Source organism: Lysobacter ciconiae, assembly GCF_015209725.1.
Taxonomy (GTDB): domain Bacteria; phylum Pseudomonadota; class Gammaproteobacteria; order Xanthomonadales; family Xanthomonadaceae; genus Novilysobacter; species Novilysobacter ciconiae.
The window spans coordinates 2,264,892-2,492,661 of sequence record NZ_CP063656.1; the positions used below are offsets into that span (position 1 = coordinate 2,264,892).

Below are 227,770 nucleotides of genomic sequence, written 5' to 3' on the forward strand. Positions count from 1 at the left end.
TCCTGGCCGACATGGACGCGTGGGGCTACACCTTCCGCCTCGGTTCGGCGGCCGCCTATTTCCACCACGATGCGGATGCCGCGTGGCAGTGGCTCGCCGCGCGCGGCCTAGTCGATCCGCGGACGCGCACGCTTGCGCCCCGCGCGCGCGGGACCTAGCCTTCGGGGATTGGCGTCGTCGCGGCGCTCCAAACCCAGAGGTGACCCCGATGAAGCCCATCCGCGCCGTCCTCGCGCTGAGCATCGCCATTGCCGTGCTCGGCCTGTCGGCCTGCGAGAAGTCGCGCACGCCCACACCGACCACGCCGGCAGGCGGCACCACCGCCACCGCCGAGGAGAACGCCGACCAGTTCATCGCCCGCATCAACGGCGAGTGGAAGGCGATGCAACCCGAGCTGACCAAGCCGCAGTGGCTGTCCAACACCTTCATCAACGATGACACCGAATTCCTGGCGGCCAAATCCAACGAGCGCTACCTCTCGCAGCTGAACGAGTGGATCGAGCAATCCAGGCGGTTCGAGGGCCAGCAGATGACGCCGGAGACGGCGCGCGCGATCCAGCTGCTCAAGCTGTCGACCTCGATGCCGGCGCCCACCGACCCGGCCAAGCTGGCCGAGCTGGCCGGCATCGCCAGCAGGATGGAAGGCGCCTACGGCTCGGGCAAGTACTGCACCGGCGAGGGCGACGCGCGCAGCTGCCGCCAGCTGGGCGAGCTGGAGGACGTGCTGCGCAGCAGCCGCGACTACGACGCGCAGCTGGACGCATGGCGCGGCTGGCACACCATCTCCCAGCCGATGCGCAAGGATTACGTGCGCTTCGTCGCGCTGGTCAACGAGGGCGCCGACGCCATGGGCTTTGCCGACACCGGCGAGATGTGGCGCTCCGGCTACGACATGAGCCCGGTCGAGCTGGCCGCCGAAACCGACCGGTTGTGGAGCCAGGTCAAGCCGCTCTACGAGCAACTGCACTGCTACGCACGCACCCGCCTGGACGCAAAGTACGGGAAGGACAAGGGCGAGGTCGCCGGCGGCATGCTGCCCGCCCACCTGATGGGCAACATGTGGCAGCAGGACTGGAGCAACCTGTGGGACCTGCTGGTGCCGTATGAAAACGCCGGCACGATGGACATCACCGGCGCGCTGGAAGCGCGCTACAACGAAATCCACCGGCAAAAGCTTGCCCAGAACACCGGCGACCGCAGTCCCGCCCGGCTGGCGCAACTGGACGAGGATGCCAAGGACGCCTCCGCACGCCAGATGACCAAACGCGCCGAGGACTTCTACCTCTCCCTGGGCATGGCCAAGCTGCCCGACAGCTATTGGGAGCACACCCAGTTCATCAAGCCGCGCGACCGCGACGTGGTCTGCCACGCCAGCGCGTGGGACATGGACATGAAGGGCGATGTGCGCACCAAGATGTGCATCAAGCCCAACGAGGAAGAGTTCACCACCATCTACCACGAGCTGGGCCACGTGTATTACTACATGGCCTACAACGACCAGCCGCCGCTGTTCCAGACCGGCGCCCACGACGGTTTCCACGAGGCGATCGGCGACACGATCGTGCTCGCGATGACGCCCAGGTACCTGGAGTCGATCGGCCTGGCCAGCGCGCAGCAACAAAGCGAGCAGGCGCTGATCAACGCGCAGATGCGCATGGCGCTGGCCAAGGTGGCCTTCCTGCCGTTCGGCCTGATGATCGATCGCTGGCGCTGGGGCGTGTTCGACGGCTCGATCCCGCCCGATCAGTACAACAAGGCGTGGTGGGACCTGAAGGCCAAGTACCAGGGCGTGGCGCCGGTGCAGGCGCGCGGCGAGGAGTTCTTCGATCCGGGCGCCAAGTACCACGTGCCGGGCAACACGCCCTACACCCGTTACTTCCTCTCGCACGTGCTGCAGTTCCAGTTCTACAAGTCGCTGTGCGAAGCGGCCGGCCACACGGGGCCGCTCAACGAGTGCAGCTTCTACGGCAACAAGGCCGCGGGCCGGAAATTGCAGGCGATGCTGGCCAAGGGCGCGAGCCAGCCCTGGCAGCAGACGATGAAGGAGCTGACCGGCGGGGAGAGCATGGATGCCAGCGCGGTGCTGGAGTACTTCGCCCCGTTGCAGGAGTGGCTGCAGCAGCAGAACGAAGGACAGACCTGCGGCTGGCAGGCGAGCGCGGCAGCGGGCGCTCCCGCGCCTTCCGCCGCGCGGCCCGCGCCCGCTGCGGGCTAGATCGAATCGCCCGGCACCCGCGTCCCGCTGCGCGAGCGGCCGGACAGCGGTTGCGACGCGATCGATTCCCACAGCCAGAACAGCCAGCCGATCAGGACCAGCGCCGCAGCCGCGATCGCCAGATGCAGGGCGCTGCCGCTGAGCCACGGCGAGATGATCCCGGCGACCACGGCGTTCAGCACCAGTGACGTGAACGCCTGCAGCGAGGACGCCGCGCCGCGCATGCGCGGGTACATCTCCAGGATCGCCAGGGTCACGATCGGGAAGACCAGGGCGATGCCGAACGCGTTCAGGCTGATCGGAATCATCGCCCAGGGGATCTGTGGAGCGTCGGTCAACAGGTTGAAGATCAGCCCCAGGGTGACCGCGAAGCCGGAGACCGCGAATCCCATCGCCACCAGGGTCGAGCCGCGGATGCGTCCGGCGGCGCGGCCGGAGGTGAACGCACCCAGTACCATGCCGCCGATCATCGGGATGAAGAACCAGCCAAAGTCGCCCGGGCCCATCGGTTCGCCGTTGCGTTGCAGCAGGTCCAGTACGAAGGCCGGCGCGGAGGCGATGAACAGGAACAGCGCCGAGAAGTTGAACGCCGCGCAGGCGGCCAGGCGCTGGAAACGCGGATTGATCAGGATCGCCTTGTAGTCGCGCAGCAGCCGCGAGGGCACCAGTGGCAGCCGCGCCTGGACCGGATGCGTCTCCGGCAGCAGCCACCAGGTGACCGCCAGCAATACCGCCGAGAACACCACCAGGAACCAGAAAATCGTCGACCAGTGGCTCCAGCCAAGGATCCAGCCGCCGATGATCGGCGCGATCGCCGGTGCGATGCCGAAGATCATCGACACGTGGCTCATCAGGCGCTGGGCGTCGTCGCCCTGCAGCACGTCGCGGATCACCGCCCGGCCGACGATGAGCCCGGTGCCCGCCGACAGTCCCTGCAGCGCGCGGAACACCAGCAAGGTGTCAAGCCGGGTCGACATCGCGCAGCCGACCGAGGCCAGGGTGAAGATCGCCAGCCCGCCCAGGATCACCCGGCGCCGGCCCCACGCGTCCGACAGCGGCCCGTGCAGGACGCTGGTGACCGCATACGCCACCAGGTAGACGCTGATGGTCTGCTGCATCGCCAGCTTGTCGGCGCCGAACTCCGCGCCCATGACCGGGAATGCGGGGAAGATGGTGTCGATGGCGAAGGGGCCGAACATCGACAGCCCGGCCAATATCAGGGTGAGCCGGGCCAGGCTCACCGGCTTTTGCGATGTGTCCACGGAAATCCAGCGGTCGAACGACCCGCCATGGTACGGGCTGGACGTGCTCCGCGTAGGGTTGGCGGCGACGCCGGTGTGCCGACGCGGAAACAGGCTGCCTGCGCGGCGCTTCGGGCCTTGGCGGCTGCCGCCCCCGTGGTGCTGCATCGCCTATAATCCGCGCAGGTAAATACATCCGGTGGGAGAAGCGGATCGCGGTCTGACAGGCCGTCCCGCTGCCGAAGACGCAACGCCCGTAATCGTTCAGGCTCCCGTACCACCGGCTGTGAACCACTCTGGAGAGACCGGTTGAATCCGGCGCCGAAGGGGCACGAAGCGCAGACCCGGACCGGGTCGGCTTCCAAAACTCTCAGGCAAAAGGACAGAGGGGCGAGCGGGGATTCCCGTGGCGCAAGCCAGGGACCCGCAAGCGTCCGTCGGCCAGGAGGCGGACGGCGTGCGAACGTCCTTCCCGCGGTCACGCACCGCACCCAGCCAACGGACCCCTGACATGAGCCACGACACCCCACTCTCCCTGCGCGAGCTTGAGCATCACGATGCGTTCGTGGCGCGCCACATCGGCCCCAACGACGCGGAAATCGCGCAGATGCTGCGCGTGGTCGGTCACGAGTCGCTGGACGCCTTCACCGATGCGATCGTGCCCGGCTCGATCCGCTCGCCCGAGCCGCTGGCATTGCCCACCGCGGTGACCGAGGTCGACGCGCTGGCCCGGATCCGCGAGATCGCCGAGCGCAACCGGGTGTTCCGCAGCTTCATCGGCCAGGGCTATTACGGCACCCACACGCCCAACGTGATCCTGCGCAACGTCCTCGAGAACCCCGGCTGGTACACCGCCTACACGCCTTACCAGGCGGAGATTTCGCAAGGCCGCATGGAAGCGCTGATCAACTTCCAGACCATGTGCATGGACCTGACCGGCATGGAGATCGCCAACGCGTCCCTGCTCGACGAAGCCACCGCGGCGGCCGAGGCCATGACCCTGGCGCGGCGCTCCAGCCGGCTCAAAAGCAACGTGTTCTTCGTCTCCAGCGGCGTGCACCCGCAGACCATCGAAGTGATGCGCACCCGCGCCGAGCCGCTGGAGATCGAGCTGGTGGTGGGCGATGACGCCGATGCGGCGCAGATTGACGCCTTCGGCGTGCTGCTGCAGTACCCCGACACCTTCGGCCGCGCCAACGACTACGCCGAACTGGCCGAGGCCGTGCACGCGCGCGGCGGTCTGGTCGCCGTCGCCGTCGACCTGCTCGCCCTGACCCTGCTGAAGGCGCCCGGTGAATGGGGCGCGGACATCGTGGTCGGCAACACCCAGCGCTTCGGCGTGCCGTTTGGCTTCGGTGGTCCGCATGCCGCGTTCATGGCCTGCCGCGACGCCTACAAGCGCTCGATGCCGGGCCGCCTGATCGGCGTGTCGGTCGATGCCGAGGGCAACCCGGCCTATCGCCTGACCCTGCAGACCCGCGAGCAGCACATCCGCCGCGAGAAGGCGACCAGCAACATCTGCACCGCGCAGGTGCTGTTGGCGGTGATGGCGGCGATGTACGCCGTCTACCACGGCCCGGACGGCCTGATCCGCATTGCCCGCCGCACCCACCGACTGGCGGGCATCCTGGCCGGCATCCTGCGCAACGCGGGGGTCGCCGTCGGCGAGGGCTTCTTCGACACCCTGCACCTGACCGGCGTGGACGCGGCCGACATGCACCACCGCGCCGTGCAGGCGCACATGAACCTGCGCGTGATCGATGCGACGAGCGTGGGCATCAGCTTCGACGAGACCACCACGCGCGAGGACGTGATCGCGCTGGCCGGCCTGTTTGGCGTGCAGATCGACCTGGACCGCATCGACGAGCTGGACGCGGGAACCGCCGACGCGCTTCCGGCCGCGCTGCTGCGCGAATCCAAATTCATGACCCACCCGGTGTTCAATACCCACCACAGCGAGCACGAGATGCTGCGCTACATCCGCTCGCTGGCGGACAAGGACCTGGCGCTGGATCGCACCATGATCCCGCTGGGCAGCTGCACCATGAAGCTCAACGCCACCGCCGAGATGATCCCGATCACCTGGCCGGAGTTCGCCAACATCCACCCGCTGGCGCCGGCCGACCAGGCGCTGGGCTACAAGGAGCTGATCGACGGCCTGGAGGCGATGCTGGCGGAGATCACCGGCTATGACGCGGTCAGCCTGCAGCCCAACTCCGGCGCCCAGGGCGAGTACGCCGGATTGCTTGCGATCCGCGCCTGGCACCGCGCCAACGGCCAGGAGCAGCGCGACATCTGCCTGATTCCCGAGTCCGCGCACGGCACCAACCCGGCCTCCGCGCAGCTCTGCGGGCTGAAGGTCGTGGTGACCAAGTGCGACGCCAACGGCAACGTCGACGTCGAGGACATCCGCGCCAACGCCGAGAAGTATTCCGACCGGCTCGCCGCGCTGATGATCACCTACCCCTCCACCCACGGCGTGTTCGAGGAAGGCGTGGTGGAGATCTGCGAGATCGTCCACGCCCACGGCGGCCAGGTCTACACCGACGGCGCCAACATGAACGCCATCGTCGGCCTGGCCCAGCCGGGCAAATGGGGCTCGGACGTCTCCCACCTCAACCTGCACAAGACCTTCTGCATCCCGCACGGCGGCGGCGGTCCCGGCGTGGGCCCGTGCGCGGTGAAGTCGCACCTGGCGCCCTACCTGCCGCGCGCGTTCGGCGGCCAGGGCGAGGTGGGCATGGTCAGCGCGGCCACTTTCGGGTCGGCCTCGATTCTGCCGATCAGCTGGATGTACATCACCCTGATGGGCCGCGACGGCCTGCGCCGGGCCAGCGAGATCGCGATGCTCAACGCCAACTACGTGGCCAAGCGTCTGGAGCCGCACTACCCGACCCTGTACACCGGTCGCAACGGCCTGGTCGCGCACGAGTGCATCCTCGACCTGCGTCCGCTGGAGAAGGCCACCGACGTCAGCGCCGAGGACGTGGCCAAGCGGCTGGTGGACTTCGGCTTCCACGCCCCGACCCTGAGCTTCCCGGTCGCCGGCACGCTGATGGTCGAGCCGACCGAAAGCGAGTCGCTGCACGAGCTGGACCGCTTCATCGACGCGATGATCCAGATCCGCGAGGAGATCCGGGCCATCGAGGACGGCTCGCTGGACCGTGAGGACAACCCGCTCAAGCATGCCCCGCACACGGCGGCGCAGGTCAGCGCGAGCGAGTGGTCGCACGCCTACCCGCGCGAGCTGGCGGCGTTCCCGCTGCCTTCGCTGCGGCAGCAGAAGTACTGGCCGCCGATTGCCCGCGTGGACAACATCTACGGCGACAAGAACGTGTTCTGCGCCTGCGTGCCGATCAACGAGTACGAAGGCGAGATCGAGGCGTTCAGCGAGCCGATGGTGTCCTGATCGCGCTGCGCCGGCCGGTGCGTGACAGCGCTTCCGGCGCAAAAAAAGCCCCGCATTCGCGGGGCTTTTTGTATCTGCATCAACACGGACGCAGCGGTCCCCCCAGCAGGGTTTCCAGCACTGCCATCCGCACCGCCACGCCGTTGCGGACCTGCCGCAGGACCAGCGATTGCGGCCCATCGGCCACCTCGTCGGTGATCTCCACCCCGCGGTTGATCGGTCCGGGATGCATCACCACCGCATCCGGGGCCGCGTGTCGCAGGCGGCTGGCGGTGAGGCCGTAGTCGCGGTGATAGTCCTCCAGCGAGGACACCAGCCCTTCCTCCATGCGCTCGCGCTGCAGGCGCAGCATCATCAGCGCGTCCACGCCCTCCAGCGCGGCGTCCAGATCGTGGCTGACGGTGCACCCGGCCAGGGTGTCGCCCACGGGCAACAGCGAGGGCGGCGCACACACGCGGATTTCCCCGGCGCCCAGCGTGCGCAGCGCGTGCAGGTCGGAACGGGCGACGCGCGAATGCTTCACGTCACCGACGATGAGCACCCTGAGACGGCTGAAGTCGGCCCCCTTGGCCTGGCGCAGGGTCAGCATGTCGAGCAGGCCCTGGGTGGGGTGGTCGCTGCGGCCATCGCCCGCATTGACCAGTGCAGTGCCCGGTCCGGCGGCGGCGGCCAGGGCGGCCACGCTGCCATCCTCGTTGTCGCGCACGACGAACCCGCGCACGCCCATCGCCTCGATCGTGCGCAGGGTGTCGCGCGCGGTCTCGCCCTTGCGGGTGGACGAGGTGGAGACATCGAAGTTGAGTACGTCGGCGCCGAGCCGCTGCGCAGCGAGCTGGAAGCTCAGGCGGGTGCGGGTGGAGGCTTCGAAGAACAGCGTGCAGATCGCGATCCCCGCCAGCGCGGCGCGGTCACCCTCGCCGTCGACAAAGCACTGCGCGCGATCCAGCAGAGCGATCAGTTGTGCGCGCGGCAGATGTTCCAGGCTGAGCAGGTGGCGCAGAGGCTCGAGCACGTCTTTTGCTGTGTTCATGCGGTCTTCCCGGGGTCTGTCGTGGCGGTCCCGGACGCGGTTGAGGGATCGTCGCCGGTCGGCGCGACCGCGCGGATGTCGATGGCATCGCCCGGTGCGCCCATCCAGCGATCCACGATCACCGCCGCCGCCATGGCGTCCAGGGCCACGGCATCGCGACGGCGTTTATGGCCCTGCGCGCGCGCGCGGGCGAAACGCTGCGCCGCTTCCATCGAGCTGGACCGCTCGTCCACCAGCAGCACCTGCCGGCGGTAGCGGGACTGCAACTGCCGGGCGAACCCGTGCGCCCGCTCACGCGCGGGCTGGCTGCCGCCATCCAGGGTCAGCGGATCGCCGACGATGAATCCGTCGGGCCGCCATTCGCGATAAAGGCGGTCCACTGCCGCCCAGTCCGGGCCGGCGGCGTGCACGTCGACCACCGCCAACGCGCGCGCCTGCCCTGCCAGCGGCGTGCCCAGGGCAACACCGATGCGCCGCGAGCCAACATCGAAACCCAGCACGCTGCCATCGCCGCGGATCGCCGGCAGGGCGTCAGCGGGAGATTCCGCCTCGTCGCTCCCGCTCATGCGCGGCCGGAATAGCCAGCCAGGTGGGCGAAGTCCACGCCGATGCGGCCGGCGGCGGCCTCCCAGCGCGCTTCCAAGGGCACGTCGAACAGCAGCTCCGCGTCGGCGGGCGCGGTCAGCCAGTCGTTGTCGGTCAGCTCCTGCTCCAGCTGGCCGGCGCCCCAGCCCGCGCAGCCCAGCGCGACCACCGCGTTCGCCGGACCCTCGCCGCTGGCCATCGCTTCCAGGATGTCGCGCGAGGTGGTGAGCGAAAGCGCATCGGTGATCGCCAGGGTCGAGTCCCAGCGGCTGCCACCGTCATGCAGGACGAAGCCGCGCTCGGGATGCACCGGACCGCCGGCGAGCACCACCTGCGCACGCAGCGCATCGCTGCCTCCGCTGATGCTCATCTGGCCGAGCACTTCGCCCAGCGTGTACTCCGAGGCACGGTTCACCACGATGCCCATGGCACCGTCCTCGTCGTGCTGGCAGATCAGCGCGACCGAGCGCGCGAACGCGCCCTCTTCCAGCGCAGGCAGGGCGATCAGCAATTGATTGGCAAGGGGTGTGGGGCCAAAATCCATGCATGCATTCTAGCCCGCAGCCCGTGCCCGCCGCGCCATCCGGCTACTGCGACAGCGCACCCGGCCATCCGCTGCACGGCCCCTACCACGACGATGAATACGGCTTCCCCCAGCGCGACGAAGCCGTCCTGTTCGAGCGGCTGGTGCTGGAAATCAACCAGGCCGGCCTGAGCTGGCTGACCATCCTGCGCAAGCGCGAGGCCTTCCAGCAGGCCTACGGGGGCTTTGAGGTCGACCGCGTCGCAGCCTATGGCGACGCCGACCGCGACCGCCTGCTGGGCGATGCGGCGATCATCCGCAACCGGCTGAAGATCAACGCGGCAATCCACAACGCGCAGGTGATCCAGCGCCTGCGTGCCAGCCACGGCGGCTTTGCCCACTGGCTGGATGCGCACCTGAGGGACGCTGACCGTCTCCGCGACAAGGCCGGCTGGGTGACGCTGTTCCGGCAGACATTCCGCTTCACCGGGCCGGAGATCACCGGCGAGTTCCTGATGAGCCTGGGCTACCTGCCGGGCGCGCATCGCAGCGACTGCCCGGTTCACGCGCGCACCGTGGCAGCCGGCGCGCCATGGGGAAACGAATTGCCGTGCACGCCTCGTTCCGGTTCGGGCTCATAGACTGCTGCGCAATCCTCCCGCGCGAGTAGTCAGCCCATGAAATTCCATCTGCTTCTCCTGCCGCTTGCCCTGGCCGCATGCACCGCCGAACGACCGGCAACTCCCGCAACCGACACGCCGGTGCCGGCCGCGGCGCAGAAGACACCCGTCGCCGCATCGATGGTCCTCGACGCTGCGACGCTGGGGCGTTACCACTGGCAGCTGGCCGAGGCGAGCGATGCCTACGGCGCCCACATCGATGCCTTGTTTGCCCGCGACGACAAACCGGTGCAACTGGACTTCGCCGACCAGCGGCTGTCCATCAGCAACACCTGCAACCTGATGAACGGCGGCTACCGGCTGGACGATGACAAACTGAAGATCGACTCGCTGCAGCAGACGCTGATGGCCTGCGCCGATCCCAAGCTGGCCGAACTGGATCGGGCCGTAAGCAGCCGGTTCGAAGGCAGTCCGCGCATCCGTCTGACCGGCAGCGAGGAAGCACCACGCTTGGAATTGACCAGCGAGGCCGGCGACAAACTGGTCTTCGCCGGCGAGCCCACCGCCGCGTCGCGCTACGGCGGCGAAGGCGAGCAGGTGTTCATGGAAGTCGCCGCGCAGACGGTCCCGTGCAGCCACCCGCTGATTCCGGACAAGCAGTGCCTGCAGGTGCGCGAGCGGACCTACCGCGACGACGGCACGGTCGCCGGCGAGCCCGGCGAATGGGAGCCGCTGTACCAGGAGATCGAGGGCTACACCCACGAGGCGGGCGTGCGCAACGTGCTGCGCCTGAAGCGCTACCAGGTCGCCAATCCGCCGGCGGATGGCTCCTCGGTCGCCTACGTGCTGGACATGGTGGTGGAGTCGGAGCAGGTCGCTCCGTGAGCCCCAACGGTCTGTCGACTCCGACTGGGCCGCACGGACGTCGCCGACCGCGGAAGACCGCGCGCAGCGACGCATCACGAACGAAAACAGCCGGGAAATCCCGGCTGTTTTCCTGTCGACGACATGTGCGCAGAGAGCGCGTACCCGGCCCTCTCAGCCCGTCGGCGCCGGTCGCCGCTAGTCGCGGATCTCGGCCACTTCCACGCCGTCCATGCCCGCGGCGAGGGTCTGCGCGTTGCCGCCCTGTGCAAGCTTGATGCGCAGGCGCACCTCGTTCTGCGAGTCGGCGTAGCGCAAGGCGTCCTCGTAGCTGATCTCGCCGGCCTGGTACAGCTCGAAAAGCGCCTGGTCGAAGGTCTTCATGCCCAGCTGGGTGGACTCCTTCATCACTTCCTTGAGCTTGTGGATCTCGCCGTCGCGGATGTAGTCCTGCACCAGCGGCGTGCCCAGCAGGATCTCCATCGCGACCCGGCGCGCCTTGCCGTCCGGGGTCGGGATCAGCTGCTGGGCGATCACGCCCTTCAGGTTCAGCGACAGGTCCATCAGCAACTGGTTGCGCCGGTCCTCGGGGAAGAAGTTGATCATCCGGTCCATCGCCTGGTTGGCGTTGTTGGCGTGCAGCGTGCACAGCACCAGGTGGCCGGTCTCGGCGAAGGCGATCGCGTGGTCCATGCCCTCGCGGGTGCGCACCTCGCCGATCATGATCACGTCGGGCGCCTGGCGCAGCGTGTTCTTCAGCGCGTTCTCCCAGCTGTCGGTGTCGATGCCGACCTCGCGCTGGGTGATGATGCAGCCCTCGTGCTTGTGCACGAACTCGATCGGGTCCTCGATGGTGATGATGTGGCCGGTCGAGTTCTGGTTGCGGTAGCCGATCATCGCCGCCAGCGAGGTCGACTTGCCGGTACCGGTGGCGCCGACGAACAGGATGATCCCGCGCTTGGTCATCGCCAGCGTCTTCAGCACCGGCGGCAGGTTCAGCTCGTCGATGGTCGGGATCCGGGTCTCGATCCGGCGCAGCACCATGCCCACCTGGTTGCGCTGGTAGAAGCAGCTGACGCGGAAGCGGCCGACGTTGGCCAGCCCGATCGCGAAGTTCGCCTCGTGGGTCTTCTCGAACTCCTCCCGCTGGGCCGGATTCATCACGTTGAGCACCAAGTCGCGGCTTTGCTGCGGCGTCAGCGGGCTCTTGGTGATCGGCTGCAGGACGCCGTTGACCTTCATCGACGGCGGCATGCCGGCGGTGATGAACAGGTCGGAGGCCTTCTGGTGCGCCATCAGCTTGAGGAACGACGTGAAGTCGATCGTCTCGTTGGTGCTCTGGGTCGTGTTCATTGCGATGTCCCCGTCCGCAGGCACCCGGCCTGGCGGCGCGTTCAGTGGATCGGCCGGTCAATCGAACAGCCGCTTGTCCTTGGCGTATTCGCGGGCCTGCGGACGCAGGATCAGCCCGCGTTTCACCAGGTCCTGCAGATGCTGGTCAAGGGTCATCATGCCGCTGTTCTGGCCGGTCTGGATGGCCGAATACATCTGCGCGACCTTGTCCTCGCGGATCAGGTTGCGGATCGCTGGCGTGCCGACCATGATTTCCCACGCCGCGGTGCGACCGCCGCCGACCTTCTTCAGCAGCGCCTGGCTGATCACCGCACGCAGCGACTCGGACAGCATGGAGCGCACCATCGGCTTCTCGCCGGCGGGGAACACGTCGATGATGCGGTCGATGGTCTTGGCCGCCGAGCTGGTATGCACCGTGGCGAACACCAAGTGTCCCGTTTCCGCGGCGGTCAGTGCCAGGCGGATGGTTTCCAGATCGCGCAGCTCGCCGACCAGAATGTAGTCGGGGTCCTCACGCAGCGCCGAGCGCAGCGCCTCGTTGAAGCCGTGCGTGTCGCGATGGACCTCGCGCTGGTTGATCAGGCACTTCTGCGAGGTGTGCACGAACTCGATCGGGTCTTCCACCGACAGGATGTGCCCGTACTCGGGCTTGTTGATGTGGTCGATCATCGCCGCCAGCGTGGTCGACTTGCCCGAGCCGGTCGGGCCGGTGACCAGGATCAGGCCCTGCGGCTGGTCGATCAGGTCTTTGAAGATCCGCGGCGTGGCCAGGTCCTCAAGCGTCAACACCTCGGAGGGAATGGTGCGGAATACCGCGCCGGCGCCGCGGTTCTGGTTGAACGCGTTGACACGGAAGCGGGCCAGGCCGGGAATCTCGAACGAGAAGTCGGTTTCCAGGAACTCCTCGAAGTCCCGGCGCTGCTTGTCCGACATGATGTCGTACACCAGCGCGTGGACCGTCTTGTGGTCCAGCGCCGGGATGTTGATCCGGCGGACATCGCCGTCCACGCGGATCATCGGCGGCATGCCGGCCGACAGGTGCAGATCGGATGCCTTGTTCTTGACTGAAAACGCCAGCAGCTCGGCGATATCCATGCATGTTCCCCTGAACCGCGGATTTGAACCGTTGATTTCGGAAATCCGCGCCCCGCTCCGCCCGCAGCCGCCGACGGCGCGCAGGCAAATGGTGTTACGGATAGCCCCAGCCCGGAGTATAGCCCCGGACCGGTGCCGTCAATCCAGTACCCGATCACAGCCTTCGTCGTCCGCTGCGGGAGCACCTGGCGCGCTCCGGGACCCACGCGTCGGCCTGCGCGGGAGGCAGGCAGCGGCGCAGGCTCTTACACTGGGTGACCTGATGCCCTGGCAGGCCATCACCGCAAACCACAGGCAGGTTCCATGAGCGATAGCACCCCCTCGACCTCCCCATCCGCCCCGATCGTCGCCTTCATCGGTGGCGGCAACATGGCGCGAAGCCTGATCGGCGGCATGATCACGCGCGGCGCCGACCCGACCCGCGTCCGCGTCGCTGATCCGGTGGCCGCCGTGCGCGAGGCGCTGTTCGCCGACTTCGGCGTGCAGGTCTTCGCCAGCGCGACCGAGGCGGTCGACCAGGCCAGCGTGTGGGTGCTGGCGGTGAAGCCGCAGGTGATGCGCACCGTATGCGCCGAGGTGGTGGACATCGCGCGCAACGCCCGGCCGCTGGCGGTCTCCATCGCCGCCGGGCTGTCCAGCACGCAGCTCTCGACCTGGCTGGGCGGGGATGCGGCGGTGATCCGGGCGATGCCCAACACCCCTTCGCTGATCGGCGCAGGCATGACCGGCCTGTTCGCCAACGCGCAGGTCGACCCGACCCAGCGTGGGCAGGCCGAGCGCCTGTTGGACGCGGTCGGCCCGACGGTCTGGATCGAGGACGAGGCGCAGATGGATGCGGTGACGGCGGTATCGGGCAGCGGCCCGGCGTACGTGTTCCTGTTCGCCGAGGCGCTGCAGGCGGCCGGCATCCGCCAGGGCCTGTCGGCGGACACCGCGCGCCTGCTCGCCAACCAGACCCTGCTGGGCGCGAGCCGGATGCTCACCGAGCGCGACGAGCCAGCCGCGGAATTGCGCCGCAACGTGACCTCGCCTGGCGGGACCACCCACGCGGCGGTGGAGACGTTCGAGCAAGGTGGCCTGCGCGAGCTGGTCGACCGCGCCGTGGCCGCCGCCGCCGCGCGTGGCCGCGAACTGTCCGCCGCCAACGATGACTGACACCGCGCCGCGGTCCCGACAACCGCTTTCCAGGAGCACGATCTTGCGAACCTCCCTGTTTTTCATGGCGCTGGGCGTCGGCCTGCTGAGCGCGTGCAGCGGTGAACCGGCCGCGCCGGTCCCGGCAGCGACGCTGGCCGACTCGCAGGACACCGTCGTCACCATCGGCGACGTGACCGCGCGGGCGACGGTGATGCCGACCGCGATGCTGGGCAGCCTGGTCGCCGAGAAGTACGGCATCCGCCGCGCCGAAGACCAGATCATGCTGCTGGTCGGCCTGCGTCGCGGCGAGGGCAGCGCGGAGGTCTCGGTGCCCGCGAACGTGGTGGCGACGGTCAGCGACCTGCGCGGCGGGCGTCGCCCCATCGAGCTGCGCGAGCTGAGCAGCGGCGAGCTGATGGACTACGTCGGCACTGTTCCGGTGAGCCTGCCGGACACCTTGAAGTTCGAGATCGACATCACCCTGGAGGACGGCGCGCGCAAGACCATGCAGTTCACCCGCGAGTTCCAGCCCCAATGACCACGCGCGCGATGGGCCCGCAGCGCATCGTCTGCATGACCGAGGAACCCACCGAGACGCTGTACCTGCTCGGCGAACAGGACCGGATCGTCGGCATCAGCGGGTTCACCGTGCGGCCAGCGCGCGCGCGACGCGAGAAACCCAAGGTCAGCGCGTTCACCAGTGCCAAGATCGACCGCATCCTGGACCTCAAGCCGGACATGGTGATCGGCTTCTCCGACATCCAGGCCGACATCGCCGCCGACCTGATCCGCGCCGGGGTGGAGGTCTGGATCAGCAATCACCGCAGCGTGGACGGAATCATCGACTACATCCGGCGCCTTGGCGCGCTGGTGGGTGCGGGGCATCGCGCGGCGGACCTCGCCACGACCCTGGAGAGGCGGCTGGCAGACATCCGCGCCCGTGCGGCCACGCTGCCGCGGCGGCCGAAGGTCTATTTCGAGGAGTGGGACGAGCCGCAGATCTCGGCGATCCAGTGGGTGTCCGAGCTGGTCGGCATCGCCGGTGGCGACGACATCTTTCCAGAACGCGCGGTGATGTCACTGGGCCGTGACCGCATCCTCGCCGACCCGCTGGAGGCGGCGCGGCGCCAGCCCGACATCATCATCGGCAGCTGGTGCGGCAAGAAGTTCCAGCCCACCCACGTGGCCGCGCGTCCGGGTTGGGAGGATGTGCCGGCGGTGCGCAACGGCGAACTGCACGAGGTCAAATCCCCGCTGATCCTGCAGCCCGGACCGGCGGCGCTGACCGACGGCATCGATGCACTGGAAGCAATCATCCAGGGCTGGGCGCACCGCCAGGCCTGACAGCACGGCGCCAGCCACGGCTCGGCGCGTTCCTTCTCAGTGGGTGCCGTGCGCGGCCTAGGGGTACAGCATCCGCTTGCTCCAGTGGCCGGCCGGGTCGCATTCGTAGAGGCAACGCTCGTGCAGGCGGAAGTTGCCGCCGTACCAGAACTCGATCGACATCGGCCGGACCCTAAGCCCGGTCCAGCGCGGCGGACGCGGAACCTCGCGGCCCGCAAATTCCTGCTCGACCTGCGCGACGCGCTGGTGGAACGTCGCCGGGTCGTCGAGCGTCTCCGATTGCAGCGACGCCCACGCGCCGATCTGGCTGCCGCGCGGGCGTGATGCGAAATACGCATCGGCCTCCTCGTCCGCCACGATCGACACGCCGCCTTCCACGCGGACCTGCACGCCGGCCTTGACCCGCGGCCAATGGAAGAGCAGCGCGGCGTAGGGGTTGTCCTGCAGTTCCCGGCCCTTGCGCCCGTCCAAGTGGGTGTAGAAGACGAATCCGCGTTCGTCGTGCTGCTTGAGCAGCACCATGCGCGTGGACGGGCGGGCACCCAGGGACGCGGTGGCCACGCTCATCGCGGTCGGATCAGGCTCACCGGCCTGCCGCGCCTGTTCGAACAGCGCGGCAAAGGTGGCGTTGGCTTCCGCCAGCAGGTCGTTGGTAGTCATGCGCCTATTGTGGGCCGGATGCGGCGCTGACCGCACCCGTCCGGATTGGCGGGCGTCGCTTTACTGGACGATGAAGTTGACCTTCATGTTGACGCGCCACTCGGTGATGTTGCCGCCCTCGTCGGTCACGACCTTGACTTCGTTGACCCAGGCACCCTTGATGTTCTTGACCGATTCAGCGGCTTTCTTCAGGCCACGCTGGACCGCGTCTTCCATGCTCTTTTCCGAGGCGGCGTTGAGTTCGATGACTTTTGCGACTGACATGATTGATTCTCCTTTGCACCGGTTTGGCGTCATGCGACCGGAAGCTCCGACCCTAGCCAGCCTCCTGTGAAAGGCATGCAACAGCCCGGCAACGCCGGCGCGCGGCGACCTACAATCGACGCCATGAGCGAACCCGTCCGTGAACCGCGCAACATCATCCTTGTCGGCCCCATGGCCGCCGGAAAATCGCGGCTCGGGCGCGAACTGGCGCAGCGTTGCGGTCTGCGCCTCGTGGACGCGGATGCGGAGATCGAGCGCGAGGCCGGCGCCAGCATTGCGGCCATTTTTGCGCGCGAAGGCGAGGCGGGATTCCGCAGGCGCGAACGGGCGATTCTGGCCGACCTGCTAATGCAGGATGGCATCGTGCTCGCCACCGGCGGCGGCGCGGTGCTCGACGCCGGCACCCGGACGCTGCTGCCCGAGCGTGGGCTCGTGGTCCACCTGCATGCCAGTCCGGCCACCCAGCTGGCGCGGGCCGCCGGTGATACCGCTCGGCCGCTGCTGCAACAACCCGATCCGTCAGCAGTCCTGCACGCGCTGGCGACCGAGCGCGACCCGCTGTACGCCGCCGTGGCCCAGCTGCGCATCGATACCGATGACCTCGCGCCGTCGGAGGTCTGCGCGCGGATCCTGGACGGACTGCCGACCTGGCTGCGCAGCGGAGCCGGCGCATGAGCGCGGTCCTCAAGGTCGCCGTCGACGGTGCGCATCCGTACGCGATCTCCATCGGCGCGGACCTGCTGGATGACGGCGTGTTGCTGGCCGCGACGATCCGCGGCCGCCATGCCCTGATCGTCAGCGACAGCAATGTCGCGCCGCTCTACGCCGACCGTGTGCAGGCCGCGCTGCAGGCCGTCCGGCCGGACCTGACGATCGCCCGGCTGGTCATTCCCCCGGGCGAGCACGAGAAAACCCTGCAGCGCTTCGGCGAGGTCCTGGATGCGCTCGCCGGACTTAGCGCCACCCGCGACGCGGCGGTGATCGCCCTGGGTGGCGGCGTGATCGGCGACCTGGCCGGTTTCGCCGGCGCCTGCTGGATGCGCGGCATCGACGTCGTCCAGATTCCAACGACGCTGCTGGCGATGGTCGACTCCTCGGTGGGCGGCAAGACCGCGGTCGACCTGCCCGCCGGCAAGAACCTGGTCGGCGCGTTCCACCCGCCGCGCGCGGTGATCGCCGACACCAGTGTGCTGCACACCTTGCCCGACCGGGAGCTGCGCGCCGGGCTCGCCGAGGTCGTCAAGTACGGCGTGACGGCCGTTTCGCTGGACCCCGCTGACGCCGGATTCCTGGACTGGCTGGAAGCGCACGCCGAGGCGTTGCTGGCGCGCGAGCCGGCGATCACTGCCGAAGCCATCGCGCGCTGCTGCGCGTTCAAGGCCGCCGTCGTCGGTCGCGACCTGCTCGAGCACGGCGACCGCGCCCTGCTCAACTTCGGCCATACCTTCGGCCACGCGATCGAGGTTGAGCAGGGCTACGCCGGTACCCACGGCGGCGGCCTCAACCACGGCGAAGCGGTGGCGGTTGGGATGGTCCTGGCAATGCGGCTGTCAGCGGCGCTGGGGCTCGCTCCGGCCAGCGCCGGCGACCGCCTGCAGCGACTGTTGCAGCGACTGGAGTTGCCGACCTCCATTCCGGAAGGTCTAGCCCCGGACGCGCTGCTCACGCGCATGCGCCTGGACAAGAAAGCCGACGCCGCCGGCATCCGCTTCATCCTCGCCGACGGCGCCGGCCGCGCCCGGGTCGTGCCAGGGGTCGAGGAAGCCACGGTGCTCGCCGTGCTGGCTGGCTGAACAGGCAGGGCCGGCGGCCCATGCTCGCCGGCCGGCGGCAGCGCAAGCCCGTACAATCAAGCCATGCGCCTGCTGATGCAACAACGACCCGACGACGCCGAGGCGCCCCGCTTCGTGCAGCTGATGTTGCAGCCCGACCTGCTCGGCGGCTGGCTGCTGGTCCGCGAGACCGGCGTGATGGGCGGTCGCAGCCAGGTCCGCCGCGAGCAGTTCCTGGACCATGACAGCGCGATCGCCGCCTTTGAACGCGCCCGCGACCAGCAGCTCAAGCGCGGCTTCCAGCAGATGTTTACCCAGGGGGCCGCGGCGCCCCGCTGAACCACGCCATCCCGCATCGGGTGCCCCGCTCCATTCCGGCACCGCCCTGCCGCTTCGCCTGCCCTGCCCGGGCAACGACTTTTCGAGGAACCACAGCCTTGTCCATCCAGCCCCAGAACGATCGTTTCCTGCGCGCCCTGCGTCGCGAACCCGTTGACCACACGCCGGTCTGGCTGATGCGCCAGGCCGGTCGCTACCTGCCCGAATACCGCGCGACCCGCGCCCAGGCCGGCAGTTTCATGGGCCTGGCGACCAATCCGGACCTGGCGTGTGAAGTGACCCTGCAGCCGCTGCGGCGCTTCCCGCTCGACGCGGCGATCCTGTTCTCCGACATCCTCACCATCCCCGACGCGATGGGCCTGGGCCTGCATTTCGTCGAGGGCGAGGGCCCGAAGTTCGAGCGCCCTGTTCGCACCGCGGCCGATATCGCCAAACTCGGCGTGCCGGACATGGAAAGCGACCTGGGCTACGTGATGGAGGCGATCCGCACGATCCGCCGCGAGCTCGACAACAAGGTGCCGCTGATCGGTTTCTCCGGCAGCCCGTGGACGCTGGCCTGCTACATGGTCGAGGGCAGCGGCAGCAAGGACTTTGCCCGGGTCAAGTCGCTGGCGATGAACGACCCGGCGGCCATGCACCAATTGCTGGACGTGACCACCGATGCCGTGATCGCCTACCTCTCGGCGCAGCGCGCCGCCGGTGCGCAGGCGCTGCAGCTGTTTGACACCTGGGGCGGCGTGCTGTCGCCGTCGATGTACCGCGAGTTCTCGCTGCGCTACATGCAGCGCATCGCGGCCGAGGTCGAGCGCGGCCACGGCGCAGACCGCACGCCGCTGATCCTGTTCGGCAAGGGCAACGGCGCCTACGTCAGCGAGCTGGCCCAGACCGGCGCAGAAGGCGTGGGCGTGGACTGGACGATCGACCTGGGCGATGCCGTGCGCCGCACCGGCGGCAAGGTGGCCATCCAGGGCAACCTGGATCCGGTCACCCTGTACGCCGATCCCGAGGCGATCCGCCAACATGTCGGCCGCGCGCTGGACAGCTACCGCGAGGGCAACGGCGGCTCGCGCGAGGGTCACGTCTTCAACCTCGGCCATGGCATGTCGCCGGACATGAAGCCCGAGCATGTCGCGGTGATGGTCGAGGCGGTGCACGAGCTCAGCGCGCGCTGAGGTCTCGACACCGATCAGCGCTGGCTGGGTTGGTGACACGGGCAGCGCTGGGTTGGTCACGCCGGGAACGACTGCCCTTGGGTGTGAATGTCCCCCGGCACCGATGAAGCCGGTGCCTCCTCCTTGATTTCACACCCAAGGGCAGTCGCACCCGGCTTGCCAGCTTGGCGTCCGCCCCAGCACTGAGGTTTCCCGCAAGCGAGACCTGCAGACCTTCGGGGCGAAATAAAGGAGGAGGCCTCCGCCGCAGGCGGAGGCCGGGGGACATTCGCCCTGAAGGTCTGCAGGTCTAGCCCCCGCGCACCCCTCAGGGTGCGGCGGCCAGCGCCTCCCGCAGCATTGCCCCGGTCACCGGCTTGCGCAGGAATCGATCGAAGCCGGCGGCCAGTGCGTGTGGCTCCGCGTCCGTGTCGGCGCGCGCTGTCACTGCAATCAGCGGCTGGGTGAAACCCTGCGCCCGCAGCTGCCGCGCCAGCGACAGGCCGTCGAGGCCGGGCAGGTCCAGATCCAGCAGGGCCGCGTCGAAGCGGGTCATGCTCGACTCGGCCAACGCCGCCAGCCCGTGACCTGCGTGAACCACCGCGTGCCCCTGGCCGTGCAGCAGGCCGATGATCACGTCGGCGACGATCGGATCGTCCTCCACCAGCAGCAGCGAGAGGCCGGCCTTTCCGGCCGGATCCAGGTCGGCTGACGATGGGGCCGTCTTGCCGGGTGACGACGTGGGAAGGGATGAGTCCGCCAATGCGCGCAGCGGCTCGCGCGACGGGATCACGCGGGGGTGCGGCGGGTGATCGGCCACGATTTCCAGCGGCAGGCGCACGGCGAAACTGGCGCCTTCGCCGGGCGCGCTGGTGACCTCGATCGTGCCGCCCATCGCCGCCGCCAGCTCCTGGCAGATGGCCAGGCCCAGACCGCTGCCGCCGTAGCGCGCGGCGGTGCGCAAGCCGTCGGCCTGCTCGAAGCGGCGAAACAGGCGCGACACCTGCTCGGCGTTGAGCCCGGGACCGGTATCGCTGACACACAGGACCACGCCGCCGGCATCGGCCGGCGCGACCGCCAGGCGGATCGAGCCGCGCTCGGTGAACTTGGCCGCGTTGCCGAGCAGGTTCAGCAGGATCTGCCGGACCCGAATGGCATCGCCGCGCACCAGCCGCGGGGTGGCGGGATCGCGGTCCACAACGAAGGTCAGGCCGCGCGCCTCCACCAGTGGCGCGCTCATCTCGGCCAGCTCGTCCATCAGCGCGTGCAGATCGAACACCTCCGCCGCCAGTTCCAGCTTGCCCGACTCGATGCGGGCCAGGTCCAGGGCATCGTTGACCAGCCGCAGCAGATGCTCACCGGCGCGGTGGATCGAGGTCGCGTAGCTCCGCTGGCGGGTGTTGAGCTGCGTCCCAAGCAGCAACTCGCTCATGCCCAGCACGCCGGTCATCGGGGTGCGGACCTCATGGCCGAGGGTGGCCAGGAAACGGGTCTTGGCCAGCGAGGCCTCATGAGCGACCTCGCGCTCGTGTTCGGCGCGCTTCCACGCCTGGCCGCGTTCGATGCGACGGCGCGATTCCAGCACCGTCCACCACCCCATCAACAGCAGCAGGCATACCAGCGCGAGCCGGGCGGCGCCCGTCTGCCACCACGGCGGCAGCACATCGAAGTGCAGCACCTGCTCGGCGGCTTCGTTGCCCACGGCATCGTGCGCGCGGGCGCGCAGGGTGTACTTGCCCGGCGCAAGGCCTGCGAAGATCCGCTCGCCCTCGGCGCCGTGGTCCACCCAGGCGTGGTCGTAGCCCTCCAGCATCGTCACGTAGGCATTGGCCTTGGGCTTGTCGTAGGCCAGCAGCCGCAATTGCACGCGCATTTCGCGGTCGCCCGGCGCCAGAGCCAGCGGCCCGAGCAGGTCCATCGGCAACCAGCGCCCGTCGCGACGGACCTCGAAGCGGTCCCAGTGCAGCGGCGAGCGGATCGGCGTCGGGTCCGCCGCCAGGCTGTCGACCATCACGACGCCGCCATCGGCCTGCGCCGACACCATTACCCCGTCGTGGGTCTGCATCAACGTGCGGTTGACGAACTCCTGGCTGCGCAAGCCGTCGAAGAGGCCAAAATGGCGGCTCTTGCCGGCCTCCGGATCCCACCGGTACAGGCCACGCGGGGTCGACAGCCAGACCCGGCCGAGCCGGTCGATCTGCAGGCCGGCCCCTTCGACCGCGGGGATGCCCTGCCGTGCGCCGATGGTGGCCACCTGCGTCCAGCCGTCGTCGGCGCGCCGGTAGTGCTCAAGACCCGACAGCCGCTGCAGCCACACGTCGTTGGCACCGTCAAAGCCGAGCGCAAACACCCGGCCTTCGCCGACGATGCCCGGCACCGGTTCGAATCGCCCCGCCTCCGCGCTCCAGCGCAGCACGCCATCGGCACCGCCAAACCAGGGCGCGCCACCCGCGTCGAAGGCCATGGCATGGTGGTCGCCCATCCCCAGCCCGTGCTCCGGCCCGGGCGGCACCGTGCGCAGGACGCGGCCGCTGGCCGGCTCGCGCTGCTGCACGCCGGCACCGGCGAAGGACATCCAAAGGGTCCCGTCAGGCGCCAGTTCCATCAGCGTCAACGGACCGGGCAAGGTCGCATCGCGCGAGCCGTCCTGGCCCCAGCGCGCGATCCCGCCGTGCAGGTCGATCCGCACCAGCTGCCGGCGCTGGCCGACCCACAGGCGGCCCGCCGGGTCCTCGCGCAGGGCGTAGGAACTCATGCCCTCCAACGCCTCGAAGATCGCCGGCTTGACCGGAATCACGTTGCCGTCGCGATCCAGCCGCTCCAGCTCGGCGCGCATTCCGCCCAGCCAGACGCCGCCCTCGCGCGCGGGGGCGATGGCGCTGTAAAGATCGGCCGACAGGCCATCATGATCGCGACTGAACTGGGCGATCCGGCGCCAATCAACCGGCAGATAGCCCAAGCCGACCCCGGGGACCGGAATCCAGATCGCGCCGGTGTCCTGCTTGACCATCTCCCCGATCGCGATCGCCGGACCCTTGGCGCCGACCGGCACCGGCACCGGCACCTGACCGTCGGCGACCCGCCACAGTTGACGCTGGCTCGAGATCCACAGCTCGCCGTCCTCGCCCGGCAGCATGCTCAGCACCGCGTTGGGTTGCTCGAACATCGCCGACCACTCCGGCTGGTCCCACCCGCCGTCCGCGGCCAGCCGGAACACGCCGACCGACGTCCCCACCCAGAGGCGGCCGTCGAAGGCTGCCAGCGAATAGATCATCGGCGTCGGCTGAGCGCCGGGCAGCGCCACTCGCTCGAAGTCCGTGCCCGTCCAGCGCGCCAGGCCTTTGGTGGATCCCGCCCACAGCGTGCCCTGCCCATCCACCGCCAGCGACAGGATGATGTCGGACGGCAGGCTGCGCGGGTTTTGGTCGCTGGCCGTGAACCGGCTGATGGTCCCGTCGGCGGCCATGCGCGAGACGCCGCCCCCGTAGCCGCCCATCCACAGGGCGCCCTCGTGGCTTACCAATGCCCAGATGTCGTCGCTGCCGATTTCCGGATGGGTCGCCACGCGAAAATGCCGGAATTGCTCGTGCGCGCTGTCGAGCACGCTCAGGCCGTGTCCTTCCGGGGCGACCCAGATGCGCCCCTGCGGATCGACGTGGACCAGCGTGACGAAGTTGGCCGACAGCGAGGTCGGATCGGTGGGGTCGTGTCGCCACACCTGCATGCCGACGCCGTCGTAGCGCGCCAGCCCGTCGGTGGTGGCCAGCCACAGGAAGCCGTCGGCGTCGAATTTCAGGCTCTTGACGGTGCTCGACGGAAGGCCGGCCGCCACGTCGATATGCCGCAGTCGCGGAATCTCGGGCACGCGCGCGCCGGCGGCCGGCGCCAGCAGCAGCCCGCAGGTAACCAGCAGCAGCCACGCCATGATGTGTCGCATCCCAGCCCCTTTTTGTGCACCTGCGCGAGCTTCACTTCCCGCGCCCTCCCCCGCCGAACCTTCAACGATTGTGCCGGCCGGGGCAAGTCGTTCGCGCCCACGCTCGCATGGCGGGGCCTGCCGGGCATCGGACCTGTCGGATCGGACCTGCCTGTAACGGACCTGTCTCTAACGGTCCTGTCTGTTACGGACCTGACAGCGCTGGACCTGTCTAGAATCGGGGCATGCACGGCAAACCTTCCTTCCCGTCCACCCGCTATCGGCACCGCACGACCGGAACGGCGGAACGCGGCTTGGCGCCCCTGTGCCGGTTCGCTCCTGCGCTGGCCTGCCTGCTGGCCGTTGCCGCGCCGGCCAGCGCGCGCGATGCACCGACCTGGAACCTGGACCCGGTGCACACCCGGGTGATGTTCGTGGTGTCGCATGCCGGGTTCTCGCAGGCGCTGGGCACCGTGTCCGGCAGCACCGGCACGCTCGTCTTCGATCCCGACGATTGGCAGCGCACGCGCCTGCAGGCCAGCGTGCCGCTGGCGCGCGCGGATCTGGGCGACCCGGACTGGAACCGGGCGGTGCTGGCGCCGCGCCTGCTGGATGTGGAGGCTTACCCCGCCGCCAGCTTCACCTCCGACAGCGCCGTCGCCTCGGACAGCGGCGGCATCCGCGTATGCGGCGAGCTCAGCTTGCACGGCGTCACCCGCCCGCTGTGCATGGACGTCACCGTCAATGCGGTCAAGCGCCATCCGATGCCGCCCTTCCGCCGCACGGCCGGCTTTTCCGCCACGGCGGTGTTGAGCCGCAGCGATTTCGGCATCACCGCCTGGCCGTCGGTCATCGGCGATGAGGTCACCATCCGGATCGAGGCGGAGGCGGTGCGCTCGCGCGCGGCCGGACGCCCACCCGAACCGGAGCCTCCATCCGAACCGCAACCGCAACTCACGCCCGAACCCGAACCCGAACCCGTATCCGGAGCTTTGCAATGAGTCTGAGAAACCCCGCCGACCGATGGGGCGCGGTAAGCCAGTTCCTGCACTGGACCATCGCCGTGGCGATCCTGGCGATGGCGGTCATCGGCCTGTCGCTGGACAGCCTGCCCAAGTCGCCGAGCTACTTCTGGGTGTTCAACCTGCACAAATCGCTGGGCCTGACCGTGCTCGCGCTGGCGGTGGTCCGGCTGGCGTGGCGGCTCTACGCCGGCGCGCCAACCCCGATGGCGAGCATCCCGGGCTGGCAACGGTGGCTCGCGCGCGTCACCCATTGGCTGCTGTACGGGCTGATCATCGCCATGCCGCTGTCGGGCTGGCTGTTCGACTCCGCCAGCGGGCTGCGTCCGCTGCGCTGGTTCAACCTGTTCCAGGTGCCCAAGCTCATTGGCCCCAATACCGGCGTGCGCGAAATCGCGCGCGACGCACACGGCTGGATCTTCTGGGTACTGGCGCTGTTGATCGTCATGCACGCCGGCGCAGCCCTTTACCACCACTACTTTGTCGGCGACGGCACGCTGCGGCGGATGCTGCCCGGCCGCCGGACACCGCTCCCCTCTTCCAACCGGAACCCGTGATGACCCCCACCGTGCGCGCGACTCGCTCCCCCACCCGCCCCTCCTTCCTGCAGGCGTTGTCACTGGCCGCCGGCCTGACCTTCGCCAGCAGCAGCGCGCTGGCTGCCGATTACGTGCAGGCTCCCGGATCCACGCTGACCTTTGCCTCAAGCTTTGAAGGCGAGATCTTCACCGGCCACTTCGCCGGTTTCACCACCACGATGCGCTTTGACCCGCAGCAACTGGAGCAGGCGCGGCTGGACGTGACCATTCCGCTGGCGACCGCGACCACCGCCAATCCCGAGCGTGACCAGACCCTGCAGGGCAGCGATTTCTTCGCCAGCAAGCTGTTCCCGCAGGCCCGCTTCGTCGCCACGCGGTTCCGTCATCTGGGCGAGGACCGCTACGCGGCGGACGGCACCCTGAGCCTGCGCGATGCGAAACAGCCCGTGACCCTGAGCTTCACCTGGCAGGACGGCGCGACGCCGGTGCTCACCGGGCGCGCCAGCGTGGACCGGCTGGCGTTCGGCGTCGGCGGCGGCGACTGGGCAGACGTGGGCATGATTCCGGCAAAGGTGGCGGTCAGCACCCGGGTCAACCTGACGCCCGCGCCGTGAATGCCGCCAACCTCGGGTAAACCCCAGCTGGGGGATGCCCCGAGTGACCCCGCCCGGCCGCAGTGTTGGAATGCAGGCATGACCCGCGAATCGTGGGTTACTGCCCAAATGCGAGGATCAGGGAATGACCGTTCTCAGTGCAATCTCAGCGGCGCAGCCGCAACGCATCGACGCCGGCCGCGGCCGCCAGCACACCGTCCAGCACGGCGACACGCTGTCGGGGATCGCGAAACAGTACGGCGTCAGCCTGTCCGCGTTGAAGGCCGCCAACCCGCAGGTCCTGAATCCCAACGTCATCTATTCCGGTGACCGCATCGCGGTGCCGGGCGCCCAGGCGCAGAGCAGTGCCGGCGGCGCGCCGGTGCAGGCGGACAAGGCCGCGGCAGGGAGCACCGCCGCCATGGCCGGCTCCACCCAGCTGACCATCGCCGACTACCAGCGCGCGGCCAACACCCTCGGCGTGGACGTCGCCACCGTGCGCGCGGTCGCGGATGTGGAGTCCTCCGGCGGCGGCTTCCTCGCCGATGGCCGACCCAAGATCCTGTTCGAACGGCACATCTTCGCTCGCGAAACCGGTGGCCGCTTCAACGGCTCGCATCCGGGCATCAGCGGCGCGCCGGGTGGCTACGGCGCTGGCGGCGCGAACCAGCACGCCCGCTTCGAGCGGGCGTTCAAGCTCGACCCGGCGGCAGCGATGAAGTCGGCCTCCTGGGGTGAATTCCAGATCATGGGCTTCAACCACAAGATGGTCGGCTTCGACAGCGTCGGCAAGTTTGTCGACGCGATGCGCAGCTCGGCGGGCAGCCAGCTGGACGCGTTCGTCAGCTTTATCGAGTCAGCCGGTCTCAAGGGCAAGCTGCAGAACAAGGACTGGGCCGGCTTTGCGCGCGGCTACAACGGTCCGGGCTACGCCAAGAACAACTACGACGGCAAGATGGCGGCCGCCTACGCCAAGTACGCCGGCAGCAACCCGCCGCCGGTGGCCAGCGGCGGAACGCCGACCAGGCCGACCTCTCCCACCGCTCCGACGGCTCCTGCACCGACCGCTCCGCAGGCCAGCACGGGAACCTACTCGGTGCGCTCGGGCGACACCCTCAGCGGCATCGCGCAGGCGCACGGCGTCTCGCTCTCCGCGCTGGCCGCGGCCAATCCGCAGATCCGCAACATCGACCTGATCTTCCCCAACCAGGTCGTCAAGATTCCCGGCGGCAGCGGTGCGGCGGCCAGCCACACGGTCCGCAGCGGCGACACCCTGGGCGGCATCGCCCAACAGCACGGCGTGTCGCTGGCGGCGCTGAGCGCGGCCAACCCGCAGATCCGCAACATCCACCTGATCCATCCCGGCCAGACGGTCCACATCCCCGGCAACCCCGCCGTGGGCGCGCCGGCGGCCGGCACTCCCGGCAATCCCCCGGTCCGCGGCGACAGCAAGGTCGATACCTCCGCGCCGGTCGGCGGCAGCAGTTCGGATGCCGCCAGGATCGCCGAGAAGTATCTGGGCTGGTGGGCCGGCGACCTGAAGGTCAGCGGCCACCTGCCGATGGATCCCAGCGTCCCCAACACCGTCAACTGCGCCAACTTCGTGTCCGCCGTCCTGCAGAAGGCCGGGCTGATCAACTTCCACACCAACCTGGTTACCGGCTCCAACAGCGGCAACCCGCAGGCACTGGGCACGAAGTTGAAGGCCGCCGGCTGGACCGTGGTGCCTGCGTCGCAGGCGCGGCCGGGTGACGTGGCCATCGTCAACAACGGCGGACACGTCGAGCTGGTGCACAGCAACAACAATGGCAAGATCACCCTGATCGGTTCCAACAACACCGCTGGCGGCTCCGGGCCGCAGAAGGTCAGCTACGGCAACCCGTTCGGCAACGCCTGGTACCTGACGCCGCCCCGCAAGTGATAGACCGGTCGCACCGGTCCGTCAGGAGACGCGCATGCGAACCCTGTCATTCTTGATGCTCCTACTGATGGGTTTTGCCTGCATGCCAACCAACCACGCCCAGACACCGTCCGCGTTGCACATCCCCAACCCCGGATCCCCCGAGCGTGCTGCCGTCCTCGACAGCGCACGTGATTCCATCGACAAGGAGATCGGCCGCACCGTCCAGTTCGTGGTCGAGCGACTGGCGATTCAGGGCGAGTGGGCGTTCCTTTACGCGCACATGCAGGCCAGCGACGGTGGCCCGGTCGATTACGCGCGCACCCCGATGGCGGAGGCGGCCGAGGCCGGCTTTGTCTCCCAGGTCTATGCCGGCCTGCTGGAGAAGGAAGACGGCCAGTGGGTGGTTCGCGCCCAGGCGATCGGCCCGACCGACATGGCCTGGCAGCCGTGGGCGGCGGACTATGGCGCGCCCGAGGCGCTGTTCAAGCTCGATTGATCCCGGCGGTGTAGGCCCGGCCGGAGAGCGCACCAACGCATACCCGCTCGGGGCAAACGCGTCACGCGCCAGCGAACAACCAGTGACGGACGGTGTCCGCGTCAAACGGCCACGCCAGCTCCCGCTTGGTGGCCACATTGAGCAGCACCGGGACGTGCACCCCAAAGCGCTGCTCCAGGTCCGGATCCTCGTCGATGAACACGCTCACAAAGTCCGGCACCGCGGCGCGCGCCAACTCCAGCAGCGCCAGGTCGCACAGGTGGCAATCATCACGCTGGTAAAGGATCAGCTGCATCGTCTCGGGGCGCCTCTGCAATGGCCCGGGGGCGGCGGCTATCATAGGCGTTCATTCCGGAGGGCTCCGCAGCCGTGACCAGGTTTCTTCTTTCCGCCGCGCTGATGTTCTCACTGGCCGCGTGCAGCGCCGAGCAGGCCTCCGCCACTGCCGCGCAGTCACCTGCGTGCGATGTTGCCGAGGCTGCCCTGATCGGCGACTGGCAGCGCAGCGGCGACGCCGGAACCTTCGAGCAGTTCTCGCTGGTCACGCAGAACGGCGAACGCCGCTTCGACTCGTGGCTGCACGAGCGCCCGGAAGTCAGTGGCGGTTCATGGAGCTATCAGGCCGACGACTGCCGCCTCGCCCTCAACGGCGCCGACAGCAACCTGGCGTGGCACTTCAAGGTGTCCGCCGACGAGGCCGGGAACCAGATCACGCTGAGTCCGCTGGACGCCGGCAGCGGCACCGTCGACGGAACCTACCAGCGCCTGGCCGACTGAGCGGGTCGGTTGCGCGTCGGCTGGCCGCGACCCTTGCACGCCCAACCAGCGCCGACCCTGAGCGGTCGCCACGCCCACCCACCGCTGTTTTCAGTACTGGATCCGCATGTCCGTCAGCTGTTTCGACCTGTTCAAGATCGGCATCGGGCCGAGTTCCTCCCACACTGTCGGGCCGATGCGCGCCGCTGCCCGCTTCATCGAGCGCTGGATCGTCGACAACGGCGATCTTGAGCGCACCGCGCGCGTGCGCGCCGAGGTGTTTGGCTCGCTGGCGATGACCGGGCGCGGCCACGGCACCGACAAGGCGCTGATGATGGGTCTGGAAGGCCATTGGCCGGACCGGATCGACCCGGACATCATTCCGGCGACGCTGGAGCGGATTCGCGGCGAGAAGCGCATCCGCCTGCAAGGTCGCCACGAGATCGGCTTCGACGAGAAGCACGACCTGATCATGAACAAGCGCCAGAAGCTGCCCTTCCACACCAACGGCATGCGCTTCACCGCCTACGACGCGGCGGGCGAGGTGATCGCCACGCGGGATTACTACTCGGTGGGTGGCGGCTTCGTGGTCAACGAGGACGAGGCGGCCGAGGACCGCATCGTCGCCGACACCAGCGTGGTGCCCTACCCGTTTTCCTCCGGCGACGAGCTGCTGATGCGCGCGCGCGACAGCGGCCTGTCGATCGCGCAGATGATCCATGCCAACGAGCAGGTCTGGCGCAGCGCGGACGAGATCGACGCCGGCCTGGACCAGCTGTGGGACGCGATGAAGTCCTGCGTGGAACGCGGCATCCGCTCGCCGGGCACGCTGCCGGGCGGGCTGCGGGTAACCCGCCGTGCACCGGCGATGTACGCCGATCTTTCCGCCCGCCCGGACGCCGGCCTGGAGGACCCGCTGACCATGCTCGACTGGGTCAACCTGTTCGCGCTGGCGGTGAACGAGGAAAACGCCGCCGGGGGCCGCGTGGTCACCGCGCCGACCAACGGTGCGGCCGGGATCATCCCGGCGGTGCTGCACTACTACGAGCGTTTCATCCCGGGCGCCAACATCGAGGGCGTGCGGACCTTCCTGCTGACCGCCGCGGCGGTGGGCATCCTCTACAAGGAAAACGCGAGCATCTCCGGCGCCGAAGTGGGCTGTCAGGGCGAGGTCGGCGTCGCCTGTTCGATGGCCGCCGCCGGCCTGACCGCAGCGCTGGGCGGCAGTCCGGTCAAGGTCGAGAACGCGGCGGAGATCGGCATGGAACACAACCTGGGCCTGACCTGCGACCCGATCGGCGGGCTGGTCCAAATTCCCTGCATCGAGCGCAACGCGATGGGCTCGGTGAAGGCGATCAACGCCTCGCGGCTGGCGATGCGCGGTGACGGTTCGCAGAAGGTCAGCCTGGACAAGGTCATCAAGACCATGCGCGACACGGGGCGCGACATGCAGGACAAGTACAAGGAAACCAGCCGGGGCGGGCTGGCGGTGAACGTCATCGAGTGCTGATCGGCTGGATTGACGCTAGCTCGGGAGCGGATGCCCTTGGGTGCGAATGTCATCCGGCACCGATGAAGCCGGTGCCTCCTTCTTTATTTCGCACCCAAGGGCACCCGCTCCCTCGTAACGGCTTGCGGCACAGGTGGACGGTGCCTTCTCTTTTGTTTCGCTCCACTGGCGCCCGTCGGTGGGGCATCGCGGTGTTTGATAAGGCACAGAGCCGGCCGCCCCGCGCACGGCAGAAATCGGCTGACAGACGTGACCTGCAGGGCTTCCGGGCGAAATAAAGGAGGAGGCTGCGCCGCAGGCGTGGGCCGGGGGACATTCGCCGGGAAGCCCTGCAGGTCGCGGCCAAGTCGCAGAATCGAGCGAAGACCCCCACTTTTCGTTCAATCAGGCGTTGAGCGCGCGATTCGCAATGCATCGTCGAGGAGGCCGGCGGCGGTGACTTCCGCGCCTGCGCCAGGCCCCTGGATCACCAGCGGCTGTTCGCGGTAGCGGTCTGACCAGATTGCAAGCTTGTTGTCGGTGCCGGCGCCGCTGGCAAGCGGATGCGTCGCGTCCAGCGTTTCCAGGCGTACTGTCGCGCGTCCGTTATGCAGTCGGGCGATGTAGCGCAGTTGCTCGCCCTTTGCTGCTGCAGCCCGGTGGAGCTGTTGCAGAAGAGCGTCGAGGGACGGAGAAACTCCGGTGTCCTCGCCTCTCGCGCCATGTCGGTCTTGCCCCGTCTCAGGGCCCGCCGGATCCAGTAACGACTCCACTTCCACCTCGTCGCTGGCCAGCGGGACGCCGGCGGCTCGGGCGAGGATCAGGATCTTGCGGCGCACGTCATCGCCGGACAGGTCTTCGCGCGGGTCCGGTTCGGTGTAGCCGGCTTGCCGCGCTTCGTCCACCAGTTCCGAGAAAGGCTTCTTGCCGTCGTAGTGGTTGAACAGCCACGCCAGCGATCCGGACAGGACGCCCGCGATGGCGTGGATGGTGTCGCCGCCGGCCTGGAGGTCGCGGATGTTGCGCAGCAGCGGCAGGCCCGCGCCGACGGTGGCGCTGTCGCCGTAGCGGGTGCTGCCGTGAGCCGCGGCGTCGTGGATGTCCTGCCAGCGCTCCAGCGTCGTGCCCAGTCCGAGCTTGCAGGCCGTCACAACGTGGATGCCCTGGGCCAGCCAGCGGGCATGGTGGTCGGCCACCTCGCCGCTGGCGGTCGCGTCGATGATGATGCGGTGCGCCGGACCGGTGCCGGCAAGCGCGTCGGCGACACCTGACAGGTTCGCCAGTGCGGGATCGGGTTGCCACGGACTGCCATCCACGAGCCGCCGTTTGATGTCGGCGGGACAAAGCCGCTCGCCGCGCAGCGCGCCGCGGGAGTTGCCCGCATGCACCAACGCCAATGAATCTCCGCGCGGGGTGCCATCCCACCCTGCCAACCGGTCGAGAACGGCCTTGCCGACGTTGCCGGTTCCGAGCAGCGCCACTCGGGCGGATGGCTCACTCGGCGTTCGGTGGACGTGCTGACCGTGTTGCGAACCCGCTGCGGTCTCCGTGCGCACATGCGTGTCCGCGCGCCTCTCGGACCGTACGCTCGCGTTCAATCGCGGACTCACGTCACCGTCAACCCGCAAACGACCCACCACGCCCGCGCTCATTGCGCTGCACACGGGGCAAGCTGGATACGCTGGACGCGCTCCAACGCCGCGCCCAGATCGGCCAGCAGGTCCTCGGCGTGCTCGATGCCGACCGACAGACGCAGCAGGCCGTCGGTGATGCCCGCCGCGGCACGTGCCTGCACCGTCATCGCCGCGTGGGTCATCGTCGCCGGATGGGCGATCAGGCTTTCCACGCCGCCCAGCGACTCGGCCAGAGTGAAGTACTCCAGCCCATCCAAGAACGCGCGCACCGCGGACTCGCCACCGGCGCCGCCGTCTTCCAGCTCCAGCGAAACCATCGCTCCGAAGCCGTCTTGCTGGCGCGCCGCGAGCGCGTGGCCGGGATGGCTTTCCAGCCCGGGGTAATGGACGGCGCGCACCGCCGGGTGGCCGTCGAGCAGGTCCACAAGCGCGGCGGTGTTGCGCTCGTGCACGCGCAGGCGCGCATCCAGCGTGCGCAGGCCGCGCAGGGTCAGGAAGCTGTCGAAGGGCGAGCCGGTGATGCCCATGCAGTTGGCCCACCACGCCAGGTGCTCGTGCTGGTCCTGCTCGCGGGCGATCACCGCGCCACCGACCACATCGCTGTGGCCGTTGATGTACTTGGTGGTGGAATGCACTACCACGTCGGCCCCAAATTCGATCGGTCGCTGCAGCGCCGGCGACAGAAAGGTGTTGTCGACCACGACCCGCGCGTCGGCGGCGTGGGATGCCTCGATCACGAAGCGCAGGTCGGTCACGCGCAGCAGCGGGTTGGATGGCGTCTCGATCCAGACCACCGCCGGCCCGAGCGCCAACGCCTCGGCCAGCGCGCGCGGCGAGGTCAGGTCCACGGTCGTCAACTCGAACGCACCCTTCTCCGCCAGCGCGTTGAACAGCCGCCAGCTGCCACCGTAGGCATCGTGCGGCACGACCAGCCGGTCGCCGGGTTTCAGCAGCGCGTTCAGCACAAGCGTGATGGCGGCCATACCCGTCGCCGTGACCACCGCGCCCGCGCCGCCTTCCAGTTCAGCCAGCGCCTCGGCCAGCAGGTCGCGGGTCGGATTGCCGCTGCGGGTGTAGTCGTAGGTGCGCCGGTCGTTGAAGCCGGCGAAGCTGAAATTGGACGACAGCACCAGCGGCGGGGTGACCGCGCCGAAAGCCTCGTCACGGTCGATGCCGGCGCGCACGGCCGTCGTACAGCGATGCGACGGGCGGGCCTGCACGTGCTGCGCCCTCATGCCAGCGCCTCGGCGTCCGCATCGGCGGCGATGTCGAGCAAGGCCTCGCGCAGGATCCCGTCGATCGCGCGCGACTCCTTCAGGAACGCGTCGTGGCCGAAGCGGGAGTGGATGACGTGCAGCCGGGTCTCGCCGCGCAGGCGCTGGACCAGGTCGTAGGCATCGGCCAGCGGCACCAGCAGATCCTCCGCCACGGCCACCACGGTCACCGGCACCTGCACGGTTTCCGGATCAACCGCCTGCAGGTCGATGGATTCGGACAGGCGCACGAAGGCCTGCGCCGCCACGCGGTCGGCGAACTGCTGGCCGCAGTGGTCCAGATAGTCCTCGGCGGCGACCTGGACGCGGCCGTTGACCACCTTGGCGGCGCCGAAGCGGCTGTCGAACTCGTCGGCGGTGCGGTAGCTGAGCATGGCCAGCTGGCGGGCCAGTGCCACGCCCTGGCTGTCATCGCACTGCAGCGCGCCCAAGGCGACCGCACGCCGCTGCAACGCGCGCCAGGCGCTCGCGTAGGGATGGGCACGGTGGAAGCCGCTGATCGCGACCAGCCGGCCGACGCGACGCGGATGCAGCGCGGCCAGGTGCAGGCCGACCATCGCGCCGTAGGAGTTGCCGATGAAGGCGCTCAGTCGCGCAATGCCCAGCGCGTCCAGCAGCGCCACGACCGCCGTCGCCTGGTCCACGGGATCGATCACGGCGTCCAGCGTGCCGTCGCCGCCGACCCAGTCGAAGGCTAGGATGCAGTGCTGGGCGGGATCCAGTGCACGGCCGGGGCCGGACTGCTCCTGCCACCACCCGGCATCGCTGAACTGGTCGCTGGCACCGACGTGACGGTTGGCGGAAATCCCGCCGGCCACGAACAGCACCGGCAAGGACGGATCGCCGACGCGCTCATAGCGCAGGGTCACCGCGCGGGTGCCGGCGTGGCGCATCTCCAGCTGGACCTCGATCTCGCCGCGCGCCGCCATCTTCCGCGCCGCGGCCGGGAACCGCGATACGGCGACGTGGCGGGGCTGGAAAAGGGTTTCGGTGGTGCGCGAAGCGAGTTGCAGGCTCATGAGGGCTATCCGAAGTGGCGGGGAGCCATCGAGGGATGGCTGCCAACGCACACGGGATCGTGCCGGCAACCATCTTCCGGCCACCGCTGAAACGCGGCACCGCAGGATTTGGCACCCGTTCGCGGCTTGCGCTGCGATGGGTTGCCCCGGCTTCAAAGGGCCTGTCCCTCTGCCGGTCTCGATGGATGGCAGGCAGTGTGCCCGCGCTTTTCAGCGATGTCAATCGCTTTATCCGCATAAAGCGATGCCTTGCGCGATCCGGTTGTTGCGCACCCGCCACTGCCCTGCGCACACGCAGGCACTAGACTGCCCGCCATGACTCTCTGCCGATTCCTCGCCGCGACCGGCGTGCTCCTCGCGCTGGCCGGCTGCGCCACCGGACTGCAACGCAACAGCGACATGGCCCCTGTGAGCGCTGTCGACGCCGCGGCCTTCCCCGTCGATGAGCGCGTGGTGCCCGAGCGCTATGTCTCGCCGGCCCACCCCGGCGTGGAGCTGGACTCGCTCGCCACCTGGCCCGCACCGGACGGCCGCACCTGGCTGATCGCCAGCGCCAAGACCGCGCACACCCTGGTGGTGTTCGACGCCGATACCGGCGAATGGCTGCAGACCGTGGGTGGCAAGGAGGACGCCGCGCGCACGTTCAAGCGTCCCAACGGCCTGGCCGTGCACGGCGACCGCCTCTTCGTCGCCGAGCGCGACAACCACCGCGTGCAGATGCTCGCCCTGCCCGACTTCGCCCCGCTCGGCACCTTCGGCGAAGACCAACTGCGCAGCCCGTATGGCCTGTGGATCAACGAGGTCTCGCCCGGCGGGCTGGATGTGTATGTCACCGACAGCTTCATGTACGGCAAGCGCTTCGAGATCGTGCCGCCGCTGGAGGAACTCGACCAGCGCGTGCGCCGTTTCCATATCGAGCTGGATGGCGAGGGCTTCAGGGCAAGTTATCTCGGGTCGTTTGGCGACACGGCCGAGCCCGGCGCGCTGCGGGTGGTGGAGTCCATCGCCGGCGACCCGGCCTTTGACCGCCTGATGATCGCCGACGAGCGCTTCCCCGGCAGCACCGGGCGCAACGCATCCACCCTGCGGGAATACACCCTGGCCGGCGCCTTCACCGGCCGCAGCCTGCCCGAGGACACCTTCGCCACCGAAGCCGAGGGCGTCGCGCTGTGGGCCTGCGGCCCCGACACCGGCTACTGGGTTGCGGTGGACCAGCGCGAGACGCGGACCGCCTTCCATCTGTTCAACCGTGTCGACCTCGCGCCTGCCGGCAGCTTTCGCGGCATGACCACCGCCATGTCCGACGGCGTCGCCGTGCATGCGGCCGGCACAACCGCGTTCCCGGACGGCGCACTGTTTGCCATGCACAAGGACGAAGCGGTCAGCGCGTTCGACCTGGCCGATATCGCCCGCAGCCTGGAGCTTGCTGCGGAATGCACCGGCTCGCGGTGACTCGCGCGCGGCGCCTGCGGGTACACGCGGCGCCAACACTCGCGGCGGTGGCACTAGCGTTTGCGCTCGCATCGCTGGCCTCCGTCAAAGCTGCTCCTCCCGCTGCGGGCGCCGCAGACGGCAGCGCCGCCGCCCGCGTCCGCATTGAAACCACCGACGACGGCTATCAAGCCTGGGCCGACAACCCCCTGCCCGGCCCGATCGAAGTGAGACTGCGGTACCGGCAGCGCCACAACACCGTCGCATCGCCGGAGCTGCCCGCACGCGCCACGATCCCCGCCGGCGGCAGCACCGTGGTCGCGGCTTTCCGTGCCGCCGATCCCTCGCGCGCGCTCGACTTCGACCTGATCCTGGACAGCGTGCCCGGCAATCCGAGCGCTCAGCCGCGCGATGTGACCTATCTGCTGCCGCTCGCGAAAGACGCGCCGGTCATGATCGATCAGGGCTTTGCGGGCACTTACAGCCACGACGACGAGGAGAACCGCTACGCCATCGACTTCGCCGTACCCGTCGGCACCGCCGTACTTGCCGCGCGCGACGGCGTAGTGATGCAGGTGATTGACCGCCACCTCGATGCGCCCCGCAACAACACAACGCAACACCGCGGCGCCGCACCGGCTGACACTCTGCTGCGCAACGCCAACCTCATCCGCGTTCTGCATGACGACGGCACGATGGCCGTGTATGCGCATCTGCAACGAGATGGCGCGGTAGTCGCACCAGGACAGCGCGTGCGTGCCGGCCAGCACATCGGCTGGTCTGGCAACACCGGCTTCAGCACCGGCCCGCACCTGCACTTCGCCGTACAGGTGAACCGCGGCATGCGGCTGGTCTCGCTGCCGTTCCGGATGGAAGAGGTATCCCGTCTCCCAAGTGATAGCGGCGCTTGTGTGGCGAGGCCGGGGCACCGGGAGTGAGTGTCCTTGGGTGCGAATGTCCCCCGGCACCGAAGCCGGCGCCTCCTCCTTTATTTCGCACCCAAGGACACCCACACCCGTTGGAGGCGCAAACGGAGCGACAGCAACCATTGCTCTATGAGCCGCCCCATCGGTGACCATTTCCGTCACATCGCACGCCAAAACAGACCAATTGCGTCACCTGAAGGATCGAAGTCACCGGCCAAACGTGACTGGCGGTTCAGTTTCGAGATGCAAAGCAGGAAAAACCACACTTGGCACGGGAAATGCGTACCTTACCGTGCACGTGCCAACCAGCACGGCTGCCCGAGGACCGGAACGCCCGGCTCAGACGGCACGTGAATACTGACCACTCCTAGGGGAAACACCATGAAGAACGTACAGAAAGGTTTTACGCTCATCGAGCTGATGATCGTTGTTGCGATCATCGCGATCTTGGCTGCGATTGCTCTGCCGGCTTATCAGGATTACATGATCAGGGCGAAGGTGTCCGAAGGCATCGTTCAAGCCAGTGCTGCGAAAGTGACCGTCTCCGAAAATATCATGGCGGAAACGACTGACCTTTGCGCTGGGGTTAATACCACGACGCTTGGTGACACTACGATTAGCTGCGCTGCCGGCACGCTGAGTGCATCTGTTGCCGCGAACTCGGCGACTACCGTCACCTTTGACTTGGTTCCGACTGCTGCGACCGGTGGCGTAACATGGGATTGCAACAACCCAAGCGATACCAAGTATGTTCCAGCGGAATGCCGCGAATAATGTGACACAGCAACTAATGTGACAAAGCAACGAGCCCCTCTCTGGAGGGGCTTTTTTGTGTTTATATAGTTAGCTAAAGGAGTCCAAAGTTTTTTCCGTTGGCACGACAAATGTTTTTCTAGTTTAATGAATATGCTCTGCACCTCGGAGTGGGGGGGGGGGGCAATTGAGGGAGTCCGGAAAGTGGCCGGATATGTGCGCCTGCAAGCCGGGCGCGCAGACCTGGCGGCTTTACCGTGGGTGCTCGGACGGTCCGCGTGCACGCGAACCTTGATCTGCAGTGATGCGCGCGTTAAGCCCCACCCGAAGTTCATAGCACTGGGCGAGGATACCGCCACCGGCGCGGCGCGGCGCGAGCTACAGTAAAGTGCAGATGGCGCCGGTGGGGCAGGAACTTTGCCGAGAGGGAAGCGAAAGGAAGCGGACCGGGTCTCCGTCTAGCGGTTGCCTGCCACACCATGAAGCACGCAGCTCTGTGCGATTCTGGGCCACAGGTCGAAAGTATACGATTGCAGTAAAGTCGGCCATACGGGAACCACAGGGGATCACCATGAATGCCGTAGCTACCGCCAACCTTGTCGGCATCACCGGCATCGCCCGCCGCCTTGTACAGGACGGTGCTCTGTCCGAGTCCGCCGCCCGCGAAGCCATGGCTGCTGCCACTGAGCAGCGCAAGCCGCTTGCCAGCTACATCATCGAGAAGCGACTGGTCGCGCCCGCGCATCTGGCCGCCGCCAACTCAGTCGAGTTCGGCGTGCCGATCTTCGATGCCGCGGCGATGGACCCCGAGCAGTCCGCGATCAAGCTGGTCAAGGAAGAGCTGCTGCGCAAGCACACGGTGCTGCCGCTGTTCAAGCGCGGCAACCGGCTGTTCGTCGGCATCGCCGAGCCGACCAACACCCACGCGCTGGCGGAGATCAAGTTTCAGACCAACTTCACGGTCGAGGCGATCCTGGTCGATGAGGAGAGCATCAAGCGCCATCTGGATCGCTGGCTGGAAAGCGCCGACGCACTCGGCGACGTCATGGGCGAGGATGACGAGGGCCTGGAGAACCTGGATATCGGTGGCGGGGAGGACGACCTGTCCGCTGATTCCGGGGTCGACGCCAAGACCGACGACACTCCGGTGGTCAAGTTCATCAACAAGGTGCTGGTGGACGCTATCCGCCGCGGCGCCTCCGACATCCACTTTGAGCCATACGAGACCGAATACCGCGTCCGGTTGCGCATCGACGGCCTGCTCAAGCAGTCGGCCAAGGTGCCGATCAAGCTGCAGCCGCGCATCTCCGCGCGCCTGAAGGTCATGGCGCAGCTGGACATCGCCGAGCGCAGGGTGCCGCAAGACGGGCGCATCAAGCTCAACCTGAGCAAAACCAAGCAGATCGACTTCCGCGTCAGCACGCTGCCGACCCTGTTCGGCGAGAAGATCGTGCTGCGTATCCTGGACGGCAGCGCGGCCAAGCTGGGCATCGAGAAACTCGGCTACGAGGACGACCAGCGCGACATTTTTCTCGCCGCGGTCAAGCGTCCCTACGGCATGGTGCTGGTGACCGGTCCGACCGGCTCCGGCAAGACGGTGTCGCTCTACACCGCGCTGAACATCCTCAACGACGAGACCCGCAACATCTCCACGGTCGAGGACCCGGTCGAGATCCGCGTGCCGGGCATCAACCAGGTGCAGATGAACGTCAAGCGCGGCATGACCTTCGCCGCCGCGCTGCGCAGCTTCCTGCGCCAGGATCCGGACGTGATCATGGTCGGTGAGATCCGCGACCTGGAGACCGCCGAGATCGGCATCAAGGCCGCACAGACAGGTCATATGGTGCTCTCGACCCTGCATACCAACGACGCGCCACAGACCATCGCCCGCCTGATGAACATGGGCGTGGCGCCGTTCAACATCACCTCATCGGTGTCGCTGGTGATCGCCCAGCGTCTGGCGCGCCGCCTGCACAGCTGCAAACAGAAGATCGAACTGCCAGAGCATGCCTTGCTGGCCGAGGGATTCACCGCGGAGGAAATCGCGGCGGAGGACTTCACGATCTACGAGGCGGTCGGGTGCGCCGACTGCACCGAAGGCTACAAGGGCCGGACCGGCATCTACCAGGTCATGCCGATGACCGACGAGATCCAGGGCATCGTGCTGGCCGGCGGGAACGCGATGCAGATCGCCGAGGCCGCGCAGAAGTCCGGCGTGCGCGACCTGCGCCAGTCGGCGCTGATGAAGGTGCGCAACGGTGTCACCAGCCTGGCGGAGATCAACCGGGTGACCAAGGACTGATCAGGCGTATGTGACCGGCGTTGCTATCGCGACGCACTGGGTCAGGATATGCTGGCGCACGGCATGTCCCGTTTGACGTTGCGGGTCCGTGCCGGTGATCCGTGGCCCGGGGATGGCTGCGGATCGCCCGGGGATGGCGGGCCGATGGCGCGCCGCGCTGCAATAATCAACAAGTGACACTGGGGAAACACGCTATGTCTGTCAGCCGCACTGCCGCCAAGAAACCCGTCGTGGCGCCACGCCGCGCCGAAGCGACGCCGCTGTTCGTGTGGGAAGGCACCGACAAGCGCGGCATCACCATGAAGGGCGAGCAGACCGCGAAAAACGCCAACTTCGTGCGCGCCGAGCTGCGCCGGATGGGCATCACACCCAAGGTCGTGAAGATCAAGCCCAAGCCGCTTTTCAGCGCCGGCAAGAAAGTGTCGCCGCAGGACATCGCAGTTTTCGCGCGCCAAGTTGCCACGATGATGAAGGCCGGCGTGCCCATCGTCGGCGCGCTGGAGATCATCGCCAGCGGAAACAAGAACCCGAGGATGCAGGTGCTGGTCAACTCGATCCGGTCCGAGGTCGAGAGCGGCTCGTCCCTGAGCGAGGCGCTGGGCAAGCATCCGGTCCAGTTCGACCTGCTGTTCCGCAACCTGGTGGCGGCAGGCGAGTCGGCCGGTGTACTGGAAACCGTGCTCGATACGGTGGCGACTTACAAGGAAAACACCGAGGCGCTGAAGGGCAAGATCAAGAAGGCGATGTTCTACCCGGCAGCCGTGGTTGCGGTCGCATTGATCGTCAGCGCGATCCTGCTGGTGTTCGTGGTGCCGATGTTCGAGGACGTGTTTGCGAGCTTCGGCGCCGAGCTACCGGCGTTCACCATGCTGATCATCAAGCTGAGCCGGTTCATGGTGGCATGGTGGTGGCTGATCCTGATCGTCGCGGTGGCCACGGTGGTCGCGTTCATCATGGTCAAGAACCGGTCCGTCGCTTTCCAGTTCTTCCTCGACCGGATGATCCTGAAGGTCCCGGTCGTGGGCCAGATCATCCACAACTCCGCCATTGCCCGTTTTGCGCGGACGCTGGCCGTGACCTTTCGCGCCGGCGTGCCGTTGGTGGAAGGCCTGGATACGGTCGGCGGCGCCACCGGCAACATCGTTTACGAGAAGGCCGTGCACCGCATCCGAGACGATGTAGCCGTGGGCTACTCGGTCAACATGGCGATGAAGCAGGTCAACCTGTTCCCGCACATGGTGGTGCAGATGGTGGCCATCGGCGAGGAAGCCGGCGCGCTGGACACGATGCTGTTGAAGGTCGCCGAGTTCTACGAGCAGGAAGTCGACAACGCGGTGGACGCGCTGTCCAGCCTGCTGGAGCCGATGATCATGGTGTTCCTGGGCGTGGTGGTCGGCGGCATGGTGATTGCCATGTACCTGCCGATCTTCAAGCTTGGCGCCGTGGTGGGTTGAGGCAAAATAGCGCATGGCATTCCTCGATCAGAACCCCGAAATCGGCTACCCGCTGGTCGCCGGTTTCGGCCTGCTGCTGGGCAGCTTCCTCAATGTGGTGATCCTGCGGATGCCGCGCCGGATGGAGTGGCAATGGCAGCGCGACAGCCGCGAGATCCTCGGCGAGCCGGAGACCTACGATCCGCCGCCGCCGGGCATCGTGGTGGAACGCTCGCACTGCCCGCACTGCAAGCACCAGCTGTCCTGGTACGAGAACATTCCGCTGTTCAGCTGGCTGGCCCTGCGCGGGCGCTGCCGCAGCTGCAAGGCGCGCATCTCGGCGCAGTACCCGCTGGTGGAGCTGCTGACGGCGGTCCTGATGGTCGCCTGCGTGGCGCGCTTTGGCTTCGGCTGGCAGGGCTTCGGCGCGATGGTGTTCACCTGCTTTCTGATCGCGCTGTCCGGCATTGACCTGCGGACGCAACTCCTGCCCGACCAGTTGACCCTGCCATTGATGTGGCTCGGGTTGATCGCGGCCGTCGACAACCTCTACATAGCCGCCAAACCGGCAGTAATCGGCGCCGTCGTCGGCTACCTGAGCCTGTGGGTGGTGTGGTGGCTGTTCAAGCAGATCACCGGCAAGGAAGGCATGGGCCACGGCGACTTCAAGCTGCTGGCCGCGATTGGTGCCTGGACCGGCCTGGCAGGCATCCTGCCTACGGTGCTGCTGTCATCGCTGGTGGGCGCCATCATCGGCTCGATCTGGCTGGCGGCGAAAGGCCGCGACAAGGCCACGCCGATTCCGTTTGGGCCGTATCTGGCCGTGGCGGGCTGGATCATCTTCTTCTGGGGCGAGCAGTTGATCGGCGGCTATATGCGGATCTCCGGTTTGGCCTGACGGAAGTGCGCGCGAGCAGCGTGGCTCCTTGTCCGCTCGTGTCGCGATCCACGAAATCCCGCGCCATGACATCCTGCCCCGCATGAGCAACTACATCATCGGAGTTAGCGGCGGCGTGGCCGCGGGCAAGAGTGAAGTCACCCGGCGCTTCGAGGCATTGGGCGTGGTCGTCGCCGATGCCGACGTCGCCGCACGCGAGGCGGTCGCCCGCGGTTCGGACGGCCTGGCGGAACTCGTCGATGCCTTCGGCCCCGGCATCCTCACCGCCGACGGTGACCTCGACCGCGCCGCGATGCGCGAGCGGGTCTTCGCCGACACCGATGAGCGCAAACGCCTGGAAGCCATCGTGCATCCACGTATCCGGACCAAGGTGCGCGCCATGTGCGAGCAGGCGCCGGGTATCTACGCCATCGCGGCAGTGCCGCTGCTGGCCGAAGGTGGCGGACGCACGGCCTATCCGTGGCTGGGGCGCATCCTGGTGGTGGATGTGCCGGTCGCGGTCCAGCACGCCCGTCTGATGCAGCGCGACGGCGTGGATGCGGCGCTCGCGGATGCGATGATCGCCGCCCAGGCCACTCGCTCGCAGCGCTTGGCGATCGCGGATGACATCATCGTCAACGACGGTGGGCTCGATGCGCTGGATGAGCACATCGCGGCGCTGGATCGAGGCTATCGGGCGCTGGCAATGGCGCCCGCTGGCTGAGAATTGCTGCAGACGTCAGGCAGCACGCCTTGGCACGCTTCCGTTCAGATTAGCGCTGCCGGATAGGCATTTGCCGCGCACGGCGAGATCCTTGGGACGCTGGCGAGACCTCCCCAACAGCTCAGTTGACCCAAAGCCCACGTATCGCCGCAATCCCTTGCGCTCCATGGGCGCGCGCGTCATCCATGTCGTCGATTCCCATTCCACCGATGGCATAGATCGGCATAGAGACGTGCTCGCGCATGGCAGCAAACGCCTCCCAGCCCATGCCTTTCCTGCCGGGGTGACTCGCGGTCGGCTTCACGTTACCCAGCACCACGAAGTTGCAGCCCAAGCGCTTCGCCGCGCGCAGGTCGTCCACCGTGTGGCACGACGCCGCCAGCGGCACGTCGCCACCAACCGGTCGATCGAGGTAGGCACCGAGCTGACCCGAGCGCAGGTGCACGCCGACGCCCAGCCGCGCGGCGAGCTCGGGATTGCCATTGACCAGGACTTCCGCTGAAGCGCTCTGGCACAACTCGACCGCGGACGCGGCGATGCGCGCCCATCGCTGCGTATCGGCGGTCGGTGAGCGCAACTGCACCCGGCAGGCACCGCGTTCCAGCGTTCGCGCCAGCGCGTCCAGCCACGCCTGCTCGGCCGCCTCCAGCTCCGCACCACTCAGCCCGGCAGTGAGCTGCCCCACATCCGGTGTCACCAGATACCGGTCCGGCTGCTGCAGGGCCGCGACTACCGGCCGGTCGGCGGGCGGCATCCGGTAGAGGGCGAGCTTGCGCGGCGGCACCCACAGCAGCGCCTGCCCTTCCCGTCCGCGCGGGTTGCCCTGCCAGCGGGTCACGTGGCGCACGTCCAGGGTCAGGCGCTTGTCCGGGTAGAGCTGGGGCACAGTGATGACCGCCTCGCCGACCTCGGCCTGGATGCCCAGTTCCTCATCCAGCTCGCGTACCAGCGCGTGTTCGGCGCTCTCGCCGGGGTCGATCTTGCCGCCGGGGAATTCCCACAAACCGCCCAAGTCGCTGGCGCCGGTGCGCTGGGCCAGCAGGATGCGGCCGCGCGCATCGCCTATCACTCCGGCAACCACGCGCACGAAGCGCGTTGGCGGAGTTCCGGTCAGACGAGCTGCCCGTGGCAATGCTTGTACTTCTTGCCGCTGCCGCACGGGCAGAGCTCGTTGCGGCCGACGCGGGCGACCTCTGCATTCGCCGCGCCGCGGGCCAGCGCCTGCTGGGCTTCGGCCGCCTCTTCATCGGCGCTGTAGCCGCCCGAGCTGGCGTGCTGGAACTGCATCTGCTTGGCCTTGGCCTCGGCTTGCGCGCGCTCCTGCGCCTCCAGCGCCGCGACCTCCTCCTCGCTGCGGATGCGCACGCGCGCCAGCAGGCTGATGACGTCGTGCTTGACCTTCTCCAGCATGTTGGAGAACAGCAGGTAGGCCTCCTGCTTGTACTCCTGCTTGGGCTGCTTCTGGGCGTAGCCGCGCAGGTGAATGCCCTGCCGCAGGTAGTCCATCTGCGCCAGGTGCTCCTTCCAGCTCTGGTCGAGCACGTTGAGCATGAAGTGCTTCTCCAGCATGCGCATGGTTTCCGCGCCCAGCTGGCGTTCGCGCTCGGCGACCTGGCGATTGACCTCGTCCACCACGAACTCGGTCACCGCCTCGTCGTCGATCTCTTCGCGGCCGTTGACGAAACCCTGCACGTCGATCTGCATGTTGAAGTCGGCGGCCATCAGGGCCTCCAGACCGGGCAGGTCCCATTGCTCGTCGATCGAGTTGGGCGGCACGAAGCGGGCGATCGCGGCGTTGATGACGTCCTCGCGGATGCCCTCGATGTTGTCCTGGACGCTCTCGGCCTCCAGCAGCTCGTTGCGCTGGCCGTAGATCACCTTGCGCTGGTCGTTGTTGACGTCGTCGAAGTCGAGCAGGTTCTTGCGGATGTCGAAGTTGTGCGCCTCGACCTTGCGCTGCGCGTTGGCGATCTGCTTGGACACCAGCGGGCTTTCAATGATGTCGTCTTCCTTCAGGCCCATCCGCGCCATCACCTTCTGCACCCAGTCGGCGGCGAAGATGCGCATCAGGTTGTCTTCCAGCGACAGGTAGAAGCGCGAGGATCCCGGGTCGCCCTGGCGGCCGGCGCGGCCGCGGAGCTGGTTGTCGATGCGGCGGCTTTCGTGGCGCTCGGTGCCCACGATGTGCAGCCCGCCGGCGGCCTTGACCGCCTCGTGGCGCTCCTTCCATTCGGCCTTCAGGCGCGCGCGGGTGGCCTCGTCGACGGGCTCGCCGGTCTCGGCTTCCAGCACCGCGATCTCGTTGTCCACCGAACCGCCCAGCACGATGTCGGTACCGCGACCGGCCATGTTGGTGGCGATGGTGATGGCGCCCGGGCGGCCGGCCTGGGCGACGATGGTCGCCTCGCGCTCGTGCTGCTTGGCGTTGAGCACCTCGTGGTGGATGCCCTCGGCGGTCAACTGCTGGCTGAGCATCTCGGAGACCTCGATGGAGGTCGTGCCCACCAGCACCGGCTGGCCCTTGGCGTGGGCTTCCTTGATCTCCGCGGCGACCGCGCGGTACTTGCCGGCGCGGTTGAGGAACACCGCATCCGGGCTGTCGATGCGCTTGACCGGGCGGTTTGTTGGGATCACCACCACTTCCAGGCCGTAGATGCTCTGGAATTCGAAGGCCTCGGTATCGGCCGTACCGGTCATGCCGGCCAGCTTGTTGTACATCCGGAACAGGTTCTGGAAGGTGATGGAGGCCAGCGTCTGGTTCTCGCGCTGGACCGGCACGCCCTCCTTCGCCTCCACCGCCTGGTGCAGGCCGTCCGACCAGCGCCGGCCGGCCAGGGTGCGGCCGGTGAACTCGTCCACGATCACGATCTCGCCGTCGCGGATGATGTAGTCCACGTCCTTCTGGTAGATGGCGTGGGCGCGCATCGCGGCGTTCAGGTGGTGGACGACGGCCAGGTTGGCCGGCGAGTACAGGCCTTCGTCCTCGTCCGGGCCGAGGATGCCGGCGTCGCGCAGCAGCTGCTCTGCGTGCTCCTGCCCTTCCTCGGAGAGGTGGACCTGCTTGCCCTTCTCGTCGACCCAGTAGTCGCCCTCGCCTTCCTCGGTCTCCTGGCGCACCAGCGACGGCACGATGCGGTTGACCTTGATGTACAGCTCGGGGGAATCCTCGGCCGGGCCGGAGATGATCAGCGGCGTGCGCGCCTCGTCGATCAGGATCGAGTCGACCTCGTCGATGATCGCGAAGTTCAGGCCGCGCTGGTGGCGGTCTTCCTTCGACAGCGCCATGTTGTCGCGCAGGTAGTCGAAGCCGAACTCGTTGTTGGTGCCGTAGGTGATGTCCGCTGCGTAGGCCTCGGCCTTGTCGCCGTGCGGCATGTTGGGATAGACCACGCCCACGCTCAGGCCCAGCCAGCTGTAGAGCTTGCCCATCCAGGCCGAGTCGCGCCGGGCCAGGTAATCGTTGACGGTGACCAGATGCACGCCGTCACCGGTGAGCGCATTGAGGTAGACCGGCAGGGTACCGACCAGGGTCTTGCCCTCGCCGGTGCGCATCTCCGCGATCTTGCCCAGGTGGAGCACCATGCCGCCGATCAACTGCACGTCATACGGGCGCATGCCCAGCACGCGGCGTGAGGCTTCGCGGCAGACCGCGAACGCCTCGGGCAGGAGGTCGTCGAGCTTGGCGCCGTCCTGCAGCCGCTGCTTGAACTCCGGCGTCTTGGCCTGCAGCTCGGTGTCGCTGAGCTTCTCCATCTCCGGCTCGAGCGCGTTGATCTTGACGACCGTGCGCTGCAACTGGCGGAGAAGACGGTCATTGCGGCTGCCAAAGACGCGGGTAAGCATGTTGTTGAGCATGGATGGTTCCAGTCGGATGTCATGACGGCGGAAACAAAAACAGGGCGCGGGGCACCCTGTCTTGGTAAACGCCTATTCTAGCGTGGGGGCGGGCGGGCGCCTATCAAGCCCGCCGGCATTGCCACCCACCAGCGCAAACTCCCTCTGCGCGCGACCGGATCAGCCGTGCAGCGGCGACTGCTGGTTGAGGAATTTCTTCGGATTGACGGCCTGACCGTTCTGCCACACCTCGAAGTGCACGTGGGCACCGGTGGAACGGCCGCTGGAGCCGGCCTTGGCGACTTCCTGGCCCGCGCGGACCAGGCCACCGACCTTGCGGCTGAGGCGCGAGTTATGCGCGTAACGGGTGACGTAGCCGTTGCCGTGGTCGATCTCGATGGTGTTGCCGTAGCCGCTGCGCACGCCGGAGAAGCTGACCACGCCGTCGGCCACCGCCATCACCGGATCGCCGACCTGGGCCTTGAAGTCGATGCCCTTATGGAAGGCGCGGCCGCCGCGGAACGGGTCAGCGCGGTGGCCGAAATTGGAGGTGATGTAGCTCTCGATGGGCTCGCGCGACGGCACCGCGTTCATGTCCAGCTGGCGGTTGAACAGCAGCGATTCCAGCACCGAGAGCTGCTCGCCGGAGGCGCGGAACTGGTCGCCGAGCTCCGACAGGCCCTGGTCGAGCTCGCCCTTGGGCATGTCTTCCACCGGGCCGACGCCGCCGACGCCGACGGGCTCGTTGAAGTCGAATTCGCCGTCCTGCAGCTGGCCGATGCGGGTCAGGCGCTTGCCGAGGGCGTTGAGCCGGTTGGCTTCGGCCTGCAGCTCGCCCAGGCGTGCGGCGAGGGCATTGATTTCACGCTGGGCGTCGGCCTGGGCCGAGTCGATCTGCACCTGCTGCTGGGCGACCTGGTCGCGCAAGCCGTGGTTGGCCGCGTAGCCTGTACCCAGGCCGAGCATGAGCCCGCCGCCCAGAAGTACCGCGCCGGCGCCCAGCGGGCGCTGCATGGCGGCCTGAAGCGCGCGGTGGGCCAGTGAGGCCCAAGTGCCACGCGATTTATTTAGGATGTCTTGATAGGTCATAGGTCCGATGTCTGAATTCCAACCAAAACCGGGCAAGTCAACGCGTCCGCCTTCGACGCCTACCGCTGCGCTGGATGCGCTGCTGGCGGTGCCTGCAGGTAACACGCTCCGCCGCGCCCTCTGGCTCGACGAACTGGACCGCCGGTTAAGGCCACTCCTGCCGTTCCCGCTGTCCGCGCATGCGCGGCTGGCGAATCACGAGCACGGCAGGCTCGTTTATCTGGTGGATTCACCGGTGTGGCGGGCCAAACTGCGCCTGCTCGCTCCGGAACTGATGTCGGGTGCCCGATCCATGGGTCTGGACGCGGCGGAGGTCGTCATCAAGACAAGCCTTCCTTCGCGCGCACCGGCCCCTCCGGCACCCGCGAAAACCGTGACCATGTCCGCGGCCGCGAAAAAATCGCTCGAGGCTGCGCTGGCGTCCCTCAAATCCACCGACCCCGATGGGTCGGACGACGCCGGATGAGCGCTTGAATTCATCCTGCGAGTGTCTCGCCGTGACGAACAAGTGAACATCGACGGGGCATCCTAAAGGTCAAAAACCCCGGATTTGTTAAAAACCCGAGGTCATATCGTGTAGAAAACGTTAAAACGGCGTGAAGCAGTCACATTCGTGATGCATGCACGGCTAACGCTGGACGGGCACTGGAGTAACGCTCAGACCGTCGCGAGGCGGCCAAACGCGGTCGAAATTGCCTGCGGATCCTCGTCTTCGGTGTAGCTGACGATCTCCCAGGCCGACTGCTCGGCGAGCAGCGCGCGGACCAGCTTGTTGTTGAGCGCATGGCCGGACTTGAAGCCTTCATACGCGCCGATGATGGCGTGGCCGGCCAGGTACAGGTCACCGATGGCGTCGAGGATCTTGTGCCGCACGAACTCGTCGGCGTAGCGCAGGCCGTCCTCGTTGAGGACGCGGAACTCGTCGAGCACGATGGCGTTGTCCATCGACCCGCCCAGGCCGAGGTTGCGCTCGCGCATGTACTCCAGGTCGCGCATGAAGCCAAACGTGCGCGCGCGGCTGACTTCCTTGATGTAGTTGATGGTCGAGAACTCGACCTCGGCGCGCGACTGCGAATCGGGGATCGCCGGGTGCTTGAACACCACGGTGAAACCGACCCGGAAACCGTCGTTCGGCTCAAAGCGGGCGAACTTGTCGCCATCGCGCACCTCGACCGGGTGCAGGATGCGGATGAAGCGCTTGGCGGCGTCCTGCTCGACGATGCCTGCCGACTGCAGCAGGAACACGAACGGGCCGGCCGAGCCGTCCATGATCGGCACTTCGGCCGCGGACAGGTCGATGTAGGCGTTGTCGATGCCCAGTCCCGCCAGCGCGGACATCAGGTGCTCGACCGTCTGCACGTTGGCCGGGCCCAGGCTGAGGCCGGTGCACAACGTGGTCTCGGTGACCAGGTCGGCGCGCGCGGGGATATCGACCACCGGATCCAGGTCGATGCGCCGGAAAACGATGCCTGCGTCGGCGGGCGCCGGACGCATGGTGAGGAAGACCTTTTCGCCGCTGTGCAGCCCCACGCCGGTGGCGCGGATCACGTTCTTGAGGGTGCGCTGACGCAGCATGGAATAGGTGTGCCTGAAGAGGGAAAAACCGGGTAACGGTACCACGCAGCCTATTGGAGGCAGATCAATTGGCCCTGAACAGCGCGTGGGCACCCACGGCCGAAAAATGACCGGTCGCCGCGCCTGATGGCGGACGACCGGCCCAAATGCCCCGCGAGGACACCCGCGGAGCCAAGACGAACCGGACTACGGCATTACAACTTCAAGCGATGGCATTACACGGCTGCAGGCGGATCAGTCCGCCTGGCGGCGCAGGAATGCCGGGATGTCGAGGTAGCTGTCGGGACCGAAGTCGGCCGCGCCGGTCGCCGCGGCCGGCTCGGATTTGGTCGATTCACCGCGCAGGCTGCTGCTGAAGCTCGGCACCGACGGCGCGCGCGACTCCGACGAGGAGGCTGACGAGGAGGAGACCGCGTCGACCGGGAATTCCGGCTGGCCGGTGGTGGCGTTGCGGACCAGCTGGATCGGCGCGCGGTTGCCTTCGACACCCTTGACCTTGCTGCCGGCACCGCGGTTGAGGCCGGTGGCAACGACGGTCACGCGCACTTCGTCCTGCATGTCGGGGTCCAGCACGGTACCGATGACGATGGTCGCGTCCTCGGACGCGAACGCCTCCACCGTGCGACCCACCTCGTCGAACTCGGCCATGGTGAAGTCCGGGCCGGCCGTGATGTTGACCAGGATGCCGTTGGCGCCCTGCAGGTTGACGTCATCCAGCAGCGGGTTGAGCACGGCGGCCTCGGCGGCGGCCTGGGCGCGATCATCGCCCTTGGCGGCGCCGCTGCCCATCATCGCCAGGCCCATCTCGGACATGACGGTGCGCACGTCGGCGAAGTCGACGTTGATCAGGCCCGGACGCACGATCAGGTCGGCGATGCCCTGCACGGCGCCCAGCAGCACGTCGTTGGCGGCGCGGAACGCCTGCACCATGGTCGCGTTGCGGCCCAGCACGGTGATCAGCTTCTCGTTGGGGATGGTGATCAGCGAATCGCAGTGGTGGCTCAGCTCCTCGATGCCCTTGAGCGCGACCTGCATGCGGCGGCGACCCTCGAACGGGAACGGCTTGGTCACCACGGCGACGGTCAGGATGCCCATCTCCTTGGCCAGCTGGGCCACGACGGGCGCCGCGCCAGTCCCGGTGCCACCGCCCATGCCGGCGGTGATGAAGACCATGTCGGCGCCTTCCAGCGCGTCCATCAGGCGCTCGCGGTCCTCCAGCGCGGCCTGGCGGCCGACCTCGGGGTTGGCGCCTGCGCCCAGGCCCTTGGTGACGTTGTTGCCCAGCTGCAGCTGCAGCTTGGCGCCGCAGTTCTTGATCGCCTGCGAGTCGGTGTTGGCGGTGATGAACTCCACCCCGTCAACGTTGTTGCTGACCATGTGGGCGACCGCATTGCCGCCGCCGCCGCCGACGCCGATCACCTTGATGATCGCATTGGGCGCCATGTTTTCCACCAGTTCGAAATGTGCCATGTCCGTGTCCTCGTTGGTCTAGTTTTGGTTGCTGCCGTGGTCTTTCGTGTTGCGTGCCGCGTTTGTTCTGTTGCCTGCCGTCCCTCGCCGCCGCTGTCGTGCACCGCCGCTCAGAAGTGGTCGCTGTACCAGCTCTTGAGCTTGTTGAAGAGCGAACCCGCACGGCCGGTATTGATCACCGGTCTGCGCGGATTCTCGAATTGGCTGCCCATCAGCAGCAGGCCGACGCCGGTGGCGTGGACCGGGTTGCCGACGACTTCGCCCAGGCCGGTGACGTGCTGGGGGATGCCCACCCGCACCGGCATCTGCAGCATTTCCTCGGCCAGTTCCACCACGCCTTCCATCTTCGAAGCGCCGCCGGTGAGCACCATGCCGGCGCGCACGTGCTGCTCGAAGCCGCTGCGGCGCAGCTCGGCCTGGACCATCTCGAAGATTTCCTCGTAACGCGCCTGCACCGCCTGCGCCAGCGAGGCACGCGGCATCCGGCGCGGCGCGCGGTCGCCAACCGATGGCACCTGGATGGACTCCTCGGCGGTCGCCATCTGCGCCAGCGCGCAGGCGTAGCGGACCTTGATCTGCTCGGCCTCCGGGGTGGGCGTGCGCAGCATGTGGGCGATGTCCTCGGTGACCTTGTCTCCGGCAATGCCGAGGCTGGCCGAGTGCGCGATCGCGCCCTGCACAAACACCGCGATATCGGTCGTGCCAGCGCCGATGTCGACCAGCACCACGCCCAGCTCACGCTCGTCGCTGGTCAGCACCGCGTTGGCCGAGGCCAGCACGCCCAGGATCAGGCTGTCGACCTGCAGGCCGCAGCGCTGCACGCACTTGCTGACGTTGGCCGCGGCCGACTGCGCGCACACGACCAGATGGGCATGCACTTCCAGGCGCACGCCGGTCATGCCGATCGGGTTGCGGATGCCTTCCTGCGAATGGTCCAGCACGTAGTCGCGCGGGATCGCGTGGAGGATCTTCTGGTCCGCCGGAATGGCGACGGCCTTGGCCGCGTCCAGCACCCGGTCCAGATCGGCCACGCTGACCTCACCGTCGCGGATCGGGGCGATGCCCTGCGAGTTGCGGCACTGCACGTGGCTGCCGGAGATGGAGGCGTAGACCGAGCGGATCTCGCAGCCGGCCATCAGCTCGGCTTCCTCGATCGCGCGCTGGATCGACTGCACGGTGGACTCGATGTCCACCACCACGCCCCGGCGCAGACCGCGCGACTCGTGGCTGCCGATGCCGATGACCTCGATCGGGTTGTCCGGGCCGGTGTGGCCGGGGCTGTACTCGCCCACCAGCGCCACCACCTTGGAGGTGCCGATGTCGAGGCCGACGATCAGATGTTTGTCACCCTTGCGATTCATGGTTTTCCCTGCTGTCGGCCCACACGAGTGCGAAACCGTTGGTGTAGCGAAGATCGGCGCGCGCCAGTACCTGCGCCTGCTGGGCCAGCAGTTGCGGCAACAGGCGCACGAAGCGGTTGAGGCGACCGCGCGCCTCGTGGCGGCCGACGATGACCTCGGCGCCGTTGTCCAGGCGAAGCGTCCAGCTGCCGCGCGGGTCCAGGCGGGCCTCGCGCACCTCCAGTCCGAGCGGGGCGAACATCGTCCGTGTCTGGTTGTAGAGTTCGACCACCTCGTCGATGCGCGTGTCCGGCCCGCCCAGCAAGGGCAGCTCGGCGGGGATGTCGATGTTGGCGGCGGGAAACAGCCGGCCCTGCTCGGACAGCAGCTGGTTGTCGTCCCAGCGCGCGAACGGGACGTGCTCGGCCAGGTGCACTTCCAGCACGTCGGGCCAGCGCTTGCGCACCTCGGCGTGCTCGACCCAGGGCAGTGCGGCCACGGCCGCGCGCGCCGCGTCCAGATCGACCGCGAAATAGCCTTGGCGCGCGAACGGCAGCAGGGTGTCGCGCAGCAGGGTCTCGTCCACGCGCTGGAACTGCGCGGTGGCGCGCAGCTTGCTCAGCGGCCAGTGCTCGGCACCGACCCAGCCGTTGAGCAGGCCGACCACCGGCAGGACGACCAGCGCCACCGCAAGCAGCCAACCCAGCAGGCGCAGAAGGGCGTTCACCGGCCGGCCACCTCCGCGAGGGTCCCTTCCAGAACGCGCCAGCACAGTTCCTCGAAGCCGATGCCGAGCTGGGCGGCGGCCTTGGGCACCAGCGAATGGCTGGTCATGCCGGGCGCGGTGTTCACCTCGAGCAGGTAAAACGCGCCGGTTGCGCGGTCGCGCATTACATCAACCCGGCCCCAGCCGCGGCATTCAACGGCCTCGAATGCGTCCAGCGCGATGCGCTGCAGCTCGGCTTCGGCGCTGTCTTCCACCCCGGGACACAGGTATTGGGTGTCGTCGGCCATGTATTTGGCGTTGTAGTCGTACCACTCGCCCTTGGGAACGATCCGGATCGAGGGCAACGCGCTCGGGCCGGTGCCGTCATCGAGCACGCCCACGGTCAGCTCGTCGCCGACGATCATCTGCTCCATCAGCAACTCGCCGTCGTAGTGGGCGGCAAAGGCCTGCGCGGCGGCGAGATCTGCCTCCTCCTGGATCCGGAACGCGCCGACGCTGGAGCCTTCGCAGGACGGCTTGACGAACACCGGCAGGCCGAGCGAACGCGCCGCGGCCTGCATGTCATCGCCGTTGACCAGGCGAACGAAGCGCGGCGTCGGCAGGCCGCAGCTGAGCCAGACCTGCTTGGTGCGGATCTTGTCCATCGACAGGGCCGAGCCGAGCACGCCGGAACCGGTGTAGGGCACGCCCAGCACCTCGAGCACGCCCTGCAACACGCCGTCCTCGCCTCCGCCCTTGTTGCCGTGGAGGATGTTGAACACGCGGTCCACGCCGCCCTGGCGCACACGCTCGACCAGCGCCGGGACGCCGTCCACGGAGAACGCGTCGACGCCGCGCGCCTGCAGCGCTTCGAGCACGTTGCGGCCGGAATCCAGCGAGACCTCGCGCTCGGCGCTGGTGCCACCCATCAGCACCGCCACCCGGCCGAATCGGGCCGGATCGGTGGTGCGTTGCGGGGCGATGTGCGGGGCAGTCGGGGTACTCACGCGTCACCTTCCTGGGTCGTGGGGAGTCCATCGAGGGCAAGCTGCTGCGCGGCGTGGCCGATATCGCCGGCGCCCATCAACAGAAGCAGGTCGCCGTCCTCAAGCACGTCGACGAGGACCTCGGGCAGTTCGGCCACTGGCCCGATCACGACCGGGTCAATGCGCCCCCGCGCGCGGATCGCGCGCGCCAGGGCGCGCTCGTCGGCGCCGGCGATCGGCGCCTCGCCGGCGGCGTAGACCTCGGTGAGGATCAGCGCATCGACGTCGGACAGCACGGCGGCGAAATCGTCGAACAGGTCCCGGGTGCGGCTGTAGCGGTGCGGCTGGAAGGCGACCACAAGGCGGCGCTCGGGCCAGCCGCCGCGGGCGGCCTGGAACACCGCCGCCAATTCGTTGGGGTGGTGGCCGTAGTCGTCGACCACGGTGGCCGTGCCGCCCCGGGGCAAGGCAATGTCGGCCAGCACGTTGAAGCGGCGACCGATGCCGGCGAATGCCTCCAGCGCGCGGGCGATCGCGGCCGGCTCCACGCCCAGCTGCCAGCCCACCGCGGCCGCGGCCAGGGCGTTGAGCACGTTGTGCCCGCCGGGCAGCGCCAGGGTGACCGGGCAGCGCTCGCCACCGGGCAGGCACAGGGTGAAATGCATCCGCGCGCCGGTCTGGGTGACGTCCTCGGCGCGCACGTCGGCCTCCGCCGACAGGCCGTAGGTCATCACGTGGCGCGGCGTGCGCTCGGCCAGCGCGGCGACTTCGGGATCATCGATGCACAGCACCGCCAGCCCGTAGAACGGCAGCCGCAGCATGAACTCGCCGAACGCCGCCTGGACGTTGGCGAAGTCGCCGCCGTAATTCTCCAGATGGTCGGCATCGATGTTGGTGACCACCGCGATCTGCGGGCTCAGGCGCAGGAAACTCCCGTCGCTCTCGTCGGCTTCGGCCACCAGCCAGTCGCCGCCGCCCAGCTTGGCGTTGGCACCGGCGGCGAGCAGCTGCCCGCCGATGACGAAGGTCGGATCGATGCCGCCCTCGGCCAGCACGCTGGCGGTGAGCGAGGTGGTCGTGGTCTTGCCGTGGGTGCCGGCAACCGCGATACCGCGCTTGAAGCGCATCAGCTCGGCCAGCATTTCGGCTCGCGGGACCACGGGGATGCGCTGCGTGCGCGCTTCGACCACTTCCGGGTTGTCGTCGCGGATCGCGCTGGAGACGACCACGCAGTCCGTGCCCAGCACGTTGGCGGCAGCGTGGTCCTGATGCACGTCAATGCCCAGGCGCGACAGGCGCCGGGTCACGGCGTTGTCGGCGCGGTCCGAGCCGGACACCTGGTAGCCCAGCGTGCACATCACCTCGGCGATGCCGCTCATGCCGGTGCCGGCGATGCCGATGAAATGGACGCGCGGGAAGGCCTTGGCCAGGTCACCATCGTGTTGCAGCCGGCGGCGCACGGTACTGCTCATGGAGCGGGCTCCTGGGAAGATTGGGGGGAAGAAGGAAGCTCGCGGCCGGCCGATCCGGCCAGAACGATGTCGGCGACGCGCCTGGCGGCGTCCGGCAACGCCAGCGCACGTGCAGCAGTGGCGAGACGAAGCAGCTCGTCGCGCCCGGAGATGGTCTCGATGGTCGCGACCATGCGCTCGGCAAGGTCGTCGGCAGGCGCCTGCGGCAGCAACACGGCCGCGCCGCGGTCGACCAGGTAGCGCGCGTTGCGGGTCTGGTGGTCGTCGACCGCCTGCGGGAACGGCACCAGCACGCTGCCCATGCCGACCGCGCACAGTTCGGCCAGGGTCAGGGCACCGGCGCGGCACACCACCAGGTCGGCCCATGCGTAGGCAACGGCCATGTCGGGGATGAAGGGCTCGATGCTGGCGGGCACACCGGCTTCGGCGTAGCGGCGCTCGGCGTCCTCGACCTGCGCCTGGCCACACTGGTGACGCACCTCGACCGGTCCAATGCGCTCGCGGAGCGATGACAGCGCCTGCGGCACGGCGGTGTTCAAGGCGCGCGCGCCCTGGCTGCCGCCCAGCACCAGCAGGCGCAAGGGCCCCTGGCGGCCGGCGAAGCGCTGCGCCGGCGCGGCGACCTGCAGGATCTCCTCGCGCACCGGGTTGCCGACTACTTCCTCGTTGGCAAAGGTGTCCGGGAACCCCGTCAACACGCGCTGGGCGAGGCGGGCCAGCACGCGGTTGGTCATGCCTGCCGCGCGGTTCTGCTCGTGCACGAACAAGGGGATCCGGGCCAAGCGCGCAGCCAGGCCACCGGGCCCGGCCGCATAGCCACCGAAGCTGATCACCGCGCGCGGGCGCCGCGAGCGCAGCACAGCCACGGCGTGCCGCACTGCGGACAGCAGCTTGACCGGAGCGGCCAGCAACGTGGTGAAGCCCTTGCCGCGCACGCCGCGCACCGCAATGGTGTCGATCGGGATGTTCTCGGCGGGTACGAGGCGCGTTTCCATGCCGCCTTCCGCGCCCAGCCAGGTCACCGGCACGCCGCGCGCCGCCAGCTGCCGGGCCACGGCCAGGCCGGGAAAAATGTGTCCACCGGTGCCGCCGGCGAGGATCATCACCGGACGCGGGTCAAGGGCGTTCATGCCATTCCCCCAAGCGTCGGCTCGATGCGCTGCTGCAGCCGGCTCGTGCCGCGGCCTGCATCGGCGCGCTTGCGGGCAAATACCGGTGCCGCAGCCGGAGGATTGGGCGCGCTTGCGGATGTGGGTCCGGCGACATGATGCGGTCTGCTGCCTGCGCTGACGGCCGCTTCCGCCGGCACGTCCTCGCGCCCCGCGTCGCCGCGCAGACGCGCCATCTGGCGCTTGGCCCGCTCCAGCTCGTAGGACACCCGCAGCAGCAGTCCCATCGCCGCGCAGGTCATCAGGACACTGGAGCCGCCGGAGGAAATCAGCGGCAGGGTCAGGCCCTTGGTCGGCAGCAGGCCGAGGTTTACGCCGATCGAGACGAAGCTCTGCAGGCCGATCCACAGCGCGATGCCGAAGGCCAGATAGGCCGAGAAATGGCGGCGCATCTCAACGCACTGCAGGCCGATCCAGAACGCGCGCCCCACCAGGAGCGCGTACAGCGCGATGATCGCGCAGACGCCGACAAAACCCAGTTCCTCGGCGATCACCGCCAGGATGAAGTCGGTATGCGCCTCGGGCAGGTAGGAGAGCTTCTGGATCGAACTGCCCAGCCCCACGCCCAGCCACTCGCCGCGCCCGGCGGCCATCAGCGCGTTGGTCAGCTGATAGCCGGAATTGAACGGGTCCGCCCAGGGGTCCATGAACGAGGTCAGCCGGCGCATCCGGTACGGCTCGAGCACGGCGATGAACGCCAGTGCCGGCAGTCCGATCAGCACCGGCAGGAACATCCGCGGCATGTTGACCCCGCCCAGCACCAGCAGGCCGGCGGTGATCGCCAGCAGCAGCGAGGACGAACCGAAGTCCGGCTGCAGCAACAGCAGTCCGACCAGCGCGGCGACAACCACCAGCGGCTTGAGCATCGCGCCCCAGGTCGCGTTGACCTCGTCGCGGAAGCGCACCAGATAGCTCGCCAGCCAGATGATGAAGAGGACCTTGACCGCCTCCACCACCTGGAAGTTCGACACGCCCACGTTGATCCAGCGGTGCGCGCCCTTGACGCTGACGCCCAGGCCCGGCACGAACACCAACAGCAGCAGCACGAAACAGGCCAGCAGCATCAGCTGGTTGTAGCGCTCCACAGTGCGCAGCTCGATCCGCGTCGCCCACACCGCCAGCACCAGACCACCGGCAAGGAACACCAGGTGCCGGGTCAGGTAGTGGAAGGGATCCGGGTGCTGCGAGATCGAACTGGAACCCACCATCACCAGCCCCAGCGAGGACAGCGCCAGCACCAACGCCAGCAGCCACGGGTCAAGGCGGCCCTGGATGTCGTCGATGCGGGTGGCCTGGCGCGCGGAATCGTTCATCAGCGCACCTTCAACGTGGCCAGGCCGACCAGGACCAGCACGACCGAGATGATCCAGAAGCGCACGATCACGCGCGGCTCGGGCCAGCCCTTGAGCTCGAAGTGGTGGTGGATCGGCGCCATGCGGAACACGCGCTTGCCGGTCAGCTTGAAGGACGCGACCTGGATCATCACCGAGAGCGTCTCGATGACGAACACGCCGCCCATGATCACCAGCACCAGCTCCTGGCGGACGATCACCGCGATCGCCCCCAGCACCGCGCCCAGCGCCAGCGCGCCGATGTCGCCCATGAATACCATCGCCGGGTAGGTGTTGAACCACAGGAATCCCAGTCCGGCGCCGGCAATCGCGGCGCAGATGATCACCAGCTCGCCCGCCCCCGGCACCGGCGGGATCTGCAGGTATTCGGAAAACACCGCGTTGCCGGAGGCATAGGCGAACACGCCCAGCGCGCAGGCGACCAGCACGGTCGGCATGATCGCCAGGCCGTCCAGCCCGTCGGTCAGGTTGACCGCGTTGGAGAAACCGACGATCCAGAAGTAGGCGACGACGATCAGCCCGGCACCCATCGGGAAGGCGAGCGACTTGAACATCGGTATGTAGAACGTGGTGGCCGCCGGGACATCCGCGGTCATATAGAGGACCACACCCGCCGCGAGCCCGAAGATCGACTGCAGCAGGTATTTCCAGCGCGACTTGAGACCGTTGGGATCGCGGTGGACGATCTTGATCCAGTCGTCGTACCAGCCGATGGCGCCGAAGGCGACCATCACCGCCAGCACCACCCAGACATACTTGTTGCGCAGGTCGCCCCACAGCAGCACCGAGGCCAGCACGGTCAGCAGGATCAGCCCGCCGCCCATGGTCGGGGTGCCGGCCTTGGAGAAGTGGCTTTCCGGGCCGTCGCTGCGGATCGGCTGGCCGCCCTTGTACTGGGCCAGTTTGCGGATCGCCGCCGGCCCCCACCACAACGACAGCGCGAGCGCGGTCAAGGCACTCAGGATGCCGCGGAATGTCAGGTAGTTGAACAAACCGAACAGGCTGTCCAGTTGCTCGAGCCAACGCGCCAGTTCAAGCAGCATCGGTATCGTCCTCCGGCCCCGTGGGGCGTTGCATCGACAGCAATGCCGTCACGACCCTGTCCATCGCGCTGCCGCGGGAACCCTTCACCAGCACGTTCACCGGCGTGCCCTGGTCCTGTATCAGCGCGTCCTGCACCAGCGCGGCCTGCACCAGCGCGTCCTGCGCCAGCGCGGTCGCCAGCGCGTCGGCCAATGCGGCGTGGTCGGCATGCACGCTGGCGCCGTCGCCGAATTCCGCAGCCGCGGCGGCGCTCAGGCTGCCCAGCGCAAACAGCCGCTGCAGGCCCGCGGCCCGTGCCTGGCGTCCGGCCTGGGCATGCATGGCCTCGGCATCGGCACCCAGCTCGCGCATATCGCCCATGACCAGCCAGCCCGCGCCGGGCATCGCCGCCAGCGTGTCGATCGCGGCTGCCAGCGAGCCGGGATTGGCGTTGTAGCTGTCGTCGATCAAGGTGGCGCCGTTGCCCAACGACCGGGCGACCATGCGGCCATCGACCGGCACTGCCGCTTGCAGGCCTTGCGCAATCGCCTCCAGCGACACGCCCAGTCCGACGGCCAGCGACGCGGCAGCCAGCGCATTGCGCACGTTGTGACGCCCGCGCAGGGCAAGCGTCACCGGAACGGTTCCATCCGGCGTGACCAGGGTGAAACGCGATCCGTCCACGCCGGCAACGACGTCGCGCGCGGTCACATCGGCGCTGGCATCCAGGCCGAACCGGACCAGCCGGCGGCCGTGCGCGCGCTCGGCAAAATAGGGCGCGAACGCGTCATCGGCGTTGATCACCGCCACGCCCTGCGGCGGCAGCGCGTCATAGATCGCCGCCTTGGTATCGGCCACGCCGAGCAGGCTGCCCATCCGCTCCAGGTGGGCCGGCGCGATGTTGTTCACCAGAACCACGTCGGGCCGAGCGATTGCCGCCAGATATGCGATGTCGCCCGGCTTGCCCGCGCCCATCTCGTAGACCGAGAAACGCGCGTCTTCGGGCGCGGCCAATACCGACAGCGGCAGGCCGATCTCGTTGTTGAAGTTGCCCGGGTTGGCGTAGGCGGGAGCGACGCGCTCCAGGATCGCCAGCAGCATCGACTTGACGCTGGTCTTGCCGTTGCTGCCGGTGATCGCGACCACGTGGCCGCTGCGCTGGCGCTGCACCGCCGCGGCGAAGTCGCCCAGCGCGCGCTCCGTATCGGCGACCAGCACCTGCGGCACGGACACCTCGAGCAGGCGCGACACCAGCAGCGCCGCGACCCCGCCTTGCACCGCCGCTTCGACGTGCTCGTGGCCGTCGAAGTTCTCGCCCTTCAGCGCGACGAACAGCGCGCTTCCACTGGCCGGCAATTTGCGGGTGTCGGTGGCGATCGCATCCACCACGACGTCGTCGCCGTGCAGGCGGCCGCCGACCATGCGGGCAATTTCGGATAGTTGCAGCGGCTTCATGCCCGGCGCTCCAGTGCCGCGCGGGCGACCTGCGTGTCATCAAAGGGGTGTTTGAGGCCGGCGATGTCCTGGTCGGGCTCGTGGCCCTTGCCGGCGATCAGCACGATGTCGTCCGCGCCGGCCCGGCCCACCGCATGGGCAATCGCGGCGGCCCGGTCGCGCAGCACGACCACGTCCGCAGGCTCGGTAAACCCGGCGAGGATGTCGGCCACGATCGCGTCGCCGTCCTCGTGGCGGGGGTTGTCATCGGTGACCACGACTGCGTCGGCGCCGGCCTCGGCGATCGCCGCCATCTGCGGGCGCTTGCCGCGGTCGCGCTCGCCGCCGCAACCAAACACGCACCACAGACGGCCGGTGGCGTGGTCGCGCAGGGACGCGAGCGCCTGCTCCAGCGCATCGGGCGTATGGGCGAAGTCGACCACCACCAGCGGCTTGCCATGCGTGCCGCCCAGCCGGTTCATGCGGCCGTGGATCGGGCGCAGTTGGCTGAGCGTGGCGGCGATGTCCTGCGGCGCGACCCCCAGCCCGAGGAGCGCGCCGGCGACGGCCAGCAGGTTGTCGACGTTGAAGCGACCCAGCAGCGCCGAGCGCACCGGGTAGCGCTGCGCTCCGTGCTGCGCGTGGAACACGAGCTGGAACGTGGCGCCGGTGCTGTCGAGCTGTACGTCATCGGCCTGGATCGCCGCCGACGCATTGCCGCGCGAACTCACGCCGATCGCGTTGACGCTGGCGGGAAGCGCCGCGTGCATCGCCCGTCCGTGCGCATCGTCCAGATTGACCACCGCCGCCTGCAGTCCCGGCCAGGCCAGCAGGCGCGCCTTGGCCGCCGCGTAGGTGTCCATGTCGCCGTGGTAGTCGAGGTGGTCGCGGCTGAGGTTGGTGAACACGCCCACATCGAAATGGACGCCATCGACACGGCCCTGGTCCAGGGCGTGCGAGCTGACCTCCATTGCGACCGCTTCGGCGCCGCCGTCGCGCAGGCCGGCCAGCAGCTCGTGCACGTTGAGCACCAGCGGCGTGGTGAACCCGGTCGGCACCAGCGCACCGTCGAAGCCCACGCCCAAGGTGCCAATGCTGGCGGCGCGCACACCCAGCAACTGCCAGGCCTGGGCCAGCAACTGGACCGTGGAGGTTTTGCCGTTGGTGCCGGTAACACCGACCATCCGCATCGCGGCGCTGGGCCGGTCGTGGAAGCGGTCGGCCATCGCGCCCATGCGCGAGCGCAAGCCGGGCACCGCGATCGCATCCGCCGGCGCCGGCGTGTCGGCGCTGGCGGGTGGTTCGTACAGGATGACCGCCGCGTTCGCAGCGCGCGCCTGCTCAACGAATTTCAGGCCGTGGGTGCCGAATCCGCCGATCGCCACGAAGGCGTCGCCGGCGCGGATCTCGCGGCTGTCCTGGACCAGCCCGGAAATCTCCAGCCCGGCCGGAATCCCGGCCACGTCCGGCAGCAGTTCAGCCAGTGGCATCCGGCGCAGATTCGCCTGCGGAACGCGCAGCTTCGGCATGCCGCTCATGGCGCGACTCCGATGCTGACCGGCGCCGGCAGGTCGGCGGGCTCGTAAACCGGCGGCTCGGGCTCCTGCGCAGCCTGCGGCAGCACCGGCACGCCCGCCAGCGGCTTGCCGCCATTGGCGCGGAGCCGCTTGTCGCGCGCGTCCGCCTGGGCCGCCAACCAGGTCTCGATATCGTCAGGCTGCACGTCCATCAGGCGCAGCGTGCCTTCCATGACGCTCTTGAAGACCGGCGCGGCGACCGCACCGCCGCCGTAGCCGTGGCCCTTGCTGGCGTCGGGATCGTCGATCACCACGACCATCGCGAACCGCGGGTTCTCCACCGGCACCACCCCGGCGAACAGGGCGATGTATTGGCGCGAATAGCCACCGGTGCCACTGAACTTGCGCGAGGTCCCGGTCTTGCCGGCGACGTGGTAACCCAGGATCGCCGCAAGGGTGGCGGTGCCGCCCGTCTCGGTGACCGTCTGCATCGCCGTCAGCACCTGACGCGCGACTTCCGGGCTCATCGCCTGGGTGGATTCGTTGCGCTGGCCCTTGACGAAGGTCGGCGCGATCACCCGGCCGCCGTTGGCAATCGCCGCGTAGGCGACGGCGATCTGCAGCGGGGTGGCCGACAGGCCATAGCCGTACGACATGGTGGCCTTGGTCGTGCCGCTCCACTGGCCCGGCGCGGCCAGCAGCCCGGAGGCTTCACCCGGGAACCCGCTGCCGGGCTTGTTGCCGTAGCCGAAGCCGTGGATGAACTCGTAGAAACCGGCATCCGGCAGCGCCAGTGCCAGCTTGGCCGCGCCGACGTTGGAGCTCTTGGTCAGCACGCCGGTGACGGTCAGCGCGCCGTAGTTGCGGAAGTCGCTGATGGTGTAGCGGCCGTTGCGCATGGTGCCGGGGTTGGTGTTGACCACGGTGTCCAGGCTGACCGTACCGGCGGTCAGCGCGGCGCCGACGGTGATCGGCTTCATGGTCGAACCGGGTTCCACCACGTCGGTGACGGCGCGGTTGCGGCGGGTGTCGCCACCGCCGCCATCGAGCTGGTTGGGGTTGTAGCTGGGCAGGTTGGCCATCGCCAGCACCTCGCCGGTGTCCACGTCCAGCACCACCGCCGAGCCGGCCGAGGCCTTGGCCTCGTGCAGCGCGTGGCGCAGCTCGCGGAACGCCAGGTACTGCACGCGGCGGTCGATGGTCAGGGTGAGGTCGTGGCCGGGCTCGGCGGGGCGGATCAGGTCGACGTTCTCGATGATCCGGCCCTGGCCGTCGCGGATCACCCGCTTCGCGCCCGGCACGCCGCTGAGCCAGCTGTCGAAGGCCAGCTCCAGGCCTTCCTGGCCGCGGTCGTCGATGTTGGTGAAGCCCAGCACGTGGGCAATCGCCTCGCCCTGCGGGTAGAACCGGCGGAACTCGCGCTGGTTGAACACGCCAGGCACGCCCAGATCGAGGACCTGCTTGGCGCGCTCGGGGTTCATCCGTCGCGCCAGGTACATGAACTCCTTGTCGGCGCGCTGGCTGAGCTTGCGGGCGAGCTCATCGGCCGGCACGCCCAGCGCCTGCGCCAGCTGGGGGATGCGGTCCGGATGCTGCAGCAGTTGCGGCGGATTGGCCCACAGCGAATCCACCGGGGTGGAGACCGCCAGCGGCTCGCCGTTGCGGTCGGTGATCATGCCGCGCGAGGTCGGGATCGGCAGTTCGCGCAGCGAGCGCGCATCGCCCTGGCGCACGTAGAAGTCGTTGTTGAGCACCTGCACGTGCAGCGCACGCGCGACCAGCGCCACCGAGCAGAGCGCCAGCGCGCCGCCGACCAGGGCCATGCGATGGCGGATGTTGTAATTGCTGCGACCGCGCAGGCGGGTCCTGGCACCGAGGCCAAAACGCTCGCGCAGACGGCTCCACGCAGTGCCGCCGGCATCGCCGTCGCGCGGGCGCTTGCTCGAACGCAGGCTCATGGCCGGATCACCACGGTTTCCTCGCTTTCGGGAAACTTCATCCCGAGGCGATCGCGCGCGACCTGGTCGATGCGGTTGCTCTCCGACCAGGTGGCCTGCTCCAGCTGCAGCCGGCCAAAATCGATGTCCAGCTCATCGCGCGCCTTGTCCAGTTGGTTGAGCTCGACAAACAGCACGCGGTGGCGATGGCGCGCATGCACCACACCCAGCGCGGTGACCAGGTTGGCCACCACCAGCACCGTCAGCAGCAGGCGCAGGATCATGCGGCCTCCGGCGCGGCGAGCTTCTCGGCGACCCGCAGCACCGCCGAGCGCGAGCGCGGGTTCACCGACGTCTCGGCGTAATCGGCCTTCTGCGCGCCGCCGATGGTGGCCAGCCGCGGAGTGAAGGCGATCTCCACCGGCAGCCGGCGGTTGGACGGCGGCGCCTTGGCATGGCGGTTGATGAACTGCTTGACGATGCGGTCTTCCAGCGAATGGAAGCTGATCACCACCAGCCGGCCGCCGACCTTCAGGCAGTCCAGCGCGGCATCCAGACCCGCCTCCAGGTCGGCCAGCTCGCGGTTGATGAAGATGCGGATGGCTTGGAAACTGCGGGTGGCCGGGTGGATCCGGCTCTTGTCGGAGCCGGGCTTGCCGCGCGGCATCGCCGCGGCGATCAGCTCGGCCAGTTGCGCGGTGCGGACCAGCGGCTCCTCGGCGCGACGGGCGACGATGGCGCGGGCGATGCGCCGGGACTGGCGCTCCTCGCCGTAGGTCCACAGCACATCGGCGATTTCCTGGTCATCGGCGCTGGCCAGCCACTGCGCGGCGCTCTGCCCGCTGTCGGGGTCCATGCGCATGTCCAGCGGACCGTCCTTGCCGAAACTGAAACCGCGCTCGGCGACATCCAGCTGCGGCGAGGACACGCCAAGGTCAAGGAACACGCCATCCAGACCGGCGTTGGCCGCGTCCCAGCTGCCCATCGCCGCGAAGCTGCCGCGGAAGATCGACACCCGCGGGTCGCCGCCAAAGTCGCGCTCGGCCACCGCGATCGCGTCGGGATCCTTGTCCATCAGCAGCAGGCGGCCGTCGGGCCCGAGCAGGTCGAGCACGCCGCGCGCATGCCCGCCGCGACCGAAGGTGCCGTCCAGATACGTGCCCTTCCCGTTGACCTGCAAACCGTCCAGGGACTGCCGGTACATCACGGGGAGGTGGCCGGAGGGCGCTGCTCGCTCCACGCCACCGGCCGTCATAGCTGCAGGTCGAGAAGGTCCTCGCTCAGATCATCGTCGGACACCGTCTGACGGATCTGTGCGTGGTGAGCCTGCTCGCTCCAGAGTTCGAATTTCTCGCCCATGCCCAGCAGCACGGCCTTGCGCTCGATCCCCACCGCAGCGCGGTGGCTGGCGGGAATCGTCAGGCGGCCGTTGCCGTCCAGCTCGACGAACGCCGCGGCGCCCACCAGCTTGAGCTGCATGGCCCGGTTCACGCGCTTGGCCTTGGGCAGCTTGTTGACCTGGTCGCGCACGCGCTCCCACGCCTCGACCGGATACAGGTACAGGGAGCCAACCTCGAACGGGTTGTAGGTGATCACCAGGCGGTTGCCACAGTCACGCGCGACGTCGTCGCGGAAGGCGGTGGGCACCGCCATCCGGCCCTTCTCGTCGATCGTGATGGCGGTCTCGCCCTGGAACATTGCGCACCCTGGTTTTGGTCCGCCTCGGAGGACGGTTTACCGGTCGGGCAACCGGGTCTCCCCGGCTGCAGCCAAGGAAAACCACAAAAAACCCGGCTTTCCCACTGATCACCACCTTAGGGAGCGTCCCTGGTGATGTCAACGACTTTCAGGGGCAAATTCACCAACGGGATCAATGGCTTGCAGAACACTTGAGAGTTCAATTCAAGACTTGGCCACTAAGCGTTGTTTCGTCTCATATTTTGAGACGCAGCACTCTGGACAAGCGAACGGAGTTCAAACTCCGCCTTCACAAAGCCTTAATGCTGCAATGCAGGATCCGCGCTAAATGAACAGCGCCACGGCCGTGCACACGACTTGGCCGGCACGTTCCCGCCAAGGGGCAGCAGCAAAGAAGAAGGTGGCGGAGCCGGCCGATAAGCCGGGTTCTGTCGTGGACAGTCATTCCTCTAGGCGCATCGTCACCGATACGCTCAAGCAACCTACCCGGACCCGACGCGGGCCGCGCCATGAGTCCCTATTTGGTCTTGCTCCCGGTGGGGTTTGCCATGCCGGTCTGTTGCCAGACTCGCGGTGCGCTCTTACCGCACCGTTTCACCCTTGCCACGCATCGCGCATTCCTGCGAACACCCGACCGTTCGGCGGTCTGCTCTCTGTTGCACTTTCCGTCGGCTTGCGCCGCCCAGGCGTTACCTGGCACCGTGCCCTGTGGAGCCCGGACTTTCCTCGGCACCGCAACGGATTGCTCCGCTGCGATGACGCGACTGTCTGGCCGACTCCGCCACGGGCAGTTTACCGGTTGCGCGGGTGCATCGGTGCTTTGTTGCGCTCGAAAGACGTTTGGGTTCAGCGAGGATTCGCGGGGATAGCGCCTGCCGGGTGTCCCGCTCAGTCGCTCCACGATATTCGCTTGGTGAGCGGGACACCCGGCAGGCGCCCTGCGACATTTCGGTGGCCGAAAGACGGGCCAAAGCCAGCTGATTGCGGGCGACGCTGTGATCGGCAGCGCGCGTCTGTCAGCTATCGCCGCCGTAAAGCGCCTTGCGGGGAGCGCCGCTGAGTTCGGCGGCGAGCTTGGCAGCGGCGGATGGCGGCAGGTGCGCAGAAAGCTTGCCGTACAGACGGCGACCTTCGATCAGCTGCGACTCGGCCTCATCGACGACCCCTTCGACCACCAGAACAAACTCGCCCTTGCGCTGGTTGGGGTCGGCCTGCACACGGGCGAGCAGTTCAGCCAGGCCGCCATCGAGGACGGTCTCGAACAGCTTGGTCAGTTCGCGCGCCAGCACGGCACGGCGATCGGGGCCGAATGCCGCGGCCATGTCGCCAAGCGACTCTTCGATGCGGTGGGCTGACTCGTAGAACACCAGGGTACGGGGCTCGGCGGCGAGGCGGGCCAGGCGTTCGCGGCGCGCACCGGCCTTGGCGGGCAGGAAGCCTTCGAAGGCGAAGCGGTCCGAGGCGATGCCGGCCACGCTGAGCGCAGCGATCGCAGCACACGCGCCGGGGACGGGCGAGACGCGGATGCCGGCGGCGCGGGCAGCGCGCACCAGCCGGAATCCCGGGTCGCTGACCAGTGGCGTTCCGGCGTCCGACACGAGTGCCAGCGATTCACCGGCCTGCAGGCGGGCGACAAGCTGGTCGGCCTGGGCCTCCTCGTTGTGCTGGTGCAGGGCCAGCAGTGGCCGCTCCATGGCGAAGTGGGACAGCAGCTGGCGGGTGTGGCGGGTGTCCTCGGCGCAGATCGCATCGACACTGCCCAGTACCTCCAGCGCGCGGGCGGAAATGTCGCCCAGGTTGCCGATGGGGGTGGCGACGATGTGCAGGGTGCCGGGCTTGTCCATCGCACCGATGGTAGGGATGCGCGGCGCCGATGTCGCGTTGACGGAGACATTCCCGGCCGCGGCGACAGGTAGAATCGGCCCAACTCCACAGTAAACGCCGCCCCGCGGCGAGCGCTTGCCGATGAATGCTCCTACTCGACGTCCGCTGCACGCCTGGCTCCTTGCCCTTGCCACCGCGGTCCTGCTGGTCGGCGGCTGCACCACGATGGAACCGGTCCGCGGCCCATCGGTGTCGCGCGTGGATCCGGTGGTAAGTCAAGCCGCTGCATTGCTCGCGAGCGGCGCCGATGCCCAGCAGGTGGCGGCCCTTCTCGGCCAGTTGGACGACGCGACGCTGGCCGCTCAGGCGGCGGCGCTGCCGGCCGGCGATCCGCTCTACAACCACATGGCGCGGGCGCTGTTGGCGCGGGGCCTGCCGTTGCCGCGGCCAATGGACCGCGCCGCCTGGGGCTTTGACGCCGGCGCACGCCCACCGGCGGACCGCGACGGCTACCGTCCGCCGCTCAAGCTGGGCGTGCTGCTGCCGCTGAGCGGTGACCTGGCAGCACCCGCCGCCGCGGTCCGCGACGGCTTCCTCACCGCTTATTACGCCGAGTCGCGGCGCCGCCCGGAGATCGCGTTCTATGACACCCACGGCACTGCCGGCGGTGCGCTGAGCGCGTACGACCAGGCTGCCAGCGCCGGCAACGATTTCATCGTCGGCCCGCTCTCGCGCGAAGGCGTGGATGCGCTGTTCCGGCGCGGCACGCTGCCGGTCCCGATGCTCGCGCTGAACCAGGGCAACGCCGCCCCGCCGGCGGGCAATGTCAGCTTCGCGCTGTCGCCGGAAGAGGAAGGCGTGGCGGCTGCGGACCTGCTTGCCGAGCGCGGCGCGCGCCGGGTGATGGTCATCAACGCCGGTGACGAGAACGCCCGTCGCTCCACCGACGCGCTGCGCGCGCGTCTGGCCGAACTGGGCGGCGTGGTCACCGACGTGGTCGGCGCCGGCATCGCGGACCTGACGCCGTTTGCGCAGAAGGAAGGCGGCGTGGATGCGATCTACCTGGCCATGCGCGGGCCCGCCGCGCGCGAGCTGATGCCGCGCCTGGTGATGGCCGGACTGTCCGGCAAACCGCTGGTGGCGACCTCGCAATTGCTGTCCGGTACCGGTGACTCCGAAGAGGACCGCGTGCTGGACGGCATCGCCTTTCCGGCGGAAAGCTGGACCAGTGGGCGCAACGTGCCCGGCCTGCCGGCCGCCGCAAGCGTGGGCCCCACCCTGCCCACCGCACGCGGCGCGGCCGCACGCCTGTTCGCCTTTGGCCACGACGCCTGGCTGCTGACCGCCTACCTGGAGCGGCTGGCCCAATCCCCGGATGCGCATGTCGCCGGCGCGACCGGCGGGCTGGCCATCGATGCTTCCGGCAAGGTCCTGCGTACGCCGGCGTGGTCGACCTTCCGTGGCGGGTACGCGTCTCCGCTGGCCAGTGCCGGCAACTGACCGCCGCGGTCTCGGATCGGCGGTCGAGGCCGCCGCCCGCGATCACCTGATCGATGCGGGACTGCGCCCGGTCGCCGCCAATGCCAACTACCGGCTGGGCGAGCTGGACCTGGTCATGCTCGACGGCGACACCCTGGTGTTCATCGAGGTGCGCTACCGCCGCGACGACCGCTTCGGTGGGGGCGCGGCCTCGGTGGATTTCCGCAAGCAACGCAAACTGGTGCGGGCCGCGCAGCTGTTCCTGCAGCGCCACCCGCGCTATGCCGACGGGCCCTGCCGCTTCGACGTGGTCGAAGCCGAAGGGGACCCGGCGGCGCCCCGGTTGAACTGGCTGCGCGACGCGTTCCGCGCCGACGATTGCTGATGCCTGCGCGGAGCACGTGATGCCATTGCCTGCCGCACTCCAGCGCGAGATGGCGGATCTGCTCGGCGATGCCTGGCGGACCGATGACAGCGAGCGGCTCGCGTACGCCTACGACAACTCGCGCCGGCTCGCCCTTCCCGATGCGGTCGCATTGCCGACCACCACCGCGCAGGTGCAGGCGCTGGTGCGCGCGTGCCGCAGCCACCGCGTGCCGGTGATCGCGCGCGGCCGCGGCACCAACACCACCGGCGCCGCCGTGCCGATCCAAGCCGGCGTGGTCGTCTCGTTCGAGCGCATGGACCGGATCGTCGACATCGCGCCCGGTGACCGCTGCGCGGTCGTCCAGCCCGGCGTGATCAACGGCGACCTGCAGACCGCCCTCGCCGCGCACGGCCTGTTCTGGCCGCCGGACCCGACCAGTGCCGGGTTCAGCACCATCGGCGGCAACCTGGCCTGCAACGCCGGCGGCCCGCGGGCGGTGAAGTACGGCGCCAGCCGCGACAACGTCCTGGCGCTGACCGCGGTCACCGGCGCGGGCGAGTTGATCCACTGCGGAACGCGCACCACCAAGGGCTCGACCGGCTACGACCTGCAGCGGCTGCTGGTCGGCAGCGAAGGCACCCTGGCCCTGATCGTCGAGGCGTCGCTGCGTTTGACCCCGACACCGGTGGCGCGGCGTGCGCTGCGGGCGATCTACCGCGATGTCGACAGCGCCGCCCGGGCCGTGGCCCGGTTGATGGCGCAGCCGGTCACGCCCTCAATGCTCGAGTTCATGGACGCCAGCGCCGTGCGACTGGCCCGCGAAGTCGGCGGCGCGGACCTTCCCCAATCCGCCGGGGCGCTGCTGATGATCGAGGCGGACGGCGATCCCGCGCACCTGGCCGATGACATCGATTCGTTGCGGCGAGCCGCCTCCGGCGATGGGCTTGTCGCGCTCGACGACGCAGCCGACGAGACCGCTCGGGCGCAGCTCTGGGCAGCACGCAAGGCGCTGTCGCCGGCCCTGCGTACGCTGGCGCCGGGCAAGATCAACGAGGACGTCGTGGTGCCGGTCTCGCGCATCCCGGAACTGGTCCAGGGCGTGCAGCAACTTTCCGTCGAATGCGGGCTGCCCATCGTCTGCTTCGGCCACGCCGGCAACGGCAACCTGCACGTCAACCTGATGTACGACCCGGCCGACGGCGATCAGGCCACACGCGCTGCCGCAACGATGTCGCGCGTGTTTGCGCTGGCGGTCGCGCTCGGCGGCACCCTGTCGGGTGAGCACGGCATCGGGCTGGCCAAGCGCGATTTCATGCCTACCGCGATCACCGCGCCCACCCTGGCGCTGATGCGGCAGATCAAGACGGCATTCGATCCGGACGGGATCCTCAATCCCGGCAAGCTGCTACCGCCGTGACCCACCCCATCGACCCGCGGGCACCGCGCGCGACCACGACCGATGCCGCGCTGGAAGACCTGCTGGTGGACATCCGCGCCTGCCGGATCTGCGAGGCCCACCTGCCATTGGGACCGCGCCCGGTACTGACGGCCGCGCGCAGCGCCCGCCTGCTGATCGCCGGCCAGGCGCCGGGCCGCAAGGTGCATATGAGCGGGGTTCCGTGGGATGACGCCAGCGGCGCGCGCCTGCGGGACTGGCTGGGGATCGACAGCGAAACCTTCTACGACCCGTCGCAGGTGGCAATCGTGCCGATCGGCTTCTGCTATCCCGGCAAGGCCGGCTCCGGCGATGCACCGCCGCGGCCGGAATGCCGCGCCACCTGGCATCCGCGCCTGCTGCCGCTGCTGCCGCAGATCCGCCTCAACATCCTGATCGGCCAATACGCGCAGGCCTATTTTCTCGGTCCGAGTCGGCCGGGAAACCTCACCGCGACGATGCGCCAGTGGCGCGATTTCCTGCCGCGTTACCTGCCCCTGCCACACCCCAGCCCGCGCAACGTGGCGTGGTTCAAGGCCAATCCGTGGTTCGAGGGCGAGGTATTGCCGGAGCTTCGCGACGAGGTACGACGAGTGCTGGGGAGCCCTACTTCAGCGGCTTGACCGGCGGCACGTCGACACCGGTGCGGAGGGTCATGATCCCATCGACCTCGATGTATTCCACATCCGGATCGGCCGAGAACCGGTCCATCAGCTCCGCCGCCGCCTTGCGGTCCAGCGGACGGTCGGTCTTGAAGACATCGGCATCCACACCAAGGCGCCGCAACCATTCCATCTCGATGCCGGTCCGGTCCTGCATCGCGTCCAGTCGTTCGCGGGCCGCGTCGGCGTCCCGGCCCGGCGCGGTTCCGTCGCGGTACTTGACGATGAAACGCTGGAACTGGCTGTCCGCCGGAAGCTGATCGAAGTGGCTTGGTGTTGCGGCGCCGACCGAAGCGCCGGGCGCTGCTGCCGCAGTACCCGCCGTGGCTGGACCTGCCGACGATGCAGTTGTTGGCGAGTTAGCTGACGGTGCTGCACTCACGGCCGGCGCAGTTGCCGGCGCCTTGCCGGAAGAATTGTCGCCGGCGGCCGCGCAGCCGCTCACCGCGACCACCGCAGCGATGGCGAGGGATGCGGCAATTCGCCGGGTCGGGAAATGGGCAGTCTTGGCATGCATGCGCTCCTCCAGTCCTTGCAGCGGGTCAGGGACCGATCATGCCCGAGGGGAAGTGAACGCCGGTGGGGCGTGTTCAGAACATCCCCACTTCCAGCCGCGCGGCCTCCGACATCATGTGCTGCGTCCACGGCGGCTCAAACACCAGTTCGACATCCGTATCCACCACGGTCGGGATCAGCTTGAGCTTGTCGCTGACGTCGGACACGAGGACCTCGCCCATGCCGCAGCCCGGCGCGGTCAGCGTCATCCGCACCTCGACCAGGCGCTGGCCGGGTTGCTCGGGATGTGGCAAGACCTTGGCTTCGTAGATCAGGCCCAGATCCACCACGTTGATCGGGATTTCCGGATCGAAACACGTGCGCAGCTGGTGCCAGACGAGCTCCTCAACCGCGTCGTCGTTGGCGCCCTCGGGCAGCACGAGCGGCGGGGTGGGTTCCTTGCCGATCGCGTCGGCATCCTGCCCGGCGATGCGGAACAGGTTGCCGTCCACGAACACGGTGAAGCTGCCGCCCAGGCCTTGGGTGATGTAACCCACCGACCCGGCGGGGAGTTCGACCTCGTCGCCCTGGGGCACGAGGATGGCGGGGCAATCACGTTCTAATCGGACAGGTTCGCTGCTACGGGAATACATGCGTTCTGGCTGCTGGATGAAGTCGTACCATTCTAGTCCAATATGCCGGCCGACGCCCACCCGTTATGCTGGGCAGCTGCCTGAGCCGATTGCTTCGATGACCCCTCCTCTGCCTTCGACCGGGCGCGCACGCCGCGCGCCTGCCCGTGTGTTTTCCTGTGTGCTGCTGGCGCTTGGCGTGTTTGGCTTTGCCGCCGCCTGGGTGCTCGTCGCCCTGTCCAGTGGCCGTCTGGGCAGCTGGATGGCCATCCTCGGGGCGATCGACATTGTGATCGTGCTGCGGCTGGGCGGCTGGCGTCCGGGGCCGGCGCGTGCGCTACTCGCCGCCGTTGCCACCGCGTGCATCGCCATCCTCGCCATCTGGTGGATCATCGCCGCCCATCTGGGTGCGATGCTGGGCCTCACGCCGTGGGGCTCGGCGATCCGGCTGGGCTTCCATCACGCCTGGACGCTCGCGGGCATCGCAATCGGCCCGATCGACCTGCTCTGGATGGCCGCGGCCGTCGTGCTCGCCGCCGTCGCCAGTCGCTGAACCTGGCCTAGCGCCTCCCACGCGCCTCCCACGCGCCAGTCGCGCGATGTCACCGCGGACGGCCGCCAGCCTCAGGCGTCCAGCGCCTTCAGTTCCGACACCAGTGCGCCCACCGCCTCCGCCCCGTCGCCGTAGAGCATGCGGGTGTTGTCGGCGTAGAACAGCGCATTCTCGATGCCCGCAAAACCGGTGCCCTTGCCGCGCTTGATCACCACCGTGTTGCGTGCATTGACCACGTCCAGGATCGGCATCCCGTAGATCGGGCTGGCCGGATCGGTCTTGGCCACCGGGTTGACGACGTCGTTCGCACCGATCACCAGCGCCACGTCGGTCTGCGGGAACTCCGGGTTGATGTCGTCCATGTCCACGATCAGGTCGTAGGGCACGCCGGCCTCGGCCAGCAGGACGTTCATGTGGCCCGGCATGCGTCCGGCCACCGGATGGATCGCGAACTTCACTTTCACCCCGCGATCGATCAGCCGCTGGGCCAGCTCCCACACCTTGTGCTGGGCCTGGGCGACGGCCATGCCATAGCCGGGTACGATCACCACGCGTTCGGCGAAGGCCATCATGGAGGCAACGTCGCCGGCCTCGATCGGCTTCTGCGAGCCGCTGATTTCCTGCGCCTCGCCGGTCGCACCGAAATGCGAGAACAACACTCCACTGATCGGCCGGTTCATCGCCTTGGCCATCAGCCGGGTCAACAGCATGCCCGCCGCGCCAACCATGGTGCCGGCGATGATGAGCGCCTCGTTGCCGAGTACGAAGCCTTCGAACGCCACCGCCAGGCCGGTCAGCGCGTTGTACAGCGAGATCACCACCGGCATGTCCGCGCCGCCGATCGGCAGGGTCATCAGCACGCCCAGCAGCAGCGCGAGCACGAAGAAGGCAACGATCGCCGGCATCTGCAACGTGGCCACGGCCCAGCCGCCGGCCAGCAGCATCGCCAGGAAAACCAGCGCGCTGAGGAGTTGTTGCGCCGGGAAGACGACGCGCCGGTCCAGGCGTCCGTCCAGCTTGGCCCAGGCGATCACCGAGCCCGACAGCGACACCGCACCGATCGCTGCGCCCAGTACCGCCAGGGTCAGGGTGAAGGTGGACAAGGCCGGCAACGTGCCAGCCAAGGCGGGGGTCGCAACGCCGACCATCGAGGCGGCGCGCAACAGCTCCACCGCGCCGATCGCCGCGGCGGCACCACCGCCCATGCCGTTGTAGAGCGCGACCATCTGCGGCATGTCGGTGATGGCGACCTTCTTGCCCGATAGCCAGGCCGCCACCGTGCCGATGACGAGAGCGGTGACGATCAAGCCCAGGTTGTGCAGGTCCGGCAACAGGAAGGTGGCGGCGGTCGCCACCAGCATGCCCGCTCCCGCCCAGCGGATGCCGCTGCGTGCGGTTTTGGGCGAGGCCATCCGTTGCAGGCCAAGCAGGAACAGCGTGGCAGCGACGAAGTAGCTGCTCGCGGCGACCAGCGACTGCAGTTCGGCCGCGCTCACGCGCGGGTGTCCGGTGCTTTCGACGCTTCGCCGGCCGGTGCACGCTTCACGCTGGGCTTGAACATGTCCAGCATGCGCTCCGTGACCACGTAGCCACCGGCGGCATTGCCCGCGCCCATCAACACGGCGACAAATCCGATCACTTTCTCCAGCGTGGTATCGGCGTGGCCGAGCACCACCATCGCGCCGATCAACACGATGCCGTGGATGAAGTTGGAACCCGACATCAGCGGCGTGTGCAAAATCACCGGCACCCGCGAAATAATCACATGCCCGGCGATCGCCGCCAGCATGAAGATGTAGAGCATCGCAAACGCCTGCACCATCAGCCCTTCGCCCATCGTTCCTTCCCCGCGCGGTAGTTCCCCATCATAACCACGCATTCACGGGCGCCGGCAGAGCCGCTGGCGTTTGCTGGCAATTCCGCGCGGCCTGTCAACCCGCACCGGCCTCGCGCGTTTCCCTGTCTGCAGCAACCGCTGCGACCCGCCCCGCGACGCGATTGTCGCGAGCGACCGGATGCCGGCCGTATATGCTTGATTTCGTGACCCATGACGCCATCGAACCCCTGCTGCAGACCGCCGTTGAGCCCGACCCGACGGACGCCCTTGCCGTTGCCGGGGAGCCGGCCCTGCGCGAGCCCAGGACGCTGGACGAGTTCCTCGCACGTCTGGGAACGCGCGCCTTCCGCTTCGCGGAGATCGGCCTGCGCCAGCGCGAGGATGCGCTCGACGCGGTGCAGGACGCGATGATGAAGATGATGAACTACCAGGACCGACCGCCGGCGGAGTGGACGCCGCTGTTCTGGAGCATCCTGCGTAGCCGGATCATCGACATCCAGCGTCGGCGGACATTCCGCCTGCGCTGGATGGCGCCGGCGATCGAGCGCGACGACGGCAGCACGCCGGACTGGCCCGACCACGGTCCCGACCCGGCCCGCAATCACGACGGCCGCGAAGGCTACGCGCGCCTGGTCGAGGCGCTGCAGCAATTGCCGCGCCGCCAGCGCGAGGCGTTCAGCCTGCGCATCCTCGAAGAGCTTGACGTGGCGACCACCGCCAAGGCGATGGGCTGCAGCGAGGGCTCGGTGAAAACCCATCTATCCCGTGCACGCACGGCGCTGCAATTGCAGCTGGAGGACTGGAAATGAACCGCTACGCATTCCCCCCGGTCCCGGACCCGGGCAGCAGTCCGGAAGACGTGTTCGACGCACAGGCGCGCGCGCTTCACGCCGACGCGCTCGCGCACGTCTCGCCGCAGGTCCGCCGCCGGCTTCAGCAGGCCCGCCACGCCGCAACGCTGGGCGCTTCCCGGAAGCACAGTCGCCTGTGGACATGGGCAGGCAGCGCCGCCGTGCTGGCACTCGCGCTGGGCGCGGGGATCCAGCTGCAGCGCGTGCCGGCTCCGGCGCCGGGCGGCAGCGTCCCGATGGCCTCCACGGCGGCCACGTCGACACGCCAGTCCACCGATACGGTGGACGCCATCGACAGCGAGGTCAGCGGCCTGCTCGCCGCGCTCGACGAAAACCCGGACTTCTATCTCTGGCTCGCCGCCAACGACGGCGCCCTGTCGCCACCTACGGAGCGTTTCCCATGAACCGTTCGATCCGCTTGACCTGCCTGACGGCCCTGGCCGCCGTGGTGTGCATGCCGGCGATGGCCTCCGAGCCGACCATGCCCGAATGGGACCAGCTCAGCGCGGAAACGCGCGCCACGCTGATCGCGCCGATCCGCGAGCGCTGGAACAGCCAGCCCGACGGCCGGGAACGGATGCTGCAGCGCGCGCAACGCTGGAGCGAGATGACACCGGAACAGCGCGGCAAGGCGCGCCACGGCATGGACCGCTGGCACCACATGTCACCCGCCCAGCGGCTGGAGGCGCGTGCGCTTTACAGCAAGATGCGGGGAATGGACCCGGATGCGCGCAAGGCGCTGCGCGAGCAGTGGCGCAACATGACGCCGGAGCAACGCAAGGCCTGGGTGGAGGCCAACCCGGCGCCGGAAAGTGGGGATCGCCCGCGCTGACCTGACGACCCGGGCCGGCATCGGCTGAGCCCGGCTCGCGCCACGTTGCCGGAGACGGTCGCGCCCTCAGGACGTGAAGATAGTCGCAAGGCCGGACCTTCGGTCTCGCGTGCGGACTGCACCTACCCTTTCGCGTGATGCTCAGGCGCCGCTGGATTGCCCGGCTGCCGACACCTGCGGTGAGACGACCAATGCCGGCGCCTCGGACGCGGCTTCCGGGCGCGACGGCCACACGGTCCTGGCCAGCAGCTCATCGCTCCAGTCGAAATCGATCGCCCCGTCGCGGACGAACAGGCTGACGAAATTCAGGACGTTGCGCGCGAACATCTCGCTGGCGTGGGTGGCACCGCTGCTGGGCAGGTTCAGCGGCCCGGCGACGGTGACGCCGCCCACATCGACCGTCTCGCCGGGCCGGGTGGACTCGCAATTGCCGCCGGTTTCGGCCGCCAGATCGACGATGACGCTTCCCGGCCGCATCCCTGCCACCATCGCCGCGGTGAGGATTTTCGGCGCCGGCCTGCCCGGCACGGCCGCCGTGGTTACTACCACGTCGACCAGCTTGAGGTGTTCACCGAGGCGGCGCTGCTGCTCGGCCCGTTCCTCCTCGGTGAGCTGGCGCGCGTAGCCGCCCTCGCCCGCCGCGCTGACGCCCAGGTCGAGGAATTTGCCGCCGAGCGATTCGATCTGCTCGCGGGTCTCCGGTCGCACGTCGAAACCCTCGACCTGCGCGCCCAGCCGTTTTGCGGTCGCGACCGCCTGCAGGCCGGCAACGCCGGCACCGATAACCAGTACGCGCGAGGGGCGGATCGTCCCGGCGGCGGTGGTCAGCATCGGAAAGAACCGGGGCGCCAACTGGGCACCGAGCAGGACCGCCTTGTAGCCGGCCATGCCGGCCTGCGAGCTGAGTACGTCCATGGCCTGGGCGCGCGTGGTACGCGGCAGGCGCTCCAGCGGAAAGGCGAGCAGCTGCTGCGCGGTGATCGCCTCGGCGCGTGCCGGGTCGGCCTCGGGCGCCAGCTGCCCGACCAGCACGGTGCCGGACGCCAGCACCTGCAGCGTCGAGACTGGCGGGCTCTGCACGCAAAGCACGACTTCGGCACCCGTCAGCGCGCTGGCGGCGTCAGCGACCAGCTCGACACCGGCGCCGACATAGGCCTCGTCGGCGAAACCCGCCGCCCTGCCAGCGCCGCGCTCCATGCGCACGCGCGCGCCCAGCGCGGCGAGTTTTTTCGCCGTCTCGGGAACCAGGGAAACGCGACGTTCGCCGGCCGCGGTTTCGCGGGCGACGCCGATAATGATCGTCATCAGGCATTCCTTGTGCGGGTTCAGCCCATCCTAGCGAATGCCCGGCGCCTGGGTGCGCCGGAAAACGGGACGACGGGTGAAACGGGGTGCCAATGCCGCGCTCGCATCGCGAGCCGCTCTGTGCGTGCGCTAGCGCGCCACCGAACCGGCGGCGCGGTCCAGCTGCTCGCGGACGTGCTGCATCGCCTGCTCAAAGGCGGTCGGCTCGCAGCCCACCTCCAGACGGCCGGCAGCGGCCATCACCGCCAGCTCCTCCACCGTGGCCACCAGGACCCGCAAGCCGCGGCGGTTGACCAGCAGCCTGCGGTCGCTGAGCGGGCTGACCCAGGCGATCTTCGCGGCCAGCGACTCGCCCTTCAGGTCGCTGATCTGCAGCCACGACCCGGCCTCCAGCGCGCGCAGCTCCTCGACCTGCGCCGGCCTGGCGCGCGCGCTGCCGCGCGGATCCAGCCACAGGCTGCGCTCGTCGTCGTCGTCCTGGGCCTGCCGGGGCGGCGGCGGATAGAGGTCGCGCGGGGTGTGCGGGTAGACCAGCCCCTTGACCAGCAGCGCGAGCGCGTGCTCGGCCGCGGACTGGTCCAGTCCGGAGCTGGCCAGGCATTCGGCGATGCGCGGCTCCAGCGCCAGCAGGTGATCGGCCAATTCCGAACCGCGGCCTTCCGCCGCCAGGCGGTCGGCAGCCACCAGTGCATCGCCCAGGGACACCGCGTCGACCAGGCGCTCGCGGTCGTCGCCGTCGCGCAACCAGGTCTGGACCAGGTGATGGCGCCAGGATCCGCGCAGGAACTCGGCAATCGCCGGGCTCAGCGGCGGGGCCGACAGGCGCCGTGCCAGCACGGTATCGGCCTGCTCGCGGGCGTGGTTCAGCCGTTCGCGACCGTTGGTGGCCTTGGCCGCACGCTCCTCCTGCAACTCGATCCGGCGCCGCTGCTGCTGCAACAGGGCGTCCAGCTCGCGGTGCGCGGTCTCGAAGATCACCAGGTCCTCGGTGTATTCGGCGACCACGCGCTGGGAAATGGAGGTGGCCCGGTCCAGCAGCTCGCGCTCCTGCGGGGTGTTGCCGGCGTTGCCCGCGACCGCCTCGGTGATGGCATCGAACAGGCGCCGCGCCGGGTGGGTCGGGCTGACAAACAGTTGCTGGTCGGTCAGCGCGACCTTGACGTAGGGCAGCACCAGGCGCGCGTACATCCGCCGCGCGCGGTCCTGCAGTTGCTGGCTGCGGAACAGCGCGTCGAACAGCAGGCCGACCAGGTCGATCGCGTCCTCGTCCTCGGCGCTGAAGCTGATCTGTTCCGGATCCAGGCCGAGACGGCGCGAGCCGGTGTTGAGCTGGTCGCGGATCGCGCCCGCCAGGGTGCCGGTACCGGCCAGCGCGCGCGCGAAGACGTCCGCGGGCTCGGCCTGCATCAGCGAGGCGACGTTGACCAGTTCGTCCAGGCGCAACTCCCGGCGACCCGGCGTGCCGCCCGTGGAGGTGCCGGCCCTGGGAGCTGGCGCCTCGTCGCGGCGACCCTCGCGCCAGGCGTGCAACATGCTGCGCAGCTCGTTCAGCTCGGCCGGCGTCGGGGCCTCGGCGCCGCCACCGGGAGCGCCCGCGCGCCCATCGCCCCAACCCGCTCCGCCGGTGCCGGTACCAGTGCCGGACGCGGCGTGTCCGCTACCCGCGTGACCATGACCGCCATACGCGGGCTGGCCGGCAGCACCTGCAAACCCGGCCGGACCCGCGCCGTGCTGGCCCTGCCCCAGACCCCAGCCAGCCGCCCCCTGGGTCGCGGTGGAGTAACCCGTTGCCGGCACCGGCCCCGGCGCTCCGGGCGATCCACTGGATGCACCAACGGCGGCCGCAGAAGCCGCCACCGCTGGCGCATCCGGCGCCGCCGGCAATCCGTAGCCACCGCGCGCGAGCACCGCGTTGGCCGCGTCGTAAAGCTCACCCAGGACGCCGCCCAGCGCCTTGGCGTAGTGCTCGAACAACAGCGTCCGCAGCAGTTCGGGGATCTGCTCGTCTTCAAACGTGTCCACGAAGGCCATCGCCAGGCGGGTCGGGCCCAAGGGGTTCATCGAGGGCTCCGCGCCCAGCGCGCCGGCCAGGATGTCCAGGCGTGCTCCCATCATGTCGAGGCTGGCGCTGTGCCGATGGTCCAGGCTGGCGGCCAGCGCCTGCCCGGCCAGATGGAAATCGATCTGGCCTTCGTCGATCAGCCCGAGTGGAACGTCGACGCTGTCGCGGGCATGCAGCAGGCGGAAATCGTCGAAGCCGCGCGCGATTCCCTGCCGGAAGCGCATCACATGGGCCGCGTGGTGCTGGCGCAGCACCCACAAGGCGGCCTGCGCCTGGTAGACGACCTGCGGCGAATGGTTTGCATCGCCCCCGGCGGTGATGGCCGCCAGCGCGGTATCGATCGCCGGGTAGAATTCGCCCGGCAGCCCGGCCAGGCGCTCCAGCACGAGGCGCTTGATCTCCTCAAGCACCCGCGTGGGATCCACGGGGGTGGAATGGAAACCGCGGGCGGATGGGATAGACACGTGTGCTCCAGACCTGGGTGACGCAGACCGCTGCCCACAAACCTGTATGGGAGCATAGTGGCAATATGGGTCAGGTTTCTCCGCTCAATGTTTGAACTGTGACTTATGACCCCCAAAGCCGATACATCGTATCAACAAGGGCCCTCGCTCGACGCCCTGGATGCTGCGCTGGCGCACCTGGATCGCCGCCGTTCCGTGCCCTTCATGCGCTTGCAGGAGCCCGGGCCGGACCGCGCGGTGTTGCTGCGGCTGCTCGCCAGCGCGACCCGGGTGCCCGACCATGGCGCCCGCGTGCCGTTCCGGTTCATCAGCCTGCGCGGCGATGCCCGGCGGGTGTTCGGCGAGCGCCTGGCCGCGCGCCATCGCCAGGCCGATGCCGAGGCCAGCGAGGGCGCGATTGCCAAGGATCTTGACCGCTACCTGCACGCGCCGCTGATCGTGGTGCTGGTGGCCGAACTGGGCCCGGATCCGAAGATCCCGGGCCAGGAGCGCCTGCTGAGCGCGGGGTGCACCGGCTTTGCGCTGCTGCAAGCTGCCCAGGCCGCGGGCTTTGGCGGTTGCTGGTTGACCGGTTGGGCCGCCTACGACCGCGGCGTTGCCGCGATGCTCGGCTTGGCGGACCACGAGCACATCATCGGTTTCATCCACCTGGGCACGCCATCGCAGGAAATCGGCGAGCGTCGCCGCCCCGATCCGGCGGCATTGCTGTCCGAGTGGGTGCCTTGAGCGACGCCGGCGTCGCTGCCTCGCCCCGCGCTGCCACGCCGACCCTCTACCTGGTCGATGCCAGCCTGTACGTCTTCCGCGCCTGGCACTCGATGCCCGACGATTTCCGCGGCGCGGATGGCTCGCCGACCAACGCCGTCCACGGATTTGCCCGGTTCCTGCTGGAACTGCTGGATCGTGCGCGCCCGCAGCATATCGCGGTGGCCTTCGACGAGGCGCTTGACTCGTGCTTCCGCAACGCGATCTACCCGGCCTACAAGGCCAACCGCGAACCGGCGCCGGACGCGCTGAAACGGCAGTTCGTGCACTGCCGTGAACTGTGCGCCGCGCTTGGCCTGAGCGTGCTCTCCCACCCCGAGTACGAGGCCGACGACCTGATCGGCAGCGCCTGCGTCGGCGCGCGTGCGCAGCGGTTCCGCTCGGTGATCGTTTCGGCCGACAAGGACCTGTCGCAGCTTCTGGCTGAGGACGACGAGCAGTGGGACTTCGCCCGCGGCCAGCGCTGGGGCGCGGACGGCGTCCCCGCGCGCCACGGTGTGGAGGCCCGCCAGATGGCCGACTACCTGGCGCTGACCGGCGATGCGGTCGACAACATCCCGGGAGTGCCGGGCATCGGTGCGAAAACCGCCGCGGCGCTGCTGACGCATTTCGGCAGCCTGGATGCGCTGTTGGAACGCATCGACGAGGTTCCGTACCTGCGCCTGCGGGGCGCGGCGGCGTGCGCGGCCCGGCTGCGCGAGCATCGCGACCTGGCCCTGCTGTGTCGCCGCTTGTCGACGGTGGCCTGCGACGTGGTCCTGGACGATGCGGGCAGCCACTTCATCCGCGAGTCCGCCGATTCCGCCCGCCTGCATGCGCTGTGCGAACGGGTCCGCTTCGGACCGATGACGCGCCGCCGGCTGTACGGCGCTGCCGGGCTGGAATTCAATCCCGGCGCGTGAACAGCGTCGCCGGGAAGGTTTAGCATCCGTCCATGGACAATCCCCTGGACGATCGCGAAAAGCCCGTTGAAACCATCTACGACGGCAAGTGGCTGCGGATGCTGCGCCGCGGCCGCTGGGAGTACGTCGAGCGCACCCACGGCAAGGGCATGGCGGTGATCATCATTGCCGTGACCCCGGCCGATGAGGTGCTGTTCGTGGAGCAGTTCCGCGTGCCGCTGGGTTCGCGCACCATCGAGATGCCGGCCGGGCTGGTCGGCGACGATGACGCCTCCGATACGCTGGCCGCCGCCGCGCATCGCGAACTGGTCGAGGAAACCGGCTGGGAGCCCGGCCGGGTCGAGGTCCTGCTGGTCGGTCCCACCTCGTCTGGGATGAGCAGCGAACGCATCGCCTACGTGCGCGCCCGTGACCTGGTCAAGGTGGGCGAAGGCGGTGGTGTCGGCAATGAGGACATCACCGTCCACCACGTTCCGCGCGAACACGCGCCGGCCTGGCTGATCGAGAAGCAGAGCGAAGGCTTCGAGCTGGACCTCAAGCTGTGGGGCGGCCTGTGGATGATCGACCGCAACCCGGACGGATCGCCCGTCGCGCCCTGACGATCATTGACCGCCGGGCTCGGCAGGCGCGCTGGCCTCAGCCGGCGAACCCGTCGGTGGCACGCACCAGCGAGTCGACGTTCTCGGCCTCGAAGGCCGAATGCCCTGACGCCGGCGAGATCGCCAGCGTCGCCTTCGGCCAGGCCTTGTGCAGGTCCCAGGCGTTCTGCACCGGGCACACCACGTCGTAGCGCCCATGCACGATCACGCCGGGAATATCGGCGATCGCGTCCACGTCACGCAGCAGCTGGTCATCGACTTCGAAGAAACCGCCGTTGACGAAGTAGTGGTTCTCGATGCGCGCGAACGCCAGCGCGAACTTCGGGTCCTCGTGGCTGGCGGTGAAGTCGTCGTCCACGTGCAGGAAGCTGGTCGCGCCTTCCCAGACGCTCCACGCCTTGGCCGCGGCAAGCCGGATGGATTCGTCCGCGCTGGTCAGGCGGCGGTGGTAGGCACTGATCAGGTCGTGGCGCTCGGTGACCGGGATCGCCGCCAGGTAGTGCTCCCACGGTTCCGGGAACAGGCGGCTCGCACCTTCCTGGTAGAACCATTCCAGTTCCCAGCGACGCAGCATGAAAATGCCGCGCAGCACCAGCTCGGTCACGCGCTTGGGGTGCTTCTGCGCATAGGCCAGCGCCAGCGTCGAGCCCCAGCTGCCACCGAAGACCTGCCACTTGTCGATGTCCAACTTGACCCTCAGCTTCTCGATGTCCTCCACCAGGTGCCAGGTCGTGTTGGCGACCAGGTCGGCGTGCGGCGTGGAGCGACCGCTGCCGCGCTGGTCGAACAGGATGATGCGGTAGCGCGCAGGGTCGTGGAACCGGCGCATCTTCGCACTGCATCCGCCACCCGGCCCACCATGCAGCAGCACCACCGGCTTGCCGTCGGGATTGCCGCACTGCTCGTAATACAGCGTGTGGCGTTCGTCGACGCTGAGCGTGCCGGTGTCGTAGGGCTGGATCTCGGGATACAGGGTGCGCATGGGGACTCCGCCGCAGGTTTGACCGGCAATTCTACCCAGCGCCGCCGGTCCCCGCAGCGCGCCGGCCGTGGCGTCAGCGCGCTCGACCCAGGCTCACGCGGTCGCGCTGCTCCAGATCGAGGACGGTTTCCACCTCGCCCAGACCGGCCTCCCGCATCAGGGCCCGCACCGCGCCGCCCTGGTCCCGCCCGTGCTCCAGCAGCAGCCAGCCGCCGGAGGCCAGCAGCGCCGGTGCATCGCCAATGATGGTGCGTATGTCGTCCAGTCCGTCGGCACCCGCGGCCAGCGCGCTGCGCGGCTCGAATCGCAGGTCACCTTGGCCCAGATGCGCGTCGTCCTCGGCGATATAGGGCGGATTGCTGACGATCAGGTCGAAGCGCATGCCGGCCAGCGGTTGCAGCCAGTTGCCGTGGCGGAATTCCACGTTGCCGAGACCCAGCGCCCGCGCGTTGCCGGCCGCGACCGCCAGCGCGCTCTCGCTGGCGTCGGTGGCGATCACGTGGACCAACGGGCGCTCCATCGCCACGGCGAGGGCCACTGCGCCACTGCCTGTGCCGAGATCTGCAACCCACAGCTCCCGATCCGCTGGCAGCCGGGCCAGGGTTTGCTCCACCAGCAGCTCGGTTTCCGCCCGCGGGATCAGCGTGGCCGGACTTACCTGCAGGTCGAAGCGCCAGAATCCGCGCTGCCCGGTCAGGTAGGCGACCGGTTCGCCCGCGCGCCGGCGCTCCAGCAGCGATTCGAACCGCTGCGCGGCGGCGTCATCGAGCTCCTCGTCGCCGTGCGCATACAGCCAGGTGCGCGAGCGCCCAAGGACGTGCGCGAGCAGCAACTCAGCCTCGCCCGCACCCGTGCCGGCGCGCGCTTCGCGCAGGATTGAATCGATTCGCGCCATGGGTCCTACCGAACGTTGAAAAGCTGCGGATGCCTGAGGCGGTCCGGCCCAGGCTGGCCATGATAGGCGAGCCCGCATCGCAGACATCCGGAGGGCGCGGGGTTGATAAGCGCCACCAACGCCGCGATGTCGAAAAGATCGCCGTCACCAGGCGATGTGCGTTTTCGCAAGACCCGCTCTAACGATAGGTAGTGGCTATCGAATCAATCACATCAATCGATTTGATTAATCCCATAGGCGCCACTAGCCTGTGATTCGTAGCTTCTTCTTCTCCCCCATCCACTGCAAGAGGATCCAGCGATGTCCCTGATCAATACCGAAATCAAACCGTTCAAGGCCCAGGCGTTCAAGAACGGCGAATTCAAGGAAATCACCGAGGCCGACCTGAAGGGCAAGTGGTCGGTGTTCTTCTTCTACCCGGCCAACTTCACCTTTGTCTGCCCGACCGAGCTGGAAGACCTGGCCGACAAGTACGAGGAGTTCCAGAAGCTCGGCGTCGAGATCTACAGCGTCTCCACCGACACCCACTTCTCGCACAAGGCGTGGCACGACACCTCCGAGTCGATCAAGAAGATCAAGTACACGATGATCGGCGACCCGACCGGCACGATCACCCGCAACTTCGACGTGATGATCGAGGAAGTCGGCTTGGCCGACCGCGGTACCTTCGTGATCGACACCGAGGGCAAGATCCAGATCGTCGAGATCAACGCCGGCGGCATCGGCCGCGATGCCAGCGAGCTGCTGCGCAAGGTCAAGGCCGCCCAGTACGTCGCTGCGCACCCCAACGAGGTCTGCCCGGCCAAGTGGAAGGAAGGCGAGAAGACGCTTGCTCCTTCGCTTGATCTGGTTGGCAAGATCTAAACCGCTGCAATGGCGACGCTGCGGCGTCGCCCAGATGTCCGCCCGGGCGCTGTAGCCGCCCGGGCGCATGATCCGAGCCCCGGGTGTCCTCCACCCGGGTCTCTTCAGGGCTGGTTTCGCCTGATTCCACACCGATTCCACACCCGATCTCGCCGTACGCGAGTGGGTGACGCGTCACCGGTTGCTTGCACAAGCGGCCTGGGCTGAGCCGGATGCTGGAGATATCCACCGGCACCCCCACCGGCCCCCTCCCCCGGCTCAGGCCGCTCCTGCAAGCATCCACACGCCTTCTTTCCACCTTCAATGGAGCCGTTGCCATGCTCGATGACAGCCTCAAGACCCAGTTGCAGACCTACCTGGAAAACGTGACCCAGCCGGTCGAGCTGGTCGCCTGCCTGGACGACAGCGCCAAGTCGCAGGAGCTGCATGCCCTGCTCACCGATATCGCCGCGATGTCCGACAAGATAACGCTGCGCCGCGATGACGATTCGCAGACGCGCAAGCCCTCCTTCGCGATCAACCGCGTCGGCACCGATATCGGCGTTGCCTTCGCGGCGATCCCGATGGGCCATGAGTTCACCTCTCTGGTGCTGGCGCTGCTCCAGGTCGGCGGCCACCCGGGCAAGATCAGCGATGAGCTGGCCCGGCAGGTGCGCGAGCTGGAGGGCGAGTTCAACTTCGAGACCTTCATGTCGCTGTCCTGCCAGAGCTGCCCGGACACGGTGCAGGCGCTGAACCTGATGAGCGTGCTGAATCCCGCCATCCGCCACGTCGCCGTTGATGGCGCGCTGTTCCAGGACGAAGTGGAGGCCCGCGAGATCATGTCGGTGCCCACCGTGCTGCTCAACGGCGAGGCCTTCGACACCGGGCGCATGACGGTCGAGCAGATCGTCGCCCGGCTCGACACCGGCGCCGGCAAGCGCATGGCCGAGGAGATCAGGACCAGGGCGCCGTTCGAGGTGCTGGTCATCGGCGGCGGCCCGGCCGGAGCGGCGTCGGCCATCTACGCCTCACGCAAGGGCATCCGCACCGGCGTGGTCGCCGAGCGCTTCGGCGGCCAGGTGCTGGACACGATGTCCATCGAGAACTTCATCTCCGTGCCGCACACCGAGGGCCCGAAGTTCGCGGTGGCCATGGAGCAGCACGTGCGCGAGTACGACGTGGACATCATGAACCTGCAGCAGGCGACCAGGCTGGTGCCAGCGAGCGAACCCGGCGGTCTGGTCGAGGTGCAACTGGCCAACGGCGCGTCGCTGAAGTCGCGCAGCGTGGTGCTCGCCACCGGCGCGCGCTGGCGCCAGATGGGCGTGCCCGGCGAGGAGGAGTACCGCAACAAGGGCGTGGCGTACTGCCCGCATTGCGACGGGCCGCTGTACAAGGGCAAGGACGTGGCGGTGATCGGTGGCGGCAACTCCGGCGTTGAGGCCGCTATCGACCTGGCCGGCATCGTCAACCACGTCACCCTGGTGGAGTTCGACAGCCGGTTGCGCGCCGACGAGGTGCTGCAGCGCAAGCTGCGCAGCCTGCCCAACGTCACCATCCTGGTCAGCGCACAAAGCACCGAGGTGCTCGGCGACGGCAAAAAGGTCACCGGACTGGTCTACAAGGACCGCGAGGGTGGCGATATCCACCGCGTGGCGCTCGACGGCATCTTCGTCCAGATCGGCCTGCTGCCCAACACCGAATGGTTGAAGGGCGACCTGGACCTCTCCCCGCGCGGCGAGATCGTCATCGATGAGCGCGGCGCGACTTCGATGCCGGGCGTGTTTGCGGCCGGCGACGCCACCACCGTGCCCTACAAGCAGATCGTGATCGCCATGGGTGCCGGCTCGACCGCCGCGCTGAGCGCGTTCGACTACCTGATCCGCACCCCGGCACCGGCCGAAGCCGCAGCCGCCCTGGCAGCGGCCGCGGACACCGCCGCGGCCTGAGGGCCAACCGTTGCCGCCGCGCCCAACGGCCGGCGGCAGCGGGTCTGGAATCCCGATGAATCTTCGCGACCTCAGGTACCTCGTCGCCCTGGCCGAGCACCGCCACTTCGGCCGCGCCGCGGCGGCCAGCTTCGTCAGCCAGCCCACCCTGTCCACCCAGATCCGCAAGCTGGAAGAGGAGCTGGGCGTGACCCTGGTGGAGCGCGCACCGCGCAAGGTGATGCTGACCCCCGTCGGTCGCGACATCGTCGAACGCGCCCGGCGGGTGCTGGCGGACGTCGACCAGATGGCGGAGATCGCGCGTCGCAGCCAGGATCCCGACGCCGGTTCGATCCGTCTGGGCATGTTCCCCACCCTGGGGCCCTACCTGCTGCCGCACGTGCTGCCGGGCCTGCGGGAGAAGTTCCCGCGCCTGGAAATGCTGCTGGTGGAGGAGAAGACCGACGCCCTGCTCGAGCGCCTGCGCGAGGGACGGCTGGATGCCGCGCTGCTGGCACTGCCGATCCACGACGACCAGCTCCACGTGGAGACGTTGTTTGAGGAACCCTTCCTGCTCGCGGTTCCACGCCAGCACGCGCTGGCCAAGCGCCGCTCGCTGGCCATCGACGACCTCGACCGGATCCCGTTGCTGCTGCTCGAGGAAGGCCATTGCCTGCGCGACCAGGCGCTGGATGTGTGCCGCCTGACCGGCGCGGGCGAGCGTGACGGCTTCCGCGCGACCAGCCTGGAAACCCTGCGGCAGATGGTCGCCGCCGGTGTGGGGCTGACCCTGCTGCCGGCGCTGTCGGTGCAACCGCCGGTGCCGCCGTCGCCGGACATCGCGCTGTTGCCTTTCGAGGGCGAGTCGCCGCACCGCACGATCGCCATGGTCTGGCGCAGGAGCTCGGCGATGGCCTCGTTGCTGGAGCGCATCGCCGGCCAGCTGCGTGAACTGCCATCCGGTTTGCTGCTGCCGCCGGCGGAATCCTAGAAACTGCGCAGAACTCCGCCGCCGATCACTCAGACCGCCGGCGCTGCCCCATCCAGCCAGTCAATCTGGTCGTCTTCGAGCGAAACGGGATTGCCGAGTTCCAGCGCGTCGACCACCTCGCGCGCCTGGGTCCACGCCGCTTCCGGCACGCAGACCTGGACCAGACCGAACATCGGCAACTCACCCATGCCGCCCAGCAGGGCCTCGCCCTTGACGAATACGGGGATGTCCGCCGCTTCCAGTGCATGCCGCACCAGATGGGCATCGATGATCCCGGCGGCTTCATAGACCACCCGCATCATGGGCGAACTCCGGGGCGGAGAGAAAGATGGCTTCGCATCGCTCCACCATACGCCGCTGCGCGTGAGCGCCAGCAGTCCGGCGACACCGGCTAGACTGGTCGCTTTCCCAGCCGATCCCGCGCCGCATGTCCGACTCGACCGCCTCTGCATCCCCTCCTACTGCCGACGCGCCGATCAAGCAGGACTTCGTCCGCCAGATCGTCCGTGACGACATCGCCAGCGGCAAGCACACCGCGATCCGGACGCGCTTTCCGCCCGAGCCCAACGGCTACCTGCACATCGGCCACGCAAAGGCGATCTGCCTCGACTTCGGTATCGCCGACGAATTCGGCGGGGTGTGCAACCTGCGCATGGACGACACCAACCCCTCGCGCGAGGACATCGAGTACGTCACCGCGATCCAGGAGGACGTGCGCTGGCTGGGCTACGAGTGGAACGAGCTGCGCCATTCCTCGGACTACTTCGAGGTCTTCTACCTGGGCGCCGAGAAGCTGATCGAGCAGGGTGATGCGTTCGTCTGCGACCTCACCGCCGAGCAGGTGCGCGAGTATCGCGGCAGCCTGACCGAACCCGGCCGCGAATCGCCCTGGCGCAACCGCAGCGTCGAGGAGAACCTGGACCTGTTCCGGCGCATGCGGGCCGGCGAGTTCGCCGAAGGCGCGCACACCCTGCGCGCAAAGATCGACATGGCCAGCGGCAACATCAACCTGCGCGATCCGGCGATCTACCGCATCCGCCACCTGGCCCACCAGAACACCGGCGACGCCTGGTGCATCTACCCGATGTACGACTACGCGCACGCACTGGGCGACGCGGTCGAAGGCATCACCCACTCGCTGTGCACGCTGGAGTTCGAGGACCACCGGCCGTTGTACGACTGGTGCGTGGACCGGGTCGACCTGGCCGGCCATCCCGAATTGCTGCGCCCGCTGACCGAACAGGGCATGCCGCTGGAGGCCGCCAAGCCGCGCCAGATCGAGTTCTCGCGCCTCAACATCAACTACACCGTGATGAGCAAGCGCAAGCTGATGGCGCTGGTGCAGTCCGGCCTGGTCGACGGCTGGGACGATCCGCGCATGCCCACGCTGCTGGGCCTGCGCCGCCGCGGGTACACGCCCGCGTCGCTGCGCCTGTTCGTCGAGCGCCTGGGGGTGAGCAAGGTGAACTCGGTGATCGATTTCTCGGTGCTCGAAGGCTGCCTGCGCGAGGACCTGGACGTCAGCGCTGCACGCCGCATGGCCGTCATCGACCCGCTGAAGGTGACGCTGACCAACCTGCAGGACGGTCACGGCGAGTCGCTGGAGTTCCCCAACCATCCCAAGGACGAGTCCTTCGGTAGCCGCCAGGTGCCGTTCTCCAATCGCCTGTGGATCGAGCGCGACGATTTCGCCGAAGTGCCGCCCAAGGGCTTCAAGCGGCTGGTGCCCGGCGGCGAGGTCCGCCTGCGCGGCGCCGGCATCATGCGTTGCGATGAAGTCATCAAGGACGCGGACGGTACTGTCATCGAACTGCGCTGCTCGATGGATCCGGAGTCGCGGCCCGGCATGGAAGGCGCCAACCGCAAGATCAAGGGCACCATCCACTGGGTCAGCGCCGAGCACGCGGTGGCCACCGAGGTCCGCCTGTACGACCGCCTGTTCTCGGTCGCCGATCCGGACGACAACAGTGACGGCCAATCCTACGAGGACCACCTCAATCCCGAATCGCGGCGCACCGTCACCGGCTATATCGAGCCGGCCGCGGCGGACGCGAAGCCCGAGCAGTCCTGGCAGTTCGAACGCCTGGGCTATTTCGTCGCCGATCGCCAGGACCACAGCCCGCAGCGACCCGTGTTCAACCGCAGCGTCACCCTGCGCGACATCTGGGCGGCCAAGGCGTGACCGATCCACGGCTGCAGCACCCTGCGCAGCCTGCCAAGGAGTTCCAGCCGATGCTGTACGCCCAGGTGCACCTGACCCTGCCCGCGTGGATTCACGAGGGCATCGACACCAGCGCGCCCTATCCGGGCGATGAGGCGAAGGTCGCCCTGGCAATCGAACTGTCGGCACGCAACATCGAAGCGCGCAGCGGCGGCCCGTTCGGCGCGGCGGTATTCGGCCCCGATGACCGCATCATCTCGGTCGGCGTCAACCGGGTGATCCCGCAGGCGTGCTCGCTGGCGCATGCCGAAACGATGGCCTACATGCTCGCCCAGCAGCGCACCCAGCGCAGCCGACTGAACGAGAGCGAGCCCGGCGTCCGCGCCGGACCGGTCACCCTGGCCACCTCGGCGCAGCCGTGCTGCCAATGCTACGGCGCGACCATCTGGGCCGGCGTGGACCGCTTGCTGATCGGCGCCCGCAGCGAAGACGTCGAAGCGCTGACCGAGTTCGATGAAGGCCCGTTGCCGGCCGACTGGGTCGGCGAACTGACCCGCCGCGGGATCGACGTCGTGCGTGACATCCAGCGCGACGCGGCCTGCGAGGTGCTGAAAGACTATGCCCGCTCCGGCGGGGCGGGCTATTGACGATGCCCGATGCCCTGTTTTGCTGGTGCCGCGCGGGCTTTGAACCCGAACTGGCCGCCGAACTCACCGAGCGCGCCGCGCTGGCCGGCCACCCCGGCTATGCGCGCGCCGAACGCGGCAACGGCTACGTCGAGTTCATTGCCTCCGGGGCGCGTGCGCTGGCGATGGCCTTGCCGCTGGAGCGGATCGTCTTCGCCCGCCAGAAGCTGCTGCGCCTGGCCGACCTGCCCGGCCTGAACCCCAGCGACCGCATCACGCCCATCATGCAGGCCCTGGATGCCCTGAAAGAACAGGGCGAAGTGGCGCCGGGCATGTTCGGTGAGCTGTGGGTGGAGCACCCCGATTCCGATGACGGCAAGACCCTCGCCGGGCTGTCCCGCAGCTTCGCCAACGCACTGCGCCCGAGCCTGCGCAAGGCCGGCTGGCTGAGCGCAAAGGACGACCCGCGCCGGCCGCGTCTGCATGTCGCCTTCCTTGGCGGGCACCACGTCGTGCTCGCCACCAGCGATCCGCGTGACAGCTCGCCGTGGCCGCTGGGCATTCCGCGCCTGCGCATGCACGCCGAGGCGCCCAGCCGCTCGGCGCTGAAGCTCGAGGAGGCGTTCATGACCCTGCTCGACGAGCGCGAACGCGGGCTCCTGCTGCGCGACAACATGCAGGCGGCCGATCTGGGCGCCGCGCCCGGGGGCTGGAGCTGGGTACTGATGCGCCAGGGCATGCTGGTCACCGCGGTCGACAACGGGCCGATGCGCGAGCAGCTGCTCGACAGCGGCCGGGTCGAACACGTCAGGGCCGACGGCTTCCAGTGGCAGCCGCGGCGGCCGGTCGACTGGATGGTCTGCGACATGGTCGAGCAGCCGCGCAAGGTGGCCGACCGCATGGCGACCTGGTTCCGTGAGGGCTGGTGCAAGCAGGCGGTGTTCAACCTCAAGCTGCCGATGAAGAAGCGCTGGGAGGAAACCCGGATCTGCCTGGAAGCCTTCGAGCTGCAGACTCACCGGCCGATGACCATCCGCGCGCGCCAGCTCTACCACGACCGTGAAGAGATCACGGTGCTGGCGATGCCCTCGCGCTGACGGGCGCCTCGCGCTGTCCATACGCCAGGTTCAGCCAAACCCTGCGTATTTGACGCCGGATTAACTTGGCCCGCCGCACGCTTTTTGCCTCCCCCGCAGACTGTGAGGTGGCACCATGAAAACGCAAGCGACCCTGCTCGGCCTGGCCCTCGCAATGGTGCTGGGCGCGTCCGCCACGGCGGGCGCGCAGGATGCCCGGCTCGATCCCAAATCCAAGGTGGACGCGGCGGACGCCGCCGAACAGGCGGTCGATGATGCCCACACCGCGCGCGAGCATGCCGAGGCCGCGCGCGAAGCGGCCCGACACGCCCGCGCCGTGCAGGCGAATGTCGCCACTGCCGATGGCGCCGCCATCGCCTCCGATGCCGCCGCCGTGGCCGACCGCTCGGCCCACGAAGCGGACCAGGCGTCCGACTTTGCCGGCCATGCGGCCAACGAAGCGCTGGGAGCGAAGACCGCAGCGGATGTCGGCAACCAGCCCAAACGCGCCGTCATGGAAGCCCGCGACGCCGCGACCAAGGCCGAGCTCGCCGGCAACCTCTCCGCCGATGCGGCGGCCAACGCGGCCGCTGCCGCCGCGGCCGCCGAGGATGCCGCGACCCGGCCCGACGCCGGGCTGCCGTCGTCTGAGCCGATGGCCAGGCCGCTTGAGCCGGACGTGACAGTCGTATCGGCACCGGCGGATTCGATCGTGGGCGATTACACCGTCGACTTCGATCGCATGGACAGCAACCACGACGGGGCGATCAGTTCCACGGAGGCGGCGTCCAACTCCACCCTCACCGCCGAGTTCCGCGCGGTGGACAACAACCACGACGGCAAGCTGAGCAGGAAGGAGCTGGAAGGCTGGAAGCGCTGATGCGGTCAGCGCCGCGTGGCCGGATGCCCTAGAGCCCGGCCGCGTGGCGCCACAGAGCGCGCGTCAACGGCGGCACGCGTCCGGCGAAAGCGAGCGCATGGCCGCGCAACAGGGTCGGTACCAGCGCGGCGTTGGAAAAGACGCGGTTGATTGCTTCGAACGCATAGGCCGATGCAGTCGCGTCACTGCGCCGCTGGCGGTTCCAGCGGCTCAACCGGTGCGCGGCACCGATATCGTCGTGCGGGTGGGCGGGACCGCGCCGCGTCGACGGTTGCAGGGCTGTCAACAGCGCGCTGATGTCGCGCAGACCCAGATTCACGCCCTGCCCGGCCAGTGGATGGACCGCATGCGCGGCATCGCCCACCAACACCATCCGCCCACTGAGCTGCGTGCCCGCCAGCTGCCGCCGCAGCGGAAACGCCGCCCTGCGCGAGACGCTGGTCAACTCGCCCAGAGGCCCATCGAAGGCCCGCGAGAGTTCGACCAGGAAGGCCGCGTCATCGACCGCCAGCAGACGCTCGGCGTCCGCGTCCGGGAGGCTCCAGACAATCGAGCTGCGCGGGGTCCCGTCATCGGCGTCGGCGAAGGGCAGGAATGCCAGCGGCCCGCCGGGGAGAAAGCGCTGCCAGCAGGTCGACTGGTGCGATCGGCTGTGGCGGACGAAACCGACCAGGCCGCGCTGGCCGTAATCGTGGCGAGGAGCGAGGATGCCCGCCATCTGCCGCAAATGGGAATCCGCGCCGTCAGCGGCCACCACCAGCCGCGCGCGCAAGCGCTCGCCCGAGGCCAGCGTCAGCACCTCGCTGCGCCCGTCCTCGCTGTGCTCACGGGCGGTGACTTTGTCGGGGCAATGCAGTTCCACCCCGGCGTCCAGCGCGGCCTTCCAGAGGCGATCGATCAAAAGCCCGTTCTCGAGGATCCAGCCCAGCTCGCGGCGACCGAGGCGGTCGGCGTCGAAGTCCAGCGTGCCGCCGCCGGCCGCGTCCCAGACCTGCATGCGTCGATACGGCTGAGCCCGGGCGCTGCGAATCGCCTCCCATACGCCCAGTTGTTCCAGTAGCGCGATGTTGTCGGGCGCGACGGCGAACACGCGCAGGTCCGGTACATCGTGGCGCCACGGCGCGGGCTCGCGACCCTCGACCAGCGCCACCTGCAAGCCCTGCCGGGCGAGGCCGAGCGCCCCCGCGGCGCCCACCACCCCGGCACCGACCACCACCGCATCCAGGACACCGCGCCGGCTCATGGCCGCAATCCCTCCGGACGGCACAGCGCGGGCACGTCGGCCCGGTAGCCCAGCGCGCCCGCGACCACTTCGGCCTGCAGCGAGGGCAAGCGGTCGATCGCGAGCAGGCCGATGCTGCGGAGTGGGCGGAGCAGCTCGGAGGGGTTGGCGGTCACGCGTGCCAGACCATCGGAAAATTCCAGTGTGCGCCGCCGGTCGTCTGCGCGGGCGGCGACATAAGCGGACAGCAGCTCGGCGTCACCGCAATCGACTCCTGCGGAGGCGTCACGTGCATTGCTGATCAACTCGGCAAGCGTCAGGGCATCCCGCAGTCCCAGGTTGAAACCCTGGGCGCCCAGCGGATGAATGGTCTGGGCGGCGTTCCCCACGAGCACGGCGCGCTCAGCGAGCGTTCGATCCGCCAACACGCGTACCAGCGGATAGGCCACCCTCGGACCGCAGGACAGGAACCGCCCCGCGCGCCAGCCGAAGGCCTCCTGTACGCGCTGCAGGAAACCGGCTTCATCCAGGGCGGCGACCGCCTCGGCGTCCTCGCGCGCGACGGCGTGGACGAGGCCGTAGTGGCGATCGCCGCGTGGCAGCAGCGCGGTCGGGCCGTCATCGCCGAGGCGCTCATAGGCGGTGCCGTCGGGGGCGCGGTCGGTGCGCAGGCGGGTGACGAACAGTGTCTGCCGGTAGTCGTGTTCGCTGGTGCCGATGCCCAGGGCGCCGCGCACGGCGCCGCGGGTGCCGTCGGCGCCCACCACCAGACGCGCCAGCTCGGTGCGCTCGCCGTCCGCGTCGGCCAGCCGCACGGCCCGGCAGCCACTGTGGGCGGTGTCGGCGAACCCCAGGAAGCGCGCAGGGCGGTACCGGCGCAGGCGCTGCAGACCGGCCAGGCGTTTCTCCAGCGCATCGCCAAAGTCGCGCGCGACGACCACCCGGCCGAACTCGCTGCGACCGTGGTCGGCGGCTTCCAGGACGCTGCGCCCGAAATCACCCCGACGGCTGACATGGATCCGCCTGATCGGTCCGCCCGCCGCGGCAAGCTCCTGCATCACGCCCAGCGCGGTCAGCGCGTTGACCGTCGCCTCGGCAAAGCTGAGGTTGCGCTGGTCGAACACGCTGGCATCGGACGGGCCCGGCGCGACCGCTTCCACCAGCCCGACAGTGATCCCCAGCGGCTCCAGCGCGATGGCCAGGCTGGAGCCGACCAGACCGCCGCCGATGATGAGAACGTCATGGATGACCGGCTCGGCCGGGGTGCCGTCCGCGGAACCCCCGGAGGCGAATGCAGCGTTGCCGGAACGGGGTGCGGATTCAGGAGATCGGGACGATGCGGCCATTGCGCTATGCTAACGGCTCCGTCGTTCCACACCCAGCCACGATGAAAAATTCCGCCTCCCGCTCCCTGCTGACCGCCGGCCCGCTCGTGCTCGTCGCACTGATCGTGCTTGCCGCGCTGACCCGGGTCCTGCCCCACCCGCCCAATTTCTCGCCGATCACCGCGATCGCCCTGTTCGGCGGCGCGTATTTCGCCAACCGCAGCTGGGCAATGCTGGTGCCCCTGATCGGCCTGTTCGTGTCCGACCTGGTCCTGGCAGGCGTCAACGGCGGCCTGTATGCCAGCTGGTTCAGCGGCGCCGGCATCTGGGTGGTCTACGGCTGCATCGTGCTGACCACCGTGATGGGCTTCGGCATGCGCGGCAAGGTCAGTGGCGCTTCGGTACTGGGCTACTCGCTGGCCGGGTCGATCCTGTTCTTCCTGGTCACCAATTTCAGCGTGTTCGCCTTCGATGCGATGTACCCCAAGACGGTCGGCGGGCTGACCGCCGCCTACGTCGCCGGTATTCCGTTCTTCAAGTGGAGCGTGTTGGGAACGCTGTTCTACTCTGCGGTCCTGTTTGGCGGCTTCGAACTGCTGCGCTCGCGCGTGCCTTCGCTGCGCCCGCAAACGGTCTGAGCCGGCGCCATGGGCAACCGGCTTTCCCGGATCTACACCCGCACCGGTGACGATGGCAGCACCGGGCTGGGCGATGGCAGCCGGACCGGCAAGGATTCGGCGAGGGTCAACGCGTACGGCACGATCGACGAGGCCAATTCCACCATCGGCCTGTTGCTCGCGGTGGAAGTGCCGGATGCGATACGCGACCTGCTGGTCTCGATCCAGCATCAACTGTTCGACCTGGGCGGGGAACTCTGCATCCCCGGCCATGCGGCGATCACCGCCGCGGACGTGGACCGCCTGGAACAGCATCTGGACGCGTTCAACGAGGACCTGCCGCCGCTCAAGGAGTTCATCCTGCCCGGCGGCGGAGAGGCCGGGGCGCGTTGCCATATCGCGCGCACGGTGGTCCGCCGCGCCGAGCGCGAGACGGTCACCCTCGCGCGCGAGGAGCCGGTCCGTCCCGAGGCGATCCGCTACCTGAACCGGCTGTCGGATCTGCTGTTCGTCCTGGCGCGGGTGCTTGCCCGCGGCAGCGGTCACGGCGAAGTGGTCTGGAACCACGAACGCCGCAAGGGCTGATCGGCAGTGAGCGCCCGCGCACCACGCCTGCGCCTGTACACCCACCCGGCCTGCCTGGACCATCGACCCGGGCCTGGCAACCCCGAAGCCCCTGCCCGCCTGCAGGCGGTGGTGGACGCGATCTCCACGCAGTGGCCGGAGGAGCGCTGGAACCATCCGCGTGCCGCGACGCGCGCCGAGGTCATGCGCGTGCATCGCGCCGACCTGGTGGCCCTCGTGCTCGACAGCCGTTTCCAGGATGCCCACGACACCCTGCACATCGATGCGGAGACGGTGCTCAGCCCGGGCTCCGCGGACGCGGCCCTGCACGCGGCCGGCGCCGGCATCGAAGCCGTGGACGCGGTCATGGCCGGGCCGGCGCGACGTGCGTTCTGCGCCGTTCGCCCGCCGGGCCACCACGCAACGGCGGCGCAGGCGATGGGTTTCTGCCTGTTCAACAACATCGCCGTTGCCGCGGAGCACGCGATTGAGGTCCACGGCCTGGCGCGGGTGGCCATCGTCGACTTCGATGTGCATCACGGCAACGGCAGCGAGGCGATCTTCGCCTCCGACGCGCGCGTGCTCTACCTCTCGACCCACCAGTCGCCGTTGTTCCCCGGCACCGGCGCGGCCGGCGACGTCGGCATCGGCAACGTGCTCAACCGGCCACTGGCCCCGCAGACCGGAAGCGGCGCGTTCCGTGGGATGTGGTCCGGCGACCTGCTGCCCGCGCTGAATGCCTTCAGGCCCCAGCTCGTGCTGGTCTCGGCCGGTTTCGATGGGCACCGCCGCGACCCGCTGGCCGACCTGCAACTGGATGCCGACGACTTCGCCTGGCTGACCCGGGAACTGGCCGCAGTCGCGGACCGGCATGCCGAGGGACGCCTCGTCTCGATGCTGGAAGGTGGCTACGACCTGCAGGCGCTGCGCGAGTGCGTCCTGGTCCACGTCGACGTGCTGCTGCACGCTTGAGGACAGCGGCAACATGAACGGCGCGCCTGCGCCGGATCGCAACGCGGCGTTGCCGCGCTCCGGGCGATGCGGCAAGCTAGCGGCCGCTCCATGCCTACCGGATCGCCGCGTGCGCAACCGCCTCCACCTGCTTCCGTTATCGATGTGCATCGCCCTGGCACTGCCGGCCTTCTCCGCCCGGGCGTCGGAGGACTGGAGCCTGTGTCCGCTGGAGGACGCGGTACCCGCGTTCGACGACGCGCCCGCGCCGGGCGGACTGGATGGCGCCCGCATCGACCAGCCCACCGACATCTCCGGTGATGCGCTCAATGCGAGCGAGACCGACAACACCGTCTTCCAGGGCAACGTCGCCCTGCGTCGCGGCGACCAGTTCCTCGGCACCGACCGGCTGAGCTACCGCAGTGATGACGGCACCTACGTCGCCGATGGCAGCGTGCGCTACCAGGACTCGGGCATGCGGATCGTCGCCGAACGAGCCCACGGCGACCAGGACGCGGACACGCACACGATCGAAGACCTGCGCTACCAGTTGATCGAGCAGCGCGGCAATGGCGGCGCGGAACGCATCGATATCCAGGGTGACAGCGGCTCATTGGTCGGTTCCACCTACTCCACCTGTCCGCCATCGCAGCGCAGTTGGGAGCTGCAGGCCAAGCGGATCGACTTCGACACTGAGAAAGGAACGGGGGTTGCACGCAACGCCGTGGTCCGGGTCGGCCGCGTGCCGATCCTCTACGTTCCGTGGCTGATGTTCCCGATCGACGACCAGCGCCGCACCGGGCTGCTGTACCCGGCGGTGAAGCTGTCCGGGCGCAACGGCTTCGACTGGCGCCAGCCGATCTACCTGAACCTGGCCCCGAACTACGATGCGACCCTGACCCCGCGCTGGATGAGCAAGCGTGGCGTGCAACTGGGCGGTGAATTCCGCTGGCTGTACGCCGGCGGCAGCGGCGAACTGTCGGGTGACTGGATGCCCAAGGACCGACTGGCGGAGAACGAGCCCTACCGTTACCTGGAGGATCCGTTCGGAAATCCGATCCCTGGCGCCACCCTGCCGGTGGACAATCGCGGCCAGTTCCAGTTTCACGGCCAGCACAGCCTCGGCGGCGGTTGGCGTGCCCAGGCCAATCTGGGCTGGGTCAGTGACACCCACTACCTGGAAGATTTCAGCAACACGCTGTACGGCCTGTCCACCTGGCAGATCGTGAGCACCGCCGGGATCTACGGGATCGGCCAGCGCTGGGACGCCGGCCTGATGGCCGACCACGCGCAGCTGGCCGACTACACCTTGAGTGAGGCCAACCTGACGTATGACCGTCTGCCGCGTGCGTTCCTCAACTGGTCCCAACCCATCGGAACGTGGTTCGAGGCGGGGATCAACGCCGAGGCCGTCCGCTTCCGCCACAAGGTGCAGAACGAGGGCAGCCGGATCGATCTGAAGCCCTATGTCAGCATGCCGCTCGAGGGCTCCAGCTGGTACGTGACGCCCAAGCTGGCGTGGCGTTACACCGCCTACGATCTCGACGACACCCTGGCGGCAGCCAATGACGGCGACGCCACCCCGAGCCGCAGCCTGCCGATCGCCTCGCTCGATGCCGGCATGTTCTTCGACCGCAAGGTCAGTTTCGGCAAAGACACCTACACGCAGACACTGGAGCCGCGGCTCTACTACCTGAACGTGCCATACCGCGACCAGAACGGGCTGCCGCGCTTCGACACCAACCCGATGACCTTCAGCTGGGGCCAGCTGTTCCGCGACAACCGCTACACCGGGCCGGACCGGCAGATCGACGCCAACCAGCTGACCACCGCGCTGACCACGCGTTTCATCAACGACGCCAACGGGCGCGAGCGCCTGTCCGCCAGCCTCGGCCAGATCCAGTACTTCGACGACAGCCGCGTGGTCGTGCCCGGCGAGACCGCCGTGGAGCAGGGCAAGTCGGCGTGGGTGGCCGACGTGGGCATCTCGCCCACCAAGCGCTGGAGCATCAACATGGCCTACCAGTGGGACCCCAAGTACCGTCGCCAGGACCTCGCCAGCATCCGCACGCGCTACCTGATCGGCGACAAGGGCGTGGTCAACCTGGGCTACCGCTACCGCCGCGATCTGACCGAGCAGGCGGACTTCTCGTTCCTGTACCCGATCAACCAGACCTGGAGCGTGGTCGGCCGCTATTATTACGCCATCGACGACCGCAAACTGCTGGAATCCATTGCCGGCGTGCAGTGGGAAAGCTGCTGCATAGCCGTGCGCCTGATCGCCCGCCGCTACGTGCGCGAGCGCAATGGCGACCTGGATGATTCGCTGCGGGTGGAGTTCGAACTCAAGGGCCTGGGCTCGGCGGGCCAGAAAACCGAGACGATTTTGAGCCGTGCTATCCTCGGCTACGATCGTGATGATCTCTATCTTGTGCCGCCTTCCTCCGTGGAAGACGACGATTTCGACAACTCCCTCGATCAAATCCCATGAAGAAACTATTCGCGTCTCTCCTGGCCGGCGCGCTGCTGCTTGCGCCTGCGTTTGCGCAGCAGCCTGCGCCTATTGACGGCATCGCGGTGGTGGTTGACGAGGACGTCATCCTGCAAAGCGAGCTGGACCGGGCGGTGGCGAACATCCGCGCCCAGTACGCCGGCCGCACCGAGCAGTTGCCACCACCGGAGGTGCTCGAGCGCCAGGTGGCCGAGCGGCTGGTGCTGCTCAAGCTGCAGATCGCCCGTGCCAACAGCACCGGGGTCAAGGTCAGCAGCCAGGAGGTCGAGCAGACCATCAATGCCATCGCCGCGCAGAACCAGGTCAGCGTCGACCAGCTCGCCGCCCAGCTGGCTCGCGATGGCACCTCGCTGCCCCAGTTCCGCGAGTCCATCCGCGACGAACTGCTGGTGCAGCGCTTGCGCCAGCGCCTGGCGCAGTCGCAGATTTCCGTGAGCGACGCCGAGGTCGATGCCGCGCTCGCCGCCCAGCAGGGTTCGGGGATGCAGTACCACCTGGCCCACATCCTGGTGGCGGTGCCCGAAGGCGCCACTCCCGAGCAGATCGCCACGGCCCAATCCAAGATCGAGGGCGTGCAGGCGCTGATCAAGCGCGGCGAGATGGATTTCGCGGCCGCCGCGGTGCGCTACTCCGACAGCCCCAACGCCCTTGAGGGCGGTGACCTGGGCTGGCGCAGCAGCGACGAGATCCCCTCGGCGTTCGCCGAGATGGTGCGCAACATGAGCCCGGGCCAGGTCACCGAGCCGATCCGTGGTCCCAGCGGCTTCCAGATGCTGCAGGTGGTGGAGAGCCGCGATGCGTCGCAGGCCGCGCCAAGCATGGTCACCCAGTACCACGCCAGCCACATCCTGATCCGCGTTGGCGAAAACGCGGGCGCGGCGGAGGCGAAAGCCAAGGCCGACACCCTGCATGCCCGCCTCGTCGGTGGCGCGGATTTCGCCGCGCTCGCCCGCGAGGAGTCGCAGGATCCGAGCTCCCAGGCCCGCGGCGGCGATCTGGGCTGGTTCGCCCGTGACCAGTTCGGTCCCGATTTCGGCGCCGAAGTGGCCAAGCTCGATGACGGCGCAATCTCGGCACCCTTCCGCACCCAGGCCGGCTGGCACATCGTCAAGCGCGTCGGTACGCGCCAGAGCGATGTCGGCGACACGTCCCAGCGCGATCAGGTCCGCGAGACGATCGGTCGGCGCAAGCTGGAAGACGAATGGAACCGGTTCCTGCGCGAGATGCGCGGCGAGGCCTTTGTCGACTTCCGTACCGTCGCCGGTGCCGGAGACAGCGACGCCGGCGAGGGTGCTGACGGCACCCGCGATACCAGCGGCAACTGATTGACTCCGCTGCGGCTCGCGCTGGTCCCGGGAGAACCGGCCGGCGTCGGGCCGGAGCTCTGCGTGCGGCTGGTGCAGACCGCACGCTCCTATGGGATGACGGCTTTTGGCGATCCGCAGACCCTGCGGGCCGCCGCCGACGCCCTCAAGCTCCCGCTGCACCTGGTCGCGCCCGAGGATGATCAGGGCCGCGCCGGCGAGCTCGCCCTGCATCCCATTCCCAATGCGGTCGACGTGGCATTCGGCCAGCCAGCGCCGGCCAATGCGCACGCGGTCATCGATGCCCTGCATACCGCTGCAGCCCACTGCCTGCGGGGCGATTGCCACGGTCTGGTAACTGGCCCGGTGCACAAGGCGGTGATCAACGACGGCGGGATTCCCTACACCGGCACCACCGAGCTGCTGGCCGAGCAGGCCCGATGCGGCGTGGTGATGATGCTGGCCAACCCGACGATGCGCGTGGCGCTGGCCACCACCCATCTGCCCCTGCGCGAGGTCGCCGACGCGATCACGCCTGCGTCCTTGAGCGCCACCCTGCGCACCGTCCATGCCGCGCTGCGCACCGACTTCGGCATCGACCAGCCACGCATCGCCGTGCTCGGCCTGAATCCCCACGCCGGGGAGGCCGGACATCTGGGCCACGAGGAGATCGCCGTCATCGAGCCGGTGCTGGCGGTCCTGCGCGGCGAGGGCATGTCCCTGGAAGGGCCGCTGCCGGCCGACACCGCCTTCCTGCCTGGCCGTCTTAAGCGCTATGACGCCGTGCTGGCGATGTATCACGACCAGGGTTTGCCGGTGCTGAAGTTCAGCGGTTTCGAGCACGCGGTGAACATCACCCTGGGACTGCCCTACCCGCGCGTCGCCGTCGACCACGGCACCGCGCTCGATCTGGCGGGGAAAGGCACCGCCGATCCGTCCAGCCTGATCGCCGCCGCCGCCACCTGCGCTCGCATGGCGCGCGCCCGCACCGCCATAATGCCCTGATGAGTTCACCCAAAAGCCCGGCCCGCCCGTTCGGCTCGGCCTTCTCCAGTCCGGCCAAGAAGCACCTGGGCCAGAACTTCCTCCACGACCGCTCGGTCATCGACAAGATCGTGCAGGCGGTGAATCCCCAGCCCGGCGACCGGCTGGTCGAGATCGGTCCGGGCCAGGGTGCGTTGACCTTCCCGCTGCTGGACCGCCACGGCCGCTTGACCGTGATCGAGTTCGATCGCGACCTGGTCGGGCCACTGACGGAGATGGCCGAACAGCACGGCCATCTGGAGGTCATCCATCGCGACGTGCTGCAGGTCGACTTCACCGCGCTGGCTGCCGAGGCCGGACCGTCCGGCGACGAGCCGGCCGACGACCGCAGCGGACGCATCCGGCTGGTCGGCAACCTGCCCTACAACCTGTCCTCGCCGATCCTCTTCCACGCCCTCGACCACGCCGCTGCCATCACCGACATGGTGTTCATGCTGCAAAAGGAAGTGGTCGACCGCATGGCGGCCGGGCCCGGCAGCAAGGTCTACGGACGACTGAGCGTGATGCTGCAGGCCTACTGCACGGTCAGCGCGCTGTTTATCGTCCCCCCGGGTGCGTTTCATCCGGTGCCCAAGGTCGACTCCGCGGTCGTGCGCCTGGTGCCGCGACCGGCGAGCGGAATCGGCGTGCGTGACCGGACGGTGTTCGCCAAGGTCGTGCGCGATGCTTTCGGCCAACGGCGCAAGACCCTGCGCAACGCCCTCTCGCGGATCTGCGACCCGGCGGCGATGGAAGCAGCGGGCGTCTCCCCGCAGGCTCGCGCAGAGCAGATCCCGGTGGCCGATTTCGTCCGCCTTGCCAACTCCCTGGTGAACTGATCAGGCCGCGCGGCGGCGTGAATCGGTCGCCGTCGCTCCCCTATGCCGCGGCCACCCTCTACACTGTCCTGCATGAAACACCGACGCGGCCCCGCATTCACCATTGACGTCATCACGCGCTACCTGGATGACCAGTCCGAGCCTGCGAACGGCCACTTCCTGTTCGCCTACACGATCCGCATCGGCAACGCCGGCGACGAGTCGGCGCAACTGGTCTCCCGTCGCTGGGTGATCACCGACGCCAACGGCAAGGTCGAGCGGGTCCAGGGCGACGGCGTGGTGGGCGAGCAGCCCTGGCTGCACCCTGGCGAGGGCTTTGAATACACCTCCGGCGCAATGCTGGACACCGACCTGGGCACCATGGAAGGCAGCTACACCATGGCCACGCGGGACGGCACCAGTTTTGAAGTGCCGATCCCCGCATTCACCCTGACCGTCCCGCGAACCCTGCACTGATGGCGGCTCTGGCATGAGCGTCTGGGCGATTGGGGATCTGCAGGGTTGTTACGACGAATTGCAGCGGCTTCTGGAGCGCATCCGCTTCGACCCGGCCAGTGATCGGCTGTGGTTCTGCGGCGACCTGGTCAACCGCGGCGGGCAATCGCTGGAAACGCTGCGTCTGGTGCATTCGCTGCGCGGGCAATCGAGCGTCGTGCTGGGCAACCACGACCTGTCACTGCTGGCCATCGGCGAACGCCGCGAAGAGGACCAGCGCAAGGTCAATGCCGACCTGCAGAGGGTGGTGTTCGCGCCCGACCGCGACGAGCTGCTGACGTGGTTGCGGATGCAGGAGATGGTGCACGTCGACCGCGAGCTGGGCTGGATGATGATCCATGCCGGACTCGCGCCCAAATGGACCACGCAACTGGCGGAAAAGCACGGCCGCGAGGTCGAGGCGGCGCTGCGCGGCGACCAGTACCGGCAGCTGCTCCGGCACATGTACGGCGACGGGCCGGCGTGGAATCCCAGGTTGACCGGGATGGACCGCCATCGCGCGATCATCAACCTGCTCACACGCATGCGCTACTGCTCCCCCAAGGGCCGTATCGCCTACGAGGAGAAGGGCGTCCCCGGCACCCAGCCGCCGGGCCTGTACCCGTGGTATGAGGTTCCGGGCCGCGCGGAGCGCGACCTGAAGATCGTCTGCGGCCACTGGTCGGCGCTGGACCTTTTCATCGGCCACGGCGTCCACGCGATCGATACGGGCGCGGTCTGGGGCGGCAAACTCACCGCCCTGCAGCTGGACACCGACGAGTTGCGGGTCGTGCAGGTGGCCGGGCGCGACAAGCCCGCGCCGCCGCCGCGGCCCCGTCACCGCTCACGGCAACGGCGGCAGCCGCAGGCGTCATGAGCGGCTGCTGGTGGCTGCGCCCGGCCGCGGCCGAGTCGGAAGCAAGCGGATCAGGGCGCGCGCGCGTACTCGACGAACTCGAACGCGAACCGGTGACGTTCATCGGCCGGGTGTGGCTCTCGTGAAATGACGGTCCAGTTGTTCGCGTCGAAGGGCGGAAAGAACGTGTCTGCACCCTGCACAGCCGTGTCGACGTGGGTCAGCTGCAGCTGCGTCGCGATCGGCAGGCACAGCGCGTAGATCTCACCGCCGCCGATGACGCACAGCGCATCGGTTCCCCCGCTTCGCGCGGCGGTGATTGCCTCCTCCACGCTGCCCACGGCCTCCATGCCCGGAAACGGGGCGCGACCGCTGCGGGTCAGCACCAGGTTGCGTCGCCCGGGCAGCGCCCTGCCCAGCGACTCGGCGGTCTTGCGCCCCATCAGCAGGGTCTTGCCCAGGGTCAACGCCTTGAAGCGTTTCAGATCGTCCGGCAGCCGCCAGGGCAGGTCGTTGTCGCACCCGATGGCGCCGTTGCGATCCAGCGCAGCGACCAGCACCACCGGCGGCCTCACACCGCCACCGGCGCCTTGATGGCGGGCAGCGGATCGTAGTCCTCGATGCTGATGTCATCGATGCTGAAGTCGAATATGCCGGTGACCTTCGGGTTGAGGCCCAGCCGCGGCAGTGCGCGCGGCTCCCGCGACAGCTGTTCGCGCGCCTGCTCGAAGTGGTTCGAGTACAGGTGCGCATCGCCCAGGGTGTAGACGAAGTCGCCGACCTCCAGCCCGCACACCTGCGCCACCATGTGGGTCAGCAGCGCGTAGCTGGCGATGTTGAAGGGCACGCCCAGGAAGATGTCGCCGCTGCGCTGGTAGAGCTGGCAGCTGAGCCTGCCGTTGACCACGTAGAACTGGAACAGCGTGTGGCACGGCATCAACGCCATCTGTGGCAGCTCGGCGACATTCCACGCCGACACGATCAGCCGCCGCGAGTCCGGATTGCGCCGGATCTCATCGACCACCCATTGGATCTGGTCGACCTCGATCCCTTCCGCTCCCGCCCAGCGCCGCCACTGCTTGCCGTACACCGGGCCCAGCTCGCCAGCCTCATCGGCCCATTCGTCCCAGATGCGCACCCGGTTCTCGCGCAGGTAGCCGATATTGGTATCGCCCTGCAGGAACCACAGAAGCTCATGGATGATCGAGCGCAGGTGCAGTTTCTTGGTCGTGACCAGCGGAAACCCCGCGGCGAGATCGAAGCGCATCTGCCAGCCGAACACGCTGCGGGTGCCGGTGCCCGTGCGATCGGATTTTTCATCGCCGTGCTCGAGCACGTGGCGCATCAGATCCAGGTACTGGCGCATCTCAGGCTCCCGAGGCGGCCGGCTGGACCGTGGGCGAACGCCGCGACAGCCACAGGCCGAACAGGCCCAGCACGATCAGCGGCAGGCTGAGGACCTGACCCATCGTCAGCCAGCCAAACGCCAGGTAGCCCAGTTGCACATCCGGCACGCGCACGAACTCGACCAGGAAGCGGAAGCTGCCGTACAGCAGCAGGAACAGCCCCAACACCGCATAGCGCGGCCGCGGCTTGCGCGAGAACCACCACACCACGCAAAACGTCACCAGACCCTCCAGGAACGCCTGATAGAGTTGGGACGGATGCCGGGCGAAGCGGTCCAGCGCCCCGCTGGCGAACTGCGCCTGCAGTTGCTCCGCGCTCCAGCCGGCGAATTCCGGCGCGCGCGGAAACACGACGCCCCAGTCGGCGCCGGTGGGTTTGCCCCACAACTCGCCACCGATGTAGTTGCCCAGCCGGCCCAGACCCAGGCCGGCCGGCACCAGCGGCACGACAAAGTCGGCCACATCGAAGAAATGCTGGTGCTGCTTGCGCGACCACCACAGACCGGCGGCGGCGACGCCGAGCAGGCCACCGTGGAAACTCATGCCACCCTCCCATATCCGCAGCAGCATCAGCGGATCCTTCACCAGGTCGGCAAACCCGTAGAACAGCACGTAGCCGATGCGGCCACCGAGGACGACGCCCAGCATCCCGTAGAACAGCAGGTCACCGAACGCCTGCTCGGTGACGCCAGGCAGCCGCCCGGCGCGGATCCGCCGCACGCCCAGCCACCAGGCGATGCCGAAACCCAGCAGGTACATCACGCCGTACCAGTGGATGTCCAGCGGGCCCAGGCTGAGGGCGATCGGGTCGATTTGATGCAGGATGATCATTGAGTCGCTGGTATCCGCTGGAAGTGGGCTGTCGCCCGTCTATTGTCGCCGCTGACGGCGCGATTTACAGGCGATGGGGCTGATTGGACAGCTGGTTGTCGTCCGCTTGCCCCGGAATGGCCGGGAAGGCGCCCGCCATCAAGGTCGAAAGCGCATCCACGCCGCCGAGGATCGCGGCCTCCGCGTCGCCGGCCTGCAGGTGCTGCTCGATCAAGCCGCAGGCCTGGCGCCACTGGGCCGGTTCAACCCGGCCGTCAAAGCCGCGATCGGCGACCACTTCGATCCGGTGCTCCGCCAGCAGCAGGTAGAGGAGCACGCCGTTGTTGTCCCTTGTGTCCCACACGCCCAACTGCCCGAACAGCTCGCGCGCCCGGTCGCGGGCACTCACGCCGGCCAGTACCGCCCGCAGTTTCAGCGCCGGCTCCACCGCAAAGCACAGCTCGCCGCTATGCCGCTGCTCGCCAGCCGCGATTGCCGCGGCGATGCGCGCCATGACGGGGTCGGGAAACCAGCGCCGGCTCGAAGGTGGGAAGAGGTGCCGGAACCAGCGCATCAGCACGCCCCTGTGGTTGGGATCGAGTTCATCACCAGCTGCCCGAGGCGCCGCCGCCTCCGCTCATGCCGCCGCCGCCGCTCCATCCACCACCTCCGCCGCCACCCATGCCGCCGCCCCATCCACCACTACCGCCACCCCAGCCGCCGCCCAATCCACCAAAGCCACCGCGTCGGGCGAAGCCGCCACCGCCGGAACCGGCGAGCGCGAGCACCAGTCCCATCACGGCGCCGATGCCGCCGATTACCAGCAAGGAGGACAGCAGCCATGCAACCCCGCCTGCCGCGGCCGCTCCGGCCATGCCGCGGATCGGCTTGGGTGTGCGGCCGAACATGCCCGCCACGACGCGGGCAACGATGAAGGCGGCCATCAGGGCAAACAACGAGTTCCCGCCGCCCGCGTCGGGGCGGTTGTCGGCCATCGGCGCCGGCAGCGGTTCACCCTCGATCAGGCGGGTCAGCGCGGCGGTCGCCTCGACGATTCCGCCGGCATAGTCGTCGCGCCGAAAATGCGGTACCAGATACTCCTGGATCACCCGGCTGGCCGTCGCGTCCGGGATCGCACCTTCCAGGCCGTAGCCCACCTCGATGCGCGCCCGCCGATCGGCCTTGGCCACGATCAGCAGCACGCCATCGTCGACCTTGCCGCGGCCCAGCTTCCATTCGTCGTAGACGCGGGTGGCGTACTGGGCAATGTCTTCCGGCGACGTGGTGGGCACGACCAGCACCTGCAGCTGGCTGCCCTTGCGATCGCGCAGCGCGACCGCCTGGTCTTCGAGCTGCCGGCGTGTCGACGCGTCGATGGTGCCGGTGGTGTCGACCACGGGCGAGTCCAGCACCGGCACCGGCGCCAGCGACTGTGCATGCAGTACGCCGGCCGCGAGGAACAGCGCCAGCAACCAGACCCGGCATGCCAGCGAACGGAACTTCCGCTGCCCCGACGCGCGGATCCGGCGCAGCCCGGCGGGCGCCTGCGACTGCGCGGCATCCGCAATGCCAGTGTCGGTACGACGATTCGCTGGCTCACCCAGGTTCATGTCAACAGCGCTGAAGGGGAGATGTGCGCAATGCAGGCCGAATCAGCCATTGGCGGGCGCGGGCGCCGGCGCGGGCTGGCCGAAGTCGACCTCCGGCGGACGCTGGATTTCCTGCACGTTGTCGACGGTGAAATTGGGCTTGGGCTTGTAGCCGAACACCTTGGCGGTCAGGTTGGTCGGGAACTGGCGGATATAGGTGTTGAAGTCCTGCACCGTCTGGATGTAGCGCTGGCGCTCGACGGTGATCCGGTTCTCGGTGCCCTCCAGCTGCGCCTGCAGCTGCAGGAAGCTCTGGTCCGCCTTCAGGTCCGGGTAGTTCTCGCTGACCATCAGCAGCCGGCCGATCGCGCTTTGCAACTGGCCCTGGGCCTGCTGGAACTGCTCCAGCGAGGCCGGATCCTCCGCATCGACCTTGATACTGCCGACCCGCGCGCGCGCCTCGGTGACCTGGGTCAGTACCTGCTGCTCGTGGCTCGCGTAGCCCTTGACCGTCGCGACCAGGTTCGGCACAAGGTCGGCCCGGCGCTGGTAGACGTTGAGGACCTGCGACCAGGCCGCATCCACCGCCTCGTCCTTCTGCTGGATGGTGTTGTAACCGCAACCGCTGAGCAAGGTCGCCAGCACGAGCAGAAGCACGATGCGCATGGAAGTTCTCCGTTCAGGTCAATGGCTCATTCCACCACCGGGCCACGGTTGGGGCAATGGGCGCGGTGTGAAGCGACCGGCGCCCTGCAATTACGCTGACCGCTACTCGCCAAGCTCGCGCAGGACGGCGCGCCGCTTGGCCCACAGGTTGAGCCCTTCCACCAGCGCCGAGAACCCCATCGAGCCGTAGATGTAGCCCTTGGGAATGTGGATGCCGAGGCCGTCCAGCAGCAGGTAGGCACCGATCAGGACGATGAACGCCAGCGCCAGCATCTTCACCGTCGGGTTGCGATCAATGAAGCGGCCCAGCGGGGTGGCCGCGAACAGCATCACCACCACGGCCAGCAGGATCGCGGAGACCATGATCCAGGTGTGGTTGGCCATGCCCACGGCGGCGATCACCGAGTCCAGCGAAAACACGATATCGATCACCGCGATCTGCGCCAGGACCATGCCGAAGGTCGCCACCGGCTTGGCTGGCAGGCCATCGGAATCCTCGCCCCCCAGGATCGAGTCGCGGATCTCCATGGTGCCCTTCACCAGCAGGAAGATGCCGCCCACGATCAGGACCAGGTCGCGCACCGAGATGCCTTCGCCGAACAACTCGAACAACGGTGTTTTCAGCCCCGCCAGCCAGGCCAACGCGAGCAGAAGCAAGATGCGGCTGATACACGCGACCGCGATTCCCAGCTTGCGCGCCTTCTCGCGGGTCTGCACCGGCAGGCGGCTCACGGCGATCGAAATGAACACCAGGTTGTCGATGCCAAGCACGATCTCGATCGCGCTCAGGGTCATCAGGGTGATCCAGACTTCCGGATCCATCAGCATTTCAATCACGGGGATTTCCTAGGTTCGACGGGAAACGTGGCGCAAGGGTAATAACTGAGGGTGAGCGCCGCACTATCAACCCGCCGGCTCAGGACAACCCGGCCAGCAGCCGCGGCCCCAGGATCAGCGACCAGGTCATCAGCACGTTCATCATCAGCACGAACACCGCCGCCGATCCCATGTCCTTCGCCCGGCCGATCAACTCGTGGTACTGGTTGCCGAAGCGTTCGATCACCGCCTCGATGGCGGAGTTCAGCAACTCGGCGGCCAGGACCAGCAGCATCGTACCGACCAGCAGGACCCTCTCAACCCCGGTGGCTCCAAGCCAGAGTGCGATCGGTGCCAGCAGCACGAACGCGCATACCTCGAGGCGGAAAGAGGACTCGTGCAGCCAGGCCGCCTTCAGCCCCTGGATCGACCATTGGCCCGCCTTGAGCACGCCGCGCGGTCCGCGCGGCACATGGCCGTAGCCGTCAGCCACCTCAGCGCCCCACGTGGAGTGCAACGCGACCAATGGAAACGCACGGCCAGGGCATCAAACTCAAGCGCATCATCCGCACAGGGGCGCGGCAGTGCCGCAGCAAGCGCAGAAGTCTGCCACATCGCCCCATTCCGCGCCTGTCGCAAGGCTGCGTCTCTGCGCTGGCGACACGGCGTCAGTCCTCGAAAATCGCCACGCCGCGGCTGCCGTCGGGCCGGATCCAGGCGCGGAACATCGTCCCGCTGTTGAACGGCATGGCGATGTTGCCGTCCCGGTCCAGGGCAATCGCGCCACCGTCGCCGCCGGCTGCGGGGACAATCGTGTTGACCACCTCCTGCGCCGCACCCGCCAGCGAATCCTCGCGGTAGGCCACGCGGGCGCAGATATCGTGGGCGACGGCGTTGCGGATGTAGAACTCGCCCCAGCCGGTGCCCGACACACCACAGCGGTCATCGGCCCAAGTGCCCGCGCCGATGATCGGCGCATCGCCGACCCGGCCCCATTTCTTGTTGGTCATGCCGCCGGTGCTGGTCGCCGCGGCGATGTGGCCGTGCCGGTCCAGCGCCACGGCGCCGACGGTGCCGAAGTACCGGCCCGGCTCATCGCCGACGTCGGTACGTGCCTGCGCCTTGCGCTGCGCCGCATCCAGCTGCCGCCGTCGCTTGTCGGTGTCGAACCACTGGTTGGGAACGCGCTCGATCTCGGGCCGTGTATCGGCGAACGCCTCCGCGCCAGCGCCTGCGAGCATCACGTGCGGCGAATGCTCCATCACCGCACGGGCCAGCGCGATCGGGCTGCGCACGGTGGTGACTCCCGCCACCGCTCCGGCGCGGCGGGTGTGGCCTTCCATGATCGAGGCGTCCAGTTCGTGTCCGCCTTCGGCATTGAACACCGCCCCCTTGCCGGCATTGAACCGCGGCGAGTCCTCCAGCACGTGCACGGCCGCCTGCACCGCGTCCAGTGCGGCACCGCCGCTGGAGAGGACCGCATTGCCCGCATCCAGGGCGGCGTCCAGATCCGCGCGCGCCGCCTTCTCGTCCTCGGCGCTCAGCGCGTCACGGGCCACGTACCCCGCCCCGCCGTGGATCACCAGGGCGGTGCGTGGAATGGCCGGCCCGGGGCTCTTTGGCGCCTGCTGCGCTCCGGTGGCCGGGGCGGCAAGGCCAAAAACGAGAGCCGGCAACACAAGACAGGTGCGCATCGCGAGATCCCCGCTGAGAGAGCGATGAGGATAACGCGAGCCGTCGCGCTACTGCTGGCGCAACGCCTCGATCGGGTCCAGCAGGGAGGCCTTGCGCGCCGGGTAGTAGCCGAAGAACAGGCCGGTCGCGATGGAGAACCCGGCCGCGAGCAGGATCACCTGCGCGTTGAGCACCACCGGCAGGGCACCGAACTTGCCGACCAGCAGCGCGCCGGCGATCCCGATCGCAATCCCCACGGCGCCACCGATCAGCGATATCAGCATCGCCTCGGCGAGGAACTGGGAGCGGATGTCCGACGGTCCGGCACCCACCGCCATGCGCAGGCCGATCTCGCGGATCCGCTCGGTCACCGAGACCAGCATGATGTTCATGATGCCGATGCCACCGACGATCAGCGAGATGGTCGCCACCGCCGCCAGCAGCAGCGACATCAGGCGCGTGGTCTGGCTGCGCGCCTCGACGATTTCGGCGATGTTGCGCACGCGGAAGTCGTCGTCGGCGCCCGGCTGCAGCTTGTGTCGCTGGCGCAGCAGCGATTCGATCTGCTCCTGCGCCCACGCCAGGTCATCCGCGCGCGCGACCCCGACGGCGATCTGCTGCACCGCGCCCGGTGGCAGGCCCATCGCTCCCATCAACCGCCGCCGACCGGTTTCCAACGGCACCAGCATCACGTCGTCCTGGTCCTGGCCGAAGCCGCCCTGCCCCTTGGACGCCAGCACGCCGACCACGGTGAAGGGCACCCGGCCGATGCGCACGCTCTGTCCGACCGGGTCCTCGTCACCGAACAGGGAGCGACGCACGGTCTCGCCCAGGATCACCGGCTTGCTGCCGCCGCCATATTCGCGCGCGTCAAACTCCTCTCCCAGCGCCATTGTCCAGCTCTCCAGCGCGAAATAGTCCGGCTGCACGCCATACCAGCTGGTGGCCCAGTTGTTCTCGGCAAACACGACCTGGGTGCTGCCGCGCAGCGTGCCGGCGACGTACTGGACCTCCGGCACCTCCTCGCGGATCGCGTCCACATCCGCGGTGGTGAGGGTGTAGGCGCTGCCGGCGCTCATGCGCACGCCGCCAGCGCCACGGCCCGAGTTGGAGCTGATGTCCAGACGATTGGACCCCAGCCCGGACACCAGCTTGTCGATCTGCGCCTGGGTGCCCTGGCCGACCGACACCATCACGATCACTGCGGCGATGCCGATGATCACCCCCAGCGACGTCAGGGCGCTGCGCAGCCAGTTGCCGCGCAGGGCGAAGATGGCCGTCCGCAGGACCTCGGTGAAATTCATGCCGGGGCTCCCTGCTCGTGCAGCTCACCGTCGTGCATGACGAAGGTGCGGTCCGCGTGCGCGGCCACTTCCGGGTCATGGGTGATCAGGATCACCGTGTGGTCGTCGTCGCGAAGCTGCTTGAACAGCGCGAGGATCTCCTCGCCGGTCTTGCTGTCCAGCGCGCCGGTGGGCTCGTCGGCCAGCAGGATCGGCGGCCGGTTGATCAGGGCGCGGGCGATCGCCACGCGTTGCTGCTGGCCGCCGGACAGCTCACTGGGCCGGTGCTGCTCGCGCCTGCCCAGCCCGACCGCCGCCAGCGCCGCGTGGGCACGTTGCGCGCGCTCGGCGGCCGGCACGTTGGCGTAGCCCATCGGCATGGCCACGTTCTCCAGCGCGCTCATGCGCGGCAGCAGGTTGAAGCCCTGGAAGACGAATCCGATCTTGTCGCGCCGTAGCAGCGCGCGCTCTTCGGCGTCCAGGCTGGCGATGTCGACGCCATCGCAGTGGTAGGTGCCCGTGCTCGGACTGTCGAGGCAGCCCAGCAGGTTCATCAGCGTCGACTTGCCCGAGCCGGACGGGCCCATGATGGCGACGAATTCGCCGCGCTCGATCCGCAGGTCGACGTCGCGCAGCGCGACCACCTCGGCTTCGGTGCCCGGCGAGTAGACCTTGCCCAGGCCGCGGGTCTGGATCACCGCGACGGCAGTGCTCATCGTGCCGGACGCCCGCTGCCGACGATCACCTGGTCGCCCTGGGCGATATCGCCCGCCACCTCGGTCCAGCTGCCATCGCTGACGCCAAGGCGCACGGTGATCGGCTTCGGCGTGCCAGCCACGAGCAGGTACAGCGGGGCGCGACGGGCGGCGAGCAGCGAGGCCAGTTCGCCGTCCCAGCGGGCCTTCTTCTCATTCGGGAGGGTCTCGCGGAAGGCGGCGAACTGCTGGGTGAAGCGCTCCTGCATCCGCTGGCGCATCGCACCGCTGTTGCCGGCGCCGGCATTGGCTGGGCCGCGCCCGCCGCCCATCATCGGCGGTCCGCCGGCGGGTGGACGCGAGGGTGCGGCAGTGGCGCGGGCGGCAGCGCGCTCGCGCATGCTGCCCAGCGCCTCATCGAAGGCCGCCTGCTGGTGGGCGTCCAGCTCCAGCGCGGCGGCTATCCGCGGCAGTTCCTCGGTCGGGCTGGCGCGCGTGGCGGTGGGTGCCGCAGCCGCGTCGCCCTCGGCGGGCTTGTAACGCAGTGCCGCGTTGGGTACCCGCAGCACGTCATCGCGCCGGCTCACCTCGATCTCCGCGTTGGCGGTCATGCCGGGCAGCAGTATCTGGTCGGGGTTGTCGACGGCGACCACCACGGGGTAGGTGATCACGTTGTTGGTGTTGGTGGCCGACAGGCGCACCTGCTGCACGCTGCCGCGGAACTGGCGATCCGGAAACGCGTCCACCCCGAACGACACGCCCTGGCCGGTCTTGACCTGGCCGATGTCGGCCTCGTCGATGGCCAGCACGATCTCCATCTTCGACAGGTCCTCGGCGATCTGGAACAGCACCGGCGCCTGCAGGCTGGCGGCCACGGTCTGCCCGGGCTCGACGGTGCGGGTCAGGACCACGCCGTCCACCGGCGAACGGATCTCGGTGCGTTCCAGGTTGAGCTGCGAGGTGCGGGTGGATGCGCGGTGCTGGGTGATCTGCGCCTGTGCCGACTGCACCTGCGCGCGTGCCTGATCGCGCGCGGTGCGCGCCAGGTCGATGTCACTGCTCGCCACCAGCTGGCGCTCGCCCAGTTCGGTCTTGCGGCGGAAATCGGCTTCGGCGTTGGCAGCCGCGGCGCGGGCGGTCGCCAGACTGGCCTGCGCGGCCTGGACGGCGGCATTGCCCTGCGCGATCTGCGCATCAAAGGTGCTCGGATCGATCCGGGCGATCACCTGCCCCTTGCTCACCGTGTCATTGAAGTCGGCAAGCACCTCGGTGACCAGCCCGGAAATCTGGCTGCCCACGTCGACCGTGGAGATCGCGCCCAGCGTCCCGGTGGCGGAGATGCTCACCCGCACGTCGCCGCGCTCGGCGGTCGCGGTGCGGTAGTCTCCTGCCCCGTCGCCGGAAGCACGCTGCTGCCAGAAGTAGACGCCGGCGACCACCAGGGCCAGCAATCCGCCGGCCAGCAACAATCGCCGTGGCCACGTCCGGGCTCGGCGGGAGTCAGTGCTCTTGCTGGTCGTTGCAGTCATCGGTGGCGCCGTCAATCCAGGGAATGGACCCGTCAACGCCCGAGGCGGCCGTCGGTTGACGTGCCGGCCACGCCCGCGGCTGCGGCGTCAGGGGAGCAGCCGGATCGTCGCCGTGGTGCCCTTGTCGGGCTGGCTGCGCAGGCTGACCGGCCAACCCACCCGTTCGCCCAGGCGGTAGGTGATCGCCAGGCCCATTCCCTTGCGGTCTTCGCTGGCGATGTCAGCGCGGTAGAAAGGCATGAAGGCCTTGGCCAGGGTTTCCGGATCCATGCCGATACCGCTGTCGCGCACCACGATTTCCTGCGCCGACATGCGCACCTGGATGCGGCCAAGGTTGGTGAAGTGCGCCGCATTGCTGAGCAGGTTGCCGACCATCACTGCCAGCACGTGCGGGGAACCCACCACGCTGGGCGCGCCCTCGTCGAGCAGCTCGATGGAGACCGGCTTGTCCGCCAGCAGCGGCTGCATCCGCTCCACCTGTTCGCGCACCACCTCACCCACGTCGAACTCGCGGTCCTGCGGGCCCACATCCGATTCGCGGGCCAGGATCAGGAAGGCGTCAATGACCGCCTCCATGTCGCGACCCGCGCGCTGCACCCGCGCCAGCGCCCGACTGGTCGCCGGCAAGGTGTTGGGGTCGGCGAGCAGCATGTCGGTCGCCACCCGGATCACCGTCAGCGGGGTGCGCAGCTCGTGGCTGGCATCGCGCGTGAAGTCGCGCTCGCGCTGGACAAACGCGGCCACGCGGTCGGCCAGCCCGACCAATGCCTCGGCCAGTTGCTGGACCTCCACGCCGGCTTCGGCCGGCAGGCTGCCGGCCTTGATGGCGGTCACGTCCGATTCGCGCGGGTCCCAGCGCGAGACCACGCCCGCCAGCCAGCTGACCGGTGCGACCAGCCGCTTGGAGGTGCGATAGGTCAGCCAGGTGACCAGGTAGGTCGCCAGCAACGACAACAGCAACGAGACCAGCCCGGTCAGGCCGATCGCGCGGTCGATGTGGCCGGACTCGAAACTCAGGTAGAACGTGTCCGGTCCCCGGGTCTCCACCAGCACGACCTCATCGCTAAAGCGCTGCCGGGCTGCGCGGCCGGGGGCTGGCACGGTGGGTGCGGAGATCCGATGGCGTCCGGCCGGCAGCCCGCGCATGTAGTCCGGCACCGCCCGCCCTCCGGCGCCCGTGGGCGCCAGATAGCCGGTCAGGGTGGCCGTCTGCGGCAGGGGGTAGGCCGGATTGCTGGCGCGCCCGGCCCAGAAGGTCGCCGCCTCGGCGTCCAGCCGCTCCTGGATGACGCTGTCGCGCACGATCACGCCGGTCAGCAGCACGCCGCCGGTGATGACGATGCTCGCCAGCGCCGCCTGCAGCAAAAACGCCAGCTTGATCCGCCGCGGCAGCCCGGGAGTCATTGACACAACCGCAACGTCATTCCTGCGGCTGCGAGATGTCCGCCACGCGATAGCCGGCCGACTGCACGGTGTGCAGCAGTTGCTTGTCGAACGGTTTGTCGATCGTCTTGCGCAGGTTGTAGAGGTGGCTGCGCAGGGTGTCGGAGTCGGGCAGGCCATTGCCCCAGATCTCGCGCTCGATTTCCTGGCGACTGACTACCCGCGGCGACTCGCGCATCAGGATCGTCAGCAGGCGCAGGCCGATCGGCGAGAGCTGCAGCTCGCTGCCGCCACGGGTGACGCGCAGGCTGGCCGGATCCAGCACCAGATCGGCCACCTTGAGCACCTCCCCGCCCACCTGGCGGCGCTCGCGCCGGATCAGTGCACGCAGGCGCGCCTCCAGCTCCTGGATGGCGAACGGCTTGGTCAGGTAGTCATCCGCGCCGGCCGACAGACCGGTCAGCTTCTCGTCCAAGGTGTCGCGCGAGGTCAGCATCAGCACCGGCGTGGACTTGCGCGCTTCCTCGCGCAGGCGCTTGCACACTTCCAGACCGTCCAGGCGTGGCAGCATCAGGTCGAGCACGATCACGTCGTAGCTGTTCTCCGCGGCGAGCCGATAGCCGTCCAGCCCGTCGGCGGCAAAGTCGACCTCAAAGCCTTTGCTCTCGAGGTATTCGCCGACCATCTCGGAAATATTGCGGTTGTCTTCAATGATGAGGACGAGTCCGCCGTCTTGCGTGTTCTGCATGTAAGTCCCCTAGGCTTCAGTTTTGTGAAGGCTGACGCCAAAGGGGTCTACACGGCGTGAAGACGGGGCCAACGCAGGCCGGGCCAACCGTCGCGAAATGGATCTTGTCAGCGACGCGCGCTCACCCGCCACACCACTTCTGCCAGGGCAGTGCGGGGTCTCCCAGCGCGACGAAGCCGCCATTGAGGAGGCTCGCGCGTTGGTTGTAGCGGAACGGACGCCCCAGCGGATCGAACAGCTCACCGCCGGCACCTTCCAGGATTGCCTGGCCGGCGGCAGTGTCCCACTCGCTGGTCGGCCCGAAGCGCGGATAGACGTCCAGCTCACCCTCGGCGAGCAGGCAGAATTTCAGCGACGAGCCCATGCCCAGCGGCTGCGTGTCACCCATGCGGGCGATGAAATCGATGCTGCGCTGGTCGCGATGGGAACGGCTGGCGGCCACCCGCAGGGGCGGCGTGGCCGGGGCCCGCGCCTGCACAGCACGATCGCTGCCCTCAGTCTCGCGGCGAAAAGCACCCAACCCGGCGCCGCCGTGCCACACCACGCCGGTCGCCGGCGCCTGGATCACGCCCCAGGTGGCGACCCCGCTTTCGATCAGCGCGATGTTGACGGTGAACTCGCCGTTGCGCTTGATGAATTCGCGCGTGCCATCCAGCGGATCGACCAGCCACAGGCGCGACCACCGGCGGCGCTCGGCGATGTCGTGGCTGGAGGATTCCTCCGAGAGCAGCGGAATGGCGGGTGTCAGACTCGCCAGCCCCGCCGCGATGGAGCGATGGGCGGCGAGGTCGGCGGCGGTGACGGGCGAGCGGTCGTCCTTGTGGTCGACGTCGAATTCACCCCGGTAGACCTTCAGAATTTCCGCAGCGGCCGCACGGGCAACGCGGATCACGCCCTCGCGCAGTGCCGGCTCGATCATGCGCTCATTCCGGCTTGGCGCAGCGCTGCCTGCTCACGCCGCTCAGCCATGGATGCGCAACCACTCACGCACGATGAACAAGGCGGCCAGACTCCTGCCCTCGGAGAAATCCTCGCGCAGGATCAGCTCATGCAGCGCATCCATGCGCCACGGCACGACCTCCAGCGGCTCGGGCTCATCGCCCGGCAAGCGCTCCTCGTAGAGGTCGCGAGCCAGGATCACATGGGCGGAATGGCTCATGTAGGACGGTGCCAGGGTCAGTTCGCGCAGGTTGAGCAGGGAGCGCGCGCCATAGCCGGCTTCCTCCTTCAACTCGCGATCGCCCGCCTCCACCGGACTCTCCCCGGCATCGATGCGACCTTTCACCAAACCCAGCTCGTGGCGGTGGACGCCGGCAGCGTATTCGCGCACCAACAGGACGGTGTCCGCGTCCAGCATCGGCACCACTATCACCGCCCCGTGGCCACGTCCGTGCATGCGCTGGAACCGGCGCCGTTCGCCGTTGCTGAACTCCAGGTCGAGCTCTTCCACACGGTAGGGCGCCGCGTCGGTCTCGACGATGCGGTGGATGATCGGCAGCTTGCGCGTCATCCGTGACGCCCCGGAGCGCGGGCGCGACAGCGCGGAACAGCGATAATGGGAAAATGACGAGTCTGGATCACGATTCCATGATGCTAGCAGAGGCCAGCGGATGCGCCTGACCCGGGTGCACGTGGACACGCCGCTGGCGGCTGGCGAAGAGCTGCCGTTACCCGAGGGCCCGGCGACCCACCTGAGCCGCGTGTTGCGTCTGGCGGTCGGCGATCGCTGCGTGCTGTTCAATGGCGACGGCAATGACTACCCGTCCATCGTGACGACCATCGGCAAGCGCGAGGTGCGCGTGCGCCTGGAGGCGCCGGTTGCGGTGGATAGCGAGTCGCCGTTGCGCATCGTGCTGCTGCAGGGAATTGCCCGCGGCGAAAAGATGGACCTGATCCTGCAGAAGGCGACCGAGCTGGGAATCGCCGAAGTGCGGCCGCTGGTTTCGCAGCGCAGCGAGGTCAAACTTGATGACGCGCGCGCGACGCGGCGGCTCGGCCACTGGCAAGCCGTCGTCGCGGCCGCGTGCGGTCAATGCGGGCGGGCACGCGTGCCAAGGGTGGCCGCACCGGAACCGCTGGCCAAGGTGCTGGCGGGCATCGGTCCGGACGCCGAGGACGCCCTTTCCGCGCGCCCATCCGGCGATGCGCCGCTGCGATTGCTGCTGGACCCCGACGGCGGGCTGGCACTCAACGGGTTGCCGCTTGGCTTGCGCAATGCCGGCGTCGTGCTGGCGGTGGGCCCCGAGGGTGGCTGGTCACCGGCCGATCGCGTGCAACTGCTCGCAGCCGGTTTCCGCGGATTGCGCCTCGGTCCACGGATCCTGCGAACGGAAACCGCGGGGCTGGCGGCGATCGCGGCATTGCAAGCCGGTTTTGGCGACTTGCGCTGAGAGCCGCTTGGCCTGCCGCGCTGGCGCCGATCTCAAGCCGCCGCGGACAGCGTCTCGATAATGAGGGTCTCGACGGCGACCAAGTCGGGCACGTACGCGTCGTCCTCGTTCAGGCGTACCTCGGCAAGCACCATCGGGGGTAGCTCGGCTGGATCGCCGCTGGTCTCCAAGGTCGCACGCGACACCGTCACCAGCCTGGGGAACCCCTGGCTGAGGATGGCGAAATACGGGGCCTTCGGGTTGCCGCCCAGGGCCTTCAGCACCAGCACCTTGCTGTTCAGCGTGCCTTGCTCGTCAGCCAGCCCGGTCAGTTGCGCGAAGCCGATCAAGGGGACCTGCCAGCCGCGCCAGCGGGTCCGGCCCAGCAGCCATGCCGGCGCACCGACAACGGATTCGGGCGGCGCAAACGACATCACCTCGGCCACCGTCGCGTTGGGCAGCAGCAGGCGCGCGCCGGCAATCTGGATGAGCACGCCGCGGATGTCGCGTTCGGCACTATCGCCAGATGGGCCGGTGTCGTGGTCAAGCGGCATCACTGGATCATTGGACATTGTCATTCCTCAGGCCGGCCAGCGATCGGCCAGCCGCTGCGCCATTTCTGCCGGGGTTGCTGTGTCGCCGCCGCGGGCTTCCAATGCGGCCGAAGCGGTCGCTTCATAGCAGCCTTCGGCTGTCTGGCCGGCGACCAGCGCGCCCGCCCAGCCGTGCCGCAGGGCCGCGTCGAGGACCGAAGGGTCGGTACCGCTGAGCAGCAACACCGCGCTGTCGCTCGACGGCAAGGCTGCGAGCAGCTCGGTGCCCGCCTGGAAGCGCACGCCGGCATCGTTCACGGCCACGCCGAGGTCATCGGGCAGGATGTAGACCGTGCCCGCCATCGCGTACTGGTCGTGCTCGGCAAGCCGGACCGGAAGTTCGGTCGCCCGCTGCATCTGTGCCACGAGCCGGTCGTGGCGACCACCGTCCAGGCGCTGCTGGATCAGGATGGGTCGCGGGAATTCGGTCGGCAATGCGGCAACCAGCTGGCGAACCGCATCCGGACCGCCCAGTCCGGCCAGTACCAGCACGGCGCCGCGCGACTGCTCAGGCTCGTCTTCTTCTGGCGAGTCGTCCACCAGGCTCAGACCGGCGATGCGTTCTTCGAGCTCATCGATGTCGCGCGCGAAACGCTCGTCGGTCCCCACGGACACGGCGGCCGCCGGGGCGGATCCGTCGTCCAGGCTGAGTTCCCCGAACCGCGGCGTTGCCTCGGGCTCGTGTTCGGCCAGCACCGGATCGAAGGGGTTGATCGTCTCGACCGCGTCGGGCGCGGCGGTCTCAACCGTATCGGCGGCGAGGCCGGTATCGGCCTCCCATGACAGCTCGGGATCGTCCAGATGGAGCTCAGCACCGTCAGTGCCCGCCGGGCTTTGCGGGGTGGTCGATTCCGCTTCCTGCTCGGTTCCCGGCGGAAGCACGTCGCCGTGGCGCTGCATCTTGGCTACCAGGTGGCGCTGCCAGCGTGCCATGTCCCAGCCCTCGCGCGCCGCGGCCAGGCTGGCCTCCTCGTAGATGACCTCCAGATCCGGGTCGGCCAGCGCCTCGTCAAACGCCTCCAGCGCGTCCTCGACCTGCGGGTCCAGAGCGACCAGCACGACCTTGGCCCCGCTCGCGGCGACGTCGGCCGGGACGATGTCCTGCGGATCGCATTCGAGCGCGCATTGCGCCCCGGCCGCCTCGATCGCCTCGCGCAGCCTGTCGCGCGCCGCGCCTTCGCGCGCCAGCAGGGCGACCTTCAGCGCATCACTGCTCATGGCGGTTCTCAAGGGCGAGCAGCTCGTACACGTTGCGCATCAATTCGGGTTCCTGGTACGGCTTGCCGAGGTACCGGTCCACGCCGACCTCCATCGCTCGCTGGCGATGCTTGTCACCGGTGCGCGAGGTGATCATCACGATCGGGACATCGCGCAGGCGCGCATCGGCCTTCATCCGCGTCGCCAGCTCGTAGCCGTCCATGCGCGGCATCTCGATATCCAGCAGCATCAGGTCCGGGACCATCTCCGCCATCCGCTCCAGCGCATCCAGGCCGTCGCGCGCGGTGGCGACCTCGAAGTTGTGCCGCTCCAGGATGCGCCCGGTGACCTTGCGCATGGTCACCGAATCGTCGACGACCATGACCAGCGGAACCGGGCGCGACTCCACCGCCGCGACCGGCGCCACCAGCGCGGCCAGCGGCATCGAGACGGCACGCCGGACCAGCGGGGCGACATCCAGGATCACCACCACGCGGCCATCGCCCATGATGGTCGCGCCGAAGATGCCCGGCATCGAAGCCACCTGCGGCCCGACCGGCTTGACCACGATCTCGCGGTTGCCGATGACCTGGTCGACCGTCACTGCGGCATGCAGATCGCCGGAGCGGATCAGCAGCACGGGCACCTGCAACTGGCCTTCGGCCTTCGCCGGCGCCTGGCCGACGAGCTGGCCCAGGTCATGCACCGCGTAGTCATCACCGCCGTAGGGGTAATTGGCCTCGCGCGGCTGGCCCTGGTCGTCGACCAGCTCCTCCCGGGCGATGCGGCCGACACCGCGGACCGAAGCAATCGGCACGGCAAAGGTGGTCTCGCCGATCTTGACGAACACCGCCTGGGTGACCGCCAGGGTCTGCGGCAGACGCAGGACGAAGGTGGTTCCCTGTCCCGGGCGGGACTGGATGTCCAGCGAGCCACCGAGCTGGCGGACCTCGCTGGCGACCACGTCCATGCCCACGCCGCGTCCGGCCAGACGGCTGACGGAATCGGCCGTCGAGAAGCCCGGCTGGAAAATCAGAGAATGCAGCGCGAAATCGCTCATGACCGCGTCGGGCGCGAGCAGGCCGCGCTCCTCGCCGCGGCGGCGGATGGCGGCGCTGTCGAGCCCGCGACCATCGTCGCTGACCTCCAGCACCACTTCGGAGCCTTCGCGCCGGATCGCAATGCGGACGATCCCTTCCTCGGGCTTGCCCGCACTGCGGCGTTGCTCAGGCGTCTCCACACCATGCGCTATGGCGTTGCGCAGCATGTGCTCCAGCGGCGCGGTCATGCGCTCCAGCACGTTGCGGTCCAGCTCGCCCTGCGCGCCGTCCAGTTTGAGTGCGACCTGCTTGCCCAGTTCGCCGGAGGCCTGGCGGATGACCCGGCGCAGGCGTGGCAACAGGCCATCGAAGGGCACCATGCGCGTGCGCATGAGGCCTTCCTGCAGGTCCGAGCTGACCCGCGACTGCTGCAGCAGCAGGGTCTCGTACTGGCGGGTCAGGTCATCCAGGGTGACCTGCAGGCTGCTCTGGTCGGCGGCCGACTCGGACAGGCCGCGCGAGAGCTGCTGCAGGTTGGAGAAGCGGTCCAGCTCCAGCGGATCGAAGGCCTGCTCGGCGTCCTCGCCTTCGCGCTGGTAGCGCGCGACGATCTGGGCCTCGGTCTCCATCTCCAGGCGGCGCAGCTGATCACGCATGCGCTCGTTGGTGGCGGCCATCTCGCCGATTGCGCCGCGGAATGCGCCCAGCTGCTGCTCCAGGCGGGCGCGGTAGATCGCCACTTCGCCGGCGTAGTTGACCAGCCGGTCCAGCAGGTCGGCGCGGATACGCACCTGCTCCTGCGGGGCACGGATGCCGATCTCGTCGTCGTCATCGTGCTGCTCGACGATCGGCGCCGAAAGCGGGCCGACGTCGACCGTTTTGTGGATCACCTGGGCGACTGGGACAACGCTTTCGATGTCGTCAACGACGCGCCCCGATGCCGACGTTTCCGGCACATCGGTGGTTTCCGGCTGCGCTGCGTCTGACGCACCGCTGGTCGCCGCGGCGTCCTCTGCCTCTTCGGCATCTGCGGTCGCACTCGTCTGCGAGACCGCGCTCGCCAACGGTTCCGCCGGCACATCGGCGACTCCGGCAACCACGGTCTGGCCGCTCGCGCGCGCTTCGAACTCGTTGATCAGCGCTGTCGGCATCGCGATGGCGCGGCGATCGCCGACACGGGTCAGCATGGCGTGCAGGCGGTCGAAGCCGCGTTCAAGCAACGGCACCCCGTCGCTGCCGAGCTCGGAGCGCTGCGCCACCACCGCTTCCAGCAGCGACTCCATGACGTGGCCGAGTTCACCGACCTCCATGATGCCGCACATGCGCGCGCCGCCCTTGAGCGTATGCAGGTCGCGCTGCAGGCCTACCAGCAACTCGTCGTCGCCCGGGCTCTCGCGGAGCTGGGCCAGCAGGGAGTCGGAGTGGTCCAGCAGGTCGCCGCCCTCCTCCACGAAGATGTCGACCAGCTCCGGGTCCAGGTCGCTCAGGTCGAGCGGCTCATCGGGATCCTCGATGGTCGCAAACGCCACCGACGGTGCCACGACGATGGCTTCGGCACTCGCGGCGATCGCCGGCGCGTCGGAGTCGGAATCGGCATCGGCATCGGCATCGGCATCGGCTTCAGCCTCCGGGCCCTCGCCCTGCTCACCTGCAATCCGCTCGGCCTCGTACTGCGCCTCCAGGCGCGCGTACTCGGCGGCATCTTCGGCCTCTACGCGCTCGGCTTCGATGCGCTCGGACTCAAGCCGCTCGGCTTCGATGCGTTCGGCTTCAATTCGCGCCGCCTCGATCTGCTGGGCTTCAAGGCGCTCGGCCTCAAGCCGCTCGGTTTCTACGCGCTCGGCCTCAAGCCGCTCGACCTCAAGCCGCTCGACTTCTGCACGCTCGGCCTCGAGCTGCTCCGCTTCGATTCGCTCCGCTTCGATCCGCTCTGCGTCGATCCGCGCGGCTTCAAGCTGTTCGGCTTCGATGCGCTCGGCCTCAAGCTGCTCGGCTTCGACGCGCGCGGCTTCGAGCCGTTCCGCCTCGATACGTTCCGCCGCTTCGCGCTCGGCCTCAAGACGTTCGAGCTCAAGGCGTTCGGCTTCAATGCGCTCAGCCTCGACCCGCTCCGCCTCAAGCCGCTCGGCTTCGACCCGATCCGCCTCAATCTGCTCTGCCTCGAGTCGCTCCGCCTCAACGCGCTCGGCTTCGATGCGCTCGGCGTGGACCCGCTCGGCCTCGAGCCGCTCGGCCTCGAGCCGCTCGGCTTCGATGCGCTCGGCTTCGATACGCTCGGCTTCCAGCCGCTCGGCCTCAAGCTCTTCGGCCTCCGCGCCATCCTCAGCTTCGCCGACCAGACCGGTCTCGGAATCCGGATCAGCTTGCGCGCTGTCCGTCGTATCCACGTAGGGAGTGAGGTTGACCACCGACGGGCCGACAGTCGGAACGCTGGGCAGCGGCACATCCAGATCGACCGGATGCTGGGTCCGCACTTCCGGCAGGCTGTCGCGCAAGGCGAGCAGCTGCTCGGCGACGCCGGCAAACGCGGGAATACGCGGATGGCTCGACTGCAGCGCCGCCATGGTCTGCTCGACCGCCGCGCACACCGCCGCGATCCCCGCAACGCCGTCGGCGCTGGCAGGCTCGCCGGCGACCAGCAGGCGGCGCACATACGCCTCGGCCGGCGTGGTGATGTCGGTGATCACCGGCACCTCCGTCATCGCGAAGGCGCCGTTGAGCGTGTGGATGGCGCGCTGCAGGCGATCGTCGGCTGGCTGCGGTGCCTGCTGCGCCTCGCCCAGCCACTGCTGGATCGTCTCCAAGTGTCCGGTGACCTCGCTGTTGAGGATCTCCAGCAGCACTGCATCGACCGATGCGGGCACACCCTCCATCTCCAGCGCCGCCTCGTCCTCCACGGTGGGCGCAACCGCATCCGCGCCGGACACGTCGGGCTGCGCCATTGTCTGCTCTTCGTGCGCGGGCGCGCTGTAGAACACCTCCTGCCCTTCCGCGACCCGCTCGGCCACGGCTTCCAGGCCGGCCAGGTCGGCGATGACCGAGCCGGTGCCGGCCAGGGCGGCATGCAGCTGCGGCAGCACGGCGTGGGCCTGCTGCACCAACGCAACCACCGCCGGGCTGGCAAGCCGGGTTCCGCCGAGCACGCCGTTGAGCATGCTTTCCACTTTCCAGCTGAACTCGCCCAGCGTCCTCGCACCGACCAGACGGCCGCTGCCCTTCAGGGTGTGGAACACGCGGCGGATGCCACGCAGCTGTTCCATGTTTTCCGGCGCGTGCTGCCACTGGTCCAGCATCGTGCCCAGGTTGGCGATTTCCTCTTCGAGCTCCTCGAGGAACACCTCGCGGATCTCGTCGTCGATGTCGTCGCTTGTTTCGAACCCGTCCGCACCGAGCGGAACTGCGGCCGGGGTGGCCACGGTTTCGACATGCTCGGCCGTCTCGACCCTGTCGCTGTCGACCGGCAGCCCGCTGACGGGCACCGGCTCGGGGCGTGCGGGTTCGTCGCCCGCATCGAGTCCGGCGTGGGGAGCGTCAATCTCTTCGTTCGGGTTCTCGGCAGGCTCGACCCAAAGCGGGGCGTCCATCCGGCGCGCCGCGGTGGCCCACTGGTCCAGCGCTGCGGCGGCGTTCTCCTCATCCTGTTCCGACACCGGCGAGGCCGTCTGGTCGGCCTCCGCCTGCTCTTCGGGCACGGGCCAATAGCCCAGCGCTTCCAGACTTGAACGGGCGATCTCGAGGATCCGGTCGCGGTTGGGACGCTGCTCGCGCAGCGCCTCCAGGTAGTACTCCACGCTGGCCAGGGCGTCGGCCAGGGTGTCCAGCTGCTTGCCGTGGGGAATGCGCTTGCGGCCGATCAGCTCGACCTCGATGTAGCGCTTCACCCCATACAGGTAGTCCGCCGGCGGGTTCAGGTCCAGGATGCGCAATGCCCCGCAGACCTCGTCCAGCAGCCGCGGGATTTCCACGAGCTCGGCGTGGTCCCAGTTGGTCTCCACGAAAGCGACGAAGGACTGGCGGGCGTCACCGAAGTTACCGATGGCCTCGCGCACGACCACTTCGAGTACTTTGCGCGACTCGCTCTCGAGCAGGTCCTTGTCGGCGCGCTCGTCCGACAGCCCCAGGCGTGCCACCTGGTCGTCCAGCGAGGTCTCCACGTACAGCAATGCACCGGCGACATCCAGCAGCGCCGATTCGTCGGCCGCGCGGTTGCCGGCGACGATCTCGTGCATGGCGTCGCGTTGCTGCATCACCACGCCACGCGCCACGCCCAGCCCCATCATCCCCAGGGTGTCGCTGACCCGCCCGAGGGCGTCGACCTGCGGGCGCAGGTCCTCGACCCCGGTCTGGCCCGTGCGCAGGTGCAGGTCCAGCGCATCCTTGACCCGCAGCAGGTCTTCCTTGATCGCCGCCGACACCGTGTCCAACAGCGCGCGGTTGCGCCCGCTCAGGCTGCCACGGGCGTGGTCCAGTTCGGATTCCGACGGCAACTGGCTGTCGAGTTCGAAGGTTTTGCGCAGACTGTCCAGCGCCGGATGACCGCCATCGCTGTGGGCGACGTGGTACAGCAACTGGCGGGTCGGCTCGGCGTTGGGCTCGGTGCCGGGAACGCTGAAATCATCGCGCAGCAGCTGGCGCGCTTCGCGCTCGACGCCGCCGAACGCCTGGCGCAGGGCGCGGGTCGCAGGCAGTGCGCCGTCGCGCAGCGCGCCGGCCACCGAGGAGGCCACCCACAGCATCCGCCGCAGCGGCTCGACCGAGACTTCGGCCAGCAGTCCATCGACCACTTCGGCCAGCCGGGCCGGATCGGCAGGCTCGCCGCCTTCGGGCCACTGCGCCATGGCCTCGCGCAGACCGGTCAGGTTGGCGCTCATCGGCTGCGCGCCTGTGCGGATGGTCGGCGCGTCTTCGATCACCGGTGCCGGCAGGTCGACGGGCAGCGGGCGATCCAGGTTGGGTGCAAACAGGACGCTTTCGTTGAGGCCCGACTCGCCGCGCGTGGCGCGCAGCTCGTTGAGCAGCGGCAGCAGCACGATGGGGATGTCGCGGTGGCCGCCCTGCAGGCGCTCCAGGTAATCGGGCAACTGGACCGCGCCGCGCATCAGGATCGTGCACGCGACGTCGCGGTTGGCGATCTCGCCGTGCAGCAGGCCAAGGGCCAGCCGCTCCATTTCCTCGGCGACCATCGCCGGTGCGTACAGCTCGACCATGCGCAGCGTGCCGTGCACCTGGTGCAGGTGGCTGGCACAGATACGCATCGCCTCGCTGTCAGCGGGCGACTCGGCGAAGGCCTCGATCTGCTCGCGCGCCTGGCGCAGGGTCTCGTCCAGCTCCGGCTTGATCCAGCCCAGCGTGGTGGTGTCGATGGCATCGCGCATCACCGTCATGGCGCGATGCTCCATTGCGCTGCGGACTGGCGCAGCGGGTGCGGGCGGCGGCCGGGGGTCATGCTGTTCATCCTTCGATCCAATGCAGGGCTCAGGCAGGAAGCGTGAAGTCGGCGACCGAACGACGCAGGTCGGAGGCCATCTGCGCAAGGTTGCCAATCGACTGGGCGGTCTGGTTGGCACCCTGCGTGGTCTGCGAGGTGATCTGCTGGATCGTGTTCATGGTCTCGGTGATGTTGGCCGCCGCGCCGGACTGCTGCTGCGAAGCCAGCGAGATGCCCTGGATGAGCCCGGACAGGTCGGAGGAGACCTTCTCGATCTCGCCCAGCGCGGTGCCGGCGTCCTCGGCCAGGCGCGCACCGGCGACCACCTCGGTGGTGGTCTGCTCCATCGAGCTGACCGCCTCGTTGGTATCGGCCTGAATGGCCTGGACCAGCGACTCGATCCGCTTGGTCGCGTTGGAGGAGCGCTCCGCCAGTCGCTGCACTTCGTCGGCCACCACCGCGAACCCGCGGCCCGCCTCACCGGCGGAGGCCGCCTGGATCGCCGCGTTCAGCGCCAGGATGTTGGTCTGCTCGGAGATGTCGTTGATCAGCTCAACGATCGAGCCGATTTCCTGCGAGCTCTCGCCCAGGCGCTTGATGCGCTTGGAGGTTTCCTGGATCTGGTCGCGGATCGAGTCCATGCCCTGGATGGTCTGGCGGACCACGCCCGCACCGGCGGTCGCAATCTGCACCGAGCGCTGCGCCACGTCGGCGGACTCGGCGGAGTTGCGCGACACCTGGTCGATACTGGTCGCGATCTCGCTGATGCGGCTGGACGCGGAGGTGATCTCCTGCGCCTGGTGCTCGGCGGCCTCCGCCAGGTGCATGGCGGTGGCCTGCGTTTCCTGCGCGCTGGAGGCGACCTGCACCGAGGTGTCGGTGATCGTCTGCACCAGGGTGCGCAGCTGCTCGATGGCGAAGTTGATGGAGTCGGCGATGGCGCCGGTCATGTCTTCGGTCACCGTGGCCTTCACCGTCAGGTCGCCTTCCGCCAGCGAGCCCATTTCATCCAGCAGGCGCATGATCGCCTCCTGGTTGCGGTCGTTGAGCTCCTTGGTGGTGGTGTAGCGGTCGCGCTGGGCCTTGCTCAGGGAGAACAGCAGGCCCACGATCGCGGCCAGCGCGAACGCACCGGCAAGGATCGACACCCACAGGTTGCCCAGAAGGCTGGGATCCTTGAGGGTGCCCAGCGCGTTGAACGCGTTGAACAGCGACTGGCTGTCGGCGAGCAGCTTGTCCGAGCCCGTGGTGATCGCATCGGCCGCCGACTGGGCCGCGAACAGGTCCTGCGAGGTTGCCAGGATCGCGTCCAGGTCGGTTTTCATCGTCTCCCACAGCGCTTCGGCCTGGCCCAGCGCAGCCACCGCGCCGGCATTGCCCAGCGCGGTGATACCGGTCGCCTCGTCGCCATTGCGCAGGCCGGCCAGCACGTTGCCGAACACGGCCGCGTCGCGTGCCAGGCCTTCACCCGCCGCTTCGGCGTTGCGCCCACCGGCGCGGATCTCGGTCACACGGCGGGCCATGGTTCCCGACAGCACGACCTGACGCAGCGCGTAATAGACCTGCGAGGACGGCGAGCCGCTGGCGGACATCGCCCGCACCAGTTCATCCAGTCGCGCCTGCAGGTCCGGCACGCGCTGCTCGAAGCTGTTGGCGTTGGTGGCCAGGCCCAGCACCGCCTTCTCGCTGGCGATCAGCTGCTCGGCACTCTTGTCCAGCGGCGCCCAGGTCTGGGTCACGGTGGCAATCGGCCCGGACACGCCGGGGGTGTCACCGAAATTCGTGTTCAGCTCGCCGATATCGGCAACCACCTCACCGCGGGTGGTCTTGAACGCCGAGTAGGCCGCCTGGTCGCCACCCACCGCCTCGCGTCCCTGCACCGCCAGGCGCTGTGATGCCACCTGCAGACTGCTGGCCGACGCTCCGGCCCCGCTGAGCAGACTGGCCTTGTAGGTGGCGTAACCCACGTTGAGCGCAAGCACCAGTACGGAAATGCCCAGCACCACGAGCCAGGTGTTGGAGCCAACGGTACGGCCCTTGCCGGCGACGGAATTCATCTCAGTGCTCATGATCGACCTCAATTTCGGTGCTGGCGTGGTTTTCGGTAGCGGGCCGCTCGAGCCGTGGGGTATCGAGCGCTGCGTGACGGAACTCGGGGGTGCGTGCCAGCCGGTCCAGGCTGAAGACACCCCAGGTGTGTTCGCCCAGGCGGTAGGCCTGGTCGATGAAGTAGGAATAGCGGCCCTCACCCAGGCCCGTCGCACGGACGGCCTCGGGGTCGAGCTGTGACTCGTTGAAGCTGCGCTGGCCGAACAGTTCGTCGATCAGGACCGCGACATCGCCGCCGGGCTGGCGCACCAGCAGCATCCGCTGGCCCTCGTGCAGGACGGTGCGCTCGCCTTCCAGGAAGTGCTTCAGGTCGACCACGGGCAGCAGGTTGCCGCGCACGTTTGCCAGCCCCAGCAGCCACGGCTGGGCGCCGGGCACGGGCGTGGCCTGCGGCAGCGGGAGGATTTCCAGCACTTCATCGAAGCTCGACGCCAGCCGGCGCGAGCCGACGCGATAGCCCACGCCGCGCCACATCCCCGGCGCGTCCAGCTGCTCGGGCAGGCCGGCCACGTGGTCCAGGCTGCGGCGCTCGTAGTCGTGGAGGATGGCGAACGGGTCGACCCGCCCGATGCCGGCTGGACTCACGGGCCGAGCAACTCGTTGATGCGCGCGATCAGTTCGTCTTCGCGCGGCGGCTTGACGATGTAATCGCGCGCGCCCTGGCGAAGGCCCCAGGCCTTGTCGGTCTCCATGCCCTTGGTGCTGACGATCAGCACGGGAATGGTGCTGGTCTTCTCGTCACGCGACAGCGCGCGGGTCGCCTGGAAGCCGTTCATGCCGGGCAGGATCACGTCCATCAGCACCAGGTCGGGCTGCTCGCGGCGGCACATCTCGATGCCGTCCTCCGCATTCCCCGACACCAGGACCTCGTGTCCGTTGCGCTCCAGCAATTGGGTCAGGACCGCCGTATCCGTCGGCGAATCTTCGATCAGCAGAATGCGTGCCATAAATGCCCTACCCCCCGGTCAGGCGTTGACGTGTGTTCGTATGGCGTCGAGGAGTTCCCCGCGCGTGAATGGTTTGGTCAGGTACTGCTCGGAGCCGACGATGCGGCCGCGAGCCTTGTCGAACAGGCCGTCCTTGGAGGACAGCATGATCACCGGTGTGTGCTTGAAAACCTGGTTGTTCTTGATCAATGCGCAGGTCTGATACCCATCCAGACGCGGCATCATGATGTCGACAAAGATGATCTGCGGCTTCTGGTCGGCGATCTTGGCCAGTGCCTCGAACCCATCGGTGGCGGTCACTACTTCGCAGCCTTCGCGCTTGAGCAATGTTTCAGCGGTGCGGCGGATGGTCTTTGAGTCGTCGATCACCATGACTCGCAGCCCATCGAGGCTGCCGCTGCGGACCTCGTCTTGCATGTTCCCTGTTCCCCAGTATTGCGAAGCGCTCGCGCGAATTCCCCGTCGCGCCAGCTAGGGTCCCTTTATTCCAAGCCGGGCGCAAGGTGTCAAGCGCGTTTGCGCGCTGCCTCGATGCTGAATGCGCGCCGCTGCGGGATTGCCCGGATGGCTGCCTGCTACCATCCACGCGACCCCTGCCAAGGCCACCTGCCATGCCGCTTGATATCGTCGTCGTGATGGATCCGATCGAATCGATCACGATAGCCAAGGACTCCACGTTTGCCATGCTGCTGGAGGCGCAGCGCCGCTCGCACCGGCTCTGGTACGTGGTGCCCGGAGGGCTTGGATTGCGTGATGGAAAGGCGGTGGCAATGATGGCGCCGTTGACGGTTCGCGACGATCCGGACGGATGGTTCGAATTGGGACCCGCATCACAGTTCGATCTCGGCCCCGGCCACGTGGTGCTGATGCGGCGCGACCCGCCGGTGGACAACGACTACATCCACGACACCCAGATCCTCAGTCTCGCCCAGCTTGCCGGCGCGATGGTGGTCAACGATCCGCAGGGGCTGCGCGACTACAACGAGAAGCTCGCTGCGCTTTTGTTCCCGCACTGCTGCCCGCCGACGGTGGTCAGCCGCGATCCGGCGGTACTCAAAGCCTTTGTCGCCGAACACGAGGTGGCGGTGCTCAAGCCGCTGGACGGGATGGGCGGGCGTTCGATTTTCCGCGTCGTCCACGGCGATGCCAACACCAATGTCATCCTGGAAACGCTGGTCGGCGAAGGCAGTCTGGCGATGGCGCAGCGTTATCTGCCGGAGATCACCCAGGGCGACAAGCGGATCCTGCTGGTCGACGGCGAAGTGGTGGATTACACCCTGGCGCGCATCCCGCAGGGCGACGAGTTCCGCGGCAACCTCGCCGCGGGCGGGCGTGGCGAGGGGCGTCCGTTGAGCGATCGCGACCGCTGGATCGCCGCCCAGGTGGCGCCGGAAATGAAGCGGCGCGGCATGCTGTTCGTCGGCCTGGACGTGATCGGCGACTACCTCACCGAGGTCAACGTGACCAGCCCGACCTGCATTCGCGAGCTCGACGCCCAGTTCGGCCTGAACATCTCCTCCGGCTTGTTTGACGCGATCGAAGCGCGGATTGCTGCCACGGCATGAGCGTGGCAGCGGCATCGATGACCGGCACGGTTGAGCGCCAACGACTGGGCGCGACGATGGTGCTGTCGCTGCTTTTGCACGCAGTGCTCCTGCTGGGCGTGGGTTTCAGCATGGAACTGGCCGCGCCGGTCGTGCCCACGCTGGACGTCATCCTCACCCGGACCACCAGCGCCCTGACCCCGAAGCAGGCCGACTTTCTCGCCCAGGCCAACAACGATGGCGGAGGGGAAAGCGAACGCGCGGTGCGTCCGCGCGACAACCAGTCCGGGCCATTGCCGCAGGATGCCGACGGCCAGGCGCCGCGGGAGCTGCGCGCGCAGTCGCCCACGCAGCAGCCACCGCCGCAGGCGCGGATCATCGCCAGCACGCGCGGCGACGACGCCGTCGCCAGCGCGCAGGAGACCCCGGAGCCGGCCGAGCGCACGCTGCCGCCGGGCCAGGAAAAAATCGACCGCGACATGGCGATGGCGAGGCTGGCCGCCGAGATCCACCTGCGGTCCGAGCGCTATGCCAAGCGTCCCAAGCGCAAGTTCGTGTCCGCCAGTACGACCGAATATGCGTGGGCGGGGTACCTGCGCGAGTGGGTCGACCGCGTCGAGCGGGTCGGCAATCTCAACTACCCCGATGAAGCGCGGCGGCGGCGCCTCGCGGGCCAGGTGGTGATCAGCATTGCGATCCGTCGCGACGGCAGCGTGGAGAACTCGCAGATCGTGCTGAGCAGCGGGATTCCGCTGCTGGATGCCTCGGCGTTGCGGATTGCCCGGCTCGCCGAGCCCTATCCGCCGCTGCCGCAGACCGACGACAACCCGGACATCCTGCATGTCACGCGGACCTGGGCCTTCCTTGCCGGCGGCGAGCTGGTGGATCGCTGACGCCTGCGCTCAGCCCCGATCCTTTTCCGCGCGCAGGGCTTTCTGCTCGCTGATCGTCAGCGCCACCTGGTTGCGCAGGTAGGCCGGCTCGACCCGCTCGGGCGCGAGCGCCTCACCGCGCAGCCACATTCTTGCCGCCAGCCGTGCGACATCGCCGGCGCGCGGGAGTGCGTCCGCATCGACCGCCGCCAGCTGTGCGGACAGGCGCGTGCGCAGCGCGCCCTCGGCGGCGGCGAAGCCGGTACCGGCACCCAGCCAGCCGGGGTCGGCATCGGGCAGCGCGACCGCATCGGGGGCCAGCACGGCCTCACTGCCGATCAGGACCGCGTCACCGTCGTGCACGCTGAACGCGCCCACGTAAATCTCGCCCATGCGCGCATCGATCGACGCCAGCACGCGATGGGCGGCGCCCGCCACCTGGTCTGCGCCGCGTGGGTCGCGATGGTCGTCAGCGCGGACCGCGCCCACGGCGAGGGCGGCAAGCGTCGATACGGGCAGGATCGGACGGTCCAGCGCCAGGGCGATGCCCTGCCCGATCGCGATCGCCAGCCGCACGCCGGTGAAGGCGCCCGGGCCCCGCCCCACCGCGATCGCGTCCAGTTGAGCGCGCGCGACACCTGCCTCGGCCAGCACCGCGTCAGCCCAAGGCAGCGCGAGCTCGGCATGCCGACGCGGCGCGATCTCGAAACGCTCATGCACCTCGCCGTCGACCCACAGCGCGACCGAGCACGCCTCGGTGGCCAGTTCAAACGCCAGCAGTTTCACAGCAGCATCCCCGTCCCCTGCGCCGCGGCCGGCGCGGACGCCGTTTCGCCTGGCTGGCTGTCATCGAAGAAAGACTGCACGTCCGCAATCTGCCGCGTGCGTGGCAAGGGTGGCAGGGAATCGAGAAACACCTTGCCGTAGCTTTTGGCCACCAGCCGCGGATCACACAGCACCAGTACACCGCGGTCGGTCTCGCTGCGGATTAGGCGCCCGGCGCCCTGCTTGAGCGCGATCACCGCCTGCGGTAGCTGCTCGTCGCGGAACGGATTGCCGCCGGCGCGCCGGATCGCCTCCAGCCGGGCCTCGAACACCGGATCATCCGGCGCGCCGAAGGGCAGCTTGTCGATGACCACGACGCTGAGCGTATCGCCGGCGACATCCACGCCCTCGCGGAAGCTGGCCGCACCCAGCAGAACGCCATTACCCGAAGCGCGGAAGCGCTCCAGCAAGGTGGAGCGCGGGGCTTCGCCCTGGACGAACAACGGCCATGGCCCGTTTCGCAGCAGGTCGGCCACCTCGCGCAACGCGCGGTGCGAGGCGAACAGCACGAACGCGCGGCCACCGGAGGCTTCCAGCACGGGCCGGATCGCCGACACCAGGGATTCGGTGTAGTGCCGGGCCGACGGCTCGGGCAGGCCGGGCGGCAGGTAGCACAGCGCCTGTTGCGCCCAGTCGAAGGGGCTGGGGGCAAGCAGCGTGGTCGGTTCGCGAAGGCCGAGCTTGATCGCGTAGTGCTCGAAGCGTCCGCCGATGGCCAGCGTCGCGGAGGTGAAGACCCAGGCCGCATGCGAGCGCGCGCGGTGCTGGGCCAAGGGGCCGGCCACGTCCAGCGGAGTACGGCTGAGACGGAAGCCGCGCGCGGTCAGCTCGTACCACAGCACGCTGGGCGCATCATCGGCGTTCAGCGGTGCGCGGTCATCGGGATCGGCGGGAGCGATGCCGTCGTCGCCTTCATTGGCGGGAAGCGGTGGAAGCGTTTCCTCGAAGGGGTCGAAGTCGGCATCCGGCGCCGGGCGGGCATCCCGGTCCGCATCGGCCCCGCCGCGCCAGCGCACCAGGCGCATCTCGAACTCGCGGGCGCGCGCCGTGCAGCTGTCAAAGCCCGGCGCGGCTTCGCGCAAGGGCAGCAGCGCAGCGCGCAGGGCGCGCAGCGCCTCCAGCAACGCATCCAGCCCGGCCTCGGCGACCGGGTCTTCGGCGGCACGCAGGCGGGTACCGCGTACCGGCAGATCATCCATGGCCGCGCGCAGACCTCGGACCGCCTGTTCCAGCGCACGGGCCGGCTCCTGCAACACCGCCAGCGCTGCAGGAACCTGCCTGCATTCGGCCAGCGCGTCGCGGGCCAGCTCCACCAGCGGCCGGGCGCTGAGCGCATCGCCGAAAAACTGCGCGGCCAGCTCGGGCAACTGGTGGGCCTCATCGACCACGAAGGCCTGCGCGCCGGGCAGGATCTCGCCGAAACCTTCCTGTTTCAACGCCAGGTCGGCGAGCAGCAGGTGGTGATTGACGACCACCAGATCGGCCGCCTGGGCGCGCTGACGCGCCTGGACGACGAAGCACTCGGAGAAAAACGGGCACTCGCTGCCCAGGCAGTTGTCCGCGGTCGAGGTGACCTGCGGCAGCAGCGGCGAGTCATCGGGCAGGGTCTCCAGCTCGGCCAGATCGCCCATCCGGGTCCGCCCGGCCCAAGCGACGATGCGCTGGAACTGCGCGGCCGTCTCCCGGTTCGCGAACCGGCCCTCGCCCTTGGCCTGTTCCAGGCGGTAGTGGCACAGGTAGTTGGAGCGCCCCTTCAGCAGCGCCGTCTTCAGGCCGATCCCCAGCGCCTCGCGCACCCGCGGCAGGTCGCGATGGTAGAGCTGGTCCTGCAGCGCACGCGTGCCGGTGGAGACGATGGTCTTCTGACCCGACAGGATCGCCGGGACCAGGTAGGCGAAGGTCTTGCCGGTGCCGGTGCCGGCCTCCGCCAACAGGACGCCGCGCGTATCGAAGGCGTGCGCAATCGCGGCGGCGAGGTCCTGCTGCGCCTCGCGCGGGGCAAACGCCGGGATGTTGCCGGCCAGGTCGCCGCCCTCGCTGAGCGCGGCGCGTGCGGCCTGACCGAGGCGGCTGGAGGGGGCGTTCATCTCAGTACCGCGGCGGTGCGGCAACGGTGCACGCGTCGCGGCGGGCCTCAGCCTCGGCGAGGGCGTCGCCGTCCGGCGCGCGCGCGAGCAGGACCTGGACCACGGTTTCCCAATGGCGCCGGCAGTGCGGGCCGGCCTGGGCGCCGACGGCGGCGGCGCGGCGCGCCATGCGTTCCGCGGTGACCAGGTCACGCTGCAGGATCGCGTTCTCGGCGCGGGCCTGCAGCAGTTCGGCATCGTCGGGATGGGTGTCCAGCGCAAGGTCCAGTTGTCGCGCGTTTTCCGCCAGGCGATCCGGTGCACGCAGGTCGCCGAGGTCCTCCTTGAGTCCGGCGATGTTTCCATTGCTGAGCGGCCGCACCACCAGCTCGCGGCTTTCGGCAACGCCGGCCTGGTCGATGGCGGCGATCATCGCCGCCGGGTCGAAGTCGGCGGTGATCGGCGGCGCGGGCACCGGGGGCGCGGAGGCGCAGCCGGCCAGCAGGCACAGGAGCGCGGCCGCAGCGCAGGTCGCAACAAGCTTCATGGGGAATCCTGCGGCTCGGGCGCCGCGGCTTCGGGCTCGTCACGGCGGTCGCGTCCGAAGCCGAACCATTCCCGCCAACCGCCACGGGCACCGTCCTGCTCGTCCGCCGTCTGGGCATCGTCGGCGAACACAGGCTCGGACGGTCGGCACGGCATGTACGCGGGCGCAAAGCCATCGGCGAAGGCGAAGCGGCTGGCGCCCGGGCAACTGGCATCGCTCACGTTGCTGCCGCTGACCCACTGCCAGTCGATGCCTTCATCGCCCACTTTGAGCGGCGCGCTGGGCAGCAGCTTGAACAGGTTGGACCACACCCGCATGCCGCCGGTGGCACCGAACAAACCCGTGGCCTCGTTCTGGTCGTTGCCGACCCAGACCACGGCGAGATGGTCGCCGGTATAGCCGGCAAACCAGCTGTCGCGGCCGTCGTTGCTGGTACCGGTCTTGCCCGCGGCGTTGAGGTGGCCCAGGCCGTCGGCCACCAGTTGCCGGCCCGTTCCAGCCGTGACCGCCCGTTGCAGGGCGATCGTGACCAGCCGGGCGAAGACCATGTCCCCTTCCTGGGCGGCGGCAGGGCGATCGTCATAGCGGTTCAGCGCCTTGCCTTCGGTGTCCAGCACGCCGCGCACCGAGTGCAGCGGCTGGATCTCGCCGCCGGATGCCAGAAACTGGTACAGCTGCGCCATCGCGTACGGGCTCTGGTCCAGGGAACCCAGGATCAGTGCCGGATTGGGCTCGGCGGTGATGCCGGCCAGCGTGTGCACCAGTTCGGCGATGCGCGCCGGTGCAACCTGCATGCCGATGCGGACGGTGGCCTGGTTGTACGAGCGCGCTAGCGCGTCGATCAGGCGGACCGTTCCGTGGCTGCGCGAATCCGAGTTGCCCGGGGTCCAGCGCTTGCCGTTGCCCAGGGTGACCGTGACCGGCGAGTCATCCACCCAGCTGGCGAGCGACCACTGCTGCGGGCTGGCCAGGGCCAGCAGGTAGACGAAGGGCTTGATCAGCGAGCCGACCGGCCGTCGCGCTTCGACGGCGCGGTTGAAGCCCGGCTGGGCGGGGGTGCCGCTGCCCACCACGGCGAGCACGTCGCCATGTTCGACATCGGTCAGCACCAGACCGGCCTGCAAGGAGGGACGGTTCTTCCCCTCCAGGCCCTTCAGCGTCTTGATCACCGCGCCTTCGGCGTAGGCCTGCGCGGACGGCGCCATCGCCGTCATTACGCTCAGGCCGGCCCCGGCAAGCGCCTCTGCGGAATAGTCGCGGGCGAGCTGGCGCCTGACCAGGTCGACATACGCCGGGAAACGGTTGGCCGAGGTGCGTCCCGGATCGGTGCTGATTCCCAGCGGTGCCTGGCGGGCGCGCTCATGCTCGGCGGCGTCGATCAGGGTGGAATCAAGCATCTTGTCGAGGACGAAATTGCGCCGCTCGGTCGCCCGCTCCGGGTTTCGTCGCGGGTCGTAGTACGACGGGCCGCGCACGATGCCGATCAGCAGTGCGATCTGCTCGGTGTTGAGGTCGGCCAGGTCGCGGCCGAACCAGAACTCCGACGCCGCGGCCATGCCATGGATGGCCTGGGCCCCGCGCTGACCCATGTAGACCTGGTTGAAGTAGGCCTCCAGGATCAGCCGCTTGTCGTAGCGCGCCTCCATCAGCAGCGCGTAGAGGATCTCGTTGAACTTGCGGGTGTAGGTCTGCTCGCGGCCGATGCCCAACAGGCCGCTACGCGCCAACTGTTGGGTGAGCGTGCTGGCGCCCTGGCGTGCCTCGCCCGAGCGCATGTTGATCCACGCGGCCCGCACGATGCCTGACAGGTCGATGCCGTGGTGGCTGGCGAAGTCGCGGTCCTCCACGGCCTGCAGGCCCGTGACCAGCAACTCGGGCACCTCGTCCAGCTGGACCAGGCGGCGCTCTTCCTGCTTCTGCCCGTACAAGGTGGCGATGCGGGCGGGATCGAGTCGCAGCCGGGGCGGCGCATTCTTGCCGCCGGTCGCCTCCAGTTTGGTCACCCGTCCGCCGCCCAGGGTCAGCTGCGCCAGGCGCGGAGCTACCGGGCCATCAACGTCGTTGAACCCGCGACTGGAGATTTTCCAGCGCGCCTGATCGTGCTGGTAGGTGCCGGGGCGCAGGCCGTCACCGGGGTGGTACCCGGCCGCACGCAACTCGACCTCCAGCGTGGCGGCCTCCATTGCCACTCCCGGCGCCAGCTCCAGCGGCCGGCCGTACACGCGCGTGGGCAGCTGCCAGCGCAACTGGTCAAAGCGCTGCTCGACCTCGTGGTTGAGGTAGAGCGAATATGGAATCAGGAAGCCCAGGCCCAGCCCGATGGTAGCCAGCACCGCCGTGGACAGCAGGCGCGGCCAGCGCGCGCCGGGCAGATCGCCCTGTTCAACATCGTCTTCGTCGTAATCGATTCGGGCCACGGCATGGGACAATGACAGGGCTGCGCCCTCACAGACCCGAGTCTAACGCAGCCGGCGCGGGCGGCCCGGCGGGTTGGCGCGGCCCGGTTCGATGCAGGTTCAGCGCCCGACCGGACGATGGCCCCAGGATTTGTCCTCATCATGGAGTTGCAAGATGCCGATATCGCGGGCCGAACTGCGGTTCCTGTTCGACCGTGGCAGCGGCCTGCTCCAGCGCGGCCTGACCAGCGTGCGCACCCGCGGGGTGCGGGCGTCGCTCCAACGCGCCATCGCGCAATTGCAACCGGTGCCACAAGCGCAGCTGGCGCAGCTGTACCTGCCGCAGGCGTCCTCGACGGTCCCTGAGCGGGTCCCGACGAGCGCTCGCCCGCTTGCCAGCATCGTGGTTCCGGTGTTCAACCAGATCGAGCACACCCTGGGCTGCCTGCGCGCGCTGGCGGCACATCCGCCGCGCGCGGAGATCGAGATCATCGTGGTCGACGATGGCAGCAGCGACGGCACCGCGGCGACCCTGCCCGCTATCGGAGGACTTCGCTACCAGGCGCGCGCTGGCAATGGCGGATTCATCGCGGCCTGCAACGATGGGGCAGCACTGGCCCGCGGCGAGTTCGTGGTGTTCCTCAACAACGACACCGTGCCGCAGCCCGGCTGGCTGGACAGCCTGCTGGACACCTTCGAGCAGTACCCCGACACCGGCCTTGCGGGCGCCCAGCTGGTTTACCCGGATGGCCGATTGCAGGAAGCGGGCGGAATCGTCTTCGCCGATGGCAGCGGTTGGAATTACGGGCGGTTTGGTGCGCCCGATGCGCCGCCGCACGCGTTCGTACGCGAAGTGGACTATTGCTCGGGTGCGGCGCTGGCGATCCGCCGATCGCTGTTTACCGAGCTGGGCGGTTTCGATGTGCGCTACTCACCGGCGTACTACGAAGACACCGACCTGGCGTTCGCGGTCCGCGATGCCGGCTGGAAGGTCCGCTATCAGCCGGCTGCAAGGGTCGTCCACCTGGAGGGCATCACCGCCGGCAAGGACGTGCGCCACGGGCCAAAGGCCTACCAGGTGCGCAACCAGGCGATATTCGCCGACAAGTGGGCACCGGCGCTGGCGCTGCAGCCGGCAGCGGGTGCCGACGCGGATCAGGCCTCCAACCACCGCTGCCGTCACACCGTGTTGGTCATCGATGCGTTCAGCCCGCGCCCTGACCGCGACTCGGCGTCGTTGCGGCTGCTCAACCTGATGCTGATGCTGCGCGAGGAAGGGGCGCACGTGGTGTTCGTCCCGGCCGACCGCGGCCATGCCGGTGATTACACGCGGGAGATGCAGCAGCTGGGCATCGAGGTCTGGTACAGGCCATTTTTGCAGCCGCTGCCGACCTGGCTGCGCAAGCACGGCCCCCGCTTCGACAGCGTGCTGGTGTGTCGCCATTACGTGATGCGCGAGGCGCTGCCGCTCCTCCGCCGGCATGCGCCGCAGGCGCGGGTGATTTTGGACACGGTGGATCTGCACTACCTGCGCGAGCAGCGCGGCGCCGAACTGGCCAACGATCCCGCGCGCGCCCGAGCCGCGTTGCGCACCCGGCGCAGCGAGCTGGACGTGATCGGCCGCAGCGATGCCACCTTCGTGGTCAGCGAGGTGGAGCGCGAGCTGTTGGCTCGGGAGCTGCCCGACAGCCGGGTGGAGGTGCTGTCCAACCTGCACCGGATGGGCGGCGAGGGCCTGCCGTTTGAGCAGCGCCGCGACCTGATGTTCGTGGGCGGTTTCCGCCATCCGCCCAACGTCGATGCGGCGTGCTGGTTCGTCGACGAGGTGTGGCCGTTGCTGCGCGAGCAGGAGCCGGAGCTGCAGTTCCACTGCATCGGCGGCGATGTGCCGCCGGAGGTGCAGGCCTTGTCGACGCGGCCGGGGGTGATCGTGCACGGCCACGTCCCCGACCTGACGCCGCTGCTGGCCGGGGCGCGACTGACGGTGGCGCCGCTGCGCTACGGCGCCGGCGTCAAGGGCAAGGTGAACCAGCCGATGGCCCACGGCCAACCGGTGGTCGCGACCGCGTGCGCGATCGAGGGCATGCACCTTAGGCCGGGCGTTGACGTGCTGGTCGCCGATGACGCCGCGGGGTTCGCCGCCGCGGTGCTTCGTGTGTACCGGGAGCACGACCTGTGGCAGCAGCTGGCACGCAATGGTCGGGAGAATATCCAGCGCCATTTCTCGCTGGATGCCGGACGCGCGGTGGTGCGTCGCGCGCTGCTCGGACGTGGCTGACACATCCACGCGCTAGCGCGGCGGCAGCGAGGCGCGCTCCAGCCGGCGCGAAAACGCCTCCAGTCCCTCGGCGGAGGGATCCAGCGAACGGGCCATGCCCAGCGCGCGCCGTGCCATCTGCAGGTCGCCGGCGCCCACGCGTTCGTCGCCCACCGCGATCCAGCGCAGCGCCAGCTGGCGACGGGACGCCTGCACGCTGTTCTCCTCACCTTCCAGCACCGCGTAGGCATCCAGGCATCCGCCTGCGGTGGCCAGTTGGTTGCGCCGCAGGGCTGTCACGAAGCACGCGCGCGCCGCGGGGCGCAGGCGTCGCGTCATCGCGATCACGTCCGGGTCATCGGCTGCGATCGCGCGGGCGGTGCGCAGCTTGTCGTAGGCGCTGTCGCCGGGCGGCGAGAGCAGGTCGCCGCGCGCCTCGGCAGCCGCGGCGGCCTCGAGCAGTTCGCGCACGCGCTTCTTCCGTTGCGCCGGCGGCAGGCCACTTTCCAATCGCGCCTGCAGCAAACGGGTCTGCGCCAGGTGCTCGTTGGCCTCGATCACCGCCGGGGCGTCCGGCGCGATGGCCGCGGCGGCGCCCAGCTCCTGTTGCGCTTCGCGGATCCGGAAATCGGCGGCGTGGCGCTGGCTCAGCGCCGCGTGGGCATTGGCGACCCGCAACCGACCGCGCGCGGCCGCCTCGTTGCCGGGCTGGATCGCGGCGACCATGTCGTAGCCCTCAAGCGCACGCTCCAGGCGCTCCCGCCGCAGGTCCGCGTCGGCTTTCTGCAGGCGCTGGTCGACCCGACCGGCCAACAGGGAGACCACGCGCGGCAGGTCGATATGGCCCGGATCCAGCTCGCTTGCGCGCTCCACCATGGTCGCGGCAGCGAGCAGATCGCCGGCCTCGCCCGCCTGGCTGGCCCTCTGCAGCAGGTCCGACAGCGCATCCTCGCGCCCTTCCAGGGCACCCACGTCATTGGGCCGCAAGGCCAGCGCCTTCTGGTAGAGCGGGAGCGCCGCGTCATCGTTGCCGTCGAGCCGGCCCGCGGCGCGCGCGCCATCGGCGCGACGCACCAGTCGCTCGACGTCAACGGCGCTGTCGCGGGTGCGCTCCAGCCGGGCGGCGATTTCGTCGATGGCCGCCCTCGGCATGGCCAGTTCGCGTGCCAGTTGCAGCGAGGCGCGCGCGTCATCCAGCCTGCCGGCATCGATTTGCGCGTTGGCGCGAGCAAGCGCCGCCTCGCCGACCTGCAGCAATCCGTCGCTGGTGTCGCCGCGATCCGGATCCAACGCCAGCGCGGCCTCGTAGAGCTCGCGCGCGCCGCGGCCGTCAGACCGGCTCAGCTCGCCGGCCTGCAACGCGCGGGCGGCATCCGATTGCAGTTGCTGGATGCGGGTATCGGGCCAGATCGCCTCCGAGATCGGCTTGTGCCACCACAACAAAGTCGCGGCGAGGAGAGCGCCCAGCGCCAGCGAGCCCCAGCGCCGCGCGCCACGGTCGCGTAGGTCAGCAGCGGCGCGCATGCTCCACTCCCGGCACGGCGCCCAGCTTGCCCAGCAGCTGCGTCAGCTGGTCGAAATCCTCGACCTTGACGCGCATGCGGATGCGCATCCGGTTGTGCTGCGAATCGCTGCGGATGCCGCCCATGTTGACGTTGGCTTGGGCGATGACGTTGGTCACCTCCTTGAGCAGCCACTTGCGGTCCACCGCCAATACTTCGATGTCGACCTCGTAGCCGCCGCTGGCGCCCCACTCCACCGTGAGCACCCGGTCGGGATCCTTGTCAGCCAGGCGTTGCAGTGTCGCGCAGCCTTGCCGGTGGACCGTCACCCCGCGCCCCCGGGTCAGGTAACCGGCGATCGGCTCCCCGGGCAGGGGCTGGCAGCAGCGTGCGGGCTGCACCAGCAGGTTGCCCAGGCCCTGCACCGTGAAGTCGCGCTGCTTGCCGGCCGATCGCCGCCGCGGGCGCTCCGGCGCGGGCGCGGTTGCGGTCGCTGCGGGAGCGCTCTGCGCGCGCTGATGATCCTGCAGCAAGCGGCCGACCTGATGCGGCCCGACGTCGCCGAGCGCCACCAGGACGTACAGCTCGCCGTCGCTGGCCAGGCTGAAACGCTCGCGCGCCGGCGCCAGGTCCTCACCCAGCAGGCCCATTCGGCGCAGTTCCTTGTCCAGCAACTCTCTGCCGGCGGTTTCGTTGCGCTCCCGGTCCAGGCGGTGGAACCAGTTGCGGACCTTCTCGCGCGAGCGGCTGCTGGCGAGGAAGCCGTTGGCTTCGATCAGCCAGTCGCGCCGCGGCTCGCCCGTCTTGGCGGTCATGATCTCGACCCGATCCCCGCTGTGCAGGCGGTGGTCCAGCGGCACGATCCGCCCGTCCACCTTCGCGCCACGGCAGCGGTGGCCGACCTCGGTATGCACCCGGTAGGCGAAATCCAGCGGGGTGGAGCCGGCCGGCAGGTCGATCACCTCGCCCTTGGGCGTCAGCACGTAGACGCGGTCCTCGACCAGCTCGGTGTCCAGCTCGCGCGCCAGCGCCGCATCGTCGCCAGCGCCCTCATCGGCCTGCTCCAGCAGCTTGCGCATCCAGGCGATCTTGCGGTCAAACGCCGCATCGCCGCCGGAACCTTCCTTGTAGCGCCAGTGCGCGGCCACGCCCAGCTCGGCCTGGCGGTGCATCTCCACGGTGCGGATCTGCACTTCCAGGGTCTTGCCTTCCGGCCCGATCACCGCCGTATGCAGGGATCGGTAATCGTTGCGCTTGGGCCGGGCGATGTAGTCGTCGAACTCGCTGGGAATCGGGGTCCAGGTGGCGTGCACGACGCCCAGCGCGGCGTAGCAGGCGGCCACGTCGTCCACCAGGATGCGCACCGCACGCAGGTCGTAGAGTTCGCTGATCGGCGCCTGCTTGCGCTGCATCTTCTTCCAGATGCTGTAGATGTGCTTGGGCCGGCCGGCGATGTCGGCCGCAAGACTTTGCGCGTCCAGCGCCTCGCGCAGGGTCTGCTGGACCTGCTCGATGTAGCGCTCGCGGTCGCCGCGCTTCTCATCCAGCAGGCGGGCGATCTGGCGGTAGGTATCGGGATGCAGGTAGCGGAAAGCGAGGTCCTCCAGCTCCCATTTCAACTGCCAGATACCAAGGCGGTTGGCCAGCGGTGCGTGGATGTCGCGGGCCAGGGTCGCCAGCGCGAGGCGGCGCTCCTCCGGCAGGCTGGCGGCCTGCTGCATGCGCGCCAACTGCCGTGCCAGCAGGATCGGCACCACCCGCATGTCACGGACGATGGCGAGGAGCAACCGGCGCAGTCCCTCGCTGCCGCTGCGGCCCTGCTGCTCGGCGTGCAGGACCCACACCTGGGCGGAGGCGCGCTGGCCGTCCAGCAGGGTCGCGATGGACGGGTGTTCGGCCTCGAACTTCGGCCCCAGCGCGGCCAGCAACTGCGGGTAGGTGTGCAGGATCGCGGCGGCCAGGCTGTCGCTGTCGGCGTCCAGACGCTGCAACGCGCGCAACATGCCGCGCACGACGTCCGCCGGGTCGCGCGGCTCATCGGCGACGTTCGGTGATGTCGCCGCGGCGTCCCGCAGGCGTTGCAGCAACGGCGCGGCAATGGCATCCGCCGGAGCCTCGTCGAGCAGCGCGCGCAACGCATCGACCGGGCCGGCGTGCGGCCCGATGGCTGCCGTCGGACCGGCGGTGGCCGGGGAGGAGCGCGCGGGCGGCTTCATTGCAGTGTTTCGTATCGACCTGGAGGACTGACTACACTATCGACCAACCGTCTGCAGGAACAGCCCATGTACGCCATCCCCCGCGCGCCACGCCGTCTGCTTCCCCTGGTTTTTGCCACCGCGATGTTGATGGCCTCCGCCGCCATGGCGCAGGAACCGGCGCGCATCGAGCAGCAGATGACGCCCGAGCAGTTCCGCGCGGCCGGCCTGGACCGGCTGGACGCCGCGCAACTGGCCAACCTCAACGACTGGCTGAATCGCACCATGGACATCGAGGTGACCAAGGCCGCCAAAGCCGCCGAGGAGAAGGTCAACCGCTGGAACCTCGGATTTGGCGGCAGCGCCGCACGCGAGCCGGTGGCGGCGCGGCTGCAGGGCGTGTTCAACGGATTCGGCAAGGGGCGCAGCTTCACCCTCGACAATGGCCAGGTGTGGCGCCAGACCGACGATTCGACCCTGTACGGCGTGAAGCTCGAGAACCCGCAGATCCGGATCACCCCGAGCCTGGTCGGCACCGCCTGGTACATGCAGGTCGAGGGCTACGGCAGCCGGGCCAAGGTCGAGCGCGTCGAGTAAGCCTCACCCGCGCAGCCGGGCCAGCTGCGCGGTCAGTTTCTTGGCGGAGACGCCACGCGTCCCCAGTTCCTGGGCGAACAGCGACACCCGCAACTCCTCCAGCTGCCAGCGCAGCGCCTGCCATCCGGATTGCTCCAGTTCACCCCGCGCGGCAGCCTCCGCCAGTGCATCGCTGAACGGCGTCAGCTCCAGCATCCGCGCCTGGTCGCGGGTGGGATCGCGCAGCGCGCGCTCGCCGCGCAAGGCCAGCGCCTTGAGGTAGCGCGGGTACTCCTTGAGCACGTCGGCCGGCACGTCGCGCAGGAAACCCGCCGGCGTCAGCGCGGCCAGTTGCGCGCGCATGTCGTCCAGATTGCCGCTGGCCCACCCCATCAGGGGCGACTCCAGGCTGGCGCGGGCGTGCGAGACCGCGGTCAGGATCTCCTCGGCCTGCTGCAGACGCCCCATGGCCTCGCCGAACAGTGCCTTGGCGACCTCGGCACGACGTGCCTCGAATGCCGCCGGATCGCGGATGCCGGCGACGTCGTTGGCCACCAGGGCGGCGAAGGCGCCATCGACGAGATCCGCGCGCAGACGATCACCTTCCGGCGGTGCCTGCGTGCGCGGGGCAGCGGCTTCGATCGCGGCGTACAGCAATCCCACCTTGGCCGACACCGGCAGCTGCTTGCGCGCCTGTTTGCGCGCATCACCCAGCGTCAGCCACAGGAGCCTGCGGACGCCGCCGGGATGCGCGCGCTCGGCCTTCGCGCGGTCCGCGTGGACCTGCAGGGAGACACTGTCGCCGTCATCGTGCAGCGCCGGGAACGCCGGCATCCCCGCGACCCCCGGAACGCTGGCGGGGATCGGTTCGTCGGGAAAGCGCACCAGGCCGCGCTGGCCCATGCCCTTGGCTGCGCGTGCGGCAAAAGCCCTGGCCGCGCGCTCGCCGAAGCGGGAACGGAGCTCCTGCAGGTCGCGCGACTCGGCCAGCACCACGTCGGCACCACGCTGGCACTCGTCCTCAGCGTCCAAAAGGCGCAGGTTGACGCGCAGGTGCGGCTCAAGCGCCGACTCGTCGAGTTCTCCGGCCTCCAGCGCGCTGCCGGTGACCTTGCCGAGGAAGCGCGCGAGCACCTCCGTCATCGGCGCGTCCTGTGGGTCGGGAAACGCTTCAAGGAAGGCGCGGGCGAAATCCGGCGCGGGCACGTAGTTGCGCCGCTGCGCCTTGGGCAGGGCGCGGATCAGCGCGGTTGCCTTGTCTTCCACCAGCCCCGGCACCAGCCATCCCAAGCGCACCGGATCGAGCGCATTGAGCAGGTGCAGCGGCACCGACACGGTCATCCCGTCGTCGAGCGCGCCCGGCTCGAAGCGGTAGCTGACCGCCAATTGCACGCTGCCCAGCGAAATGGATGACGGGAAGCGGCGACCGTCGGTGCTGTCGCCGACCATCAGGTCATCCAGCGTCCACTCCAGCGCGGCCTTCTGCGGGGCGGGCAGGCGGGCGTACCAGGCATCCAGTGCCTGCGCGTTGTGGACATCGGGGGGCAGGCGCTGCAGGTACCACTCGGCCATCCACGCCTCATCCACCACCAGCCCGGCGCGACGCTGCTTGGCTTCCTCCTCCAGCGCCTTCTCCAGGGTCGCCAGATTGCGCTGCAGGAACACGCTGCGGGTGTTGATCTCGCCGGTCACCAGGGCGTCGCGGGCGAAGATCACCCGGCTCTCCTCCGGATACAGCGCGCCGTAGTGCACTGGCCGCTTGGGTGCGAGCACCAGGCCGAACAGGCTGACCTGCTCGCTGCCCAGCACCTTGCCCTGCGAGCGCGCCCAGCGCGGATGGTGATGGCGGCGCGCCAGCAGGTGCGGCAATTCGTCGATGACCCAGCCCGGCTCGATCGCGGCGTTGGTCATCGCCCACAACTGGGCCGTATCCAGCAGCGTCGCCGACAACACCCACGGCGGCGGTCGCCGTGCCAGCGCCGATCCGGGAAACAGCTGGAAGCGGCGACCGCGCGGGCCTTCGTAGCCACCGGATTTGCGATCAACGACCCTGCGCTCGCCCGGCTTGGGCGTCGCCGCAGGCTGTGGCGCGTCGGCCGGTTTGATGCGGTGACCGATCTGGGTCGGCAGGCCGGCGATGAGCGCACGGTGCAAGAGCGCGTAGGCGCCGCGGTTCAGGCGTTCCGCTTCACTACCCTCAGCTGTCGGCGCCATCTGGCCGCCCCCTTCCGTGGCCGACGGATCAACCGGCGGGCGACCGCCGCGGCGACGCCGCCTCGCGCGTGGCGCCGGAGTGGACGCTGACACCGCGGTCTTGTCCTTGCGTCCGGTGCCGCCAGCGACGACGGCCGACGCGCCCGGATCCCAGCCCAGTTCGACCGCCATCAACTTCAGCTGGCGGTGCAGTTCGCGCCATTCGCGCATGCGCAGGAAGCCGAGGAAGTGCTTCTCGCACCAGCGTCGGAGCTGCGACTGGGTGGACGCCTCATGCGCGTCCTGGTAGGCGTCCCAGAGCTTGAGGATGCCGGCGAACTCGGACGCCGGATCGGCGAACACGGCATGCGCGTTGTCCGCCGCCGCGCGCTGGTCGGCCGGGCGCTCGCGCGGGTCCTGGATGCCCAGGAAGGAGGCAATCGCGAGCATCTCGCGCATGCAGCCGTGGGCATTGGCGGCCACCAGCATCCGCGCCAGCTTCACGTCCACCGGCATGCGCGCCATCAGCCGCCCGACTGCGGTCAGCTTGCGCCGCTCATCGACCGCGCCGAGCTCGACCAGTTGCCGCCAGCCGTCGGCAATCGCGCGGGTATCGGGTGGCTCCAGGAACGGGAACTGCTCGATGTCGCCCAGGCCCAGCGACAGCATGCGCAGGATCACGCCGGCCAGCGCGGCGCGGTGGATCTCCGGGTCGGTGTATTCCGGGCGCGAGTCGAAGTCCGCCTCGCTGTAGAGCCGGTAGCAGATGCCGTCCGACACCCGCCCGCAGCGACCCTTGCGCTGGTTGGCGCTGGCCTGGCTGATCGGCTCGATGTGCAGCCGGTCCAGTTTGCTGCGTGGGCTGTAGCGCTTGACCCTTGCCAGCCCCGGATCGACCACGTAGCCGATCCGCGGCACGGTCAACGAGGTCTCGGCGACGTTCGTGGCCAGCACGATCCGGCGCTGGGTCCCGGGCTTGAACACCCGGTCCTGGTCGCGCACCGACAGCCGCGCGTACAGCGGCAGCACCTCGGTGTGGCGGTATTTGCGCGCCTCCAGCGCCCGGTGGGCGTCGCGGATCTCGCGCTCGCCGGGCAGGAACACCAGCACGTCGCCGCGCGGATCCTCGCGGCTGATCTCATCGCAGGCGGCGACAATGCCGTCATTGATCGTGCGCTCGCCGTCTCGCGCCGCGGCACCATCCCCGGTCTCGCCGCCGCCTTCCAGCGGGCGGTAACGCACCGCCACCGGATAGCCGCGCCCTTCGACATCGACCACCGGCGCGTTGTCGAAATGCGCCGAGAAGCGCGCGGTGTCGATCGTCGCCGAGGTCACGATGACCTTCAGGTCCGGCCGCTTGCGCAGCAGCTGCTTGAGATACCCCAGCAGGAAGTCGATGTTGAGGCTGCGCTCGTGCGCCTCGTCGATCAGGATCGTGTCGTAGCGCGACAGCCAGCGATCCGACTGGATCTCCGCCAGCAGGATGCCGTCGGTCATGAACTTGATCGCGGTGTCGTCGCCGACGTTCTCGCTGAAGCGGACCTGGAAGCCGACGGTGGTCCCCAGCGGCGTGTTGAGTTCTTCGGCGACGCGCTTGGCCACCGCGCGCGCGGCAATCCGTCGCGGCTGGGTGCACCCGATCATGCCCGCCGCCCCGCGCCCTGCCGCCAGACACAGCTTGGGCAACTGGGTGGTCTTGCCCGAGCCCGTCTCGCCGGCGACCACGATCACTTGGTGCTTGCCGATCAGCTCGACGATGCGCTCGGCCTGGCTGGCAATCGGCAGAGACGGGTCGACCGGTGCGCGCGGCAGGGTTGCGGCCCGCGCCTCGCGGCGGGCGATCGAGTCCTTCAGCGCATCCTCAAAACGCGTCTGCAGCGCCGCATCGGCCGGGGCATTGCGCCAGCGCGACCACAGCCCGTGCAAGCGCCCGCGATCCCGGGTCAGGGCGGCGTCGATGTTGCGACGCGCGGCATCGACCCCTGCGGCCGCCGGGCTGCGGGGTCGTGACGCGGCGTTGCCATGGGAGTTGCTACGGTTCATCGGGTTGATTCAAAGAAACAGCACAGTGGGGTGTCACGCGACGCGCCATTGTCATCGCACTGATCGATCAAAGGAGAACCTCAGTGGCCAAGTCCGCACCGGTTGCAACGAAGAAGACACCCGATTCCGCCATCAAGGCCAAGAGCGCGAGCAAGCGGCCCAGTCCGGTCGCATCCCCGGCGAAGGGCTCAGGCGCCCCACCGGTGGATATCGGGATGAGCAGCACCGATCGCAAGAACGTCGCCGACGGCCTGTCCCACTTCCTCGCCGACGCCTACACGCTGTACCTGAAGACGCACAACTTCCACTGGAACGTCACCGGTCCGATGTTCAACACCTTGCACGTGATGTTCGAGACCCAGTACGCCGAGCAGTGGGTGGCCCTGGACGAGATCGCCGAGCGCATCCGCGCGCTGGGCTTCAACGCACCGGGTTCCTACGCCGAGTTCACCAAGCTCTCCTCGATCCGCGAGGAACCCGGCCTGGCCGATACCGCCGACTGGCGCGAGATGGTACGCCAGCTCACCGTCGGCAACGAGGCGGTCTGCCGCACGGCACGCTCGGTGCTCTCCACCGCCGATGACGCCAGCGACGATCCGACCGTCGACCTGCTGACCCAGCGCCTGCATACCCACGAGAAGTACGCCTGGATGCTGCGCTCGCTGCTGCAGTAAGCGCAGCACCTGAAAATCAGCCCCCGGCCGTGTTGAAAGCGTCCGGGGGTATTTTATGGTCTCTTCCCGCATCGGACGGGGGAAAGGGCGGCCCCAGCCGTGTGGCCTGAGCGGCTGGGCACCGGGAGTGAATGCCCTTGGTGCGAATGTCCCCCGGCACCGATGAGGCCGGTGCCTCCTCCTTTATTTCGCACCAAGGGCATTCACTCCCGCCTTTGCAGCATCGCGATGGTTCCCAGTACCGACAAGACCTGCCGTGCGGCCTGCAGACCTTCGGGGCGAAATAAAGGAGGAGGGACCCGCCGCAGGCGGGGCCGGAGGACATTCGCCCCGGAGGTCTGCAGGCCGCGGTCAAGGGGTCAGCGCGAGACTGCCACTTGCTACCCTGTGCCGCATGAACGACGCCGCCCTCGACCTGCTCCGCACCACCTTTGGACACCCCGATTTCCGCGGCGAGCAGGCCGCGATCATTGACTGTCTGGTCAAGGGCGACGACGCCCTGGTGCTGATGCCGACCGGCGGCGGCAAGTCGTTGTGCTACCAGTTGCCGGCGATGCTGCGAGAGGGCTGCGGAATCGTGGTCTCGCCGCTGATCGCGCTGATGCAGGACCAGGTCGAAGCGCTGCTCCAGCTCGGCGTGCGCGCCGCCTACCTCAACTCGACCCTGGACGCCGCCACCGCTGCCGACGTGGAGCGCCGCTTGCTCGACGGCGAGCTGGACCTGCTCTACGTCGCTCCCGAGCGCTTGCTATCGGGGCGCTGCATGAACCTCATCGACCGCGCCCATGCCGGCGGCGGCATCGCCCTGTTCGCCATTGATGAGGCGCATTGCGTGTCCCAGTGGGGGCATGATTTCCGCCGCGAGTACCGCGAGCTGACCGTGCTCCACGAGCGCTGGCCCGACGTGCCGCGCATCGCCCTGACCGCCACCGCCGACGAGCCGACCCGGCTGGAGATTGCCGAGCGCCTGGCGCTGGAGGATGCACGCCAGTTCGTCAGCTCCTTCGACCGTCCCAACATCCGCTACCGGGTGGCGCAGAAGGATGGCAGCGGCCAGCGCGCCCTACTCGACTTCCTTGCCGGCCACCGCGGCGAGAGCGGCATCGTCTATGCCTTCTCGCGCAAGCGCGTGGAGAAAACCGCCGAACAACTGTGCGAGGCCGGCGTCAACGCGCTCGCCTACCACGCCGGAATGCCCGCCGAGGTCCGTGCGGCCAACCAGCGCCGCTTCCTGCAGGAAGACGGCATCGTGATGGTCGCCACGATCGCCTTCGGCATGGGCATCGACAAGCCGGACGTGCGCTTTGTCGCCCACGTCGACCTGCCCAAGTCGGTCGAGGGCTACTACCAGGAGACCGGTCGCGCCGGTCGCGATGGCCAGCCCGCCGAGGCCTGGCTCAATTACGGGCTGGGCGACGTGGTCAACCTGAGCATGCTGATCAAGCAGGGCGATGCCAGCGAGGAGCGCAAGCTGCTGGAGCTGCGCAAGCTCGACGCGCTGCTGGGCTACTGCGAGTCCACCCAATGCCGGCGACAGGCGCTGCTGGGCTGGTTCGCTGAGGAGCATCCCGGCAACTGCGGCAACTGCGACAACTGCCTGCAGCCGCCGGAGAGCTGGGACGGCACCGAGGTCGCGCGCAAGGCGCTGTCGTGCGTGTTCCGCACTGGCCAGCGGTTCGGCGCGGGGCACGTCATTGATGTGCTGCGCGGCGTGCCAACCGACAAGGTCGCCCAGCACGGCCACGAGAAACTGAGCACCTGGGGCATCGGCACCCATCTCGACACACGCCAGTGGAGCAGCGTGTTCCGCCAGCTGGTCGCATCCGGCCTGCTGGCGGCCAATCACGAGCGCCACGGCGCCCTGTACCTGACCAGCAAGGCCGGACCGGTGCTGAAGGGCGAACAGACCCTGCGCCTGCGCCGCGATGCGCCCAAGCCGGCCGGCCGACGCGGGCGCACGGGCTCCGCGCCGCCACCGATGGACCTGGCGCCCGAAGCGGCCAGCCGTTTCCGTTCCCTGCGCGGCTGGCGCGCGGAATTGGCCAAGGAGCAGAACGTGCCGGCGTACGTGATCTTCCACGACGCCACCCTGCGCGAAATCGCGGAAAGCGACCCGGCCGACCTCGACGAACTGGGCCGCATTGCCGGTATTGGTACCAGCAAGCTGGAGCGTTACGGCGAGGCGGTGCTGCAGCAACTATTGGACTGCGACGTGGCCTGAGGACGGGCCGCGCGAGATGCGTCCGCGTCGACCTCTGAAATGGTGGGCCGTGATGGATTCGAACCATCGACCAGCGGATTAAAAGTCCGATGCTCTACCGACTGAGCTAACGGCCCACAGTCCCGGCGTTGCGCCGGGGGCGTGAATTCTAACGCAAGTACGCGGAGCTGTGCGGCGACACCGGATCGGAAAGTGAATCCTTCGCGCTGCGCTTCAGACGTAGCGTGTCGGGTCGGCGATCCCCGCGGCGGCAAACCCGTCCGCACGCAGGCGGCATGCGTCGCAGTGGCCACACGCGCGGCCGGCATCATCGGCCAGGTAACACGACACGGTGGCGGCGAAATCCACTCCCAGCCGCACGCCCTCGCGGGCGATGTCCGCCTTGCTGAGGTGCTGCAGCGGCGCGTGCACGCGGATACCGGCGCCTTCCACGCCGGCCTTGGTCGCAAGATTGGCGAGCCGCTCGAAGGCGCTGATGAACTCGGGGCGGCAGTCCGGATAGCCCGAATAGTCCACCGCGTTGACGCCGCAGAACAGGTCGGCCGAACCCAGAACCTCCGCCCAGCCCAGCGCCACCGACAGCATGATGGTGTTGCGCGCCGGCACGTAGGTCACCGGAATGGCCTCGTCGCCCGCGACCTCGTCCAGCGGCACATCGATGTCATCGGTCAGCGCCGATCCGCCGATGCTGCGCAGATCGATGCGCACGGTCTTGTGGGCGATCGCCCCCTGCTGGGCCGCCACGCGCGCCGCGGCCTCGAGCTCCGACGTATGGCGCTGACCGTAGTCCACGCTCAGCGCGTACGGCGCGAAGCCCTGCTCGCGCGCCATGGCGATGACCACCGCAGAGTCCATGCCGCCGGAGACCAGGACGACCGCTTTTTTCTTGTCCGATGACCCGTGCATGTCAGCGCCCCGGCTCGTCATCCCAGAGGATCTTGTGCAACTGAAGCTGGAAGCGGACCGGCAGCCGGTCGGCGACGATCCAGTCCGCCAGATCGCGCGCACTGACCTGGTTGAAGCTGGGCGAGAACATGACGTCGCAGATCGCGGTCAATCCATGCTCCTCGACGATGCCGCGCGCCCAGTCGTAGTCCTCGCGCGAGCAGATCACGAACTTGACCTGGTCGTTGGCCGTCAGCTCGCCGATGTTGCTCCACAGGTTGCGCGCGACCTCCGCGGATCCGGGCGTCTTCAGGTCAAGCACGCGGGACACGCGTGTATCGACCGGACCAATGTCGATCGAGCCGGAGGTTTCCAGTGACACCTCGTAACCCGCATCGCACAGGCGCTTCAGCAGTCCGATGCAACGCTTCTGCGCGAGTGGTTCACCACCGGTGACACAGACATGACGCACTCCATGCCGCGCGACCTCGGCCAGGATGGCGTCGAACTCCCACCACTGCCCACCATGGAACGCATACGCGGTATCGCAGTACTGGCAGCGCAGCGGGCAGCCGGTCAGGCGCACGAACACGGTCGGCCAGCCGATGCTGCGCGACTCGCCCTGCAGGGACAGGAAAATCTCGGTCAGGCGCAGGCGATCAGGCGCGACCACGCCCGGTTCTGAAGCAACAGGATTCATCCGCCCATTTTAGCCGACCCGGCGGGCCGGCGGGCTGGCTTGCCTAACGCAGGCGACCGAGCTGGATCGCGCCGAGCCGATCGGTGGCGATGCGCGCCGCGTCGCTGCCGGCAAATCGTGTGGTGACTTCGGTCAGGGTGCGCTCGGCAGCTTCCTCATCACCCTGCCCCTGCTGGGCCAGGCCGACCTTCAGCAATGCGCCGGGCGCCTTGTCGTGGGTCGGATAGCGATCCAGCAGGGTCTTGAACTGGGTCACGGCCAACTTGTAGTTCTGGGTGACGTAGTAGCTCTCGCCCAGCCAGTACAGCGCGTTGGGCGCGTAGACACCTTCCGGATAGTGACCCAGGAAGGAGTGGAACAGGCGCGCGGACTCGGCGTATTCGCCGTTCTTCAACGCGTTGAAAGCGGTTTCGTAGGCCTCGCGCTCGTCGGCACCCATCGCCAGCGTCCCGGCATCGCCGTGCACGCTGGGGGTCCGCTCGGCGACAGGCTTTGCCGGTGGTGTTGGTGCTGCATCGGAGCCGACCGCCGCCGCAGGCCGCGGTGCCGCGCCGCCGCCTTCCAGATCCTCCAGGCGCTGGTCTATATCCAGGAACTGCGCGCGGCTGTTGTCCGTGAGTTGCCCGAGCGAGTGATTGAGCTCCTCGACCTGGGAGCGCAGTGACGTGACCTCTTCCTTGAGCATGTTCACCTGCCGCAGCAGGTCGACCGTCGCATCATTGTTGCCGGCCTGCTGTTCCAGCACGCCGACCCGTTCGGCCAGGCTCATGCGCTGGGCAGAAGCAGGTGCGGCGGCCACCAGGGCCGCCGCTGCAATGAGCGATGTCGCAATTGCGATGGACAATTTGCGCATCATCATCGGACCCTTTTACTTGGCGGTGTAGATGATCTCGACGCGACGGTTCTTGGCCCAGCAATCTTCGTTGGACGCCGTGCAGACCGGGCGCTCTTCACCGTAGCTGACCACGTTCTGCTGGCCGCCCGAACCACCGTTGGCCTGGATCGCGGAGGAGACCGAGTTGCCGCGGCGCTCGCCCAGGCCCATGTTGTACTCACGGCTGCCGCGCTCGTCGGCGTGGCCTTCCAGGGTCATGCGCGAGGACGGACGATCACGCAGGTACTTGGCGTGGCAACCGACCAGGGCCTGGAACTCCGGACGCAGGGCGTCGCGGTCCAGGTCGAAGTAGACCACCCGCTGGCGCAGGCAGGAGTCGGTGTCCAGATCGTTGGGACCGTATACGCCGGCAGCGGTGCCCGGGGTGGTCTGCGCACCGGGAGCGGTGGTACCGGTATCGACCGGCGGCGCTTCCTTGACCTTCTTGGAGCAGCCGATGGCGGCGGCGCAGAGCAGCGCGACCATCAGGACACGGGTGGTGTTGTTCATTGTTGTTTCCTCGTCTTGGCGAAATGGAAGGGTGGAACGACGGATTGGAGCAACGGGCAGGAACGGTGCAACAGGTGCTGCGACGCCAGCGACGTCCTCTGATCAGGAGAACCTCACTGTGGTTTTCGGTATGGACCCCAGGCCGGCTCACGCACATCGCCATCGGCCAGCACCAGGCGCTGACGCACCCGGCCATCGGACGACACCGCGTACAGCACGCCCCGTGTGCCTTCCCGCGCAGCATAAATGATCATCGCGCCATTAGGTGCGAAATCCGGCGACTCATCCAGCGAGCCCGGCGAGAGCGTGCTCCAGCGCGGCGAACCCAGGCTGGAATCGGCCATGGCGATGCGGTAGGTGTTGCCTGCGCCCTGCGCGGTGGCGAGCTTCTTGCCGTCAAAGGACAGCGAGGGACTCGCGTTGTAGCTGCCCTGGAACGTCACCCGACTGGCACTGCCGCCTCCGGCAGACACCTTGTAGATCTGCGGATTGCCACCGCGGTCGGAAGTGAAATAGATCTCGCTGCCGTCCGCGCTCCACTCCGGCTCGGTGTCGATGCCAAAGTGGTTGGTCAGCTGGTTCAGTGCCTTGCTGCCCAGATCCATCACGTAGATTTCCGGGTTGCCGCTGCGCGACAGGGTGAGCGCCAACCGGCGGCCATCCGGGGAGAAGGCCGGAGCACTGTTGATGCCGCGGAACTTGGACACCACCTCGCGGCTGCCGGTGCTGATGTTCTGGATGTAGATCGCCGAGTTGCCGCTCTCGAAGCTGACGTAGGCCAGGCGGTTGCCGTCCGGGCTCCAGCTGGGCGAGAGCAGCGGTTCGGGCGAGCTGACCACGGTCTGCGGGTTGTAGCCGTCCGAGTCGGCGACCATCAGCGAGTAGCTGGTGGAACGGCCCAGGCCCTTGGCGGTGATGTAGGCAATGCGGGTGAAGAACGCGCCCGGCACGCCAAGGATCTTCTCGTAGACGGCATCGGCGATCTGGTGCGACACGTCGCGCATCGCAGTGCCGCGCGCGGTCATCGCAAAGCCGAGCAGGCGCTGTTGGCTGGCGACGTCGAACAGTTCGTACTCGACCCGGTAGCCGCCGCTGGCGTCCACCACGCGGCCGACCAGCAGGTAGTCCTGGTTGAGCGCGCGCCAGGTCGGGTAATTGACCTCGCTGCCGCGGGTCGGACGCTCGACCAGGTCGGCCTCGCGCAGGGTACGGAACTGGCCCGACCGGTTGAGATCGGCGGCGATCACCGCTGCCACGTCGGTCTCGGGAGCGGTGCCACTGCCCTGGTAGGGCATCGGCACGATGGCGATCGGCAAGGCCGACGCGCTGCCGCCGACGATATCCAGCTCCAGGCCGCGCTGCTGCGCCATCGTTGAGAAAGGCAGCACGAGCAGGAAAGCCAGGATCGCGAACAGCGCGGGCAGTCTTGGGGTGATTCGTTTCATTCGGCAGGTCCCGTGGTGAGGCAGAAGGTGTACCAGCATCCGTGTGAACGCTTTCTCAAAGCTGAACACGCAGACGCGGCCAGGCGCGCGGAAACTAGCGGTCCGCGGCTTCGAAATTCAGGGTCAGGGTGCGCGCAAACACCGACTCGAAGCCGCTGTAGGGCAGCGGTTGCGCCTTCAGGACAGCGGCCTCGATCGAGCGCCGGCCCTGTTCATCGTAGGCGCACGGGGAGGACACGCTGGCGCTCGTCACCTCGCCACCGCGCAGCTGCTTGATGATGATCGTGCACTTGGATCCCAGCGGCACGGTCTCCGGGCGGGTCCATTTGGAAACGATCGCCTGCCGCAGCGCCGCCGCGTACTGCGCCTCCAGCCCGGTGTCGCGGCCGTGGTTGCCCGGCGGCGGGCTGGCGTCGGACGCGCCGCTGCTCTCGGAGCTGCGGTTGGACGCACGCGCCTGCGCGTCGGCAACCTGCTTGAGTCTCTGCTCGGCGAGCTTAATCTCGCGCTCGGCCTCGGCGCGCTTGCGCTGTATCTCGGCGAGCTTCTTCTCGCGTTCCTCGGTTTCTTTGGCTTCCTTGGCCCGCTCGGCGAGGCGGCGCTTGCGCTCGGCCTCCTGCTGGCGCTCGCGCTCGGTCAGGTCCACCTGCGCCTGTCGGCGCTTTTCTTCCTGCAGCTTCTTCTCGTCCGACGGCGTCGGAGTCGGCGTGGCGACCACTTCGGCCTGCTCGGCGGTATCGGGCTTGGGGATGAAGTCCTGCGGCTGCGATTGCGGCGGGGTCGGCGAATCCTCCGGGACCGGCGATGGCAGTGGCTGCGGTTGCGGGGTGGGCGCCGGTGGCGGCACGACCGGCTCCTCGATGGGCTCATCGACCGGTTCGGGCAGCGGCGGCACCGGCTCGGGGCGGTCGTCGAGCACGCGCTGCATGGCCGCCGACAGCGCGTTGGCATCCACCAGGTCGGCTTCCACCGGCGCACCGGCGGCCGACTGCGGCGCAGCGCTGCGCGTCCAGAGCATGCCGGCGAACATCAGGGCAAACAGGACCACGTGCAGGATGATCGCCAGCACGATGGCCTGTTGCGTATCGGCGCGCGTTTCCCTCACTTGGGCGGAGTCTCCGCCTGCCGGGTCAGCAGCGACACGCGCGGCACGTTGGCCGACTGCAGCAGCGCCATCGCGTTGAGCACCACCTCGTAGTTCGCCAGCCGGTCACCGGCGACGTACACCGGCACGTCGGGATTGTTGTTGACGAAGGCGGCGACGCGGGCGGTGAGTTCCTGCGGCTGCATGGCTTCCTGCGGCGCGCCCTGCAGGGTCAGGAAGTAGTTGCCTTCGGCGTCCACGCTGACCACCACGGGCTCCTGCTTCTGGGCCAGGCTCTTGGCATTGGAACGCGGCAGTTCCACGCCGACACCCAGATTCATCAGCGGCGCGGTGACCATGAAGATGATCAGCAGCACCAGCATCACGTCGATGTAGGGGACCACGTTGATCTCGGCCTTGAGCTGGCGCTTGCGGCGTCGTCGGTAGGGGGCGGACATAGGGGGTTTCCGGGTTCTTGGGGCGGCGGAAGGTCAGGACCGGCGGGGGCGCGCAGGGTTGCGGCGCGCGCCGTCGATCACTCCTGCGGCACCTGGCGCTCCAGGATCGAGGAGAACTCCTCGGAGAACGCGTCGTAACGCACGGCGATGCGCTCGACCTTGGTCGCGAAGCGGTTGTACGCCCACACCGCCGGGATTGCCGCGAACAGGCCCATCGCGGTCGCGATCAGCGCCTCGGAAATGCCCGGGGCGACACTGGCGATGGTCGCCTCGGTGACGTTGGCCAGGCCCTGGAACGAGATCATGATTCCCCAGACGGTGCCGAACAGGCCGACGTAGGGCGCGATCGAACCGACGTTGGCGAGGAACTCCAGGTTGCGCTCCAGGCCGTCCAGTTCGCGCGCGCTGGCCACGCGCATGCCGCGCTGGGCGGTTTCCAGTTGCATGCGCGTATCGGCGACCCGTCGCTGGCGGGAGAACTCGCGGAAGCCGCTCTCGAAGATCGACTCCATTCCGCCGGTGTCGCGGTTGCGGCTGGTCGCGCCGGCGTAGAGCTTGCTCAGTTCCGTCCCCGACCAGAAGCGCTCCTCGAAGGTCTCGGCCTCGCGCTCGGCGCGGCTGAGCACCTTGGTCTTGCGGAAGATGATCACCCACGAGGCGATCGAGGCGCCCAACAGCAACACCATCACCAGTTGCACCGGCAGGGAGGCATGCAGGATCAGCTGCAGGATATCCAGCCCGCCGTCGCTGGTGATCGCCGGCGGCAGCGTCGCGGCCAGGTTGGTGCTCGCGTTGGCGGCCTCCTCGGGCAGGGGTTCGACGGCGGTGGCGGCCTGCATCAGGCTCAGCATTGGGGTCATGCCTGGATCTCCGGTGCCCGGTGCGGGGCGAAATGGCTGTGCGTTGAGTTGGGAATAAAAGCTTGTGTGTACATCTGTCGCGGAATTTCCTGGCAGTCAGCCCGCCGGAACCTGTTGCGCCTGCAACGCCTCCAGCAGTGGCGAGGGGATCGCCCGTGGCCGGAAGCCGCCGGCATCCAGCGCGGCGATCCGTACCCGCGCGGTCAGCAGCAGGCGACCGTCGCAATGCACGTCCTGCACGAACACGGCGCTGGCGCGTCGGCACTCCTGCAAGACCACGCCGACCTGCAGCACATCGTCCAGCCGCGCCGGCTTGAGGAAGCCCATCTCCATCGCCCGGACCGCGAACACCAGACCGTGCTCATGGCGCAGGAGTTCCTGGCCGTAGCCCTGCTCGCGCATCCACTCGCTGCGCGCGCGCTCCAGGAACGCAACGTAGCGGGCGTGGTAGACCACCCCACCAGCGTCGGTATCTTCCCAGTAAACCCGGACGGGAAGGCTGAACGCAGGCATAGCGGAGGGCTGCAGGGGCGTCATCGCGAACAGCGGCCTACTGGCGGGGCGAGCCGGGGATGGCATCGCCGGCAACGGGATCGTCGAACAGCTCGCCGACCGGCGAGCGCGGGGTCAGGCCGATATGGCGGTAGGCCTTGGGCGATGCGATGCGGCCGCGGGCGGTGCGGATCAGGTAGCCCTGCTGGATCAGGTAGGGCTCGATGACGTCCTCCAGCGTGCCGCGCTCCTCGCTGAGCGCCGCGGCGAGCGATTCAACGCCGACCGGGCCGCCGTCGAAGGACTGGATGATGGTGCGCAGCAGGCGGCGGTCCAGCTCATCGAAGCCTTCAGGGTCGACCTTGAGCATCTCCATCGCGGCGATCGCGGTGGCGTGGTCGATGATGCCGCCGGCGCGGACCTGGGCGAAGTCGCGTACGCGCCGCAGAAGCCGGTTGGCGATGCGCGGCGTGCCGCGCGAACGCCGGGCGATCTCCGCCGCGCCTTCCGGCGCACAGGCGATATCGAGGATGCCCGCGGAGCGGCGCACGATCCGGGTCAACTCCTCCACGCTGTAGAACTCCAGCCGCTGGACGATGCCGAAGCGGTCGCGCAGCGGCGCGGTCAGCAGGCCCGCTCGGGTGGTCGCGCCGATCAGGGTGAACGGCGGCAGGTCGAGCTTGATCGAACGTGCGGCCGGGCCATCACCGATCATGATGTCGAGCTGGTAGTCCTCCATCGCCGGGTAGAGGACCTCCTCGATCGCCGGCGACAGCCGGTGGATCTCATCGACGAACAGCACGTCGAACGGTTGCAGGTTGGTCAGCAGCGCGGCCAGGTCACCGGCCTTCTCGATCACCGGCCCGGAGGTCTGGCGCAGGCCGACGCCCAGCTCGTTGGCGATCACGTGGCTCAGGGTGGTCTTGCCCAGCCCGGGCGGTCCGAAGATCAGCACGTGGTCGAGCGCCTCGCCACGCCCCTTGGCCGCCTCGATGTAGATCTTCATCTGCTCGCGGACAGGCACCTGGCCCAGGTACTCGTCCAGCCGCCGCGGCCGGATCGAGGTTTCCAGCGCTTCGTCATCGAAGGTGGCGTCTGCAGCGATGATGCGGTCCTCGTTCATCGCGCTATGGTCGCATGGCGCACGATGCCGGGCAGCGGCCGCGCCCGCATTGAAAGACGTCGCAACGGTTCACGCCACGACCGCATCAGATCTCCACCTGCGAGCCGAGCTCGACCAGCCGGTTGCCGGGGATGCGGAAGAAGCCGGTCGCCGGCGCGGCATTGCGGTGCATGAAGGCGAACAGCTTGTCGCGCCAGACCGGCATGCCACCGCGCGCCGCGGCCACAACCGTCTCGTGGTTCGCGAAGTAGGTGGTCTCCATGGGATCGAAGGCGATGCCGTCCTGGTCGCAGGAGCGCATCAGCGCCAACGGCACGTCCGGGGTTTCCATGAACCCGAAACGCACCACCACGCGATAGAAGTCATCCCCGATGGCATCGATCTGCAGGCGCCGCTCGCTGGGAGCGTAGGGCACCCTGAGCGTATCGACGGTCAGGAACACGTTGCGCTCGTGCAGCACCTTGTTGTGCTTGAGGTTGTGCAGCAGGGCGTGCGGCACCACGCCCTTCTCGGCGGTGAGGAACACCGCCGTGCCCGGCACCCGCACCGGCGGCGCCAGCATCAGGCCGGGCAGGAAGCTCTCCAGCTGGATGCCGCCCTTCTGCATCTCCTCGCGCAGCAACTCGCGGCCCCGGCGCCAGGTGCGCAGCAGGGTGAACAGCACGACGCCCACGGCCAGCGGAAACCAGCCGCCCTGCAGGATCTTGGCGCCGTTGGCGATCACGAAACCGATGTCGCCGATGACGAAGACCACGCACAGCGGCAATACCCAACGCCGCAGGTGCTTCCAGGTCGCCTGGGCGACGATGGCCAGCAGCAGGGTGTCGATCAGCATCGTGCCCGACACCGATACGCCGTAGGCGGTCGCCAGCGAGGAGGAGTTGCCGAACGCCAGCACCAGCGCGATCACGACCACCATCATTCCCCAGTTGACCGCGGGGATGTAGATCTGGCCGATGGTGTCGCGCGAGGTGTGCTTGGTGTGCATGCGCGGGATGTAACCCAGCTGCATGGCCTGGCGGGTGACCGAGAAGGCGCCGGTGATCACCGATTGCGAGGCGATCACTGTGGCAGCGGTCGCCAGCACCACCATCGGCATCCGCGCCCATTCGGGCACGCCGACGTAGAACGGGTTGCGGATCGCAGCCGGGTCCTCCAGCACCAGCGCCCCCTGGCCCAGGTAGTTCAGAACCAGCGCCGGCAGGACGAAGTAGTACCAGGCGTAGCGGATCGGCTTGGCGCCAAAGTGGCCCATGTCGGTGTAGATCGCCTCGCCGCCGGTGACCGCCAGCACCACCGCGCCGAGGATGAAGATGCCGTGCCACTGGTGGACGAGGAAGAACTCCACCGCCCACATCGGATTGAGCGCGTGCAGCACCTGCGGCGCATGGGTGATGTTGAGCACGCCCAGCGCGGCCAGCGAGAGGAACCATGTGCCGGTGATCGGCCCGAACACCTTGCCCATCCGGTGGCTGCCAAAGCGCTGGCTGGCAAACAGCGCGACCAGCACCACCACCGTCAGCGGCACCACCCACGCGCCCAGCTCCGGGGCGACGACCTCCAGTCCTTCCAGGGCCGAGAGCACCGAGATGGCCGGTGTGATGACCCCGTCGCCGAAGAACAGCGCCGCGCCGAACACGCCCAGGATGCCGACGCCGTACGCGGACTTGGACCCCTTGGGCAGGGTGCGCTGGGCAAGCGCCATCAGCGCCATGATGCCGCCCTCGCCCTCGTTGTCGGCGCGCATGATGATGGTCACGTACTTCACCGTGACCACCAGCATCAGCGCCCAGAACACCAGCGAGAGGATGCCCAGTACGGTGTCGTGGTTGGCGGTCAGCCCGTAGTGCGGACTGAAGGCTTCGCGCAGGGTGTACAGCGGACTGGTGCCGATGTCGCCGAAGACGACGCCGATGGCACCCATCATGAGACCGGCCAGACCCACCTGGCCATGGCCGGCAGCGTCGGCGCGGGCGCCGTTGCCCGCGGGGGGAATCTTGGGTGTCGACATGGGGCAGTGGGTCAGCGGCGAAAACGGGTGAGCGGCACGCTCAACGAAGCGCGGACTGTAACGCCTTGCGGATGATGGCGGCGGCGTCATCGGCCGCGCCGGGGGAAGCGTCACGCACCATACGCGCAGCTTCGGCCGGTTTGTAGCCCAGTTGCTGCAAGGCAATGACCGCCTCGCTCTGCGGATCGCGGGGAATGTCGGAGGGCGACAGGATCACGCCCTCCCCGCCCATGTCGCCGGCGCGGTCGCGCAGCTCGACGACCATGCGCTCGGCGGTCTTCTTGCCGATGCCGGGGATGCGGCACAACGCGGCCACGTCGCTGGCCTGCACGGTGCGGACGAAATCGTCGACGCTGATGCCCGACAGGATCGCCAGCGCGATCTTCGCGCCGATCCCCTTGACCTTCTGCACCTCGCGGAACAGCTGGCGCTCGGAATCGCGCAGGAAGCCGTACAGCGACACGCTGTCCTCCTTCTGCGCGTAGTGGGTGAACAGCGAGACTTCCCGGCCCAGCTCGGGCAGGTCGTAGAAGGTGCTCATCGGCGCCTCCAGCTCGTAGCCCACGCCATTGACGTCGACCACCAGCCAGGGCGGCTGCTTGTGGATGACGTTGCCTTTCAGTCTGCCGATCATGTGCCGCGTCTCCGTAACTGGGTCACCGCCAGCCCGGTGCGGGCCGCGGTGGCACTCATGTGCGCGTGGGTCAGGGCGACCGCCAGCGCGTCGGCGGCGTCCGCCTGCAGCTTCATCGCCGACAGGTTCAGCAGCAGCCGGACCATGTGCTGAACCTGCAGCTTGTCCGCCGCGCCCTTGCCGACCAGCGACTGCTTGATCACCCGCGGCGCGTATTCGCTGATCGCCAGCTTGCGCCGCACCACCGTCGCCATCGCCGCGCCGCGCGCGTGGCCAAGCTTGAGCGCGGACATCGCCGACTTGTCCATGAACACCGTCTCGATGGCGACCTGTTGCGGCTGCCACTGGTCGAGCACGCGCTCCAGACCTTCGCAGAGAAGCCCCAGCCGCGCCGGGAAGTCCGGCGCCGACAACAGCTTGAGCGCCTCGCAGTGCACGTAGCGGCAGCGCCCGTCGCTGCCCACGTCGATCACCCCGATCCCCGTCCACTGGGAACCGGGATCAATGCCCAGTATGCGGATCACGTCGCCGGCCCACGCCCTCAGGCGTAGGCGTCCAGGCCGAGGTCGGCGTTGGAGTAGACGTTCTGCACATCGTCGAGGTCTTCCAGCCAGGCCAGCAGCTTGACCACCTGCTCGGCCACGTCGCCCTCCACGGCGATGTCGTTGTCGGCGCGCCAGGTCACCTCGGCATGGCCGGGCGGATGACCCGCGTCGACCATCGCCTGCTTGACCGCCTCATAGGCGTCCTGGGTGGTGAACACCTCGATCGCGCCGTCCTCGGGGTAGACCACGACATCGTCCGCGCCGGCCTCGATGGCCGCGTTGGTGATGCCATCCTCGTCGGCATTGGCCCCGTACGTCAGCACGCCCAGCTTGTTGAACATGAAGGCAACCGAGCCGTCGGTGCCCAGGTTGCCGCCGAACTTGCCGAAGGCGTGGCGCACGTCGGCCACGGTGCGCACCTTGTTATCGGTCAGGCAGTCGACGATCACCGCGACCCCGCCCGGCGCGTAGCCCTCGTAGCGGATTTCCTCGTAGTTGACGCCTTCCAGCTCGCCGGTGGCCTTCTTGACCGCGCGCTCGACGACGTCCTTGGTCATGTTGGCGCTGTAGGCCTTCTCGATCGCCGAGCGCAGGCGCGGATTGCTGGTCGGGTCGCCCCCGCCAGCACGCGCGGCGACCGAAATCTCGCGGATGAGCTTGGTGAAGATCTTGCCGCGCTTGGCGTCCGAGGCGTTCTTGCGACCCTCGATTGACGGTCCCCTACCCATGTGCAGTGTCCAATTGAGTGAACGGTGACAGCCGGATACTTTACTCCAACCCGTGATGCCCAGCGGCGCGTGCACGATCGCTGTTTGCTTACCCGCAGCGCCTTGGCGCCTCACCGGTCATGGACGAAGCGCCCCGTGCGCAGGAAGGCGATGACCTGGCGCGACACCGGCGCGGAAACCAGCATGCCGCTGTGGCTGGTCGGCAGGACGATGTGGTCCGCCAGCCCGGGCACGCAGGTCTCTGCGATCGCCACGGTGCCATCGCTCGCGCCGGCGAAATCGCCGAAGAAACGGCCCAGGCCAAGGCCGGAGTTGCCGGCCACCACGCCCAGCTCCGCGTCGCCTTCCCAGGCGTGGCAGCCCCGCCGGAGCAACCGCGCGCTGCGTCCCAGAAAACCCCGAAGCAGCGGCAATTGCGCCATGCCCGTCGCGGCTGCGCTGCCCGCCAGCGGCGTGCCCAGACAGACGACGCGCCGAACCGGCAAGCCCGGCTCGCGCTCCAGCGCACGTACCGCGATCAGCCCGCCCAGGCTGTGCGCCAGGACGTCGGCCGGATCGCGCAAGGCCTCCACCAGTCCGGGGATCGCCCGTGCGGGGCCGCCACCGACGGTGTCATAGCCGAACAACTGCGGGTCAAAGCCGGCGCGGCGCAGCCGGCGCGCGTGCCAGGCCATGCACGCGCTGGGCATCCACAGGCCGTGCAGCAGCAACACGCGACGGCCCGGACCACCCGCATGATCGGTACTGGCGAGATTGTCTTCGGCGTCTGCCGCCACGCTCAGGGCGCCGGGAATTCCCGGCGCAGCCAGTCGTCCAGCACCCGCTTCTCGTAGCGCAGCGGATCGTTGTCACGGCCGAAACCGGGCCGCGACAGATAGGCCATGTCGGTCAACTGGCGGCGGCCTTCGTCGATCACCTGCCCCGCTGCGTCCAGCCGGCGGAATTCCAGCGTGATCCGGGGCGGGTAGATGTCGCGCATCATCCGCACGTCGTCGTAGCGCGGGCCCTGCCACGGCTCATACTCGCCGGCGCGGTCGACGTCCAGCAAGGTCACCTGCAGTTGTTCACCGGCAGGCAGGCGGCGCTCCGCCTGGGTCCGCAGGTAGGTCGCCAACTGCTCGATCCAGACGCCGCGCCGGGTATCGATGAGGTCGCGGCCGTAGGTGATTTCGCGGAACGTGGCCGGATCGTTCCATGCCACCTGGGCCGGTCCCGCCGCGGGAAGCTGGCCCGGCCCCGCACCGGCCACCGGTGTGCTTGCGCACGCGGCGAGGCCAAGGGTCAGAACGCATGCGGCGATGCCCGCAGTCATGGCTTTCATGGTCGAACTCCCTGTGCCGAATGAGCCTCCATTCTGCCTCGTCGCGTGCCGCAGCACCGTGTAGGTGCGGGTTGGCTGGCGAAGCCCGTTCAGGCCAGCTGGCCGGGCGGGCGGCGCAGGATGAACTCGTGATCGCGGACGCGACCGACCGGGAATTCGTAGTCGCCGACGTGCTGGAAGCCGCGTCGGGCATAGAAGCGCTGCGCCGCGAAGTTGCGCGACCACACTCCCAGCCACAGCGTGCGTGGCCCGTCGCGCAGCAGCCACTCCAGCGCAACCCGGCACAGCTCGCCGCCGAGCCCGCCGCCCTGCATGTGCTCCAGCAGGTACAGGCGCTTGAGCTCGCCATCGCCGGGATGGACGACCGGATGTGGCAACCCGCACGGCCCGGCCGCGGCATGGCCGACCGCCTCGCCGTCCTGCTCCACCAGCCACACCGCATAGCCCGGGTGGGCTAGGATCGTGCGCTGCCGATCGACCGTGTAGTTCTCGCCCAAGAATGCAGCCAGATCCTCGGCCGGATAGAGGTGGCCGAAGGTCTGGGTGAAGGTGCGCGTAGCCAGGTCCGCCAGCGTTGCCGCGTCGGCGACCGTGGCCCGGCGGATCACGGGGGGCATGGCTGAACCCTACTTTTTGGGGCGCACCGCGATGTGGATCTCGGCCAGTTGCTCATCGGCGATCGGCGATGGCGCGCCGGTCATCATGCATTGCGCACCGGTGGTCTTGGGGAAGGCGATGACGTCGCGGATCGACTCGGTGCCGGCCATCAGCGCGGCGATGCGGTCGATGCCGAAGGCGATGCCGCCGTGCGGGGGCGCGCCGTACTTGAGCGCATCCAGCAGGAAGCCGAACTTCGCCAGCTGCTCGTCGGCGTCGATGCCCAGCAGCTCGAACACCGCCGCCTGCATCGCCGGACGATGGATGCGGATCGAGCCGCCGCCGATCTCGTTGCCGTTGAGGACCATGTCGTAGCCGCGCGAGACCGCCGTGTGCGCATTGGCCCGCAGCGACTCGACGTCGTCCACGGCCGGCGCGGTAAACGGGTGATGCAGCGCGACGTGGCGCTGGGCGTCCTCGTCCCACTCGAACATCGGGAAGTCCGTCACCCACAGCGGCGCCCAGCCCTCACGAACCAGCCCCAGGTCCTTGCCGACCTTCAGCCGCACCGCGCCCATGAAGTCGGACGCGGTATTCCAGGCGCCCGCGCCGAACAACAGCAGGTCGCCGGCGCTGGCGGCCGTGGCCTGCAGGATCGCCGTCAGGGTGGCATCGTCGAGGAACTTGGCGATCGGCGAATTGACGCCCTCGCGGCCGAGCGTCGGGTCGGTGACCTTCATCCACGCCAGGCCCTTGGCGCCGTACTTGGCCGCGTGCGCGGCGACCTCGTCGATCTGCTTGCGCGATAGGGTTGCGCCGCCTGGCACGCACAGGGCAACCACCCGGCCCTTTGCATCGTTGGCCCAGTCGGTGAAGACCTTGAACTCGCAATCCTTCACCAGCTCGGCGATATCGGTGAACTCCATCGCGATGCGCAGGTCGGGCTTGTCGGAACCGAAACGACGCATCGCCTCCGCCCAGGTCATGCGCGGGAAAGGCTGCGCGAGATCGACGTCCATCACCTCGCGGAAGGCATCGCGGATCATCGCCTCGGCGGTGTCCTGGACATCGGATTCCTGCACCCAGGCGAACTCCATGTCGAGCTGGGTGAACTCCAGCTGGCGATCTGCTCGCAGCGCCTCGTCGCGGAAGCAGCGGGCGATCTGGTAGTAGCGGTCGAAGCCGGCGACCATCAGGATCTGCTTGAACAGCTGCGGCGACTGCGGCAGCGCGTAGAACTCACCGGGGTGCATGCGTGCCGGCACCAGGAAGTCGCGCGCGCCCTCCGGGGTCGCCTTGGTGAGGATCGGGGTTTCGATGTCCTGGAAGTCCCGCTCGTCCAGCCAGCGGCGCAGCGCGCGCACCAGCTTGGTCCGGGTGCGCATCTTGCGCTGCATGTCCGCGGTACGCAGGTCCAGGTAGCGGTACTTCAGGCGGATGTCCTCGCCCGGGTTCTCATGGGCGTGGAACGGCAGCGGCTCGGCCTTGTTCAACACCTCGATGGCCGTTGCCACCACCTCGACCTGGCCGGTCGGGATCTTGTTGTTGACCGATTCTCGCCGGCGCACCTGACCGGTCACGCGCAGGCAGTCCTCGTAGCCCACATCCGACGCGGTGGCGATGACGCGGTCGTTGCCTTCCACGTCGGCCGGCTCGGCCACCACCTGGACGATGCCCTCGTGGTCGCGCAGGTCGATGAAGCACAGGCCGCCCAGGTCGCGGGCGACGTCGGCCCAGCCGCACAGGGTCACGGTCTGGCCGATCAGTCTTTCATCGATCAGGCCGCAGAAATGGGTACGCATGGTGGCTCCGGAAACGGGACGCGCCGGGCAGTCCCGGCTGGACCGGCTAGTTTAACGGGCTGGCCGCCGGTTCCGGGAACCCGCTCAGACGCCGGCGGCTGGCGCGGGCTTGGCTGTGGGCGGTGCAGCCGGAGCCGACTTCGCCTCCGCCGGCTTGATCTCGGGTTTGGCTTCGGGCTTGGAGTCGCCGCCCTTTGCTGGCGCGTCCGGCGCTGCGCCGTCGCCGGCCAGGTTGCGCTTCTTGTCGCCGTCCTTCTTGAAGTCGGTCTCGTACCAGCCGGTGCCCGACAGGCGGAACTGCGGCGCGGTCAGCTGGCGCTTGAGTTCGGGCTTGGCACACACCGGGCAATCGATGGGATCGGGGTCGGACAGTTTCTGCAGGCGATCAAAATCGTGACCGCAGGCGGCGCATTCAAAAGCATAGATCGGCATGGAGACAGAACCCTTGAGTCAGCAAACGCGTCGAATCGACAGTCGGTGCGCCGACCGGGCGGGGCCCGGATCGGCGATGCGTACAGCGCGGTGCGCGCGCCAGCTGGAATGGGGGCGAAGCCCGCGCATTCAAGTCCCGCCACGCAATACGGGAGGGCCTACACGCTTACGTGAGGGCGGTCGGCCCGTTCGCCACCGCAGGCGCCTCACCCGCTTCGCCCGCCTTGCCCATCCGGTCCTCCGGATGCGGCGGCAGGGGGGCGTCAAACAGATCGACATCAAACGGGGTGCGGAAGACCAGCGACGGCAGCAGCGTGTTGAGCGTGGTGTAGAGGATCAGCGCCCCAAACAACGTGGCGGACAGACCGAATTCCTTGTGCAGGATATTGGCCATCACCAGCGTGAACACCAGCGTCGGTGCGAGCGCCACCGACACCTTCATGCTGCTCTTGTGGCCCTCACCAAACATCACCCGGCGCTGCAGCCAGACCAGTGCGATCCGCAGCGGCACGATCACCAGCGTCAGCACCACACCCAGGCCGGCGGCCTCCCAGGTCAGCGCATCGCGCGAGATCTCGGTACCGGCATGGAAAAAGTAGAACGGCACGAAGAAGGTCGCAAACAGGCGCAGGGCGTGGATGTTCTCGTCCGAGGCGAGCAGCGGCATGCGCAAGCGCAGCAGGCGCGCGACCAGGCCGGCGATGAATGCCCCCACCAGGTAATAGACGCCCAGGCTGTAGGTGATGTACGCCGCGACCAGGCCGACCATCACCAGCAGGGAGAACTCCGAGCCCGGCGCGTGCGGCATCACCCATCGGCCCAGCGCGATGAACACCAGCGGCAGGCCGACCATCATCAGGACCATCGCGCCGGAGGAGATCGCCAGCTGGGTCGGGTCGCCGGCCTGCAGGACCACGAACAGCGCGGCCAGCGCCAGCAACTCGCCGGCGATCGCCTTGCTGGTCACCCAGAAGCGCTCGTCGGCGTTCAGTCCCAGGCGCTCGAGGGTGTCGACGATGAAGCCGGTGGACGGTGTCAGCAGGGCCAGCGATACCAGCGCCGCCGCCTGCCAGCCGAGATCGGCGTACTTCCAGCCCAGCCAGGCGACGCCGACCAGGCAGGCGATCTGGGTGGTCAGGTACACCAGCAGCCGGCCAAGCTCCTTGCGCAGCGCCGACAGGTCGACCTCCAGCCCGGCGAACAGGAACAGCGAGGAGATGCCCAGCGTGGAGAGCAGCACGATCACCGAATCGTTCATGCGCTCGCCCCACAGCAGCACCGCGCCCAGGCCCAGCAACAGGCAGGTGATCGGTGCCGGCAGCTGGAAGCGTTGCAGCGCGCGCGGGATGACCAGCAGGCCGAAGATCAGCAGCAGGTAGATCAGTTCGTTGTTCATGGCAGCAGCCGTCGGCACGCGAGGTCGGCGTGCATAGTCGGCGCCATGCGGGCCACTGACAACCCCGGCACGCGATGCAGGCCACACCTGCCGGCACCTCGCGGGTTGTGTACGCTTGCCCGACACACCCGTCGGGAAACCCGAAGATGTCCCATATCACTGTCCGCCCCGCCCTCCCGATCATCGCCGCCGCCCTGTTGATGGTCGGGCTGGCCGGCGCCGGCTGGTTCGCCGCCAAGGGCATGGAGCGCCTGAAGACCGCCGACCGCTATGTGGTGGTCAAGGGCTCGGCCGAGAAGATCGTCGATGCCGACCTGGTGGTCTGGCCGTTGCCGCACACCGTGGGCGGCAACGACCTGGGCGAGGTCCAGCGCCACCTGGACGCGAACACCGCGATCATCCGCGGGTTCTTCGAGGCGGCCGGCTTCAAGCCCGATGAAATCGTGGTGTCGCCGCCGCGGCTGGAAGACCGCTGGGCGTGGGCCTACGGCGACAGCCGGCCGCCGGAGCGCTACCGCTACGCGACCACGGTCAGCCTGCGCACGACCAACGTCGCGGGCGCGCTGGAAGCCGTCCGGCGCACCGGCGAGCTGGTGACCCAGGGCGTGATGATCGGCGAGGACAGTTCGCCGGAGTTCGATTACACCAAGCTCAACGACATCAAGCCGGCCCTGATCGCCGAGGCTACGGCGGCCGCGCGCGATTCTGCCGTCCAGTTTGCCAAGGACTCCGACTCGCGACTGGACGGGATACGTAGCGCCAACCAGGGCGTGGTCAGCATCAGCGACCGTGACCAGAGCAGCCCGCAGATCAAGCGGGTGCGCGTGGTGACGACGGTGGAATACTTCCTGCGCGATTGACGACGCGCCCGGGTCCCGGTCGCGGCGCAGGCGCCGCGTGCAACAATGCGCTCCACTTATATTCGCGCCGCGCCTCGCGCGTCCGCACCGTCAGGAACCTCCATGAAGCGACTCCTACTGGCCGCGGCGTTCGGCCTGCTCAGCATCTCCGCGTGCGCCAAGGCGCCCGCCTCCGCCGACGATGCAAAGCCGGCACAAGGCGCTGCAACGGCTCCCGCCGAGATCACCAAGCCGGCCCCCGGCTCACCCGAGGAGCGCGCGGTCGCCGCCATCGCCGCGCTCAACCCCGAGGTCAAGGTTGACCACGTGGGCAAGGCCCCCATGCCCGGCTTCCGCGAGGCGGTCGTCGGCGGGCAGGTCATCTACGTCAGCGACGACGGGAATTATCTGCTGTTCACTGGCGCCGGCGGTGGGCTGCTCGACACCCGGACCCAGAAGAACCTCAGCGAGGCGACCCTGGGCGGCATGCGCAACAAGTTGCTGCAGACGATTCCGGCCGGCGAGCGGATCGTGTTCGCGCCGCCCAACCCCAAACACACCGTCACCGTGTTCACCGACGTGGAATGCGGCTACTGCCGCAAGATGCACGAGGAGATCAAGCAGTACAACGCCGAAGGCATCGCTGTGGAGTATCTGGCGTTCCCGCGCATCGGGATCGGCAGTGAAGGCTACAACGACATGGTCTCGGTATGGTGCGCGCCCGACCGCAAGAGCGCGCTGACCAAGGCCAAGTCCACAGGCGAGGTCGAAAGCCGCAACTGCAGGAACACGGTCGCCGACCAGTACAAGGTCGGCCAAAGCGTCGGGCTGACCGGCACGCCGATGATCATCGCCCGCGACGGCAGCCAGCTCGGCGGCTACCTGCCCGCCAAGGCACTGCGCGCCGCGCTGGACAAGCTGGAAGCCAGCGACGGTTGACCACCCACAGAGGACCGTGTCGGCGCCGCCTGCGGGCGGCGTCGTTACATCTGGCCCGCGACCATTGGCCGAACGTACGCTTCGGCGCGCAGCGGGCGTCGCGCTAGACTGGGGTCATCCCGAACAAGGAGTTTCGTCATGGCCCAGGCCAGTGCCGTGTCACCGCCGGTCGGCGGAGCAAAAAGCAAGATCTACCCCGATGCAGAGACCGCCCTGCAGGGTGTCGTGGCCGATGGCCAGACCCTGGCGGTTGGCGGATTCGGGCTGTGTGGCATCCCCGAGGCACTGATCGAGGCCCTGCACGATTCCGGGGTGACCGGACTGACCGCCATCTCCAACAACGCCGGCGTGGATGGCTTTGGCCTGGGCCTGCTGCTGGAGACGCGCCAGATCCGCAAGATGGTGTCGTCCTACGTCGGCGAGAACAAGGAGTTCGAACGCCAGTTCCTGGCCGGCGAGCTCGAACTGGAATTCACCCCGCAGGGCACCCTGGCCGAACGCCTGCGCGCCGGCGGCGCCGGGATCCCGGCCTTCTTCACCGCTACCGGCTACGGCACGGTGGTCGCCGAGGGCAAGGAGACCCGCGAGTTCAACGGCAAGCACTACGTGATGGAGACCGCTCTGGTCGCCGATGTGGCGCTGGTCAAGGCGTGGAAGGCGGACAATGCGGGCAACCTGCTGTTCCGCAAGACCGCGCGCAACTTCAATCCCGCGTGCGCCATGGCGGGCAAAGTCTGCATTGTCGAGGTCGAGGAGATCGTCGAGGTTGGCCAGATCGACCCCGACCAGGTGCACCTGCCGGGCATCTACGTGGACCGGATCGTGCACAACCCGAACCCAGAGAAGCGCATCGAACAGCGCACCGTGCGCGAAGGAGGCAAGTAATGGGCTGGTCACGCGAGCAGATGGCGCAGCGCGCCGCGCAGGAACTCACCGACGGCGCCTACGTCAACCTGGGCATCGGCCTGCCGACCATGGTGGCCAACTACATACCCGACGGCATGGACGTGTGGCTGCAGTCGGAGAACGGCTTGCTCGGCATCGGCCCGTTCCCGACCGAGGACGAACTGGACGCCGACCTGATCAACGCCGGCAAGCAGACCGTCACCGCCCGCGCGGGCGCCAGCTATTTCGGCAGCCACGATTCCTTCGCGATGATCCGCGGCGGCCACATCAACCTGGCGATCCTGGGCGCGATGGAGGTCACCGACAAGGGCGACCTTGCCAACTGGATGGTGCCGGGCAAGATGGTCAAGGGCATGGGCGGGGCGATGGACCTTGTTGCCGGCGTGCAGCGCGTGGTCGTGCTGATGGAACACACCACCAAGCATGGCGAGCCGAAGATCCTGCCCGAATGCACCCTGCCGTTGACCGGCCTGGGCGTCGTCAGCCGCATCATCACCGACCTGGCGGTCATGGACGTCACGGATGATGGACTGAAGCTGGTCGAGCTGGCTCCTGACGTGACCGAGGACGAACTGCGCGGCAAGACCGGGGTGGCGTTCACTCAGGCCTGAGCGCTGCCGGATCTGAATGACGAGGCCGCCTGAGGGCGGCTTCGTTGTTTAGGTTGAGCGACCATGGGCATCCGTGCTGCCACTGGCCAGCACCCAACCCACGATCTCGCCGGTCACCGCGTGCAGGGCTTGGTCGAACGCCTGCACCACGTCCTCGATCGAGGTAGTGGCGGTCGGCGCCTGCTGCAGGAACGTACGCGACGCGACCACGCGCTGGCTGGCAATGTGCAGCAGCTTGGCGTTGACCTCGATCACCACCGTCGGCGGCGCCGCGGGCGCATCGTAATCGGATTCGAAGCGCCGCACTTCCAGCATCAGGCGGTACTGCGCGCTCATCCCGCTGCCCTGGCGCGCGACCGCGGCGATCCGCCCGGAGTCCTCCAAAGTGCGCAATATCGCGCCCTCAAGCATGTCGGTCGGGATTCGCGCCCAACTGGCGCCCTTGTAGATCTGCAACTCGTTGGCTGACGGACGCACGGCGATGCGCAGGCTGTCGCCGACCCGCGTTGCGTTCACCTTGGCCAGCGACAGCTGCCAGTCCACCCGCGGCCACGAAGGATCCGCCTGCACCCGCGGGTCAAGGTCGTACACCGTGGCCCGGTCGCGGGTGTTGTTGCCCAGCACCGAGCAGGCGGCCAGCAACAGGCACCCGAACAACAGCAGCGCGGTACGCACAGGGACAAGCCGGCCGTTGCGTGGGCGGGACGTGGTCGTGTTCGTGTTCATTCGGGTTCGAACTCCTTGAGCGAATCGCGGCCGAGCAGGTAGCGGGCCGGATTGCTGTCCAGGCGGTCGCTTACCCGGCGCAGGTCGCGCACCAGGCCGCGCAGCTCGCTCAGCGTCGGGCCAAGCTGGGACAATCCGTCGTTGGCGAAACTGTTGATTGCCGCGCGGTTGTCGTTGACGATGCCGTCGGCGCCGATGGCCGCCGAATCGAGGCGGGCCAGCGTGTGGTCCAGCCGCGCAACCAGTTGCGGCAGCTTGCTCACCAGCTCGCGGTCGATGCTCAGCACGGCGGTATTGGCGTTGCCGATGGTCGCTTCCAGCTTTTCGCTGGATGCGCGCGCATGGGTGATCAACGCCTTGAGGTCTTCGCGCTGGTCGGAGATCGCGCCCGTCAGCGTCTCGACGTTGGCCAGCGTGCGGGCAACGCTCTCCACGTTCTCCTCGCTCAACAACTGGTCCATACGCGCGACCAGTCGGTTGGCGGTATCGGCGATGTTCTGAAGCGCGGAGGCCTCGGTCTGGATGACCGGCGTCTCGCTCTTGTCCACGTCCACCAGCCGCGGGCTGGCCGGGTCGCCGCCGGTGAGCTGGATGATCGGGCTGCCGGTGATGCCGGTCATCGACATCTTGGCGCGCGTGTCGGTCTTCACCGGCGCGCTGGCCTGGACCTTGAGCGTGGCAATCACGCGGCGCGGGTCATCGGGGGCCAGGCGCAGCTTCTCCACGGTGCCCACCGAGATGCCGTTGTACTGCACGCTGCTGCCTTCGCTCATGCCCGTGACCGGCTCGTTGAAGATCACGCGATAGCTCTGCCAGCTCTTGTCGGTCGAGTACTTGGCCGCCCACAGCGCAAAAAACAGCAGGAACAGCGTCATGACGATCGTAAACGCGCCGATCAGGACATAGTTGGCCTTGGTTTCCATCAGGGGACGACCTCGTTGAGCGGGCGGGCGGCCGAGCCGGCATCCTGCGCGGCGCGGGCCCGGGGGCCGTGGAAGTACTCACGCACCCACGGGTGCTCGCATTGTTCGATTTCCTCGATCGGGGCGCAGGCCACGACCTTGCCGTCTGCCAGCACGGCAATCCGGTCACATATAGCGTAAAGGGTGTCGAGGTCGTGAGTGATGAGGAACACGGTGAGCCCGAGCGCCTGCTGCAGGGTGCGGATCAGGCGATCGAAGGCGGCCGCGCCGATCGGATCCAGGCCGGCGGTGGGTTCGTCGAGGAACAGCAAAGGCGGATCCAGCGCCAGCGCACGCGCGACGCCGGCACGCTTGCGCATGCCGCCCGACAGCTCGGACGGAAACTTCTCCAGCGCATCGCCTGGCAGTCCAGACAGTTTCACCTTGAGCAAGGCCAGCTCGTAGCGCAGCGAGTCTGACAGGTCGGGGCAGTACTCCTTCAGCGGCACCTCGACGTTCTCGCCCACCGTCAGCGAGGAGAACAACGCACCGTCCTGGAACAACACGCCGGTGTTCTGCTCGATATGCCTGCGCGTCCTGCTGTCGCTGCTGAGCGCGTCCACGCCCAACACCTCGATGCTGCCATCGTTGGGACGGCGCAGGCCAAGGATGGAGCGCATCAGGACGGACTTGCCGGTGCCCGAGCCGCCGACGACGCCGAGGATCTCTCCGGGCATCACGTCCAGGTCGAGCCCGTCGTGTACCACCTGCGCACCGAAGCGGTTGACCAGCCCACGCACGCGAATGATCGGGCGGGGATCCGCGGCGGCCGTCACCAGCCCATCTCCATCAGCCAGATCGCAAAGAACGCGTCCAGCACGATCACCAGCGAGATCGACTGCACGACGCTGGAGGTGGTGCGCTCGCCCAGCGATTGCGCGGTGCCCTTCACCTGCAGGCCTTCCAGGCAGCCGATCAGGCTGATGACCAGCGCAAACACCGGCGCCTTGCCCAGCCCGACCCACAGGTGCTTCAGCGACATCGTGTCCTGCATCCGCGCCAGGTATTGCTGCGGCGGAATGTCCAGATTGAACGCACCGACCGTCAGCCCGCCCAGCAAGCCCGCCATCATCGCCACAAAGGTCAGCAGCGGCAGGGTGACCAGCAGCGCGAGGACCCGCGGAATCACCAGCAGGTCGACCGGATCCAGTCCCAGGGTGCGCATGGCGTCGACCTCCTCGCGGCCGACCATGGCGCCGATCTGGGCGGTGAACGCACTGGCGGTTCGGCCGGCCAGGATGATCGCGGTCAGCAACACGCCGAACTCGCGCAGGAACGCGATGCTCACCAGCTCGACCACAAAGATCGTGGCGCCGAAGTCACGCAGCACGTTCGCGCCGAGAAACGCGACCACCGCGCCGACCAGGAAACACAGCAGCGCCACCAGTGGCACCGCGTCCAGTCCCACCTGCTCCATGTGGAAGACGGTGGCGGTGGGACGGAACCGCCTGGGGTCGCGGACCAGCCGCAGCATCTTGACCAGCACCTCGCCGAAAAACCCCAGCAGCGCGCGCGCCTCTCGCCAATTGCCGGCCACGGCCCGGCCCAGCCGTGCCAGCGCCTCGCGCACGCCGAACTCGCGCGGACGTGGCAACCGCTCATCGGTGACGTCGTCGATGACTGCAACGAGCGCGCGGTGGTCGGGATGGAATTCAAACGCCTGGAAGTCGACCCCACGCTCGCGTGCGAAGCGCAGCAACTGCAGCACCCCCAGCGAATCGAGCCGGTCCACGCCAGTGGCATCCAGCGCGCGAGTGTCCTCGGGCATGGATGCCAATTGATCGCCGACCGCCTGCGCCTGCTCGATCGTCCACTGGCCGGCGAGCACCTGGCGACCGGCGTCGCGGTCATCGGGGGCGAAGCTCGGTGGCGAAGGGTCGGATGCACTCATGGGTGATCGAAGGATACATGCGCGACCCATGCACGGCGCGTCGTCCCGGGCCCGCGTGCGATCCTAGCGGGATGATCAGTACGTCTTCGCACGCCACCGCCACCATCCCGCTGAGCAACGCCAGCTATCCGGACCGCATCGCCTTCATGGTCGAGCTCGCCGAGCGCCTGCATCTGTACGGCACCACCGCCCAGCGCCTGGAAGGCGCGTTGCTCTCAGTCGCCGATCGCCTGCGCGTCGAGTGCGAGCCCTGGGTCAGCCCGACGGCCCTGATCATGTCCTTCAGCGATCCGCAGCAGCTGCCGGGGCACAGCGACATCACCCGCGTGATCCGCCTGCCTCCGGGAGACACCGACCTGCAGCGCCTGGTCGAGACGGACCGCATCGCCGAGGCGGTCATTGCCGGCGAGATGGGATTGGCGGCCGCCTTCGAGGCGCTGAGCGAGTTGGACACGCCGCCCTCGCGCTGGGCCCAGGCCCTGCAGGTCATGGCTTTCGGCCTCGTGGCAGCGGCGGTGGGTGGACTGCTGCGCCTGCCCTGGCTGGATATCGCGGTGGCCGGATTCAACGGCGTGCTGATCGGTGTCCTGACCCTGCTGGGGGCGTCCCGACCGCGTTTGCGCGAAGCCTCCGACGCGCTGCTGGCGATGGTCGCCACGCTGGTGGTCGTGCTGGTGGCGACCTTCGTCGCGCCGCTCAACCAGAACACGGTGATCATCGCTTCGCTGATCGTGTTGCTGCCGGGTCTCTCGCTGACCAACGCCATGAACGAGTTGACCAGCCAGCACCTGGTGTCCGGCACGGCGCGCGCGGCCGGAGCGCTATCGACCGTGCTCAAGTTGACGCTGGGGACGGTCATTGCACTCTACATGGCGCACCTGGTCGGTCTGGAGCCCGCCGTGCGCGCACTGCGACCCCAGCCACCATGGGTGGAATGGCCGGCACTGGCGGCCGCGTCACTGGCTTTTGCGGTGCTGTTCCGGGCGCACGTGCGCGATTACCCGCTGGTGATGATTTCCGCCGCGACGGGTTATCTGATCTCGCGCTATGGAGGGCTGGCCTGGGGCAGCCCGGTCGGAATCTTCCTGGCCGCGCTGGTATTGACGGTGGCGGGAAACGGGTATGCGCGTTGGTTTGACCGCCCCGGCGCGCTGGTCCGGGTGCCGGGAATCATCCTTCTGTTGCCGGGCAGCGTCAGCCTGCGCGGAATGATGGACTTGGTCCAGCGTCAGGACGTGGGTGTGGGACAGGATGCGCTGATGGCGGTGGTAAACATCCTGTTGGCGGTCATCGCCGGGTTGTTGTTTGGCAACCTGCTGCTGCCAACCCGCAGGAACCTGTAGAAAATCGAAAAGAAAACGCCGGCATTCGCCGGCGCTTCCCTGCTCCGGCGCATCGCCGGAGAAGCTCGATCCAGTGCGTCCCGGCATCAAGCCTCGGGGTTGATCAGGAACTCGTCGCGGTTGCGGCCGGCATCGGTGAAGGCGGTCAACCAGCGTGGCTGGCGGCCGCGGCCGGTCCAGGTCTCGTTGGCGTTTTCGGGATTGCGGTACTTTGGCGCGACCTTGCCGGTGGTCTTGCGCGCTTTACGCGGCGCACTGGCGCGGGCACGTGGTTCAGCCGCCGCGGCACCGCCTGCGCCGAACAGCTCGGCAATCGTATAGCCCTCGCTCTTCGCCGCCTGCATCACACGCTTGCGCGCCTGGGTAATGGGCTTGCGCTTGCTCAGCGTGGTTTTGCGCTTCTTCGCCTCGTTGATCAGCGCGGTGAGTTCTTTCGCTGACAGGGATTCAATATCGACTGACATGGGGGATTCTCCGGGAATTGGTGAAACTCGGCCGTGGCACGGCCGGCGAGCCAATACTAGGCCGGCGAGCGGAGTTAGTAAACGCTGACTATTATCCCGGCCGGCCCGGCATTCATTTACTTGCCCCCAGGTTTGCCCAATGAGCGATCAAGCACTGGCACCGATCCGCATCAGCAACGCCTCCAGCCCGATATTTTCGGACGCCTCGGCCAGTCGATGCCGGTATTCGAAGGTACCGGCGACAATGCCGCGCTCGGAAACCACGATCCGGTGCGGAATGCCAATCAGCTCCATATCGGCGAACATCGCCCCGGGACGCAAACCGCGATCATCCATTGCCGCTTCGATGCCCATTCCAAGCAATTGACGGTGCAGCGCTTCAGCCGCGACCACCACCGCCGGGTCTTTTTTCGGATTGATGATGCAGATCACCACCTGCCACGGCGCCATCGCCTCGGGCCAGACGATCCCGTTGGCGTCGTGGTTCTGCTCGATCGCGGCGGCGACGATGCGCGACACGCCCACCCCGTAACAGCCCATGGTCGGCGTCACGGCCTTGCCATTGGCGTCCTGCACCGTGCAATCCATGGCCGCGGCATATGTGCGGCCGAGTTGGAAGATGTGGCCCACCTCGATACCCCGGGCAATCTGCAGTCTGCCACTGCCGTCGGGCGACGGGTCGCCAGCGACCACATTTCGGATATCGGCCACCGCATCGGGTTCCGGGAGGTCGCGGCCCCAATTGACCCCGGCCAGATGAAACCCCTTTTCATTGGCGCCAAGGACGAAGTCGGTCATTGCCGCCACGCTGCGGTCGGCGATGACGTGCACCCGTTTGAGCGGCTTCACCGGGCCAATGAAGCCAGGCTCCGTGCCGAGGTTCTCGAGAATCTCGACCTCCGTCGCCATCCGGTAGTCGGCCAGTCCGGGAAGCTTGGCCAGCTTGATCTCGTTGATCTGGTGGTCGCCGCGCACGAGCGCGAGAACGAAGCCCTGCTCCCCGATCACGGCAACGGACTTCACGGTGCGCTCCAGTCCGACTTTCAGCAGTTCCGCCACTGCCTCGCAGGTGCGCTGATACGGGGTTTCCACCCGGGTCATGTTCTCGCCGGCGGCCGCACGCGAACCCGGCGCCAGCGCTTCGGCCAGCTCGACATTGGCGGCATAACCGGAGGCATCGGAGAACGCGATCGCATCCTCACCGGATGCGGCGAGCACATGGAACTCGTGCGAGGCGCTGCCGCCGATCGCGCCGGTATCGGCAAACACCGCGCGGAACTCCAACCCCAGTCGGGTGAATATGCGGTTGTATGCCTCGTGCATCACCTCGTACTGGCGGTCCAGGTCGGCGTCATCGAGATGAAAGGAGTAGGCGTCCTTCATCAGGAACTCGCGCGCGCGCATGACGCCGAAACGCGGCCGGATCTCATCGCGGAATTTGGTCTGGATCTGGTAGAAACACGCGGGCAGCTGTTTGTAGCTGGCCAACTCCTGGCGCGCGAAATCGGTAATGACTTCCTCGTGGGTCGGGCCATAGCAGTACCAGGCTTCCTTGCGGTCCTGGATCTTCAGTAACTGGCCGCCAAATTTTTCCCAGCGCCCGGTTTCCTCCCACAGCTCACGCGGCTGCACGGCGGGCATCAGCATCTCGATCGCACCGGCGGCGTCCATCTCCTCGCGGACCACGCGCTCGACCTTGCGCAGCACGCGCAGGCCCAGCGGCGTCCAGGTGTACAGGCCGGAGGCCAGCTTGCGGATCATCCCGGCCTTGAGCATCAGCTTGTGGCTGATGATTTCCGCCTCGGCGGGGACTTCCTTGCTGGTGTGGAGATGGAATTGCGAGAGGCGCATGGCGGAACCGGCAGAATGGTCGGGCGCCTATTCTGCCTCAGTGCGCCCGGTACCGGCCGACCTGCGTTCAGGACCGGCCGTACACGTCCTCCAGGCGGACGATGTCGTCTTCGCCCAGGTAACTGCCCGACTGCACCTCGATCAACTCGACCGGCTCGGTGCCGCGATTGCGCAGCCGGTGCACGCTGCCCAGCGGAATGAAGGTGCTCTCGTTTTCGTTCAGGTCGAACACGCGCTCGCCGCAGGTCACCTCGGCGGTGCCCGACACCACCACCCAGTGCTCCGCGCGGTGCCGGTGTTTCTGCAGGCTCAGCGCCGCGCCGGGCTTGACCACGATGCGCTTGACCTGGAAACGCTCGCCCACGCCGATGGAGTCGTAGCTGCCCCACGGCCGATAGACCTTGCGATGGAACAGGTGCTCGCTGCGCCCGGCCGCTTTGAGCCGGTCGACCACGAGTTTCACGTCCTGGACCCGGTCCTTGCGCGCCACCAGCGTGGCGTCCGGCGTATCGATGATGATGAGATCCTCGACGCCGATGGTTGCAATCAGGCGACGTTCGGAGGCCTTCACCAGACTGCCAGTGGTATCCACCGAGATCACGTCGCCTTCCTGACGGTTGCCGTCGGCGTCGTGCTCGGCGACCGACCACAACGACGACCACGAGCCGATGTCGCTCCAGCCGCAACTGACCGGTACAACGGCGGCGCGATCGGTTTTCTCCATGACCGCGTAGTCGATGGAGTCACTGGGACTGGCCGCGAAGGCGGTCTCGTCGATCCGGATGAAATCCAGGTCGCTGGAGGCCTTCCCCCACGCACGCTCGACTGCACCGACGATCGCTGGAGCATGCCGCGCAAGCTCGTCCAGATAGCCTTGGGCACTGAACAGGAACATTCCCGAGTTCCAGGCGTAGCCGCCGGCGTCCAGATACTCCTGCGCGGTTTCCAGATCGGGCTTTTCCACGAACCGGTCGATGCGATAGCCGTCGGCCCCCAGCGCGTCACCCTGACGGATGTAGCCGTAACCGGTTTCCGCGTAGTCCGGCGTGATACCGAAGGCGACCAGCCAGGCCTGTTCGGCCAAAGACAGCGCGCGGCCGACGGCGTCGCGAAACGCCGCCTCGTCCTCGATCAGGTGATCGGCCGGCATCACCAGCAAGGTGGCATCCGGGTCCGAGCGCAGCGCCTGCATCGCCGCCAGCGCGATCGCCGGCGCGGTATTACGTGCCACCGGCTCCAGGACAATGCCGCCATTGCCCATCGCGACTGCCTGCAACTGCTCGCCGACCATGAACCGGTGCAGCTGGCTGCAGACCGTTATCGGCGCTTGCACACCGGGCAAGCGGCTAGCGCGCAGGACCGTCTCCTGGTACAGCGAGCGCTCGCCGATCAGGGTCAGGAACTGCTTGGGCTGGTTCTGCCGCGACAGCGGCCACAGGCGGGTACCACTGCCGCCGCTGAGAACGACCGGATGTAGCATGCCAATTCCTTTGGATTGAACCGGGACAGAATAGCTCGTCAGACGAGGCGGCGGAGGCCCCGCTCGGATAGAATGGGCGTTCTTTCGGCCCGTGATCCACGATGTTCCGGACCCGGCCGCAGACGTACTACAGACTCATCAAGGACTCCCCACAACGATGAAAATCCTGGTTGGTTACAAGCGCGTCGTGGACTACAACGTCCGCGTGCAAGTGAAGCCGGACGGCTCCGGCGTGGTGACGGACGGCGTGAAGCTGTCGGCCAACCCGTTCGATGAAATCGCGTTGGAAGAGGCGCTGCGCCTGCGCGACAAGGGCATCGCCACCGAGGTGGTGGTCGCCACCATCGCACCCGCCAACGCCCAGGCGCACCTGCGCAACGGCTTGGCGATGGGCGCCAATCGCGCGCTGCACGTGGTGATCGAGGACGGCCAGGACATCCAGCCGCTGACCGCCGCGCGAGTCTTCCTCAAGCTGATCGAGAAGGAGCAGCCCGACCTGGTGATCCTGGGCAAGCAGGCCATCGACGATGACGCCAACCAGACCGGCCAGATGCTGGCGACGATCTGGAACCGCCCACAGGCGACCTTCGCGTCGAAGCTGGAGATTGCCGTCGGCAAGGCCACGGTGACCCGCGAGGTCGATGCCGGCCTTGAGACCCTGGAAGTGGACCTGCCCGCCGTGGTGACCACCGACCTGCGCCTGAATGAGCCGCGCTTCATCAAGCTGCCCGACATCATGAAGGCCAAGAGCAAGCCGATGGAGACCATCGCGTTTGCCGAGTTGGGGGTCGAGTCCGGCAACCTGCTCAAAACGACCCGCTACGCGCCGCCCGCCAAGCGCAGCAAGGGCGTCATGGTCAAGGATGCGGCCGAACTGGTCGCCGCACTCAAGTCGAAGGGGTTGCTGTAATGAGCAAGGTACTGATCATCGCGGAGCATCACGAGGGCGTGCTCAATTCGGCCACCGCCAAATGCGTTACCGCCGCGCAGGCGCTGTCGCCGGACGCCATCGACGTCGTCGTGCTGGCCGATTTGCCGGACGAGGTCGCTAAACAGGCGTCCACCATCGCCGGCGTCACCCGTGTTCTGACCGTGGCCAATGCCGCCAACGCGCAAGCCATCGCGCAGAACCTGGCGCCGCAGATCGCCAAACTGGCTGAGGGCTACACCCATGTGTTTGGCCCCTCAACCACCTTTGGCAAGGACGTGATGCCCTGCGTGGCCGCGCTGCTCGGCGTGGCCCAGGTGTCGGACGTGATGGAAGTCGAGTCCAGCCATGTCTTCAAGCGCCCAATCTATGCCGGCAACGCGATCATCACCGTGGAGGCGCCCGCCGCCGACACCGTGGTGGCGACCATCCGCACCGCGTCCTGGTCGGAAGCCGCCCAAGGCGGCGACGCGCCGGTGGAAGCCGTGTCGGTGGAAGCCTCGCTGCCCGAGCACACCCGCTTCATCGGCTTGGCGGGCGCGAGCTCGGACCGTCCCGATCTGCAGAGCGCCAAACGCGTGGTGTCGGGCGGACGCGGCGTGGGCTCCAAAGAGAACTTCAAGATCGTCTATGAATTCGCCGACAAGCTCGGTGCCGCGGTCGGCGCCTCGCGCGCAGCGGTGGATGCCGGCTACTGCCCCAACGAGATGCAGGTCGGCCAGACCGGCAAGATCATCTCGCCGGAGCTCTACGTCGCCATCGGCATCTCCGGCGCGATCCAGCACCTGACCGGCATCAAGGATGCGGGCACGATCGTGGCGATCAACAAGGACGGCGACGCGCCGATCTTCGAAGTTGCGGATATCGGGTTGGTGGGGGATTTGTTTACGATTTTGCCGGAGTTGGAAGCGGCGTTGTAGGTGAGTATCCAGCGCTCGGTTTGCTCCGTCGGAGGCACAAGATAAATGTTCTGCGACGGTCATTCTGTTTTGGATCGCCTGCAAAAAGCTATGGTCGCCGACCATTCACGTTGAACTTCGTGGGGGAAGCCGAGCGCCGGCCCACGTGTGGCACCATTCGCAGCCCACTCCAATGTGTCAACCGCCCCCATTCAACGGGCCTAGGCGCCGAAGGATTGTTGATCAGATGACTTCCACTCCCTTACCCGCCGGTTCAGAGCCCGGTAACTGCGTCGAGCTTTCCGTCGTAGCGCCAGTGTATGGGTGCCAAGATTGTCTGGAAGATCTCGTGGACCAGGTGCAGGCTGCGGCGACGTCCATGGCCGTGTCGTTCGAGATGATCCTCGTCGATGACGCCAGCCCCGACGGGGCATGGGGCCGCATCGAAGAGCTTTCGCGTACCCGGCCGTGGCTGCGCGGATTGCGCCTGTCGCGGAATTTCGGGCAGCACTCGGCGATCTCGGCGGGTATCGAACATGCTACGGGCTGCTGGACCGTGGTGATGGATTGCGACCTGCAGGATGCGCCCGGCGAGATTCCCAAGCTGTACCGCAAGGCCATCTACGACCAGCTGGACGTAGTATTCGCGCAGCGTATCGATCGTCAGGATAAGGTGCTCAAACGACTCTCGTCCTGGAGTTTCTTCACCCTGCTGGGCTGGCTCACCGGGGTTACTCAGGATCCGACCACCGCCAATTTCGGTATTTTCCATCGCAAGGTGATCGACGCCGTCTGCGAAATGCCCGAGCGCGACCGTTCATTCCCTCTGATGGTAAGGTGGGCCGGCTTCCGTACCGGCAAGCTCCCGGTCCAGCACCGGGCACGCGCCGTCGGCGAAACCTCCTACACTCTCCGCAAATTGCTCAAGCTGTCGATGAACATCGCGCTGGGCTATTCGGAAAAACCGCTGCGCATGGTCGCGGGGACCGGCATTGTCTGTTCGCTGGTCGCCTTCGTACTGGTCGGCATGAGCCTGCTGCGCTGGTGGGACGGGGATATCGAAGTCGCCGGATACACCTCGATCATTGGATCGGTGTGGCTGATCGGTGGCATGGTGATGTTCTGCCTGGGCGTCGTCGGGCTGTATGTGGGCCAGGTCTTCCGTAACGTGCAGCACCGCCCCTACTACATCGTTGCCGATGCGGTGAACGATGCGCGGGAAGCGCGATGAGCGTCGTCTTCGATCACGGCCAGGGCCGCATTGCCGCGCGCCTTACACCGTGGGATGAGCGGGCGCTGGGTTTCGTCACCGCCGAAGTCACTGCGCTGGATATCGCGACGGTCGACCAGGCCGGTCCGTTGCTGGCGGAACTCGAGCACTGGTGCGCCGGCCAATCGGTGCATTACTTTTTCGGCCGCATCGACGCGCGGTCTCCGGTGGCCAAGGCGGCGCTGCTGCAGCACGGCTACCAGTTCGTTGAAACCTCGCTGACCGTCTCGCGCAGTGGTTTAGCCCACCTGCCCACCGTCCCGCGCGGCATGTTGCCGACGCTGCGCCCGGCCACCGCGGCGGATATCCCGGAGCTTCGCCGTATCGCGGCCACGGATTTCGCCCATGGCAGGTTCCTTGAAGATCCGGCGATCGACCCGGGGCGCGCGGCCAACCGCACCGCCAACTGGGTCGAGGACCTCGTCACCGGCGGGCTTGCGCAAGTCGCCGAATCGCGCGGCAGGACGATTGGCTTCCATGCCGAGCGCGTCCATCCCGAACAACGCAGTGCCGAACTGCTGCTGACCGGCGCCACCGCGCCCTACGCGATGCTGGCGCTGCCGCTGTGGGTCACCGCACTGGAATCGCTTGCCGCCCGGGATATCCAGCAGTGCACCACGATCGTCTCTGCCGCCAACACGGGCATCCTCAATCTGTATGCCCGTCTCGGATTCCATTTCAACAGCACCCTGTTTGGGTTCAGGAAATTTATATGAACGATGCCGTTACCGAAGATAAAGTTGTCGCCGTGTTCGCCCGTGTGCTGGGCATCGCTCCGGACACCATCAACGATGATCTGCGCTACGCGACCATCCCGCAGTGGGATTCCATCGCGCACATGTCCGTGGTTGCAGCGCTCGAAGAAGCCTTCGGCGTGATGATCGACATGGACGAAGTGATCGACATGAGCTCGGTCGGCAAGGCGCGCGAGATCCTGCGCAAGCACGGCGCGGCTGTCTGAGCATGTCCACCGCCGTGCCTGTCATCCTGGTTACCGGTGCCTCGCGCGGGATCGGACGGGCGATCGCGCTGCATCTGGCTGCAGAGCCGGCTCAGCTTGTCCTGGTGGCGCGCGACGAGCAGGTGTTGGCCAGCCTCGCCGCGGAGGTCGAGTCGATTGGTGCCCCCGCGCCCTTGTGTACGGCGCTGGACCTGACCGATGCGGACGCGATTGCCGCGTTGTTCAAGCAGGTGTTTTCCCGTTTCGGTCGCCTGGACGGACTGGTCAACAATGCAGGGGTGCTGCATGAGGGCCTGCTTGGCATGATCCGCGCCGAAGACATCGACCAAGTGCTGGCCGTCAACGTCAAGGCGCCGCTGATGGCGATGCAGTATGCGTCGCGCCTGATGGCACGCACCGGCAAGGGCAGCATCGTCAATCTGGTCTCGATCATGGGCGTCAACGGCGCTGCCGGCCTGAGCCTGTACGCCGCCAGCAAGGCCGCCTTGGTCGGCGCGACGCGCTCGGCATCCAAAGAGCTGGCACCGCGCAGAATCCGCGTCAACGCCGTCTCGCCCGGCTTCATCGACACCGACATGACCCGCGGCATGCCCGAGGCCGCGCACGCCAAGCGCGTGGCCTCGATCGGGATGGGGCGTGCCGGTACGCCACAGGAAGTCGCCGAGCTGGTGTCCTTCCTGCTGGGCGACGCGTCGAGCTATGTCACCGGCCAAGTGATCGGCATTGACGGACAGATGGTGGTCTGAATGCCGTTCTGGAATCTGGAACAACACGGGTCCCGCATCGCCCTCGTCGACGGCGACCAGCAGTTGGATTTCACGACGCTGGCCCGTTTGGCCGACCAGCAGGCGGCTGCACTCCCTGCGGGGCGCGGCATGGGTCTGCTGTGCATGCCCACCAGCGTCGAAGCGATCGCCCTCTACCTCGGCGCGCTGCGCACCGGCCAGGTGCCGTTGCTGCTGCAGCCGGACATCGATCCGGACCTGCTCGCCGATCTCGTCGAGCACTACCAGCCGGACTGGGTCGCCAGTACCGGTGAAGCCGCCGATGGCTACCAGACCGTGCAGCGCGGCACCGTGCTCGCACTGCACGTGCGCCAAGCCGCTGCGCCCGCGATCGCACCGCATCCCGATCTCGCGTTGTTGTTGAGCACCTCCGGCAGCACCGGCTCTTCCAAGCTCGTACGGCTGTCGGGCAGTGGCCTGGACGCCAATGCCGAGGCGATCGTCGCCTACCTCGGGCTGCAGCCGTCGGATCGTGCGATCACCACGCTGCCGCTGGCGTATTCGTTCGGCATGTCGATCCTCAACAGCCACCTTGCCTGTGGCGGATCGGTGGTGTTGAGCAACGACAGCCTGATGACGCGCGAATTCTGGGACGCCGCGCGGACGCATGCGATCACCTCGCTGTCCGGTGTGCCTGCCACCTTCGAGATCCTCCGCCGCATGGGGCTGGCCCGCATGCAGCTGCCGAGCATGCGGATGCTGACCCAGGCCGGTGGGCGTCTGCGCGACGAGCTGGTCCAGTATTTCGCCACCGCCAGCCAGGAGCATGGTCTGGCGTTCTATGTGATGTATGGCCAGACCGAAGCATCGCCCCGCATCAGCTACGTGCCGACCGACCGCCTGCTGGACAAGATCGGCAGCATCGGCATTCCCATCCCCGGTGGGCGCATGCAGGTCGATGCGGCCAGCGGCGAACTGGTCTATTCCGGGCCGAACGTCATGATGGGGTATGCGGTCGAACGCGCGGACCTGGGCAACGGCGATGACATGCACGGTGTGCTGCGGACCGGTGACCTGGTACGGGTGGACGACGACGGGTTCCACTACATCATCGGGCGCGCCAAGCGCTTCCTGAAGATTTCGGGCAACCGCGTGAACCTGGATGAGGTGGAGGCGATGCTGTCGGCTGCGCTCGGGCAGCAGATCGTCTGCTCCGGCGGTGACGATGACCTGGTCGCCTTCAGCCATGGCGATGCCATCGCGGAGCAGGGCCAGGTCCGCCAGCTGGTGCAGGCCCGCTACAAGCTTTTCGGCGGCCATGTCCGCGCGATCCACCTGGACGCTTTGCCGTTGATGGCTAGCGGCAAAGTGGACTATCAGAGCCTCCGGCAGATGACCGGACAAGGAGCAGCAACGTGACCCTGCCTGCCACCCCCGTGGCCAGCTCCTCCAGTGCGCTGGATGTGGATGTATTCGGTCTGGACCGCGAACGCAAGCGGGCCTGGCTGCTGGAAGGACTCAACCGCCTGACCGCGCACCACCAGTCGCATTGCGCGCCCTACGCGCGCATCCTGGACGGGCTGTGGCCGGCTTCACCGGCCCAGACACTGGAAACCGTGCCATGGTTGCCGGTACGCATGTTCAAGCTGCTCGACCTCAAGAGCATCGATGACACCCAGGTGTCGCGCACCCTGGTCTCCAGCGGCACGACCGGGGCCGCTGTCTCGCGCATTTTCCTGGATGCCGAGACCGCGCGTGCGCAGGCCCGGGCACTGACCCGGATCTTCTCGCACTTCGCCGGTGCCAAGCGCATGCGCATGCTGGTGGTGGACGACGACAGCTTCCTGCGCGACCGCACCCGCTTCAACGCGCGCGCGGCCGGCATCTTGGGCTTTTCCAACTTCGGCCGGGACCACCTTTACCTGCTCAATGAGTCGCTGCAACCGGACTGGGCCGCGCTTGAGGCGTGGCTGCAGGCACACCCGGACGAGCCGGTGCTGCTGTTCGGCTTCACCTTTATCGTCTGGCAGTCCTTCGTGCAGGCCGCGCAGCGCGACGGCAAGCAGATCCGCTTCCCCGCCGGCAGCATGCTCGTGCATGGCGGCGGCTGGAAGAAGATGGACGAGCAGAAGGTCGACAACGCCGCGTACAAGGCAGCGCTGTCGAGCACGTTCGCGATCGAACGGGTGCACAACTACTACGGCATGGTCGAGCAGGTGGGGTCGATCTTCTTCGAATGCGAACATGGCCACCTGCATGCGCCGGCCTATGCCGACGTGATCGTGCGTGACCTGCAGGACCTTGCGCCCGTGCCACATGGCACCGTCGGCGCGATCCAGGTGCTGAGCCTGCTGCCGGAAAGCTATCCCGGCCATAGCCTGCTGACCGAAGACCTGGGCGTGATCCACGGCGAGGACGACTGCGCCTGCGGACGGCCCGGCAAGTACTTCGGTGTACTGGGACGTATCAAGAACGTGGAAATCCGCGGCTGCAGCGACACTCGGACGGTACCCGGCGCATGACGACTCTGCTCTTTTCGATCCACCCGCACGCCACGCTGGACAGCGAGTTGGCGCGGCTGTCCGCACTTCCGCCCGTGGTGCCGTTCTCGGCACCGCTGCGCGAGTTCGTCGCCGAATTCTCCAAGCGCATCTTCGCCCTCCCGCAGCTGCGCGAGCATCCCGAGCTGGCCACCCTGGGCCACTGGTTCCGCGGTGCCGCGGTCAACCAGCTGTCACAGCGTCTGGCGGGCCGACCGTCCGAACTGAACCTGGCACGCGGGCTCGTCTTCCACCTCGCGCCGGCCAACGTCGATGTGCTGTTCGCCTACGCCTGGCTGATGTCGGTGCTGGCGGGCAACACCAACGTGGCGCGCCTGTCGCAGAAGCCCAGCACCCAGCGTGACGCGTTGGTGTCGATCCTGCATGCGATGCACCGCGAAGGCCTGCATCCCCAGGTACTGGAACGCGCGGTGCTGCTGACGTACCCGCATGACGACGCGATCACCAGCCAGATTTCGCGCCACTGCCATTCCCGCATTATCTGGGGCGGCGATGCCACCGTCGCCAAGATCCGTTCGCTGCCGATCGCGCCCCTCGCGGTGGAGCTGGCATTCCCGGACCGCTTCGGCGTTGCGGTGGTCCGTGCGGACGCACTGACCGCCAGCACCGACATCGAGATCGAGGAACTGGCCCGCCGCTTCTGCAATGACGTGCTGTGGTTCGGCCAGCAGGCCTGCTCGTCGCCCCGCTGCGTCTACTGGATCGGCACTGCCGCGGATGTCGCGGCGGCCAAGGCACGCTTCTGGCCTGCCGTCCGCGCCCAGGCCGGACAGATCGAGGACGAGCCCGCCGCGCTGATGGCGCGCGTGACCGACGCCAATCTGCTGGCTGCGCTGGGCCATCGCGTCCATAGTCCGGACTCGATGGGCCTGTATCCGCTCCGCCTGGAGACCGGTCACGCCGACGGCCACATCCGGGAGATCCAGTCGGGCCACGGCCTGGTCGTCGAAGTCGAGCTGCAGGCGCTGCACGAGCTTGCCGCGCAGCTGGATGACCGGGACCAGACCTTGGTGCAGCATGGATTCACTGCGCAGGACCTGGGCACCTTCCTGTCCGGTCTCGGCAACCGAGCCGTGGACCGGGTCGTGCCGTTCGGACGGGCATTGGATTTCCACCCCGTATGGGACGGCAACGACCTGCTTGACGTTCTCACCCGCAAAATCACCCTGCCGGCGACCTGAATCCGATGAGCTACGTCTTTATCGCAATGACCATCCTGCTGACCGTTTACGGTCAGATCACCCTGAAATGGCAGGTCGGGCTCAACCCCGGGGCGACCATCGACGGCCTCAACCCGCGTGCCATCATCACCCTGCTGCTCAATCCGTGGGTGATCAGCGCCTTCGCGGCCGCGTTCGGGGCCTCGTTGTGCTGGATGGCCGCGATCAGCCGGATGCCGCTGAGCAAGGCCTATCCCTTCACGGCACTGAGCTTCCCGCTGGTCGCGGTGCTGACGGTCCTGCTCTTCCGGGAGTCCTTCGACTCACATAAGATCGCGGGCACTGCCCTGATCATCCTCGGGGTCATCGTGCTATCACGCTCAGGGGCCTGAATCATGTCGCAGAAGACCGATGGTTTGCACGCTGTACTGTCGCATCCGAAAGTCTACGATCTGCTACAGAATCTACTAGGCGCCAAGCGATCCCGCGCCAGATTGATCCGGGATCACATCCGCCCACGCACCGGCGACCGCATCCTCGACATCGGCTGCGGCACCGGTGAGTTGTTCAGTCAGATGCCGGCGGGACTGCGTTACGTGGGATTCGATCTGTCCGAGGACTACATCGCCGCGGCCCGGCAACGGCACGGCGCCCACGCGCGCTTCGAGTGCATGGACGTCGCGGAGTACCGCGTTGCCGGCACCGAGGAACGGGGCGCCGATCTGGTGCTGGCGATCGGCATCCTGCACCACCTCGATGATGATCGCGCGCGCGCCCTGATGCGCACCGCGCACGCCGCCTTGAAACCGGGCGGCCGCTTCATCTCGCTGGACGGTACCTATATCGATGGCCAGTCGCCCATCGCGCGGGCCCTGATCGCCCGTGACCGCGGCCAGAGCATCCGCACGCCGGCGGCCTACCAGGCCCTGGCCGAGGCTGAATTCGGCGCGGTGAAGGTCCAGGTCAGAGACGATATGCTCTACGTACCGTATACACACTACATCATGGAATGCGTGCGCTAGGGCCCGCCCAGCCGCGATCAGGAGCACCAGTGATTCCGTTCAACAAGCCCTACATGACCGGCCAAGAGCTGGTGAACATCACCCACGCACACGCCAATGGCCACCTTAGCGGAGATGGTCCGTTCACCAAGCAGTGCAACGCCTGGCTGACCGAGCGGACCGGTGCCAGCAGTTCCCTGCTGACCCACTCCTGCACCGCGGCCCTCGAGATGGCGGCCCTGCTGCTGGACCTGGTGCCGGGCGATGAAGTGATCATGCCGTCCTACACCTTCGTGTCGACCTCCAACGCCTTCGTGCTGCGCGGCGCGGTGCCGGTCTTCGTGGATATCCGCGCCGACACCCTGAACATCGACGAGGCGCTGATCGAAGCCGCCATCACGCCCCGTACCAAGGCCATCTGCGTGGTGCATTACGCAGGCGTCTCGTGCGAGATGGATACGATCCTGGCGATCGCGGCACGCCATGGCCTGGCCGTGGTGGAAGATGCCGCACAGGGCATCATGTCCAGCTACAAGGGCCGCCCGCTGGGTACGCTCGGCGACCTGGGCGCCCTGAGCTTCCACGAGACCAAGAACATCATTTCCGGCGAAGGCGGCGCGCTGCTCTGCCGCGACAGCACGCATGCCGAGCGCGCGGAGATCATCCGTGAGAAGGGCACCAACCGCAGCCGGTTCTTCCGCGGCCAGGTCGACAAGTACACGTGGGTGGACGTAGGCTCCTCGTTCCTTCCGGGCGAGATCACGGCCGCCTTCCTCTCCGCGCAGATGGATGCGGCAGAGGACATCACCGAGCGCCGCCTGGCCATCTGGGACCGCTACCACGCCTGGGCCGAAGCCCATGAGGCCGCAGGGCTGCTCACCCGCCCCACGATTCCGGCGCATTGCACCCACAACGCGCACATGTATTACATGCTGCTGCCGTCGCTGGAGATCCGTACCCGGTTCATCCAGGACCTGAGGGAGCACGGCGTGCAGGCGGTGTTCCATTACATTCCGCTGCACTCCTCGCCGGCGGGACTGGCGCACGGCCGTACCGGTTCGGACATGTCCGTCACTGATGACATCGGCAAGCGCCTGGTGAGAATGCCGCTGTGGATCGGCGTGGAAGACCACCTCCCTGAGATCCTCGCTGCGGCCGACCGTGCATTGGTCGGCTGAGAGATGCACATTCAGGCGTTTTCCCGAAAGTCGGCGTCCGACTGGCCCACCATGGTCGTCATCGTCATGGCCAGCGCGGCCTTCATCAACGCCGCGATGTACATCTCCTACGCGAGCATCCCGTTTGTCACCTCCGATGGCTGGTATTTCATCGATGCCTTCCTGCAGAAGCACTACCACGGCGGTGTGACGCTGCAGGATCTGTACATCAAGCGCAGCGCGGATGACCACGCCCAGCCGATCCAGAAGCTGTTGCTGCTGTGGAATGCGGAGTCGTTCGATCTGGACTTCGTGATCGAGTCCTACATGGGGCTCGCCATTGCCGCGGCCGCCTGGGTGCTGATGCTGCATGCCGCCCGCTGCGACAACCACGATCGGGACCGGGGTGCGTGGTGGATCCTGCCGATGACCGCCTCGGCCGCGAGCTTCGTCTCGCTAAGTGGCGGCATGGTCTTCAACTGGTCGCTGGTGACCCTGGGCTACCTGGGGCCCCTGGCGTTGATCGGAATGGCCATGGCCAGCTGGCACGCGGTCCGGCACGGACGCTGGCTGACGCTGTGGCTTGTGGCGGCAGCGGTGGCCTTCACGCTCGACAGCGCCGCATTGATCTGCGCGATCAGCATTGCCCTTGCGCTGCTGATCCTTGAAGCCAAACAGCGCGGCGCCGGTTGGCGGCGCACCGCGGCCGTGGTCGCCGTCGTGGCGGTGTCCGTGGTCGCATACGGGTTGACGAGCCGCTTCTACCTGCATCCCCATCTCGCCGACGCGGCGGCAGGGCCGTCGGCGCTCTCGGCGTTGCGCGGCCTCGGCGCCGAGCGGCTGCAGCAGATGGTCCTGTCCATTGCCGCGCTGTCCATTTCCGATCGCCCTGCCCTGCAGTTCTACGTGCCCGCCAAGGCCGAGCTGCTGCATCGGGCCGCCGGACTGGCGGTCGTCGCGGCGCACGCCTGGTTCTGGTGGCGGGCATGGCGCGATGCATGGAACCGTACCCAGTTCATCGCCGTGACCCTGATGCTGTTCTGCTACGGGGCCGTCGCCGGCATCGTCATCGGCCGGGTGTCGATGTTCGGGCCGGACTACGTGTTCCAGCAGCGCTACCTGATGCTGTACCAGTTGGGGACCGTCGCGGTCACGTTGATGGCCGCAGGCGCCGACTGGTCGGCGTGGCGCTGGCCCCAACGGACGCTGGTGGGCCTGGGCCTGCTTGCGTTGGTCGCGATCCAGTGGCCCTTGTCCAAGGTGACCTGGGCAGACGCGGTGTACGTACAGAACTACGGCAACAACCTGGGGCGCGAGATGATCCTGCTCGGCAAGGATCCCACCGTGCGGCTGGCCTCCTGCGCTCCCACGCTGGTGATCTGCCAGGCCGACCGGGACGAGCAGGTCCGCTCGATCTCGCTGCTCCGCGACCACCAGCTCAATGCGTTCTCCACGCGGATGCTGGAGCGCTATTCCATGGAGTCACTCGACGCGGAGGCGGGCCCGGTCGAACTGGTGGATGCACCCGCCCCGTGAGGGTCCGCTCAGTGAGCCGCAGGCGGCAGCGCGCAGCCTGCCGGCTCGGCAACACGGGTGAAGGCAAGCTCCGCGCCCGTGCCGGCGCTGACGACGCTGATCCGATCGGTCGGCAGCACCGGTACGGGAAGCGCTGCCTGCCCCGCGTACGGCCCGGTGGCCACCTCCAGGATGGACTGGTCGGCGCGCCGGACCTCGATCCGCACGGCCTGGGCATCGTCTGCCGACGGGACGTGCCATTGGATCTCGGCCGCCTGCCCACCGTCGATGCAACCCGGTGCCGTCGTTGGCTGGACGCAGACCACGCAGTTGCCGTGGGCCCGGCCCTCATCCACCACGCGGTATCCCACCGCCGAAGCGTCCGCAGGCGGGCGTTGGCAGGCGCTCAACAGCAGCACCCCGAACAGCAGTACGCGCCTACCGTGAATCATGAGCGTCTCCGGCCAAAGATGGCCATTCTAGCCGGGGGTCAAGGCAGGGGCGACAGCGCAGCGCCTGCGCTGAACGAAGGTGCATCCCGGGACGAACATCATCGCGGTGTTCTGGGATAATTCCACGTCCATGCCCGCGGCTGCGCTGCGCCGCTCTGCTCCATGATCGAGGAACATCGATGAAGCAAACGCCGAAGAAAGTGCTGGTGGTGTTCGGTACCCGCCCTGAAGCCATCAAGATGGCCCCCGTCGTCGAAGCATTGCGCCTGACCCCGGGCGTGGAGCCCATCGTCGTGGTGACCGCCCAGCATCGGCAGATGCTCGACCAGGTCCTAGATCTTTTCGACATCACGCCCGACGAAGACCTGGATGTGATGGAGCCGGGGCAGACGCTGCAGGGGCTGTTCAGCAAGATCCTGATGGGCATGTGCGACGTGATTGCCCGCCATGCGCCCGACCTCGTTCTCGTCCATGGCGATACCAGCACCACGCTGGCCTCGGCCCTGGCGGCGTTCTACAACCGGGTACCCGTTGGGCACGTCGAAGCAGGCCTGCGGACTGGCGACATCTACGCGCCTTGGCCAGAGGAAGGCAACCGCTGCCTCACAGCGCCGTTGACGTCGCTGCACTTCGCACCTACCGAGCGTGCGCGGGAAAATCTCCGGCGCGAGGACATCGACGATGGGCGCATTGAAGTCACCGGCAACACCGTCATCGATGCGCTACTGCAGGTCACCGCGCGGATCGAGTCCGACGTAGCACTCAGCGCCGAATTGGCCTCGCGATTCCCGTTCCTGGATGACAGCAAGAAGCTGGTTCTGGTCACTGGGCATCGCCGCGAGAACTTCGGTGACGGTTTCGAGCAGATATGCAAAGCACTACGCGGTCTTGCCGACCGCGGTGATACACAGATCGTTTATCCGGTACACCTCAATCCCAACGTCGGAGAGCCGGTAAATCGACTACTCGGCAACCATCCCGCCATCAGTCTGATCCCACCGCAGGACTACCTGCCGTTCGTGTACCTGATGTCGCGTGCGCATCTGCTCATCACCGATTCCGGCGGCGTGCAGGAAGAAGCGCCCTCGTTGGGCAAGCCCGTGCTAGTGATGCGGGACGTGACGGAGCGCCCAGAGGCAGTAGATGCGGGCACGGTTCGACTGGTGGGAATCGACACTGCGCGTATCGTCACCCAGGCCAATCGACTGCTGGACGATCCGGCAGCCTACGCAGCCATGTCCCGTGCACACAACCCGTATGGTGACGGCCACGCCTCCGAGCGCATTGCACGCCGCATCGTCGCAGGCTGAGCGGCGGAACGGCTGAAATGGAAAATGGCCGGGATACCCGGCCCTTTATCCCGAGAACTATAAGATCCACACCACACCGCATCAAACAGGCGGGTGGCGTTCACGGTAGGTGTGCGGCGCCCAAGGGCCCCACTTCGCTTCATAGATCGCCTTGTTCGTATCGAACAACGCCTGCTTGGCCCCGGCCTTCAGCTTGTTGAAGCTCGCCGACAGATGGTGGTGCACAAAGACATCGTCTGCACATAGGACCTTGAAGCCGTTCAGCGCCAGTCGTCGACAATAATCGTCGTCCTCGAAGAATCCGACGCCGAAGTCCTCATCCATCGGCCCCACTGCATCGTAAACTCGGCGAGGTATCATCACGCAGAAAAACGCCGCCGTGGCTATCTCGAACGAAGTACCCGGATTACGCCGGGTGTACTCTCCGGCACGCTCGATCATTTCTTCCATAGTGGCGTAGTGGATCTCGATGCGCGCTTCGTTGCCGATGTTATTGGTCACGGGCCCCACAAGACCTGCCCCCGGGTTCCGCCTGAGGTGCCGCATCAAGCCTCGCACCCAACCCGGCGTTACATAGGTGTCGTTGTTGAGGATAACGAGGTAGTCACCCGTCGCCGCCCGCAAGCCGACGTTATTACCTGCGGAGAACCCGACATTGGCGTCATTGGCGATGAAGACGCGATGCGTCCCGCCCAAGGCCCAATGCGTTAAGTACGCTTGGGTCCCGTCGGAAGATGCGTTGTCCACGGCGATGATCTCAAGATTGGGATAGTCGCTGTAGCGTTCGACACTTTCCAGGCAAGCCTGCGTGAACTGCAAGTTGTTGTAACAGAGCACTATAATGCTTACCTTCGGTTCGACGATCCTCGCTAGAGCATCGTCGAGCTCAGCGGCCCTATGCGCCCAAGTCTGCTGGCGAGCAAAAGCTTGACGCGCCTCCACCACGGCGGCGTCTGAGTCAGCGGGCTCCAGCGCAGTCGATACCTGCCTCGAGAAGTCGGCAGCATCATCCGCGACACGGACGAGCCCCGCGAACTGGGACATTTCCGGCAGATCGACCGACACCGTTGGCTTTCCAGCGCTTAGATATTCGTAGACCTTGACTGGGTTGGTGGCAAGGGTCAGTGGGATCACACGGAAAGGCAGCAGACATACATCAAATGCGTGCAGCCAGTACGGTAGCTCCTTGTAGGACACCTCGCCGATGAATCGTACGTTACGCAGATCGTGCAGGCGCTCTGCGGCGCCGGTTGTGTCCCGCCCTACGAGCAGGACCAGATCCCGAGGATGATCGACAGCGACGCGTCGGATCAGGTCCACGTCGAACCACTCAGCGATAGCACCGTAATAGCCGATGATCCGTCGCCGAGCCCGATCGACGAAGACTTCCGAAGGACGCGCGCAGAAGTGCTCGTATTCAGTCGCATTGCGGATCATCGCGATGTTCGCCGACTCGTTCTCCATCTCGTCGTAGAGCCACTGCGAGGTGACGATCAACAGGTCCGCGCTACCGACCAGTGTCCGCTCACCCGCCAGCACGTTCGCGGCGTTGTCCTTGAAGCCCCCGTGGTGATCCATGCAGTCGTAGACGAGCCGCATGTTGGGCAGGCTCTGAGCGGGCTCCAGCCAGAAGGGGTGCTGGACAAGCGATATTGAACGGGTGGTGCCCGTCCACTCGAGCAAGCTCGCGAGGCTAGCGCCGATCGCGTTCACCTGCTGCGCACTGGCGACGTCGAAGTAGATTGGCGGCGCACCGAGCACGTTGAGGTTGATCTGGAAGAGCCTCTCGGTCTTATCAAGCGGCTCGACCGAAAATCCCGGCTTGACCGAGTCCACGAAATTGTTGGAAATGTAGAAGACTCGATGTCCCTTCCCCGCCATAGCAGCGGCAAGGTGCTGCGGCCGTTGGAACCGAAAGTGCCAGTCAATTACGGCCCAGACGAAAACATCTTCCATGCCAGAGCCATCCGGCACAGTATGCCCGACGCCCAGACCGGCGCTCTCGCTCAAGATCACACGACTGGAGCGGAACATGCGGCGCAACTTGGCCTTGTCGGAAGGGTCCAACCGTCCGGTCCGCGCTGTGCGTCGAAGGAAGTTCCACGCCTGACGAAGGTGGGACCGCAAGGGCCACCCGATCGATCCACTTTCGTCTACGCCGGCTTCGCCGGTAGACATCATGCGTTTCAGATGACGCGAAGTCTCCCGCGGATCGACCATCAGCCGCTTCACCGCACGCATTGGCCGCGTCAGCGCCCAAGAGGTGCTGCGGTATACGCTCTGAAGTTCCTGCTCGATCACGGCGAGCCGCACACGCAGCGCCTCCCCCTCTCGGTTGGCCTCGGCGTGGGCGTCAATCGAGTGCTCGATGTCCGAAAGCTTCACTAGCATTGACGACTCGATGGATGCCACCAGGTCAGCAATCGCGTGCTCGGCACCCCTCGAAGCATTCGTTTCCCAGGTGATCGCGTCATGGATCTGTGCCAACGCATCCTGTTGGTTGCGCTGGAGTCGATCAAGGCTCCACTTGTGCTGTCGCACTTCCTCGCGCATTTCAGCGACGTTCGGCTGAAGCACTTCAATCACCTTGAGTGCTTCCAACACATCTTGCGCTTGCCCTTGGAGCTCGTGGCGCACTATCTCCTTGGAGCTCGATACATCTTCGCCCAAGCTCTCCAGCAGACGAGCAATTCGATCGAGTCTCTTGTGCGAGTCCACCCGATCGGAATGCCCAGCGTTCACATCTGCAACCACCCTACTCACCAGGCGGGCGATCTGATCCAACACTTCCCGCGAATCTTTCCAATGGGACTGCTCGGCGGCCGCATCTGCGACCAGCCGATCCAGCAGAGTGCCGACCCGTTCCAGCCCGCCGCGCGAATCCGCCCAGCCGAAACGCTCGGCAGTGGCGTCCGCAACCGCTTGGGGTAGCGTCTTGGCGTTCTCAATCGCCTCTCGCATCTGCTGCTCGACCACTGTTCGTGTAAATGCTTCCGAGTGGATCGCGAACGCCTGCGCCAGTGGCGTGCCTTGCGCCGACGGAGAGGCGACCAACCGCGACAGCACATCCATGACTTCACGCGACCAGTATGCCGATGCCCCGGAGCGGTCATCCAAGGTTCGAAGACTGCGCAGATAGCCCTCGAGGATCGCGGACTTCACCGGCGCCGCATCGTCGATTATCTTGACAAAGCGTCGCCACAGAGTGCCTGCTTCCCGTTCCGTACCCGCGCGCGCGGACACATCTGCGATGACCTCGGGTCCGTGATCTTGCAATTGCCCGGCCAGCGTCGACGCCGTGATATCAGGGAGACCCCGACCCGAGAGATTGCTGTGGCTCGCCTTGGCGTACAGCGCCTCATCGAGCAGACCTTTGACGCCCTCGTAACCGACGAGCACGACAGGCACACCGACAGCGAGCCCTTCCAGCGCCACGCGCCCCATGCCGGCGACGCCGTCGTAATTGCTCATAAGCGCATTAGCGTCTGGGCGCTCACCCAACATGCGAACTTGGCCATCCGCGATCATCGCGGCGAGTGACTCCTCCAACCAGGGTCGTGCAGGGCCGTCGCCGCAGATATCAACCCCCCCCAGCCCGATCTCGATACCGGCACGAGCGAACGTCTCGATCCCTTTGACCTTGGCGTTATCCAGTCTGCCCACCGTGAGCCATCGCCCGTTCGCTGCGCTGGCGGCGGCAGCCACCGGCTCGATCGCGTTCGGCAACACGCTCATGCGACGAGGGTCGATGTAGGGGCTGGCGAGCTCCGCTACTTCGTCGGAGACGGCGACGACATGACTCACGAATGGCAAGGTGAGCGAGGCCAACATGAAATCGTAGGCCTCGCCGTAACTGCCGGAAATCGAAGCGGGCCCGTGCAGCGTGATCGCGCATGGCAGCCCGAGGCTAATCGCGCACGCCACCGCCGGCAACAGCGCTGTGAAGGGGTGCGCGTGGATGGCGGTCACCCCTTCACGACGTGCGACCCCGACCAAGGAGTCGACGGCTCCCAGGAATCCTGCGATGTCCGCTTCGGGCCCCAACGCCAGACCCGCAGTAAGGGACGCAAGTCCGTCTGGCAGCATCGCGTTGGAGAAGCGATTACCGCATGCGAGATGCACTTCCCAGCCGAGCCGCTTCAACTCCGCGACCTCGCAGCGTATGTAGCTTTCGACGCCACCGAATTCAAACGCTTCCGTGACGATCAACAACGATTTCTTCATGGGGTCTCCGACGCCGTGCACTCGCGAGAACCGCGTTCTCAGCGCAATTTTGTGAATGCGACCGACACGGGCAGTGCGGCGATTCCTGTACCTTTCGTACGCGGCTCGCGCACCTTTAGGATGATGATGTCGGTCTTGCGATCGAGATACGCCATATCGGCATGACTGATCGCCTCGGCCAAAGCCAGGGTCACGAAGTACGTCCCCTCGCACAATGCTAGATCGATCTCGAATCTGACTTCGTACACGCCACCTCGGGTGGCCGACTTAAGGTTCGCATTGTGATACATGGTGCTGCTGCCGAATGCCGACACGCCTTCGACCGTTCTTAAAAGAATGCCGAACTGCATCTCGTCAATATCGTCGAGCACCCGGACACGTGCGGAGACGATGACCGGCTCGCCGACCATGAACACCTCGCAACGTTCACCACGGGCGTCTTCAGCTGACCAGTTCTCGATATAGGCGCGTAACCGCGTGTGGGTCTCCTGTACCGCCGCCGGCAGTACATTCTCATCCGGAGCATGATCATCCGCGGGCGCCGCTGGCAATGGCTCGGGCGAACTCGGCACATCGGCGCCGACATCTAGGTCTACGGCCACATCTAACGGTGCAATAGCAGCCGCGTCATTGGTCGCTTCGGAATTCAGGTAGCGCAGATACGCCTTCTCGTCGGAGTACAGCAGGGCATGGTACTGGTCAATTATCGCGTTAGCGTAACCGATGCCGTGCAGTCGCCCATGGTGGAGTAGGACCGCGCGCTGGCAAAACTTCTCGACGGTCGACGTCGCGTGGGTAACGATCACGATCGCACAACCGCGCGCCCTGAGTCCCTCAATGTATTCGTAACACTTGCGCTGGAACTTCTCGTCTCCGACCGAAAGCGCCTCGTCAACGATCAGCACTTGCGGATCCACGCAGGCCTGAACGGCGAAGGCTAGCCGCACGTACATACCGCTCGAATACGTCCTTACCGGCTGGTCCATATGCTCGCCGATGTCGGCGAAGGTTTGTATCTCCGCGAACTTCGCCTCCATCTGCTTCCGGCTGAACCCGAGCACAGCACCGTTCAGGAAGACGTTCTCGCGCCCGGTGAATTCCGAATTGAAGCCGGAACCGAGTTCCAGAAGTGCGGCAAGCAAGCCGTTGACCCGAACATCGCCATTCGTGGCAGTAAGCGTGCCTGCAATGATTTGCAAGAGCGTGCTCTTGCCACTGCCGTTACGCCCGAGAATGCCGATCGTCTCGCCGGGCATTACATCGAATGAGACGTCCCGAAGGGCCCAGAATTCACGGTAGTACTTACGACCACTGGGTGCAAAGAATTGCCGGAGCCGGTCCCGCGGCGAGTTGTACATCTCGAAGCACTTAGAGACTCCCGAAACGGAGATCGCCGGTTCAGAGGACATCGGCGAACCCCCTACGCGTCTTCTGAAACCAAGCGAAACCGAGCCACGCGATCGCGATGCCAGTCGCCATCGAGATCGCCCACAAGCCCCAGTCAAAACTATGCCCCCACATCATCAACCCACGCATCTGCTCAACGGTGGACGTGAGCGGGCTCATCTTCATAATGGATCGATATTGCTCCGGCATAACCGAAACAGGATAGAAGATGGGTGACAGATACAGGAGCACTAACGTCAGAGAGCCGACCACCTGAGTAACATCACGCAAATAAACTCCCAAAGATGCCAGCACCCACGAAAATCCAAGTGTCATAAGCACAAGCGGTAAAATCACCAAGGGCGTGAGCAAGAACGTCGAAGGGGGCATTCCAATCAATATCAGATGGAATACGAACCATACAAAAAAACTCACGGCAAAGTGAAATACCCCTGCCACCACTGACACCACAGGAAGCACGTCAATCGGGAACACCACCTTCTTCACGTAACCAACATTACCAGTGACCAAGAGGGGCGCACGATTGCAACATTCTGCGAGCAGATTGAATGCCATGAGACCAGCAAATAAAACCAGAGCGAATTCTGTCTTCGACCCCGTTCCCACCCCCCACCTAGCATTAAACACATAGCTGAATACAAACGTGAACACGGCAAGCATCATGATCGGCGTAAAGAAAGACCACATGAGACCCATAACGGAGCCCTTGTAGCGGCCGATCACCTCACGCACCACGAGACCTCGGATTAGGCTTCGATGTTGGGTGAGGGTCCGGACCAGCGCGATCGGCGACAGGGAGTGCATCGCGATTCTCTGGTTCAAATGAGCAGCCCCGAGCCACGGCTTCTGCTTCCTTCCGGTGACGTCCGCTGTTCCAGCGCGACTTGAAGATCATGGCGCAGGTCGGACAGCTGTTCCACTCCCACGCTTAACCTCACCAGATTATCGGCAACACCCAACTCCGCTCGACGCTCCGCCGGCACCGAAGCATGCGTCATGATCGCAGGATGATTGACCAGGCTTTCCACGCCGCCCAAGGATTCAGCCAGCGCAAACAGCTTGGTCTTTTCGCAGAACCGGTTCGCGGCCTCGGCGCCGCCCTTCAGGTAGATGCTGACCATACCGCCGAAGCCATCCATCTGCCGCTTGGCCAGCTCATGCTGCGGATGCGACTTGAGGCCGGGATAAAGCACCTTCTCAATCGCCGTATGCCCTTCCAGCCATTCCGCCAGCGCTTGCGCGTTCTCGCAATGCGCCTTCATCCGCAGATGCAGGGTCTTCAGTCCCCGCAGCGCGAGGAAGCTGTCGAACGGCCCCTGCACCGCGCCAGTGGAGTTCTGCAGGAAGGCCATTCGTTCGGCCAGCTCGCTGTTATCGCCCACTACCACGATGCCGCCGACAATGTCGGAGTGGCCGTTGAGATACTTGGTGGCCGAGTGCACGACGATGTCTGCGCCCAGTTCCAGCGGTCGCTGCAGGATCGGTGAGCTGAAGGTGTTGTCGACCACCACGATCAGTCCGTGCTTGTGCGCGACGGCCGCAATGGCTGCGATGTCGACCAGCTTCAGCAGCGGATTGGTCGGCGTCTCGATCCAGACCATTTTGGTATCCGGTCGGATCGCGGCCTCGAAAGCGGCGGGATCCGTCAGATCGACCCAGCTGAAATCCAAGCCGGCACTGCGCCGACGGACACGCTCGAACAATCGGTAGGTTCCGCCGTAGACATCGTCCATCGCGATGACGTGGCTGCCACTGTCGAGCAGTTCCAGCACCGTCGAGCTCGCCGCCGAGCCCGAGGCGAATGCAAAGCCGCGCGTTCCACTTTCCAGCGCCGCAACGCAGCGCTCGTAGGCGAAGCGCGTCGGGTTGTGGCTGCGCGAGTACTCGAATCCCTGATGCACGCCCGGGCTGGACTGCACATAGGTGGACGTCGCGTAGATCGGCGTCATCACCGCGCCGGTGCTTGGGTCCGGCGACTGTCCCGCATGGATGGCGAGTGTGCCCAACCCCTGCTTTCGGCCAGCGCTGCTGGAATCATCACTGCTCATTGTGGCCACTCCTTACCGCGACGAATCAGCCGGCAAGTTTATCACCCCCTACTCCACCCGCCGCCGCAAGTGGTTCAGCAGGTCAATCCGCGTGATCAGCCCCAAAAAGCTCTCCCCATCCACGATTACCGCCACATGTCCGCGCTCGAATACCGGCAGCAGCGCCTCGACCGCCTCGCGCTTGTCGATCTTGTCCACCTTGCCCACCATCGCCGTGGACACCGGGTCGCGGAAGCCCGCTTCATTGCCATACACATGCAGCAGCAGATCGGACTCGTCGATGATGCCGACCAGCTGGTCGCCGTCCATCACCGGCAGCTGGCTGACGTCGTAGAGCTTCATGCGCTGATAAGCAGTGACCAGCAGGTCGTCGGGGCCGATGACCACGGTGTCGCGGCGCGAGAACGGACGCAGGATCAGGTCGCGCAGATCGCCGTGGCGCTCGGCTTCCAGGAAGCCGTTATCGAGCATCCAGTAGTCGTTGTACATCTTCGACAGGTACTTGTTGCCGGTGTCGCAGACGAACACCAGCACGCGCTTGGGTACCGTCTGCGCCGCGCAGTATTTAAGCGCCGCCGCCAGCAGGGTGCCGGTGGAGGATCCGCCCAGGATGCCTTCCTTCTCCAGCAGCATGCGCGCGGTCAGGAAGCTCTCCTTGTCGCTGATGGCGTAGGCCTGTTTGACCCGGCTGAAGTCGGAAATTGACGGCAGGAAGTCCTCACCAATGCCCTCGACCATCCAGCTGGCGGACTTGTCGCTGAGCGTGCCCTCGTTGATGTACTCGGTCAGGATCGAGCCCACCGGATCGGCCAGGATCAGTTCGGTGTGCGGGGACTTCTCCGCGAAGCAGCGCGACAGGCCGGCCATGGTGCCCGAGCTGCCGCAGCCGAACACGATCGCATCCAGGCCACCGACCTCGGCCATCTGAGCGAGGATCTCAGGGCCGGTGACCTGCTCATGTGCGGCCGGGTTGTCCGGGTTGCCGAACTGGTTGATGAAAAACGCGCCCGGCGTCTCGCTGGCGATACGCGCCGCGAGGTCCTGGTAATAGTCGGGATGGCCCTTGGCGACATCGGAGCGGGTCAGCACCACCTGCGCGCCCATCGCCTTGAGGTTGAAGATCTTCTCCCGGCTCATCTTGTCGGGAACCACGAGCACCAGCTTGTAGCCCTTCTGCTGGGCGACCAGGGCCAGTCCCAGACCGGTGTTGCCCGCCGTTCCTTCCACGAGGGTGTCGCCGGGAGCGATATCGCCGCGCGCCTCGGCGGCCTCGATCATCTTGAGGCCGATGCGGTCCTTGATGGAGCCGCCGGGGTTCTGAGATTCCAGCTTGAAATACAGTTCGCACACACCGGTATCGAGGTGCTGCGCCTTGACGATCGGCGTGTTGCCGATCAGGTCGAGTACGGAGCTGGCAATTTGCATGCGAATCACGGGTTCTTGGCGCCGGCAATCGCGGCTGACCCGGGGATTCTAAGGGATGCCGGCAGCGGCGGCCGGGACAGCGGCGACCGTGCCGGCATCGCGGCGCGGCTCAGGTGGCCTGGGCGGCGTACATCCTGACCAGCTGGTCCTTGGCCGCGAGCTTCTCGCGCTTCATCTGGGCCAACGTGGTGGGGTCGATCGGCAACACGCCCAACTCGGCGTCCATCACCTTCTTGTCGAGCTTCTTGTGGCGCTGGTACAGCTGCTTGAACTCGCGGTTGGAGTCGATCAGGGCATCGATCTCGGGCTGGGGTTGATCATCGAACATTGAAGCCTCCTTCAGCGCATGGATACCGCCGGGCGGGAATCGATCGCCCGGTGATCCGACCCTACTCCGCGTACCCAGGGGCGGCAACACGCGTTCGTATGGCGGCTGCCGGCGCGCATGCCGGAAACCGGCACGGCCCTTGCCAGGACACGCTCTGCGTAGTTAAACCGCTGACAACCAACGATTTATTGACGAATCGCCGCGACGGCGAGGCCGAACTACTTCTTCTTCGGCCTCTCGTCGGGCTTGCCGCCCATCAGCTCGGCTTCCTGGCGGGCCAGTTCGGCCTGGCGGGCGCGGGCGGCTTTCAGCCGGGCCGCCTGAGCACCGGCGACGTCCTTCAACGCGGTCTCCACCTCGGCCATGGCGTCGGCGTCGCTCTGGGTCTGCATGCGCAGGCGCTCGGCCTCCTCGGCGCGGACCTGGGCCTGGATGCGCAGGCGCTCGGCTTCGGCGCGGGCGGCGGCGGCATCGCGGCGGCTGGCCTCCAGCAACAGCTCGGTGCGCTCCCGGTCCAGCTCGCGGATTTCCTGCTGCATGGCCGCGGTCTCGGCCGCCGCCTCGGCGATCTGCACCCGGCGGTCAGCGACGTAGTACGCCGCCTCGTATTGGCTCTGGCGGGCGTTGGCCAGCGCATCCACGGCGTTGCGCGCCTGCAGGCGCTCGAAGGACGCGGCATTGGCGTAGTCCGGATTGGCCTCCAGTGCGACCAGCTTGCGACCCAGTGCCTCGACGCCGGCATCGGTGCGGCTTTGCGCGTGGACGGGAAGGATGGTCGCGGCCAGCAACAGGCCGATGGCAAGACAGCGGATATCGGTGGAAATCCTCATCGGATGTTCCCTCCCTCGAAGCGGTCGCGCAGCTCGCGCACTTCACTGCGGCGCTGGGCGAGCTCCGCGGACGTCTTGGCTTTGGCGCTCAGGGCGATCGCGAGATCGGCATCGGCACTGGCGGCGTTGGCCAGTGCGCGCGCGGCGTCGTTGCGGCCTTCCGCCATCGCCGCCTGGGCCCGGCCCAGGGCATCGCGCGCCGAAGCGAGCGGCTGGCTGGCGTACTGGTCCGCGTCCAGATCGGTCGCCCTGGAGACGGCCTGGCGTGCATCGGCCAACTCGCTGGTCGGCGGCGGCAAGGTGGCGCATGCGCCGAGCACGCAAGCGAGAACTGTGCACGCGAGCAAATGGCGGAATTGTGCGAAGCTTGGATGCATAAGGGGAGCCGTGGCGGAGGTGTATCGCCCGGCCATTGTGGGCAATCCGGCGTCAAGGTTGCAACGACGGCGTCCGTCAACGGGGAGTGGGTGCATGGACATCGGCTATTTTCTGAAGCTGATGACGGAGAAGAACGCGTCGGACATGTTCTTGAGCACCGGCGCGCCGGTGTACATCAAGATCGAGGGCCGGCTGCATCCGTTGGGCAATACCGGCCTGCCGCCCGGCATGGTCAAGAAGATCGCCTACTCGCTGATGGGCGAAGGCCAGGTGCCGCAGTTCGAGCGCGAGCTGGAGCTCAACATGGCGTACTCGCTGCCCGACACCGGCCGCTTCCGCATCAACGTGTTCAGGCAGCGCGGCGAAGTCGGCATGGTGATCCGTGCGATCCGCAGCGTGATCCCCTCGATCGAGGAACTGCAGCTGCCGCAGGTGCTCAAGAACATCATCCTGGAGCCGCGCGGCCTGGTCCTCATCGTCGGCTCCACCGGGTCGGGCAAGTCGACCACGCTCGCCTCGATGATCGATCACCGCAACAGCAGCGTCTCCGGCCACATCCTCACCATCGAGGACCCGATCGAGTACCTGCACCGGCACAAGCGTTCGCTGGTCAACCAGCGCGAGGTCGGCCTGGACACGCACGCCTTCGGCAGCGCGCTGAAGAACGCGATGCGCGAAGCGCCCGACGTGATCCTGATCGGCGAGATCCTGGACCAGTCGACGATGGAGGCGGCGATCGCCTTCGCCGAGACCGGCCACCTGTGCCTGGCGACGCTGCACTCCAACAACGCCGACCAGACGATCGAGCGCATCCTCAACTTCTTCCCCGAGGCGGCGCACAAGAACGTGCTGATGAACCTGTCGCTCAACCTGAGGGCGGTGATTTCCCAGCGCCTGGTGGTGGGCGTGGACGGGCGCCGGGTGCCTGCGGCGGAGGTGCTGATCAATACCCCGCATATCCGCGACCTGATCCGGCGCGGCCAGATCCACGAGATCAAGCAGGCGATGGAGGAGTCGCTGGAGGAAGGCATCGAATCCTTCGACCAGTGCCTGTTCCGGATGCAGAAGCAGGGCAAGATCGACATCGACGAGGCATTGCGCGCGGCCGACTCACGCGACGGGCTGGCGCTGAAGTTCCGCCTGTCCGAAGGTGCCGACGCCGAGCACGACCAGTACGCGTCGGTGTTCTGAGCCGCGTCGGCCCTGTGATCAGGGCCAGCCGCGCCGCCGGGCGTTGTCAGGCGGGCGCGGGCTCCGGCGCAGGCGCATCTGGCTGGTTTTCCGGCCGGGCCGCGTCGAACTCGGGCAGCGCCAGGCAGGCCTGTTCGACCCTGACCAGGGTCGGATACGGCGTCAGGTCCACCGCAAACCGGCGCGCGTTGTACATCTGCGGTATCAGGCAGCAATCGGCCAGGCCCGGGATGTCGCCTTCGCAGAACACGCCGGTGGACGGATGGTCGGTGAGCATCGTCTCGATCGCCGCGAAGCCTTCGGCTACCCAGTGCCTGACCCACTCCTCGCGCTCGGGCTGGGGCACGCTCCAGGTCCGGTCGAAGTACTGCAGCACGCGCAGGTTGTTGAGCGGATGGATGTCGCAGGCGAGCACCTGGGCGATCGCCCGCGCGCGCTGCCGGTCGCGGCTGGCCGCCGGCAGCAGCGGCGGTGACGGCCAGGTCTCGTCGAGGTATTCCAGGATCGCCACCGACTGTCGCATGACCCGGTCGCCGTGCATGAGCACCGGCACCAGTTCCTGCGGATTGAGCTGGCGGTAGGCTTCGGCGTGCTGCTGGCCGCCATCGCGGACCAGGTGCACCGGCACAGTCCTGTAGGGCAGCCCCTTCAGGTTCAGACCGATCCGCACGCGGTACGCCGCGCTCGAGCGCCAGTACGAATACAGCGTCAACTGCTCGGTCATGCCTGTCTCCTGGGCGTATGCGGGTCAGCCGTCCTGGCGTTCGATGCGCTGCTCGATGGCGCCAAAGATGCTGGCTCCGTCGCGGTCCAGCATCTCGATGCGGACGGTATCACCGAAGGACATGAACGGGGTGCTGGGCTTGCCGTCGCGCAGCGCCTCCACCGTGCGCAGCTCGGCGAAGCACGAGGCGCCCAGCGACGTGTCCTCATTGGCGATGGTGCCCGAGCCGACGATCGTACCCGCCGACAGCGGGCGGGTGCGCGCGGCGTGGGCGACCAGCTGGGCGAAGTTGAACTGCATGTCGACGCCGGCTTCGGGGGCGCCGAACCACTTGCCGTTGACGTGGGTGAGCATCGGCAGGTGCAGCTTGGTGTCGCACCAGGCGTCACCCAGCTCGTCCGGGGTGACGAACACCGGGCTGAGCGCGGAGCGCGGCTTGGCCTGCAGGAAGCCGAAGCCCTTGGCCAGCTCGCCCGGGATCAGGTTGCGCAGGGACACGTCATTGACCAGACCCACCAGCTGGATGTGCCCGGCCGCGGCTTCGGGCGACACCGCCATCGGCACGTCATCGGTGATGACCACCAGCTCGGCCTCCAGGTCGATGCCGAATTCCTCGCTGGTCACCCGCACCGGATCGCGCGGCCCCATGAAGCCGGCACTGACCGCCTGGTACATCAACGGGTCGGTGTAGAAGCTCTCCGGCACCTCGGCGCCGCGCGCGCGGCGGACCCGCTCCACGTGCGGCAGGTAGGCGCTGCCATCGACGAACTCGTAGGCACGCGGCAACGGCGCGGCAAGTGCGGACACGTCCAGGTCGAAGGCGCCCTGGGCGTTGCCGGCATTCAGCGATTCGTAGAGGGTGTTCAGCCGGGGAGCGATATTGCTCCAGTCTTCCAGCGCGCGCTGCAGGATGTCGGCGATACCGGTGGCGCGGACGGCGCGGGTCAGGTCGCGTGAAACCACCACCAGGGTGCCGTCGCGGCCGCCTTCCTTGAGGGAACCAAGCTTCATCGGGAACTCCTTATAACGGCGCCACGGCGCGATGGTTTCAATTGTAACCGCTGGCGCGCAGGCAACAAAAAACCCGCCACGTGGGCGGGTTCTTCGTTGTATGGCAGCCCCGGATGGATTCGAACCACCGAATGCCTGAGTCAGAGTCAGGTGCCTTACCGCTTGGCGACGGGGCTATAAAGCGGATTGTAACGCAAACAATCTTAGCGCTTGGAGAACTGGGTCGCGCGGCGTGCCTTGTGCAGACCGACCTTCTTGCGCTCGACTTCGCGGGCGTCGCGGGTCATGAAGCCAGCCTGACGCAGCTCGCTCTTCAGCGACTCGTCGTACTCGACCAGGGCACGCGAGATGCCCAGGCGGATCGCACCGGCCTGGCCGGTGGTGCCGCCGCCGGCAACGGTGACGTTGACGTCAAACTTGTCGGTGGACTTGGTCAGCTCGAGCGGCTGGCGCACGATCATGCGAGCGGTCTCACGACCGAAGAACTCTTCGATGCTGCGCTTGTTGATCGTGATCTTGCCCTCGCCCTTGCGCAGGTACACGCGAGCGGTGGAGGACTTGCGGCGGCCGGTGCCGTAGTTCTGCTGGATTGCCATGTCGTTGACCTTAGAGTTCCAGCAGCTGCGGCTGCTGGGCAGTGTGCGGATGCTCGGGGCCTGTATAGACCTTGAGCTTGCGGTACATGGCGCGGCCGAGCGGATTCTTCGGCAGCATGCCCTTGACCGCGATCTCGATGACGCGCTCGGGATGGCGCTCAAGCGCCTGGCCCAGGGTCTCGGACTTCAGGTTGCCGATGTAGCCGGTGAACCGGTAGTACTTCTTGTCGGCCAGCTTGTTGCCGGTGACCACGATCTTCTCGGCGTTGATGACTACCAGGTAGTCGCCGGTGTCGACGTGCGGGGTGTAGACCGGCTTGTGCTTGCCGCGCAGGCGGTGGGCAAGCTCGGCGGCCAGGCGGCCCAGGGTCTTGCCGGAGGCGTCGACCACGTACCAGTCACGCTGGACGGTCTCGTTCTTGGCGCTAAATGTCTTCATGACTGATCTTCTTGGGTACCTTGCCGGGCTTGTTGCGCCCATGTCCCGGGAAGGGAGATGGCCGGAACTTCGCCACGCGTTGTGGTGAAAGATGCGCTGTGGAGCGTAAAGAGGCGGAATGATAACGGTCGCCGCAACGCAGCGCAAGCCATCGAGCCGCACATGCTAGCATCCCGAAATGCGCCCTGCCAGCCGTCCGCTTGCCTCCGACCCGCTGGTCGCACTGGCTGACCGGTGTGTCCAATGCGGCCTGTGTCTGCTGGTTTGCCCAACCTACGGCCGCGGGCGCATGGAAGCCGAATCGCCGCGCGGTCGGATAGCGCTGGCGAGGGCCTGGGCACTGGACACTATCGAGCCGGGCCCGCTCGGCGATGCCCATCTGGACCACTGCCTGGGGTGTGGCAACTGCGAGGCGGTCTGCCCGGCCGGCGTTGAGTATGACGCGCTGCTGGTGTCCGCGCGCGGCCGTCAACGCCAGCGGCGCGGTGCCAGCGTGCTTCAAAAGGCGCTGGAAGGCCTCGTGGTCCGGCCCCGACTGCTGGGCGCACTTGTGGGCCTTTACCGCCGCACCCGCAGCCTCCTTCCTCACCGACTGCAGCTGCTGCCTGCGCCTCCGGCACTCGCACGCGACGGCATGCGTCCGCTGCGCGATGCAACGGCTGCGCAACCTGCGATGTCGACGCCATCGGCCGCCCTCTTCGTCGGATGCATTGCAGGCTCCTACGAGGGTCCGGCCCGGGACGCGCTGACCCGGCTTTGTGCCGCGGCGGGCATGCAACTGGCGGTGCCGGACGGGCAGACGTGCTGCGGCGCCGTCCACGCCCACGCCGGCCATCTCGACGGCGCGGCGCAGTTGGCGGCGCGCAATCGCGAGGCGTTTGCAGGGCACGCGAAGGTGCTCACGCTCGCCAGCGGCTGCCATAGGGCCGTCGCGGCTGCGATCGACGGCACCGCGATGGACGCGCTCGCGCTGCTGGACGCGCGCGCCGATCGGCTCACTTTCCGGTCGAAACCCGAACGCGTCGCCCTGCACCTGCCCTGCACCCAGCGCAATGCCAGCGGCAGCGTGCCGGCACTGCGTCGCCTGCTGGCCCGGATCCCGGAACTGACGGTGATCGAGATCGATGCCGGCTTCGGCTGTTGCGGCGCGGCGGGCAACCAGATGCTGACCGACCCGGTGCGCGCCGGCGAGTACCGCCAGCCGTTGCTGGATCAATTGGCCAGCAGTGACGCGACGCGCCTGCTCAGCGCCAACATCGGCTGTCGCCTGCACCTGGGCAACGGCACGGCGCTGCCGGTGCAGCACCCGCTGGAGTTTCTCGCCGAGGCGCTGATTCGACAGGATGTGGTTGACCCGCACCTCGACACCTCGGGCGCCCGCGGCGCGCGCTAAACTGGCGGCATGGAAACCACCCGCCGTCTCAGCCGGATCGACCGCATCCTCGACGATGCCCAGCGTGCGCTGGAAACCGTCCTGGGCTCCCCCGCCGCCGTGCGCCCCAACCCGGCGGCCGGCCAACCGGACGTCGTGCTGGAGGAAAGCGAGCGGCGCCATGCCGCTGGCCTCATGCGCGTCAACCACGTTGGCGAGGTCTGCGCGCAGGCGCTGTACTGCGGCCAGGCGGCGGTCGCGCGCGACCCGGCCACCCGCGCCCACCTGCTGGAGGCGGCGCAGGAGGAGACCGACCACCTGGCCTGGTGCGCCGGCCGCCTGGTCGAGTTGCAAGACCGTCCCAGCCTGCTCAACCCGCTGTGGTACGCCAGCAGCTTCTCGATCGGGGTGCTGGCCGGCCTGCGCGGCGACGGCTGGAACCTGGGCTTCGTGGTGGAAACCGAGCGCCAGGTCGAGGCCCATATCGATGAGAACCTCGCCTCCTTGCCGGCGGCCGATTCCCGCAGCCGGGCGATCCTGGAGGTGATGAAGGAGGACGAGGCGCGGCATGCGGACAATGCCCAGGCCGCCGGCGCGCGCATCCTGCCGCCGCCGGTGCCGTCGATCATGTCGGCCGCCTCGCGGGTAATGAAGGCGATTGCCTACCGGGTCTGAGCCCGATCAGTCGACCAGGTTGCGCCCGTGGTAGAGCTCTTCGATCTCGCGCTTGAGCCGCGCCTCGATCTTCATGCGCTCCTTGAACGACAGGTTGCGCGCCTTCTCCTCGAACAGGTACTGGTCCAGGTCGAAGTCCTTCAGGTGCATCTTGGTGTGGAAGATGTTTTCCTGGTAGACGTTCACGTCGAGCATCTCGTAGCGCGACTTGATGTTCTTGGCAAGGTAGTCCTGGATCGAGTTGATGCGATGGTCGATGTAGTGCTTCTTGCCCTTCACGTCGCGGGTGAAGCCGCGCACGCGGTAGTCCATCACCACGATGTCTGACTCGAGCGTCTCGATCAGGTAGTTGAGCGCCTTCAGCGGTGAGATCACCCCGCAGGTCGCCACGTCGATGTCGGCGCGGAAGGTCGCGATGCCGTTGTCGGGGTGCGTTTCCGGATAGGTGTGCACGGTGATGTGCGACTTGTCCATGTGCGCTACCACCGCCTCGGAGATCACGCCCTTGGCATCGGACTTGTCGACCACCGGCTCCTCGGAGATCAGGATCGTCACCGAAGCACCCTGTGGATCGTAGTCCTGGCGGGCGATGTTGAGGATGTTGGCGCCGATGATGTCCGCCACATCCGTCAGGATCTGGGTCAGGCGATCGGCGTTGTATTCCTCGTCGATGTACTCGATGTAGCGCTGCCGCTCCTCTTCGGAGTAGGCAAAACTGACGTCGTAGATGTTGAACGAGAGCGCTTTGGTGAGGTTGTTGAACCCCTGCAACCTCAGACGCGGCAACGGCTTGACCACTAGGCTTTATCCGGACAATGACAAGAGGCGCGATTATGCGGCAATTGGCCGCCGGTTGAAAACGCGCGTCCAGCGACGGTTCACCCGACGTGCCGCGAAATGGCAAAGTTTGCCACTCAGCGCCCATTCACCCTAAGCTGCCCGGATACGAATTTTCCGACATCACGCCATCCCGGTGGATCAATTTGAATGCTTTGCGTAAATTCAACAGCCCCCTGACGCCTGACGGCCCCACGATCGAACGCTTCCTGGCTCACTGCCACCGTCGTCGCTACCCGACGCGGACGGACGTGTTCCGGCCCGGGGATCCTGCCAGCACGCTTTATTACATCATCTCCGGATCGGTCAGCATCATCGCCGAGGAGGACGAGGACCGCGAGCTGGTTCTGGGCTATTTCGGCCCCGGCGAGTTCGTGGGCGAGCTTGGCCTGTTCGTGGAAAGCGAGCAGCGCGAGGTCATCCTGCGCACCCGCACGCCCTGCGAACTGGCCGAAATCGGCCACGAGCGCCTGTACGACCTGATGCTGACGCGCCTGGCCGACGATGCGCCCAAGCTGCTGTATTCAATTGCCTCGCAGATCTCCCAGCGGCTGCTCGACACCAGCCGCAAGGCCGGCCGGCTGGCGTTCCTGGACGTCACCGACCGCATCATCCGCGCGCTTCACGACCTGGCCCGGGAACCCGAAGCGATGAGCCACCCCGACGGCACCCAGTTGCGGGTTTCGCGCCAGGAACTGTCGCGGCTGGTGGGCTGCTCGCGCGAGATGGCCGGGCGGGTCCTGAAGAAGCTCGAAGCGGACGGCAAGCTGCACGCCCGCGGCAAGACCATCGTGCTCTACGGCACGCGCTGAGGCGCGCCACCGGCTGACCCGGGCACCGGCTCGCCGGCGCGTCCCGGGCAACCCCAGTTGAGGATGGGCGTACCCGCTGGCAGCACGTTGCGGAACATCGCGACATTGGCCTGCTTGGGGTTGACCACGACCGGCCGCTCCGCCGCCAGCAGCAGCGGCAGGTCCGCGCTGCTGTCGGAATAGGCCACCGCCACAGGCGCCGTGAAGCCTGCCTCGCGCAACATCGTCATCTTCATCTGGAAGTGGCAGTGGCGCGCCGCCCCCAGCCCGCCCAGGCGCGGACCGACCAGCGTTCCCACCACCGGCACGTCCTCGTGCGCGACGAAGGCCAGGATCGCGCGCGCCAGTTCGGGCGGGGCGCCGGTGGCGACCACGACCTGGTCGCCGGCAACGCGGTGCTGCTGGAACACCGCCAGCGCGACCGGCAGCAGGCGCGCGCGGATCTGCTCGGCATGCAGCGCGACATAGCGGTCGATCAATGCATCCAGTTCGCGCGGACCGCGCAGACCGACGGTACCGGCCCAGACGAACCCGGAGATGCCGACACGCCGGGTCGGCTGGTACGCGACCATCGGCCCGAACAGCGGCGCCAGCAGCAGGGCCAGTGCCGTCCGCCACCAGCGACGCCGGATCATCCAGGCAAACAGGTGGCTGCCCGAATCGCCGTCGTACAGGGTGTGGTCGAAGTCGAACACGACCAGGGGCGGCGTGTCGCCTGCGGCTGGCAGAACGGCCCCGCTCACGCCTGGAACATCCGCCGCAGCGCCGCCCCCGGGTCGGCTTCGCGCATGAAGCTCTCGCCGATCAGGAAGGTCTCGATGCCGGCGCCGCGCATTTTCGCCACGTCGTCCCGCGTTGCAATGCCGCTTTCGGTGATCGTGATGCGGTCCGGCGGCACCGCGGCCTTCAGCTCGATGCTGGTCTGCAGCGAGACCTCGAAGGTGCGCAGGTTGCGGTTGTTGATGCCGATCAGCTCGCAGTCGGTCTGCAGCGCGCGCTCCAGCTCGTCGATGTCGTGGACCTCCATCAGCACGTCCATGCCCAGCTCGTGGGCGAGGTTGGCCATCTCGATCATCGGCCCGTCCTCCAGCGCAGCCACGATCAGCAGGATGCAGTCGGCGCCGATCATCCGCGCCTCGTAGACCTGGTAGGGATCGACGATGAAATCCTTGCGCAGCGCCGGCAGCGAGCAGGCCGAGCGTGCCTCGCCCAGGTAGCGGTTGCTGCCCTGGAAGAAATCCACGTCGGTCAGCACCGAGAGGCAGGCCGCACCGCCGGCCTCGTAACTGCGCGCGATCGCCGCCGGATCAAAGTCCTTGCGGATCAGTCCCTTGGAGGGGCTGGCCTTCTTGATCTCGGCGATCACCGCCGCCTCGCCCGCCAGGTGCCGCTGCTTCAGCGCGTCCACGAAGCCGCGCGTTGGCGGCTGCGATTGGGCCCGCGCGCGGACGCTGTCCAGGGTGCGGATCTGGCTGCGCTGGGCGATCTCCTCGTGCTTGCGGGCGAGGATGGTGTCGAGGATGTCACTCATGGTGTGCAACGAACTCCGGAAATGGGGGCCATCACGGCTTCGCCAGCGCGCGCGTTGCGGCCACGAACTCGTCCAGCTTGAGCCGCGCGGCGCCCGAGGCGAGCACTGCACGGGCCAGTTCCACGCCCGCGGCGATGGATTCGGACACGCCGGCGACATACAGCGCGGCGCCGGCATTGAGGGCGACGATGTCCAGCGCCGGGCCAGGCCGGTTGTCGAGCACCTCGGAAAGCATGGTGATGGACGCTTGCGGACTGTCCACGCGCAGGTTGCGGCTGGCCGACATGGCGATGCCGAAATCCTCCGGATGCAGCTCGTACTCGCGCACCTTGCCGTCGCGCAGCTCGCCAACCAGCGAGCCGGCGCCCAGCGACAGCTCGTCCATGCCGTCGCGGCCCCAGACCACCAGCGCCCGCTCGGCGCCCATCTTCTGCAGCACGCGGATCTGGATGCCGACCAGGTCCTCGTGGAAGACGCCCATCAGGATGTTCGGTGCACTGGCCGGGTTGGTCAGCGGGCCGAGGATGTTGAACAGGGTGCGCACGCCCATCTCGCGGCGCACCGGCGCGACCACCTTCATCGCGGGGTGGTGCATCGGCGCATACATGAAGCCGATGCCGGTATCGGCGATGCACTGCGCGACCTGTCCCGGGCTCAGCTCGATCGCCGCGCCCAGCGCCTCCAGCGCGTCGGCGCTGCCGGACTTGGAGGACACGCTGCGACCGCCGTGCTTGGCGACCCGGCCGCCGGCCGCGGCAATGACGAAGATGCTCGCCGTGGAGATGTTGAAGGTGTTGGCGCCATCGCCGCCGGTGCCGACGATATCGACCAGATGGGTGCGGTCGGCGACCTCGACCGGTACCGCGAACTCGCGCATCACCTGCGCCGCGCCGGCGATCTCGCCGACGGTTTCCTTCTTCACCCGCAGGCCGGTCATGATCGCCGCGGTCATCAACGGGCTGACTTCGCCGCGCATGATCTGGCGCATCAGCTCGACCATCTCGTCGTGGAAGATCTCGCGGTGTTCGATCGTGCGTTGCAGGGCTTCTTGCGGGGTGATTGGCATTGCTGGCTCGTATTGTCGAGGTGGACGCGGCCTCAGCCGTCGAGGAAGTTCTTCAGCAGGGCGTGGCCGTGCTCGGTCAGGATCGACTCGGGATGGAACTGCACGCCCTGCACGGGGTGCTCGCGGTGGCGCAGGCCCATGACCTCCTCCATCGAACCGTCCTGGTTGTCGGTCCATGCGGTGATTTCCAGGCAGTCCGGAATGCTGGCCTTGTCCACCACCAGCGAGTGGTAGCGGGTCGCGGTGTAGCCATCGGGCAACCCGGCGAACACGCCGGTGCCGAGGTGGCGGATCGGCGAGGTCTTGCCGTGCATGATCCGGCCGGCGCGCACGACCTGCCCGCCGTAGACCTGGCCGATGCCTTGGTGACCCAGGCACACCCCCAGCAGCGGCGTGTGCGGGCCCAACTGGCGGATGACCTCCAGTGAGACGCCGGCCTCATCGGGTGTGCACGGGCCGGGCGAGATCACGATCCGCTCCGGCGCCAGCGCCTCGATCTGCGCCACTGACAGCTCGTCGTTGCGGACGACCTTGACCTCCGCGCCGAGCACCTGCAGGTACTGCACGAGGTTCCAGGTGAAGCTGTCGTAGTTGTCGATCATCAGCAGCACGTCACAGCCCCCTTGCCGCTTCGGCGACCGCGCGGAACAGTGCCCGGCCCTTGCTCATGGTCTCTTCCCATTCCTTTTGCGGGTCCGAATCGTGGACGATGCCGGCGCCGGCCTGGACGTGGAGGCGGCCGTCCTGGATGACCGCGGTGCGGATCGCAATCGCGGTGTCGGCATCGCCATGCCAGCCCAGGTAGCCGATCGAGCCGGCGTAGACGTTGCGCTTGACCGGCTCCAGCTCGCGGATGACCTCCAGCGCGCGGATCTTCGGCGCGCCGCTGACGGTGCCGGCCGGGAAGGTTGCGCGCAGCACGTCGGCGTAGGACAGCCCCGGTTTCAAGGTGCCGGTGACTTCGCTGACGATGTGCATGACGTGGCTGTAGCGCTCGATCACGAACTGCTCGCCGACCTCCACCGTGCCGGGCTGGCTGACCCGGCCGACATCGTTGCGGCCCAGGTCGATCAGCATCAGGTGCTCGGCGCGCTCCTTGGGATCGGCCAGCAGCTCGGCCTCCAGCGCCTCGTCCTCGGCCGGGGTGGCGCCGCGCGGTCGCGTGCCCGCGATCGGGCGGACCGTCACCATGCCCTGCCCGGCCTCGTCAAACTGCAGGCGCACGAGGATCTCCGGCGAGGAGCCGACCACCTGCATGTCGCCCACGTCGAGGAAGTACATGTAGGGCGACGGGTTGAGTGCCCGCAGCGCGCGGTAGACGTCCACCGGCCGCGCCTTGAACGGGACGCTCAGGCGCTGGCTGAGGACGACCTGGAAAATGTCGCCATCGAGGATGTACTGCTGGGATTGCTCGACGGCCTTGATGAAGCCCTCGCGGGTGAAACCGGAGACGAAGTCCGCCTCGTCCAGCCCGTAGGAATCCAGGGTTTCCGGATACGCGGTGCCGCTGTTGCGCAGGCGGTGGACCAGCTGGTCCAGGCGCCGGTTGGCGCGCGCCCACGCCTGCGGTTCGGACGGGTCGGCATGCACGATCAGGTAGAGCCGGCCCTTGAGGTTGTCGAACACCGCGACTTCCTCGCTGAGCATCAGCAGGATGTCGGGGGTGCCCAGCTCGTCGGTCTTGGCCTCGCCGTCCGCGCCGGGCCCGCCCAGCCGTGGCTCGATGTACTGGATGCACTCAAAGCCGAACCAGCCGACCAGGCCACCGGTGAATCCGGGCAGGCCGTCGATGCGCGGCACCGAGTGTTGCGAGCGCAGGCGCTCGACCTCGGCGAACGGATCGGCCACATCGCGCGCCTCGACCAGCTCGCCGTGCTCGGTGACATACAGGGTGTTGCCGGCAAACGCGTACACGCGACGCGCCGGTAGGCCGATGATCGAATAGCGCCCGAAGCGCTCGCCGCCTTCGACCGATTCAAACAGGTAGGTGTGCGGCCCGTCGGCCAGCTTCAGGTACACCGACAGCGGCGTGTCCAGGTCAGACAGGACCTCGCGCACCACCGGGATGCGGGTGTGGCCGTCAGCGACGTGCTGCTGGTATGGCTGGTGCTGCGGACTGTCTGGGGTGGAACTGTCTGGCGGGGACATGCGGCATTTCCTGGGGATGCGACGGATCGGGAACGACGGCGACAAGCGACCATCGCCAACCGGTGTCGGCATTGCGGAAATGCAGGTTCGCCCTTGGAGTCATCGCGCTACTGTAGCGGTTCGGGGGCCGGGACGCGACGGGATGGCGCGCAATCAAGCGGTCCCTATCCGGCACTCCCGGCCAACTGGCGCCGCGCACGCGTGGGGGTGTCCGGTGCGATCGCCGGGATTCGGATGACCAAGTCGGTCCCCTCGCCGGGGGCACTGCTGACATCGATCCTCCCGCCGGCGTCGCCGACCATCGAGGAGACCAGGGCAAGGCCCAGGCCGGTGCCTTCTCCACGCGCCTTGGTGGTGAAGAACGGCTCCAGCACCTGGCGGCGAACGGGCTCGCTCATGCCGATACCCGTGTCGGAAAAACGGATCCGCGCGTGCCCGTCGCTGGCAGTCACGGAGATGCTGAAGTGCCCGCCCTCACGCATGGCGTCGCCGGCATTGGCGGCGATGTTCAACACCATCAACTCAAACTGTGCCGGATCGAACCGGATATGGACCGGGACAAGCGGCCCTTCGATATCGATCGCGATGTCGGGGCTCAGGAGTTGCCGCAACACCGGCCGGAGGTCATTGACCGCAGTTGCCACGTCAATCGTTTCCAGGGAGCGGGCATCCGCGCGCCCGAAGTCGAGCAAGCGGGTGGCGACCGCGGCGGCCCGACGCGATGCGCCATCCACACCCTGCAGTGCTTCACGCATGGCAGCCGGCTCCGCACTCTGCAGCCCTTTCCCGGCGTATCCCTGCACCAGTCCGAGCAGATGGTTGAAATCGTGCGCCAGTCCGCTGGACAGTCGTCCCACCACCTCCATCTTGCGGGCGTGGACGAGCTGGTCCATCACGCGCTCTCGCTCACGGATTTCCGCCTCCAGCTGCTCGTTTGACACCACAAGTTGATCGCTGCGGAGCTTCTCAGCGGCAAGGCTCTCACGCAGCGCTGTCGCGGCCCGGTCCACCACGGCCGTGATGAGCACGAACATCAGACCGCTGATGATCCCGTCGGTGACCATCCCGCTCGCGGGCTCGCCGGCCATGACGTCCACCCGCACGCCGAGCGCGAACGCACCCAGAACGGCGAGACACATCGTCCAGACGGCGGTCCGGCCAATCATCAACCCGGTGGTGACGATCCAGACGGTGAGCAACGGGTGCTCGAACCGGTTGCCTGTGAAACCCACGCTTGAGTGGGACACCAGCATCAGCACCGCCGTCACCACCATCAGCTGCCTGACTGCCCACTGGAACCTGCCGGTACGCACGAGATAAAGGCTGAAGCCCGCCAGCGCATAGAAGCCCATGCTCAAGGCAAAGCCGAGCGTCTCGTCTTCGCGCCACGGGACGTCTTTGAGCAGGCTGAACCGGTACGCCCAGATCGGCGGTGCCGTGCCGAGAATGACCAGCATGACCACCTGCAGGACCGGAGCGTTGCGCCGGTCGACCGGGTCGGCCACAGGCACGTCGCGAAGCCATCGCATCAACGCTTGCCACGGCGGCAGTCGGGCAGACCTCACGGAAACAGGCTCAGACGTTGCAACAGGTTCCATGAGCGGCTCGGATGGCAGTGGATGCGGCGAGCGCCTGCGTCGCGCCAACCTCGAAGCGCCATAGGCTAGCGCGGCCGCGCGATGCGGTCATCCGTTGCCGTTCGGGCTTGCACGCCGCGGCACCCTTTCAGTCGCCCGCGGCGTTCGCCTTCCCCGTAAGTAGCTGCCGACCCGGTTGATGATATTGAAAAAGACGTCGTATCCGGGGCCCACGGTCATACCGCGCTGCTCGGCGTATACGGCATGCTCGGCATGGGCACCCGAGCCGGTCGCCAGCGTGCTGGAGACCGCGCGGAGGTGTGACAAATGGCCGGACAAAACGGAAGGGCAGCGCAAGCCGCCCCGTTCTTGTTTCGCCGTATCAGTGCGTTCCGGCCACCCGGATCTCCACCCGTCGATCAGGTTTCAGGCATTCGATCAGCTCGGCCCGTGGCAAGGACCGGTCGCAGCTGGTGACCGGCTCCGAAGAGCCGCGCCCGGCTGCGGTGATGCCGGCTCCGGGCAGGCCCTGTTCGACCAGCAACTGCCGGACCGTTGCCGCCCGCCGTTCCGACAGCGCCTGGTTGTAGCTATGGCTGCCCAGCCTGTCGGCGTGGCCGACGACGGTGATTTGCTCCGCTCCCGAGCGGGACAGCTCCTGTGCCAGTGCGGCGATCTCTTCCTTCCCCTGCGGGAGGATGTCCCGTGGACGCGAACCGTCAAACGCGAACAACGCATCGGCCGACAGGGTATGCACTGCCGGTGCGGCCGTGGAAACAACCGGGTCCGGCCCAACAACCGGGTCCGGCCGGTCATTCAATGCGTCCAGACAGGCCGACCCATCCCAATGCATCGAGTCGACCACGTAGTTTCCGTTGGCGCGCTCGTAGTTGACCTGGTACTGGCAGGTGACGTGGGTGTCGACCCCGGTCCGGAAGTTGAAGACGTAGTCCCAGCGCGAGACACCGGCGACCCCCTCACTGAAGTGCGGATTGCCGAGCAGTCGTCTGACTTGGCTCTTCCCGAGTCCACGCCCCATCTGACGCAGGTTGTCGACGTTGACGAAGTCGCCATTCCGGATCCGGCTGCGGGAGGCCTCCGGAAAATCGGTATCGCCCACCACGCCCTGCACCGGCATCACCGCTGTGGAGGGAAGCCCCACATCCTGCGCCAACGCCCCGGCCGGGACAGACAACAGCGCACAAACGGCGGTAGCGAGGGCTCCGCGAAGCATGTTCCTGATTACCATGTGTGTCATTCCTGATTTGTTCCGATTGGATTCGCTGCCAGCCTTCCGTTTGTTTCGGAAGGCCGGCGCTGCGTCACTTCCCGCCCAGTACGCCACTCACGCCGACGTAGCCGCCGGTGCCTTCGCGGTTGGACGAGAAGCCGCCCTCCAGGCTCCAGCGTCCGTTGTCGGCGGTACGCCGCAGGCTGACGCCGACAGCGCCTTCACCCTTGTAGGCTCCGAAACCTGCGTAGTAAGTCGTCGCCCCGGCCACGTAAGGCGCCTGCCGCATCGACATTGCGGTCGCGATGCCGGCGTTGAGGTCACGCTCGAGCCCGTCGATCCGCTGGCCCAGGTCCCACACATCCCCGTGGATCTGGCTGAACCGCTGATCGGTGTAGTTGTTCGCGGTAATTACCGCGTGATCCACACCGGCACTGAGCTGGTTGACGTTGACGGCGTCGTTGCCGGCCACGCCCGGAGCGACCCCACTGATGGTGCGGTTGCCGACGTTGACCTCGCCCGACGAGTTGCTGGTGCCCACGTAGGCCGCGTCGTAACCGGACTGGGCGCCCACGGTCGTCGCCGACCCTTGGCCCAGCGCCACGCTGTTGTCGTGCGTGGCCTTTGCGCCTTGGCCGACCGCGGTGCTGTTGGAACCGGCGGCCACGGCGTGGTTACCCAGCGCGGTGCTGTTGTCACCGCTGGCGTCCGCGCCGCTGCCGCCGGCCGCAGAGTTGGCTCCGGTCGGGGTCGGCGGGACGATCGGGGCTTCCTGGCTGACCTGGAACGGACCGGTCGAACCCTCCTCCAGGTTTGTCACACGGCTGCTGTTGTCGACGATGTTGGAGGCCAGGTCGTTGAGCTGGCCCACGTTGGCCGCATCGGTGTCAGCCACACCCGCCGCGACGTTGCCGATGACCTGGCCGCCGGCATCAACGCCATCGGTGGTCACACTCGGGCCACCCTCGATCACCAGGCCCGTATCGCCCAGGTGCACGTCGTCGCCCACGTGCACGCCGTCGGTATCGACCACGGTGTCGCCGGCAGTGAGGCTGTCGACGTCCAGGTCACGGTTGAGGGTGATCTCGATCTGGCCGCGGTTGTCCGCGCCCGTCTGGGCTACGGTGATGTTCTGGTCGCCGGTGAAGTTCACCGTGCCGTTGGGGCCGATGTTGGCGTCATTGCCGTTGGCATCGGTCGCCGTCCAGCCCGCGTTGGCGGCCTCGTTCGCCGATCGGATCGCATCGTCAATATTGTCGTGACCGGTGCCGCCGATGTCGCTGGTGGTGATGGTGCCGTCCGGGTTGAGCCCGGCGTTGCCACCAATCACGTTCACGATCGACTGACCCATCCCGTGGAGCTGGCTGCCGTTGATGGCATCCGTGCTGGTGGCACTGACATCACCCGCCGCCACGTTGGTGATTACCAAGGTGCCCGCGTCGATACCGCTCATTGTCACGCTTGGCCCGCCATTGATCACCAGGCCGGTGTTGCCGAGGTGCACGTTGCCGCCCACCGCAACGCCGGCGGTGTCGATAGCGGTATCGCCAACGGTGACGCTGTCCACGTCGATATCACGGTTAAGGGTGACGGCGATCACACCGTCCTGGTCATCGCCTGTCTGGGCGACGGTGATGTTCTGGTCACCCTGAAAGTCCACCGAACCGTTTGGCCCGATATTGACCTGGTCGACGCCGGAACCGGTCAAATTCCACCCCGCGTTGACCGTCTGGTTTACAAGAACAAGTTGCTCCTCGGTCGCCGCACGGCCGGAACCATCGGCGAACCCCGGATAGTTGATTGTCTGGTTCTGCAGGCCACTGATCGTACCGGCGTTACCGCTGATCAGGATCGGACTGGCGCCGCCCACCACGATGACATCGCCCCCGATGGTGGTCGTGCCCGCTGTGTCGGTCACCGCGACGGTGCCCGCACCCACAACGGTACTGTTGCCGTCGGCGTCGCTCACCGACGCGCCATCCGCGGTCAGGCTCGCCACCTTGCCGGCGCCATCGTCCACCGCCAGACCATCGTTGTTCACCACGGTGTCGCCGGTGGTCAGGCTGCCGTCCGAGCCCAGGTCGATGTTCTCGGCCAGGTCGAAGGTGACGTCGTTGCTGTCGTCGGCCTTGGTGATGACGATGTTGCCGTCGGCGTTGGTCAGGTCGACCGAATTGCCAGTCGGGCTGTTGACGCCCACGTTGGTGGCGTTTGCCCCCTGAGCGCTGACATTCCAGCCAGAGTTGGCTATGCCATGGACCACTCGAAGCTGGTCTTCCGTCGCCGCCTGGCCGCTGGTGTAGTTGTTAGGGTCGAACGTGGTGTTGGTCAGCCCGCCGATGGTGCCGGCGTCGCCGTTGATCACGATCGGGTTGGCCCCACCCACCGAGATCTCGTTGCCACCGATCGTCGTTGTGCCGGCAGCGTCGGTCACCGCAATCGCACCGGCACCCACGGTAGTGTTGTTGCCTGCGCCGTCATCAACCGCCAGACCGTCGTTGTTCACCACGGTGTCGCCCGTGGTCAGGCTGCCGTCCGCGCCCAGGTCGATGTTCTCGGCCAGGTCGAAGATGAGGTCGGTGCCGTTGCGCGCGATGACGATATTGCTGTCGGTGTTGCTGAAGTCGACCGAACCGCCTGGTGCTACGTTGGCGCCCGTCACCTCGCCGTTTGCCCCTACCGCCCAGCCTTGCGCGGCGTACTCGATCGCGTCATGCACCGTGCCCTTTCCGGTGCCGCCGACATTGCTCATCGTGACCTGATGCGTGTCGGGATCGAATACCGCGTTGCCGCCCAGCACGTCGGCAATCGAGTCGCCTGCGGCATCCAGGTCATCGGCCAGCGATTCCAGCGCCATGTTGGTGCCGTGCAGCTGGCTGCCGTTGATACCGTCGGTGCTGGTGGCGCTGATGCGGCCCGCTGCAAGGTTGGTGAGAGTGCGCTCGGCACCCGCGGCGCCAACACTGACGGTCGCCACCGGGGTGGTGCCGGCGAAGTTGTAGGTGTTTTTGTCGACCGAAATGCTGGCGGTACCGATGGGCGCTGCGGTGATGGCACCGCTGCCCAGCGCGACCGAGCCGGCATGCGACGCCTGCGCGCCCTGGCCGAATGCGGAAGCGTTCCGGGCCGAGGCGCGTGCGCCGGATCCGACCGCGAGCGCATTTTCCGCCGTGGCGCTGGCGTCCTGACCGAACGCGGCCGCGTTTTCCGCGCTGGCGCGTGCGCTGGAACCTATTGCCAACGCATCTTCTGCGGAAGCCTCGGCAGCGTCGCCAATGGCGGTAGCCGATTCATCGGTTGCGCGGGCCTCCACGCCAATCGCCAACGCATGGTAGTTGTCCGCCAGCGTGTTCTGGCCGATGGCGACGCCGCCCATGTTGCGGCGCGGCTGGAGGTTTGCAGGGTCGTTGAAACCGGACACCGCGCCCGTGCCCATGGCGATGCCGTCATTGGCCCAGCCGGTGGCGCCGGTTCCATTGGCAATGGCGTTGGCGCCGCTAGCCCTTGCGTCGGTGCCACTGGCCTGCGCACTTGCCCCGCTCGCGCTGGCTCGGGTACCCAACGCCGTGGCGTCACTCGCCGTCGAATGCGCGCCACTGCCCTGGGCAATGCCCCGGGGTGCATTCACCAACGAGTCCTTGCCGATGACAATGCCTTCGACCGCGGTCGACGACGATTGGGTGCCGATGACGATCGAGTTATCGACTGCCGGGCCACTGGCTTGGCGGTTGGTATAGGAATCCCGACCGATGACGATCGAATTCTGGTCACGGCTCTCCACGTGCGTGCCGATGGCGATACCACTTTCGCCGAGTGCCTCGGACTGCGAGTTGCCGATGGTGGTCGAGTTCTTGCCCAGGCCCTTGATGTTGTGGCCCAGCACCACCGCGGAATCACCTTCGGCGCCAGCCTGATGGCCGATGGCGATCGAGTCGCGGTTCTTGGTCGTTGCGTCCGGGCCGATCGCGACCGAGTCAACGGCGGCAGCATCGGCGCCGTTGTTGTTCTTGTTGCCCTTGTCGATGCCGCCGTCATTGATGCTGACGTAGTTCAGCATGTTCTGGTCGATCTGGTCCTGGAGATTGGCGATGACCCCGCCGGCAAAGTCGATGTCGCTCAGGTCGATGCCCGACACGGCCTGCTTCAACTGGCGGACGTTGACTGCATCGGTGTCATTCGCACCGTCTTCCACATTGACTATTCGGCGCGTGAACGAGGCGCCGCTCTGGCTGCTGCCGACGGAGACGGCACTGCCGTTGAACGTCCGGTTGGTAAACTCACTGCTCCCCGACACGTCGCTCTGGGTCGCCCACGAGTTGAGACCCAAGGCGACGAAATTGCTGTCCGCATGGGCGTTGGGGCCGATGGCCGTTCCTGTCCCAAGCGCCGTGGTCTGCCGCCCCAGCGCGACGCCGGTGTTGCCGGCAGAGGCGTTGAAGCCGACTGCCACGCCTTCGGTCTGCGCTCGGGCTGACTGACCAATGCCGACGGCGCGATTCGAAGTTACCCCGCTGTTCGCGTCCAAGCCGATGCTGACGTTCTCCTCACCGGCAATGCCCACACCCGCGCCACGCCCCATGGCCACGTTGTCGTCGCCATCCACGTTGCTGCCGGCGCCATCGCCCATTGCCACGTTGAACTGGCCGGCCACGTTCTGGCCGGACTGGTTGCCAATCGCGATGTTGTGGGATTGATCGCCAGGCAGGACCTGGCCGGTGCCCTGCCCCGCGGCATTACCGATCGAAATGTTGTTGGTCGCTGCGGCCACCGCATCCTGGCCCAGCGCCACTCCCCCGGCACCGCCCGCTGCTGCTCGTGCGCCCAGCGCCGTGGCATTGGCACCGCCAGCGTTGGCATTGTCACCGAGTGCCACCGAGCTGTTGCCCGTTGCCTCACTGTCACGGCCGATGGCAATTGCGGCTTCGCCTCCGGTCAGCTCACCCCCAGCTGTCGCACCCTGCCCGATCGCGATGGCACTTTCAGCGCTTGCGGTGGTGGCCGCACCGTCACCGGCTGCGAAGCTGCTGACGCCTTCCGCCACGGTGTTGGGCCCGATGGCGATGGACTCATCGCCCATGGCCTGGGAGTCAGGCTGTGCCGAACGGGCGCGGAAATAGCGGACGCCACCGGCACCTTCTTCGATGAACAGGTCGAAGATCTGCTTGCCGGAGACCGCGTCGCTGCTGGTCGCCGTCAGGGCGCCCTCGGCGAGGCCGGTAATCCGCAAGCCACCGGCGTCAATCCCTGAGGCGGTGACGCTGGGACCGCCGCTGCTGAAGGTCAGCCCGGCATTATTGAGGGTCGAATTGCCTGCCGTGATGCTTGTTACCGTCAGATTCTCGTCGAGCGTGACGGTCACCTTTCCGTCGTCGTCAACGCCGGTGAGCGCCACGCTGATATTGCCGTCGCCCTGGAAGGTCACGGTGCCACCGGGCCCGATATCGGTAGTAGT

Annotated in this window: 203 protein-coding genes, 2 tRNA genes, 1 other RNA gene, 3 pseudogenes and 2 riboswitches (2 of these 211 only partly in view); of the genes and pseudogenes, 84 read left to right on the plus strand and 125 right to left on the minus strand. The window is 67.8% G+C overall.

What is annotated here, in order from left to right; genetic code table 11:
• Together INQ41_RS10205 and INQ41_RS10210 are read left to right on the plus strand one after the other, a co-directional pair.
• Nucleotides 1-158, plus strand: the final stretch of a protein-coding gene (locus INQ41_RS10205) for a hypothetical protein (protein ID WP_193984162.1). 331 nt of this gene lie to the left of the window's left edge; 158 of the gene's 489 nt are visible here — the last part of the coding sequence; its start codon lies off the left edge, out of view; its stop codon occupies nt 156-158.
• Between the two features lie 50 nt (nt 159-208).
• On the plus strand, nt 209-2,215 hold the full coding sequence (locus INQ41_RS10210; protein WP_193984163.1) for a M2 family metallopeptidase: 2,007 nt from the start codon (nt 209-211) through the stop codon (nt 2,213-2,215).
• On the opposite strand, the gene INQ41_RS10215 is transcribed toward INQ41_RS10210, so the two are convergent.
• Nucleotides 2,212-3,414: a multidrug effflux MFS transporter gene (locus tag INQ41_RS10215; RefSeq protein WP_343224942.1), complete on the minus strand. Its 1,203-nt coding sequence runs from the start codon at nt 3,412-3,414 to the stop codon at nt 2,212-2,214. The genes INQ41_RS10210 and INQ41_RS10215 overlap by 4 nt on opposite strands.
• Before the next feature lie 328 nt (nt 3,415-3,742).
• Nucleotides 3,743-3,852, plus strand: a riboswitch (glycine riboswitch).
• 115 nt (nt 3,853-3,967) lie between these two features.
• Here INQ41_RS10215 and gcvP point away from each other — a divergent pair.
• The gene (gene gcvP, locus INQ41_RS10220; RefSeq protein ID WP_193984166.1) at nt 3,968-6,865 is read left to right on the plus strand and encodes an aminomethyl-transferring glycine dehydrogenase; all 2,898 of its coding nucleotides are present in this window, start codon (nt 3,968-3,970) and stop codon (nt 6,863-6,865) included.
• 79 nt (nt 6,866-6,944) lie between these two features.
• Here the strand turns inward: gcvP and INQ41_RS10225 are convergent, their stop codons facing one another.
• The 3 genes and pseudogenes from INQ41_RS10225 to INQ41_RS10235 form a co-directional block, all read right to left on the minus strand.
• On the minus strand, nt 6,945-7,895 hold the full coding sequence (locus INQ41_RS10225; RefSeq protein WP_193984168.1) for an aspartate carbamoyltransferase catalytic subunit: 951 nt from the start codon (nt 7,893-7,895) through the stop codon (nt 6,945-6,947).
• Nucleotides 7,896-7,978: 83 nt separating this feature from the next.
• Nucleotides 7,979-8,461: pseudogene (gene ruvX / locus INQ41_RS10230) on the minus strand (Holliday junction resolvase RuvX); the annotation flags it as partial.
• Nucleotides 8,458-9,024: a YqgE/AlgH family protein gene (locus tag INQ41_RS10235; protein ID WP_193984173.1), complete on the minus strand. Its 567-nt coding sequence runs from the start codon at nt 9,022-9,024 to the stop codon at nt 8,458-8,460. The gene INQ41_RS10235 and the pseudogene ruvX, both read right to left, overlap by 4 nt.
• Nucleotides 9,025-9,026: 2 nt before the next feature.
• On the opposite strand from INQ41_RS10235, the gene INQ41_RS10240 reads away from it, so the two are divergent.
• Together INQ41_RS10240 and INQ41_RS10245 are read left to right on the plus strand one after the other, a co-directional pair.
• A complete protein-coding gene (locus INQ41_RS10240; RefSeq protein ID WP_193984175.1) occupies nt 9,027-9,644 on the plus strand; it encodes a DNA-3-methyladenine glycosylase I in 618 nt (205 codons plus the stop codon).
• 36 nt (nt 9,645-9,680) lie between these two features.
• Nucleotides 9,681-10,508 (plus strand): META and DUF4377 domain-containing protein, encoded by an 828-nt coding sequence (locus tag INQ41_RS10245; protein ID WP_193984176.1) that lies wholly within the window; start codon nt 9,681-9,683, stop codon nt 10,506-10,508.
• A 177-nt stretch (nt 10,509-10,685) separates the two neighbouring features.
• Here the strand turns inward: INQ41_RS10245 and INQ41_RS10250 are convergent, their stop codons facing one another.
• Nucleotides 10,686-11,840 (minus strand): PilT/PilU family type 4a pilus ATPase, encoded by a 1,155-nt coding sequence (locus tag INQ41_RS10250; RefSeq protein ID WP_193984178.1) that lies wholly within the window; start codon nt 11,838-11,840, stop codon nt 10,686-10,688.
• 57 nt (nt 11,841-11,897) lie between these two features.
• On the minus strand, nt 11,898-12,935 hold the full coding sequence (locus INQ41_RS10255) for a type IV pilus twitching motility protein PilT (protein WP_193984180.1): 1,038 nt from the start codon (nt 12,933-12,935) through the stop codon (nt 11,898-11,900).
• 303 nt (nt 12,936-13,238) lie between these two features.
• On the opposite strand from INQ41_RS10255, the gene proC reads away from it, so the two are divergent.
• Genes proC through INQ41_RS10270 form a run of 3 tightly spaced genes read left to right on the plus strand, consistent with a single transcriptional unit; the run spans nt 13,239 to nt 15,416 of the window.
• Nucleotides 13,239-14,090 carry a pyrroline-5-carboxylate reductase gene (proC, locus tag INQ41_RS10260; protein WP_193984181.1) on the plus strand — a complete coding sequence of 284 codons (852 nt, stop codon included), beginning with the start codon at nt 13,239-13,241 and terminating at the stop codon, nt 14,088-14,090.
• 43 nt (nt 14,091-14,133) lie between these two features.
• On the plus strand, nt 14,134-14,610 hold the full coding sequence (locus INQ41_RS10265) for a DUF4426 domain-containing protein (protein WP_193984183.1): 477 nt from the start codon (nt 14,134-14,136) through the stop codon (nt 14,608-14,610).
• An 11-nt stretch (nt 14,611-14,621) separates the two neighbouring features.
• Complete coding sequence (locus tag INQ41_RS10270; protein ID WP_193987328.1) at nt 14,622-15,416, plus strand: cobalamin-binding protein; 795 nt, start codon at nt 14,622-14,624, stop codon at nt 15,414-15,416.
• Nucleotides 15,417-15,473: 57 nt separating this feature from the next.
• Here INQ41_RS10270 and pdxH read toward each other — a convergent pair whose 3' ends face one another.
• Nucleotides 15,474-16,076, minus strand: coding sequence for a pyridoxamine 5'-phosphate oxidase (pdxH, locus tag INQ41_RS10275; RefSeq protein WP_193984185.1), 603 nt, complete (start codon nt 16,074-16,076; stop codon nt 15,474-15,476).
• 60 nt (nt 16,077-16,136) lie between these two features.
• Nucleotides 16,137-16,340 (minus strand): dodecin family protein, encoded by a 204-nt coding sequence (locus INQ41_RS10280; protein WP_193984187.1) that lies wholly within the window; start codon nt 16,338-16,340, stop codon nt 16,137-16,139.
• 123 nt (nt 16,341-16,463) lie between these two features.
• On the opposite strand from INQ41_RS10280, the gene INQ41_RS10285 reads away from it, so the two are divergent.
• The 4 genes from INQ41_RS10285 (at nt 16,464) to hemE (ending at nt 19,623) form a co-directional block, all read left to right on the plus strand.
• Entirely contained in the window at nt 16,464-17,015 is a 552-nt protein-coding gene (locus INQ41_RS10285) for a shikimate kinase (protein ID WP_193984189.1), read from the plus strand.
• Nucleotides 17,012-18,133 (plus strand): 3-dehydroquinate synthase, encoded by a 1,122-nt coding sequence (gene aroB / locus INQ41_RS10290; protein ID WP_193984191.1) that lies wholly within the window; start codon nt 17,012-17,014, stop codon nt 18,131-18,133. Before INQ41_RS10285 ends, aroB begins: the two co-directional genes overlap by 4 nt.
• Before the next feature lie 63 nt (nt 18,134-18,196).
• The gene (locus tag INQ41_RS10295) at nt 18,197-18,451 is read left to right on the plus strand and encodes a WGR domain-containing protein (protein ID WP_193984219.1); all 255 of its coding nucleotides are present in this window, start codon (nt 18,197-18,199) and stop codon (nt 18,449-18,451) included.
• Nucleotides 18,452-18,555: 104 nt separating this feature from the next.
• Nucleotides 18,556-19,623, plus strand: coding sequence for a uroporphyrinogen decarboxylase (gene hemE / locus INQ41_RS10300; protein ID WP_407074275.1), 1,068 nt, complete (start codon nt 18,556-18,558; stop codon nt 19,621-19,623).
• Nucleotides 19,624-19,930: 307 nt separating this feature from the next.
• Here hemE and INQ41_RS10305 read toward each other — a convergent pair whose 3' ends face one another.
• Nucleotides 19,931-23,539 (minus strand): hybrid sensor histidine kinase/response regulator, encoded by a 3,609-nt coding sequence (locus INQ41_RS10305; RefSeq protein WP_193984223.1) that lies wholly within the window; start codon nt 23,537-23,539, stop codon nt 19,931-19,933.
• A gap of 293 nt (nt 23,540-23,832) precedes the next feature.
• Here INQ41_RS10305 and INQ41_RS10310 point away from each other — a divergent pair, with 293 nt between their 5' ends.
• From INQ41_RS10310 to INQ41_RS10330, 5 genes are all read left to right on the plus strand, one after another.
• Nucleotides 23,833-24,519: a YceI family protein gene (locus INQ41_RS10310; protein ID WP_407074276.1), complete on the plus strand. Its 687-nt coding sequence runs from the start codon at nt 23,833-23,835 to the stop codon at nt 24,517-24,519.
• Nucleotides 24,516-25,097, plus strand: coding sequence for a cytochrome b (locus INQ41_RS10315; RefSeq protein WP_193984227.1), 582 nt, complete (start codon nt 24,516-24,518; stop codon nt 25,095-25,097). The genes INQ41_RS10310 and INQ41_RS10315 overlap by 4 nt, the downstream gene beginning before the upstream one ends.
• The gene (locus INQ41_RS10320) at nt 25,097-25,693 is read left to right on the plus strand and encodes a YceI family protein (RefSeq protein ID WP_193984229.1); all 597 of its coding nucleotides are present in this window, start codon (nt 25,097-25,099) and stop codon (nt 25,691-25,693) included. Before INQ41_RS10315 ends, INQ41_RS10320 begins: the two co-directional genes overlap by 1 nt.
• A 124-nt stretch (nt 25,694-25,817) precedes the next feature.
• Nucleotides 25,818-27,593 (plus strand): N-acetylmuramidase domain-containing protein, encoded by a 1,776-nt coding sequence (locus INQ41_RS10325; protein ID WP_193984231.1) that lies wholly within the window; start codon nt 25,818-25,820, stop codon nt 27,591-27,593.
• A 34-nt stretch (nt 27,594-27,627) separates the two neighbouring features.
• Complete coding sequence (locus tag INQ41_RS10330; RefSeq protein WP_193984233.1) at nt 27,628-28,071, plus strand: hypothetical protein; 444 nt, start codon at nt 27,628-27,630, stop codon at nt 28,069-28,071.
• A gap of 61 nt (nt 28,072-28,132) precedes the next feature.
• Here INQ41_RS10330 and INQ41_RS10335 read toward each other — a convergent pair whose 3' ends face one another.
• Nucleotides 28,133-28,366, minus strand: a complete 234-nt coding sequence (locus tag INQ41_RS10335; RefSeq protein WP_193984235.1) for a glutaredoxin family protein — start codon at nt 28,364-28,366, stop codon at nt 28,133-28,135.
• 74 nt (nt 28,367-28,440) lie between these two features.
• Here INQ41_RS10335 and INQ41_RS10340 point away from each other — a divergent pair, with 74 nt between their 5' ends.
• Together INQ41_RS10340 and INQ41_RS10345 are read left to right on the plus strand one after the other, a co-directional pair.
• Nucleotides 28,441-28,848 (plus strand): hypothetical protein, encoded by a 408-nt coding sequence (locus tag INQ41_RS10340; protein ID WP_193984237.1) that lies wholly within the window; start codon nt 28,441-28,443, stop codon nt 28,846-28,848.
• Nucleotides 28,849-28,954: 106 nt separating this feature from the next.
• Entirely contained in the window at nt 28,955-30,337 is a 1,383-nt protein-coding gene (locus tag INQ41_RS10345) for an L-serine ammonia-lyase (protein WP_193984239.1), read from the plus strand.
• Between the two features lie 380 nt (nt 30,338-30,717).
• On the opposite strand, the gene INQ41_RS10350 is transcribed toward INQ41_RS10345, so the two are convergent.
• Genes INQ41_RS10350 through metX form a run of 3 tightly spaced genes read right to left on the minus strand, consistent with a single transcriptional unit; the run spans nt 30,718 to nt 34,243 of the window.
• Nucleotides 30,718-31,968, minus strand: coding sequence for a homoserine dehydrogenase family protein (locus tag INQ41_RS10350; RefSeq protein ID WP_193984241.1), 1,251 nt, complete (start codon nt 31,966-31,968; stop codon nt 30,718-30,720).
• Nucleotides 31,965-33,185: a cystathionine gamma-synthase gene (gene metB / locus INQ41_RS10355; RefSeq protein WP_193984243.1), complete on the minus strand. Its 1,221-nt coding sequence runs from the start codon at nt 33,183-33,185 to the stop codon at nt 31,965-31,967. Before metB ends, INQ41_RS10350 begins: the two co-directional genes overlap by 4 nt.
• Nucleotides 33,182-34,243, minus strand: coding sequence for a homoserine O-succinyltransferase MetX (gene metX / locus INQ41_RS10360; protein WP_193984245.1), 1,062 nt, complete (start codon nt 34,241-34,243; stop codon nt 33,182-33,184). The genes metB and metX overlap by 4 nt, the downstream gene beginning before the upstream one ends.
• 66 nt (nt 34,244-34,309) lie before the next feature.
• A riboswitch (SAM riboswitch) is annotated at nt 34,310-34,431 on the minus strand.
• A gap of 127 nt (nt 34,432-34,558) precedes the next feature.
• Between metX and INQ41_RS10365 the strand changes: the two genes are divergently transcribed.
• The 7 genes from INQ41_RS10365 (at nt 34,559) to coaE (ending at nt 42,689) form a co-directional block, all read left to right on the plus strand.
• Nucleotides 34,559-35,695, plus strand: coding sequence for an NHL repeat-containing protein (locus INQ41_RS10365; RefSeq protein WP_193984247.1), 1,137 nt, complete (start codon nt 34,559-34,561; stop codon nt 35,693-35,695).
• Nucleotides 35,677-36,612 carry a M23 family metallopeptidase gene (locus tag INQ41_RS10370; protein WP_193984249.1) on the plus strand — a complete coding sequence of 312 codons (936 nt, stop codon included), beginning with the start codon at nt 35,677-35,679 and terminating at the stop codon, nt 36,610-36,612. The genes INQ41_RS10365 and INQ41_RS10370 overlap by 19 nt, the downstream gene beginning before the upstream one ends.
• 369 nt (nt 36,613-36,981) lie before the next feature.
• A complete protein-coding gene (locus tag INQ41_RS10375; protein ID WP_193984251.1) occupies nt 36,982-37,374 on the plus strand; it encodes a pilin in 393 nt (130 codons plus the stop codon).
• Between the two features lie 550 nt (nt 37,375-37,924).
• Entirely contained in the window at nt 37,925-39,655 is a 1,731-nt protein-coding gene (gene pilB / locus INQ41_RS10380) for a type IV-A pilus assembly ATPase PilB (protein WP_193984253.1), read from the plus strand.
• A gap of 194 nt (nt 39,656-39,849) precedes the next feature.
• Nucleotides 39,850-41,109, plus strand: coding sequence for a type II secretion system F family protein (locus INQ41_RS10385; RefSeq protein ID WP_193984254.1), 1,260 nt, complete (start codon nt 39,850-39,852; stop codon nt 41,107-41,109).
• A gap of 13 nt (nt 41,110-41,122) precedes the next feature.
• Nucleotides 41,123-41,986 carry a prepilin peptidase gene (locus INQ41_RS10390; protein WP_193984256.1) on the plus strand — a complete coding sequence of 288 codons (864 nt, stop codon included), beginning with the start codon at nt 41,123-41,125 and terminating at the stop codon, nt 41,984-41,986.
• Nucleotides 41,987-42,068: 82 nt separating this feature from the next.
• Nucleotides 42,069-42,689 carry a dephospho-CoA kinase gene (gene coaE / locus INQ41_RS10395; RefSeq protein ID WP_193987329.1) on the plus strand — a complete coding sequence of 207 codons (621 nt, stop codon included), beginning with the start codon at nt 42,069-42,071 and terminating at the stop codon, nt 42,687-42,689.
• 121 nt (nt 42,690-42,810) lie between these two features.
• On the opposite strand, the gene INQ41_RS10400 is transcribed toward coaE, so the two are convergent.
• The 3 genes from INQ41_RS10400 to INQ41_RS10410 all read right to left on the minus strand — a co-directional run bounded on the left by INQ41_RS10400 (nt 42,811) and on the right by INQ41_RS10410 (nt 47,612).
• The gene (locus INQ41_RS10400; protein WP_193987330.1) at nt 42,811-43,803 is read right to left on the minus strand and encodes a Nudix family hydrolase; all 993 of its coding nucleotides are present in this window, start codon (nt 43,801-43,803) and stop codon (nt 42,811-42,813) included.
• A complete protein-coding gene (gene secA / locus INQ41_RS10405) occupies nt 43,800-46,544 on the minus strand; it encodes a preprotein translocase subunit SecA (protein ID WP_193984258.1) in 2,745 nt (914 codons plus the stop codon). The genes INQ41_RS10400 and secA overlap by 4 nt, the downstream gene beginning before the upstream one ends.
• Before the next feature lie 159 nt (nt 46,545-46,703).
• The gene (locus INQ41_RS10410) at nt 46,704-47,612 is read right to left on the minus strand and encodes a M23 family metallopeptidase (RefSeq protein ID WP_193984260.1); all 909 of its coding nucleotides are present in this window, start codon (nt 47,610-47,612) and stop codon (nt 46,704-46,706) included.
• A gap of 88 nt (nt 47,613-47,700) precedes the next feature.
• Here INQ41_RS10410 and INQ41_RS10415 point away from each other — a divergent pair, with 88 nt between their 5' ends.
• A complete protein-coding gene (locus INQ41_RS10415; protein ID WP_228076572.1) occupies nt 47,701-48,078 on the plus strand; it encodes a DUF721 domain-containing protein in 378 nt (125 codons plus the stop codon).
• Nucleotides 48,079-48,269: 191 nt separating this feature from the next.
• Here the strand turns inward: INQ41_RS10415 and lpxC are convergent, their stop codons facing one another.
• From lpxC to rsmI, 17 genes are all read right to left on the minus strand, one after another.
• On the minus strand, nt 48,270-49,187 hold the full coding sequence (gene lpxC, locus INQ41_RS10420) for a UDP-3-O-acyl-N-acetylglucosamine deacetylase (protein WP_193984264.1): 918 nt from the start codon (nt 49,185-49,187) through the stop codon (nt 48,270-48,272).
• A 234-nt stretch (nt 49,188-49,421) separates the two neighbouring features.
• Nucleotides 49,422-50,657 carry a cell division protein FtsZ gene (gene ftsZ, locus INQ41_RS10425; RefSeq protein WP_193984266.1) on the minus strand — a complete coding sequence of 412 codons (1,236 nt, stop codon included), beginning with the start codon at nt 50,655-50,657 and terminating at the stop codon, nt 49,422-49,424.
• Nucleotides 50,658-50,767: 110 nt separating this feature from the next.
• A complete protein-coding gene (gene ftsA / locus INQ41_RS10430; protein ID WP_043958191.1) occupies nt 50,768-52,018 on the minus strand; it encodes a cell division protein FtsA in 1,251 nt (416 codons plus the stop codon).
• Complete coding sequence (locus INQ41_RS10435) at nt 52,002-52,724, minus strand: cell division protein FtsQ/DivIB (RefSeq protein WP_193984268.1); 723 nt, start codon at nt 52,722-52,724, stop codon at nt 52,002-52,004. The genes ftsA and INQ41_RS10435 overlap by 17 nt, the downstream gene beginning before the upstream one ends.
• Entirely contained in the window at nt 52,721-53,710 is a 990-nt protein-coding gene (locus tag INQ41_RS10440; RefSeq protein ID WP_228076573.1) for a D-alanine--D-alanine ligase, read from the minus strand. Before INQ41_RS10440 ends, INQ41_RS10435 begins: the two co-directional genes overlap by 4 nt.
• Nucleotides 53,707-55,149 carry a UDP-N-acetylmuramate--L-alanine ligase gene (gene murC / locus INQ41_RS10445; protein ID WP_193987332.1) on the minus strand — a complete coding sequence of 481 codons (1,443 nt, stop codon included), beginning with the start codon at nt 55,147-55,149 and terminating at the stop codon, nt 53,707-53,709. Before murC ends, INQ41_RS10440 begins: the two co-directional genes overlap by 4 nt.
• Nucleotides 55,150-55,157: 8 nt before the next feature.
• On the minus strand, nt 55,158-56,291 hold the full coding sequence (gene murG, locus INQ41_RS10450; RefSeq protein ID WP_343224921.1) for an undecaprenyldiphospho-muramoylpentapeptide beta-N-acetylglucosaminyltransferase: 1,134 nt from the start codon (nt 56,289-56,291) through the stop codon (nt 55,158-55,160).
• Nucleotides 56,288-57,643, minus strand: coding sequence for a putative lipid II flippase FtsW (gene ftsW / locus INQ41_RS10455; RefSeq protein WP_193984270.1), 1,356 nt, complete (start codon nt 57,641-57,643; stop codon nt 56,288-56,290). Before ftsW ends, murG begins: the two co-directional genes overlap by 4 nt.
• Entirely contained in the window at nt 57,643-58,725 is a 1,083-nt protein-coding gene (gene mraY, locus INQ41_RS10460) for a phospho-N-acetylmuramoyl-pentapeptide-transferase (RefSeq protein WP_193984272.1), read from the minus strand. The genes ftsW and mraY overlap by 1 nt, the downstream gene beginning before the upstream one ends.
• Entirely contained in the window at nt 58,715-60,160 is a 1,446-nt protein-coding gene (locus INQ41_RS10465) for a UDP-N-acetylmuramoyl-tripeptide--D-alanyl-D-alanine ligase (protein WP_193984274.1), read from the minus strand. The genes mraY and INQ41_RS10465 overlap by 11 nt, the downstream gene beginning before the upstream one ends.
• Nucleotides 60,157-61,677, minus strand: coding sequence for a UDP-N-acetylmuramoyl-L-alanyl-D-glutamate--2,6-diaminopimelate ligase (locus tag INQ41_RS10470; protein ID WP_228076574.1), 1,521 nt, complete (start codon nt 61,675-61,677; stop codon nt 60,157-60,159). The genes INQ41_RS10465 and INQ41_RS10470 overlap by 4 nt, the downstream gene beginning before the upstream one ends.
• A complete protein-coding gene (locus INQ41_RS10475) occupies nt 61,674-63,479 on the minus strand; it encodes a peptidoglycan D,D-transpeptidase FtsI family protein (protein WP_228076806.1) in 1,806 nt (601 codons plus the stop codon). The genes INQ41_RS10470 and INQ41_RS10475 overlap by 4 nt, the downstream gene beginning before the upstream one ends.
• Nucleotides 63,480-63,610: 131 nt before the next feature.
• The gene (gene ftsL / locus INQ41_RS10480; RefSeq protein ID WP_193987335.1) at nt 63,611-63,874 is read right to left on the minus strand and encodes a cell division protein FtsL; all 264 of its coding nucleotides are present in this window, start codon (nt 63,872-63,874) and stop codon (nt 63,611-63,613) included.
• Complete coding sequence (rsmH, locus tag INQ41_RS10485; RefSeq protein ID WP_193984278.1) at nt 63,874-64,848, minus strand: 16S rRNA (cytosine(1402)-N(4))-methyltransferase RsmH; 975 nt, start codon at nt 64,846-64,848, stop codon at nt 63,874-63,876. The genes ftsL and rsmH overlap by 1 nt, the downstream gene beginning before the upstream one ends.
• Nucleotides 64,845-65,291 (minus strand): division/cell wall cluster transcriptional repressor MraZ, encoded by a 447-nt coding sequence (gene mraZ, locus INQ41_RS10490; RefSeq protein ID WP_193984280.1) that lies wholly within the window; start codon nt 65,289-65,291, stop codon nt 64,845-64,847. The genes rsmH and mraZ overlap by 4 nt, the downstream gene beginning before the upstream one ends.
• Before the next feature lie 401 nt (nt 65,292-65,692).
• An RNA gene (rnpB, locus tag INQ41_RS10495) (RNase P RNA component class A) lies at nt 65,693-66,071 on the minus strand.
• 236 nt (nt 66,072-66,307) lie between these two features.
• The gene (rsmI, locus tag INQ41_RS10500; RefSeq protein ID WP_193984281.1) at nt 66,308-67,135 is read right to left on the minus strand and encodes a 16S rRNA (cytidine(1402)-2'-O)-methyltransferase; all 828 of its coding nucleotides are present in this window, start codon (nt 67,133-67,135) and stop codon (nt 66,308-66,310) included.
• Nucleotides 67,136-67,694: 559 nt separating this feature from the next.
• On the opposite strand from rsmI, the pseudogene INQ41_RS10505 reads away from it, so the two are divergent.
• The 4 genes and pseudogenes from INQ41_RS10505 to INQ41_RS10520 all read left to right on the plus strand — a co-directional run.
• Nucleotides 67,695-68,615 (plus strand): annotated as a pseudogene (locus INQ41_RS10505) (penicillin-binding protein activator); the annotation flags it as partial.
• The gene (locus INQ41_RS10510) at nt 68,602-68,979 is read left to right on the plus strand and encodes a YraN family protein (protein WP_193984285.1); all 378 of its coding nucleotides are present in this window, start codon (nt 68,602-68,604) and stop codon (nt 68,977-68,979) included. The pseudogene INQ41_RS10505 and the gene INQ41_RS10510, both read left to right, overlap by 14 nt.
• Before the next feature lie 19 nt (nt 68,980-68,998).
• Nucleotides 68,999-70,378, plus strand: a complete 1,380-nt coding sequence (locus INQ41_RS10515; protein WP_193984287.1) for an FAD-binding oxidoreductase — start codon at nt 68,999-69,001, stop codon at nt 70,376-70,378.
• Entirely contained in the window at nt 70,375-71,019 is a 645-nt protein-coding gene (locus INQ41_RS10520) for a uracil-DNA glycosylase family protein (protein ID WP_228076575.1), read from the plus strand. The genes INQ41_RS10515 and INQ41_RS10520 overlap by 4 nt, the downstream gene beginning before the upstream one ends.
• Here INQ41_RS10520 and INQ41_RS10525 read toward each other — a convergent pair.
• Nucleotides 71,003-71,575, minus strand: a complete 573-nt coding sequence (locus tag INQ41_RS10525; protein ID WP_193984288.1) for a hypothetical protein — start codon at nt 71,573-71,575, stop codon at nt 71,003-71,005. The genes INQ41_RS10520 and INQ41_RS10525 overlap by 17 nt on opposite strands.
• Before the next feature lie 73 nt (nt 71,576-71,648).
• Nucleotides 71,649-72,206, minus strand: a complete 558-nt coding sequence (gene sufT / locus INQ41_RS10530; protein ID WP_193984290.1) for a putative Fe-S cluster assembly protein SufT — start codon at nt 72,204-72,206, stop codon at nt 71,649-71,651.
• Nucleotides 72,207-72,303: 97 nt separating this feature from the next.
• Between sufT and INQ41_RS10535 the strand changes: the two genes are divergently transcribed.
• Entirely contained in the window at nt 72,304-72,738 is a 435-nt protein-coding gene (locus tag INQ41_RS10535) for a hypothetical protein (protein ID WP_193984292.1), read from the plus strand.
• 71 nt (nt 72,739-72,809) lie between these two features.
• Here INQ41_RS10535 and INQ41_RS10540 read toward each other — a convergent pair whose 3' ends face one another.
• The gene (locus INQ41_RS10540) at nt 72,810-74,234 is read right to left on the minus strand and encodes an NAD(P)(+) transhydrogenase (Re/Si-specific) subunit beta (RefSeq protein WP_193984294.1); all 1,425 of its coding nucleotides are present in this window, start codon (nt 74,232-74,234) and stop codon (nt 72,810-72,812) included.
• Nucleotides 74,231-74,560, minus strand: a complete 330-nt coding sequence (locus tag INQ41_RS10545; RefSeq protein ID WP_193987337.1) for an NAD(P) transhydrogenase subunit alpha — start codon at nt 74,558-74,560, stop codon at nt 74,231-74,233. Before INQ41_RS10545 ends, INQ41_RS10540 begins: the two co-directional genes overlap by 4 nt.
• A 206-nt stretch (nt 74,561-74,766) precedes the next feature.
• Here INQ41_RS10545 and INQ41_RS10550 point away from each other — a divergent pair, with 206 nt between their 5' ends.
• The 3 genes from INQ41_RS10550 to INQ41_RS10560 are packed head-to-tail and all read left to right on the plus strand — an operon-like array spanning nt 74,767 to nt 76,258.
• Entirely contained in the window at nt 74,767-75,384 is a 618-nt protein-coding gene (locus INQ41_RS10550; protein ID WP_193984296.1) for an RNA polymerase sigma factor, read from the plus strand.
• Complete coding sequence (locus INQ41_RS10555; RefSeq protein WP_193984298.1) at nt 75,381-75,830, plus strand: hypothetical protein; 450 nt, start codon at nt 75,381-75,383, stop codon at nt 75,828-75,830. The genes INQ41_RS10550 and INQ41_RS10555 overlap by 4 nt, the downstream gene beginning before the upstream one ends.
• Nucleotides 75,827-76,258, plus strand: coding sequence for a DUF3106 domain-containing protein (locus tag INQ41_RS10560; RefSeq protein ID WP_193984300.1), 432 nt, complete (start codon nt 75,827-75,829; stop codon nt 76,256-76,258). The genes INQ41_RS10555 and INQ41_RS10560 overlap by 4 nt, the downstream gene beginning before the upstream one ends.
• A 141-nt stretch (nt 76,259-76,399) precedes the next feature.
• Here the strand turns inward: INQ41_RS10560 and INQ41_RS10565 are convergent, their stop codons facing one another.
• On the minus strand, nt 76,400-77,563 hold the full coding sequence (locus INQ41_RS10565; RefSeq protein WP_193984301.1) for an NAD(P) transhydrogenase subunit alpha: 1,164 nt from the start codon (nt 77,561-77,563) through the stop codon (nt 76,400-76,402).
• A 129-nt stretch (nt 77,564-77,692) separates the two neighbouring features.
• Nucleotides 77,693-80,089 (minus strand): DUF1631 family protein, encoded by a 2,397-nt coding sequence (locus INQ41_RS10570; protein WP_193984303.1) that lies wholly within the window; start codon nt 80,087-80,089, stop codon nt 77,693-77,695.
• 105 nt (nt 80,090-80,194) lie between these two features.
• On the opposite strand from INQ41_RS10570, the gene INQ41_RS10575 reads away from it, so the two are divergent.
• From INQ41_RS10575 to INQ41_RS10585, 3 genes are read left to right on the plus strand one after another with little or no spacing between them, the layout of a single operon-like run.
• On the plus strand, nt 80,195-80,815 hold the full coding sequence (locus INQ41_RS10575; RefSeq protein WP_193984305.1) for a nitroreductase family protein: 621 nt from the start codon (nt 80,195-80,197) through the stop codon (nt 80,813-80,815).
• The gene (locus tag INQ41_RS10580) at nt 80,803-81,756 is read left to right on the plus strand and encodes a 5'-3' exonuclease (RefSeq protein ID WP_228076577.1); all 954 of its coding nucleotides are present in this window, start codon (nt 80,803-80,805) and stop codon (nt 81,754-81,756) included. Before INQ41_RS10575 ends, INQ41_RS10580 begins: the two co-directional genes overlap by 13 nt.
• Nucleotides 81,757-81,788: 32 nt before the next feature.
• Entirely contained in the window at nt 81,789-82,355 is a 567-nt protein-coding gene (locus INQ41_RS10585) for an NUDIX hydrolase (RefSeq protein ID WP_193984307.1), read from the plus strand.
• Between the two features lie 37 nt (nt 82,356-82,392).
• On the opposite strand, the gene pip is transcribed toward INQ41_RS10585, so the two are convergent.
• Nucleotides 82,393-83,337 (minus strand): prolyl aminopeptidase, encoded by a 945-nt coding sequence (gene pip / locus INQ41_RS10590; RefSeq protein ID WP_193984310.1) that lies wholly within the window; start codon nt 83,335-83,337, stop codon nt 82,393-82,395.
• 73 nt (nt 83,338-83,410) lie between these two features.
• A complete protein-coding gene (prmC, locus tag INQ41_RS10595; protein WP_193984312.1) occupies nt 83,411-84,232 on the minus strand; it encodes a peptide chain release factor N(5)-glutamine methyltransferase in 822 nt (273 codons plus the stop codon).
• Between the two features lie 300 nt (nt 84,233-84,532).
• Here prmC and ahpC point away from each other — a divergent pair, with 300 nt between their 5' ends.
• From ahpC to INQ41_RS10610, 3 genes are all read left to right on the plus strand, one after another.
• The gene (gene ahpC, locus INQ41_RS10600; RefSeq protein WP_193984314.1) at nt 84,533-85,096 is read left to right on the plus strand and encodes an alkyl hydroperoxide reductase subunit C; all 564 of its coding nucleotides are present in this window, start codon (nt 84,533-84,535) and stop codon (nt 85,094-85,096) included.
• Between the two features lie 317 nt (nt 85,097-85,413).
• Nucleotides 85,414-87,027, plus strand: a complete 1,614-nt coding sequence (gene ahpF / locus INQ41_RS10605) for an alkyl hydroperoxide reductase subunit F (protein WP_193984316.1) — start codon at nt 85,414-85,416, stop codon at nt 87,025-87,027.
• A 55-nt stretch (nt 87,028-87,082) separates the two neighbouring features.
• Nucleotides 87,083-87,997, plus strand: coding sequence for a LysR substrate-binding domain-containing protein (locus INQ41_RS10610; protein ID WP_193984318.1), 915 nt, complete (start codon nt 87,083-87,085; stop codon nt 87,995-87,997).
• A 29-nt stretch (nt 87,998-88,026) separates the two neighbouring features.
• Here the strand turns inward: INQ41_RS10610 and INQ41_RS10615 are convergent, their stop codons facing one another.
• A complete protein-coding gene (locus INQ41_RS10615; protein WP_193987339.1) occupies nt 88,027-88,296 on the minus strand; it encodes a putative signal transducing protein in 270 nt (89 codons plus the stop codon).
• Nucleotides 88,297-88,424: 128 nt separating this feature from the next.
• Between INQ41_RS10615 and INQ41_RS10620 the strand changes: the two genes are divergently transcribed.
• From INQ41_RS10620 to INQ41_RS13295, 4 genes are all read left to right on the plus strand, one after another.
• The gene (locus tag INQ41_RS10620; RefSeq protein ID WP_193984320.1) at nt 88,425-90,179 is read left to right on the plus strand and encodes a glutamine--tRNA ligase/YqeY domain fusion protein; all 1,755 of its coding nucleotides are present in this window, start codon (nt 88,425-88,427) and stop codon (nt 90,177-90,179) included.
• 50 nt (nt 90,180-90,229) lie between these two features.
• Nucleotides 90,230-90,805, plus strand: a complete 576-nt coding sequence (locus tag INQ41_RS10625; RefSeq protein ID WP_193987340.1) for a nucleoside deaminase — start codon at nt 90,230-90,232, stop codon at nt 90,803-90,805.
• Nucleotides 90,806-90,807: 2 nt separating this feature from the next.
• On the plus strand, nt 90,808-91,881 hold the full coding sequence (gene rlmM / locus INQ41_RS10630) for a 23S rRNA (cytidine(2498)-2'-O)-methyltransferase RlmM (protein WP_193984322.1): 1,074 nt from the start codon (nt 90,808-90,810) through the stop codon (nt 91,879-91,881).
• A 115-nt stretch (nt 91,882-91,996) separates the two neighbouring features.
• Entirely contained in the window at nt 91,997-92,740 is a 744-nt protein-coding gene (locus tag INQ41_RS13295) for an EF-hand domain-containing protein (RefSeq protein ID WP_228076578.1), read from the plus strand.
• Between the two features lie 28 nt (nt 92,741-92,768).
• On the opposite strand, the gene INQ41_RS10640 is transcribed toward INQ41_RS13295, so the two are convergent.
• Together INQ41_RS10640 and ubiH are read right to left on the minus strand one after the other, a co-directional pair.
• Nucleotides 92,769-93,983 (minus strand): FAD-dependent monooxygenase, encoded by a 1,215-nt coding sequence (locus tag INQ41_RS10640; RefSeq protein ID WP_193984324.1) that lies wholly within the window; start codon nt 93,981-93,983, stop codon nt 92,769-92,771.
• Nucleotides 93,980-95,308, minus strand: coding sequence for a 2-octaprenyl-6-methoxyphenyl hydroxylase (ubiH, locus tag INQ41_RS10645; protein ID WP_193984326.1), 1,329 nt, complete (start codon nt 95,306-95,308; stop codon nt 93,980-93,982). The genes INQ41_RS10640 and ubiH overlap by 4 nt, the downstream gene beginning before the upstream one ends.
• A gap of 41 nt (nt 95,309-95,349) precedes the next feature.
• Between ubiH and INQ41_RS10650 the strand changes: the two genes are divergently transcribed.
• From INQ41_RS10650 to INQ41_RS10690, 9 genes are all read left to right on the plus strand, one after another.
• Complete coding sequence (locus tag INQ41_RS10650; RefSeq protein ID WP_193984328.1) at nt 95,350-95,925, plus strand: DUF6580 family putative transport protein; 576 nt, start codon at nt 95,350-95,352, stop codon at nt 95,923-95,925.
• Between the two features lie 9 nt (nt 95,926-95,934).
• The gene (locus INQ41_RS10655; protein ID WP_193984330.1) at nt 95,935-96,489 is read left to right on the plus strand and encodes a cob(I)yrinic acid a,c-diamide adenosyltransferase; all 555 of its coding nucleotides are present in this window, start codon (nt 95,935-95,937) and stop codon (nt 96,487-96,489) included.
• Between the two features lie 27 nt (nt 96,490-96,516).
• Nucleotides 96,517-97,440 carry a histone deacetylase family protein gene (locus INQ41_RS10660; protein ID WP_193987342.1) on the plus strand — a complete coding sequence of 308 codons (924 nt, stop codon included), beginning with the start codon at nt 96,517-96,519 and terminating at the stop codon, nt 97,438-97,440.
• Nucleotides 97,441-97,549: 109 nt separating this feature from the next.
• Nucleotides 97,550-99,910 carry an LPS assembly protein LptD gene (lptD, locus tag INQ41_RS10665; protein ID WP_343224923.1) on the plus strand — a complete coding sequence of 787 codons (2,361 nt, stop codon included), beginning with the start codon at nt 97,550-97,552 and terminating at the stop codon, nt 99,908-99,910.
• Entirely contained in the window at nt 99,907-101,256 is a 1,350-nt protein-coding gene (locus INQ41_RS10670) for a peptidylprolyl isomerase (protein ID WP_193984341.1), read from the plus strand. The genes lptD and INQ41_RS10670 overlap by 4 nt, the downstream gene beginning before the upstream one ends.
• Nucleotides 101,257-102,240 carry a 4-hydroxythreonine-4-phosphate dehydrogenase PdxA gene (pdxA, locus tag INQ41_RS10675; RefSeq protein WP_193984343.1) on the plus strand — a complete coding sequence of 328 codons (984 nt, stop codon included), beginning with the start codon at nt 101,257-101,259 and terminating at the stop codon, nt 102,238-102,240.
• Nucleotides 102,240-103,097 (plus strand): 16S rRNA (adenine(1518)-N(6)/adenine(1519)-N(6))-dimethyltransferase RsmA, encoded by an 858-nt coding sequence (gene rsmA / locus INQ41_RS10680; RefSeq protein WP_193984345.1) that lies wholly within the window; start codon nt 102,240-102,242, stop codon nt 103,095-103,097. Before pdxA ends, rsmA begins: the two co-directional genes overlap by 1 nt.
• A gap of 72 nt (nt 103,098-103,169) precedes the next feature.
• Nucleotides 103,170-103,553 (plus strand): Co2+/Mg2+ efflux protein ApaG, encoded by a 384-nt coding sequence (gene apaG, locus INQ41_RS10685; RefSeq protein WP_193984347.1) that lies wholly within the window; start codon nt 103,170-103,172, stop codon nt 103,551-103,553.
• 13 nt (nt 103,554-103,566) lie between these two features.
• On the plus strand, nt 103,567-104,448 hold the full coding sequence (locus tag INQ41_RS10690) for a symmetrical bis(5'-nucleosyl)-tetraphosphatase (protein ID WP_193984348.1): 882 nt from the start codon (nt 103,567-103,569) through the stop codon (nt 104,446-104,448).
• 50 nt (nt 104,449-104,498) lie between these two features.
• Here INQ41_RS10690 and INQ41_RS10695 read toward each other — a convergent pair whose 3' ends face one another.
• The 16 genes from INQ41_RS10695 to nudE form a co-directional block, all read right to left on the minus strand.
• Nucleotides 104,499-104,990 carry a dihydrofolate reductase gene (locus INQ41_RS10695; protein ID WP_193987343.1) on the minus strand — a complete coding sequence of 164 codons (492 nt, stop codon included), beginning with the start codon at nt 104,988-104,990 and terminating at the stop codon, nt 104,499-104,501.
• 8 nt (nt 104,991-104,998) lie between these two features.
• The gene (locus INQ41_RS10700; RefSeq protein ID WP_193984350.1) at nt 104,999-105,793 is read right to left on the minus strand and encodes a thymidylate synthase; all 795 of its coding nucleotides are present in this window, start codon (nt 105,791-105,793) and stop codon (nt 104,999-105,001) included.
• 1 nt (nt 105,794) lies between these two features.
• Nucleotides 105,795-106,664, minus strand: a complete 870-nt coding sequence (gene lgt / locus INQ41_RS10705) for a prolipoprotein diacylglyceryl transferase (RefSeq protein WP_193984352.1) — start codon at nt 106,662-106,664, stop codon at nt 105,795-105,797.
• A 64-nt stretch (nt 106,665-106,728) separates the two neighbouring features.
• Nucleotides 106,729-107,157: a TPM domain-containing protein gene (locus INQ41_RS10710; RefSeq protein ID WP_343224924.1), complete on the minus strand. Its 429-nt coding sequence runs from the start codon at nt 107,155-107,157 to the stop codon at nt 106,729-106,731.
• Nucleotides 107,158-107,248: 91 nt separating this feature from the next.
• Nucleotides 107,249-108,133, minus strand: coding sequence for a TPM domain-containing protein (locus INQ41_RS10715; RefSeq protein ID WP_407074277.1), 885 nt, complete (start codon nt 108,131-108,133; stop codon nt 107,249-107,251).
• Nucleotides 108,134-108,295: 162 nt separating this feature from the next.
• Nucleotides 108,296-108,898 (minus strand): LemA family protein, encoded by a 603-nt coding sequence (locus INQ41_RS10720; protein WP_193984358.1) that lies wholly within the window; start codon nt 108,896-108,898, stop codon nt 108,296-108,298.
• A 102-nt stretch (nt 108,899-109,000) separates the two neighbouring features.
• Nucleotides 109,001-109,726: a TerC family protein gene (locus INQ41_RS10725; protein WP_193987344.1), complete on the minus strand. Its 726-nt coding sequence runs from the start codon at nt 109,724-109,726 to the stop codon at nt 109,001-109,003.
• 88 nt (nt 109,727-109,814) lie between these two features.
• Nucleotides 109,815-110,207: a diacylglycerol kinase gene (locus INQ41_RS10730; RefSeq protein ID WP_193984360.1), complete on the minus strand. Its 393-nt coding sequence runs from the start codon at nt 110,205-110,207 to the stop codon at nt 109,815-109,817.
• Between the two features lie 175 nt (nt 110,208-110,382).
• On the minus strand, nt 110,383-111,408 hold the full coding sequence (locus INQ41_RS10735; RefSeq protein ID WP_193984362.1) for an isoaspartyl peptidase/L-asparaginase family protein: 1,026 nt from the start codon (nt 111,406-111,408) through the stop codon (nt 110,383-110,385).
• Nucleotides 111,409-111,456: 48 nt separating this feature from the next.
• Nucleotides 111,457-112,692: an ABC transporter permease gene (locus INQ41_RS10740; RefSeq protein WP_193984364.1), complete on the minus strand. Its 1,236-nt coding sequence runs from the start codon at nt 112,690-112,692 to the stop codon at nt 111,457-111,459.
• On the minus strand, nt 112,689-113,387 hold the full coding sequence (locus INQ41_RS10745; protein ID WP_193984366.1) for an ABC transporter ATP-binding protein: 699 nt from the start codon (nt 113,385-113,387) through the stop codon (nt 112,689-112,691). The genes INQ41_RS10740 and INQ41_RS10745 overlap by 4 nt, the downstream gene beginning before the upstream one ends.
• On the minus strand, nt 113,384-114,895 hold the full coding sequence (locus INQ41_RS10750) for an efflux RND transporter periplasmic adaptor subunit (RefSeq protein ID WP_228076579.1): 1,512 nt from the start codon (nt 114,893-114,895) through the stop codon (nt 113,384-113,386). Before INQ41_RS10750 ends, INQ41_RS10745 begins: the two co-directional genes overlap by 4 nt.
• 87 nt (nt 114,896-114,982) lie before the next feature.
• Nucleotides 114,983-116,299 carry a sensor histidine kinase gene (locus INQ41_RS10755; protein WP_193984367.1) on the minus strand — a complete coding sequence of 439 codons (1,317 nt, stop codon included), beginning with the start codon at nt 116,297-116,299 and terminating at the stop codon, nt 114,983-114,985.
• 16 nt (nt 116,300-116,315) lie between these two features.
• Nucleotides 116,316-117,026 carry a response regulator transcription factor gene (locus INQ41_RS10760; RefSeq protein ID WP_043957701.1) on the minus strand — a complete coding sequence of 237 codons (711 nt, stop codon included), beginning with the start codon at nt 117,024-117,026 and terminating at the stop codon, nt 116,316-116,318.
• A 121-nt stretch (nt 117,027-117,147) separates the two neighbouring features.
• On the minus strand, nt 117,148-117,945 hold the full coding sequence (cysQ, locus tag INQ41_RS10765) for a 3'(2'),5'-bisphosphate nucleotidase CysQ (RefSeq protein ID WP_193984369.1): 798 nt from the start codon (nt 117,943-117,945) through the stop codon (nt 117,148-117,150).
• 42 nt (nt 117,946-117,987) lie between these two features.
• The gene (nudE, locus tag INQ41_RS10770) at nt 117,988-118,536 is read right to left on the minus strand and encodes an ADP compounds hydrolase NudE (protein WP_193984371.1); all 549 of its coding nucleotides are present in this window, start codon (nt 118,534-118,536) and stop codon (nt 117,988-117,990) included.
• Nucleotides 118,537-118,636: 100 nt separating this feature from the next.
• Between nudE and INQ41_RS10775 the strand changes: the two genes are divergently transcribed.
• Complete coding sequence (locus INQ41_RS10775; RefSeq protein WP_193984373.1) at nt 118,637-119,416, plus strand: 16S rRNA (uracil(1498)-N(3))-methyltransferase; 780 nt, start codon at nt 118,637-118,639, stop codon at nt 119,414-119,416.
• Between the two features lie 32 nt (nt 119,417-119,448).
• Here INQ41_RS10775 and INQ41_RS10780 read toward each other — a convergent pair whose 3' ends face one another.
• The 7 genes and pseudogenes from INQ41_RS10780 to pilG form a co-directional block, all read right to left on the minus strand.
• Nucleotides 119,449-119,967 carry a chemotaxis protein CheW gene (locus tag INQ41_RS10780; protein WP_228076580.1) on the minus strand — a complete coding sequence of 173 codons (519 nt, stop codon included), beginning with the start codon at nt 119,965-119,967 and terminating at the stop codon, nt 119,449-119,451.
• Between the two features lie 9 nt (nt 119,968-119,976).
• Nucleotides 119,977-121,206: a chemotaxis protein CheB gene (locus INQ41_RS10785; RefSeq protein WP_193984374.1), complete on the minus strand. Its 1,230-nt coding sequence runs from the start codon at nt 121,204-121,206 to the stop codon at nt 119,977-119,979.
• The gene (locus INQ41_RS10790) at nt 121,196-127,609 is read right to left on the minus strand and encodes an Hpt domain-containing protein (protein WP_193984376.1); all 6,414 of its coding nucleotides are present in this window, start codon (nt 127,607-127,609) and stop codon (nt 121,196-121,198) included. The genes INQ41_RS10785 and INQ41_RS10790 overlap by 11 nt, the downstream gene beginning before the upstream one ends.
• A 91-nt stretch (nt 127,610-127,700) precedes the next feature.
• On the minus strand, nt 127,701-129,722 hold the full coding sequence (locus tag INQ41_RS10795) for a methyl-accepting chemotaxis protein (protein WP_193984378.1): 2,022 nt from the start codon (nt 129,720-129,722) through the stop codon (nt 127,701-127,703).
• A 67-nt stretch (nt 129,723-129,789) separates the two neighbouring features.
• Nucleotides 129,790-130,347, minus strand: a pseudogene (locus tag INQ41_RS10800) (chemotaxis protein CheW); the annotation flags it as partial.
• Nucleotides 130,344-130,709: a response regulator gene (locus tag INQ41_RS10805; RefSeq protein ID WP_193984380.1), complete on the minus strand. Its 366-nt coding sequence runs from the start codon at nt 130,707-130,709 to the stop codon at nt 130,344-130,346. The gene INQ41_RS10805 and the pseudogene INQ41_RS10800, both read right to left, overlap by 4 nt.
• Before the next feature lie 18 nt (nt 130,710-130,727).
• The gene (pilG, locus tag INQ41_RS10810; protein ID WP_043957694.1) at nt 130,728-131,126 is read right to left on the minus strand and encodes a twitching motility response regulator PilG; all 399 of its coding nucleotides are present in this window, start codon (nt 131,124-131,126) and stop codon (nt 130,728-130,730) included.
• Between the two features lie 194 nt (nt 131,127-131,320).
• On the opposite strand from pilG, the gene gshB reads away from it, so the two are divergent.
• Complete coding sequence (gshB, locus tag INQ41_RS10815) at nt 131,321-132,274, plus strand: glutathione synthase (protein WP_193984382.1); 954 nt, start codon at nt 131,321-131,323, stop codon at nt 132,272-132,274.
• The gene (locus INQ41_RS10820; protein ID WP_193984384.1) at nt 132,271-133,146 is read left to right on the plus strand and encodes an energy transducer TonB; all 876 of its coding nucleotides are present in this window, start codon (nt 132,271-132,273) and stop codon (nt 133,144-133,146) included. The genes gshB and INQ41_RS10820 overlap by 4 nt, the downstream gene beginning before the upstream one ends.
• Before the next feature lie 9 nt (nt 133,147-133,155).
• On the opposite strand, the gene tsaB is transcribed toward INQ41_RS10820, so the two are convergent.
• From tsaB to mrcB, 4 genes are read right to left on the minus strand one after another with little or no spacing between them, the layout of a single operon-like run.
• The gene (gene tsaB, locus INQ41_RS10825) at nt 133,156-133,911 is read right to left on the minus strand and encodes a tRNA (adenosine(37)-N6)-threonylcarbamoyltransferase complex dimerization subunit type 1 TsaB (protein ID WP_193984386.1); all 756 of its coding nucleotides are present in this window, start codon (nt 133,909-133,911) and stop codon (nt 133,156-133,158) included.
• Nucleotides 133,908-136,037 (minus strand): ATP-dependent DNA helicase, encoded by a 2,130-nt coding sequence (locus tag INQ41_RS10830; protein WP_193984388.1) that lies wholly within the window; start codon nt 136,035-136,037, stop codon nt 133,908-133,910. Before INQ41_RS10830 ends, tsaB begins: the two co-directional genes overlap by 4 nt.
• A gap of 1 nt (nt 136,038) precedes the next feature.
• Nucleotides 136,039-136,563, minus strand: coding sequence for a hypothetical protein (locus tag INQ41_RS10835; RefSeq protein WP_193984390.1), 525 nt, complete (start codon nt 136,561-136,563; stop codon nt 136,039-136,041).
• Nucleotides 136,560-138,980, minus strand: a complete 2,421-nt coding sequence (mrcB, locus tag INQ41_RS10840) for a penicillin-binding protein 1B (RefSeq protein ID WP_193987348.1) — start codon at nt 138,978-138,980, stop codon at nt 136,560-136,562. The genes INQ41_RS10835 and mrcB overlap by 4 nt, the downstream gene beginning before the upstream one ends.
• A 154-nt stretch (nt 138,981-139,134) precedes the next feature.
• On the opposite strand from mrcB, the gene INQ41_RS10845 reads away from it, so the two are divergent.
• Nucleotides 139,135-141,237, plus strand: a complete 2,103-nt coding sequence (locus INQ41_RS10845) for a glycosyltransferase (protein WP_193984391.1) — start codon at nt 139,135-139,137, stop codon at nt 141,235-141,237.
• A 12-nt stretch (nt 141,238-141,249) separates the two neighbouring features.
• On the opposite strand, the gene INQ41_RS10850 is transcribed toward INQ41_RS10845, so the two are convergent.
• On the minus strand, nt 141,250-142,740 hold the full coding sequence (locus INQ41_RS10850) for a hypothetical protein (RefSeq protein ID WP_193984393.1): 1,491 nt from the start codon (nt 142,738-142,740) through the stop codon (nt 141,250-141,252).
• Nucleotides 142,724-144,934 (minus strand): RelA/SpoT family protein, encoded by a 2,211-nt coding sequence (locus INQ41_RS10855; RefSeq protein WP_193984395.1) that lies wholly within the window; start codon nt 144,932-144,934, stop codon nt 142,724-142,726. The genes INQ41_RS10850 and INQ41_RS10855 overlap by 17 nt, the downstream gene beginning before the upstream one ends.
• A 66-nt stretch (nt 144,935-145,000) precedes the next feature.
• On the opposite strand from INQ41_RS10855, the gene INQ41_RS10860 reads away from it, so the two are divergent.
• Entirely contained in the window at nt 145,001-145,510 is a 510-nt protein-coding gene (locus INQ41_RS10860; RefSeq protein WP_193984396.1) for a hypothetical protein, read from the plus strand.
• 3 nt (nt 145,511-145,513) lie between these two features.
• Here the strand turns inward: INQ41_RS10860 and hrpA are convergent, their stop codons facing one another.
• Nucleotides 145,514-149,725, minus strand: a complete 4,212-nt coding sequence (gene hrpA, locus INQ41_RS10865) for an ATP-dependent RNA helicase HrpA (protein WP_193984398.1) — start codon at nt 149,723-149,725, stop codon at nt 145,514-145,516.
• A 131-nt stretch (nt 149,726-149,856) separates the two neighbouring features.
• Here hrpA and INQ41_RS10870 point away from each other — a divergent pair, with 131 nt between their 5' ends.
• Nucleotides 149,857-150,399 (plus strand): Dps family protein, encoded by a 543-nt coding sequence (locus INQ41_RS10870; RefSeq protein ID WP_282436999.1) that lies wholly within the window; start codon nt 149,857-149,859, stop codon nt 150,397-150,399.
• Between the two features lie 394 nt (nt 150,400-150,793).
• Nucleotides 150,794-152,620: a DNA helicase RecQ gene (recQ, locus tag INQ41_RS10875; protein ID WP_193984402.1), complete on the plus strand. Its 1,827-nt coding sequence runs from the start codon at nt 150,794-150,796 to the stop codon at nt 152,618-152,620.
• A gap of 40 nt (nt 152,621-152,660) precedes the next feature.
• Here recQ and INQ41_RS10880 read toward each other — a convergent pair.
• The 21 genes from INQ41_RS10880 to INQ41_RS10980 form a co-directional block, all read right to left on the minus strand.
• A tRNA-Lys gene (locus INQ41_RS10880) sits at nt 152,661-152,736 on the minus strand.
• A 97-nt stretch (nt 152,737-152,833) separates the two neighbouring features.
• Entirely contained in the window at nt 152,834-153,526 is a 693-nt protein-coding gene (gene queC / locus INQ41_RS10885; protein ID WP_228076581.1) for a 7-cyano-7-deazaguanine synthase QueC, read from the minus strand.
• A 1-nt stretch (nt 153,527) separates the two neighbouring features.
• The gene (gene queE / locus INQ41_RS10890) at nt 153,528-154,178 is read right to left on the minus strand and encodes a 7-carboxy-7-deazaguanine synthase QueE (protein ID WP_228076582.1); all 651 of its coding nucleotides are present in this window, start codon (nt 154,176-154,178) and stop codon (nt 153,528-153,530) included.
• Nucleotides 154,179-154,248: 70 nt separating this feature from the next.
• The gene (gene ybgF, locus INQ41_RS10895) at nt 154,249-154,974 is read right to left on the minus strand and encodes a tol-pal system protein YbgF (RefSeq protein ID WP_228076811.1); all 726 of its coding nucleotides are present in this window, start codon (nt 154,972-154,974) and stop codon (nt 154,249-154,251) included.
• A 99-nt stretch (nt 154,975-155,073) separates the two neighbouring features.
• Nucleotides 155,074-155,589 carry a peptidoglycan-associated lipoprotein Pal gene (gene pal / locus INQ41_RS10900; RefSeq protein WP_193984408.1) on the minus strand — a complete coding sequence of 172 codons (516 nt, stop codon included), beginning with the start codon at nt 155,587-155,589 and terminating at the stop codon, nt 155,074-155,076.
• Nucleotides 155,590-155,702: 113 nt separating this feature from the next.
• Nucleotides 155,703-157,034: a Tol-Pal system beta propeller repeat protein TolB gene (tolB, locus tag INQ41_RS10905; RefSeq protein ID WP_193984410.1), complete on the minus strand. Its 1,332-nt coding sequence runs from the start codon at nt 157,032-157,034 to the stop codon at nt 155,703-155,705.
• Between the two features lie 94 nt (nt 157,035-157,128).
• Nucleotides 157,129-158,139 carry a cell envelope integrity protein TolA gene (tolA, locus tag INQ41_RS10910; protein WP_193984412.1) on the minus strand — a complete coding sequence of 337 codons (1,011 nt, stop codon included), beginning with the start codon at nt 158,137-158,139 and terminating at the stop codon, nt 157,129-157,131.
• Nucleotides 158,136-158,576: a protein TolR gene (tolR, locus tag INQ41_RS10915; protein ID WP_193984413.1), complete on the minus strand. Its 441-nt coding sequence runs from the start codon at nt 158,574-158,576 to the stop codon at nt 158,136-158,138. Before tolR ends, tolA begins: the two co-directional genes overlap by 4 nt.
• 77 nt (nt 158,577-158,653) lie before the next feature.
• On the minus strand, nt 158,654-159,436 hold the full coding sequence (gene tolQ / locus INQ41_RS10920) for a protein TolQ (protein WP_407074231.1): 783 nt from the start codon (nt 159,434-159,436) through the stop codon (nt 158,654-158,656).
• A gap of 96 nt (nt 159,437-159,532) precedes the next feature.
• Nucleotides 159,533-159,973: a tol-pal system-associated acyl-CoA thioesterase gene (ybgC, locus tag INQ41_RS10925; protein WP_193984415.1), complete on the minus strand. Its 441-nt coding sequence runs from the start codon at nt 159,971-159,973 to the stop codon at nt 159,533-159,535.
• Between the two features lie 13 nt (nt 159,974-159,986).
• A complete protein-coding gene (ruvB, locus tag INQ41_RS10930) occupies nt 159,987-161,051 on the minus strand; it encodes a Holliday junction branch migration DNA helicase RuvB (protein WP_193984417.1) in 1,065 nt (354 codons plus the stop codon).
• 85 nt (nt 161,052-161,136) lie between these two features.
• Entirely contained in the window at nt 161,137-162,978 is a 1,842-nt protein-coding gene (locus tag INQ41_RS10935; protein ID WP_228076812.1) for a potassium transporter Kup, read from the minus strand.
• A gap of 124 nt (nt 162,979-163,102) precedes the next feature.
• Nucleotides 163,103-163,696, minus strand: a complete 594-nt coding sequence (ruvA, locus tag INQ41_RS10940) for a Holliday junction branch migration protein RuvA (protein WP_193984421.1) — start codon at nt 163,694-163,696, stop codon at nt 163,103-163,105.
• Nucleotides 163,693-164,220: a crossover junction endodeoxyribonuclease RuvC gene (gene ruvC / locus INQ41_RS10945; RefSeq protein ID WP_193984423.1), complete on the minus strand. Its 528-nt coding sequence runs from the start codon at nt 164,218-164,220 to the stop codon at nt 163,693-163,695. Before ruvC ends, ruvA begins: the two co-directional genes overlap by 4 nt.
• 17 nt (nt 164,221-164,237) lie before the next feature.
• On the minus strand, nt 164,238-164,969 hold the full coding sequence (locus tag INQ41_RS10950; RefSeq protein WP_193984425.1) for a YebC/PmpR family DNA-binding transcriptional regulator: 732 nt from the start codon (nt 164,967-164,969) through the stop codon (nt 164,238-164,240).
• 110 nt (nt 164,970-165,079) lie between these two features.
• Complete coding sequence (locus INQ41_RS10955; protein ID WP_228076583.1) at nt 165,080-165,745, minus strand: esterase/lipase family protein; 666 nt, start codon at nt 165,743-165,745, stop codon at nt 165,080-165,082.
• A 2-nt stretch (nt 165,746-165,747) separates the two neighbouring features.
• Nucleotides 165,748-166,290 (minus strand): DUF3016 domain-containing protein, encoded by a 543-nt coding sequence (locus tag INQ41_RS10960; protein WP_193984427.1) that lies wholly within the window; start codon nt 166,288-166,290, stop codon nt 165,748-165,750.
• Nucleotides 166,291-166,379: 89 nt separating this feature from the next.
• Nucleotides 166,380-166,907: a GNAT family N-acetyltransferase gene (locus tag INQ41_RS10965; RefSeq protein ID WP_193984429.1), complete on the minus strand. Its 528-nt coding sequence runs from the start codon at nt 166,905-166,907 to the stop codon at nt 166,380-166,382.
• 9 nt (nt 166,908-166,916) lie between these two features.
• The gene (gene aspS, locus INQ41_RS10970) at nt 166,917-168,689 is read right to left on the minus strand and encodes an aspartate--tRNA ligase (RefSeq protein WP_193984430.1); all 1,773 of its coding nucleotides are present in this window, start codon (nt 168,687-168,689) and stop codon (nt 166,917-166,919) included.
• Nucleotides 168,690-168,773: 84 nt separating this feature from the next.
• The gene (locus INQ41_RS10975) at nt 168,774-169,121 is read right to left on the minus strand and encodes an FmdB family zinc ribbon protein (RefSeq protein ID WP_193984432.1); all 348 of its coding nucleotides are present in this window, start codon (nt 169,119-169,121) and stop codon (nt 168,774-168,776) included.
• A 166-nt stretch (nt 169,122-169,287) separates the two neighbouring features.
• Nucleotides 169,288-170,517 carry a cation:proton antiporter gene (locus tag INQ41_RS10980; RefSeq protein WP_193984434.1) on the minus strand — a complete coding sequence of 410 codons (1,230 nt, stop codon included), beginning with the start codon at nt 170,515-170,517 and terminating at the stop codon, nt 169,288-169,290.
• A 146-nt stretch (nt 170,518-170,663) separates the two neighbouring features.
• Between INQ41_RS10980 and INQ41_RS10985 the strand changes: the two genes are divergently transcribed.
• The 4 genes from INQ41_RS10985 (at nt 170,664) to INQ41_RS11000 (ending at nt 173,812) form a co-directional block, all read left to right on the plus strand.
• Nucleotides 170,664-171,377, plus strand: a complete 714-nt coding sequence (locus INQ41_RS10985; RefSeq protein ID WP_193984436.1) for an SIMPL domain-containing protein — start codon at nt 170,664-170,666, stop codon at nt 171,375-171,377.
• Between the two features lie 102 nt (nt 171,378-171,479).
• Nucleotides 171,480-172,295 (plus strand): DsbC family protein, encoded by an 816-nt coding sequence (locus tag INQ41_RS10990; protein ID WP_193984438.1) that lies wholly within the window; start codon nt 171,480-171,482, stop codon nt 172,293-172,295.
• Nucleotides 172,296-172,433: 138 nt separating this feature from the next.
• On the plus strand, nt 172,434-173,180 hold the full coding sequence (locus INQ41_RS10995; protein WP_228076584.1) for a CoA transferase subunit A: 747 nt from the start codon (nt 172,434-172,436) through the stop codon (nt 173,178-173,180).
• Nucleotides 173,180-173,812, plus strand: coding sequence for a CoA transferase subunit B (locus INQ41_RS11000; RefSeq protein ID WP_193984440.1), 633 nt, complete (start codon nt 173,180-173,182; stop codon nt 173,810-173,812). The genes INQ41_RS10995 and INQ41_RS11000 overlap by 1 nt, the downstream gene beginning before the upstream one ends.
• Before the next feature lie 48 nt (nt 173,813-173,860).
• Here the strand turns inward: INQ41_RS11000 and INQ41_RS11005 are convergent, their stop codons facing one another.
• The 4 genes from INQ41_RS11005 to INQ41_RS11020 are packed head-to-tail and all read right to left on the minus strand — an operon-like array spanning nt 173,861 to nt 177,391.
• A complete protein-coding gene (locus tag INQ41_RS11005; RefSeq protein ID WP_193984442.1) occupies nt 173,861-174,538 on the minus strand; it encodes an ABC-type transport auxiliary lipoprotein family protein in 678 nt (225 codons plus the stop codon).
• Nucleotides 174,535-175,461 (minus strand): MlaD family protein, encoded by a 927-nt coding sequence (locus INQ41_RS11010; protein WP_193984444.1) that lies wholly within the window; start codon nt 175,459-175,461, stop codon nt 174,535-174,537. Before INQ41_RS11010 ends, INQ41_RS11005 begins: the two co-directional genes overlap by 4 nt.
• A complete protein-coding gene (locus INQ41_RS11015; protein ID WP_407074278.1) occupies nt 175,461-176,279 on the minus strand; it encodes an ABC transporter ATP-binding protein in 819 nt (272 codons plus the stop codon). The genes INQ41_RS11010 and INQ41_RS11015 overlap by 1 nt, the downstream gene beginning before the upstream one ends.
• Nucleotides 176,273-177,391: an ABC transporter permease gene (locus INQ41_RS11020; protein WP_193984447.1), complete on the minus strand. Its 1,119-nt coding sequence runs from the start codon at nt 177,389-177,391 to the stop codon at nt 176,273-176,275. Before INQ41_RS11020 ends, INQ41_RS11015 begins: the two co-directional genes overlap by 7 nt.
• Before the next feature lie 71 nt (nt 177,392-177,462).
• On the opposite strand from INQ41_RS11020, the gene INQ41_RS11025 reads away from it, so the two are divergent.
• Complete coding sequence (locus INQ41_RS11025) at nt 177,463-178,734, plus strand: threonine/serine exporter family protein (protein WP_193984449.1); 1,272 nt, start codon at nt 177,463-177,465, stop codon at nt 178,732-178,734.
• Between the two features lie 86 nt (nt 178,735-178,820).
• Here the strand turns inward: INQ41_RS11025 and INQ41_RS11030 are convergent, their stop codons facing one another.
• From INQ41_RS11030 to INQ41_RS11040, 3 genes are all read right to left on the minus strand, one after another.
• Nucleotides 178,821-179,198: an H-NS histone family protein gene (locus INQ41_RS11030; RefSeq protein ID WP_193984451.1), complete on the minus strand. Its 378-nt coding sequence runs from the start codon at nt 179,196-179,198 to the stop codon at nt 178,821-178,823.
• A 147-nt stretch (nt 179,199-179,345) separates the two neighbouring features.
• Nucleotides 179,346-181,049: a proline--tRNA ligase gene (locus INQ41_RS11035; protein WP_193984453.1), complete on the minus strand. Its 1,704-nt coding sequence runs from the start codon at nt 181,047-181,049 to the stop codon at nt 179,346-179,348.
• A gap of 67 nt (nt 181,050-181,116) precedes the next feature.
• A complete protein-coding gene (locus INQ41_RS11040; protein ID WP_193984455.1) occupies nt 181,117-182,529 on the minus strand; it encodes a mannose-1-phosphate guanylyltransferase/mannose-6-phosphate isomerase in 1,413 nt (470 codons plus the stop codon).
• Nucleotides 182,530-182,686: 157 nt separating this feature from the next.
• On the opposite strand from INQ41_RS11040, the gene INQ41_RS11045 reads away from it, so the two are divergent.
• The 13 genes from INQ41_RS11045 (at nt 182,687) to INQ41_RS11105 (ending at nt 194,727) form a co-directional block, all read left to right on the plus strand.
• Nucleotides 182,687-183,439: an electron transfer flavoprotein subunit beta/FixA family protein gene (locus INQ41_RS11045; RefSeq protein WP_193984456.1), complete on the plus strand. Its 753-nt coding sequence runs from the start codon at nt 182,687-182,689 to the stop codon at nt 183,437-183,439.
• On the plus strand, nt 183,439-184,377 hold the full coding sequence (locus INQ41_RS11050; protein ID WP_193984458.1) for an electron transfer flavoprotein subunit alpha/FixB family protein: 939 nt from the start codon (nt 183,439-183,441) through the stop codon (nt 184,375-184,377). The genes INQ41_RS11045 and INQ41_RS11050 overlap by 1 nt, the downstream gene beginning before the upstream one ends.
• Before the next feature lie 328 nt (nt 184,378-184,705).
• Nucleotides 184,706-185,587, plus strand: a complete 882-nt coding sequence (locus INQ41_RS11055; protein ID WP_248285348.1) for a glycosyltransferase family 2 protein — start codon at nt 184,706-184,708, stop codon at nt 185,585-185,587.
• On the plus strand, nt 185,584-186,342 hold the full coding sequence (locus INQ41_RS11060) for a hypothetical protein (RefSeq protein ID WP_193984461.1): 759 nt from the start codon (nt 185,584-185,586) through the stop codon (nt 186,340-186,342). Before INQ41_RS11055 ends, INQ41_RS11060 begins: the two co-directional genes overlap by 4 nt.
• Complete coding sequence (locus INQ41_RS11065) at nt 186,339-186,587, plus strand: acyl carrier protein (RefSeq protein WP_193984463.1); 249 nt, start codon at nt 186,339-186,341, stop codon at nt 186,585-186,587. Before INQ41_RS11060 ends, INQ41_RS11065 begins: the two co-directional genes overlap by 4 nt.
• A gap of 2 nt (nt 186,588-186,589) precedes the next feature.
• Nucleotides 186,590-187,333 (plus strand): SDR family NAD(P)-dependent oxidoreductase, encoded by a 744-nt coding sequence (locus INQ41_RS11070; protein WP_193984465.1) that lies wholly within the window; start codon nt 186,590-186,592, stop codon nt 187,331-187,333.
• Nucleotides 187,334-188,731, plus strand: coding sequence for an AMP-binding protein (locus tag INQ41_RS11075; RefSeq protein ID WP_193984467.1), 1,398 nt, complete (start codon nt 187,334-187,336; stop codon nt 188,729-188,731). It begins immediately after the preceding gene.
• Nucleotides 188,728-189,834 (plus strand): LuxE/PaaK family acyltransferase, encoded by a 1,107-nt coding sequence (locus INQ41_RS11080; RefSeq protein WP_193984469.1) that lies wholly within the window; start codon nt 188,728-188,730, stop codon nt 189,832-189,834. Before INQ41_RS11075 ends, INQ41_RS11080 begins: the two co-directional genes overlap by 4 nt.
• Entirely contained in the window at nt 189,831-191,054 is a 1,224-nt protein-coding gene (locus INQ41_RS11085; RefSeq protein WP_193984471.1) for an acyl-CoA reductase, read from the plus strand. The genes INQ41_RS11080 and INQ41_RS11085 overlap by 4 nt, the downstream gene beginning before the upstream one ends.
• Nucleotides 191,055-191,080: 26 nt before the next feature.
• The gene (locus tag INQ41_RS11090; protein ID WP_248285349.1) at nt 191,081-191,425 is read left to right on the plus strand and encodes an EamA family transporter; all 345 of its coding nucleotides are present in this window, start codon (nt 191,081-191,083) and stop codon (nt 191,423-191,425) included.
• Between the two features lie 3 nt (nt 191,426-191,428).
• The gene (locus INQ41_RS11095; protein ID WP_193984475.1) at nt 191,429-192,055 is read left to right on the plus strand and encodes a class I SAM-dependent methyltransferase; all 627 of its coding nucleotides are present in this window, start codon (nt 191,429-191,431) and stop codon (nt 192,053-192,055) included.
• A 29-nt stretch (nt 192,056-192,084) separates the two neighbouring features.
• The gene (gene rffA, locus INQ41_RS11100) at nt 192,085-193,212 is read left to right on the plus strand and encodes a dTDP-4-amino-4,6-dideoxygalactose transaminase (protein WP_228076586.1); all 1,128 of its coding nucleotides are present in this window, start codon (nt 192,085-192,087) and stop codon (nt 193,210-193,212) included.
• Between the two features lie 3 nt (nt 193,213-193,215).
• Nucleotides 193,216-194,727 (plus strand): hypothetical protein, encoded by a 1,512-nt coding sequence (locus tag INQ41_RS11105; protein WP_228076587.1) that lies wholly within the window; start codon nt 193,216-193,218, stop codon nt 194,725-194,727.
• Between the two features lie 8 nt (nt 194,728-194,735).
• Here the strand turns inward: INQ41_RS11105 and INQ41_RS11110 are convergent, their stop codons facing one another.
• The gene (locus tag INQ41_RS11110) at nt 194,736-195,158 is read right to left on the minus strand and encodes a hypothetical protein (protein ID WP_193984480.1); all 423 of its coding nucleotides are present in this window, start codon (nt 195,156-195,158) and stop codon (nt 194,736-194,738) included.
• 179 nt (nt 195,159-195,337) lie between these two features.
• Between INQ41_RS11110 and wecB the strand changes: the two genes are divergently transcribed.
• The gene (wecB, locus tag INQ41_RS11115) at nt 195,338-196,468 is read left to right on the plus strand and encodes a non-hydrolyzing UDP-N-acetylglucosamine 2-epimerase (protein WP_193984482.1); all 1,131 of its coding nucleotides are present in this window, start codon (nt 195,338-195,340) and stop codon (nt 196,466-196,468) included.
• A gap of 81 nt (nt 196,469-196,549) precedes the next feature.
• Here wecB and INQ41_RS11120 read toward each other — a convergent pair whose 3' ends face one another.
• The 8 genes from INQ41_RS11120 to INQ41_RS11155 all read right to left on the minus strand — a co-directional run bounded on the left by INQ41_RS11120 (nt 196,550) and on the right by INQ41_RS11155 (nt 207,029).
• Nucleotides 196,550-200,692, minus strand: coding sequence for a glycosyltransferase (locus INQ41_RS11120; protein ID WP_193984484.1), 4,143 nt, complete (start codon nt 200,690-200,692; stop codon nt 196,550-196,552).
• Between the two features lie 38 nt (nt 200,693-200,730).
• Complete coding sequence (locus INQ41_RS11125) at nt 200,731-202,101, minus strand: ABC transporter ATP-binding protein (RefSeq protein ID WP_193984486.1); 1,371 nt, start codon at nt 202,099-202,101, stop codon at nt 200,731-200,733.
• Nucleotides 202,091-202,903, minus strand: a complete 813-nt coding sequence (locus INQ41_RS11130) for an ABC transporter permease (RefSeq protein ID WP_228076588.1) — start codon at nt 202,901-202,903, stop codon at nt 202,091-202,093. The genes INQ41_RS11125 and INQ41_RS11130 overlap by 11 nt, the downstream gene beginning before the upstream one ends.
• 14 nt (nt 202,904-202,917) lie before the next feature.
• Nucleotides 202,918-204,147, minus strand: a complete 1,230-nt coding sequence (locus INQ41_RS11135; RefSeq protein WP_193984489.1) for a cystathionine gamma-synthase — start codon at nt 204,145-204,147, stop codon at nt 202,918-202,920.
• A gap of 48 nt (nt 204,148-204,195) precedes the next feature.
• Nucleotides 204,196-205,572: a pyridoxal-phosphate dependent enzyme gene (locus INQ41_RS11140; protein ID WP_193984491.1), complete on the minus strand. Its 1,377-nt coding sequence runs from the start codon at nt 205,570-205,572 to the stop codon at nt 204,196-204,198.
• Between the two features lie 109 nt (nt 205,573-205,681).
• Entirely contained in the window at nt 205,682-205,900 is a 219-nt protein-coding gene (locus tag INQ41_RS11145) for a YdcH family protein (RefSeq protein ID WP_193984493.1), read from the minus strand.
• Between the two features lie 218 nt (nt 205,901-206,118).
• Entirely contained in the window at nt 206,119-206,730 is a 612-nt protein-coding gene (locus INQ41_RS11150) for a hypothetical protein (RefSeq protein ID WP_193984494.1), read from the minus strand.
• On the minus strand, nt 206,727-207,029 hold the full coding sequence (locus tag INQ41_RS11155; RefSeq protein ID WP_228076589.1) for a DUF4398 domain-containing protein: 303 nt from the start codon (nt 207,027-207,029) through the stop codon (nt 206,727-206,729). The genes INQ41_RS11150 and INQ41_RS11155 overlap by 4 nt, the downstream gene beginning before the upstream one ends.
• Before the next feature lie 172 nt (nt 207,030-207,201).
• Here INQ41_RS11155 and INQ41_RS11160 point away from each other — a divergent pair, with 172 nt between their 5' ends.
• Entirely contained in the window at nt 207,202-208,299 is a 1,098-nt protein-coding gene (locus INQ41_RS11160) for a PilT/PilU family type 4a pilus ATPase (protein WP_193984498.1), read from the plus strand.
• 46 nt (nt 208,300-208,345) lie between these two features.
• On the opposite strand, the gene maiA is transcribed toward INQ41_RS11160, so the two are convergent.
• The 5 genes from maiA to rplM form a co-directional block, all read right to left on the minus strand.
• A complete protein-coding gene (maiA, locus tag INQ41_RS11165; RefSeq protein WP_193984500.1) occupies nt 208,346-209,023 on the minus strand; it encodes a maleylacetoacetate isomerase in 678 nt (225 codons plus the stop codon).
• A gap of 24 nt (nt 209,024-209,047) precedes the next feature.
• Nucleotides 209,048-210,034: a fumarylacetoacetate hydrolase family protein gene (locus INQ41_RS11170; RefSeq protein WP_193984502.1), complete on the minus strand. Its 987-nt coding sequence runs from the start codon at nt 210,032-210,034 to the stop codon at nt 209,048-209,050.
• A gap of 101 nt (nt 210,035-210,135) precedes the next feature.
• Nucleotides 210,136-210,210, minus strand: a tRNA-Gln gene (locus INQ41_RS11175).
• A 27-nt stretch (nt 210,211-210,237) separates the two neighbouring features.
• Nucleotides 210,238-210,630 (minus strand): 30S ribosomal protein S9, encoded by a 393-nt coding sequence (gene rpsI, locus INQ41_RS11180; RefSeq protein WP_193984504.1) that lies wholly within the window; start codon nt 210,628-210,630, stop codon nt 210,238-210,240.
• Between the two features lie 10 nt (nt 210,631-210,640).
• On the minus strand, nt 210,641-211,069 hold the full coding sequence (gene rplM / locus INQ41_RS11185) for a 50S ribosomal protein L13 (RefSeq protein ID WP_193984506.1): 429 nt from the start codon (nt 211,067-211,069) through the stop codon (nt 210,641-210,643).
• Nucleotides 211,070-211,247: 178 nt separating this feature from the next.
• Between rplM and INQ41_RS11190 the strand changes: the two genes are divergently transcribed.
• Nucleotides 211,248-212,462, plus strand: coding sequence for a (Fe-S)-binding protein (locus INQ41_RS11190; protein ID WP_193984508.1), 1,215 nt, complete (start codon nt 211,248-211,250; stop codon nt 212,460-212,462).
• 9 nt (nt 212,463-212,471) lie between these two features.
• Entirely contained in the window at nt 212,472-213,116 is a 645-nt protein-coding gene (coq7, locus tag INQ41_RS11195; RefSeq protein WP_193984510.1) for a 2-polyprenyl-3-methyl-6-methoxy-1,4-benzoquinone monooxygenase, read from the plus strand.
• A 6-nt stretch (nt 213,117-213,122) separates the two neighbouring features.
• Here the strand turns inward: coq7 and speD are convergent, their stop codons facing one another.
• Complete coding sequence (gene speD / locus INQ41_RS11200; protein ID WP_193984512.1) at nt 213,123-213,914, minus strand: adenosylmethionine decarboxylase; 792 nt, start codon at nt 213,912-213,914, stop codon at nt 213,123-213,125.
• A 194-nt stretch (nt 213,915-214,108) separates the two neighbouring features.
• Between speD and crp the strand changes: the two genes are divergently transcribed.
• Complete coding sequence (gene crp, locus INQ41_RS11205; protein ID WP_407074232.1) at nt 214,109-214,765, plus strand: cAMP-activated global transcriptional regulator CRP; 657 nt, start codon at nt 214,109-214,111, stop codon at nt 214,763-214,765.
• Here crp and INQ41_RS11210 read toward each other — a convergent pair.
• The 8 genes from INQ41_RS11210 to INQ41_RS11245 form a co-directional block, all read right to left on the minus strand.
• Complete coding sequence (locus INQ41_RS11210) at nt 214,750-215,508, minus strand: haloacid dehalogenase-like hydrolase (protein WP_407074233.1); 759 nt, start codon at nt 215,506-215,508, stop codon at nt 214,750-214,752. The genes crp and INQ41_RS11210 overlap by 16 nt on opposite strands.
• Nucleotides 215,505-216,296 carry an indole-3-glycerol phosphate synthase TrpC gene (gene trpC / locus INQ41_RS11215; protein ID WP_193984514.1) on the minus strand — a complete coding sequence of 264 codons (792 nt, stop codon included), beginning with the start codon at nt 216,294-216,296 and terminating at the stop codon, nt 215,505-215,507. The genes INQ41_RS11210 and trpC overlap by 4 nt, the downstream gene beginning before the upstream one ends.
• 31 nt (nt 216,297-216,327) lie before the next feature.
• On the minus strand, nt 216,328-217,362 hold the full coding sequence (gene trpD / locus INQ41_RS11220; protein WP_193984516.1) for an anthranilate phosphoribosyltransferase: 1,035 nt from the start codon (nt 217,360-217,362) through the stop codon (nt 216,328-216,330).
• A gap of 32 nt (nt 217,363-217,394) precedes the next feature.
• Nucleotides 217,395-217,973, minus strand: a complete 579-nt coding sequence (locus tag INQ41_RS11225) for an anthranilate synthase component II (RefSeq protein WP_193984518.1) — start codon at nt 217,971-217,973, stop codon at nt 217,395-217,397.
• A 1-nt stretch (nt 217,974) separates the two neighbouring features.
• Nucleotides 217,975-219,510, minus strand: coding sequence for an anthranilate synthase component I (gene trpE, locus INQ41_RS11230; RefSeq protein WP_193984520.1), 1,536 nt, complete (start codon nt 219,508-219,510; stop codon nt 217,975-217,977).
• A gap of 164 nt (nt 219,511-219,674) precedes the next feature.
• Entirely contained in the window at nt 219,675-221,039 is a 1,365-nt protein-coding gene (locus tag INQ41_RS11235; RefSeq protein WP_228076591.1) for a sensor histidine kinase, read from the minus strand.
• Between the two features lie 430 nt (nt 221,040-221,469).
• Nucleotides 221,470-222,336 carry an OmpA family protein gene (locus INQ41_RS11240; RefSeq protein WP_228076592.1) on the minus strand — a complete coding sequence of 289 codons (867 nt, stop codon included), beginning with the start codon at nt 222,334-222,336 and terminating at the stop codon, nt 221,470-221,472.
• 73 nt (nt 222,337-222,409) lie between these two features.
• Nucleotides 222,410-227,770, minus strand: the 3' portion of a protein-coding gene (locus INQ41_RS11245; RefSeq protein WP_193984526.1) for an ESPR-type extended signal peptide-containing protein. The gene runs 684 nt beyond the window's last position; 5,361 of the gene's 6,045 nt are visible here — the last part of the coding sequence; the start codon falls outside the window, past its right edge — the gene reads right to left on this strand; the stop codon is at nt 222,410-222,412.

What these genes read in the sequence shown, in the direction of transcription:
- INQ41_RS11235 (WP_228076591.1), bottom strand. Translation starts at nt 221,039, where the DNA reads ATGCGATGGCTTCGCGACGTGCCTGTGGCCGACCCGGTCGACCGGCGC.
- INQ41_RS10795 (WP_193984378.1), bottom strand. Translation starts at nt 129,722, where the DNA reads ATGAGCACTGAGATGAATTCCGTCGCCGGCAAGGGCCGTACCGTTGGC.
- ruvB (WP_193984417.1), bottom strand. Translation starts at nt 161,051, where the DNA reads ATGAACGAGGACCGCATCATCGCTGCAGACGCCACCTTCGATGACGAA.
- ruvA (WP_193984421.1), bottom strand. Translation starts at nt 163,696, where the DNA reads ATGATCGGCAGACTGAAAGGCAACGTCATCCACAAGCAGCCGCCCTGG.
- INQ41_RS10370 (WP_193984249.1), top strand. Translation starts at nt 35,677, where the DNA reads ATGCACCGGCTCGCGGTGACTCGCGCGCGGCGCCTGCGGGTACACGCG.
- INQ41_RS11060 (WP_193984461.1), top strand. Translation starts at nt 185,584, where the DNA reads ATGAGCGTCGTCTTCGATCACGGCCAGGGCCGCATTGCCGCGCGCCTT.
- pal (WP_193984408.1), bottom strand. Translation starts at nt 155,589, where the DNA reads ATGAACAACACCACCCGTGTCCTGATGGTCGCGCTGCTCTGCGCCGCC.
- rlmM (WP_193984322.1), top strand. Translation starts at nt 90,808, where the DNA reads ATGCCCGATGCCCTGTTTTGCTGGTGCCGCGCGGGCTTTGAACCCGAA.
- trpD (WP_193984516.1), bottom strand. Translation starts at nt 217,362, where the DNA reads ATGCCAATCACCCCGCAAGAAGCCCTGCAACGCACGATCGAACACCGC.
- INQ41_RS11000 (WP_193984440.1), top strand. Translation starts at nt 173,180, where the DNA reads ATGGGCTGGTCACGCGAGCAGATGGCGCAGCGCGCCGCGCAGGAACTC.
- INQ41_RS10545 (WP_193987337.1), bottom strand. Translation starts at nt 74,560, where the DNA reads ATGGTGCAGGCGTTTGCGATGCTCTACATCTTCATGCTGGCGGCGATC.
- INQ41_RS10935 (WP_228076812.1), bottom strand. Translation starts at nt 162,978, where the DNA reads ATGATGGGTGCCATCGGCGTCGTCTTCGGCGACATCGGCACCAGTCCG.
- INQ41_RS11130 (WP_228076588.1), bottom strand. Translation starts at nt 202,903, where the DNA reads ATGCACTCCCTGTCGCCGATCGCGCTGGTCCGGACCCTCACCCAACAT.
- INQ41_RS10225 (WP_193984168.1), bottom strand. Translation starts at nt 7,895, where the DNA reads ATGAACACAGCAAAAGACGTGCTCGAGCCTCTGCGCCACCTGCTCAGC.
- INQ41_RS11170 (WP_193984502.1), bottom strand. Translation starts at nt 210,034, where the DNA reads ATGAAGCTTGGTTCCCTCAAGGAAGGCGGCCGCGACGGCACCCTGGTG.
- INQ41_RS10975 (WP_193984432.1), bottom strand. Translation starts at nt 169,121, where the DNA reads ATGCCGATCTATGCTTTTGAATGCGCCGCCTGCGGTCACGATTTTGAT.
- sufT (WP_193984290.1), bottom strand. Translation starts at nt 72,206, where the DNA reads ATGTATTCCCGTAGCAGCGAACCTGTCCGATTAGAACGTGATTGCCCC.
- INQ41_RS10655 (WP_193984330.1), top strand. Translation starts at nt 95,935, where the DNA reads ATGGGCAACCGGCTTTCCCGGATCTACACCCGCACCGGTGACGATGGC.
- pdxH (WP_193984185.1), bottom strand. Translation starts at nt 16,076, where the DNA reads ATGACTACCAACGACCTGCTGGCGGAAGCCAACGCCACCTTTGCCGCG.
- INQ41_RS11105 (WP_228076587.1), top strand. Translation starts at nt 193,216, where the DNA reads ATGCACATTCAGGCGTTTTCCCGAAAGTCGGCGTCCGACTGGCCCACC.
- cysQ (WP_193984369.1), bottom strand. Translation starts at nt 117,945, where the DNA reads ATGATCGAGCCGGCACTGCGCGAGGGCGTGATCCGCGTTGCCCGTGCG.
- ftsZ (WP_193984266.1), bottom strand. Translation starts at nt 50,657, where the DNA reads ATGGCACATTTCGAACTGGTGGAAAACATGGCGCCCAATGCGATCATC.
- ahpC (WP_193984314.1), top strand. Translation starts at nt 84,533, where the DNA reads ATGTCCCTGATCAATACCGAAATCAAACCGTTCAAGGCCCAGGCGTTC.
- INQ41_RS10650 (WP_193984328.1), top strand. Translation starts at nt 95,350, where the DNA reads ATGAAAAATTCCGCCTCCCGCTCCCTGCTGACCGCCGGCCCGCTCGTG.
- ftsA (WP_043958191.1), bottom strand. Translation starts at nt 52,018, where the DNA reads ATGAATCGCAAGGGTGACAAACATCTGATCGTCGGCCTCGACATCGGC.
- INQ41_RS10235 (WP_193984173.1), bottom strand. Translation starts at nt 9,024, where the DNA reads ATGGATTTTGGCCCCACACCCCTTGCCAATCAATTGCTGATCGCCCTG.
- INQ41_RS10515 (WP_193984287.1), top strand. Translation starts at nt 68,999, where the DNA reads ATGCCATTGCCTGCCGCACTCCAGCGCGAGATGGCGGATCTGCTCGGC.
- INQ41_RS11090 (WP_248285349.1), top strand. Translation starts at nt 191,081, where the DNA reads ATGACCATCCTGCTGACCGTTTACGGTCAGATCACCCTGAAATGGCAG.
- rsmH (WP_193984278.1), bottom strand. Translation starts at nt 64,848, where the DNA reads ATGACGGCCGGTGGCGTGGAGCGAGCAGCGCCCTCCGGCCACCTCCCC.
- INQ41_RS11095 (WP_193984475.1), top strand. Translation starts at nt 191,429, where the DNA reads ATGTCGCAGAAGACCGATGGTTTGCACGCTGTACTGTCGCATCCGAAA.
- INQ41_RS10565 (WP_193984301.1), bottom strand. Translation starts at nt 77,563, where the DNA reads ATGACGATCATTATCGGCGTCGCCCGCGAAACCGCGGCCGGCGAACGT.
- INQ41_RS11110 (WP_193984480.1), bottom strand. Translation starts at nt 195,158, where the DNA reads ATGATTCACGGTAGGCGCGTACTGCTGTTCGGGGTGCTGCTGTTGAGC.
- INQ41_RS10710 (WP_343224924.1), bottom strand. Translation starts at nt 107,157, where the DNA reads ATGGCGCGCATCGCCGCGGCAATCGCGGCTGGCGAGCAGCGGCATAGC.
- lgt (WP_193984352.1), bottom strand. Translation starts at nt 106,664, where the DNA reads ATGATCATCCTGCATCAAATCGACCCGATCGCCCTCAGCCTGGGCCCG.
- queC (WP_228076581.1), bottom strand. Translation starts at nt 153,526, where the DNA reads ATGCACGGGTCATCGGACAAGAAAAAAGCGGTCGTCCTGGTCTCCGGC.
- INQ41_RS10335 (WP_193984235.1), bottom strand. Translation starts at nt 28,366, where the DNA reads ATGCAGCTGATCCTTTACCAGCGTGATGATTGCCACCTGTGCGACCTG.
- INQ41_RS11035 (WP_193984453.1), bottom strand. Translation starts at nt 181,049, where the DNA reads ATGCGCCTCTCGCAATTCCATCTCCACACCAGCAAGGAAGTCCCCGCC.
- apaG (WP_193984347.1), top strand. Translation starts at nt 103,170, where the DNA reads ATGAAACACCGACGCGGCCCCGCATTCACCATTGACGTCATCACGCGC.
- INQ41_RS10830 (WP_193984388.1), bottom strand. Translation starts at nt 136,037, where the DNA reads ATGAACGCCCCCTCCAGCCGCCTCGGTCAGGCCGCACGCGCCGCGCTC.
- gcvP (WP_193984166.1), top strand. Translation starts at nt 3,968, where the DNA reads ATGAGCCACGACACCCCACTCTCCCTGCGCGAGCTTGAGCATCACGAT.
- INQ41_RS10670 (WP_193984341.1), top strand. Translation starts at nt 99,907, where the DNA reads ATGAAGAAACTATTCGCGTCTCTCCTGGCCGGCGCGCTGCTGCTTGCG.
- INQ41_RS10740 (WP_193984364.1), bottom strand. Translation starts at nt 112,692, where the DNA reads ATGAATTTCACCGAGGTCCTGCGGACGGCCATCTTCGCCCTGCGCGGC.
- INQ41_RS10640 (WP_193984324.1), bottom strand. Translation starts at nt 93,983, where the DNA reads ATGAGCCGGCGCGGTGTCCTGGATGCGGTGGTGGTCGGTGCCGGGGTG.
- INQ41_RS10835 (WP_193984390.1), bottom strand. Translation starts at nt 136,563, where the DNA reads ATGAAGCTTGTTGCGACCTGCGCTGCGGCCGCGCTCCTGTGCCTGCTG.
- tolQ (WP_407074231.1), bottom strand. Translation starts at nt 159,436, where the DNA reads ATGACCCCAATGCTGAGCCTGATGCAGGCCGCCACCGCCGTCGAACCC.
- INQ41_RS10560 (WP_193984300.1), top strand. Translation starts at nt 75,827, where the DNA reads ATGAACCGTTCGATCCGCTTGACCTGCCTGACGGCCCTGGCCGCCGTG.
- INQ41_RS11025 (WP_193984449.1), top strand. Translation starts at nt 177,463, where the DNA reads ATGATCAGTACGTCTTCGCACGCCACCGCCACCATCCCGCTGAGCAAC.
- INQ41_RS10965 (WP_193984429.1), bottom strand. Translation starts at nt 166,907, where the DNA reads ATGCCCCCCGTGATCCGCCGGGCCACGGTCGCCGACGCGGCAACGCTG.
- proC (WP_193984181.1), top strand. Translation starts at nt 13,239, where the DNA reads ATGAGCGATAGCACCCCCTCGACCTCCCCATCCGCCCCGATCGTCGCC.
- INQ41_RS11065 (WP_193984463.1), top strand. Translation starts at nt 186,339, where the DNA reads ATGAACGATGCCGTTACCGAAGATAAAGTTGTCGCCGTGTTCGCCCGT.
- INQ41_RS11240 (WP_228076592.1), bottom strand. Translation starts at nt 222,336, where the DNA reads ATGGTAATCAGGAACATGCTTCGCGGAGCCCTCGCTACCGCCGTTTGT.
- rplM (WP_193984506.1), bottom strand. Translation starts at nt 211,069, where the DNA reads ATGAAGACATTTAGCGCCAAGAACGAGACCGTCCAGCGTGACTGGTAC.
- INQ41_RS10980 (WP_193984434.1), bottom strand. Translation starts at nt 170,517, where the DNA reads ATGAACAACGAACTGATCTACCTGCTGCTGATCTTCGGCCTGCTGGTC.
- trpC (WP_193984514.1), bottom strand. Translation starts at nt 216,296, where the DNA reads ATGAGTGACATCCTCGACACCATCCTCGCCCGCAAGCACGAGGAGATC.
- INQ41_RS10855 (WP_193984395.1), bottom strand. Translation starts at nt 144,934, where the DNA reads ATGAAGCCGCCCGCGCGCTCCTCCCCGGCCACCGCCGGTCCGACGGCA.
- wecB (WP_193984482.1), top strand. Translation starts at nt 195,338, where the DNA reads ATGAAGCAAACGCCGAAGAAAGTGCTGGTGGTGTTCGGTACCCGCCCT.
- INQ41_RS10995 (WP_228076584.1), top strand. Translation starts at nt 172,434, where the DNA reads ATGGCCCAGGCCAGTGCCGTGTCACCGCCGGTCGGCGGAGCAAAAAGC.
- rsmI (WP_193984281.1), bottom strand. Translation starts at nt 67,135, where the DNA reads ATGGACAAGCCCGGCACCCTGCACATCGTCGCCACCCCCATCGGCAAC.
- INQ41_RS10785 (WP_193984374.1), bottom strand. Translation starts at nt 121,206, where the DNA reads ATGAGCAGTGATGCGCTGAAGGTCGCCCTGCTGGCGCGCGAAGGCGCG.
- INQ41_RS11020 (WP_193984447.1), bottom strand. Translation starts at nt 177,391, where the DNA reads ATGAGTGCATCCGACCCTTCGCCACCGAGCTTCGCCCCCGATGACCGC.
- INQ41_RS10470 (WP_228076574.1), bottom strand. Translation starts at nt 61,677, where the DNA reads ATGAGCGGCATGCCGAAGCTGCGCGTTCCGCAGGCGAATCTGCGCCGG.
- INQ41_RS10315 (WP_193984227.1), top strand. Translation starts at nt 24,516, where the DNA reads ATGAGTCTGAGAAACCCCGCCGACCGATGGGGCGCGGTAAGCCAGTTC.
- maiA (WP_193984500.1), bottom strand. Translation starts at nt 209,023, where the DNA reads ATGACCGAGCAGTTGACGCTGTATTCGTACTGGCGCTCGAGCGCGGCG.
- pip (WP_193984310.1), bottom strand. Translation starts at nt 83,337, where the DNA reads ATGCGCACCCTGTATCCCGAGATCCAGCCCTACGACACCGGCACGCTC.
- INQ41_RS10350 (WP_193984241.1), bottom strand. Translation starts at nt 31,968, where the DNA reads ATGAGCGCGGGCGTGGTGGGTCGTTTGCGGGTTGACGGTGACGTGAGT.
- INQ41_RS11140 (WP_193984491.1), bottom strand. Translation starts at nt 205,572, where the DNA reads ATGCAAATTGCCAGCTCCGTACTCGACCTGATCGGCAACACGCCGATC.
- INQ41_RS11050 (WP_193984458.1), top strand. Translation starts at nt 183,439, where the DNA reads ATGAGCAAGGTACTGATCATCGCGGAGCATCACGAGGGCGTGCTCAAT.
- INQ41_RS10270 (WP_193987328.1), top strand. Translation starts at nt 14,622, where the DNA reads ATGGGCCCGCAGCGCATCGTCTGCATGACCGAGGAACCCACCGAGACG.
- INQ41_RS11190 (WP_193984508.1), top strand. Translation starts at nt 211,248, where the DNA reads ATGCGCCCTGCCAGCCGTCCGCTTGCCTCCGACCCGCTGGTCGCACTG.
- INQ41_RS10330 (WP_193984233.1), top strand. Translation starts at nt 27,628, where the DNA reads ATGCGAACCCTGTCATTCTTGATGCTCCTACTGATGGGTTTTGCCTGC.
- INQ41_RS10325 (WP_193984231.1), top strand. Translation starts at nt 25,818, where the DNA reads ATGACCGTTCTCAGTGCAATCTCAGCGGCGCAGCCGCAACGCATCGAC.
- INQ41_RS10725 (WP_193987344.1), bottom strand. Translation starts at nt 109,726, where the DNA reads ATGCTGATGGATCCGGAAGTCTGGATCACCCTGATGACCCTGAGCGCG.
- INQ41_RS10950 (WP_193984425.1), bottom strand. Translation starts at nt 164,969, where the DNA reads ATGGGTAGGGGACCGTCAATCGAGGGTCGCAAGAACGCCTCGGACGCC.
- INQ41_RS11085 (WP_193984471.1), top strand. Translation starts at nt 189,831, where the DNA reads ATGACGACTCTGCTCTTTTCGATCCACCCGCACGCCACGCTGGACAGC.
- trpE (WP_193984520.1), bottom strand. Translation starts at nt 219,510, where the DNA reads ATGTCCCCGCCAGACAGTTCCACCCCAGACAGTCCGCAGCACCAGCCA.
- INQ41_RS10775 (WP_193984373.1), top strand. Translation starts at nt 118,637, where the DNA reads ATGCGCCTGACCCGGGTGCACGTGGACACGCCGCTGGCGGCTGGCGAA.
- rsmA (WP_193984345.1), top strand. Translation starts at nt 102,240, where the DNA reads ATGAGTTCACCCAAAAGCCCGGCCCGCCCGTTCGGCTCGGCCTTCTCC.
- INQ41_RS10240 (WP_193984175.1), top strand. Translation starts at nt 9,027, where the DNA reads ATGCATTCTAGCCCGCAGCCCGTGCCCGCCGCGCCATCCGGCTACTGC.
- INQ41_RS10250 (WP_193984178.1), bottom strand. Translation starts at nt 11,840, where the DNA reads ATGAACACGACCCAGAGCACCAACGAGACGATCGACTTCACGTCGTTC.
- INQ41_RS10535 (WP_193984292.1), top strand. Translation starts at nt 72,304, where the DNA reads ATGACCCCTCCTCTGCCTTCGACCGGGCGCGCACGCCGCGCGCCTGCC.
- INQ41_RS13295 (WP_228076578.1), top strand. Translation starts at nt 91,997, where the DNA reads ATGAAAACGCAAGCGACCCTGCTCGGCCTGGCCCTCGCAATGGTGCTG.
- INQ41_RS10575 (WP_193984305.1), top strand. Translation starts at nt 80,195, where the DNA reads ATGACCCCCAAAGCCGATACATCGTATCAACAAGGGCCCTCGCTCGAC.
- INQ41_RS11045 (WP_193984456.1), top strand. Translation starts at nt 182,687, where the DNA reads ATGAAAATCCTGGTTGGTTACAAGCGCGTCGTGGACTACAACGTCCGC.
- INQ41_RS10245 (WP_193984176.1), top strand. Translation starts at nt 9,681, where the DNA reads ATGAAATTCCATCTGCTTCTCCTGCCGCTTGCCCTGGCCGCATGCACC.
- INQ41_RS10620 (WP_193984320.1), top strand. Translation starts at nt 88,425, where the DNA reads ATGTCCGACTCGACCGCCTCTGCATCCCCTCCTACTGCCGACGCGCCG.
- mraZ (WP_193984280.1), bottom strand. Translation starts at nt 65,291, where the DNA reads ATGTTCCAGGGCGAGACCGCCATCACGATCGACGAGAAGGGCCGGATG.
- INQ41_RS10790 (WP_193984376.1), bottom strand. Translation starts at nt 127,609, where the DNA reads ATGACGGTGATGCGCGATGCCATCGACACCACCACGCTGGGCTGGATC.
- INQ41_RS11160 (WP_193984498.1), top strand. Translation starts at nt 207,202, where the DNA reads ATGGACATCGGCTATTTTCTGAAGCTGATGACGGAGAAGAACGCGTCG.
- INQ41_RS11120 (WP_193984484.1), bottom strand. Translation starts at nt 200,692, where the DNA reads ATGAAGAAATCGTTGTTGATCGTCACGGAAGCGTTTGAATTCGGTGGC.
- ubiH (WP_193984326.1), bottom strand. Translation starts at nt 95,308, where the DNA reads ATGGCCGCATCGTCCCGATCTCCTGAATCCGCACCCCGTTCCGGCAAC.
- prmC (WP_193984312.1), bottom strand. Translation starts at nt 84,232, where the DNA reads ATGGCGCGAATCGATTCAATCCTGCGCGAAGCGCGCGCCGGCACGGGT.
- INQ41_RS11145 (WP_193984493.1), bottom strand. Translation starts at nt 205,900, where the DNA reads ATGTTCGATGATCAACCCCAGCCCGAGATCGATGCCCTGATCGACTCC.
- INQ41_RS10990 (WP_193984438.1), top strand. Translation starts at nt 171,480, where the DNA reads ATGAAGCGACTCCTACTGGCCGCGGCGTTCGGCCTGCTCAGCATCTCC.
- INQ41_RS11070 (WP_193984465.1), top strand. Translation starts at nt 186,590, where the DNA reads ATGTCCACCGCCGTGCCTGTCATCCTGGTTACCGGTGCCTCGCGCGGG.
- INQ41_RS11125 (WP_193984486.1), bottom strand. Translation starts at nt 202,101, where the DNA reads ATGTCCTCTGAACCGGCGATCTCCGTTTCGGGAGTCTCTAAGTGCTTC.
- INQ41_RS11040 (WP_193984455.1), bottom strand. Translation starts at nt 182,529, where the DNA reads ATGCTACATCCGGTCGTTCTCAGCGGCGGCAGTGGTACCCGCCTGTGG.
- INQ41_RS10550 (WP_193984296.1), top strand. Translation starts at nt 74,767, where the DNA reads ATGCTTGATTTCGTGACCCATGACGCCATCGAACCCCTGCTGCAGACC.
- INQ41_RS10625 (WP_193987340.1), top strand. Translation starts at nt 90,230, where the DNA reads ATGCTGTACGCCCAGGTGCACCTGACCCTGCCCGCGTGGATTCACGAG.
- coaE (WP_193987329.1), top strand. Translation starts at nt 42,069, where the DNA reads ATGAGCAACTACATCATCGGAGTTAGCGGCGGCGTGGCCGCGGGCAAG.
- metB (WP_193984243.1), bottom strand. Translation starts at nt 33,185, where the DNA reads ATGAGGGCGCAGCACGTGCAGGCCCGCCCGTCGCATCGCTGTACGACG.
- gshB (WP_193984382.1), top strand. Translation starts at nt 131,321, where the DNA reads ATGCCGCTTGATATCGTCGTCGTGATGGATCCGATCGAATCGATCACG.
- tolB (WP_193984410.1), bottom strand. Translation starts at nt 157,034, where the DNA reads ATGAAACGAATCACCCCAAGACTGCCCGCGCTGTTCGCGATCCTGGCT.
- INQ41_RS10215 (WP_343224942.1), bottom strand. Translation starts at nt 3,414, where the DNA reads ATGTTCGGCCCCTTCGCCATCGACACCATCTTCCCCGCATTCCCGGTC.
- INQ41_RS10690 (WP_193984348.1), top strand. Translation starts at nt 103,567, where the DNA reads ATGAGCGTCTGGGCGATTGGGGATCTGCAGGGTTGTTACGACGAATTG.
- INQ41_RS10365 (WP_193984247.1), top strand. Translation starts at nt 34,559, where the DNA reads ATGACTCTCTGCCGATTCCTCGCCGCGACCGGCGTGCTCCTCGCGCTG.
- metX (WP_193984245.1), bottom strand. Translation starts at nt 34,243, where the DNA reads ATGAGCCTGCAACTCGCTTCGCGCACCACCGAAACCCTTTTCCAGCCC.
- INQ41_RS10610 (WP_193984318.1), top strand. Translation starts at nt 87,083, where the DNA reads ATGAATCTTCGCGACCTCAGGTACCTCGTCGCCCTGGCCGAGCACCGC.
- mraY (WP_193984272.1), bottom strand. Translation starts at nt 58,725, where the DNA reads ATGCTGCTTGAACTGGCGCGTTGGCTCGAGCAACTGGACAGCCTGTTC.
- INQ41_RS10700 (WP_193984350.1), bottom strand. Translation starts at nt 105,793, where the DNA reads ATGCGCCAGTACCTGGATCTGATGCGCCACGTGCTCGAGCACGGCGAT.
- INQ41_RS10320 (WP_193984229.1), top strand. Translation starts at nt 25,097, where the DNA reads ATGACCCCCACCGTGCGCGCGACTCGCTCCCCCACCCGCCCCTCCTTC.
- INQ41_RS10255 (WP_193984180.1), bottom strand. Translation starts at nt 12,935, where the DNA reads ATGGATATCGCCGAGCTGCTGGCGTTTTCAGTCAAGAACAAGGCATCC.
- INQ41_RS10755 (WP_193984367.1), bottom strand. Translation starts at nt 116,299, where the DNA reads ATGACTCCCGGGCTGCCGCGGCGGATCAAGCTGGCGTTTTTGCTGCAG.
- INQ41_RS11030 (WP_193984451.1), bottom strand. Translation starts at nt 179,198, where the DNA reads ATGTCAGTCGATATTGAATCCCTGTCAGCGAAAGAACTCACCGCGCTG.
- INQ41_RS11075 (WP_193984467.1), top strand. Translation starts at nt 187,334, where the DNA reads ATGCCGTTCTGGAATCTGGAACAACACGGGTCCCGCATCGCCCTCGTC.
- INQ41_RS10475 (WP_228076806.1), bottom strand. Translation starts at nt 63,479, where the DNA reads ATGGCCCTGGTCGGCGGCGCGCTGGCGCTCTGCTCGGTGGCGCTGGTC.
- INQ41_RS10720 (WP_193984358.1), bottom strand. Translation starts at nt 108,898, where the DNA reads ATGCGCATCGTGCTTCTGCTCGTGCTGGCGACCTTGCTCAGCGGTTGC.
- recQ (WP_193984402.1), top strand. Translation starts at nt 150,794, where the DNA reads ATGAACGACGCCGCCCTCGACCTGCTCCGCACCACCTTTGGACACCCC.
- aspS (WP_193984430.1), bottom strand. Translation starts at nt 168,689, where the DNA reads ATGCGTACCCATTTCTGCGGCCTGATCGATGAAAGACTGATCGGCCAG.
- INQ41_RS10780 (WP_228076580.1), bottom strand. Translation starts at nt 119,967, where the DNA reads ATGTCCAATGATCCAGTGATGCCGCTTGACCACGACACCGGCCCATCT.
- INQ41_RS11005 (WP_193984442.1), bottom strand. Translation starts at nt 174,538, where the DNA reads ATGAACACGAACACGACCACGTCCCGCCCACGCAACGGCCGGCTTGTC.
- INQ41_RS10615 (WP_193987339.1), bottom strand. Translation starts at nt 88,296, where the DNA reads ATGCGGGTGGTCTATGAAGCCGCCGGGATCATCGATGCCCATCTGGTG.
- nudE (WP_193984371.1), bottom strand. Translation starts at nt 118,536, where the DNA reads ATGACGCGCAAGCTGCCGATCATCCACCGCATCGTCGAGACCGACGCG.
- INQ41_RS10410 (WP_193984260.1), bottom strand. Translation starts at nt 47,612, where the DNA reads ATGACCTATCAAGACATCCTAAATAAATCGCGTGGCACTTGGGCCTCA.
- INQ41_RS10805 (WP_193984380.1), bottom strand. Translation starts at nt 130,709, where the DNA reads ATGGCACGCATTCTGCTGATCGAAGATTCGCCGACGGATACGGCGGTC.
- ahpF (WP_193984316.1), top strand. Translation starts at nt 85,414, where the DNA reads ATGCTCGATGACAGCCTCAAGACCCAGTTGCAGACCTACCTGGAAAAC.
- INQ41_RS10850 (WP_193984393.1), bottom strand. Translation starts at nt 142,740, where the DNA reads ATGCGCGCCGCTGCTGACCTACGCGACCGTGGCGCGCGGCGCTGGGGC.
- INQ41_RS10555 (WP_193984298.1), top strand. Translation starts at nt 75,381, where the DNA reads ATGAACCGCTACGCATTCCCCCCGGTCCCGGACCCGGGCAGCAGTCCG.
- tolR (WP_193984413.1), bottom strand. Translation starts at nt 158,576, where the DNA reads ATGTCCGCCCCCTACCGACGACGCCGCAAGCGCCAGCTCAAGGCCGAG.
- INQ41_RS10385 (WP_193984254.1), top strand. Translation starts at nt 39,850, where the DNA reads ATGTCTGTCAGCCGCACTGCCGCCAAGAAACCCGTCGTGGCGCCACGC.
- INQ41_RS10295 (WP_193984219.1), top strand. Translation starts at nt 18,197, where the DNA reads ATGCGCCTGCTGATGCAACAACGACCCGACGACGCCGAGGCGCCCCGC.
- murG (WP_343224921.1), bottom strand. Translation starts at nt 56,291, where the DNA reads ATGAACGCCCTTGACCCGCGTCCGGTGATGATCCTCGCCGGCGGCACC.
- INQ41_RS11150 (WP_193984494.1), bottom strand. Translation starts at nt 206,730, where the DNA reads ATGAGGATTTCCACCGATATCCGCTGTCTTGCCATCGGCCTGTTGCTG.
- rpsI (WP_193984504.1), bottom strand. Translation starts at nt 210,630, where the DNA reads ATGGCAATCCAGCAGAACTACGGCACCGGCCGCCGCAAGTCCTCCACC.
- INQ41_RS10465 (WP_193984274.1), bottom strand. Translation starts at nt 60,160, where the DNA reads ATGAAGCCGCTGCAACTATCCGAAATTGCCCGCATGGTCGGCGGCCGC.
- INQ41_RS10845 (WP_193984391.1), top strand. Translation starts at nt 139,135, where the DNA reads ATGCCGATATCGCGGGCCGAACTGCGGTTCCTGTTCGACCGTGGCAGC.
- secA (WP_193984258.1), bottom strand. Translation starts at nt 46,544, where the DNA reads ATGCTCAACAACATGCTTACCCGCGTCTTTGGCAGCCGCAATGACCGT.
- aroB (WP_193984191.1), top strand. Translation starts at nt 17,012, where the DNA reads ATGAGCGCGGTCCTCAAGGTCGCCGTCGACGGTGCGCATCCGTACGCG.
- INQ41_RS10390 (WP_193984256.1), top strand. Translation starts at nt 41,123, where the DNA reads ATGGCATTCCTCGATCAGAACCCCGAAATCGGCTACCCGCTGGTCGCC.
- hrpA (WP_193984398.1), bottom strand. Translation starts at nt 149,725, where the DNA reads ATGAACCGTAGCAACTCCCATGGCAACGCCGCGTCACGACCCCGCAGC.
- INQ41_RS10585 (WP_193984307.1), top strand. Translation starts at nt 81,789, where the DNA reads ATGGACAATCCCCTGGACGATCGCGAAAAGCCCGTTGAAACCATCTAC.
- INQ41_RS10985 (WP_193984436.1), top strand. Translation starts at nt 170,664, where the DNA reads ATGTCCCATATCACTGTCCGCCCCGCCCTCCCGATCATCGCCGCCGCC.
- ybgC (WP_193984415.1), bottom strand. Translation starts at nt 159,973, where the DNA reads ATGACGCCCCTGCAGCCCTCCGCTATGCCTGCGTTCAGCCTTCCCGTC.
- lpxC (WP_193984264.1), bottom strand. Translation starts at nt 49,187, where the DNA reads ATGCTGCGTCAGCGCACCCTCAAGAACGTGATCCGCGCCACCGGCGTG.
- INQ41_RS10745 (WP_193984366.1), bottom strand. Translation starts at nt 113,387, where the DNA reads ATGAGCACTGCCGTCGCGGTGATCCAGACCCGCGGCCTGGGCAAGGTC.
- INQ41_RS10760 (WP_043957701.1), bottom strand. Translation starts at nt 117,026, where the DNA reads ATGCAGAACACGCAAGACGGCGGACTCGTCCTCATCATTGAAGACAAC.
- INQ41_RS10525 (WP_193984288.1), bottom strand. Translation starts at nt 71,575, where the DNA reads ATGCATGCCAAGACTGCCCATTTCCCGACCCGGCGAATTGCCGCATCC.
- INQ41_RS10345 (WP_193984239.1), top strand. Translation starts at nt 28,955, where the DNA reads ATGTCCGTCAGCTGTTTCGACCTGTTCAAGATCGGCATCGGGCCGAGT.
- ftsW (WP_193984270.1), bottom strand. Translation starts at nt 57,643, where the DNA reads ATGAACGATTCCGCGCGCCAGGCCACCCGCATCGACGACATCCAGGGC.
- INQ41_RS10735 (WP_193984362.1), bottom strand. Translation starts at nt 111,408, where the DNA reads ATGCGCACCTGTCTTGTGTTGCCGGCTCTCGTTTTTGGCCTTGCCGCC.
- INQ41_RS10285 (WP_193984189.1), top strand. Translation starts at nt 16,464, where the DNA reads ATGAGCGAACCCGTCCGTGAACCGCGCAACATCATCCTTGTCGGCCCC.
- INQ41_RS10860 (WP_193984396.1), top strand. Translation starts at nt 145,001, where the DNA reads ATGTACGCCATCCCCCGCGCGCCACGCCGTCTGCTTCCCCTGGTTTTT.
- INQ41_RS10210 (WP_193984163.1), top strand. Translation starts at nt 209, where the DNA reads ATGAAGCCCATCCGCGCCGTCCTCGCGCTGAGCATCGCCATTGCCGTG.
- coq7 (WP_193984510.1), top strand. Translation starts at nt 212,472, where the DNA reads ATGGAAACCACCCGCCGTCTCAGCCGGATCGACCGCATCCTCGACGAT.
- INQ41_RS10280 (WP_193984187.1), bottom strand. Translation starts at nt 16,340, where the DNA reads ATGTCAGTCGCAAAAGTCATCGAACTCAACGCCGCCTCGGAAAAGAGC.
- INQ41_RS11010 (WP_193984444.1), bottom strand. Translation starts at nt 175,461, where the DNA reads ATGGAAACCAAGGCCAACTATGTCCTGATCGGCGCGTTTACGATCGTC.
- INQ41_RS10305 (WP_193984223.1), bottom strand. Translation starts at nt 23,539, where the DNA reads ATGCGACACATCATGGCGTGGCTGCTGCTGGTTACCTGCGGGCTGCTG.
- ybgF (WP_228076811.1), bottom strand. Translation starts at nt 154,974, where the DNA reads ATGAGCCTGGCCGAACGGGTCGGCGTGCTGGAACAGCAGGCCGGCAAC.
- INQ41_RS10960 (WP_193984427.1), bottom strand. Translation starts at nt 166,290, where the DNA reads ATGAAAGCCATGACTGCGGGCATCGCCGCATGCGTTCTGACCCTTGGC.
- INQ41_RS10750 (WP_228076579.1), bottom strand. Translation starts at nt 114,895, where the DNA reads ATGACTGCAACGACCAGCAAGAGCACTGACTCCCGCCGAGCCCGGACG.
- INQ41_RS10820 (WP_193984384.1), top strand. Translation starts at nt 132,271, where the DNA reads ATGAGCGTGGCAGCGGCATCGATGACCGGCACGGTTGAGCGCCAACGA.
- pilG (WP_043957694.1), bottom strand. Translation starts at nt 131,126, where the DNA reads ATGCAAGACGAGGTCCGCAGCGGCAGCCTCGATGGGCTGCGAGTCATG.
- INQ41_RS10375 (WP_193984251.1), top strand. Translation starts at nt 36,982, where the DNA reads ATGAAGAACGTACAGAAAGGTTTTACGCTCATCGAGCTGATGATCGTT.
- INQ41_RS11135 (WP_193984489.1), bottom strand. Translation starts at nt 204,147, where the DNA reads ATGAGCAGTGATGATTCCAGCAGCGCTGGCCGAAAGCAGGGGTTGGGC.
- pilB (WP_193984253.1), top strand. Translation starts at nt 37,925, where the DNA reads ATGAATGCCGTAGCTACCGCCAACCTTGTCGGCATCACCGGCATCGCC.